We start from the raw sequence: 230,686 nt of genomic DNA on the forward strand, positions 1-230,686 counted from the left end.
ACCCGGTTGGTATGAGCGGTGTGCGGATGGAAGCAAAAGTTCATATTGTTACAGGACTGACAACAGCTATTACAAACATACATCGATGCGTTGAACGTGCCGGACTTCGTGTAAAGAAAATAGTTTTGGAACCGCTCGCAAGCAGTCAAGCAATACTGACACCAGAAGAAAAAGAGGTTGGCGTTGCATTAATTGATATTGGCGGAGGAACAACAGATATTGCAATATTCGAAGAAGATATAATTAGATATACAGCTGTATTTGGCGTTGCAGGCAAGCAAGTAACAGACGATATTCGTAAGGTTTTGGGAATTGTAGCATCGCAAGCTGAGAGAATAAAACGGGAGTATGGGCATTGCTTTGAAGATTCGATAATGAAAGATGAAATCATAATGATTCCCGGAATAGCTGGACGCAAGCCAATGGAAGTTTCAAAACGACAGCTTTGCAGAATAATACAGCCAAGAATGGAAGAAATTTTTGAATTTGCACTTGCTGAAATCAGAAAATCAGGATATGAACATAGATTAGGTGCTGGTGTAGTTATTACCGGCGGAAACAGTTTAATCAGAGGTGCAGACGAGCTTGCTTCTGCTGTATTCGGTATGCCTGTAAAAATCGGTTATCCGTCGGGAATGACATATACAGGACTTGCAACAGAAGTTGAAAGCCCGGTATATTCGACAGCAGTTGGATTGGCTCTGTTGGGGCTTGATGGTTCGGGCAGTTATGTTGAAACTATTGACCATTCAATTCTTGAAAGCAGAATAAATCAAGTTGATGCTGCTTCGGAAGAAAAGATAAATGAAAAGGAACAAAAAGCTGAAAAAGAAAATAATGAGAACGTTAAAACAGATACAAAAAAGGAAAAATCTGATAAAAGTTCAGTATTCAAGAAAATAAAGAACTTTTTTGAAGAACTTTGATTATTAGTTTTAAAAATATATAAGGAAAAATTATGACAATTGAACTGGATACTTCTTCAAACCTGACCGGTGACGCAAAGATTAAAGTTGTTGGTATAGGTGGCGGAGGAGGCAATGCAATCAACAATATGATAAACAAAGGTTTATCAGGCGTTGATTTCATTGCAGCAAATACCGATAGCCAAGCTTTGCAACACAACAAATCTAAAATTAAGATACAGCTCGGAACTGGTCTGGGAGCCGGGGCAAATCCTGATGTTGCAAGGAAAGCCGTCGAAAGCGCCGTTGAAACGATAAAAGACACTTTAAAAGGTAGTGATATGGTATTTATCACTGCCGGGATGGGTGGCGGAACCGGTACTGGTGCTGCTCCAACAGTAGCAAAAGTTGCGCAGGAAATGGGCTCGTTGGTTGTTGGTATAGTTACGAAGCCTTTTGATTGGGAGGGAAAGCGTCGTATTGAAGTAGCATTGCAAGGAATTGAAGAGCTACGTCAATATGTGGATGCACTTATTGTTATACCTAACCAACGAGTTTTGGAAATTATCGATAAGAAAACTTCGTTCCAGGAAGCATTTATGAAAGTGGACGAAGTTCTGTATAATGCTACGCGTGGTATTGCTGATATTATTACTAATTACGGTGTAGTAAATGTGGATTTTGCTGATGTCCGGACAATTATGAAAGGAATGGGAGATGCCTTGATGGGTATTGGGACAGCATCGGGAGAAAACCGTGCAGTAGAGGCAACCAAGCAAGCATTGAATTCGCCGTTACTTGATGGTATATCAATTGCCGGCGCAAAGGGTGTGCTCATCAATATTACCGGTGGTTTGGATATGGGAATGCATGAAATAAGCGAAGCAGTTTCGATTGTCCAACAGGCTGCGGGAGACGATGTAAATCTAATACACGGAGTGGTTCTTAATCCAGATATGTCCGACCAGATTAGCGTTACTGTTGTAGCAACAGGTTTCCCAAAAAACGAAAAAAAGTCTGACGCTTCGACAAAGAACATTGAGCAAACAGATATTTTCGGGAAAGTAGTAAAGACTGAAATTAAAGCACAGCCTTCGCGTTCAGTCCCTGTAATGGGAGGAGTTACTGTAACGAAACCATCACCAGTTCGACCACACGGAACACCTATAGTTCCGAAGTTTCGTGAAATTCCGGAATCAAGTCCTAAGGGCGAGAAGAAGCTGAAAGAATATGATGAACCAGCATATTTGAGACGCACAGGACCGACATATAGTTCAACCGGGAATACGATAATTAACGAAACTGATAATACAGTTCCGCAGGCAGCAAATAATTTTTCGACTTTTTCGACCAATGATGTGCTTCAAGCCAAGATAACATCATCGGCATTTATAAGAAAACTAACTGATATTTAATCATAATTACCCAGAATTGCAACAGGGATTAGAAAAATAATCCCTGTTTTTTTATTTATTTTTCAATCAGATAGTTGAAAAAATTCATTTGCTTAATAAGTAAAAATAAACTATTTTTGTAATCTTTATTATGGAAAATTGTGTTTATTGTATTGATTTAATAATAAATTAAGGAGCGTAGGGAATTGGAACCCTCAGCTAAAATAACGATATCCGCAAAAAATGAAGAAATCGCTCGCGATTGGTGGTGTGTAGATGCCACAGGAATGACTGTAGGGCGTCTCGCAAGTCAGGTAGCAGCTATTCTTCGCGGAAAGAATAAGCCCTTGTTTACTCCTCATATCGACACTGGGGATTTTGTAATTGTAATCAACGCTGATAAGGTTGTTTTCGAAGGAAAGCGTGCCGAAATGAAAGAGTATAAGCATCATACGGGCTATCCCGGTGGTCAAATAACTCGTTCATTTAAGCAGTTGATACAAACTAATCCTACATTTGTTGTAGAACACGCTGTGCGTGGAATGCTTCCGAAAAATAGACTTGGAAGAAAAATCATTAAAAAATTAAAAGTCTATGCTGGCAGCGAACATCCACATTTAGCTCAAATGCCAAAAGAGCTTAAATTAAAATATTAATTTTTATAAGTTTGGAGTTTGAATGAAAGTTTATAGCGCCACAGGTAGAAGAAAAACGTCAGTTGCACAGGTGCGTTTGGTAAGCGGAACAGGAAAAGTGTTGATCAATAAAAGAACGATTGACGACTATTTTCCTGTAGAAGTGTGGCGAATTCACGCTTTAAGTCCACTTCAAGTTACAGACAACATCGGGAAGTTTGATGTGTTTGTAAATGTACGTGGTGGTGGGCTAACAGGTCAAAGCGGTGCTATTCGTCTTGGTATTGCCAGAGCGCTTGTCGAATATGACGAACAGTTGCGCGGAAAGCTACGCGAGTATGAACTTTTGACACGCGACCCACGTATGGTGGAACGCAAGAAATATGGTCAGAAGAAAGCTCGCAAACGCTTCCAATTCTCAAAACGTTAGTATTTTTTATTTTACCATGTGCCTCGATTGGCTCCGTGTGGCTTATTAAGTTTCGGACGCCAAGATGAAAGGTGCAGATGTTTAACATTTATAATTTTGGAGTTCTAATGTCAAAACATTATGTTTCTATCGAAAACCTGCTTGAAGCAGGTGCTCATTTTGGACATCTGACCCGCCGCTGGAATCCCAAAATGAGTAAGTTTATCTTCAATGAAAAAAATGATATTCATATCATTGACCTAAGAAAGACCCAAATTCTCATTGATTATGCACGTCAGGCAATATTTGATATTGCAAGCAAAGGGCGTGTAGTGCTATTTGTCGGGACTAAGCCACAAGCAAAACAAGTTATCCAAGATGAAGCAACACGAGCCGGAATGAACTATGTTTCTGAACGCTGGCTTGGTGGAATGCTTACAAACTTTGCTACAATTCGCAAGAGTATCAAGAGACTTGCACAACTTGACAAAATGGAAGTCGATGGCACATTCGAAAAAATCACCAAGAAAGAACGCTTGCTTATTTTGCGTGAACGCGATCGTTTGCGTAAGGTGTTTGGTGGTATCGAAACAATGACTCGCCTTCCTGGTGCTTTGTTTGTTGTTGATATAAAGAAAGAACATATAGCAATCAAAGAAGCAAAGATACTTGGTATCCCTGTAATTGCTATAGTAGATACAAACTGTGATCCGGATATGGTAGATTTCCCAATTCCTGCAAACGACGATTCAGTAAAAACAATTGAGCTTATCACAAAAGTGATGGCTGATGCTGTTTTGGAAGGCACAAAAATAGCGCGTATTCACGCAGCAGAACTAAATGCCGAAGCTGATCGTTTTGCAAAAGAAAATGAATTAGAAGAAGAAGCCGCAGTGGTTCGTCCACGTATGCGTGAAAGAAAAGTTCCCGGTCAGGGACCAAAACGCCCAAGAATTAAGGAAAACGAAAAGCCGGAAAATTCTACTGAAAATGTAGAAACGTCCCAATCATCGACAGAAACAAATGAGTAAAAATAAATATTTCGGGGGACGCTGAATGTCCCCCTTTTTTTGTAATTGAAATATGTTTAACTTTTTATAGATAATTAATATGGCTGAAATTACTGCTCAAATGGTTAAAACCCTTCGCGATAAGACAGGCGCAGGTATGGCAGATTGCAAAAAGGCTCTTGTAGATGCAAATGGATCGATGGATGAAGCAATCGAGATTTTACGTAAAAAAGGTGCTGCATCTGCTGCAAAAAGAGCTGATAGAGTTGCAAGCGAAGGTATTATTGCTACCCGTCTATCGGACGACCGCAAGCTTGCAGCAATTGTTGAAGTAAATTGCGAAACAGACTTTGTTGCTCGTAATGCTGAGTTTGAAAGCTACGTAAATAAAATTGCTGATGCATTGATTGAAAACGAGATTAATAACTTAGACGAGCTTATGAAAATCAATGTTGGTGAAGATACAATTGAAGGCATTCACAACGAGATATTAGCAAAATTCGGAGAAAAAATCGGTGTTAGCCGTTTCGAACGTATTAAGTCAAATGGCACTATAGCAACTTATAATCACGCTGGGAATAAACTTGCTGTTGTGATAGAAGCATCTGCTCCTAATTTTAATGAAGAAGCCTACGCTTTGCTACGTGATATAGCGATGCAAATTGCAGCAATGAATCCTCAATTCATTTCCCGTAATGATGTAGACCAAGCAACTCTTGATAAAGAAAAAGAAATTTATGTGCAGCAAGCAGTAGACAGTGGAAAACCTGCAGACATAGCTGAAAGAATAGCTGTCGGCAAGCTCGAAAAATTCTATCAAGAACAGTGCCTTATTGAACAATCGTTTGTGAAGGATGCAAATAAAACTGTTGCCGATGTTTTGAAAGAAATTTCAAACCTGATTGGCAATGATGTAACAATATTAAGTTTCCGTCGCTATTTATTAGGTGAAAAGAACTAATAATCTGAATATGGAAACAAAGTATAAAAGAGTATTATTAAAATTAAGTGGGGAAGCTTTGATGGGAGAACGTCAGTTTGGTATCGACCCTGACGTTCTGAAAAGCTTTGCCGAAGAAATATATGAGGTTCACCGTTTAGGTGTGCAGATAGGTATTGTTATAGGTGGTGGCAATATTTTCCGCGGTATTCAGGCTGCTGCTCACGGTATCCATAAAGTCTCGGGCGACCAGATGGGTATGCTTGCGACTGTAATTAATTCAATTGCATTTCAAAATGCATTGGAGGCTCTTGGAGTGCCAACGAGGCTTCAGACTGCGATAAAAATGGAACAAATTGCCGAACCTGTAATACGTCGCCGTGCTATCAGGCATCTTGAAAAAGGGCGTGTAGTGATATTTGGTGCCGGAACAGGCAACCCATATTTCACGACAGACACTGCGGCAGTTTTACGCGCTATTGAAATCGAGGCTGAACTAATATTGAAGGGAACGCGGGTTGATGGTGTATTTGACTGCGACCCTGAAAAAAATTCAAATGCAGTGATGTTCGACTCGCTTTCGTTTCGTGATGTGATTTCGCAGGATTTGAAAGTAATGGACCACACAGCTATTACTTTATGCCACGAGAACAATTTACCTATCAAAGTCTTCAATATTAATGTGAAAGGTAATTTCCTGAAAATTATTCAGGGTGCCGAACTTGGTACAATTATCTCCAATGAATAAGGAGCTTGTGTATGACAACGAAAGAACTTATTGATAAATCAAAAGCAGAAATGAAGCGTGCAGTTGAATTCTGTAAGAGCCAAATCTCAAAGGTTCGCTCGGGACGTGCAACTGCATCGTTGCTTGATGGGATTACATTCGAGTATTATGGTGCTCCGACACCTTTGGCTCAGGGTGCTTCTATTTCTGTTCCAGATGCAAGAACAATAATTGTTCAGCCATTTGATAGAACTGCTCTAACAAACATAGAAAAAGCAATTCGAATGGCTGATTTAGGTTTTAATCCGCAAAATGACGGAACTATTATCAGAATACCTGTTCCGCCACTTACAGAAGAACGTCGCAAAGAATTTGTGAAAATGTGCAAAAAGTTTGCTGAAGATGGGCGTATTGCTGTTCGTAATGTGCGTCGTGATAGCAACGAAGCACTAAAAAAGATGGAAAAGAATAAAGAGTGTTCAGAAGATGAACGCAAGAGAGCAGAAGACGAAATTCAGAAAATCACCGATAATTCTATAAAGGAAATAGATGATTTTCTTGCTAACAAAGAAAAAGAACTAATGGATAATTAGTATTTGTAAGTTTTAAACGAAAAGCCGTCTCTTTGCGAGGCGGCTTTTTTTTGTTTTAGCACCTCAATAATTCATCGCATTAAGATTACCGATAATCTGTAACAAAAAAAGAAGGCTGCCTAAGAGGCAACCTTCTTGTCTATTGTATGAGATAGCATATGCGTTATGGCATAATCACTATGCGTTGGTCAATGTACTCTGAACCGTTGTGAACTCGTAAGTTGTATACTCCTGCTGGCAGAACTCCTGCTGCATTCTGTACCGAAAGCACTACTTCGTTTCTACCTGCCGGAAGTTCCATTACTCGTGTGAATACTCGTTCGCCTACTGAATTGTATAGTTCGAATGTGTATGCAGTTGCGTTTCCGCCAATTACATCCAAATACATCTCGTTCGATACCGGGTTCGGTGCTACGCGGCTTACATCAAATGTTGTTCCGCTGATTACCTCATCTTCGAATGCTTCCTTTAGCTTGGTCTTAACTGTCTTGTTGTTATCTGCACCTAACGTTGTATTGTATACTCTCGATGATACGTTTGAACCAATCTGGTTGTAGCCGTATGCAATGATGCGGAATAAAGTATTGCTTGGCACATTAATTATCGAGAATGATGTTACACTGCCATCGCTTACTACTCTACCATTGCCAAGAACAGGAGCAAATGTCCAATCTGAGTTTGCACCATAGCTGTTTCCATTGACTGGGTTCTGTGTAGGTGAGCCACCGCCTTGGATTGCGAGGAACAATCTAAACATACCTGTTGCAGTCGGAGTAGTTGGTGGTGTTATACTAGCGACGCTGATAGATGTCTTGGATGAAGAAAGTGTGAACGATGGTTGTTGAGTTGGAGTTGCAGCAAGTAATGTAAGAGTTGCAGCATTTGAGTTTTGACTACCGCAGTTGTTTGTTATAACAGCTCTGTACTGGTAGCCATCCATTGATGCTGTTACACTGTTTAGTGTGAGTGTAGATGTTGTTGCACCAGCAATATCATTCCAACCGTTTCCATCGTTTTCCTGCCACTGATATGAGAGTGTGCCGCCAGTTGCTGTAACGGTGAATGTAGCGTTAGAACCTTCAGCTGCTGATGTATTTTGCGGATGAGCAGTAACAGTTGGCAATGTATTAACTGTTATAGCTAATGTCTGAGCAGTTCCGTTGCCACAAGAGTTCGATGGTGTAACAGATAATGTACCGCTTGTAGCATTAGCTGCAAAGTCAATTGTAATTGATGCGTTGCCATTGTTGTTGATTGTTGCTCCTGTTCCGCTGTATGACCAAGTGTAGGTTACACCAGTTACCGGAGTTACTGAATAAGCAACGCCTGTTTCGGTCTGGCATACTGTTGTATTGCCACTGATTGCACTTGGCTGAGCAGGAACAGAGAGAACTGTATTAGTTATTGTGTTTGAAGTAGCAGTGTTAGTAGTTACGCAACCGCCGGTGATTGTAATTACAACCCATACTTGGTCGTTATTTGCAAGTGTGTTGGTAGTATATGTATTTTGGTTAGATCCAACATCATTACCATTGAGCTTCCATTGATAAGCAACTGTTCCACCACCAGTATTGTTCACTGTTGCAGTGAATGTAACGCTTGTGCCAGCACAGAATTCATTATCAACGTCAGATGAAGCTATTGTAACAGTTGGAGTTACAGGAGTTGTAATTGTAAGAGTAGCAGCATTAGAATATGCATCAGGAGAAATACCGTTGTAAGCATACAGTCTATATTGATAACCGTGCTTACCAGTAACATTATTTACTGTCAATGTAGTTGTATTAGCACCGTTGTAATCAGGACCGCTTACAGCACTCCAATTATTTCCATTATCAGTGGATACTTGCCATTCAAGAGTAGGCGTAGGAAGACCACTTACGGAAGTTACAGAGAATTGAGCAGTACCTGGATCGCAGGATGTTGCGTTGTTTGGATTACCAGTAATAACCGGAGCCTGAGTAGCATTAACAGTAACATTGTGAGTAGTTGAATTCTGGCAGCCGTTTGCATCTGTTACAGTTAATGTAACGACATAAGAACCAGCACTTGACCAATTGAATGTAGCGGACTGTGAAGTTCCATTAGTGATTGTCGGGCTACCAGTTGCAGTCCATAGATATGCATTATATGCATTAGTTGATGTTAATACTAAATCAGTATTAATATTAACTGTATTTGAACCGCTAATAGAAGGTGTAGGCAGAGCGTTGATTGTAACGTTTGTGCTATTATTTGCAGAGCAACCATTAGCATCAGTAATTGCAACAGCAACATTGCCTGTGCCAGGAGTGTTGCTCCAGGTAACTGTTATTGTGTTTGTACCCTGACCAGCAGTAATAGTACCATTTGTTACAGTCCAGTTGTATGAACTATATGTACCAGTGGAATAAGTAACGCCTGTTGCACCAGCACAAACTGATGTATTGCCAGTAATTGTCGGAGCTGCTGGTGAAGCATTAACAGTAACAGTGAATGAACCTGCAGCAGAAGTACCGCAAGAATTTGTAGCAGTTACATAATAAGTAGTAGTTGTATTCAGGTTAGTTACAGTGTAAGTAGCGCCAGTACCAATTTGGTTGGTGAGTCCAGCGTCGCTATACCAAGTGTAGCCGGTTGCACCAGAGGAAGAAGCTGTAAGGGTTGTATTAGCAACATCACAGAAGCTTGAACCATTGGATGAAGTAACATTTGGTACATTTGGTGTTGGCGGATAAACTGTAACGAGTTTAGTGGACTGAGCATTTGAGCAACCAGTTTGACCTGTAACTGTTAATGTCAGAGTAACTACATTTCCATAATCACCTACAGCTGGTGTGTATGTTGGAGTTAAAGTAGTAGCGTTTGTGAGAGAACCAGCACCATTGTGTGTCCAGAGCAAGCTTGTGTAGTTAGTTGCATTCGCATCGCTAACATTAACAGGAGTTGTGCCGCAAGTTGTAGTTGAAGCACCAGCATTTGCTGTTGGAGCTGGATTTACTAGAACATTACCAGTCATTGCCTGAGTGCAAGTGCCATTTACTGCTTCGACTGTATATGTGCCAGCAGCAGCTGATGTTACTGGAATGCTGAGAGGATTACCATCACCAACTTGACTTGCAACGGTAGATGTTCCTAATTTAACGAGGTAAGTAACTCCATTTTGTGAGCCGGACAAATTGACAGCTATATTCGATCCGGAACAATATGGACCACCGGAAACAGTGTAAACGTTAGGCAATGCATCTATTTGAACTGCATAAGGAGCAGATTCGTAAGAACAGCCAGTTACACCATCAGTAACAACAACTGTATAGTTTCCGGATGCTGTTGCTGTGTATGTTGAATTTGTAGCGCCAATAATGTTATTGGTGTTGAGTTTCCATTGATAAGACGGGCTTGAAGCGTTTGTAGTGGCAGTGAGTAATGTGTTCTGGCAAGCCGGAGTTGTGCCACTGATAGTTGCAGTTGGTAGTGGGTTAACTGTCCAGCTGTAAGTGTTGGAAGCAGGAGTGCAGACATTTGCATTGCGTGTTGCACGAATTTCTACTTCTTCTACACCAGTAGTGCCAATGTTATTGCCGAGAGTGTAAGCTTGCCAGCTACCCCAGTTGCCACTTACTTTAGTTCTGTATTCATATGTATCAGTTCCATTTCCACCGGCTCCAGCAGTATTGAGTGTTGCACTAACGTTTGTGCCAGCACAAACTGCTGCTGTGTTAGGTGATTTATTGAGAGTTGAAGCAACAGGTGTAAGTTCTACGTTCCATGTTGCAAGAGTTGTCCAGGTACCAGGAGTGCAAGCAACTGCATTTCTGCGACCTTGGATGAGCACTGTTTGCGTGTCAACTGTCAGGTTGTTGCCTGGAGTGTATGTTGACCAGCTTGAACCATTATCCAATGAATAACGGAATTCATCTACACTGCCACCGCTACCGGCGTTGAATGTAGCTGAAACAGTAGAACCTTGGCAAACTGTAGAACCGGATGTTGGTGTTGCAGTTGCCAATGTTGGGTTAACGGGTGTATCTTCTACCGTAACTGTTGCAGTTTGAGTGAGTTGTACCGGACAGTTTGCATTTGTAGCAAGAACGTTGAATGTAGTAGTTGAAGTTAAGTTTCCTGTTGGCAGATTGATTGTGGAACCATTGCCAGTTACAGGTGTACCAACCGGAGTTGTACCTACACGCAATTGGTAACTTACGCCATTTTCGCTATTGACTACCTGAATATTTGTTCCTGAACCGGTACATACTGTTGTATCTTGAGCCTGGACAGTAAGACCAGCATTTGGAACTGAATTAACTGTTAATGTAACAGTATTTGAAGTTACAGGAGCGCCGCAGCCACCACCTACAACAACACGGTATTGGTAAGTTCCAACAGCAATGTTGCCCGATACATTCAAGTTAGCAGTTGTAGCACCTGTATATGTAGCGTTTGCTGGTGTGCCATTAGCAGCATTAACCCAATTGGATCCATCGTAAACTTCCCATTGATATGTGTAAGGACCAGTGCCACCTGCAACCACTGAGAATGTAGCATTAACTGAGCCGTAGCAAGCTTGTTGGTTGCTTGGTTGAGTTTGAATTGCAACATTTGGATTAACTGTTAGAGTAACAGTGTTTGTCGGCTGGTTGCCGCAATCATTTGTAACGTTGCAACGGAATTGCTTGCCATTCCAATTGCTGTAAGGTGGATTAGTAATTGTAAGTTGTGAAGTAGTTGCACCACTGAAAGTAGCGCCGTCTATTGTTGTGTTTGTCAAATCAACCCAGTTTGTTCCATCGTGGTATTGCCACTGATAAGCAACAGACAAACCACCTTGAGCAGAAGTAGTGAATTGAGCAGAACCTGTTTCGCAAGTTGTTGCATCAACTGGTTGAGTTAGAATAACAATTTGTGCTTTTGTGTAATCCCAGTTCTTTGGTGGGTTAGGACCGCCCTGGTTAGCGCCGGCAACAGCCATTGCATTACCAGCCTGGTCGTAGATTGATGCAGCAGTTGCAGCATCAGCGCGTAATTGTTCACTACCAAGGATTGTACCGTTCCAGTTTGTAGTAATGTTAAGTGTTGTACCACCAGCAGTATGAGAACCACTGATTACATTCCAGCTTTGCAATGTAGCATTGCCACCGCTTGAAGTAATATTCAAGTCAGCATTAACTAAAGCACCTGATGCATTGCTATTGGTGTAAACACCTTCGCTGAATGTAATTTGTGCTGCCTGGTTGTATAGATAACCACTAACCGGACTGTTGTTGCAGTTATTAACAACATTTGCAACAGTAGGTGGAGTGTTGTCGATTGTGAAGGTTGCACTTGTCGAGCTGCTTGCAAGAGCATTTGCTGCAAGGTCAGTAATGTTGGATACATTAACTGTGATGCCGAGAGTGCCATCGCCAGTGATGTTTGTGTTTTGACCAACTGTTACTGTGTAAGTCGTACCAGCACCGCTTACAGTAATGTCAGGTGTATTGATTGTGCCAGTTTTATTTAGTGTAACGTCAGTTGCATCGAAGTTTTGGACGTCTTCGCTGAATGTAACGGTGAATGTAACTACATCATCGTTAGTTATTTTGTTTGTATTATCACCATTGGTTACGTTGCCACGAGTGATGGAAACAATAGTTGGAGCAGTAACGTCTTTGGTAACGTTGATTGATGCTGTGCCAACGTTTCCAGCTTTATCTGTATGGCGAACGTCTATTGAGTTGACAACTTCAGCTGCGGCAGTCCAACCATTGAGTGTATTAATCAAATCGCCGCTTGTAACAGCAGTGTAGGTGCCACTACCAAATTTAGCTTCAGATTGATGAGCATTTATTTCAGTTACTGTAAATGTGAGAGCTTGTGTACCATTTACATAAGCATTGTTTGCAGGTGCAGTGATTGCAACTACAGGAGCAGTCTTATCGAATGTAATTGAAGATGAGTTAGTAACTGCTGTAACAGGTGTGCCAGCATTGCCTGCAAGGTCTGAGTAGTTGATTTGGAATGTAACTGCACCATCAACATCACCGGAAGTCATTGTGCGAACTGCTGTCCAGCTTGTGCCAGAACCTGATACAGTTGCTGCACTGCTATGAATAGTTGCAGTTGGTGTTTGCAATACTTCGCTTGCATTGAAGGCAACTGTTACGTCGTCGCCAACCTTAGCAAAACCAGCATTTGTGCCATCGCCAGGAGTTACAGCATTGTTGGATGCAATTGTTACTGGATTTAGAGTAGGAGCAACTTGATCACCTTTTACGTTGGCAAGTTGCGCGGGTGTCATTGTGTTTTGAGCAAGATCTTTTGCACCGGTAACGTCGATTGTATTGTTGAGTTTAACTAAACCACCACCAATAACTGTCAATACCCAACGATATTTTGTTGCTGACTGCCAAGCGGCTGTTGGATTTTCGTCATCGAGAATATTGTCAAGTTCGGTGTTAAGTGTCAATGTAGGAGCAAGCGTTTGATCCATATTTTCGTTGAAATCAGCATCAATTGTAACTAATGCTGTAGAATAATTAATGCTGTAGCCGTTTGGAAGCGGGCTGTTGTTCGGAGTAATTGTAATTGTTGCAGTTGGTGGAGTATTGTCGATTGTGAATGTTTGGCTTACCTGAGAAGCAACATTGTTAGCATTATCAACTGCATCGATACGAACTTTTACATCAGTTGAGTTGATAGTGTTCGGAACATCCCAGGTGTATGAACCGTTATTAGCAAGACCGCTTGCAATAAGAGTCCAGGTTGGGCTAGGAGCTGATGCATTTGTGGTATAATAGAGCGAAATTGGAGTTGCAGTTAAGCCACTTGTTGCATCAGTGATGTTTCCGGAAGTCCAAGTAATGTTGTGGTTGCCACCATTCCATTTTGTAGCGTTTGTTGGTGCAGTGATAGTACCTGCTGCAATTGCTGGAGCAGTTTTATCCAATTTAGCCTGGTTAGCTGCAGTTACAACGTTTTCTAAGTTGCCAACGTTGTCTTCTGCACGGTATTTAATTGTGTATTGACCATCGGTTGTAATAGTAATTTGATAATTTTGAGCAGAAGTTACAAAGTTACTTGCAGTTGTTGGATTGGATCCATCAGTTGTGTAGTAAACTTTGGCAACGCCCGAGCCAACTCCATCGTTTGGCGAGAATGTGATTGTAATATCAGCATTTTGCCAAGCGGCAGGAACGTTGTCGGTTGTTGTTGGAGCAGTGCCGTCGTATTTAATGGACTTAGTAGCTCCGTATGCGAAGTTGCCACCAGCATCTTTAATTTGATTGCCGGCATTACCTTCCGGAACGCTAACTGTAACTGTTGTTCCTTGAGCAGTTGGGTTTGGAGTTACGTCAACTGTAAATACAGTATTAGAAGTATTTACAAAGTTGGATTTAGTTCCGTTAGTTACAGAAATAACTGAATTTGTAACGTTCTGAACTGTTTCGCCATAGTTGATATTAACGGCAATCGGATTATTGTTTGTCCAATCATTTGTACCATCGGTGTAATCAACAGGAGCAGCAAGCGAGATAACAGGTTGCGGGCGTTTGCCATCAACTTTTGCTTGCTTGCCGGTGTTTGCAGGAGTTGCAGTTGGGAATGCATTTGTAGGAACTGCATTTGTAGCTGTGTTGCCTGCCAGGTCGGTACCTGTGATTGTGATAAGTTCGTCTGTGCCGTTATCTTGTGTTTCAACAACTATGCGGTTGTATGAGAATACAGTATTAGCAACGTGAACAAATGTATTTGCATCCGATACATTATTGTTTGGATTAGTTACATTATCAAGACCAGAAATAGAGATAGTCGGAGCAGCTTCCAACTCTTCGCTTGAAGTAATCTTGATATAGTAATTATTACCAATTCCAATAGTTGGATTTGTTCCCAGAGGAATTCCGGTAACTGAGTTCAGATAATAATCAACTGTGAATGTTGGAGGAACACCGTCGATTTGAATTGCTTTAGCACCTTGGAATACGTTTGGATTTGGTAATGTTAAAGATACTGGGTTACCAGCAGCATCTGTCCAGGTAGCACCACCATTGAGCACAGCGGAACCAGCACCGTGAGTTAAATCAGCAGCTTCGTGACCGTTTGCAACGGAATATGTTAAGCTTAATGATGTGGATGATGCTGCATCAGTGTTACGAATTGCAGAACCGGTGCCTTGGTCTAAAGCCATTGGGAGCGAGATATTGCCACTGTTTGCTGTAAATATAGCTGCTTCGCTCAGGTTCAACGTAAAGTTGATATTTGCACCAATGCCGTAGAGACCGTCTGCTGTTGTGGATGTGATGCTTGTGATTGTTGGAGCAACAAGATCAGTAGTGAATGAACCTGTGGATGGTGCTGATAAGTTGCCAGCTGCATCCATTGTATATACTTTGTATGTAGAGCCAGTGATTATATTTGCATTATTAGCACTAACTGAAACGTTTGTATTTGTGTTAGCACCGGCTACTGCAGCAGTTGCAAAGCCAACTGTTCCAATATTGGAATATGTTACAGTTGGATTAGTTGTAATATCAACAACATATAATGTGCCAGTAGCTTCGTTGGATTGAGCAACTACATTGAAGCCAGCTGCTTTTTCGGCAATGTTGATTACGTTGTCGGCAGTTGCGGAAACAAGTGTTGCAGTTGGAGCAACCTGGTCAACTGTCTTGGTGTTTGCAGAGGCTGCGCCATTAGTTGAGTTACCTGCAACGTCTGTGATAACAGAGCGGAAGCTCCATACATCGCCTTCAGCAAAGCCTGCGAGACCTTCGAATTGTGCTTCTGTGAAGGAAAGAGTTTTAGCTGCGTTAAGATCGCCAACTACAATTGTGTAAGCAGAGCCGAGATTTAGCCAGTTTGTGCCACCATCTTTGGATGCCTGAACCTGAATTGTTCCGCCAGTGAGTGTTGCATCGTTTGCAACGGGAACAGTAACATCCAAGCCGGTGTTGGTTGCGTTCCAGTAATCTGCAACAACGTTGCCGCCAGTGGAAACGACTGCGCCGGTTGTGAATGCAGAAGGAGCAACGACGTCTTTCAATTCAGTATCGGTTCCGGCTGTGGAGGTATTACCAGCAGCATCAGTCAAAGTAACAGTAGCAGTTACTGTGCTATCTAAAATATTTGTTAAATCGATATTTGTTAATGTTTTTGGAGAAACATCCAATGTTCCAGTGCCAGTAACCGGAGTTCCATTGTTTGGAGTGAATGCATAAGAATAAGTTGTGCCGATTTCACCAGAAATCTGGAGAGAAACAGCAGTGTAATTACTTGCATTAATTGGGTTACCGCCGTTTATTACAACTGTCGGTGCTGTTGGAGCAACAACATCTTTCATTTCAGTATCAGTTGTAGCAGTTGATTCGTTGCCAGCGGCATCTTTAACTGTAACGCTAACAGTAATTGTTCCATCTTCTAAACTTGATAGATCAATATTGTTGATAGTTACAGGACTTCCAGTAGCATTAACATCAGTTACAGAAACTGTGCCTGCACCACCAGAAGTAGTATATGTGTAGCTATATTTTGCAGCTTCTGCATATTCGAAGCTTAATGTTGTAGTTGTTTTGTTTGCGTTGTTGATTGGATTACCACCGTTAATTACAACGTTAGTTGGAGCTGCAGGTGCAGTAAGATCAGCTGTGAATGATGTACCACTTTGAGCACTAAGGTTTCCAGCTTGGTCCATAGCAAAGACGCGATAGGTTTTGCTGTCCACTATGTTACTATTGCCGGCAGAAACTGCAATATTTACTGCATTGCCAGCTGTTGGAGCGCTTGCAGATGCAAATCCTACTGTTGTTATATTAGAATAAGTTGGTGTATTGTCTGTAACATTTACAACATAGAGAGTAACGTTATTTTCGTTTGCCTGAGCGTTGACGTTGAAGCCAGATGCTTTTTCGGCAATATTGATAATATTATCAGCAGTTGCACTATTTAGAGTAGCAGTTGGAGCAGTTTCGTCACGATAAATTGTATTGCTACTAGACGAACCATTTGTGCTTTGGCCTGCAAAGTCGGTGATTACAGCACGGAATGAAATGCTTGTGCCTTGATCGAAATCACTGGAAGAAACTAAATCAGCTTTTGCAAGTTGAATAGTTTTGTTGCCGTTGGTGATGTCAGCTGATGTGATTGTTACGAGCCCGCTTGATGGCACATTCACCCAGCTTGCATCGCCATCGTTATCCACTTGAATTTGGATTGTACCGTATTCAAGGCTTGCATCGTTTGCAATTGGAACAACAACGTTGATGTGTGTATTTGTTGAATTGAAAAATCCAGCAACTACGTTTCCGCCAACAGTTGTTACCGCACCAGTTGCAAATGCTGCAGGCGCAGTGCAATCTGTTACTAAGCTTTCTGTTGATGTGCTTAATGTTGTAGCAGCGGGGTTGTAGTAGAAGCCAAATGTTGCAGTTGTAGTATATGTATTGTTGATTGTATTTTTAACATCGATAGATGGTAAATATGTACAGAGATTATTTTCATTAACTCTATAGAAATTATATCCAGGTGTGTTAAATGTATTTCCATCGTAAACATTTACACCTGTAAAGTTAGCAAAGCCAGTGGTTTGGTTGCGGAAGCGAATAGCAGCTGAAGTTGCATCGCCACCAGTAAATGAGTTGCCGGTAACGTTCAAAGCTGCAGTGCCTGCGGCGTTGGCGTTGCCTGTTTCAACAACGAGACCATAGCCACCGTTGGCAAGAGTAAATGTGTTGCCAGTGATTGCAATTGGGTTTGTTATACCTGTTGTAGGTGCAACTGTAATTGCAGGGTTGCCTGTTAGATCAAGGTTGCTAACAGTTACGCCACCAGTTGCAATTGTAAGTTGTCCGGAGTAGGTTCCTGATGCAGCTGTTTCTGTAATAGTAACAGATTTATTAATTGTTGCGTTGTCGGAAGTTGTTACACCGCTATTAATTTTAATTGTGCCGTTTGCTTTTACAGCAACAATAGCGTCGGACATTTGTCCATTTGTTGCAAGGCGAACTTCGTTTGCAGAGAAGCCGGAGATAGTTAAATCTTTACCAAGTTCAAGATAATTTGTGCTTGCCAATTCGCAAGGAGTGCCATAGCCGGTGATTGTTGTTATAGTAGTACCATCGATTGTTACATTTTCTGCGTATGTGCCGGCGCCAATGTATAATGTAGCAGCTGTGTTTGCATTTTCTGCATTTTGGATAGATGGATAGAGTAGAGCACTTGTTCCAGTTAAATCATACCAAGCACCACCATAGATATCGGCAGAAGTGAAGTTTGTGTTGCCGTTTGTTCCATCATGTAAATCAATTGTATTTGGCAATGTAGCACCGATGAAGCCTGTGTAAGTATTAACATCATTTATTTTAATACCATAACCCGATTGGCTGAAGTCGTTGTTGTATATGTTGATTGAGCCTGTACCTAAATGATAAGTTGGGTTTGAGGTGATATTCACAGCATCTTCGAAAACGATAGCATCGCCAACGGTGGCATTGAACGTGTTGCCAGTAATATTAATTGTTCCGTTGGATGCACCAGTTCCGTTTGTTGTAGAAATGTAAATACCTTTGCCAGCGGCAGTGCCAGAGAATGTATTGGAACCAATTGCCAAAGTTGAAGTGATTTGGTTATTTGGTAGATTAATTCCGAGAGCAGTTGCATCGTTCAGAGCAAAGGTGTTGCTATTTATGGATAAATTAGTAGTTACAGTCTGGTCAGTAACATTAATACCATATTCGTTAGCACCGATTTGGAAATTATTGTTATTGATAGTCAAGCCACCAGTTGGCACAGCAGAAACTACAAGACCGTAATCGAAATATAGATTGTTAATAGAATAAGCAGCAGCTGTTGCGCTTGCAGTATCTGTTCCTTGCAATACTGTACCAGTTGTAGCATTGGCGCCCTTACCTACAAGGTTTACTGCTGTGTTGAGTGCAATAGCTTCGGTGTAGGTGCCTTGGCCAAGGAAGACGGTTTCGGTGCCATCGTTTTGAGCATCGCCGATAGCTTGATTAACACCCGCATAAGCAGTGGCAGTACCACCTGTCAGTGTGGTAGCATTGCCAAGCACAGCTATACCACAATAGAGGTAGTCGGAAACGTCAAGAGTGGCGTGGCTATAAACATATTTGGAGGTGATAAGCATACCGTCGGAGTTTGTGTTGCCCGAACCTAAGAAAATAACATTAACATAGGCACTAATGTCTTCAGCCGGGAAATTGATTGCCATTACTCCAGAGGTTGGGAAAATATTCCCCGAAATTACAGTACTAGTAATGCCACCATTAGCATTTTGGTTGCCCTCAATAAAGTTAATAGCATTACCGTTTGTACCGGTGAATATATTACTACTAATATCGAGAGAATCCAAATTATTACTATAAGCCTCATCTCTGCGGGCGTGAACAGTAACGCCAGTTTTATTAGCAGCACCTAAATTAAAGGTGTTGCCATCAATATTTATTGAACCAGAAGTTGAAATAATATCACCGACAATAATACTGGAAGAGCCAGCAGGAGCGAAGGTCAAGCCGATAATGTTAATATTATTATTAACAATGTCCACAGTGGAGGCATCGCCGAGAGTCCAGGTGCCGGTGATGACGGCGTTGTTGGTGTTTTGATCAGTTATTGTAACTGCTTTGTTTACAGTTACATTTTCGCTATATGTTGTGCTTTCTTTAAGTTGGATTGTTTCACCAGCTCCAGTAGTGCCTGCATCTATTGCACCCTGAATTGTAGTGAAAGCAATATTATCATCAATATTCAGCACGGTTGCAGTGGGGCAGGTGATATCAGCAGAGTATTGCCCGCCTTTGGTTAAGTGCAATGAAACATCCATTGGGATGCCCGTAGCAGCAGGAGCGATGATGCTGCTATAGATGGAAGTAGCATTTGCAGGACCGATGCGGAATTTTTCATTACCTGCAACACGGGCGTTGAAGCGGATGTTGAGAGTAACGACGTTGCTGCCAGCAGTATGAGTAGCGCTAGTAATTTCGACTTTGCTATGGGCACTTGGGCCGGACGATGGAGCATAAGCAGCGAAATCGGCAGCGACGAGATTACCTGTTTCGTCATCATTAGCATAAAGCGGTTGGTCGAAAGTAAGAGTGAGAGTGAAGTTGCCAGAGTTAGTGCCGGTAAGTTCCAGCAGCGAAGGAGCATCGCCGGCAAGGAATTTAGGAGGCATAGAAGTGGAAACAGTAAATGTTTGAGTAGCATTAGAAGAAATAACAGAACCAGCATATGCACGAAGCTGAACGCGGTAGTAATTGTTGGCAAGCCCGATAGGTAAATAAACTTCCCAGGAATTGAGATTGCCAACATCTATATTGTTGTATTCTGGAAGTGTATGCCAATCAGATCCATCATAGTATTGAATATCGAGAGCATAGCCTGAGGCACCGGATACAGAGCCCCATTTAATAAGAGCAGTATTGTTGTTTTGATCAACGACAATACTATCGCTCGTAATAGTAGGAGCGGCAAGAGTGCCCGTAGTAGTGAAGGAGCGAGGGTTGTTAGTGCCGTCATTAGTTTTGTATGCTCTAAGAGCCCCGCTTGCATTGAATTCGTAAACTTTTACATAGTAAGTAGTGCCAGGGGTAAGGTTAGTGAAATTGGAAACGCGGGTGGCACCGGTAACAACGTCGATGACGTAGGAGCCGGTGGTACCAATTTCCTCGATATTAGCATCTGTGCGATTACCATTGACATCGTTAAATGCCGAAGTAATGGAAGCCAGAGCCGTATTGGTAGCGTCCCAGGTGTTGTCTGTTCTAATGACAACGATGCGGCCGGCGCCGTTGCCATTAATCCAGGAAGCATTAGCCTGGGAGGTTGTGATATTAGAGAATGCAACATAGCGCGCTTGCACGGAAGGGACAGTTTGGGCAAACGAGCCTTCCACTGCCAGAAGCAGAAGTGCAAAAGTCGCTATGAAGCACGTCAGAAAACGTTTCATAACGTTTCTCCTGAAATTGTGGATAAAACAAATTTATTCTTGGACAAAAAGAATCCGTTGAAGGAAGAGAAATTTCCTTTGCAGGGCAAGAGGAATTTATCAGAAATAAAATCGGGGACAACTTTAAATAAATATGAGTAAAGAAAAACCAAAAAAACCTCTTTTAGTTTTACAAAGTTAATTATACGATAATTCTAAAACAATATTTTAACATACATACAAGTAATAATTAAAAACCCCATTAATAAACAAAACAATTAAAAATTATGCCCAAAAAATTGAAATGAACAAAAATTAATTTTATTTTAATTAATTAAACACAATTTAACTTAAACTATACAAAGAACAAAATGTGTTCACTAAATACTGTAAATTAAAAAAATAATGATAAAAAACAAATAGCAACGGAAATAATATTACAAAAAAATTACTGAATAATGCCCTTTTCAACCAAAAAGTTTCGCATTTCGACGAAAAGATTGCGAATAGGTTCTTTCAGCGAGCGGGCTTTATCCCAGTTGCTTTCTTTGGCGTATCCCATAAGTTCGATGCCAAGGTTGGCAATATCGTCGAGCCCGAACTGAAAGCAAGAGCCTTTGAGAGTGTGGGCAAGACGGTAAAGGTCCTGGGAATTATGTTCATCGACAAGTTTGGAATATTGCTCGTCGATATCGGAGATCCAGGTATCGACAAATTCAGGAAGCAGTTCGAGAACAAAAGGATCATCAGGTAGTTTCATAAATCAACCTCACAAATAAAATAAAATTGGCAGAGCCGGCTATAAGCCGAATTCTGTCTGCGAGCCCGCGAAAGAGCCCGGAGGCAACCATTTATCTGGGAGGAATGTCGCCATTCCCCTCGAGCGACCCACCCGAATATGCGGCTTAATGGCACCCGGGCGAGCAACCCGGTCGCCGGCGAGGGCGAGCATATTCATATTTGGTCTTGCTCCGTGCGGGGTTTGCCGAGCCAACGGAGTTGCCTCCGCTGCTGGTGGGCTCTTACCCCACCGTTTCACCCTTACCCGGAACGCAAGCGAGCCGGGCGGTTTGCTTTCTGTTGCACTTTCCGTCAGCTTGCCCGTTGTGGGCTTGCTGCCTTCGTGTTACGAAGCGCACTGCTCTATGGAGTTCGGACTTTCCTCATTTGCCCGGGGGCAAATGCGGTTGCCCGCCGACCCTGCAAATATTTTGACGAACAAACAAATTTTCAATTTTACTAAAATATAAAATTGAGAAATAGAAAAAAAATTAAAATAAGAAATGAGAAGAAAATCCGGGTAAGATTATTTATAATGGATAAGTTACAAAAAAAGAGGTTGCCCGATCGGGGGGCAACCTCGCAAATCAGAAAGCAAATATATTACACAACGCCGTTACGTTTGATAACGTCGCGGGCGATAACCAATTTCTGGACTTCGGTAGTGCCTTCGAAGATGCGGTTGATACGCGAATCGCGGTAGAAGCGTTCGATAGGGAGTTCGCGGGAATAACCCATACCGCCGTGGATTTGCATAGCGTAATCGGCGCATTTATCGAGGGCTTCGCTGGCAACCAATTTAACCATAGCCGATTGGCGTGAAAGCATAGTGCCTTTGTCGTAGAGAGTAGCAGTGCGATAGACAAGAGATTCGACCTGATAGATAAGAGTAGCCATTTCAGCAATCATAAACTGGATAGCCTGGAAGTTGGCGATAGGCTCGTTGAATTGCTTTCTTTCTTTGGCATAGCGGACAGACATTTCGAGCAATTCTTTGCAAGCGCCAAGGCAAGCGGCACCCAGCCCGAGGCGACCGGCGTCGAGAGTTTTCATAGCGATAAGGAAGCCGCGACCTTCGTCGCCAATCATATTTTCGTGGGGAACGCGGACATTATCGAAAGTGAGAGTGGAAGTTTTGCTACCGCGAATACCCATTTTCTTTTCGGGAGCGCCAGCAGAGAAGCCGGGCATACCTTTTTCGACAACGAAAGCTGTAATACCGCGATTGGTGCGAGCAAACACCGAGAAGACATCGGCGAAAGGACCGTTGGTAATCCACATTTTTTCGCCGTTTAGTATCCAGTGGTCACCGTCGCGTTCGGCGCGGGTGCTAACATCGAAAGCGTCGGAGCCGGCTTTGGATTCGGTGAGAGCGAAAGCCGCAATTTTTTCGCCCTGGGCACAAGGAACGACGTATTTTTGTCTGACTTCTTCACTGCCGCCGATATAGATTGCGTTTGTGCCGATAGAGACGTGAGCACCAATCATAGTAGCAGTGGAGAGGCAAGCGCGTCCGATTTCTTCCTGGATGATACAATATCCCATTTCGCCGAAGCCGCTGCCACCATATTCGACCGGGAATGGAGCGCCGAGTAGCCCGAGTTCGGCAATTTTTCTAATAATTTCCTCAGGGATTGCTTCTTCTTCGTCAATTTTAGCGGCGATAGGTTTCAACTCGTTATTAGCAAAGTCGCGAACCATATCGCGAAGCATTTTTTGTTCTTCAGTAAAGACTAATTCAAACATAGAATTCCTTCAATTATGAATAAATAAAGAACGTTATCACAGAATCAGGTAGTTTCGATAAAGTTAAGAATATTTTCACCGCCATCGACACCGATAGTTTGCCCGGTAATCCAGTAGAATTTTTCATCGATCAGCAAGGAAATAGCTTGAGCAACATCTTCGGGGACGGTGTTACGGTTAAACGGGTTATGTTGCTTAGCGTGCTGGAGCATTTTGGCAAAGCCGGGAATTTTTTGAGCAGCAGGGGTATCGGTAAGCCCGGCAAGAATAGCATTGGCAGTGATTTTGTAAGGAGCGAGTTCGACAGCAATCTGGCGAACATAAGCTTCGAGAGCAGCTTTGGCAGCAGAAACGGCGCCATAGTTAGCCATAGCACGTTGGGAGCCGATACTGGTGAGCCCGAAAACACGTGAATTTTCGGCAAGAAGTTTTGCTTTGAATAAATCCTGTGTCCAGTAAATAAGGCTATTAGCCATAACGTCCATAGTCATTTCGATTTGGCGTTTGTTGAGCATTTCGCCGGGATTTTCCGAAAAGAAAGGACCGATAGCACCGAAAGCAAGCGAATGGATGAGAACGCGAAGGACGTGGTTGGGGTTATTTTCTTTGTCTTGCTTGATAGCTTCGATAACTTCTTTTCGTTTAGCATCATCGGCAGCATTAACGTTAAAAAATTTAGCTTTGATATTGAGATGTTCGAGGCTGCGACGAAACTCTTCAGCTTTTTCTTTGTTGGAACCGGTATCGAGGTGAACACCATAGATGTTGTAGCCGATTCGAGCGAGTTCGATAGCACAAGCACGACCGAAACCACTCGAAACACCTAATATAATTGCATATAATTCTCTGTCGACCATTTTCTTCTCCAAAAAAATATTGGCAATTTAAATTATTTAGAAATATAAAATTACGAAATTTTTAGATAAAAAAAACAAAATGAAAGAACAAGGTAGTTCGAAGAAAGAATGAAAATTTATATTTTTGCAAGCTTAATAACAATAATTGTTAAATAATTGTGTCAATTTAATTAAGAACAACGCTAAACAAGGATGAAAATGGAAAAGGTTCAATTAGTAGTATTGGGATTATCAGCATCGCCGGCGGCAAGCAATGCATACGCATTAATATTGAAGGAGGTAGATGGAGAGCGTCGATTGCCGATAATCATAGGAGCATTCGAGGCGCAAGCAATAGCACTCGAAATGGAAGGAGTAACCCCACCGCGACCGATGACGCACGATTTGATTAAGAATATTCTGGACCAGATGGGCGCGACTTTGACGGAAGTAGTAATATCGGATATAATCGAGGGAACTTTTTATGCAAAGCTGGTATTTGAAGATTTGGGTATAGAGATAGATGCACGACCGAGCGATGCGATAGCGATAGCGGTAAGAGTAGGATGCCCGATATATGTAAATGCAGAAGTATTGCAAGAAACAGGAGTGGCTCCGCAAGGAGAAGAAAAAGAAGAAGTTGCAGACGAAGATTATGATGAGTTCGAGATGCTGAAGAAGTCCGAGAAGATGCAACAACCCCAAACTCCACAGCAACCAAAAAGCCGGATTGATATATTGCAGGAGCAATTAGAAAAAGCGATAAGGGATGAAGATTACGAGACGGCGGCAAGAATACGGGATGAGTTGAAAAAAATGTTAGAAAGTTCGTAAAATTATTTGTTTATTACGAGAAGAATAATTAATTTTGTAGTCCAAGTTTGAGCCGGGGTAGCTCAGGTGGTTAGAGCAACGGAATCATAATCCGTGTGTCGGGGGTTCAAATCCCTCTCCCGGTACAAGCAAAATCCTGGAAAAAAGTTTCCGGGATTTTTTTGTATGAATAAAGATGAAATATTTTTGTTTTTTTTATTTTTTTTTTTAATTTGTATTTAGATGTAGAATTTTCGATCCTACATTATGTTATCATTTACAATAATTTTTAACATTCATTTAATATCTCGGGGGATTTATGAAGTATCCAAAACACCTTTTTGTATCGTTTATTGTATTTACTTTACTTGTTGCTGTTTATCAAACGAATGCACAGTCAACGAAAGAAGTGTTCTTTAATGCAGGAGCAGCCATTCCATCTAAACCTGAAGTATTTTCAGATTATTGGAAAATGGGTTTTAATGTAGGTGGAGGAGTTGGTTTTTCTATTAGCAAAAATACTACATTATCTGGATCTATTGATTATTCATCGTTTGGAATTGATGAAGATGGAGTATTAAAATCAAATGGATTGAGTAACACTGGAGTATCAATTTCAGGGGGGGCTGCCTCTATACTTACTATTATGGGGAATGCCAAAATATTATTAACTTCTGATGCAAGTAATATAGCTCCATATATAGTTGGAGGATTAGGTTTTTTCAATATTTCTACAAATGATATAAAAATTGCATATATGGGAGATGTTGATGTCCTTGAAGGTTCATCAGAACTTGCGTTTTCATTACTTTTAGGGGCAGGATTTCAATTCCCAATAGGGAATTCAAGTATTTTCCTTGAAGGTAATTATCATATTGGATTTACTGAAGGAAGTAGCACGGCTTTCTTCCCAATAAAAGTTGGTTTAAGAATGAAAATTTAATTGATTTCTACTATTATAATTATGCAAAATTCTTTTTTTAAAATAACCGCAACTCAATTTCTGGGTTGCGGTTTTTTGTTTTTTGAACTTTATATCACTACTAATAATTGATGTATTAAAAATTTGATAACCTAACATTTAAAATCAAGACAAGTTTTAATCTCGATTATTTATCTTCGAATTTTTCACATTAAACTATAATTTTCATCTAATAAATCAAACTCAATTTCAACAATTCTGAAGATCATTTTACTGATTTTATGATAGTAATTGTCGTTAATTATTTGGCAATAGTAACAATATTACATTTTTAATACACCGAATACTATTTTATAGGTTCTCCAATATAATTGCCAGCCGGGAAATATCGAGCAACGACAAAAGTACCGTTTTTACCTTTGACGATTGCAGCACCAATTTTTTGAGTTTTTCTCCAAATCATTTGTGTGTAATGACCAGCCTTGGGTTCATAGTAATTACTTTTTAAATACCGTTTTTCTGAAAGCCAGGAATTTGCAGCGTCAGCCATAGTAAAACTATGACAAGATCCCCAGAACAGATTTTCACCTTGATCTAAGTTGCTTGCGTGTTGCAATACATTTTTGTCGTGAATGATTTTAGCCCATTTTTCAGCATCTTTTGCTAATTCTTGGCTCCATTCGAGTGGTGGAATGTTGAATAGAGCTCGTTCTTTATTATGAATATTCAAAAATTCAATAATGTCATCATTTAAAGAATATGTTTGGCTTTCCATATCGTTCTGTTGTGGGCTTTCAATAGTAGTATTAGGTTTCTTATCTTTCTTTTTGTTTGATTTCGTAAGCTCTTTTTTGATGTCGTTAATAATGTCTTTTAATTTGATCTTTTGGTTGGCTTCAAGAGCCGAACTAAAAAAGAATAAACAAATAAGTAAAACAACTACTTGTTTCATAAGACCCCCTGAAAAAATAAAAGATTGGAAAAAGAACTATATTATTAGTAATATTTAAACTTGGTTACGTATCTTGACAAATTTAACGAATTAATTTTTATTTTGTTACATAAATTCTTTTCCAGAAAGACAGTTAATTATAAATAAAATTAATTATTTGTACAAAAAAAAATGAAAATTAACACAATAAAAAAAACTAAGTTGATGGTAACTTTTTTCTGTATTTTTGCGTTAATGTAGGGATTTATTTATAAAGAAAGAGTTTCTATGATATTTTTTTGTATAATATTTATATGTTTGATAGTATCGGGTCAAAATACATTTTCGGCAGAAAAAGTGGCTGTTGCAAAGAAAAGAGAAAGTAACATTCACATAGATGGCAAGTTGCTGGAAAAAGACTGGCGACAAGCAATTCCAATTTCTGATTTTACAACAAAAGATCCAGTTGAAGGTGGCTCGCCAAGTGAGAAAATAGAAGTAAGATTTCTTTACGACGAGGATTATTTGTATATCGGGGCGCGAATGGAAAGAAAAAATCCTGAAAAAATACAGGCGTACGTTTCAAGAAGAGATAATATGAGCAATTCAGAAAGGATAATAATAATATTAGATACATATAATAATAAGCAAACGGCTGTTAGCTTTGCAGTTACAGCAACAGGAGTTAGAGCAGATTACTTTCACGCAACAGACAGCGAAGGAGACCGGGATTACAACTACAATCCTGTATGGGAAGCACGGACAAATATTGACAGTCTTGGCTGGACAGCAGAATATGCGATACCTTTTAGTCAGTTGAGATTTCCGAATGCCGATACACTTGTTTTTGGTTTGAACGTCAACCAATATACGCCGACGACACAAGAAGACGCCTATTGGGTGATGATACCAAAGAATCAATCCGGGTGGGCATCGCGTTTTGGAAAACTTGTCGGAATTGAAGGCATACGCAAAACACGCAGAATTGAGTTATTGCCATATGTAAGCACAACATTAGAGAAGAACCCCAATATATCAAGCAATCATCCATATTTTAATGAATGGGACTGGAGAAAATCAGTCGGGGTAGATTTTAAAATGGGGTTTGGACCGAATGTTACGCTTGATGCAACGATTAACCCGGATTTCGGACAGGTGGAGGCAGACCCTTCGGTAGTAAATTTATCAGAATTTGAAGTTTATTACGATGAGAAAAGACCATTTTTTATTGAAGGAAACCAATTATTCAGAAAAACAAATGTTGATTATTATTATTCGAGGAGAATAGGCGAGCCACCTGCATACAGATTGTATTCACAATATGCGAGAAATCCCCTGTTTTCAACAATACTTGGTGCTGCAAAAATCACCGGACGTTCATCTGATGGATGGTCTTATGCGGCATTGACGGCATTTGTCGATAAAGAATACGGGAAAGACTATGATACAGTATTGCACAAAAAAACGCAACAGATTGTATCGCCATATTCTTTATATAGTGTAGTGAGGGCTCAGAAAGAATTGGATGAATCGGGGTCTTTTTTCGGTGCTATTTTGACAGCTGTGAACCGTCAAAACAGCGAGGACTATTTGCACAAATATTATAATGATGCTGCATATTCGGGTGGAATAGACTGGAATATATTTTTGTTCGACAAAACTTATTCATTTTATGGGAATCTTGGATTTTCGGCAATAAATGGCACAAAAGAAAGAATTACTATTATTCAGACGAGCATTACGCAAAATTTTCAAAGACCCGATGCAAAGCATTTATCTGTGGATACTAATGCTAACTGGCTAACCGGATTATTAGGAAGAGTTGGATTTAAGAAAATTGCAGGAGAACATTGGATTTGGACTGCTGAATACTATACGGAAACTCCTGGGCTGAACTTTAACGATTTTGGCAAACTGCAACACGCAGACGAACACAAATTTTACTTTGGAATTACATACCGGGAAAATAAGCCAAGCGATTATCTATATTCATATTACTTAAATGCTTATTCAAGTTACGTAATGAATTGGGATTATGAACAAATACAAAATACGATTGGAATGTCGTATGGAGTAACATTTTTGAATAAATATTCTATTGAAGGTGGTTTTTATTACCTGCCGCATTATTTTAGTGATACCAAAACACGAGGTGGTATGATGGTGGCATTAGCTCCATCATATAATCTCTATGGCAGTATAAGCAGTGATTGGTCCAAGCCAATGCAATACAGTGTGGATTATAATTATTCCTGGGCACTCGACAACACAAAATATTCGAGCATAAGCACTTATTTATTCCATAATTTTGATAGAAGCAAAATAAGTATTGATTTTTCATATTCACAGGAAATTGACCCAAAAATATATTTAGGTTCCCGTGATAATAATAATCCTGAGACTTATAACAAACGATATATATTTGGAGAAATCAGGCAAAAAACTTTTTCGACATCATTGAGAATAAATTATGCTATTTCTCCTGATTTCACATTTGAATCGTATTTTGCTCCGTATTTCACAAACGGGAAATATTTATCTTTTGGAGAAGCATTGAACAGAAAAAATTACGCATTAAAAGTGTATGGAAAATATTCAGGGACATCAATAGAAGAAAACGAAAATTATTATAAAATTGCAGATGGAAATGATGAATTTAATATTGGAAAGCAGGATTTTTATTTCAAGTCGTTTCGTTCGAGTGTGGTAATAAGGTGGGAATTTTTGCCGGGTTCTCAGTTATATTTAGTTTGGCAGGTAAACGACTCAAGATATGACAAATATCAAAAAATAATGTTAGACGATTTTTCAGATTTATTAGGAAGAAAAGCCCGCCATTCGTTTATGATGAAAATTTCGTACTGGTTTGCAAATGTTTAATAAAAAAATAATTAAGTAAGAAAAATTATATAATTTTGTATTAATTGTTTAACAAAAATTAGAAAACTATGTTAGATTTAAAATTCGTTCGCGATAATATTGAGCTTGTCAGGCAAAATATTATTAATAAAAATGAAAGTGCAGACGTTACAGAAATACCAAGACTTGATGAGAAGAGACGTTCAATTATTCAGGAAGTCGAGAGGCTAAAAAATTTACGGAACGTTGTATCGAAAGAAATAGCTGAGTTGAAAAAACAAAAACAACCTGCCGACGATAAAATTGAAGAAATGAGAGTTGTTTCCGACAAGATAAAAGAGCTCGATGATGAACTTCGCAACATAGAAGAGGCAATACAGCAAGTTCTTATAAGAATACCGAATATGCTTCACGAGAGCGTTCCGGTTGGGAAAAGTGCAGATGAAAACAAAGTTGTTCGCACTTGGGGCGAGCTCAAACAGCAAAAAATCAAGAAGGATCATTTGCAAATAGCAAAGGATCTGGGTATAATAGATTTTGAGCGTGGAGCAAAAGTTACAGGCGGAGGATTTGCTTTTTACGTTGGCAAAGGAGCTAAATTAGAAAGGGCATTGATTAATTTTATGATTAATTATCATATTGAGAATCACGGTTACACAGAACTTATGCCACCATTTGTTGTAAATCGCAATTCAATGTTTGGGACCGGACAACTTCCCAAAATGGCAGAAGATATGTATCACGATGCGGCTGACGACATTTTTCTGATACCGACAGCGGAAGTGCCAATAACAAATTACCATAATAACGAAATTTTGCGTGGCGAAGATTTACCAATAAAATATGCCGGATATTCACCTTGTTTTCGTCGGGAAGCCGGGAGTTACGGCAAGGAAACACGCGGATTTTTACGAGTTCATCAGTTCAATAAAGTTGAAATGGTAAATTTCACAAAGCCAGAGGACTCATACGACAGATTAGAAGGATTGGTAGGCGAAGCAGAGGCAATACTTAAAGCATTAGGTCTCCCCTATCGTGTTATTTTGCTTTGTTCGGGCGACACAAGTTTCTCAAGTGCAAAAACATACGATCTGGAAGCGTGGGCATCCGGTGAAGAAAAATGGTTAGAAGTTTCGAGTTGTTCGAATTTCGAAGATTTTCAGGCACGAAGAGCACAAATTCGATTCAAGAGGACACCGGATTCGAAACCTGAATTTGTTCATACATTGAACGGAAGCGGTTTGGCAACATCGCGAATAATGGTAGCAATACTTGAAAACTATTTGCAAGAAGACGGGCACGTGCTTGTTCCGGAAGTATTGCGTCCGTTCTGTGGATTTGATGTTATTTAATTAATAAACAGATATGAGTTTTTTTGAATTAATAAAAACCGACGCCGAGACAAAAGCTCGCGTCGGTATTTTGCATACAGACAATGGAGATATACCCACGCCAATATTTATGCCGGTTGGCACACAAGGCACTGTGAAAGCATTGGAGCAGAGAAATCTACTCGAATTAGACGCTAAAATAATTCTTGGGAATACATACCACCTGTATTTGCGTCCGGGAATGGATGTAATGAAGCATTTTGGCGGATTGCATAAGTTCATACGTTGGAACAGAGCCATATTAACCGATAGCGGAGGCTATCAGGTATTTTCTTTGCAGGATTTGCGCAGGATTTCGGACGAAGGAGTTGAGTTTCGTTCTCATATTGATGGTTCACGGCATTTTTTTTCGGCAAGGAAAGTAGTTGAAATTCAAAAGATATTAGGTTCTGATGTGATGATGGTGCTTGATGAATGCGTTCCTTACGGAGCAGACGAACAATACACAAGGCGTTCGATGGAACTTTCGTATCGTTGGGCTGTGGAAAGTCGCGAAAATTTCAAATCAATACCACAAATGTGGGAGCACAGACAATTCCAGTTTGCAATTTGTCAAGGCGGAATGTTTTCAAATCTGAGAAAGGAATATGCTGAAAGAGTAACTCAGCACGATTTTGATGGGTTTTCGATTGGTGGACTGTCTGTAGGAGAACCGACTGAACTGATGTATGAGCTTACAGATTTAACAACAGATATACTACCGAAGGAAAAACCGCGATATTTAATGGGAGTTGGGACACCAGAGAACATACTTGAAGCAATAGAACGCGGAGTAGATATGTTTGATTGTGTTCTTCCAACCCGGAACGCAAGAAATGGACAACTTTTCACGACACAAGGTAAAATCAATATCAGGAATCAGCAGTATAAATATTCGGACGAACCGATAGATCCGTATTTCAGCGACAATGAAAATTATACTCTCGGTTACCTGCGTCATCTATTTATTTCAAAAGAAATATTAGGATTAATTTTGGCGACACGGCAGAATATACGGTTTTATTTATGGTTAGTGCGAACCGCCCGGGAAAAAATACTTACGGGGGAATTTCGTCAATGGAAAAAAGAATTTTTAAGTAGTTATTTAGAAAAAAAATAATTATATTACATTTTTAAAAAGTAATTATTCACTATTCAAAATAAGGCTGAAGTATGTTAGAATTGGCAAATTTGCTAATGTTTGCACCTCCACCGGGTGGACAGCAAGGTGGAGCAGGAAGTTTTCTTCCGACAATTATATTTTTTGTATTTATGATTTTAATTATGTATTTCTTTATGATACGCCCACAGACAAAGCGTCAGAAAGAACATCAGAATATGCTTGCAAATCTGAAAAAAGGCGATAAAGTTGTTACATCTGCCGGAATACACGGGACAATCACTGAAATAGATGATAAAACAATAGTATTACAAATTGCTGAAAATACAAAAATTAAAATTGAAAAACACGCAATTACAGCAAAACTGTAAATTATAATTATTAATATTTAAATCTTTCATCATAGTAGATGAAAGATTTATTTTTTTATCTATATAAAAAATATGGAATACAAAATTAATACAATCGAAGAAGCATTGGAGGACCTCGCAAACGGCAAAATGGTAATTGTTGCCGACGACGAGGACCGAGAAAACGAGGGCGACCTTGTTGCAGCATCGGAGCTTTGCACTCCTGAAACTGTTACTTTTATGTCCAATTACGGACGTGGGCTGATTTGTGTATCTATTACAGAAGAGCGAGCCGCTGAGTTGGAGCTTGATGTAATGGTAAGAGATAATTCAGCGATACATTCGACTAAATTCACTGTATCGGTGGATTATGCTCACGGCACAACAACAGGAATTTCGTCTTTCGATAGGGCAGCAACAATCAGAGCTTTGGCAGACGCCCGGACAAAGCCGCAAGATTTGCTACGCCCGGGACATATTTTCCCGTTAATTGCAGTGAAGGAAGGAGTTTTGCGACGTGCAGGACATACGGAGGCATCTGTTGATCTGATGAGATTGGCAGGGTTGAAACCTTGCGGGGTAATATGCGAGATTATCAACGACGATGGAACAATGGCACGAATGCCTCAGCTAATGGGATTTGCAAAGAAACATAACTTAAAAATTATAACTGTAAAAGATCTGATTGCATACAGATTAAAAAGCGAAAGTTTAGTTCATTGCGTCGCGAAAGCGTATCTGCCAACTGAATATGGCGAATTTGAAATGTTTGCCTTCGAAAATGTTTATGACAGGAAAGAACACGTTGCGTTGGTGAAAGGAAGCTGGGAGCAAGATGAACCGGTACTGGTACGGGTGCATTCTGAATGTCTGACGGGTGATGTATTTGGTTCTTTGCGTTGTGATTGTGGTCCGCAATTGCATTATTCGATGAAACTGATAGAGAATGCGGGCAAAGGAGTTGTGCTATATATGAGGCAGGAAGGAAGAAATATTGGGTTGGTAAATAAGATACGTGCTTACGCATTGCAGGAAATGGGATTTGATACTGAGGAAGCCAATTTACAGCTTGGATTTCCGCCAGACGCAAGAGATTATGGGATTGGTGCTCAAATATTACGCAATTTAGGCGTTACCAAAATGAAGCTGATTACAAATAACCCCAAAAAACGTGTTGGCTTGGAAAGTTATGGAATAGAGGTTGTCGAGCTTGTTCCTATTGAAATTGAACCGAATGAAATAAATTATAACTACTTGAAAACTAAAAAAGAAAAGATGGGACATATTCTTCACAAGATAAGATAGAAAGGAAATAATTCATTAATAATAAAGGTGAAAAAATGTCGGAAACTATTTATCTAACAAAGGAAAGGATGCAAGAGATCGAAGAAGAACTTCGCTACTTGCAAATCCATAAACGAAAGGAAATTGCTGAGAAAATTGCAGAGGCACGTTCTCACGGAGATTTGTCTGAGAACTCGGACTATGATGCCGCAAAAGACGAACAAGCACTGTTAGAACTGCGAATTGCAAAATTAAGTCAGATACTTGCCAAGGCGCAAGTAATCAAAGCAGAGGAATTTCCAGACGACAAAGTGTATATTCTTTCTAATGTTACTATGAAAAATCTTGCCACTGGCGCAACTGTTACTTACAAACTTGTAAGTGCCGAGGAAGCTGATTTTGAGCAAAACAAGATTGCAGTAAACTCACCGCTTGGCAAAGCAATGATGGGCAAAAAGGTTGGTGAAATTGTTGAAGTAAAAGTTCCAGCCGGCGTCAATAGATTCGAAATATTATCAATATCTAAATAATCTTTTGGAAATATTTTTTAAAAAAAGAGGCTGCCTTTATTGAGACAGCCTCTTTTACTTTTAACAAGCATATTATTTGTTTGGTTTGAAGAGTTCATCATCGAATGGAACATTAAGTTCAAAATTATAATCATTAATCATTGTAATGATTGAAGATAAATTTTCGACACGGGCTGGGAACTTAACACCATCTACAGTAGTCCAATTAGAGAATTTAACAGTTAGTGGTGTTGGTCCTTGAGGTCCTTGTTCAATAGTTTCGTATTTATTAATTAAATAAGTGTTTTCGTCGAAGTAATAAGTAGATTGTACGTTGTTTGGAGAAGTAGCAACAGCAATAATTTCACCGTTTTTCTTGCCTTTGATTTCGACTTTGTATCCCATATCAAGCAGTTTGCAGGTGGCAAACGGAGTAGCCTCGAAGGTCAATTGTTCAAGCATCATTCCTTCGAGTTTTGAAGTTTCACTAAATGCGTTTACATAGCCCTGATTGCCATCAATCCAAATTTCTTGTTGCATCATTTGCATATCAAGTTTCATATACATTTTGTTAGGTGATTTAATAAATTGTGTAATTTCTCCTTCGATGGACTGACCGCCCAGATTAATTTTAGACTTTGCAATTTTTTTGATTGATTGAACATTACTGATTGCATCACCACCAAGAGCGCGGCGATGACGTTCCATAAGGTCTTTTGGGGACAAGGATACTTCATCGAGTTTTGCATTTGGACCGGAAAGCGGCTCTAAATCAATATTATAGTCGAAAACAGTGCCAAATTTTTCCAGCATTGGGCGAATAGATGGGTCGCCAACGGCAATAATTCGGGATTTTTGCGGATTTAAATACTGGTTGGCAACATATCTGATATTGTTTGAGGTAATTTCTTCCAAAATTTTTGTATAATTTTTGTACTGTTCGAGCGAGATACCCATAAAGTCAGCTTCCTGAATCAGAGAAGCAACGAAATCGGAATTTTCGAAAGATAGTTTATATTGTCCGATAACAAAGCGTTTCATTCTATTGAGTTCATCATCTGTTGGACCTTGTTCTGCAAGAGAGCTAAGTTGCTCGAAAATTACATTTATGGAAGAATCGGTTTTTTCACTATTGACATCAGCACCGCAAGCAAAACGGTTGATGAATTTGGAAGTAGTTAGGTATCCCCAGGGAGTATAAGTAAAGGAATATTTTTCGCGTAAAGTGCGGAACAACCGACCACCAAAGCCCGAACCGATAATTTTAGAAGCCAAATCGAGCGTAATATAATCACTGTGTTTATAAGGCAGAGCAAGATTTGTAACAATCAAGGTAGTTTGTTCGGAAGCTGGACGTTGAACAAAATAAATACCTAAAGGCTGAGGTTTTGGTTCCGGGATATTGATTTTAGGTGCATTGCCTTGCTTCCAGTCAGCGAAAGCTTTTTCGAGTGCGGGAATAATTTCTTTTTCAGAGACATCGCCAATAACAGCAAGAGTAGCGTTGTTAGGAATGAAATAAGTATTATAGAAATTTTGCACTTCTTTTACACTGATTTTTTGTAGAGAGTTTTCGTTTGCTTTGAGAGCGTATGGATGGGAATCGCCATAGATAACTTTGCGAGCAAGGGTTTGCCCAATTTGCTCTGGCTGAGATTTTTCGTATTGCAAGCCGGCAATCATTTGTTCGGTAAGCTTTTCCAGTTCATCTTTCGGGAAAGTAGGCTTGACAACAACGTTTTTGAAGACATCAAGAATAGTTTTGGTGTGCTTTTTCAATCCAGAGGCAGAAACAATGATAGCATCACCATTGGCACGAGCAGAGATAGAAGCACCGATACCGTCAATTGTTTTAGCAATATCGAGGGCATTCATTTTGCCGGCACCTTTGGTAAGCAGACCAGCAGTGAGTTCAGCAGTGCCGGGCAAATTGTTGTCCATAGAAGTGCCACCGGGGATAAGTAAACGGAAAGCAACTGTGGGTTGCTCTTTATCTTCGATGATAAAGACACGAAGACCATTTTTAAGTTTGTGAGTGGTATGATTCGGGAACTGAAACTCTTTTTCCGGAAGAGGTTCCGGACGAACGCTTCTATCTATCTGCGCATTTAGATTAATCATAATAACACTTAATAATATTAATAATCCAAATATTTTTTTCATTTCTCATCTCCTTATTAGCTCGATTTTTTAGGTATATATTGAAGAACAACCCGATTTTGAGTGCCTAAATATAGTTTTGCAACACGCTGAACATCTTCTTTTGCAACTGAGAGGAACTTTTTCAATTCATCATTAATAAGAGATGGGTCGTTGTAATAGCTATTGTAGCGGGCAAGAGTTTGAGCTTTTTCCATAACATCTTTTTTGCTAAAGATGAACTCAGATTCTTTAATATTTTTTGCTTTTGTGAGTTCATCGTCGGTAATTCCTTTCTCAATAATCTTGTTGATTTCTTTAAAAATAAGTTTTTCAATATCCTCGATTTTCTTATTAGGAGCAGCAATAGCGTAGAAGGCAGCCATTCCGGATTTTTCGAGAGAAAATGGAAAAGCTCCGGCTTGAGCGGCAAGCCTTTCTTTATCGACAATTGTTTGATAGAGGCGTGAGCTTTCGCCAGCAGAGAGAATATCGAGCAAAATTGTCATCGGATAGTAGTCTGCATCACCAATAGCTGGTGCGCGAAATCCAATAAAAATAGCGGGAAGTTGTGCTTTTTCATCATCAATTTTTTTGCGAACCTCACCCTTCATTGGTTCAATACGAAAATCAAACCTCTTCGGTTGAGGTGCTTTCGGAAGCGAGCCAAAATATTCACGAACATACTTGCGAGCTTCATCAATATCAATATCGCCGGCAATTACTAAAGTTGCATTGTTGGGCTGATAGAAGTTATTATAAAAATTACGAAAATCTTCGATTGAAGCACGGCGAAGGTGTTCCTCTGAACCCAGAGTAGTCCATTGGTAAGAACTTCCGGGGAAAAGAGCATTGCAAATTTCATCAAGAAGAGTGCCATAGGGCTGATTGTTGCGACGCATTTTAAGTTCTTCGATTACAACACCGCGTTGAGTTTCTACTCCGACGGGTTCAAGAAGCAACCCACGCATACGTTCGGATTCAATCCAAAGGGCAAGTTTAATTTCGTTTGAGGGCAGACGAAGATAATAAACAGTTTCGTCGAAAGAAGTATGGGCGTTGAGGTCGCCACCGGCTTCCTGAACGTATTTGTCTATTGAGGCACGAGGAATATTGGTAGTAGCTTCGAACATAAGATGTTCGAAAAGGTGAGCGTAGCCGGTTTTATTAGGGTCCTCGTCGCGGGAGCCAACCCGGTAATGAACTATTGTTGCTACAACCGGAGCGGAACGGTCGATATGATAAATAACCTGCAAACCATTTTCGAGAGTGTCCTTTGTGAACTGGATTGGTCTCATATCACACATAGCGTTCTGCCCTCCAACAACTAATAAAAGAGTAAAAAGCGGAAGAATTTTCCTTAAAATTTCATTTCTCATAAAACTTCCGAAAAAAATTAACATAAAGATATACAAAATACGTAAATTCAGTCTAAAAGTTGCGAAAAAACAAAAAAAAGAAATCGCCTGTGAAACGATTTCTTTTGTTATTGGGGCGATCTACGGGATTTGAACCCGTGACACCCAGAGCCACAATCTGGTGCTCTACCGACTGAGCTAAGACCGCCATCTTAGAATTACAAAATTAATGTGATTTTTTGAATTTTACAACTAAAATTTCTTAATCCGGAAATGACAGTATGGTTTGCTACCGGTTTTATTGTAATAGTCTTGGTGTTTTTCTTCGGCTTCGTAGAATGGCGCAGCCGGAACAACCTGAGTAACAACATTTAGCCCTTTTTCTTTGAGAATATTTATTAATTTCTCAGTAGTCTGCTTTTGTTCCTGGTTCAAATAGAAGACGGCAGAACGATATTGCTCGCCGACATCTGGACCCTGCCGGTTAAGCTGAGTAGGGTCGTGTATTTCAAAGAATAGTTTGCATAATTCTTCGAAATTTGTTTTTTCGGGGTCGAAAATTACTTCGATTGCTTCGGCGTGTCCGGTTGTATTGGTGCAAACTTCCTGATAAGTCGGATTAACAGTGGTGCCGCCGGTATATCCAACGCGGGTTCTGAGAACTCCGGGGGCAGTTTTAAAATAATATTCAACTCCCCAGAAGCAGCCAGCTGCAAAAATAGCTTTTTGTGTTTTCGACACATTTTCGAAAGGGACAAAGTCGAGCGATAGAGAATTGACACAATGACGAACATTTTTTGGTGTAAGTTGCTCTCCTAAGAAAACGTGTCCAAGGTGAGCCCCGCAATTGGAACAAAGGATTTCAGTGCGTACACCATCGGCATCAGTTTGACGTTGTATTGCATTTGGAATTTCATCATCGAAGGAGGGCCAACCACAATGCGAAGCGAATTTATCATCAGAACGAAACAATGCAACTCCACATTGTTTGCAAAGGTATGTGCCTTTCTCAAAGAAATCGTTATATTTTCCGGTGAATGGATATTCCGTCCCTTTATTAAAAATAATTCTTTGCTCTTCAGGTGTTAAAGAAGTGTTGTTTATCATTTGATTCTCCGAAATAGAATTTAAAAGTAAAATTTCGAAAAATATAAGAAATAATTCAAACATAATTTAATTAATACTTAGTTTTTTAACGTAAATTCAAATAACCTAATCTATGATAAGTTATAAAGCTCGCATCCGCAATTCATCGAAAAATCGCTGATGTTCGATTGATAATTTATTGATTAGTAACATTAATTGTAAGCTAAGTCAATATCAATAGAAACAATCCAAAGACTTCATCACTTATCATTAACAATTGTCTAATTTCTGCAAATCAATTGTATGTTTTGATCAGTCAAGATCAATTTTATTTTTATACAGGACATTATTATTTCTATCAACAATCTGCACTGGAAGAGGCATATTGTCGATCAAGCCAACAAGTCTATCCAACGAAGTGTTGATTCCTTCTATCAGGCGACGGAAGTCCCCCAGATGACGGGTGCCATTTGCCCGATAGGTTATTTTGCCTTCGGAAGTATTATCAACCAATTCATAGGTATCTCTTATCAATAAATTGATCGCATCAATACACTGGTTAATGTTGTTTTTGATCTCGTTGAAGTCGCCACGATATTCTTCCACTATCTTTGGTGGGATATCACCCTTAGAGATACGATCGATATATTCAGCGGTTACGTTCAATGGTTTAATAATAGCATCCAGAGTTTCGTTTAATCCTTTAATAATATTTTTGTATTCTCCGTTATATTCGTCTTCTCTGCCTCGTGAATCGAGATGACCATTGATTGCTGCTATCTCTATTTTATGAATTTCTTCAACTAAACTTTTAATATTATTACGCATAATTTTCATTGAATTCAGCAAATCGCTTGTTTCATCTTTAGTTTTCACCTCTAAATCCACATCCATAAAACCATTTGCAATTTTGTTTGCAGCGTCTACAGCTTTCCGAATAGGCGTAGTAATTGATTTAGTTAAATAAATACTAATAAATATAGTAACTAAAATAGCGAGAACACCTAAGATAATCATTGTCCGAAGCTGTGCTTCATACAATTCTTCAGATTGTTTTGCAGTTTTATTAAATTCTTCAGTTTCGTATCGAATAATCTCACTGATTTTTTCAATATAAAGGTTTGTATTATAGCCGAAATCACCAAAAAGAACATTCTCGATAGGCTCTAAGTTATTTTCTTCGAGATATTTTAAAATTTGATTGCGACCATCAGAATACTTTTTTCTAATCGCCACTAAATCATTTAACAAAGATTTTCCTTTGCTATCTGTAACATATAAAGTTAATGAATCAAGTCTCGAAGAAACAGTTGCCCGAGTGCCTTTAAGCTTTTCTAATTCTAGTTTTCTTAAATCTAAATTTTTCGTAATGATAGCATTTCGAAGATATATTGCGGCAGATTTTAAATTATCTATTACTTCATTTGACCAGGTAGTTTTTCTAAAATGCTCATAGGTTAGTGCCTGAATTTTTAAATTTAATTGGTTGGATACATAAATACCAAGTATTATCATTACTAATAAGAATAATCCTAAAGTTGCATAACTAATAGTGAGCTTGGTCCCAATTTTCATAGATCACCTATAGATTTTTAATTAATGATTCATTGGTATTATTCCTGTACAGCACATTATTATTTCTATCAACTATCTGCACAGGCACGGGCATATTGTCGATTAAGCCGACAAGTCTATCCAGCGTTGCGTTTATTCCTTCTATCAGGCGACGGAAATCTCCCAAATGGCGGATACCATTTGCCCGATAGGTTATTCGTCCTTCTGTTGCATTATCGACCAATTCATAGGTATCCTTGAGCAATAAATTTATGGCATCGATACACTGGTTAATGTTGTTTTTGATCTCGTTGAAGTCGCCACGATATTCTTCTTCTATCTTCGGTGGAATGTCGCCCTTCGAGATACGATCAATATACTCAGCAGTAACATTGAGCGGTCTGATAAGATTATCTATTGCCTGGTTTATACCTTCAACAATTTCCTTATAGCTGCCTTCGAATTCCTGAGCTTTTGCACGATAATCCAAACGTCCATCGCTTGCGGCTTTTGCCAGAGCACGCGTTTCTTCTATAACTTTTGAAATTTTTGACTTCATCAAATTGAAAGCATTAGCTAAGTCAAGAACTTCATCTTTGGTTTTAACTTGTAAATTATCAACCATTCTGCCTTTAGAAAGTTCTTTAGCGGCATTAGTAATTTCAACAATTGGATTGGATATTTTTTTGCTCAACAAAATTGATAATACGATGACAATAGCAATAGTAATCAGAAGAATCGCAACGATATAAAATGAAATCTCAGCTTTTTCTTCGTTAGCTTTTTCAACGTTCTGTTTATTTATTTTTTCAATATCATCGATATAATTACCTGTTCCGACAACCCAACGATATGGTTCAAAAGCTTTTGAATAGCCTCTTTTTGGAGCGGCGGCGGTGTCGCCGGGGCGTGGGAACCAATAATCAGTGAAACCACCGCCTGCACGAGCTTTTTCAATTAATTCTTTTATTAAGTACTTTCCTTTAACATCTTGAAGATTTAATCTGTTTGTTCCCTCGACAGCTTTACCAAGCAAAACAACATTATTCCCATCATAATCATCAATCCAGAAATACCCTTCTTTTTCATATCTTAAATCGCGGATTATTTTTTTTGCAAAATCCTGAGCTTGTTCTTTAGTTAGTTCACCTTTGTCTTCCATTGATTTTATTTTTTCCAACAGACTGATAACTGTATTAACCTCATAGACAATTACTCTATCGAAATTTTCATATAATAAATCAGTATTTTTCTTGATTTGAGTTGTAAAAATATTATCAATGAAATAGTAAAGCGAAATTCCAACTAAAAGCCCCGTGAATAATGTTGCAGAAACAGATAGAAGAACAATTTTATACATGATTTTTTTCATAGATAAACCCTCTGGTTAAAGGAATTACTTAAAAATCGAAATTATCGGTTAATTATTTTTAAAAATCATAGAATTAAAAATAAATAATCATTTTTTCACTCTAATGATGTTCTATTCCTATATAGGACATTGTTGTTTCTATCTACTATCTGCACAGGAACGGGCATATTGTCGATTAGTCCGACAAGTCTATCCAGCGAAGCGTTTATCCCTTCTATCAGACGACGGAAATCTCCTTGGTGACGGCTACCGTCTGCCCGATACGTTATTTTACCTTCCGAAGTATTATCGACCAATTCATACGTATCCTTGAGCAATAAATTTATCGCATCGATACATTGATTAATGTTGTTCTTTATCTCGTTGAAGTCGCCACGATATTCTTCCACTATCTTTGGTGGAATGTCGCCCTTAGAGATACGATCGATATATTCAGCCGCTACATTCAAAGGTCTAATTATATTGTTTATCGCTTCATTTATATTTCTCACCAACTCCCCAAATGCTCCACCATAACCTTCCAGGCTGGCTCTATAATCCAACTTACCATTATATAAATTCACTCCTAAATCGTTTATCTCGTCTATTATTCCACGTATTTTATTTGACATCTCTTTGAAGGCACGGCTAAGCTCACCTATCTCGTCTTCGCCTGATATTATTATTTCATCATCTATCCGACCTTCTTTGATATTTCGGGCTATTCCTACTAACTCTATTATCGGTTTCGTGGTTCTGTTTACAAACCAATAAGTGAGGATAATACCTATTATCGCTAATATTGCTGATATTAATATCTGCAGCAGCAACATATTGTTTGCAGCTTGCATAGGCACTTCTAATGGCACCTGCACCAACGCTGCCCAAGGAGTATCAGTCTTGCCAAAATGCACCGGGAATAGAATCTCGACGCGATCATCTATCACGGTATCTATTTCTGCTCCTTTCTGCACTAATTCAAGCAATGAAGGCAGATCGCTAAATTCGGGTATGGAATCAACACTCTTACCTAAATATTGTCTTAATCCGGTTCCACCAATCAGAGAACCATTGTTGGAAATTATTGAAATAACTCCTGTTTTATCAAAAATATCTACTTTGTCAGCGAAATTTTGGATAAAATCTAATTCGAAATCTGCACTAATTATCCCGTAAAATTTATTGTTATCAATAATTGGTGAAGCGACTGTAACCATAAAAATATTTTTACCTTCTACGATGAACCAGTATGGGTTTGTAATGCATTCATTCATTTTACGACGTGGTTCACCAAAATATTCTGATTTTTGTTCAGATTCCCATTCATCGGCTGGAAGATTTTGCTCGGCAAGCACAACTTTCCCATTCTTTCTTATGTGATATGCAAGATATCTACCGGTAAAGGTTTCGTTCTTTTTGCCAGCATAGAAATTGTCCATTCCATCAAAAGAATTATCTGGCAACCAAGAAACATATATACCATATAAATCCTTGTTCCTTTCAATTTGCTCCCGAAGAATATTGTTGCTCACCTGCCGGGAAATTTTAAGCGGATTTTCCTGAGCATTAACCTGTGAGTAAACACCGCTCAAAGTGCGAACAGTGAGCAAAGCATCTTCGATTTTTGATTTGAAAGTTTTAATAAATTTATCTGCTTCAATTTTTGCAAGCTTGCGAGCGTTTTCTTTAGCAATTTTTTTGGTATTTACTGTTGAATATACAATTATCGCTGCCGAAATAACGATTAAAATTAAAGCAGTTAAAATCAATAATTTTGATTTTATTGATTTTTTTATTTTGGCAAACATTGTAGCCTCCGATTAAAAACCAACTGTTGTGGAAAGTTTGTAATAATCTCTAACTTTTTTATTATCTGCTTTGTTCAAATGATCAACTAAATTCGGACCTAATGAAAATGTAACTGAAGCATTGTCTTTAAACTTCAGACTTACCTCGGGACCAAAAACAAAATAAAATGTGTTGAATTTAATTTTATCTTTGTTTGGATAAATATTGGAATAATCTTCGCCCCACAAATAGTGATCGAAGAATATACCAGCAGTAACATATTTGCTGAAAGAATAATTGAATTTCAAGAAATACTCAAATAAATGATATAATGGGGTATTTTTACCTTCATTTCTTAAATTTTTGTAATACATAATTCCGGGTGTGATATTGAAATTATCTAAGCTATAGCCGGCATAAATACTTGCAACAATATTATCACCAACAACAGCCCGACCTCCACCAGATTGATAATTGCCGTGTCCGAAACCTATGTTCGGATTTAAATAAGCAGCACCATCAAGCATAAGAAAATTCAGACCGAAACCAAATTCTGTAAGCAGATTAAAACCTCCTTGCTTGCCTGCCAACACATCTTGTGTCCAATAAATTCCGTAAAAAGTGAAATCAGTTTTTTCACCAATTGGAATGCTCCCGGCAACAGACGGATAAAAGCCCAAAGTGGGATCCTGAGACAATGTTACGCTGAAAGTACTTTCTCTTTGACTGTTCTCTTCTGCAAATATATTAGCAAAAGATAAAATAGTTAATGAGAAAGCAAAAATGGAGAAGATAATTTTTTTCATAGGGCACCTCAAAAAATTGAACTTGAACTTAAAATATAAAACAATTGATTTAAAGTTTTATTTTACTACTAAACAGAACATTTTTTTCTATCTATTATCAGCACAGACACGATCGTATGTCCGATAATCCCGCCAGCCTTTTAAATATTTCATTCTTCCAACAACCAAATGATGAACATCTCACTTGTGTTGGCTTCAATTTGTTTAATACTTCATTCGCAACTTTGTTGCATCTGCTATTATATTTTGTTAAACAGTAATGGGAAAATAGAAAAACGACAACAGAAAATAAAATTAATATTTAGTAATTATTTAAGTGGAACTACACATATGAGTGTGGATAATTATTTAAGACGGATATTTAATTTCTCGATAAAAAAATGTAATTTTGAAGTTTGATTTATTAGAATGTGAATTAATATCAAATATGTATTTAAGTAAATTAGAAATAGTTGGATTTAAATCGTTTGCTCAGAAGACACAACTCAAATTTAATGGTGGAATTTCTGCAATTGTGGGACCGAACGGCTGCGGAAAATCAAATATTGTTGATGCTATACGTTGGGTGTTAGGCGAACAAAAAACCTCAGTGCTTCGCTCTGATGTTATGGAAAACGTGATTTTCAATGGAACAAAAAACCGCAAGCCGCTTAGTATGGCAGAAGTTTCATTAACACTTGAAAATACAAAAGGAATATTGCCAAGTGAATATAGCGAAGTTACAGTTACAAGGCGATTATTTAGAAATGGAGAAAGTGAGTATTTAATTAATAAAAGCAAGTGCAGACTAAAAGACATAGTTGAACTGTTTATGGATACCGGGCTTGGAGCGGACTCGTATTCGGTGATTGAACTGAAAATGGTGGAAGCTATATTGAGCGGGCGACCCGATGAAAGACGAGCTTTGTTCGAAGAGGCTGCCGGAATAAAGAAATACAAACAAAGAAGAAAAGAAGCCGCAAAAAAATTAGAAACGGTTGTAGAGGACATTACACGTATTCAGGATATTCTGGAAGAGGTAAGGAAAAATGTAGCTTCTCTGGCACGTCAGGCTCAAAAGACCAAACGATACAACAATTTAATGTCTGAATACAAAGGTCTTGATAGCTCGATATTGGTTTTCAATTATTCACTTTTCAACAATAAAGCTGAAGCATATAAAAATGAACTGATTGAGCTAAACAAGCAGAAAATTAAGATGGAGTTCGAACTTGGAGAAACAGAAGAATTTCTCCGAAAATTAAAAGAACGGTATGCAATAACTGAAGAACAATATAATTTAATTATAGCAAACGAGGCAAGCCTCCAGGATAGGATTGCATCATCTGAAAAAGAGCTTGCAGTTTCTGACGAAAAGCTGAAAAATTTAAGCACTTCTAAAGAAAAGATAATAGCCGAAATAGAGAATGCAAAGCAAAGCATTCAATCATTGAAACTGGAAATTCAGGGAAACGAAGCTCTAATCAACGAAAAAAATAAAATAATTGAAGAACTTGAGGAAAAATTACTGACAAGCAAGGAAAACAGAGAGAACATTCTGCAAGAGTTGCGGCAATTAAAGGAAGAAAGCGATTATTCAAACGAAAAAGTGTTATCTCTGCAGAACACAATTAACAGTTTAAAAAATCATCAAAACCGGATTTCAGATAGAAAGAAAATGCTTGAACGCAAGGTTCAGGGAAATTTTGAAGAATCATCGAGACTTAAGAAACAAATAGAAGCAATAGAAACAGAACTTTTGAACGCTGATGAAATGCACAATAAACTTTCCGGTGAATTGTCCGAAGCTGAGAATCTGCTGGCACAAGAAAAAGAAAGACAAACAGTTTTGCAAAACAGCATCGATAGCGTAAAACATAAGTTGAATGATCGTAAGAATGCTCTTTCTGCCAGAAGAAATACACTTGAATATTTAAAATCAATTGTTGATACAAATCAAACATCGCAGTTCCTTATCAATTCATCGGGTTGGAGCAAGTCGAACGACAAAAATCAACTTGCCGAGCTTGTTGCAACAGACGAAGAGAATATTACGGCATTAGTTTCAATTTTGAACTACATCGGAGATTACTTTGTAGTTGAAAATGTTGATGAGGCAACGAAGGCAATTAATTTGCTGAAAGAATCGAAAAAAGGTCAAGCGTCATTTATTGCAAAAGATATAATTACAGACAGTCAGCATAAAATTAGTGATGCAGATGAGGGCAAATCTCTTTATCAAATAATTCGTGCTGAGCCGAAGATTGTAGAATTCCTGCAAAATATTCTTGGGAATTGCCTGATTGCTGAAACAGATGAAACTGCTCTAAAACTTGTAAGAGAAAAGAGGTGCGACTGTTGTGCTTCGAAAACCGGCTTGTTTGTTCATAAGTCGGGTTATATTTTCGGAGGTTCGGAGCAAAAGAATAAACAAAGTAAGATTGGTAGAAAAGAAAAAATTGAGAAAACACAGGAAGAAATTGATAAAATATCTCAGGAAATTGAGGTATTAAATGAAGAGCTGAGAAATCTGAGTGAAGAACTTTCGCTTATTGACTTACCATCTCTCACCTCAAATGTAAGACAAGCAGAAACACGATTGAAGAATTTCGAGCAAAAAATTTCACAGACGAAACTGCAAAAACAGGCGTTTGAGCAAAGTTTAGAAATTGTCAGTCAGAGCAATTTGCAAATAGAGCAGGAGCTTGATGAAATTCAATCTGAAGTAGATACGATTCAAAGTCAAATTGAAGAGGCAACGGAAGCTCTTGCCAAAGAGAAAGAAGAATATAACGCAATACAATCAAATTTGGCAAAAGTGGAAATAAAGGTAAAGAATTGTGATAATGAAATTCGTTCTACCGAAATTGAACTGACGAAATTAAACTCTGAAAGAAATTCCTGCGAAAATGATATTAAAAGATTAGCTAATAGTATTAAATCCTACGAAAACAAAATAAAAGATAAAGAAGATGAATTATTGAATGGTGATAGAATTGCAGTTGAACTAAAGGAAAAAACTGAAAAAATAGCTAATGAACTTATTAAATTGCGGGAAGAATATGAACAATTAGTTGATAGAAATCATAAATTGGTAACAGAAAAGAATTCAATCAATGAGCAAATTAATCAATACTCCGAAGCAATAAATTCGTTAAGAAATCAATATGATAAATTGAAAGAGCAAATACATCAGACAGACATAAAGATAAGCGAAATTAATGTGCAACTCAATTCAATAAAAGAGAGACTATCGGAAGATTTTGGAATTAACTGCGATGATGATTTGCCTTCGATACCTGAAGATTTCGATATAAATATTGCAAAAGAAAAGGTAATTGAGCTAAAAAACAAACTCGCATCGCTGGGAAATGTAAATTTCTTAGCTTTGGAAGAATACGAAAAGGAATCAGAAAGATTGAATTTCTATGAAAATCAAATAAATGACCTGCTTAATTCTGAAAAAACACTGAAAGAAACAATTGCTGAGATAAATCAAGCCGCGGAAAAGAATTTTTCGGAAACATTTCACCAAATACACGAGAACTTCAAAAGATTATTCAAAACTCTATTTGGTGAGGAAGGAGAAGCTGAACTGAAAATTGACGAGGGAAAATTATTAGAAACAGACATTGAAATTATTGCAAAACCACCGAATAAACGCCCGATAACAATAGAGCAACTATCACAAGGTGAAAAAACATTAACAGCGATAGCATTGCTGTTTGCCATTTATTTAGTGAAGCCATCTCCGTTTTGTATATTAGACGAGGTGGATGCACCACTTGATGATTCGAATGTAGATAAGTTCTTAACTTTAATCAAAGAGTTTAGCAATAATACGCAGTTTATTATCGTAACGCACAATAAAAAAACGATGTCGGCAGCAAATACTTTATATGGAATTACAATGCAGGAAGTCGGAGTATCGAAGACAGTATCTGTATCTTTGGAAAAAGTGGAAAACTTGCAATAAATAAAATTTGGAAAAAAAATAAAAAGTCTGTAAATTGCAAATTCATATTTTGTAAAAATTATAAGTTTATTGAGGATAAAATGTTGGTAGCGTTAGTAGAAATAGCCGGTCAACAATACGAAGTTAGCGAAAAAGCTCAGCTTGTGGTGCCTCATTTGCAAGGCGAAGTTGGAGAAACAGTTGAGTTCGATAAGATATTGCTTAAAAACAAAGATGGTAATATCGAAGTTGGTTCTCCATATTTAGAAGGCAAGGTGAAAGCTACAATCATGGAACACGCCAAAGGAAAAAAAGTATTGGTATTCCACAAAAAACGTCGCAAGGGACATCGTAAGCTGAATGGATTTCGTCCAATGTTTACTAAAATTGAAGTAAATAGCATCAATTAAGAAAAGAATTAATAATAATAGAGGTTACTATGGCTCATAAGAAAGGTGGCGGTTCATCGAAAAACGGACGCGATTCAAATCCACAGTATCGCGGAGTGAAGGTTTTCGGTGGTCAAAAAGTAATAGCTGGCAATATTATTGTTCGCCAATGTGGGACTAAATACCATCCAGGGAAAAACGTCGGACTTGGAAAAGATTACACAATTTTCTCGTTGATTGATGGTGTAGTAAAATTTGAAAGCAAAGACAAAACAAAAAAGAAAGTGTCTGTTTATCCAATTAACTAATTGCCTCTCTACTTGCAAAAAAGCCCGACTAAATTAGCCGGGCTTTATTTTTTTGTGGTTACATATTAGAAATTCTTTTCGAAGATTGATTGAACGTAATCCCAATTGATTACATTGAAGAAATTCTCTACATATTCATTGCGGCGGTTCTGATATTTTAAGTAATATGCGTGTTCCCAAACATCGAGACCAAGGACAGGCAACCCTTTTACGTCTGCCACATCCATAAGAGGATTATCTTGATTTGGAGTTGAAGAAACAACAAGCTTACCATCTTTAATAATTAGCCAAGCCCAGCCAGAGCCGAATCTTCCCATTGCTGCTTTTGAGAATTCAGCTTTGAAATTGTCGAATGAACCAAAATCTTTGTTGATTTGTTCCAAAAGTTTTCCTGAAGGAATTTTTGAAGACTTGCCAGACAAGAGCTTCCAGAAGAAAGCGTGGTTCCAATGTCCACCACCGTTATTACGAACAGCAACAGGATGTTTCGAAATATTAGCAAGAAGTTCGTCAAGGCTTAATTTTTCCATATCAGTTCCAGCAATTGCATTGTTTAAATTAGTAACATAAGCCTGATGGTGCTTAGTGTGGTGAATTTCCATTGTGCGAGCGTCGATATAAGGTTCTAATGCATCATAGGAATAGTCAAGTTCGGGAAGAAGATATTTCCCGGAGTCATCTTTTGAAAAATTGAGATTAAGTTTTTCTGAAAAAGAAGCGAAAGCAGAATTTGATAACATAATTACACCTAATAATATTAATTTTACATATTTCATAATTAGTTGCTCCTAATTTTAGTTTTAGAGACGCTTAATTTTAAATAAAATTTTATTAAATTAAAAAATTTTTTAGCAACGCTTAAATTTATTAATAAAGTTTTCAAATAATCGAAATTCACAATAATTTTTTCTTATAAACTTTATAATATTGTTTTTAAAATCAGATGTTTAACAAACAAATATAGAGGAAACAATGAGTGTTCTTGTTGACAAAAAGGCAAAGTTAATAGTTCAGGGAATAACCGGTTCGGAAGGCACATACCATACATCACAGATGATAGAATATGGAACTCAGGTAGTAGCAGGAGTAACACCCGGAAAAGGTGGCACAATGTATGGTGGAAAAGGTGAAATAAAATTTGCATACGAGGTGCCTGTTTATAACACAGTCAGAGAAGCAGTGGAAGCAACAGGAGCAAATGCGAGCGTGATATTTGTTCCGCCATTTGCAGCAGCAGACGCAATACTTGAAGCAATAGATGCAAAAGTGCCGTTGATTGTCTGCATTACAGAAGGCATACCAGTTCGTGATATGATAAAAGTCAAGGCAGCACTCGAAAATTCATCATCAAGGTTGATTGGACCGAATTGTCCGGGGATTATTACACCTGGGGAAGTCAAAATTGGAATTATGCCGGGCTACATTCACAAGAAAGGCAAGGTGGGTGTGGTATCGCGTAGTGGGACTTTAACTTACGAGGCAGTAAATCAATTATCTGAGCTGAAAATAGGACAATCGACCTGTATCGGAATAGGTGGCGACCCAATTATTGGAACTCAATTTATTGATGCCCTGGAACTGTTCAACGAAGATAAGAAAACTGAGGCTATCGTTATGATTGGCGAAATCGGCGGAAATGCTGAGGAAATTGCTGCTGCCTACATAAAGAAAAATGTTAAAAAGCCTGTTATCGGATTTATTGCAGGGCGAACTGCTCCTCCGGGACGTCGTATGGGACACGCTGGGGCAATCATTTCTGGCGGAAAAGGCACAGCCGAAGATAAAATTTCTGCAATGAAAGATGCGGGTATTATTGTAGTTGATTCACCAGCAGATATTGGAATTACAGTTAAAAAAGTGCTCGATGGAATTGCAATAAAAAAGAAAATTGTTGAAAAAAGAAAAAGCAAAACTGCAGAGAAATAGATTTTCACTTATTAAATATTATTTTTTGAGACAGAAATCTTCTCACCATTTTTTGTGTGAGAAGATTTTTTTGAAATTAAAAAATTTATTTTGAAAAGAATCTGGTTAGTTAAACCAAGAGCGAACAAAAAAAATTATTTTTTGATAAAAAATCGAGACAAAATCAACAGATAATAGTGTGAATTCTTGTTGATAAATAAAAGGTTAATGAAACTATTTCGTCTAAATATTTTTGGAGTTGTTGAAATGTTCGAACGGAGGAAAAATGGAAGGGAAAAGTTCGAAAAAGCCTTTGCGTCAGGCATTGGATACAGAAAAAGATTTGTTGAATACTTATAAAAAACAGGAGGAACAAAAAGTGAAAAAAATGGAAGAAGAAAACAGAACTATGGAAGAAAGTCAAAACGAACTGAATATTGATAATCAAAATGAAAAAAGCCAATCGGAAGATAGTAACAATAATATTATCGAGGAACTATCAAATATTGCATTAGATAAAATTTCAGAAATTGAAGAATTAAAAGCTGAGAGGGATTATCTAAAAGATCAGTTAGTAAGAAAAGTGGCTGAAATTGAAAATCAGAGAAAGCGGCATTTGAAAGAAAAACAAGAGTTGGCAGATTATGCAAACGGGCAACTTCTTGGTAAAATGATAGAACTACTTGACTATTTTGAGCAGGCAGTTGATGCATCAAGCAAGACAACTGACATAGAGGCATTGAGAACAGGTTTGGAGATGCTTTATCAAAAAGCAGTAAAGCTATTCGAAGAGCAAGGCGTAAAAAAAATGGAAGATCCGACAGGCAAGCCATTCGATGTAAATTTACAAGATGCAATTATGGCTATGAATTCGGACAAAGAAGAAGGCACAGTGCTGCAAGTAGCCCAGCCCGGATATATGTATAAGGACAAAGTGCTACGCCACGCAAAAGTAATCACTTCAAACGGACAATCTAACGGATAGGTGAAATCAGATGAGCTTACAAAGCATTAAGGATAGTTTTACAAAAAGAGATAGAGTAATAAGAATTCTATCGAAAGATGGATATTTCAGGGGAGTTGCGGTTAAGAATACAGCAATGGCACTCGATGCGCAAGCAAGACACAATCTTGAGGCAACACCGGCATTTTTTCTTGCTAAAACATTAGCTGCTTCGACCTTGCTTTCAGCATTTCTCAAAGGCGAGGAACGGGTAAGCATAGAAATCGATGGTTCAAATTATATAAAAAAAATATATTCTGAATCTATTCAAGTTGGCGAAACCCGCGGATTTATCCGGGTTGATAATAAATACGGCGAAAGCAAATTGCATTCTATTGATGATGCAATAGGGAAAGGGAAAATTAAGGTATCGAGAATTTTATATAACAAAACAGAACCGATAATAGGAATTACAGAGTTAGCACAAGGCGATATTTCAACTGATTTAGCTTATTATTTCAGTCAATCGGAGCAAATTCCATCGGCAGTTTTATTAGATGCTTCAATTGACGATAACGGAAAGATACTTCAATCGGGCGGACTAATAATTCAAGCTATGCCGCAAGCACCATTAAAGGAAATAGTCAGAATTACAGAACGACTTTACGAACTACCACCAATTTCACAATTATTATCCGATGGACACACTATCGAAGAAATTATCCGTCAAGCAACTGATTTTGAGTTCGAAATAGTGAAGCATTCACCAGTGGATTTTTATTGCCGTTGTTCGAAGGAAGGATTTCTCGGTCATCTTGTGGCACTTGGTGCCGACGAAATACGCAATATGCAAAAAGAGGGACATACGGAGCTTGTTTGTCAGTATTGCAGCGAAAAATATATTTTAGATGAGAGTGATTTTGCAAGAATATTAACAGAGATTCAAGCAAAAAATAATTAGGAGAAATCGCTATGGCAAAAAGGAACAAGAAGAAAGAAACATCGGAAGAAGTAAGTTTACCGAAAAAACTACCAATATTACCACTACGAGACATAATCATCTACCCCAATATGATTTATCCTGTGCTCATCGGCAGGGAAACTTCAATGAAGGCGGTCAATTATGCATTGGATAATGACAAACTGATTTTTGTTGTTATACAGAAAGTGCCCGAACAGGACGACCCGACAATAAATGATTTGTTTGAGCACGGAATTGTTGCTAAGATATTACAGGTGTTGCGTCTTCCAAACAATTTATACAAGGTGCTATTAGAAGGCTTATATCAGGCAAAAATAGTAAAAAAAGCACGAAAAAAAGATTTCTTAGAAGCGGAAATCGAAAGTGTGAGCATCCATTATCAGGAAGACGACTCGGAATTGGCAGCACTTGTAAGATATTTATCGGAATCATTCAAACAATACGTAAACAAATCAAAAAATTTGCCATCAGACTTGATTTTAGCGTTCGATACAATTGAAGACCCGCTCTATAAATTATATTATGCAGCAGCGAACATAAAGTCCAAACTTCAGGAAAAGCAAAAAATTTTAGAAGAAACAGACATCAAGCAGAAATTTTTCCTTTTAAATTCGCTTCTGAGCAATGAGCTTGAACTATTAAAACTTGAAGAAGAAATTACAAATAAAGTTCATTCAGTAATACAAAAAAATCAGAAAAAATATTATATTCAGGAGCAAATCCGCACATTGCAACAGGAACTTGAAGAAGACGAAGGACTACCGCAGGAACTACTCGAAATAAAAGAGAAAATCGAAAAAGCAAATCTACCAAAACACGCTTACGAAAAAGCTTTAGAGGAACTCGACAAACTGAAGAAAACCCCGATGATGTCGCCGGAATATTCAGTTAATCGAACTTATCTCGATTTGCTTTTAGCACTTCCCTGGAATGAAAAAACGCAGGACAATATCAGAATAGAGCACGTCAAAAAAGTATTGGACGAAGATCATTATGATTTGGAGCGACCGAAGGAACGAATACTTGAATATATTGCAGTATTGAATTTTACGGGAGCATTGCGTCGCCAGATATTGTGCTTTGTGGGACCACCGGGAGTTGGGAAAACATCGTTAGCAAAATCGATTGCACGAGCTTTGGGAAGAAAATTTGTTCGTTTTTCGTTGGGTGGAGTTCGCGACGAAGCTGAGATACGCGGTCATAGGCGAACTTACGTAGGAGCTTTGCCCGGTAAAATAATTCAGTCGATGAAAAAGGCAGGAACGATAAATCCTGTGATATTGCTGGATGAAATTGACAAAATGTCGATGGATTTTCGTGGAGACCCGTCGGCAGCATTGCTGGAAGTGCTTGATCCAGAACAAAATGCAAATTTCAATGACCATTATTTAGAAATTGATTTTGATTTGTCGAATGTCTTATTTATTACAACTGCGAATGTAAAATATGATATTCCGGCTCCTTTGCTCGATAGGATGGAAATAATTGAAATCAATAGCTACCTTGAAATCGATAAGCTCGAAATAGCAAAAAGGCACATAATACCCAAATTGCTCAATGAATTTGGATTGGACAAGCTCAGGATTAGCTTTACTGATGAAGCGATATTAAAAATAATTCGCCAGTATACACGCGAAGCAGGTGTTCGCAATTTAGAACGCGAAATTGCATCTGTATTGCGAAAACTTGCAAAAGAAATTGTTTCTGAATCTTCTGATTATACAGCGGAAAGCAATGAATGGGTTCCGATACAAGAGAATAAAGAGATTTTGAAAAAGATATCCAAGAAAAAATACAAAGTTACTCCTGAGACAGTAGAAAAATATCTCAAAGCACCGATTTATAAAGAAAAATCAGATGAATTAGATGACAAAGTCGGAGTAGTAACAGGGCTTGCCTGGACAAGTGTTGGCGGTGATGTGATGCCGGTGGAAGTATCGATAATGCCCTCGACAACCGAAAAACTAACACTGACGGGGAAATTAGGGGACGTAATGAAAGAATCAGCAGTTGCAGCGCTTTCATTTATTCGTTCCAACTATAAGGCATTGGGATTGAATGAGAATTTCTATAAGAAAAAGGAAATTCATATTCACGTTCCGGAAGGAGCGATACCCAAAGACGGACCATCGGCAGGCATAACAATTGCAATGGCGATAATTTCGGCGATTAGTGGCAAACCTGCAAACGGAAAAGTTGCAATGACCGGAGAAATCACTTTGCGAGGGAATATTTTGCCAATCGGCGGATTGAAAGAAAAGCTGTTAGCCGCGAAGCGTTTTGGGATTACCAAAGTTATTATTCCGGATGAAAACTGGCGAGAAATACAGGATTTTCCGGTAGAAATCACCAATTCTTTGGAGATAATTCCTGTTAAGACATTGTGGGAAGCACTTCCGGTTGTTTTCAAATAATTGACTAAAATTAATAATAAAATCAAAAGGCTGGAGAACAAACCAGCCTTTTTTTTATCATTGAAAATTTATAAGTATTTTTCAGCAAACGTATTTATGAATCAATCCGGAAGTTTTATAAATTAAGCTAAAACATAATAAAGAAAGCGAAATGCCTATAATATCGGCAAGCAAATCATAAACAGAAGCATCTCGTCCCGGAACGAAGCTTTGGTGGAACTCATCAGAAATAGCGAATAAAGTAGCAAAAGCGAAAGTAATCAGAAGAATTTTACGTTTATTGAAATTAAAATTACTAACCAGAAAAAGCATTAAAAGAAGAGAATAAACAAAGAAAGCACTTAAATGAAGTATTTTGTCGAAGTTCAATATACCTAAATCGGGTAAATCTATTTGCGGCTGATGAGAAGCAATAAAAATAGCTACTGAAGCAAGCAAAACCGGCAAAGAAGTAATTATTTTAAATTTCATCCCGAACATTCCTGATTGCTTTGCCTAAATAATTTATTACATCGGAAGCAGTTACGCTCTCAGTTGAATACTGAGCAGAGTATAAATCAGCAGATAGCCCGTGAATAAAAGCAGCTATTGCACCTGCAATTGCAATATTATCGCACCGAGCCGCAAAAGCGGAAACAATGCCGGTGAGTGCATCGCCTGTTCCACCACTTGCGAGCCCACAATTGCCACTTGTAGAGTAGTAGAATTTGTCCCCATCGCTCACAACAGTAGTGCTACCTTTCAGCAGAAGGTTGGTTTCGTATTTCTGGCAAAATTCTCTGATAAGCGGAAGTTTATTTTGTGAAATGTCAGATTTATTTATACCAAGAATCCGGGAAAACTCGCCTAAATGAGGAGTCAGAATTACATTTTTGCTTAATTTATTTAATTTGGAGACAATGCGAATCGCATCAGCATCAAGAATGATTTTTGTATTTAGATTTTGCAAAATTTTTTCAACAATTTTCAAAGTATCTTCTGAAGAACCAAGACCGGGACCTATAGCAACAACATCAAAATGAGATAATTCATCGATTAATTCAGCAATATTATTTTCGGAGTATGCAATAAATCCATCGTTGTCGGCAGTGAGTTGATGATGAATAACTTCTGCTCTTAGCTGAGGATGAAATGATGTTGAGAATAGATGAACCAAGCCGGCACCTGCAACAACAGCCGCATTTGAGGCAATCGCTGCTGCTCCCGGATAACGGTGCGAACCGGCAACAAGTGCAATTTTGCCGCAATCGTATTTATTTGCATCAACCGGAATATTTTTTAACAGAGAGTAGTCGTGTGGTTCAATCTCCCATTCTTCGATAATGTGATTGACTAAGCTGCTATCGAAACCTAAATATGCGACGAATATTTCTCCGAAAACGGAGCTTAATTTTTTATCGAGCATTGTGCGTTTTTTGCAAAACATCGTAATAGTAGCAGAAGCCCGAAAAACATCAGGGTGGAATTTTCCGGTAGTTGAATTCAAGCCAGTAGGAACATCAATAGCAATTTTGACAGAATTAGTTTGATTTGCCTTTTTGAGCAGAGGCACAACCAAACCGCGTAGGTCTTCTCCCCCACCGACACCGATTAAGGCATCAATAATTAGTTCAAAATCGAAGCTTGTGCTTTTGATTTGTTCTTCATCAGAAAAATGTTTTATGATAATATTGCGATTATTTTTAGCAAACTCAAAATTTGCTTTTGTTTCATCGGACATTTTGGACAAATCGCCAATCACAAAAATTGTAACAGGGCAAAATTCAGATAGCAACCGAGCAAGAGCAAAACCATCGCCACCGTTATTACCAACACCACAAAGCACAAGGCAATTACGGAAGCGAAGACCAAATCTTTCTTTTATGATTTCGAAACAGGAACGAGCAGCATTTTCCATCATCAAGGCACCTGAGCTAAGACGCAAATCTTCCATAACTGCTTTATCTATCAGCTTTGACTTTTCAGCAGATGCAACAGGCTTCATAATACTAACCTATACACAATGTTAGAATGATGCTAAATTAATGAATAAACATCAAATTTTGATGAAAAATATATTATGAATACTCAAAAACAAAGCGTAACACTAATTAATTGAAAATAAAACATATTGGCATAATATTTGTATTCAACAGAAATAAATAATAAACATATTATTGGTGAAACAATGAGAAAAGTTATTTTTGGATTAATATTTATCCTTTCTTTTGAGATTTATGCGGCAGAACCAATAGTTGAGCTTTCGGCTTTGCCAAGCAACAACGAACTCGAACTATACGAAGAAAGCGAGGGGCTATTCGCTCTCAAAATATTAGAATATTACAGAATAGCGGTGTTGTATGAGGCTCAACTTCGGTTAATTGGATTGCAGCCAGCCAATCCAACGTCAATACCAACGCTCGAAGAACTAACTGATGCTGACGCCAGAACACTGCGTCGTTACTACAATCAAGCAGATGGGCTACGTCGGCAAGTGATGGATGCCCCCGATGCTCCATACCATAAGAAAATAGTTGAGCTGAGAGAAAAAATTGAGAAAATGAACAATGATAATTTTATACTACAAGAACAAATACACCGTCAGAATTTAGAATTGCTCTCGGCAAATTATTACAGGAACCGCTACCGTGAAATGATAGCGCAGATTGATAGTTTACGAAGCGAACTTGATAAAATGTTCTTCGATTGTCGTCAGCAGTCGTGGGTGCAGATGGAACATATTCGTCAGGCATACGATAACTGGAAGAATAGCGCGTCAATTTTATCAATCGGGTTATCCGGCAATTATTTGAATTATAATGATTCCCGGATTGATGCAAATATTTCTCCTGGGATTGCATTAATATTTAATCCAAGCCCGATTTTTGGGATGGGAAAGATACTTGATATCTGGACTGAGTACACATATCAGATTATTGAAGCAGAAAAATTCTATCAGAACAGACGCGTAAATATGGAATATAAAACAGATTACATTTCGACCGGAATGAATTTAAATATACCACTTTCAGAAGTAATGAAAATAGAGAATTTTTATTTAGGGCTGAAGGGAGGCTACGGATTTTTCTGGGGTTCTTGCCGACTGCCCAATACGGAATTGCCTTCGAAGAAGTGGCAGGGACAAACGATAAGGATGGAGCTAATGGCAACAAATTTCAGTCGTTTTCATTTTCCGATAGGATTTTTCGCTGCGTATAATTTCAATCATTATTCAAAGGATTTAGTATTTCCGGCGTTTGGAGGAGAAATAAATCTGGGGCGTCCGTGGACAACAAATTTTCAGCTTGGGGTACGTTTTGCATTATGGCAAACAGTATCGACCACCATATATTAAGGTGTGAAAATGAAAAAGTATATTTTATTAATTATGGCTATATGTTTGGTTTCTTTTTCTAATGATAATCAAAAGATTAAGAACTTAGAAACAAAATCGAAAAAATATATCGAACAAGGCAATTACCCAAAAGCAATTTCTACTCTGGAAGAAGCAAACCGAATGAAATCTGAACAGAAGCAGTCCCCGCGCCCGGCAACGAGCAGAAATATATCGCAGGCATCGCGATTTGTGAAGCTTGCCCAAAGTTACATAAACAACGGGGATTATGGCAAAGCATTTGAAAATTTGGAAAGAGCAGAAAGATTAATTGGAAAAAATCAAAGCTGGGAGGCACAATATTGGTCTGCTGCAATAGATGAAGCATACGGAGCAATATACAAAAAGATGAATATCCCAGACAAAGCGAGTGAATACCTGAAGCTGGCACTTAGGAAATATCAGAAGCTCATTTCAATGCCCGGTGGTAGTCAGGATGCTGTTAAAATATTAATTGCAAATTTGGAGAATGAAATAAATGAGTTGCCTTTGATTAGCAATAATTCAGTTGTTCTGAACTTCGACAACCAGAAATTACGGGATTTACCGGCAAATTTGCCACAACAAGTAGAAAACATTAGTATATCATCGAACAGATTGAGAAATTTTCCACAAGGAATTTCAAATTTCAAACAGCTCAAAGTATTGAATTTGTCGAACAACTCAATTAGTGAGGTGAAATTTGATTTTGGGAGTATTAGACAGATTCGGTGGTTAGACTTGTCGAATAACAAAATAAAATCTCTTGATGAAAGTATCGGCAAGGCAAGCAATCTTGAATATTTGGATTTATCCAACAATAAGCTGAAAACAATACCGATGAGCATTACTAATCTGAAAAACTTAAAAGTATTGAATTTAAAAAACAACGAATTAGCATTTTCGAGCATAAAAACAATTTTGCAATCGCTCCCAAATACTAATGTGTTGCACGACGAGTATCTTCAAAAAGGCGAAGAAACCGAGTAGAAAGAAAAAGTAAAAAAATATTTATTTCAATTTATTTATTACGAAGTTGCTTTATTCAGAAGCAACAAAAGAAAATGAGAAAAAATGAAAGAGGCGTATTAAGAATACGCCTCTACTTTGATATAAACTGATATTTTCCAGATATTTAAGCTTCTTTATAAATAAAATTTGATTATAAAAAGTATTGCAACAATAATTGTAACTAAAGACACTTCTTTAAACCGACCACTTAATATTTTAAATAACACATAAGAGAGAACGCCAAAGATAATGCCATCAGAGATGGAGAAAGTAAGCGGCATCATTACAATTGTGAAGAATACGGGGATAAGTTCGGTGTAATCGCTAAGGTCTATGTTTTTAATTGGTGTCATCATCATTGCACCGACCAGGATAAGTGCAGATGCAGTAGCGGCAGACGGTATCATCAAGAAAATTGGGGAGAATAGCAAAGCAAGAAGGAATAAGATTGCAGTAGTCAGAGCAGTAAGTCCTGTTCTGCCACCTTCTGCAACACCAGCAGCACTTTCGACATAAGTTGCAACAGTGGAAGTTCCCAACATAGCACCAGCAGTTGTTCCAATTGCATCAGCCATAAGTGCTTCTTTCACACGAGGCACTCTACCTTCGCTATCGAGCAGATTTGCTTTTGATGATACTCCGATAAGGGTGCCAACTGTGTCGAACATATCGACGAACAGAAAAGTGAAACACACAACCACCATATCCATTGAAAAAATATCAGACCATTCAAACTTCATAAAAATTGGTGAAAGCGACGGTGGAGCTACTTCGAAGCTCGAAGGGATAATTGTAATATTAAGCGGAATTCCTACCAAGGTTCCGACCAAAATACCAATCAACAACGCTCCTTTTACTCTGAGGGCAAGAAGAGTGCCGGCAACCAGGAACGAGATAATTGTAACCATAGGAGCAGCGCTATGAGATACATCAGTTATTTTACCCAGAGATACAAAAGTAGCTTCGTTGCTAACAATAATTCCAGCGTTTTTCAGACCGATGAAGGCAATGAACAAACCAATACCAACAGAAATTGCGTGCTTAATATTTGTAGGAATGGAATTGACAATTAATTCCCGCACATTGAAAAAAGTGAGAAGTATAAAAATAATACCTTCGATAAAAACTGCTGTTAAAGCAAATTGCCAGGTGTGCCCCATTCCCAGAACAACGGTATAAGTAAAAAATGCATTTAATCCCATACCGGGAGCAAGAGCAAAAGGTAATTTTGCATAAAAAGCCATTACCAGAGTTGCTACTACTGATGCAAGAGCAGTTGCAGTAAAGACAGCACCTTTGTCCATTCCGGCTGCACTAAGGATTTGCGGATTTACAGCAAGGATATATGCCATTGTCATAAATGTAGTAAATCCAGCAATAAGTTCTGTTTTGAAGTCTGTTTTATTCTCAGAGAGCTTAAAATAATTTTCAAGAAATTTCATAAATCACCTAAAAATTATACTTAATTGCTACTGTTGGATTAACTTTGAAACCGTACATTCCGGCAAAATCATTACTTAATTCAACTTCGCTTCCAACTGAAAATGTTTTATTAATGTTATACCAAATTTGTGGTTCGCTTAGAAACACAAAGTTTGATTTTTTGTAATGGTTTTGGAAATTATCTTTTGAAACGTGGTGCTTTTCTCTCCAAAAGTCAGCAAATCCACTAAAAGTAAACTTGCCATCAAATAAATGCAAATACCACACACCTGTAAGTTGGAAATTGTGTTGCTCCTGATTTCGCTCAATGTTTTTATATATAGCCTGTAGAGTGAAACCTTTCGAGAAATCCGGTGCATTCCATGAATATGAAACACCAACAAGATAGCAATTATTAAACCTGATAGCGGAATTTAAGCCACCGTTATATTCGAAGTGTGCAGCAATCGGGAAATCCCAGAATTTAAGGTCGCGAGCTATTTCCCAGTATGCTTCCGATGCACCTTTTTTGCTATGGTTAAAATCGACAAAGAAAAAAGTGCTGCCGTAACTATCCGGTTTGAATTGTTCTACGGTAGTTGTAATGTAGTTACGACCATCGCCAAAATCATAATGAACCTGCAGATTTTGAGAAATCAAGGAAGAAAGTGGTATTAGAAAAATTGATAAATAAAGTAGCTTTTTAAACATAATACCCCCAATTTATTGAAAAAAGAAGCAAAATTAATAAAAAAAATGAAATTATATTTTATTAGTTCTGTTAATTTTCAATAAAATTACAAATTACTTGAATAAAAAAGCCACCCCGAAGGGCGGCTATTATTATTATTTGAACAAATTACTCTTTAATAGGTTCAATTCTATCGACACCATCTTCCGGGCATCTTTGATGAATCTTATAAGAAGCAGAAAGAGTTGTAATTGGCACAGCAAGAAGACGCTCCTTTGCAATCAAAATACCGCAGACACGGCAAATGCCGTAAGTTTTGTCCTTAATTCTCAACAAAGCTTCATCCAATTTCTTAATGTAGTCTTTAATTCTTTGGATCTGAGCATAAGTTTTTTCTTTTTCCATTGCTTCGGAGCCTTGTTCTGCCATATGCATAGAATAAATCATACTTTCTTCGGCAAAATCATAGTTTGTAAGGTCTTCGAGACGTTCATAAAGCATCTGTAATTCGTCGAGAGCCTCGCTACGAGCCTCTAAAATAACATTTTTGAACATTTCCAAGTCTTCATCAGAATAACGAACGTCGGACTTAGGAGTATGCGGCTCAACAGGAGCTGGTTTGGGCTCTTGTTTTGGAGCAACAGGCTTCTGAGGAACAGGTTGCGGAGCGGGCTTTGGTTCAACTTTTGGTTTTTCAACGACTTTCTCAACAGGCTTAGCAACAGGTTTAGGAGCTTCCGCTTTTGGCTTTTCCTCTTTTTCAGCTTTTTTACGAGCAGAACGTTTTGTAGTGGGTTCCTCTTCGTATTTAATAGGCTCGAGCAGAGCATCATCTTTAATAATTTTTGGCTTTGTTTCTTGTTTTATTTCGGGTTTTGTTTCCTCAATTGTCTTGGCTGATTTCTTTTGCTTGTCTTCGGTTTGCACCGATTTGTCTTCGGCTTTGGCTGTTTTTTTAGCAGTTTTTGCCTTTGGTGCTGGTTCGGCTACTGCTTCAACAACCGCTTCAGCTTTTTTCTTTCCTGATTTGGAAGAAGCAGGCTTTGGTTCTGGAATAACATCGACTTTTGCTTTAGGTTCTTCTTTAGCAGTTTTTTTTGGTTTCTTTTCATCTTTGGTTTGGATTGGCTTTTCTTCGGATTTGGCTGTTTTTTTAGCAGTTTTTGCCTTTGGGGTTGGTTCGGCTACGACTTCAACAACTGCTTCAGCTTTTTTCTTTCCTGATTTGGAAGAAGCAGGCTTTGTTTCCTTCGCAGAAATAGTTTCCTGAACAGGTTCTTCTACTTTTTTAGTAGATTTAGTAACCTTTTTTGGAGTAGTATCGACTACTTCCTCTTTTTTCTTCTTGGTAGGCATAATTTATTCCTTGATATTGAAATTTCTTTCATTAATAATCATTGCAGTTCTCAAAAGAAAACTGCAATGACATCTACTAATGTATAAGTTATAAAGAAAATTTAAATTTTCAAATTATTTTTTTAGAATTTTGACAAAAACGATAGCCTCCTCGATGTCAATCTTTTCAAAATCGCTCTGATTAGAGACGAACTCAATATTTTCGGCAAGAGTTTCATTTTTTATGTAATCAGATTTTGCTGATAGAGCGTTTTGGATATTTTCATCGACAGAAACGAAGATATCGATTCTATCGGTAACTTCAAATCCGGAAGATTTACGAAGGTTTTGAATACGGTTAATAAATTCGCGGGCAATACCTTCGCGTAGCAAATCTTCATCAAGAGCAGTATCCAGAGCAACAGTAATACCATTTTCAGAAGCAACGAGCCAACCTTCAATATCTTCGCTAAAGATTTCGACATCTTCGAGAGTAATGAGGAATTCTTCGCCGTCGATTTGCAATTTATATTGGCTGTCCCCTATTAACTTAGAAACTTCTTTGGTTGGCAAATCCTTGATTGCATTGGCAACTTTCTGAGTAGATTTGCCAAATTTTTTGCCGATAGATTTGAAGTTTGCTTTTGCTCGTTTACTTACGATAGCAGAAGTTTCGTCGGTAACAAATTCAATTTCCTTAATATTAATTTCTTCTTTGATAATATCGGCAACGGCTTGAATATCACGGCGTTCCTGAGGACTATCGACAGGCAAAAGAATGCGGCGCAGCGGCTGACGAACGCGGATTTTTGATTTTTCGCGAAGGAAACGTGCGAGTGAAACGATTTGCTGTGCTTTTGCCATACGGTTTTCGAGAGCAGTATCAATTTTGTCGTGTTGAACTTCTGGGATACGGCATAGGTGCACAGATTCGGGTTCGTTTGCAAAGCGCAGGAACTGATAAATTTGTTCCGACAAGAAAGGTGCAGCAGGAGCCATAAGCTGAACAACAGTTTTCAAAACATAGCGAAGAGTTTGGTATGCAGCAATTTTTTCTTCATCTTTTTCACCTTTCCAGAAGCGGCGACGGTTGCGGCGAATATACCAGTTAGAAAGTTCATAAATTGTAAATTCCTGGATAGCACGCATTGCTTTTGTAACTTCGTATTCGTTCATAAACCGAACGAAATCGTTAATCAAAGAATTAGTGCGGGAGATAATCCATCTATCAATTTCTGGTTTTTGAGTGTGCGGAATTTCGAGTTCGCTACCATCGAAACCATCGATATTAGCATAAAGAGCAAAGAACGCATAAGTATTTGTGAGCGAACGGAAAAAGTCGGAAATAACAGTTTTGACAATATCTTCTTCGTTGAAAAGAGTTGCCTTCCAAGGTGGGTTATTAACAAATAAGTACCAACGGACAGCGTCAGCACCGAGCCTATCCATAATATCGAATGGGTCGATAACATTTCCTTTGGACTTGGACATTTTAATTCCGTGTTTGTCAAGGATAAGCTCATTGACAATGATGTTTTTGAAAGCAGGACTATCGAACAAAGCAGTGGCAATATTATGAAGAGTGTAGAACCATCCACGGGTTTGGTCGATACCTTCGGCGATAAAGTCTGCGGGAAACTGGCTACGGAAAAGCTCCTGATTTTCGAAAGGATAATGGAACTGAGCAAAAGGCATAGCACCACTATCGAACCACACGTCAATAACTTCGTGAACACGGCGATATTTATTACCGTTGCGGACAAAAACAACTTTATCGACAAAAGGTCTGTGCAAGTCAATTTCAAGGTTAGTTTCCTTTAGAGGAGTAAGACTTCCGTCCTCGTTCTCGTAGTAACCTTCTAAAAGTTCAGCAATTGAACCGACAGCAAATACATCATCTTTATTGTTTTCGTTCACCCACAATGGGAGCGGAGTGCCCCAGTAGCGGTCGCGAGACAAGTTCCAGTCTTTAACTTCTTCGAGCCAATTACCGAAACGCCCTTCCCCGATTTCTTTTGGCTGCCAGTTAATTTGTTTGTTAAGTTCAATCATTCTGTCTTTGTATTGAGGAGACCTAATGAACCAGCTTTCGCGAGCATAATATATAATTGGATTACCTGTACGCCAGCAATGTGGATAGCTATGCAGATAATCGTTAGTAGCGCGATAAATTTTTCCAGCATATTTAAGGGCGACAATAATATCTTTATCTGCACCTTCTTCGGTGTGGCCGTCGTAAACAAGAGTTTTTACAGCACGACCGGCAAACTCGCCCATATCTTCAGTAAAGTGTCCATCGAGAGTAACAGGCTGAACAAACGGGATACGGAATTTACGGCTCATCTCGTAGTCGTCTTCGCCGAAAGCAGGGGCAATATGGACGATGCCGGAGCCATCTTCGGTGGAGACGAAATCGCCGGGCAGAACACTCAAAGCATCAGGATATTCTTCGCTATTCCATTTGCAATAAGGGAAAATTTGCTCGTATTTTGTTCCAAGAAAATCGCGACCTTTGAATTCTTTAAGTATTTCATATTCGCCATCGAGAGCCGACAGACGGGCTTTGGCAAGAACAAGTTCGTCAATGAGCTCGCCGTCCTTGGTATTTCGTTTGTTGCGAACGAGGACGTAATCAATATCTTCACCAACGGCAGTAGCAACATTGGCAAGAAGCGTCCAAGGAGTTGTTGTCCATACAAGTAATTGTTTTTCAACAAGCTCACTTATTGGAGAAGATAATATTCTTAATTTAATGTAGCAATTTGGGTCCCGCACTTCTTTGTAACCAAGAGAAAGCTCGTGCGAACTAAGCGGGGTTCCGATAGTGGGAGATTGTGGGACGACTTTGAAACCGCGATAGATGAGCCCTTTATCGAAGAAAGTTTTCAAAGCCCACCAGACTGACTCGACATAGTCATTGGTGCAAGTGATGTAAGCTTTGGATAGATCGACCCAGTAGCCCATTCTTTCGGTGAGATAACCCCAACCTTCGTCCATTTCGATGTTTTTATAAACTAATTCTTTGCATTTAGCATTGAATTTGTCAATACCGAAAACTTCAATCTGAGATTTATCTTTAATTCCAAGTTCTTTTTCGACAGCAATTTCCACAGGCAAACCGTGAGTATCCCATCCGGCTTGGCGGCGAACATAATAGCCTTGCATAGTTTTGAAACGGCAGATAGTATCTTTGATAGTGCGAGCCATCATATGATGAATGCCGGGCTTGCCATTTACAGTTGGGGGACCTTCGTAGAAGCTATACACTTTGCTTTTGTCAGCATTTTCCAGTGTCTTTTCGAATATTTTGTGTTCTTTCCAAAAGTTCAATATAGATTTTTCGATTTCGGGATACGAGATTTTTTCAGGTAATGAATTAAACATTTTTCTTCACGTATAAGTATTAAAACATACAAATATTTATATAAAACAAATTTCAATTTTACGACTTTTTTTTCAGATAACAAAATGAATAATAAAAAGAAAGAATAAATAAGAGAAACAATTGAAAAACAGAAAGTTATCAACATTCGAAAAAAATATTTGATAATTAGAAACGATTTGTTATATTGCGTGTGAAAAAGTGGGATAAAGTGGTAAATAATCCCAAAAAAGAAATCAAATTGGTAGAAAATGGCATTCTTTAAAGGGCAAGAGACATACTCGATAGACAACAAAGGTCGGGTAAATATTCCAGCGAAGATGAGGAAATCGCTTTCGCCGGAAGCAAATGATACTTTTGCCATAACGCGCGGATTGGATAAATGCATCACAGCATATCCGATAGATGAATGGAAAAAATACGAAGAAAAGTTTGCCAATTTGAACCAATACGATGAAAAAAACCGGTATTTTTTGAGAATGTTGTTGATGTGGAGCGAAGAAGTAGCACTTGATGCCCAGCAAAGAATAACTTTGCCACGCAAACTGCTTGAATTTGCGGGCATCGAGAGCAAAGTGATGATAGTCGGGATGGGCGACCACATCGAATTCTGGAATCCTGATGAATTTGAAAACTACTTGAATAAATTCAACGAACCTTACGAGAAGGTTGCTGAACAAGTGTTCTCTGACAGTATGAAGTGAGACTGGCTGTGAAAAAAAAAAAGCATAAGAAGCGGCAGAAGCCAATACGCACAGAAGCGGCAAGTTATGATTACCACTTGCCGGTGTTAGGCGAAAAGTCTGTCGAATTGCTAATAAACAGGCAGGACGGAATATATATAGACGGCACTCTTGGAGGCGGTGGGCACGCGGCGTTAATCCTTCGAAAGCTCGATTCTGGGGGGAATTTATGGGCTTTCGATAAAGATGAAAACTCTATCCGGCACTGCCGGATAAAATTTGAGGAAGAGTTAAACAAAAAGCCTCCAAGACTTGTGCTGTTCAATTGTGGCTTCGAAGAAGCCTTTGAGCAGCCCGCACTGGCGGGCAATTTCTCTGGTCTTCTGCTTGATTTAGGCGTTTCCTCGATGCAGCTGGACACCGACTCACGGGGGCTAAGCTACCGGGTTAATTCGAGCTTAGATATGAGGTTTGGTGGAAGCGGCATTTCGGCAGAAGACCTTCTCAATTCTTTATCGGAAGAACAAATCTATCAAATTCTGCGAAACTATGGAGAAGAACCACGTTCGCGTGCTATTGCACGCACAATAGTTACTCGCAGAAAGCTTAGCCGAATACGCACTACATTCGAGCTTCGGGAAATTGTAGAAAGTTGTGTGCCGAAACCTCAACAAATCAGAACACTTTCGCGTGTGTTTCAAGCATTTCGGATTGCGGTTAACCGGGAGCTGGAAGTGCTTGAATATTCGCTTCGGAAAGCAATAGAAATGCTTGCACCGGGCGGACGGATTGTCGTGATTTCTTATCATTCGCTCGAAGATAGAATTGTAAAACACATTTTCAAAGAACATGCAATAAAAAAAGGCACAGTTGATATATCAAACACTGTGCCAAAATTAAAACTTCTTACAACAAAACCAATTGTTCCTGATGATGAGGAAATTGGTATCAATCCACGTTCGAGAAGTGCCAAGCTGAGAGCAGCTGAAAAGATTTAATACCTGTTTTGCATCCTTTGAGTTTTGATTATTATTTGTTCTTCGGAATTTTTATTTAATTTAAAATCAATTCTTAAAGTTCGCTTGCCTTCTAATTTATATTTGTGTGATGAAGACAAAATTTTGATATTTGTGAAATCTCCGGAAATCAGTAAAACGATGTCTTCGGCGGTATTAGCCTGATTTGAAAAGGAATATTTGTAAGTTTCAATTTGATTGGTGCCATCGAAATCTACATTCTGAATTTCTTCACGACCGTTAATATTAAAGGCTTTGGATAGTTTAAGAACTTCGGTGTTGTTTATATTAATTCCATTAGTCGGGATTTCTCCTACAAATTCAATATCTTCTTTGTTGATTGAATAAACTGAGAAAACACCTTTCGGAACAGTAAATCCCAAGCCATTATCTTTTGAGTTTACCAATTCAACTACATTAAAAATATCGACTTTGCCGCCGGTGTTCTGCCAAGGCTCGAAGCTTGAAAAAGCATATTTTTTTTTGAAAATTTTCACATTATCAGCACTTTTGTAAGATATTTTTCTGAATTGTTGGTTCAAAATTGAGAAATCATCTTTCAGGTCGTAAATGAAAAGACCAGATAATTCTTCTTCGGATGTGTTTGCGAGATTCATTTTTGCTGCTTGAGGAGAAAATCTCATTGCCCCGTAATCTTGTTCTTGAGAAATATCATTTAATCCGATTGGTTTGGGAACGTCTCCATAAATAAGCTTCATCCTGACATTTTTGAAATCTTTGCCGGAATTATTAAAAATCTGAAAATCGGACGAAAAGGTGGCAGAATTTGTTTGGTCGTTGATAATCAAAAAATGCTGGGCATTCCAGTAAATATCATTTATTTGATAATTAAGATTAATGTTTTGCGGACCTGATTTGATAGGTTCTATATCAAAAGAATATTTATTGTTCAAACTTACGTTATCGGGTAGTTCTTTAATTTCAATATCATATTCGAGCAGGTTCGACAGAAGAACAATGGAATTGTCGGGCTTTTTGAGAATTAATCTTGGATTATCATTCGGGAAAAAGGAGAGAATCTTGCCGTATAATTTTTCATTGCTGAATTTGTGGTAAACGGTAGCATCCTTGTTGATTGAATTTGATAGAATTTCGTTGAACAGTGATTTTCGAAAGAAGGAATAAGAATAGATATTTCCGTTTAGTTTAAGCATAAGAGAATTAGGAATAACACTTGATGGGAGGTTGTCAATCAGAAATTCCTGACGACCGTTTTTCAGATTGACATTAATAGTTTCCTCGACTACAGCAAAGCCACTGTTATAAATTGTCAGCTTTGGAGCTTGTGCAAAAAGCACATTACAAGCGAAAAGAAATATAAGAAAAGAGCGTTTCATTAATCAGTCCTCTTTTTTAGAGTAATAGTTTTTGAGAGATTTATTTTTTAAATCGTATTGTCCTTCCAAATGGTTTGCTTTTGTTTTTTCCCAAAGAGCTGCCCCATCGAGATATCCAGCACGTCCAATCATATGAGAAGAAACAGGAGAAGTCATAAATACAAAGATTACAATCAGGATAGAACGAGCATAAACAGCAAGGTCGTGGAAGAAAACAGCAGTTCCGACGATAACCAAGCCTACCCCGAGAGTGCTGGCTTTGGTGGTAACGGAAACACGAGTGTAAAGGTCAGGCATTTTGACTAACCCGACAGCTGTAAGAAAGATAAAGATGCTACCAGAAACAATCAAAATACCGGCAATAATTTCGAGTACAATGTTCATTGTAAGTTCCTCCTTTCGAGATAGTAAGCAAAAGAAACAGTTCCAAGGAAGGAAATAAGAGCCAGAATTAGAGCAACATCGAGAGCCATTGTTTTTCGCATAAAAACACCGAAGGCAGCCATAAAGGCTATGCCAATGGAAGTCATTGTGTCGAGTGCCACAATACGGTCGGCAATATCAGGACCGACGATAAGACGGAACAAAGAAATAAGCACAGAAATAATAATCAATGGCAGTGAAATATATAGGCAAATTTCGAGGAAACTCATCTCATAACCTCCAAAAGTTTTCTTTCAAGACCATTTTTTAAATCCTTGATAAATGTGTCGATATCATCGACATACATTGCGTGAATGTAAAGAGTTTTTCTGTCGTCAGAAACGTCTATGCTCCAAGTGCCGGGCGTCATAGTAATCATATTAGCGAACAAAGTAATTTCCAGGTCAGTTTTGCAATCAAGAGGAATTGCCAGAATAGCTGGTTTCATAAAGTAGCCCGGAGTAGCAACATCGTAAGCAACTTTCAGGTTGGAAACGATAATTTCCTTGATAAAATAGAGAATGAACCAAATAACTTTGAAAAAGCGAGTAAAATATGGTGTCGGTTCAGTAGACTTTCGAGTAATAAAAAGAAACAGGAAGCCAAGGAAAAATCCCTCGAAGAATGCAAAAAGATGCAAATTGCCCTGAAGGAACATCCAGATAAAAGCGAACATAATATTAACCATCAATCTATTCATTGGGCACCTCCAAGAACAGCGTTAATATAAACAGAAGGGTTGAGAAGCTGATGAGCGGCTTCGTTTGCATAATCGAAGAAAGGCTCGGGATAAAGCCCGATAAATAAAGTAATAGCCGCAAGAAGAATAATAGGTGCAAACATCATAGCAATTTTAAATTTCGGCAGTTGGCGAAGCGTTTGCTGTTCGGCAGCATATTCGGCTTTTTGTTCTTTCCAGAAGACTTCATTCCAAATTTTAATCATAGAAAACAAAGTGAGCAAGCCAACAAACAAAGATACTGCAAGAGCAAGGTATTCTGATTTCTCGACTGCAGCAACAGCTACTGTGTATTTTGCCCAGAAGCCGGAAAGCGGTGGCACTCCACCGAGAGAAAGGGCTGGAATTAAGAACAGCAAGCCAAGCAGAGGATATAATTTAAGCACACCACCGAGTTTTTTCAGGAGATAAGTGCCTTTTAGTTCACTGACAACGCCAGAAACAAAGAACAGGTTAGTTTTTACAATAATGTGGTGGAAAATATAGAACACACCGCCAGCGATACCGAGCGGAGTCATAAGCCCCAGCCCTAAAATCATATAACCAATCTGGCTAATGATGTGGAAAGACAGGATTCTGCGGAATTCCATCTGAGAGGCAGCTCCAAGCACACCTGAAAGCATAGTAAGCATTGCGATAATGATTATTATTGTATGAGTGAAAGCAACATCTGTAACGAATATTAAAGTAAATACACGGAAAAGAGCATAAACACCGACTTTGGTAAGCATACCAGCAAAAATTGCAGAAACTGCTGCCGGCGGAGTGTGATAGGAAGCGGGCAACCAGAAAAACAGAGGGAATATGGCAGCTTTTATCCCGAATGAAACTAAAAAGAACATAGCCATCACATTGACAATTCCTTTATTGGGAAGCATTGGGATTTTGCGGGCTAAATCTGCCATATTTAATCCGCCGGTAATACCGTACAGAATACCTACTCCGACAACGAAAAGAGATGATGAAAGCAAGTTAAGGATAACGTATTTTATTGCACCTTCTAATTGAGAACGTTCGCCACCCAAAGCCACAAGCGAAAAAGACGAAATGAGCAACACTTCAAACCAGACGAACATATTGAACAAGTCGCCAGTCATAAAGGAACCGTTAATACCCATAATCATTATTTGAAGCAGAGGGTAGTAACCGAAATGCTCGCGGGTTTCGTCCATTGTGCCAAGCGAATAGAGAGCAGTAGCAAAGCCAATGATACCCGAAACAAGAATCATTGTCATTGTAAGCAGGTCAGCTGTAAAGATAATACCAAACGGAGCTTTCCAGGCACCGATGTAAAGGCATTGAATTCCACTTGTTTTAATATACCAGGTAAGATATATAGCAAGGGCTAAAGTAACAGTCGAACCAATAACATTGATAATTCTCTGGATTGAACGATGCTTCCAGAAAAATAACATAATAATTCCGGTAAACAGCGGAAAAACAACAGGCATAGCTAAAATCGAGTTCATCTATTTGCCTCCCGGGACGTCTTCGTTGCACATAATGTCGGTAGAATTCATTTTATCTAAGTCGTCGTCGCCAACTTTTTGAAAAGCTTTGCGGAATAGAGCAATGGCAAAAGCCTGTGTGCCGAACCCGATGACGATAGCAGTTAAGATCAAAGCTTGCGGGAGTGGGTCTGCATAAGTGCCTTCGAGAGTGTTTGCATTCTCCGGGATAAAGGCAGCAAAACCTTTTGTAACACGTGCAACAGAGAAGATAGTTAGGTTCACTGCATTGCCCAGAAATACCATACCCAGAATAACTTTCACAAGGCTTCTTCGCAACATTAAGTAAAAGGCGGATGTAGCTAATATCCCAACAATTATTGCTAAAACAAATTCCATATATTTTACTCCTTATCTTCGAACAAAGTGAAAATAATGTTGAGAGTAACTCCTAACACGGTGAAATAAACACCGGTATCGAACACTGTTGGCGTTCCTAAGCTCCCGACAATCGGCAATTTATGTTCGTACCAAACACCTGTCATCAATGGTTTGCCAAAAAAGATCGGGAAAACAACACTACTTGCGGCAAGGAACAATCCAAAAGCCAAAACTTTAATTGGCTGAACACGAAAAATAGTTCTTACTTTGTCGATACCAAAGCCAAGCAGGTAAAGCGAGTAAGCCGCAGAAGCAACAAGTCCTCCAACGAAGCCACCGCCCGGATGATTATGCCCGCGAAAGAGCAGAAATACAGAAAAAATCAGAAGCAATGGCAGCAAATACATTGTCATAGTTTTAAGGATAATCGACCTCATTGCTCTTCTCCTTGTTTTCTTAGACGGAGTAATGAATAGACGCCAACAGCCGCAATTGAAAGCACAGTGATTTCGCCCATAGTATCAAATCCACGGAAATCAACAAGTATCACATTTACTATGTTTTTGCCGTGTCCGATTAAGTAGCTTGTTTGAGCAAAATATTCGCTAAGACTGTTATCGTATTTGCCATAAGCACTTACAAAAATAATTATCATAGAAAACAATGAACCGAATGCCAAAGCAATTACTAAATCGCGAATTCTTGTTTTAAGTTTTGAATGAGTGAAAAATCGAGGCAATTTATATAATACAAGAACAAACAGAATAACAGAAAGTGTTTCGATAGAGAGCTGGGTCATTGCTAAGTCCGGGGCACCGTAGATAATGTAAATCAAAGAAATCAGTGCTCCAACAATGCCCATAGACGCAATCGCTGAAAGCCGTCCTTGTGAAAGGAGAGCAAAAACACTTGCAATAAGAACAGTTATGAGCATAGAGATGTCGTAAATATCAATACCATTTAAGCTTCTTTCGATAGAAATAGCAATGGCATTCAGAATACTTTCGGAAGTATTGAAACCGAAAAATGAGCCACCAACTAATAAAATAAACAATGCTAAAATAGTAAATATATAATAGCGAAGATGCCCATTTTGCAAGAATTTTGTTTGTATTTCAGCAAAGCTTAATGTTCCATTAAAGATATAATCATACCATTTGGATGGGAAGAAGTATTCCGGAATTCTGATTTTCACAATAAAGGAAACAATCGAATTACGTTTAGCTACGAACACAAGCCCGATAACAATCGTGAGCAAGCTTAGCTGCAAAGGCAAATTAAACCCGTGGAAAAGTGCGAGATGATGCGAAGCCAACGGAAAAATTGATTGTAAAGCTTTGTTAGTAATTCCATCAACGGTGGAGCTTGCAAAAATACCGAACACCAAACCCAACAGAGCAAGAGCAACGGGTCCACTTGTCATTTGGAACGGAGCTTCGGCAACGTGTTCGGAAGGAGATTTAAATTCTCCGAAAAATGGCAAAATACCGCTATATGCCATAACTGCAAAAATATTTATAGCAGAAATCACTGTAATTGTAATAAACAAAGAACTGTAAACGCCGGACTGCAAAGTTGCTTCGTAAAGCATTTCTTTGCCGATAAAACCAATAAAAGGAATAATTCCCATACCAGAGAGAGCAGCTAAAACTCCGATTAAAGTGGTAATAGGCAAATATTTGCGAAGTCCGCCGATATTACGAATATCGCGGGTGCCGGTTTCGTGGTCGATAATTCCAGCAGTGAGGAACAGGGCACCTTTGTAGAGAGAATGAGCGAACAGATAAACTATCATTGCAGAAACGGCTTTCTCGCCACCAAGTCCGATAAGCATAGTTAAAGTGCCAAGCACAGAGACAGTAGAATATGCAAGCAGACGTTTTAAATCTGTTTGCTTCAGTGCCATCGTCGATGCCATAAGCATTGTCCAGCCTCCGAACCCACCAAGAAGCCACATCCATAAATCAGTTCCACCAAGAATTGGCAAAAACTTAATCATAAGGAAAACGCCGGCTTTGACCATTGTAGCAGAGTGCAAATAAGCACTCACAGGAGTTGGAGCCTCCATTGCATTAGGCAACCAGAAATGGAATGGAAACTGAGCCGATTTTGTAAATGTGCCAATCAAAAAAAGTATTAAAATCGAAGGATAAAGTAAGTTGCTGATTATGTTGCTATGGGAAGCGTACATCTGCGAAATTTCGTAAGTGCCGGTAATTTGCCCGAGCATAATAACACTGGCAAGAAGTGCCAATCCACCACCAGCAGTAACAAGCAAGGACTGCAAGGCAGCATAGCGCGAACGTTCCTGTTCGTGATTAAATCCAATCAGTAAAAATGAGCTGATAGAGGTAAGTTCCCAAAAAACAAAAAGAGCAAGTGTGTTATCACAAGTAACAACACCAAGCATTGAAGCCATAAAAATGCTAATGTAAACATAGAATGGGACAATTTTTTCGCTTTTTGCTAAATAAGCAGAAGCGTAAAGATAGACCACAAAACCAATCCCACTGATAATAAGGGCAAAGATAAGATTTAGCCCGTCAATCAGGAAATTCAGATTGATTTTCAGAAATGGAATCCAGTAGAAAGAAGCATAGATTTTTTCGCCTGCCAACACATTGGGAATAAATTGCAAATAGTAGATAAATAGCGAAAGTGGCAAAACCGAGAGCAGTGCTCCTGCAACTTTCCTATTTAACCTGAAAATCAGCGGCACTATGCAGGCAACAATAAATCCTGATAATACAGCAAGGAACATCAAATTACTCCAAAATATTTATGTTATTTGTTATTTAGCATAAATAAAAATTAAAATTGCAATTCCAATTATTATTCTATAGAAAATAAAAATATAAGTAGAATGCTTTTTTAAATATTTAATAAGAAAATCGATGGCAAAATATCCGCTAATAGCCGAAACAAGAGTTGCTACAAGGATGTTGAACCATTCGCCAGCAGAAACAAAAGATAATGCCTGATAAAACTGAAGCACACCGCTTGCAAAAATTGCAGGAATGCTAAGCAAAAAAGAAAATCTTGCAGCCGTTGCGCGATTCATCCCCAGAAACAGACCAGCAGTAATTGTTGTGCCCGAACGAGACGAACCAGGAATAAGTGCCACACATTGAGCAAGTCCCACCACGAGAGCATCCCAAAAGGTCAGGTCTTTTTCTGATTTGCGAAGTTTCGCAATTTTCTCGGCAAGAAGCAAAATCAAAGCAAGAACGATAAGACTTATAGCAATAACTGTGAGACTTTTAGTAAAATCACCTTCGATAATCTTCTTCAAGGCAAGCCCAATTGTCATTATTGGCAAGCTGCCGATGATAACAAACCAACCGAGTCGGCTATTAAGACTTTGACGAGAGAAAGCAAGCCGGTTTTTCCCTAGGTTTTCCCGAAGGAATGCAGTTGGAATTTCATAAATTTCGCAGCGAAAATACCAGAGAACAGAAAAAAGAGTGCCGAGCTGGATAATTGCAATAAAAGCAGTCCATTGCTCGGGGTGGGAGTGGTCGATAGTTCCGAAAAGTTCGCCGAAAATTGTTAGATGAGCTGTAGAACTAATGGGGATGAATTCAGTAAGACCCTGTATTAATCCTAAGACAATAGCAACGAGTAAATTCATTATGAAAACTTATAGTTAAACAATAATATTATTGAAACATAATGCACTTAAAAAAACAAATTAAAAAGAATTATTGAAATTTGGAAAAGTGATTAGTATTTTTTTCTTATTTTTGTAAATTATTTTGTTTTTTTGGGAGTTAAATAGATGATTCGGCTAAATGTAAATATCGACCATATTGCAACAATACGAAACGCACGTGGTGGGAATGAACCTGATCCTGTTTTTGCAGCATCGTTGGCAGAGTTGGCAGGAGCAAGCGGAATAGTATGTCATCTGCGGGAAGACCGTCGCCATATAAACGATAGAGACCTGAGACTTCTGCGGGAAGTTGTTCAGACGAAATTAGACCTTGAAATGGCAGCAAACGAAGAGATAATACAAATTGCATTGCAAACACGTCCGGAATTAGTTACGATTGTTCCCGAAAAACGCCAAGAGCTCACAACCGAAGGCGGTTTGGATGTTGTTTCGCAGAGAGAAAAGCTTATATCGCTTTGCGAGAGAATGCACGAGCGTGGAATAGAAGTAAGTTTGTTTGTGGAACCTGAAGAAAAGCAAATCACTGCTGCCAAGGAAGTTGGTGCGGATATGGTCGAGCTACACACAGGAACCTATGCCAATGCAAAAACTCCCGAACGTTTCAAATTCGAATTAAACAGAATTATTAATGCTGCTGCTTTTGCCGGCAATCTTGAATTGAAAGTGGCTGCTGGTCACGGGCTTAACTATTACAATACAAAGCACATTTGTTACATTTACGAAATTGAGGAGTTAAGCATAGGGCATTCGATTATTTCTCGTGCTGCACTTGTTGGAATTGAACGGGCAGTAAAAGAAATGATTGAGCTTATAAACAATTCTACATTACACAGAAACATAGATATTTAGTATATGTGTGGAATAGCAGGAATATTCAATTACTCCGGACAGCAAAACGCTATAAGTCAAGAAATTTTAAAACAAATGTCTGATTGTATAGTTGAGCGGGGTCCTGATTCGGACGGCACTTATATTTCTGAGGACAGATTGTGCGGGATGACCTTTCGCCGACTGGCAATAGTGGATCTTTCTGCAAACGGCAATCAGCCAATGCAAACTGCTGATGGGAATTTCTCGATTGTGTTTAATGGCGAAATATATAATCATCTTGAAATACGCAAAGAATTAATTCAATTAGGTTTCAATTACCGTTCCAAAACTGACACGGAAACGATTCTGTATGGGTATGTGAGCCGGGGAAAAGATATTTTGCAAAAAATGCTTGGGATGTGGGCAATTGCAATTTATGACAAAGAAAGGCAGGAACTGTTTTTAGCTCGCGACAGAATCGGAATAAAGCCGTTATATTTTTACATAAAGAACGGAATATTTCTTTTTGCTTCGGAAATCAAATCAATTCTTGCTCATCCACTTGCAGAGAAAGAATTTAATTATGATGAACTGCCTAATTATTTAAATTATGGACTATCTTCCAACCGTGGCACTTTATTTAAAAATATATACAAAATACCTGCCGGACACTTTTTAGTAATCAATAAAGATGGTGAAATTAAATTACAGAGGTATTGGAGCCCATTCAACAAGGAAAAGGAAATTGAATTAGAGCAACTAAGCGACGAAGAAATCCAAAAGCAATTACTTGAATTATTGCGGCGGTCAATTGAAGCACGGATGATGAGCGATGTGCCGTTCGGAGTATTTCTTAGTGGTGGGATTGATTCGAGCGTAAATGTTGCTTTGATGGCAGAGCTGATGAACCGTACGGTAGATACGTTCACTGTTGGCTTTCGACAACTCGAAAAGTATAATGAACTGCAATATGCAAGAAAAATTGCCGAAATTTTCAAGACGAACCATCGCGAAATATTAATTGATGAAAATGATGCGATAGGAATACTGGAAAAGCTTGCTTATCGTGAAGACGAACCAAATGCAGACCCTGTGTGCATTCCGTTGTATTTTCTGTCGCAACTAACCCGTCGGAGTGGCACAATTGTGGTGCAAGTCGGCGAAGGAAGCGACGAACAATTTGCAGGATATCCGTGGATTGTTCAGCACTACAATGTGTATGAAAAATACTGGAAGCATTACATTAAACTACCTGAAACAATCAGAAAATCTGCGTATTATGCTGCCAAGCCTATATTGAGTGCAACAGGAAAAATTTTGGCACTTGATTATATCCGACGCGCTGCTTATGGTGAGCAATTTTACTGGAGCGGTATGCCAATTTTTTCTACGTGCCATTTGCAAAGACTATTTGCACCAAACTTTGAACAATTAGTGTCGAAGCCTGCCGAATATGCTGAATATTTGCATAAACAAGCTCTTGAACTTTCGCCAGATGCAGATTATTATCAGCGGATGGCATATCTGGAACTTACACAACGGCTTGCTGAGCTTCTGCTTATGCGGGTCGATAAAGTTACAATGTCGCATAGTATCGAGGCACGGGTCCCGTTTTTAGACCATAGAATTGTGGAATTTTCTACTGCACTCAAAGCAAATCGAAAGATGCCAGACGGAAAAACAACTAAATACATATTGAAAAAAGCAGTTGAAAGCATTTTGCCAAAAGATATTATTTACAGACGGAAGCAAGGATTTGCCGCCCCCGTAGAAGAATGGCTCCGGAAGGAATGGCACAAGTATGCCAAAAATGAAATTATTAACTCCCATTTTGTTCAAAATAGAATTTTCGATGAGAAATACATCGAAAAGCTTATTGCAGAACATCATTCATATAAAGCTAACAACTCGAAACAAATTTTCGCACTTCTGATGTTATCACTTTGGTGGAAAAAGTTTTTTTAATTGTGGCATATTTCTTGCACAAATAAAAATACTTTTGAATTTCGACCAAAGTTGGTAATTTTGGAATGGGTAGTTATGATTAAGAAAACGAAAAATATAATATTGCCATTGATATTGGCAGCGATTTTGTTTATTGGCTTTACTCAGGATAAAGCTAATAAAATTCCGGAGATTGCATTACCAGACGAAGAAGAATTAGGCAAGCGTCATCCTATTCCACTACTTTTTTCTCCCGTTAAAGATACAATCTACGTTCTGGGCGATGAATATATAGAAATTTGTTTGAAAACACAGACAGCAAAATTAGTGCAAAGAAACGGGAATAGTTTTGAGTATAAAATCAGCTCTGGCAATCCGTTTATTTCGCAGGGAATTGAAACAACGACAGGAGTTTTTACAGTTCAATCGAAATCTCCAAAAGCAATTTCGAAGCAATTTAATAACGCTGAGCTATTCTGGTGGGTTGGCTTTAATGGCAATATTGGTTTTCACGGGCTTGCAGGAAATGGTTATTATCATCATTTAGGTGTGAGGTCGTCTTCGCACGGGTGTGTGAGAATAAGCCGCGAAGACGGCAAAGATTTATACGAAAAGGTGCGAGTAGGCACACCTGTAATGGTTTATAAATCTGAACCAGCAAGAATATTTGCTTTCGCTGATTTTGATGATTATGCCAAATCACATTCTGCAATATTGTTGAATGATGATGCAAGTATCAGAAGGTTTTTAAGCAATCGGCTCGACAATTTATATCAAGGGAAAGCCCATACAAAAAATAAAACACGTGTATTTATCGATGGTGCAACAAAATTGAGACAATTGAAAATATCGGAAGGTGATTTTGCAAAAGTGTCTATTATTCAGGAAGTACCAATCGGAGATGTTCCGCTTTATATTGCTGAAAAAGACAAATTAAGAAGAAACGAAACATTATTTGTGCAAAAAAATAAGCAAAAAGAAGAGAGTTCAGAGAATAGTGATAAAAAGTAAAAATCACAAAATATTTTAATATTGCAAAAATCCCCAGCGTAGAGCCGGGGATTTTTATTTTAGGATTTGATTATCATTTCGAGAGCCATTTGGTATTTTTCTAAAGTGCCGCTAATAATTTCGGGAGGCAGTGGCGGCGGAGGTGGCTGTTTGTTCCAGTTGGTGCTTTCAAGCCAATCACGAAGAATTTGCTTATCAAAGTTTGTTTGAGGAACACCGGGAGCGTAGCTTTCCTTCAGCCAGAAGCGAGACGAATCCGGAGTGAGAGCTTCGTCGATAAGAATAATTTTGCCATCGATCATCCCAAATTCGAATTTTGTATCGGCAAGGATGATTCCACGCCCGGAAAGGTAGTTTGCGGCAAATTTATATAAATTGATTGAAGCTTGCTCAATGATACTGAAGACGCTATCTCCAAGAATATGCTTAGCCATTTCGGGAGAAATATTTTCGTCGTGTCCGGCTTCTGCTTTGGTGGAAGGAGTAAAAACAGGTTCGGGGAGTTGCTCGAATTCTTTAAGACCTGCCGGAAGAGGAATACCGCAGATAGTTTGGGATTTCAGATATTCTTTCCAGCCACTTCCTGCGATATAGCCACGGACAATACATTCGACAGGAAGAGGGGAGCATTTTTTTACAATCATCGAACGACCATCCAAAACCTGTCTGTATTTTTTGCAAACATCGGGATAATCATCAACATTGGATGAAATGAAATGATTATCGATGATATGCTTAGTATTTCTGAACCAGAATTCAGAAATTTTGTTAAGTATAATACCTTTGCCTGGGATAGGTTCCTGCATAATAACATCAAAAGCAGAGATGCGGTCAGTTGCAACGAACAAAAGGCATTCGCCGAGGTCATAGACATCACGGACTTTACCCCGGCGAATGAGTGGAATATCCTGAAAGTTTGTTTGGAAAACGTTCATTTAGAGCATTCCTGCAATAACAAGAGAAACTACAGCCATCAACTTAATAAGGATATTGAGCGATGGACCAGAAGTATCTTTGAAAGGATCGCCAACTGTGTCTCCGGTAACGGCAGCTTTGTGTGGGTCTGAACCTTTGTAGTATCGCTTGCCATCGATTTCGACACCTTCTTCGAACATTTTTTTAGCATTGTCCCAAGCACCACCAGCGTTAGCCTGAAAAACAGCAAGCAGAACACCGACAACAGTAACGCCAGCAAGCAAACCGCCTAATGTTTCCGCACCAAAGGCAAATCCAACAAATAGAGGAACAATAACAGCAAGAAGACCCGGAGCAATCATTTCACGGATAGCAGCTTTAGTGGAAATAGCAACGCATTTTGTGTATTCGGCAGCATCCTGTGCTTGGTGCAAAGCATCCAAATCTTCTTTGCTCCAATCTTTTTTATCTTTGTCTCCATATTTTTTCATTAAATCAAGAGCTTTAACCATAGAAGGGATTTCAGTGAACTGGCGACGAACTTCTTTTACCATACTCATAGCAGCGCGTCCAACTGCTCCCATAGATAAAGCACTGAAAACGAACGGAAGCACTCCACCGATAAATAATCCAGCCATTACATTAGCTTTGGAAATATCTATTGATTTAATATGAGCAGCAGTCATAAATGCACCGAAAAGTCCCAATGCAGTAAGAGCAGCGGAACCAATTGCGAAGCCTTTACCGATAGCAGCAGTTGAATTGCCGACAGCATCAAGTTTATCAGTGCGTGAACGTACTTCTTTCTCGAGTTCGCTCATTTCAGCAATACCGCCAGAATTGTCGGCAATAGGACCATAGGCATCAACTGCGAGCTGAATACCAGTTGTTGCAAGCATACCAACAGCAGCAATAGCAATGCCATAAAGACCAGCATAATAGAACGAACCAATAATTGCGATAGCAATAAGAATTACAGGAATTGCAGTTGAAAGCATACCTGTTCCAATTCCAGCGATAATGTTGGTGGCGTGTCCGGTTAAAGACTGCATAGCAATTTTGCGAACAGGTGGTTTGCCTAAACCAGTGTAATATTCAGTGATGAAGCCAATACCAACGCCCGCGAGCAGCCCAACAATAGTAGCGAGGAAAACACCGAGAGAAGTAATGGTAAACACTTGATTATAAAGTGGGTCTTCGTAGAGCCATTGTTCGGGGAGAATCCAGTGAATAATCAAGTAGGAAACAACAATCATCAGCACAGCAGCAATACTTGTTCCGACATTAAGTGCAGCCTGAGGATTGCCACCTTCGCGAACTTTTACGAAAAATGTTCCGAAAATAGAAACAAGGATACCAGCACCTGCAAGGAAAAGAGGCAGAACAACAGCTGAAAGCCCTTTGAACATAGTAGTTTGAAATTCAGGAACTGCAAAGAATGAAGCCCCAAGAACCATTGCAGCGACAATTGAGCCTACATAAGATTCGAATAAGTCTGCTCCCATACCGGCAACGTCGCCTACGTTGTCGCCAACGTTGTCGGCAATAGTAGCCGGATTAAGCGGATGGTCTTCCGGAATACCGGCTTCGACTTTTCCAACAAGGTCGGCACCGACATCTGCTGCTTTTGTATAAATACCGCCACCTACTCTTGCAAAAAGAGCAATTGACGATGCACCAAAAGAAAAGCCAGTTACAACATTTACAACTTTCAATATAGCTTCGCTTGAACTTGCCCCATCAAAAGTGTTGTTGTATAGAAGGAAAAGAATACTCAAACCAGTAACACCAAGACCTACAACGCCCATACCCATAACTGAGCCGCCGTTGAAAGCAACGCGCAAAGCACTGTTTAGCCCTGTGCGAGCAGCATTGGTAGTGCGAACATTTGCTTTTGTTGCAACTCGCATACCGATAAAACCAGCCAACCCAGAGCAAAATGCGCCAACGATGAAGGAAAGCCCAACAAGTGGGTGAGTGTTTTCTGTGCTTGCTCCCTGAATTGTAAGCAGAATTGCAACAAGGACAACAAAAATTGCAATCATCTGATATTCTGCTTTGATGAATGCCATAGCACCTTCTGCAATGGAGCGAGCAATTCGCTGCATCCTTTCGTTGCCGGGATCCTGACTGCTAATCCATTTTGCCCTGATGTAAGTGTAAAGCAAAGCAATTATACCAGTCGCAGGAATTAAAAATAGTAGTGAATCCATCAAAAACCTCTTAAATTAGTTAATTTTAATTGTTTAGTGATGCATAGAAATATTTGCAATTTTGTTCAAAAATAATCACAAATAAGGTAAATAAAAAATAAAAAAACATTAATAATTAATGTCTGCAAGCAAATAGAACGAGCCGACGACAATAAAAGGTTCGTTTACTGATTTAGCAAATTCGAAGGCTTGTTGTGGATTTTGCACTACTGTATTTGGAATTTCCAATGCTTCGGCTATTTGCCTGATGGAGTTTGCAGTCATTGCCCGCTTTGTAGATGGTTGAGTAATAATCAGCAAATTTGTAATATTCTTTATTATTTCCAGCATTTTATGCACATCTTTATCAGACATAGCACCGAAGACTATGTTGAATTTTTCATTTGGGAAGACCAATTGTGAAGTTTCCGCAAGCTTTTCTATGGCAGCAGGATTATGTGCAGTATCCAGAATAATAACCGGAGATTGGGATAAAATCTGAAAGCGACCTGAAAGACCGGTATTTTCCACAACATTTTTGACTCCATTGTAAATAGCTTGCTGTGAGACATTGAAATATTGATTTATCTTTTCTATTGCCAATATTGCCAGTGAGTGATTTATTGCCTGATGGTTGCCAAAAAGCGGAGAATTGATTATGTAAGTGTTGGTATTAGTAGTTATTTGGTACTGCATTGTGTAATCAGAATTCAATCCGATAATATTGGCAATTGCAGAATCTGACAGGATGAGCGGGCTATTTCGTTCAAAACAAATTTGCTCAAGCACTTTATAAGCGTTCGAAGGTAATTTGCCTAAGAGCGTGGGCGTATTTTGCTTGATTATGCCTCCTTTTTCGAAGGCAATTTGTTCGATGGTGCTACCTAAATAATCGGTGTGTTCGATAGCAATACTTGTAATAATGCTTAGAAGCGGCATTATTACATTAGTTGCATCCAGACGCCCTCCTAATCCAGTTTCAATAACCGCAATATCAACGTTGTTGCGAGCAAAGTAGTCGAAGGCAATAGCAGTAGTAATTTCAAAAAAAGTTGCATCTACGCTCTTCCCTATTTCCATATACTTTATTGCGAGTTGAATTAAATCGTCATCGGGAATTGTTTTGCCGTTTATCCGAACCCGCTCATTGAATTGTTTGATATGTGGTGAAGTGTAAAGCGCGGTGCGGTATCCTGCTTCTGCTAAAACAGAGGCAATAAGCGAAGCCGTTGAACCTTTGCCGTTTGTTCCTGCAATATGAATTGATGGAAATTTTTTGTGTGGGTTGCCAGATTTTTCGAGTAGATAAGCAATTCTGTCAAGTCCGGGATTTATTCCTTTGCGTTCGAGCGAGAATAATTTTTCAAGTATTTTTTCTTTTGTATCAAACATTTCAGTCCTTTTCATACAAATAAAAACATAAAAAAATCGTAAATAATTAATTACAATATTAATAACTATTTTGGAGATTTTATGTCTAATAATTCTTTGCAAGGGAAAACAATATTAGTTACAGGTGCGAGCAAAGGGATTGGGAAAAGCCTTGTTGGCGAGCTTTCGAAATATGATTGCCGAATAATAGCTACAGCAACAAAAATGGATAGTTTTTCAAATTATGAAATTGCAAGCGATAAAATTGTGTTCGAAGCATTTGATTTAAATAATGAAAGCGAGATAATTGAAGGAATTGATAGATTAAAATCAAAAAAATTAATACCTGATATAATAATAAATAACGCAGGCGTAGGAATTTTCAAGAACTTTGCAGATTTTTCGAGCGAAGAAATTGACAAACTGATAAATATTAATTTCAAAGCACCGGTACTGATTTCAAAATCTTTTCTGCCGGAGATGCTTGAAAAACAATTCGGAATGTTTGTAAATATCATTTCAGTTGCAGCAGTAGAAAGTTTTCACCGCTCATCACTTTATGGAGCTACAAAGGCAGCATTGCTGGAAACAATGAAAACAGTCAGAAAAGAATACAGACATCAAGGCATTAAAGTGCTTAATATTTTGCCGGGAGCAACAAGAACGCCGATATGGTCGCCAAAAGTTGTCCAGCAATTCGGTGATAGAATGATGGCACCCGAAGCACTTGCACAAGTGATAGTAACAAACATTGCTCTTGCAATAGAGCAGGACATTATGCCTGAAGAGTTCATTATTCGACCTCATTATGGAGATTTAGGATAAGAAGACAAAAACAATTAATCATTAGCAAATAGGAGAATTTTCAAAGATGAAGGTATTAATTACTGGTGGAGCAGGATTTATTTTTTCGCGAGTTGCGGAATTTTGTCTGAATGCCGGATATGAAGTTGTAATTGTGGATAAGCTTACTTATGCGGGAGACCTGGCTCGAATAAATCACATTTACGACAGAATAAAATTCTATAAAGCAGATGTTTGCAATCAGAAAGATGTGTTTGACGTATTTGAGCGGGAAAAACCGCAAATAGTAATACATTCAGCCGCAGAAACTCACGTTGATAGAAGTATATTAGACGGGAAGCCTTTTCTGGAAAGCAATGTTATTGGAACTTATGTTTTGTTGGAGGCTGCCCGGCGTTATAATACAGAAAAATTCATTAATATTACTACTGACGAAGTGTATGGAGAACTTGGCGGCGAAGGGCATTTCCAAGAGACAAGCCCGCTACGACCGAACTCTCCATATGCAGTGAGCAAAACTTCTGCCGATATGCTGGGACGTTCATATTTGCGGACATATCAATTGCCGGTAATTACTGTTCGCCCGTCGAACAATTACGGTATGTTTCAGTATCCGGAAAAGCTCATTCCGGTGGTATTTCTGAAAGCATATAATAATGAGAAAATACCTGTCTATGGAAAAGGAGAAAATGTGCGCGAGTGGTTATTTGTAGATGACACTGCCCGAGCAATGCTGAAAATTATCGAGAATGGAAAAATCGGAGAAATTTATAATGTGGGCAGTTCCGAAGAGCGGCGCAATATTGATGTGGTAAGGAAAATATTGGACATAATGGGCAAATCTGACGAACTGATCGAATTTGTGAAAGACCGCCCCGGACACGATTTCCGTTATTCGCTTTCCTGCGATAAAATCAAACAAGAATTGGGATGGCAAGCAGAAGTTGGTTTTGAGGAAGGTTTGAGAAGAACAATTGAATGGTATTTTAACAATATTGATTGGCTACTAAATAAAATTGAGCAATTAAGAAAATATTGGGAATTAGCTTACAAACAATGAAAAATATATCAAAGGCAAAATTTATAATCACGGGCAGCGCAGGGCAACTGGCTCGGGCATTTTGCAAAATGCTTGATAAAGCAAATGCTGATTACATTGCGTTAGATATTGACAAGCTCGACATTACAAATATTGATGCATTAAGCAAGGTTTGCAAAGAATACAAGCCCGATTTTCTTATCAATTGTGCCGCTTATAATAACGTTGATGAGGCTCAGAGCGATTTCGAAACAGCGATGAAGGTAAATTTCACTGGTCCGAAGAATATTGCGACACTGAGTGTCGAATTAAAATTCAAAGCTATCCACTTTAGCACAGATTATGTATTTGGAGGGCGTGAGCAATTCATTACATTTAGAGAACAAGATGAAACTTCACCGTTGAATAAATACGGGATTTCGAAGCTCAAAGGCGAACAGATATTTTTAGAAATTTCACCGAAAAATCTTGTGTTTCGGGTGAGTTGGCTATACGGAGAAGGACATCAGAACTTTATATATAAATTGCTGCAATGGATTGAAACACGAAATGAAATATTGATTGCAAATGACGAGATTTCTGTGCCAACAAGCACATATTTTGTGGCGAAAAACGTATTAGAAGTACTAAATGCAAATGGGTTGTTTCACCTTGTGCCGGATGGATATGTATCGAGGTATGATTATGCCAAATTTGTGTTGAATAAATTGAAAAAAGATGCTCAATTAAAGCCAGTTTCAGCAGAATATTTCAAGTTGCCTGCCCGAAGACCCAATTTTTCGGCAATGGACAGTTCGTTATTTTTCAATTTGTTTAGTTTGGAAAAGAGGCACTGGAGCGAATATTTAGAGGAATTTCTGGTTGAGAAAAAATTTGAATAGCCATCTATAATAATTCTACTTTAAAGCTTTTTCTTGCGAAAAAATAATCTAATTGCAACGTAAATAATTTTCATTTTTTTTAATATCATTGTGTGAATTTCTGATTTCTAATAAATTCACCGAACCCATATTATTAAAAAAAATTAATCCATTTTTATTACCATAAAAATTTAAATTAGCCGTTGTAACGATTATAAATTATCATAAACTAATGATAATCAAAGATTTTTTTCGGAGAGAAATAATTTTTCTTGATTAAAAAGTAAGATAATTGTAACTTATTTTATGAAAGCAGATACCGAAAAAACAAACAAGTTCGCAATAAATATATAGGTTCAAATGAAAAAAGTTTTTCTTGACTACGTTTTAAAAGTTCGTCTACCGGTAACACTCTTTGTAATATTGGGTGCATTTGCAGTAACTTATTATGTGGCAAGACCCGAGCGGGACGGAATAGGATATGAACCTGAACAGCCTATTGCGTTTTCGCATCGTTTGCATGCAGGAAATATGCAAATTGATTGTCGGTATTGCCACACAAGCGTGGAGAAATCGCGACACGCAAGCATCCCGGCAGCGAACATTTGTATGAATTGCCACTCTGTGGCTCGCAAGGATAAGCCCGAGATTGTGAAGCTCACAAGGTATTATGAGCAGAACAAGCCAATTCCCTGGAAGCGAATCCACAAGGTGCCGCATTATGCTTATTTCAGCCATCAGGCACACGTAACAAAGGGTATTCCTTGCCAATCCTGCCACGGAGCAGTAGAGAATATGGATGTTGTTATGCAGGTAAACTCATTTACGATGGGAAGCTGCATAGAATGCCACAGAAACCCCAACAGCCGACTTCCAAAAGATTCACCGAAAATGAAAAGTGGTCCTGTTCATTGTAACGCTTGCCACAGATAAGGAGGAATTATGAAAGGGAATAAGCGAAATTTTATTAAGAAAGCCACTCTTGGTGTGTTTTCGTTACCTCTAATCAGCAGCATTAATTTTGAGAGTATTGTTAAAAAAGTATCTAACCCGAAAAAGCCAAGAACGAAAGTGAAAATCAACTCCTATGCTATAAAAAGAAATACAGGAGAATAAGCGAATGAAGAATTTTTTCAACTTATTAAAGAATAAATCTGAATTTAGTAGAAAATCAAAAACCGCACCTGAACTGAAGAAAATGTCTGCAGAAAGCCGGAGGCGTTTTCTTGCCCTGATGGGTGCGACCACGGCAGTTACAGCAACTGCCTGCAAAGACTACCGCGACAAAGGCAAAATTATCACTTACAATAAAAAACCACAGGATGTAACATACGGAAAGGCAAACTATTACGCATCAACTTATCGCGATGGCTCGCCAATTCTGATAAAAACACGTGAAGGACGTCCAATTGGAATTACTGGTAATGATATTCATCCTGTAAGTAAAGGCAAAGTCTCGATTCAAGCAGAAGCGAGCATTTTAGATTTATACGACCCGGAACGATTGAAATTTCCTCTCAAAAATGGTAACAAAACCGAATGGAAAACTGTAAACAATGAAATTATGCTGAGGCTGCAGGATATTTCAGCAAAAGGAAAAGAAATTGCCGTAATTACGGGCAAAATCAATTCCCCCACTTATGCAAAATTATTAGAAGATTTTGCGAGTAAATATCCGAATGCAAATGTTTATCCGATAGAACTATTTAGCGATAGGAATAGAAGGTTAGCCTGGACTGCGTGTTATGAAAGCAATGAATATCCGGCTATTGACTGGAGCAAAGCAAATATTATTGTTGCAGTCGAAGCCGATTTATTTGCAACAGATGGAGTTCCTGCTGAACAAATAAACGAAATCACTAAACGAAGAAGTGGTGAAAAAGCTGAAAATTTCAACAGAATTTATGCAGTTGAAGCGAGTATGTCTTTGGTAGGAGCAAATGCAGATTATCATTTAAGGGTTCGCCCGAGTGTGTATTACCCGCTTTTGCTTGCTATTTACAATGATTTAGTGGATAAATTAGCACCATTTGGGCATACTACAATAGGAGATTATTCACTTGAAAAAATAATTAATGAGAATAAATTAAATCACAAGCAAATTAATGCATTACTTAATGATTTACTTAATAATCAGGGTAAATCAATAATTTATGTCGGCGATAATTTACCGGTGCAAATTCATATAATAGCAAATTTTATTAACGATATACTTTCGGCATATGAATTATTTGACTATAATTCAAGTTACGTCGAGTTCTTCAAGATATTAGAACCTGCCGGCATTGATAATTTAATTGCAAGAATGAAGCAAGGCGAGATTGGTGCTGTAATTTTTGCTGATACAAACCCAGCATATTATTTGCCGCCAGATTTTGATTTTCAAGGTGCTCTAAAAAATACTGAGCTTAAAATTTCATTAACAGAAAAAGAAAATGAGACTTCGAAACTGTGCAATTACACACTTCCGATAAATCATCCGTTCGAAAGTTGGGGCGATTATCAGTCGCAAAAAAATATAATAAATTTACAACAACCAGTAATAGAGCCAATATTTGACACCCGTCAGAAAGAAGCGATATTGCTTAGCTGGATAAATGGTAAAGATGTAGAATATTCTTTCGATATGTATCATCAATATCTGAAAAACAGGTATTCAGAAATTGCAAAACAATTGAATGTTCCGGATTTTGAAAGTTTTTGGTATAGTGCTTTGCACGATGGATTTATTCAGTTGAGTAGCAGCGAAAAAACAATAGCAAAGCCAAAGTTAATTATTTTGAGACAAACTGAAAATCCAATTAATGACAGCGGAATTTCGATTGTTTTGAAAAAGAGTCCGCTAATTGGCGACGGCAGATATGCGTCGAATGGATGGTTGCAGGAAATTCCCCATCCGGTTTCGAAAATTGTATGGGATAATTATGCTGCAATTTCACCGAACACTGCAAAACGCTATAGCTTGGACTACAAAGATTTCAAAAGTTCAGTAATTAAAATTTCTTTAGGCAAAAAGGAAATAACAATACCAATACTTTTGCAACCGGGCGTTGCAGAAGATACGCTTATCATTGAACTTGGATATGGACGGAAAGAGGCTGGAACAATTGGTTCAGGAGTAGGGATTGATGCAATTCCACTTATGGATAAAACGCTTTCGGTTGTTTTGTCTGGTGCAAAAATCGAGAAAACCGGGAAAAAATATAAGTTGTTTGGGACGCAGGAATTTCACAAGCTCGAAGATGAGTATTTGAAGGATCTTCATCGGAAGCGTCAATTAATTCAGGATGGGACGGTTGCAATGTATTTGAGCAATCCGGATTTCATTCAGAATCAAAGAATAATGAACAAAGAAGAAATAGAAAAACACAGTGTAAATCCACCGCATAATTATCCTGAAGCCAAATGGGCAATGGCAATTGATCTGAGCCGTTGTGTCGGATGCTCGAATTGTGTTGCTGCGTGCAATGTCGAAAACAATATTCCTATAGTTGGGAAGGAAGAATGCGGTAACGGTCGAGAAATGCACTGGATGAGAATAGACAGGTATTATAGCGGAACAAACGAAGAGCCAATTGTTAGTTACTTGCCAGTAATGTGTCAGCATTGCGATATGGCACCGTGCGAAAATGTTTGCCCAGTGGTAGCAACAACCCATAGCACAGATGGACTGAACCAAATGACATATAACAGATGTGTGGGGACTCGCTATTGTGCTAACAACTGTCCGTATAAAGTCAGACGTTTCAATTTCTATGATTTTCGACATCGCTATGCAGATGGCTACTATGAGCAAGACAGTTTAGAATTGCTACATAACCCCGAGGTTACAGTTCGCTCACGCGGAGTGATGGAAAAATGCACATTTTGCGTTCAGCGAATTGCAGAAGCAAGGCAAGATGCAAAATCGAAAGGCAAAAAATTCACCGGTTCGGAGGTTCGCACAGCTTGCCAAGAGGCTTGTCCGGCAAATGCAATAGTATTTGGTAATGTAAATGACCCAAATTCAGAAATATCGAAATTAATGAAAAACAAGCTTGGATATAAGCTAATTGAAGTATTGGGGATAAAGCCCAATGTTACTTACCTTGCTAAATTAAGGAACACAAATTCGGAGGACTTAACGTGAGCACAGAAGTAATAAAAGAGCCTTCGGTTATTGAAGGTAAGCCAACATTTGTAGATATAGATGAACAGATTTCTGCTCCAATTGATAAATCGCCGAATATTAAATACTTTATAGCGTTGGGCATTACTTCCACTATGTTGCTTATCGGTATTATTTGCATTGGAGCAACTTTTTTCTATGGAATAGGGCTTTGGGGAAATAATAATCCAGTCGGATGGGCTTTTGATATAATTAACTTTGTGTTTTGGGTAGGAATAGGGCACGCCGGGACGCTGATTTCGGCAATATTATTTCTTTTCAGACAGAAATGGAGAACCGGCATAGCTCGGTTTGCAGAAGGAATGACAATTTTTGCTGTGATGACAGCGGCTCTGTTCCCTCTTATTCACGTTGGGAGACCTTGGCTTGCGGGATATTTATTTCCATATCCAAATCAACATCATCTATGGGTGAATTTCACATCACCATTGTTGTGGGATGTGTTTGCAGTATCAACATATTTTACAGTTTCATTTGTATTCTGGTATATTGGTTTAATTCCCGATTTTGCAACACTCCGGGATAGAGCTAAAAGCAGAATAAAGAAGATTGTTTACTCAATATTAAGTTTGGGTTGGCGTTTTTCGAACCGCCATTGGCATAATTACGAGATGATTTATTTAATTCTCGCAGGATTTGCCACACCGCTTGTGCTTTCGGTGCATACGATTGTAAGTTTCGACTTTGCTGTATCGATTATGCCCGGTTGGCATACGACTATTTTCCCGCCGTATTTCGTTGCAGGTGCGGTATTTTCGGGATTTGCAATGGTTCAGAATGTATTGATAATAATTCGCAAAATCTTCAACTTTGAACATATTATAACGCTTGATACACTTGAAAAGATGAACAAAATTATGCTTGCGACAGGTACAATGGTCGGATATGCTTATGGAATGGAATTTTTCATAGCGTGGTATAGCGGAAGTCAGTTTGAAAGTTTTGTATTTGTTAATCGTGCATTTGGTCCCTATGCCTGGGCGTACTGGATAATGGTATCTTGTAATGTAATATTTCCACAGCTTTTCTGGTTTAAGAAAATACGCAGAAATATAGCAATAATGTTTGTAATTGCTGTATTGGTAAATGTAGGAATGTGGTTTGAACGATTTGTGATAATTGTAACATCGCTTGCACACGACTTTATGCCGTCGAGTTGGGCTTACTATAAGCCAACACTTGTAGATTTTGGGATATTGATTGGTAGTTTTGGTTTGTTCTTTACATTACTTCTACTATTTATTAAAGCAATGCCTGTAATATCGATTGCGGAAGTCAAGGCAGTGCTTGATGGAGCACAACCACACCACACTCATAATGGAGGGCATAATGGAAAATAAGATAATATATGGAGTTACGGGAATTTTCGACACACCCGATGAAATCATTTCTGCTGCAAAACAAGTGAAATCAAGCGGTTTCGAGAGATTTGACGTGCACACACCTTATCCAATTCACGGTATGCCCAAAGCTATGAGGTTAGGTGCCTCGCCACTTGGTTATTTTGCACTTGTTTTTGGATTAACTGGTGCTTTTGCAGCTTTTGCTCTGATGACTTATCTGATGGGCAACAATTATCCTTTGATAATTAGTGGCAAGCCTTTTATTCCTATACCCGCCTTTATTCCGGTTACTTTCGAAGTTACAGTGCTTCTGGCATCGGTGGGGACAGTGCTTGCAATGTTATTTTTGCTCTTTAAGTTTCCGAATAACAGCCATCCGCTGCACGATACAGACTACATAAAAAAAGTATCTTCTGATAAATTTGGTATTTGCATAGAAGCAAAAGACGATAAATTCAACGAAAATGAAGTAATTGAATTCCTGAAAAAAATTGGTGCAAAAGACGTTGAGGTAATTTATTACGATAATGAAACATTGAATTTCAAAGTAAATATTTTTGAATGGAAGTTCGTAACTTTTCTGGTTGTATCTGCATTGGTGGTTTCTGGAGCTACATACATTGTATTGAATAAACTGATGTTCGCACGTCCATTCAATTGGATGATGGAACAGCATCGCATAGATGCACAGGTGGAGAGTGAATTTTTTGGCAAGGATAATTTTTCTATGCGAGTTGCACCAGTGGGAACAGTGTCGCGAAACTCAAATCAATTTAAGTTTTCCGGGCAATCTGAGCTTGCCGATGCAAAGCTTGTTAATCCATTAATCCCGACAGAGGAAAACTTACGAAAAGGAATGAAAAAATACGATATTTATTGCAGTCCCTGCCACGGTTACCACGGGCTTGGAGACGCCCGACTAAACGGGCAGTTCCCAAATCCTCCGAGCTTGCATTCCGAGAAAGTGCGTAATTGGGGCGATGGACATATTTTTTACGTTATTACCGAAGGACAAAACTCGATGCCATCATATTCATCACAATTAACTAACGAAGAGAAATGGTCAATAGTTTTGTATGTGCGTGCTTTACAAAGAGCTATGAATGCAAAAGAGGAGGACTTGAAATGACAGCAATAAATTATCAGAAAAAAGAACTACCATCAATAATGTTGAAAGCCGGTGTATTGCTGTTCCTGTTGGGATTAATCATTGCCTTGCTTGGATATGTAATAGACCACGAGAGAGCTGCTTTCAACGGAATAATTCTTCTAATGTTTGTGATGAGCGTTGGGCTCGGGAGTCTTTTCTTAATTGGATTAGAATATTTGGTTGGTGCCGATTGGAGTGTGCCGTTTCGCAGAGTAATGGAGATATTGGCGATAGTGGTTTTTGCAGTTCCGGTGTTTTCTTTGCCGCTATTTGCTAATTTACATACCCTATTTCACTGGACTCATATTGAAGATGTGTTGAAAGACCCAATATTAAAGAACAAGATGCCATACTTGAACGAAATGTTCTTTTCTATTCGTTCCACTGTAGCGTTTGTGCTGATGTTTATTTTCTGGTGGTTGCTTGCCGGGCGATCTTTCGGACAGGATAGCTCTCCGACCGGGAATTATAGAAAGGTAACGATTAGGATTTCGGCACTGTTTATGCCAATTTTTACGATAGTTTTGACTTTTATGGCAGTTGATTGGATGATGAGTTTGGAACCTCACTGGTTTTCGACAATTTTCGGAGTATATTATTTTGCGGGAACTTTTTCGGTAGCACTTGCAGTAGTTACTTTGTTTGCGATATATTTAAACGAGAATAGTTATTTGGGCGAGGGTATCGGAGGCGACCATTATAATAATTTTGGGGCATTGCTATTTGCATTTACTAATTTCTGGGCATATATTGCGTTTAGTCAATTCTTGCTGATTTGGTATGCTAATCTGCCAGAAGAGACATTCTGGTATCTTCACCGATGGGAAGGCAGTTGGGCTGTCGTATCGATAGGAATAATAATAATACATTTTATAGTTCCTTATGCTGTGTTGCTTCCGCAACCAGCCAAAAGCGACCCAAAGAGGTTGAAATTCATTGCCTGGTGGCTTGTGTTTGCTCATTTTTATGATCTATATTGGCTTGTGATGCCAACTTATTCAAGTGGCGGAGCTGTTTTTGGTTGGATGGAAATATATCCAGTGCTGATTTCGTTGGGAACTATCCTGATTCTATTCTACTATTTTGCTAAGAACAAAAATTTATTGCCGATTGGCGACCCAAAGTTGCCCAAAAGTATAAATTTCCATTTGTAATTATTCAATGGTGAAGATATGGAGCTTAACAATAAAAAAATTGAGGAAGAAATAAATTTCAAGAATGTAGTGAAAACTCCAATCCGCTGGTTTGGAATTATTTATCCGTATTTTTTGTTCCTGATTGTTGTTGGTGGATTATTTTACGTATCGAATTTAAACAGCATAAATGAAAATAAGATAAAACCAACTATTATTGATAGCACACGGTTGAAATCAGAACTACCTGTTCGAATGGCTGTAAGAATAGAAGGCGTAAATGTAAAAGAAATTGCTAAACCGACGGCAGAGCTGATTGCCAAAGGGCGGGAGTTGTATCTTGCAAGCTGTGCGTCTTGCCACGGCAACGAGGGACGCGGCGACGGAATTGCAGGAGCAGGGCTTGCTCCTGCACCAAGGAACTTCCTGCAAAAAGATGGCTGGACTAACGGCTTGACACTGGCTGATATGTTCAAAACTCTTGAAGAAGGAATTGCGGGAACCGGGATGGCGGCATATGAGTATATGCCGGTTGCGGACAGGTTTGCTATCATTCATTTTATTCATTCGCTTATGGGAGATTATCCGGAAAATACACCTGATGAGCTTGAACAACTTAACATTAAGTATAAGTTAGCAGATGGACGCATTCTTCCGAATCAAATTCCCGTTGAAAAAGCCTTAAAGATAATTGCCGAAGAGAATTTGCCACTTTTGAATAAATCGATTGCTTATGGAAAGGTTATTAGCATTAATCAAAATAAAATTGAAAGTATAGCAAAAGCAATTACCAAAGAGGAGGTTGCAGCGTACTACCTTTCAAAATCTGATTTATGGAGGCGAAGCAATAACGATTTCAAAGAATATGTTTCGATTGGACTTCCGGATAATGGATTCAAAGCTGGAATTTATCTTCTTTCGGAAGAAGAGACGACACAATTGCGAACATTTCTTGCTGATGTGATAAAATAAATTGGAGAAATAAATGAAAAAAATTGCACTGCTTTTAGTACTATTTATGACGACTGTTCAGACTTCTTATTCAGAGAAGCCACCAGAAATTGGGATAGTGGAGAAATTAGGCAATCAAATTCCCCTTGATTTGGAATTTACAAGTTCCGATGGAACAAAGAAAAAGCTGCGAGATATTATTGATAAGCCTACAATTCTCTCACTTGTTTATTACAATTGTCCGGGAATATGCAGTCCATTGCTAACAAATATGAGCGAAGTAATGGATAAGGTAAAGTTAGAACCGGGGAAGCACTTCAAGGCACTTACTATTAGTTTTGACCACCGCGAAGGTGCAGACAAAGCAAAACGTTGGAAGGAAAACTACCTTGCTTCGATGAAACGCCCATTCGGTGCAGAAAATTGGGAATTTATGGTTGGCGACAGCGTCTCGATACGGAAGCTTACCGATGCAGTTGGATTTTACTTCAAGCCAGAAGGAAACGATTATGTTCATCCGGGTTCATTATTTATACTAACACCAGAAGGAAAAGTGTCGCGATATTTATTAGGCATAGAATATAATCCATTTGATTTACAAATGAGCATAAGCGAGGCAGCAAAAGGCAAATCAATGCCAACGGTTACAAAAATTCTTCAATATTGCTTTAGTTACGACCCTGAAGGGAAAAAGTATGTTTTTAATGTTACTAAGGTTGCTGGCACAGTTATCTTTCTTGCGGCTGGTATTTTCTTCATAACATTAGTATTGATGGGCAAATCAAAAAGGAAAAAGAAAAATATGGAGGATATAAGCAATGAGCAATAGTGTTTCGACAACGATAAAAAGTTTTTATGAATACGAGGGAAAGCACAAAGGAATATTAGGTTGGATACTATCAACAGATCATAAGCGAATAGGTTTGTTGTACTTGTGGTCAATGGTTGGATTTTTTCTTGTCGGCGTGTTTCTTGGTTTCTTAATGCGTTTGGAAATGCTGAGTATGGGACCAACGATAATGGGACCGCAAATGTATAATGCAACTTTTACTCTACACGGAATAATAATGATATTTTTGTTTATTGTTCCGGGGATACCCGCTGCATTCGGGAACTTTTTGCTGCCAATAATGATAGGTGCAGAAGATGTGCAATTTCCTCGGCTGAATTTACTTTCGTGGTGGCTTTATGTAACGGGAGGATTATTTGCTATAGTATCATTATTCTTAAGTGGCGGACCGATAGATACAGGCTGGACATTTTACGTTCCGTATAGCATCAGAACGAGTACGCAAGTAATATTGCCTTTGATTGCTGCGTTAATTTTAGGTTTTTCTTCGATATTGACAGGAATTAATTTTATTACAACAGTTCACAGGATGCGAGCAAAAGGAATGACTTTTTTCAAGCTTCCGTTGTTTGTTTGGGCTTTGTATGCAACGGGGTGGATACAAATCATCGGAACACCAGTAATCGGAATAACTATACTGCTTGTGATTGTTGAGCGTGTGTTCAGCGTTGGGCTTTTCGATCCGGCATTAGGTGGCGACCCGATTTTGTTTCAGCATTTATTCTGGATATATTCTCATCCAGCGGTTTATATAATGATATTGCCGGCAATGGGAGTTGTTTCGGAAATAATTCCAACTTTTGCACGCAAGCATATATTCGGATATAAGGCAATTGCGTTTTCGTCGTTGGCAATCGCATTTATCGGGACACTTGTCTGGGGACACCATATGTTTACAAGTGGAATGAGCGATACTGCCCGTTGGGTTTATTCATTCCTGACTTATATTGTTGCGTTGCCGAGTGCAATCAAGGTGTTCAATTGGGTTGCAACGATGTATAAAGGTTCAATACGGATGAGTGCACCATTTGCATTTGTGATGGCATTCATTGTATTGTTTTCGATTGGCGGACTAACCGGCTTAATACTTGGTTCGGTCGCAACAAATGTCCACGTTCACGACACATATTTTGTAGTAGCACATTTTCATTTTGTAATGTTTGGAGGGACTGGATTTATCTTTTTTGCGGCACTGCATTATTGGTTCCCCAAAATGTTCGGGAAAATGTATAATGAAAAAATAGCAATGACGGCTGTTGGAATATTGACAGTTGGCTTTTTAATGTTATATTTCACAATGTTTATTCTTGGTTACGAAGGGATGCCGCGACGATATTATGATTATCTGCCACAATTCCAGTTTCTGCATATTTTTGCAACAGTTGGTTCGTGGGTGTTGATTTCCGGGCTATTGCTGATGTTTTGGAATTTGCTGTATGCATTGAAGAAAGGCTCGCCAGCAAAGGCAAACCCCTGGAATGGTATGACGTTAGAATGGATGACCTCTTCACCACCACCATTTGAGAATTTCAATTATCATCCTGAAATAAAATTCGGTCCTTATGAATATGAACATTATGATGAGGCGGTAAAAGATGAATACAAATAGTCATAATATAGCACACCACCGTGATGACTTCGGTTCGAAAATGGGAATGTGGTTGTTTCTATTTACAGAACTGATATTATTCGGTGGACTATTCATAATGTATATGGTCTATCGGGTAGAATACTCGGAGCAGTTCCATCTTGCTGCGAAGGAATTGAATTTAGCACTCGGCACGATAAACACGCTGATATTGCTGACAAGCTCGCTAACGATGGTTCTATCGATAGTAGCAATTGGGCGCGGCTCGAAGAAAATTTCTATTCTATATTTGATTGCTACTATTCTATTGGCTTTGGGGTTTATGGTAATCAAAGGTTTCGAGTGGGGAGCTAAATTTTCGCACGGGATTTATCCGGGTGGTGCAGAACTTGCAAATTTATCTAACGGCGAGGTGATTTTCTTCGGAATGTATTTTGTGATGACCGGACTACACGCCTTGCACGTTCTGATTGGAGTAGTAATTTTATCGTTTATGCTTGTTTTTCTTTTGAGAGACAAAATCAACAAGGACAATTATATCAAGCTCGAGGCTGGGGGACTTTACTGGCATTTGGTAGATTTAATCTGGATTTATCTGTTCCCGTTATTTTACTTATTACATTAATGGAGGAAGAATATGGAAGAGAATGTAGTACATCAGGAACACAAGAATACACCGGGCTATGGCTATAATATTTTAATATGGCTTACATTGATTTCGCTAACCTGCGTATCTGTGGCAGTTGCGGGACTTGATCTGGGAGCATATATTTTGCTGACTGCACTGGTAATTGCAACGATAAAATCAACATTAGTAATTAATATTTTTATGCATATAAAGTTCGACGACCCAATATTCAAATTGTTCTTTTCGCTAATAATATTTACACTATTTGTGCTTTTTGTATTAACTGCTTTTGATATATTATATCGATGAGGAAAATATGTTCGAAGGTGCGTCATATTATGCTGATAAAGTAGATACCACGATGCTAATTATCGTTGGTATATCAGTGTTTTTTCTAATCGGGATAGTAGCGGCAATGATTTATTTCGTGGTAAGATATAACCATAAAAGAAATCCGGTTGCTACACAAATCAAAGGGAATAATTTACTTGAAGCAATTTGGATTATTATCCCTCTATTTATAGTAATAGGTATGTTTTGGCTTGGATGGAAGGACTTCAGCAGATTACGTAAAATCACTGACTATGCGATGAAAATCGAAGTTACAGGAAGAATGTGGAAATGGGACTTCAAATATCCAAATGGGAAAACTTCCGATACACTTTATGTGCCAGTTGGAAAGACGATAAAGCTCGAAATGAGGTCAGTTGATGTTAATCATGCTTTTTTTATTCCGGCATTGAGAATGAAAGAAGATGTGATAGCCAGCAGAAATACCTATATGATTATTGAGCCGCAAAAATTGGGAGAGTATGATATTGCTTGCGCTGAATATTGCGGGCTAAATCACGCCTATATGTATACAAAACTGATAGTTGTTCCGGAAGAAGTTTTCGATGCCTGGCTTTCCGGCGATTCAACTGCCCCGTCGGCTACCACACCAACTCCAACAATTGCAAGATTAGAACCCAAAAACGAGAATGAATATATTAAACTCATCAGTAATCATAAAAATTTTGATTTATTGGTGAAATATGCTTGCATAAGCTGCCATACAGTTGATGGTTCGAAACACATTGGACCATCATTTGCAAAACTTGCTTCCGGGAAAACTGACGTTATGCGAGATGGAAAGAAAATGACTATTGATATTGACGCTAAGTATTTACGCACTGCATTGCTCGAACCTGATTACGAAATTGTTGAAGGATACAGCCCATATACTATGCCTACTTTACGTGGCAGAGTGTCTGAAAATGATTTGCAAGCAATCATCGACCTACTTCTTGGGAAAAATTAGGGATGGAAAAAGTTTCGTTTGAAATAAAAGCAAAAGTAGAAGCAGTTGAACGTGGACATTTGCTTGCGGGATTAATTCAGCTTGCAAAGCTAAGGGTTACATTTTTTGTTGCGTTATCCTCGTTTTTTGGATATATTTTCTATGGAGGGTTTTCGTGGCAGTCGTTGCTTGTAGTATCAGGAGTATTTCTGACTGCGGTTTCTTCTTCTGCCATAAATCAATATCAGGAACGTAAATACGACAAGTTGATGACAAGAACCCGGCAACGTCCGCTACCAGCAAAAAAATTGCGAAAAGAAGAAGCTATAATATTTATCATTTTTACAGGTATATTGGGAATATTTCTTCTTGGGCTAACTTTTAACATTACTGCAGTCGGGCTTGCTGCTTTTTCGATGATATGGTATAATCTTGTTTATACACCGCTGAAAAGAAAAACAGCATTTGCTGTATTGCCCGGTGCATTGCTTGGAGCAATACCACCTGTAATCGGCTGGACAGTAGCTGGTGGCGATTTGTTTTCGCCGAAGATAATGTTTATAGCAATACTATTTTTTTTGTTTCAAATTCCTCATTTCTGGTTTCTGTTTTTGATCTACAATGACGACTATAAGCAGGGTGGGTATCCAACTCTGAAAGATGTACTGAGGGTTAATCAAATCGGAAGGATCTCGTTTGTTTGGATAGTATGCCTTGCAATAGTAGCGGTAGCAGAACCTTTTTTCTTTGTAAATAATCCTTTGTTTTTAGCTGTAATTTTTGGAATGTCTGTAATATTAATCTGGAAAAACAAGTTTTTGCTGAATCTCGAAGAAACAAATGAGAATATTAGTTATAGAATTGCTTTTCAAACACTTAATATATACGTTCTATTGGTAGTAGTTATCCTTACACTTGAAAAAATTATTAGTAATAAATAAATGGTTCGATTATGGAATTGCTTTACAAACTTGTTATACCGCAGTCGGAAACAAATCTACTGTTGCTAAATCTGCTACAAATGATTTCTCTTTCGTCGCTGATGATTTATTCGGGTATATTGTTGGGAAGCATATCGCTATCGATATGGTTTTACAAAAAATCGATAAAGGAAAATTCGCTGAAATATGCAGAAATTGCAAAAGCATTAGCAGATTTGATAGCAAGTGGGAAAATGTTTGCTTTCGGGCTGGGAATAGTGCCATTTTTGGCAATTATTATGGTTTATATACAATTGCTGAATTTATCGGGGGCGTATGTGCCCAAATTTTTGATATTGGCATTTGTTCTCTGGCTGATTGCTATTGCACTTATATTTATCTATCACCATTCAACTGAACTAAATTATTATTTAGAGTACTTCAAAACAAAAATTAGTTCGGAAAGAAAAGATGATGATTTTTTGTTGTTTCAAGAAAAGGCAGAACGCTATAGGACAAGAACCGGATTTTGGGGTATATTGCTACTTGCAGTTTCTCTTTATATTTTCATTGCTGCTCTTAATTTGGCGGTAGAGAACTGGAGGTGGGGGTCGGTTCATAATACATTTGAGCTGATATTAAGTTTTTCTGCTTTTTTCAAATATATGAGTTTTATTACTTCTGCATTTGCAATTACAGGAATTGCATTTCTATATAAGAAATATAAATGGATGGAAGAACCACCTTTTGCAGATGCAGAATTGAATGATTACGCAAAGCGTTTTAATTTATCGGTTGCACTTATTGCCACAATGTGTATGCCTTTGTTTTATATTTTGAATTTGATAATTACACCGAAAACAGCAATAAATGACTTTCTGTTTGGATTTGCTTTGTTAGGGCTTGTGTTGCTGTTTATTTTGCTTCATTTTCTCTACGAGATGGTGCGAAAGAACAAGTTTATATACATTTCCGTAGCATTTTATTTGCTGATTGCAGTAATAGGTATTTCGCAGGTAAAAGAGCAACTTGTCTTTAAGTATGCTAATGCTGAACAAACTGCACGTCTTTCGAAAAATTATGATGTATTTTATCAGGATTTGCTTGCTAAAGCTGGACGTGGCGGAGCTGAAATAAACGGAGAAGAAATCTACAAGGGAAAATGCGTTGCTTGCCACGACTTCGAACGTAAAGTAGTCGGTCCACCTCACAAATTAGTTCTTCCGAAATATATTAATAATCCCGAGGCTCTTGCTAAATTTATTCTAAACCCTGTAAAGGTTGATCCTGCTTATCCGCCGATGCCTGCGCAGGGATTGCGTCCGAAGGAAGCAGAAGCAGTCGCCAAATATATGATTGAACATTATGGACCAAAAATTAAGTAGCAAAAAAGATAGAAAATACTAAGGGCGTATTTTTGAAATACGCCCTTTTTTAGTTTTTATGAATAAAATTAAATTATTTTGCAAAAAGATAAAGGAGAAAAATCAACGCTTTTTCCATTTCATCCAGACAGTTTTATTGAGGTCTGTAACTTCGGCGCCCATATCCCATTTGCCTACATCTAAACGGTCGAGCCAATCAAGAAACTTTGTAACGTTTTCCCCACGGAAGATAGCCCCGTGCTGCGGACAAATCATTTTAGGGTTAATCAGACGGGCGCGTCTTACCCAATTTTTAAGAGCGTTGGTGGAAGGCATCCAACGGAGGTGGAATTTTTCCATAAGCTTAGTATGACGGTCGAAATCATCGACATACATTGGATAATCTGGCGGGATTAGTGCAGCACCAATATCACCAGAAAAAAGGATTTCAGATTTAGGATCATATACTGAGAAATTACCAGACGAATGGCAATAGTGAGCCGGAACTAAATATACATTGGAACGAGAATTTCCAATCGGAACTTCCATACCTTCATCAGGAACGCCAATCAGAGAAAGCTTAGTTCCCATACCGAAATGAGCAATAAAACCAGTCCAAATCCACGAGCAATAGACTTTCACATTTGGACACAGATCAGTCCACATAGCAAGCGAAGAGGAAATATCCGGATCCTGGTGAGATGAAATAATACAAGCAATATTGTCAGTTGAAATATGACGTGTAATTTCGGTAAGCACCTGAGGAAAGATTTCAATCCCACCTGGGTCGAGCAGGCACGCCTGCCCATCGGAAACAATGATATATTCGTTAGTATCAATAACTTCTTCGGATTTTTCAGGGTCTCGTCCTAAAACAATCCATTTGTGGTTTTCACCATCAAAAATAACTTCACTTTTCATAGAACACCTTTATTTTGATTTCAACTTAATTAACGTAGTAATAACACTATCGCCATACGACAAATCTTCCGAAATTTTCATCAATTGTTCATCGAGAATTTTAACAATATTTTTGATATTTTCCACAAGCCCGGAGAAGCTTTTCTGGTCGGAAGAAAGATAGGACGATTCAATTAAGATATTCGAGCCCATATAATTGGCAATAAAGCCATTACGTTTGATTGAATCTAATTTTTTTGAAGCTTTATTCATAAGAATATGAGCATCATAAAGCAAATCGTTTATCAATTCGATAACCTTTTGGTTTCTTGAAGCAAAACGTATAATGTTTTCTCTATCGTTTTGAGTAACATTTTTGAAAGCGGGATGGCTTGGAAGTTTGGCAAGCACTTTTGGGTCAAGCAGATTAAAATCTTCGGCATTATAGGCAGTTTTTGAATATTTCAGCACACGGGCAATTAAGTTTCGCAACGCTTCTGAATAATTCAAATAGCGACGAACAGCGATAGAGCAGACAGTAAGCTGGCGAGCGAATTGAGCAGATACCTGCTCCAATTCTTCGAGTTCAGGTGCAATCTGAACGGGCAAATCGGAGAGAAACCCCGAGAGAGTGATAAGAGATTGTCCTTGATTCGTCCCGATTTTAGCAGCCTGAACAATTCCGTTAATAGCCAGCAGCTTCAAGTCCAAACTAATATTTTTTAACGAACGAGTTCCGTTAAGCACATCCACACCAATGGCGAAAACTTTTGAAATCTCGTTCATATAGTTATTCGTAATCATACTCATATAAAAGCTTCCGATAGTGGATCTTAAGCAATACTTATATTCGGTAAAATACGAATAAACTTAAATATAATTATTAAAAAATTTTACTTGATTAGTTTAGTACTCTCTGCCTGAAGAACTTCATAATCAAGAGATTTAGAATAAACATAAGCTACAATATGAATATTCGATGGTTTCCAGTCCTTCGATTGTGGAATAACGAAGGAATGATTGAAATTAAATTTATTGCCAGAAGTAATTTCGTTTGATGAAATACGCTCGCCCCAAGCAGAATTTATACTACCACGCAAGATGTGATTATGAACATAATCTAAAATATTTTGATTTTCGCCAAGACGGTAATCTTTCTGGTATTGGATTATGCTATCTTCGACAATCAGCAAAACCAAATAATCCTGCGACGATGAATTTTTTAGATAATGCAAGTTGGTAGAAACATCTATTTTTCTGGTAGTTTGATTATAAGAAACGTTCAATTTGATAGAAAGCGACGGTTGATTTTGAAGTTCAGCAGAAACAAGCGAAGCCCACTTTGTATGGCGAGTAATATAAGAATTACTGAATTTTTTTCGGTTAATCATACCATTGGGAAGTCCGGCTTTGCTATTGCCGAAAAATTCGTCGTAGGCATTGCCTTCGGGAGTGCGAAAATCATAAGGATGCTCAGGATATGGTTCAGCAAAAGAGCCGGCGTGAACAGCAACCGGAATGAAAAGCTCGCCATAAGTTTTTTCAAGTTGTTTAATAACATCGTGAGCAGCCGGACAGTTGCCGCAAGTGTAGCCTGTAAAATCTTCGAGAAGCACTTTCCGAACCACATTGTTCGATGAAGTATCGATATTCGGGATTTCTTGAACATCGCCAGTAATCTGGTCGCAAGAAACAGCAAAAATCATCAAAAAAGCAAACACCAGAATATTTATTGTTTTCATAGCAATCTCCTTAAAAAGATGAACTAATCGAAAGATAAAAGCCATTAGAAGCCGGAATTCTGCGGCAAACGCCACCAACACAGACAATGCCCTGATTTTGTTTTCCGTAAGAGAGCTGAATTCTGTTTGAGCCGACGACATAAGTGAAAGAAGCCGAGTAGTAGTGTATTTTCAAATCGTCGAATTCATTTCCATAGTTGTAATCGTCGCTGATTGAGAAATAGAACGAAGGGGAAACAGAGTATTCGAGCAGAGCAGAAATCCAGTTGCCATAACGAGTATCACCAACGTGAGCAGAAGAATCCTGCTTTGCCCAAAGATGTTGCAATTCGAAACGAATTGCGTTTTTGTCGTCAATTTTATAAGTGCCGTCCATAATCAAGAAGTTTCCTTTGATTTGTCCATATTTTGGAGCACCTTCGTTTTCTAAGATGTCTTTGTCGTAAATCATATTAATGTAGGACAGGCTACCTTTGAATTTGGATGAGAATTTTTTAGAAATGTTAATAGTAAAATCCTGATAGAATAATCTATCGCCTATTGAAAATAAATCTGAATTGTATTTATATTGACTTGTGTGAGTTGTATCGATTGATTGGATGCGGGAGAAATTCACGTTGATATTTGTTCCATATTTGCCGCCCAAAGCCGATAAAGCAGGCAAAACATAATTAATTTCAGCCTGGATGCCAGCTTCGCCATTTAATTTAGTTGCAAAAGGAAACATATTGGGAAGCTTATAAGGACTTTGTTTGTTGATTGGAGGAATATAGCTCAGAGTAAGATTATTGCCGGCAGCCGACCTATCGGAACGGAAATCCATATTATCAAGTTTATGAGCAGAGATAGCAAAGCTAAATCCTTTGGTAAAATAGGAACCATTAAGCGATAAGCCATAGCCATTATTATAAGAGTTGTTATTTGTAGTATTCGGGTCATTGTATTTGTAACCAAATTCAGCATCAAACAGAAAACTACTGCCTGAAAGCCCCAATCTTGAGGAATAAGCAAGCACATTTTCCGGCAGACGCAGAAACGGGTCGTCATCTTTCTGGTAGCGACTAACAATACTTCCACCAAGTTTAATATCGAAAGGAAGTTCTAATTTCGCGAACTCATTAAGGGCAAGATTGAAATCGCCACCGCGAACAATACCATCGCTTTTGCCCCAGAAAATTCGCTGTTTACCAATTAGCCCGGTAATTTCCAAGCCATCGGACGGACGCAGCTTTACCCGAAAACCTTCGACAGCATTGTCTATGCCCAATGCACGTTCTTCGTAAGCACGGAAAATCATTCCGCTACCGAATTGCTCGTAGAAATCCCCAACAGTAGCAGAAAGGAAGTCGTTGCTCCACGAAGCATAACGATAAGAGAGGCCATAACCCTTATATTGTGGGTCGTATCCCAGTATTGGATTGAGATAAGCTTCGTAACGCAAACCAGCGTTAAAATTATCAAGAGTGTAGTTTAGATTGAGAAAACCATTAGAAAGGATTCTCTCTTTGACATCGGGCGCACCGATAACACTATCTTTTTTATAAGTTTGGGCTTCGAGTTGGAAATTCCCACTGATTTTGCCAATATTCTGAGAAAAAACAACATAAGGCACAAAAATAAGCAGGTAGATAAGCCTTTTCATAACATTTCAACGATTAATTAAACAAACCACGATTAATAGAACAAATTATCTGACAGCTTCCCATTCTTTGGTAATAGACTTATTGAAAAGCATAACAGTTACAGCATTAAGTCCCCAATAGAGCAAAGTTTTGAAATAGCCATATTTTCTGAAACGGCGGGTAGATTCGAGCACAACAATATTGCGGCAGAATTTCACCTTAGCTATTTTATTAATGCGGCGATACAAATCGAAATCTTCGCCGGCAACAATTTCACTATTGTATCCACCCACCTGCTCGAAAACGTTTCGCCGAACAATCTGGCACTCCCCACGCCCCATACCAAGCCCAATAAAATTGAGAAAGGCAACATATTGATTATGAAGAAAGTAGAAAACTTTATCCTTGAAACGGATTTCGGAAGGGAATCCACTCACATAGCAAGCAATAGCACCGCAATTGCCGGATTTATCATTTGCCCATTTCAAAATTTCAGAGAAGAATTTATCTAAATCGGCAGGATAAGAATCGGCATTAAGAAAAATCAGGACATCGCCGGAAGCAATCGAAGCCCCATTATTTCTACCGGCGGCAATAGTCTGGCGTTTGGAACTATCGTGAAGAATTATTTTATCGGAGTATTTTTTTGCAATCTCGACTGTTTTATCGGTGGAACCACCATCGGAAACAATAAGTTCGAAATTATATTTATTGCGTATTTCAGGCTTAAATCTCTTTAATTGTTCTTCGATTAGCTTTTCTTCCTGAAAAGTAGGGATAATCAAGCTAAGCTTCACATCAACCTGTTTATTTGCTGAACTTTTATGATTTGGTTCAGCTTTTAGAGCTATTTTATCGTGTTGCTCGTATGATAACCTGTAATGCAACTTTTACCTGTTAAATTATATATAAATTATAAAATTAACTATTTTTTCGTTCTTATTCAACTTAATAATAAATTCGGGGGATACAATTGAGAAAAATCAGATATTTTTGTAATGCTTGATATACATATTATGAAACGATACTATACATTGTTTATCAACTGTATGAATACAAAAGGGACAGCCTTTTCTTTTGGACATAAAAAATCAAGAAAAAATAATTTGGGAAAATTTTGAAAAAATTGTATTTTTGTTTTCTATTGAAAATGAAATAACTTATTTGGAGATAAAAAATGGCAAGAAGATGTGAGCTTACAGGCGTTGGTCCGATGACTGGCAACAATGTATCGCACGCTAACAACAAAACACGCAGACGTTTCCTACCGAACTTGCAAAAGAAGAGAATCTGGTTGCCTGAGGAAAAACGTTGGATAACAATCAAAGCTACTGCTCGAGCATTAAAAACTTTGGATAAGAAAGGCTACGCAGCAATGATTAAAGAATTAGCAAAGTAATTTAGCTTAAGACAGTGTATTTAATATGAGCGAAAACGCGGGGGTTTTCGCTTTTTTTTTAGGAGAATTTTATGTATTGGGGCGAAATAGCGGCATTAACAGCAGCTTTTTTATGGGCAGCAGGTTCGTTTTTATTTACATCGGCAGTCAAGCGAATTGGCAGTATTCAACTCAATATAGACAGGATGACACTTGCAGCAGTATTTATTGCAATTACTATGCTGGTAGCAGGGATTTCTTTCAATTGCACGAAAAACCAATTGTTATACTTAGTCGGAAGTGGAATAGTAGGCTTGATTATCGGCGACACTGCATTATTCAGAGCATTTCGTGAGATGGGACCGCGAATAAGCTTGCTCATTTATTCTTTTAATCCGGCATTTGCAGCAATATTAGCGTTTATTTTGTTTGGGGAAAAACTCCCATTTATTAGCATTATTGGAATTTTTCTGACGCTTTTGGGAATAATACTTGTTGTTACAGAAAAGCCACGAAACGACAACCCAATGAATTTTAAAGTAACATTGCCGGGGGTGCTTTTTGCATTTATTTCGGCGTTAGGTCAAGCTGGAGGGCTAATCTTTGCTAAATACGCTTTCAATGATAGCTACATACATAGTTTTACAGCAACTTTTTTCAGAATATCCACCTCAGTCCTGTTGTTTCTCCCTCTGGGGGTTTTGCTGAAAAGATATGTAAACCCGTTCAAATTATACAGCAGAGACAAAAAATCTTTCAAGCAAATATCAATTGCTTCGATAATCGGACCATATCTTGGAATAACGCTTAGCTTTTTCGCAATTTCACACACAAAGCTTGGAATTGCCTCGACATTGCTTGCTACGGTTCCGGTAATGATACTTCCAATGACAAGAATTGTATATAAAGAAAAATTGACTTTAATTTCAGTTACAGGGGCAATTGTTGCATTTATTGGAATAGCGTTACTATTCGCATAAAAGCAACAACGGTATTAATTTTCAAATCGTAAAAAGCACATTTGTAGTTAAAGATTACAACTTCATTATTTTAACAACATTTTCCGGAAGTGATGTTTTTTCGGAAGTTCCGGTAACAAAAATAATTTTCTCACCCTTTTCGAAAATGTTATTATCAACAAGAAAATTGCAGATTGTATTAACTATATCGTCGGAATTATTGAGTTCCTCGAGCCAAAAAGAACGCACACCCCAGATGAGAGCGAGTTTTCGTTGAGTTTCTTTAAGTTCGGTGAAGGCAATAATTTCCTGACGAGGTCTGTATTTAGCGATATTAATTGCGGTGAACCCGCTGGTAGTCATAGCAATAATAGCGGAAGCATTCACTTGAGAAGAAACTTCGCAGGAGGCTTTTGAAAGTGCATCGGAAAAATTATGGCGTTCGTCGCTCGGAACAATGCGTGGTTCGAGCATACGATGGAAATTTTTCTCGGTGGTTAGAATAATTCTATCCATATAATTAACGGCTTCGCACGGATAGCTTCCGGTGCTGGTTTCGCCACTAAGCATAACGCAATCAGTTCCGTCGATAACGGCGTTAGCTACATCGCTTGCTTCGGCACGGGTTGGGCGGGGATTTGTAATCATCGATTCAAGCATCTGGGTAGCAACGATTACAGGTTTGCCGTAGTAATTACATTTTTTAATAATGTTTTTTTGGAGAACGGGAACTTCTTCGGCAGGAGTTTCGAGCCCGAGATCGCCGCGGGCAACCATTATTCCGTCTGATTCTTCGATAATTTCATCAATACGTTCGCAGGCTTCGTATCGTTCAATTTTCGAGATTATTCCCACCTTTTTTTTGAAGATTTTCATTGCAGTTTTGAGTTCGATTACATCTTTTGCTGAACGGACAAAGGACAAAGCAACGTAATCAACACCTAACTCTAATCCAAATTTCAAGTCTTCTATATCTTTTTCGGAAAGCGAAGGAGCAAAAGATTTTACACCTGGTGCAATAATTCCTTTGTTGTTCTTTAAATTTCCGCCTTTAATAACTTCGGTAATTATATCGTTGCCAACCACCTGCTTAACTTTCAGAATCAGATAACCATCATCGAGCAGAAGAGTATTGCCAGCCGAAACTTCTTTAACAAGGTCTTTGTAGGTAGTGGAAACGCGGTTTTCGTCGCCTTCTTCGAGGTCGTCGGCAGTAATAATAAATTCGCTGCCGGGAGAAAGAAAAACAATTCCATTTCGCACATTTCGGGTGCGAATTTTGGGACCTTGCAAATCCTGAATGATAGCAATTGGTTTGCCGGTAATTTCTTCGGCACGTCTGATATTGGCAAAAATTTCCTGATGTTGCTGGTGGGTGCCGTGAGAAAAATTAAGCCGGGCAATATCCATTCCGTTGTGGACAAGTTCGACAAGTTTTTCAACATTTGCGGTTGCCGGACCGATAGTGCAAATGATTTTGGTTCTTCTTCTCATTTGGTTCTCTATTTAATTCTACCAATAAATACTGGATTTTCGGCTTTGAGAGTTTCCATAATGCTATAAGCATTTTGTTCGGATGTAATCAAAATTATGCCGATACCTAAATTGAATACTTGTCGCATCTCTTCTTCGGGAACGTTTCCAACTTTTTGAATCAATTGAAAAATAGGAGGACGTTGCCAGCTATCCCAGAAAATTTCTAATTCGAGAGGCTTACGAACAACACGGGAAGTATTTCCAACAATACCACCGCCGGTAATATGAGAGATACCGCTTACAAGCCCTTTTTCAGCCAAAGGATGAACAACGTGCAAATACGAGCGATGGATTTTCAGAAGCTCTTCGCCTAATGAACAGCCTAATTCTTCGATATAATCATCAACTTTATATTTAGCAAAAAGGACTTTGCGGGCAAGAGAATAACCATTCGTATGAAGTCCGTTTGATGGTAAGCCAATCAGGACATCACCCGATTGCACAGAACTACCATTTACAATTTTAGATTTATCGACAACGCCAACAATTGTTCCGCTGACGTCATACTCGCCGTCAGCGTAAATTGAAGGCATTTCGGCAGTTTCGCCACCAATTAGTGCAGTAGAATTTTCACGGCACGCTTTGACAAACCCTGAGATTACCTGTTCGGCAACAGAGGGTTCGAGCCGACCGGTAGCAAAATAATCAAGGAAGAACAAAGGTTTAGCACCGCAGGCAAGAATATCATTAACGCAGTGATTCACAAGGCATTGCCCGACAGTGTCGTGCTTGTTGGCAGCGAAAGCAACTTTTAGCTTTGTTCCGACCCCGTCAGTGCTTGCAACAAGCACCGGCTCGGAATAGCCATCAAATTTTGCTTCGTAAAGCCCGCCGAAAAGTCCAATTTCAGAAAGAACTTTTTCGTTGAAGGTAGTTTTTACAAGAGGTTTTATTCTACTGACTAATTCTTCGCCTGCTTCTATGTTTACTCCTGAGGCTTTGTAAGTTTCGTTCATTTTTTCTCCCAAATCAAAAAAACAAAATTACGATTAAATACAATAAGTTAAAAACAAGAGTTGAACGTTTTTTGATAATTAACAATAATTCATTATTAATTAATATAGTTTGTATGAAAATAAACGGAACTGAATATTGTTCGCTTTGGGAAGAAAACAGTAAAGCTCTATCGATAAGTGCAATAGACCAACGATTATTGCCGTTCAGGTTGGAAATTGCCAAAATTGCAAGTTACAAAGAAATGGTAATGGCAATAAAAGAAATGACAATACGAGGTGCCCCACTGATTGGAATAGGCGGCGCGTACGCAATTATGCTCGCATTGCAAGAGATTGTTCAAAATAAGCAACCTTTTGAAAAGATTAATGAAATTATTTCAGAGATTCGCTCGGCACGTCCAACAGCAGTAAATTTGATGTGGGCAGTTGATAGAGTTGCTTCAAAAATTGATTTTTCGCTTTCGGTTGAGGAAAACTATGAACGCTCACTACAAATAGCCCGGCAAATTTATTCTGAAGAAGTGAGAGCCTGCAAGCAGATTGCAAAATCTGGCTTCGACTTGATAGAAAATTTATATTCGAAATATCAACGACCGCTAAATATTCTAACGCATTGTAATGCAGGCTGGCTTGCAACAGTTGATTGGGGAACAGCACTTGCTCCGATTTATTACGCACACCGGAAAGAAATACCGCTTCACGTGTGGGTAGATGAGACGCGCCCACGCAATCAAGGAGCGAAACTTACTTCGTTTGAGTTGCTAGGCGAAAATATTGCTCACACAATTATTGCGGACAACACAGGTGGCTTGCTTATGCAAACGGGCAAGGTGGACGCTGTAATTGTTGGTGCAGATAGAGTTACAAGCAAAGGCGACGTTTGCAACAAGGTGGGAACTTATTTAAAAGCTTTAGCTGCAAAAGAGCATAATATCCCGTTCTGGGTAGCTTTCCCGACAAGCACAATAGATTGGGAAATAAGTGATTATAGAGAAATACCAATAGAAGAACGCCCGAGCGAAGAGATTGACTATATAGAAGGAGAATATCTGGACAAAATCTGTAAAGTGAGAATTACACCGACTGGCTCGAAATCTCTGAACTATGCATTTGATATAACTCCGAACCAATTTGTTTCGAAGTATATTACTGAACTTGGCGTGTTTGATAGCATTCAAAGTTTAAAAGACGAGAGCTTCACATAAAAAATGGCGGGATGTTTCCCGCCATTTATAAAATCAAGAAAAGCAGATTTACTTTATTAATTTTTGTTTTGCTTTGGGTCGACAGCACTTCCCCATCCATTTATATCAATAGTTTTGGATTCTTCGTTGTCTGTTGTAATGGACACACGAATTGAATTAACACCGATTTGCGTTGGGGTGAATTTTACTTCCAGAGGAGTTTCAGATTTTGGTTTAAGCACATCATTAGCTTTAAGGTTGATTTTAAGAGATTCAGGGTTAGTCTTTATATCCAAAATTTTGATTGGAGCATCAGTATTATTTTTTAGCATAACTTTGGAGCTTGCTTCCTGCAAATAGTAGAGTTCGTTGAAAGGAATATATTGAGGCACAACAACAATCGGACGGAACACATTTGCTTTGATATAGTAGTAGAAAGATTTTTTCTCGGGGTCGGTGGATTCAATCATAATGCTTTTGACAACGTTATCGGAATAACCGGTAATATTCAAAGTAATGTCTAAATTAGCAGAATCGCCGGGAGGAAGAATCTTTTTGTCGAGCGGAGCAGTAGTGCAACCGCATCCCGGTTTCACATTAATAATGTGGAGTTCCTCGTTGCCTCTGTTGTAAATTTTGACAGTTGCTTTCAGAGGGTTATCGGTTGATTTGACCTTGCCCCAATTATATTCATTTGGTGGGAAAATTTCAAGTTTTGGCTGGGAGTAAGCAACAACACTCAAACCGATAAAAACTAAGAACAAACCTAATAATCTTTTCATAACAAACCTTTAAACATTATTGATGAAACTAACAAACAAACTTAATAAAAAAAATAATATTATCAAATTATGGTTGATTTTTCAGCAACATAAAAGTATCCCTGATTGCGTAAGCAGAGCCGACAACGCCGATACCACCTTCGACACTACCAAGCAACGGATTGACCGAATTGACACCAACGTTTTGCAAATACCAGCGAACTAAGTTCCAGTCTGCTGCCATAATAGTTACTTCGTGTTTGCCAAACCATTTGAAAGCTGACCACACAACACGGGTTTTTGTATTCGGAATTAAACCAGAAACAGATTGTTCTTTGTATCTATTTTCATTAATAAATGGATTATACACTCTTCTATTTTTTTCATTAGTAGGGGGCTCGAGATATTTACCATATTCAAGAGTATCCAGGCAAGTTTCAACTATAATATAATAATCGAACCCAGGTGCTCGTGTCCATGAAATCGAGTCGCTTTGAGGCAAATTAATAGTATCTTTTGGATATTGTATAGTTTTGTTGACGCGGGTTTGCCAAAAAATTTCAGAAGGAGTAGTAGTTTTGCCGCTTAGAATTTTTCCGTCGGGCAGTTTTACTTCAATTGAGTATTCAGTATTTGGTTTCACTTTATAATTAGCGTCCGGGTAGTAATAGCCGGGTTTTAAAGTATCATAGTTGAACAGAAGAGGGAACACATGTCCATCGCCTTTGACCAAGACTTCTGCATTTTTGATAAAAGCCTGATAATGATTATATTTAGCAGAGATTGGCTGAGTTTTTAGTACTGCAATATTTTGGATTGGCTCGCCTACAAGCAAAACTGCTTCCAGAACAACATCGGGTTTGTAATCGGTTGGGACATCATCACCGCAAGCAGCAAGAAACACCAACGAAATCAATATATATCTGAGTTGTTTCATTTATCCTCCTAAAATTTAATTTCATAAGAAATAGTTGGTAAAATCGGGATTAATCGCACATCTTCAACTTTTGTTTCTTCATCCTGAAGATTATAATATCTGAACCATATATCGCGGCGGTTATAAACATTGTAAATATCAAAAATAAGCTTGGAATCGAGACCATAGGTTTTGAATGAATACGTAGCATTGAGATTGAGCTGATGAGAAGGAGGAAGACGCAACCCATATCTTTGAGAAGGAACAATTTTGCCACGACCATAGGTTTGATTAGGGAAGAAAGATTGAAATCGCGATGTCGCCCCAGTGTAGGATTGCCCGGATTGGAAAGTGAAGGTGGCTCCGATATCCCATCTTTCAGATAAATTATATTGCATAACAACTTTAAAATCGTGCAAACGGTCGTATTTTGGTCTGAATTCCCGTCCATAATTAATACTATCGAATTTTGCCCGGATATAGCCGAGAGCATACCCAGCCCAACCGGTAAGACGTCCAACCCGTTTTTGCAAGAAAACTTCGAAACCATAAGAATATGCGTTCCCAATGTAGAAGACATCGCGGACGTTCGAACCCTGAAGAGCATTTTGGTTTAGTTCGCTCACATTTCTGTATTTTTTATAGTATATGTCGAAATTTAAATCAAAGTTCTGGAAAGGTTTTGTTTCGACGCTAAAAATATAATGGATAGCTCGGCTTGCAGGAACAGTAGAATCTGTTGGCAACCACGTATCGAAGAATGAGAAATCAGGTTGAGTGGCAAGACGAAGATTCTGGCTAAACACTCCCCAAGCAGCCTTCAAAGAAATATTATCAGTTAAAGTGTATCTAATAGCCAAGCGTGGGTCAATCAAAATTATATCTCTCATTTCCCAATAGTTTGCCCGCAATCCAGCCTGAATAGCAAATAATTCTATCGGTGAATAACTCATTTGAGCGTAAGCTGAATAGTTGTAGTCCTTTACTTTCAAGTTTGTAGTTCCGGCTGACGAACCAACCTGAGTGCTATCAGTTTCACCGGTGAAATTTTGGAGGAACTGAAAATTGTAGTTGTTAACTTCCAAGCCGAAATTGTGAGTAATCTTTTCATTAGTAAACCATTCGAAATTTAATTTTGCAGAATAATCAGTGATTGAATTTTCAATCAGAAATTGATAACCGGTTTGGTCGCCGGTGAAATTATTAAAATAATGGCTTGCACTAAGATTTAAGTTAGCAAAAAGAGAGTTGGAGAAAATATGTGTCCAGTTCATAGAAGCAAGTCTGTTTCCAATGGATAAATCCATACTAATTCCGAAAGTGCTCACATCAAGATTATCTTTGCTCATAAATCCACTTAAAGAAAATTTATCGTTGTCTCCAATATCTTGAGTGATTTTAGCATTCACATCATAGAAATTGAAGTCCGGGATAGGTTGCTCGGGATTATTGTCGATGAGGCTTTTGACGAGTTCGAAGTAAGTGCGGCGTCCACCAATAAACCACGAGCCGTGCCCGATAGGTCCTTCCAGTGTGGCACGCGAAGAGATAGCACCAATAGATGCCAATCCTTGAGTTTGACTTCTGTCGCCATCTTTTTGGGTAATGTTCAGCACAGCCGAAAGTCGCCCACCATACTGAGGTTCGAAGCCACCTTTTATGAGTTCGACATCTTTGATAGCATCTGTGTTGAAAGTAGAGATAAATCCGAACAAATGAGTTGGATTATAAACTGTGGAACCATCTAAAAGAACTAAATTCTGGTCGGGCGAACCACCACGGACATATAATCCGCTGGAAATCTGGGAAGAGGTGAGCACACCGGGTAAATATTGCAAAGAACGGAAAACGTCTGATTCGCCTCCGATACGAATTTCTTTGATTGTTTCCACAGGGACATTAACTTTGCTAATCATAACTTGCCTTTGCTCAACTTCTCGCTCTGCTTCGACAAGGACGTCTTCTTTCCTTACAGCGGTTTGCTTCAATGAAATATCGAGGCGAAGCTCTTCGTTGGCTTTCAGATTTATTTTTCGCTCGAAACGCTCGTAACCCAAAAATGAGACTACAAGAGTGTAGCTACCCGGAGGAATACTCGAAATGCTGTAGAAACCGTTTTTGTTTGTTCTTGTTCCGAATTTTGTGTCCTTGAGCATAACGGTAGATGAAATGAGCGTTTCCTTGCTTTTATCATCACGGACAAATCCAGCTATTGATGCAGTATTGGGTGCATTTAAATTTGCACTGAGATTAAAGAAAACGAGCACGCTTAACAGACAGATTGAAATAATTAGTTTCATAGTTCCTTTAAATTATTGAATAATTACAGAACTAAAAACGTAAAAAGTTATTAATAGTTTCAAAAAAAATTAAAGTTTACAATAATTAACGTGATTATCAGTGTATTATTAATTTATTATTAACAAATTCAGATATAGATATTAAGTAGATAAATACCGGAGAGTGTATGAAAAAAAATCTGTTGATGTTGTTTTTGTTACTTTCTGCTACAAAATTATTTGCTATTGAGCCATTACTGTTTAAGCCACTTGTAGGGAACACATTTGAGCCACGTGTCGGGACGATATACAATATAGACGATGAAAAATTGAGGCTCGATATAGGCACTTCGATTGATTTAAGCACACTGCATAAATCAGATTCGGCAGAAGTGCGGTTAGGCGGTGATTTTTTTACCTATACCCGATTGCGTTCAGTTGGACATTTTAAATTTCCTGTAGAAGCGAGCGATTATTTTTTTGGTGCAAATGTATCAGGCAAGAGCTATTTACTGGAGCAACCATTTGAATGGCGCGTAAGAATAGCTCATATATCAGCACATTTAGTAGATGGATTTGCAAGCGATAGTGTATTTTTGCAGCGTCCTTTCAGCTACAGCAGAGAATTTGTCGAGGCAATCGGAGCGATACGGTATAAAAACGTAAGATTTTATGGCGGAACAACTTTTATATTTTCCACGTTACCGAAAAATCTGGGCAAATGGGTGCCTCAATTTGGGTTTGACGGAGAGTATAAATTCTGGCGGAATTTATACCTATCGTATGGCTACGACTATAAAATCAGCAGGATAAAGCAAATAACAAGGCTAAATGCAACCGGTCAGTTGGGAGTAATATTTAAATCTACGATGAAAACAGGAATTGGATTTTATATATACAATCACAATGGCTGGAACGAACACGGAATGTTTTATGATAAAAAATTAAATTATTCAGGCATAGGATTTCAATTAATATTTTGAAATTACAAAAAAATTTCGTTGATTTGAAAATTGTGTTTTTATTATCTTTTTAGAATAAGGTTAGATATATGGCAAGAAGTGTTAACCGTGCCACATTAGTTGGCAATATTGGGCAAGACCCAGAATTACGCTCCACCCCAGGTGGAAGGAACGTATGCAGTTTCCGTATGGCAACATCCGAAGCTTATAAAGACAGCAACGGAGAATGGAAAGAAATCACCGATTGGCATACTGTTGTGTGCTGGGATAATTTAGCAGTGCAAGTTGCTGAAAACTTCCGCAAAGGCACAAAAGTATATGTCGAAGGAAAGATTAAGCACCGCAGCTACGAAGGTAAAGACGGTGTTACTCGCCACGTAACAGAAGTCATTGCTAACACCGTTATTTCGCTTGGTAGTCGTAAATCAAATGATAATCAGGAAAAAGACGCTTACGACGAACCAGAGTTCGAAGAAGGCACTCCAGACGACGACGTGCCATTTTAAAGTTCAATGAAAAAAATTGTACTTTTTGATATAGATGGTACTATTTTAAATGTCGAAAGTTCTCTCGCCAGAAGTATCTTTATTGATGCTTTTGGCGAGATGTTTAGTATAGATATTTCTAAAAGCATACCATCATTTCACGGAAAAACAGATTTACAAATCATTGCAGATATTGCCAATTTATATGGTATTGATTACAGCAACGAAATTGAGCAAATCTGGAATAATATTTTTGAAAAATTCGAACAAAGAATTTCGAAAGAAAGCATAACGATTTTGCCGGGTGCGGCGGAACTAATCGAAGAGATAGAAAAAGCAGATAATTTTGAATTGGGATTGGTTACAGGCAATTTTCGAAAGAATGCTTATTTAAAGTTATCGCTGGTTGGTTTGGACGAGTATTTTCCATTCGGTGGATTTGGGGATGATTGCCCGGACCGTAACAAATTACCTTTAATAGCGATTGAACGAGCAAAGAAAAGCAAAATCATTGATGAGACCTACCCTATTTCTAATTCAGTGATTATAGGCGACACCTTTCGCGATATTCAGGCTGCAAAAAGCAACTCGCTCAAAGCGGTTGCAGTAGCCACCGGCAAAGCACCATCCAGCGAATTGCGTCGCTATACACCAGATGTATTGTTTGAAGATTTATCTGATTACAAGAAAGTATTCGATTGTTTGAACAAATTATAAAAATTATGAAAAGAATTGTAATTGCAATAGATGGACCTGCGGGCTCAGGAAAAAGTTCTTCGGCAAAGATAGTTGCAGAGCGACTTGGATATATTTATATAGACACAGGTGCAATGTATCGCGCTGTAACACTTGAAGCTTTGCGTCGAGGAATAGCCGAAAACGAAGAAAAAATATGTAATATTCTTGATGAAATAAAAATTGAACTTCGCACTTCACCGCAGGGACAAAGAACAATTCTTAATGGCGAAGATGTTTCGGATGATATCCGGTTGCCGGAAGTAACGCGGTTGGTGTCGCCGGTGAGTGCAATTGGATGTGTGCGTGAGAAGCTTGTGGCAGAGCAAAGGCGTATCGGGGAACGTGGTGGAATAGTAATGGATGGACGCGATATTGGAACAGTTGTTTTTCCGAATGCAGAGCTGAAAATATATCTTGTTGCTTCCATTGAAGCACGAGCCGAGCGGCGGGCAAAGGAACTGCGAGAAAAAGGTATTCCTGTAGAAATCGAAGAAATAAAAAAACAAATTATTGAACGGGACAATTATGACAGTAGCCGGGCGATTAGTCCGCTGCGAAAAGCAGATGATGCTATTTTGATAGATACATCAGAGATGACATTGGAGCGACAATCGGAAATAATCATTGAACTTGCTAATAAAATTATAAATTCATAAGTTAAGAAAAAAAAATTTTGTCAATAAATAATATTATGTTATTTTTGTAATCCGTTTATTTTATAAATTTTTATGTTGTTTGATATTATTTAAAATAACTATAAAAGCGAGGAAAAATGAATTATACGGGTCCAAAGGTCAAATTATCCAGAAAATTAGGGATAAATTTAACCGTTAAAGCAAAAAAATACAGCAGCAAGAAGCCAAATCCTCCAGGACAGCACGGTGCTGCAAAAAAACGTGCAAAGCTATCGGACTATGGACGTCAGTTACTCGAAAAACAGCGTCTTCGTTTGCAATATAACGTATCAGAAAAGCAAATGGGCAACTACTACAAGAAAGCAACAAGAATGCAAGGCAACACAGCCGAAAACCTTGTGCTTTTGCTTGAAACCCGCCTTGATGCTGTAGTATATCGTGCAGGATTTGCTCGCTCGATTTATGCTGCCCGTCAGTTTGTTAAGCACGGTCATTTCTTGGTGAACGGACGCCGTTTGGATGTGCCATCATATCAGGTAAAGACTTCTGATGTTATTCAATTGCGCGAAAAGAGCCGCAATATCGAAGCATTTCAGGAATCAATCCGCAATTCTGCTCCACCTGCTTATATCGAAGTATCGAAAGCAGATTTTTCAGCAAAATTGCTCTATCCACCAAAGAGAGAAGAAATTCCTGTTCAATGCGAAGTTTCACTTGTTGTAGAGTATTATTCGAGATAATTCAATCAATATATTACTCAAAGCCCGCTATTTTTTGAAATGGCGGGTTTTTTATTCAAAAATATTAAAATACTTTGTTTATTTATTCGATATTAGCATAAAAGTGTAACAATTTGGAGGTGTGTTATGTTCTGGACTCCTGAACTTGCAGCATATTTGGAAGATGCACCCTGGCCGGCAACAAAAGAAGAACTTTTCGATTACGCGATGCGTTCGGGCTGCCCGCAACAGGTGCTTGATAATATTGCCGAACTTGAAGATAGCGACGAACTGATTGAGGGAATGGAAGATTTGTGGCCTGAATACGAAGATATTGCTAACGAAGAATATTTTTATAACGACGACGAAGAAGAACAATACATTTAAGCAAACAGTCGGGGCTTATCGGAAAGCCCCGATTTTGTTTGCGTTGCTATGTCACATTACTTGACTAGTGTTATTGGTATGGCAACAGTTTCTTTTTGATTTGCAAGACGTACGAAATATTTTCCTGCACTAATTTGGTTGAGTTCTATTAAATTAGTGGACAGTTTTCCTTCCTTTACGATTTTACCATCGAGTGAAATAATAGAAAAATCATCAAAACTTTGATTATTTGTTTCGATTTTTATAAAGGATGAAGCTGGATTGGGGTAAATTTTTATCATTTGTGCTAAATCGTTTACGCTTGCGATTGAATTTACCCAAACAGAAACGAAATCGTTTGCTGAAAAGTCGAAGTTATTTATTAATGCAGCAATAAATACATCATTATCAAAATAATTTATCCAGAGCATTCCTTCAACTTTTTTGCCTGTATTGATTGTATTGACTGGATGATTGTCTGTAGTTTTGAATTCGTAAATATTTCCATCATAAGCTGATACTCTGAATTTTGTGCCATCCGGGCTGAACACTAATTCGCGCGGACCGTCCCAACCAGTTGTACCGACTTCATATTCGAATACCACATCAATATCGAGAGAATATCTATATACTTTATGGTTTCCATTTGAAACAATATAGAGTTGATTGTCTCTGATTTCAAAATAATTACCGAATGAACCAGCAGCATAGGACTTAATTTCTTCTTTTGTAGATAAATCGTAAACTGTTACGTAGCTATCTTCGGCGCCAGTGCCTTCGTTAAGCACATACAATTTATCGTTGAAAATCTGGCACATTTGCGTATTCATTTTTGTTTCGATAGTGTCTTTTGCTTCTTTTGTGGCAAGGTCGATAGTAATCACATAATTGTGCTCAGGTGTCCAGGAGCCGGGAGGAGTGATGCGAGCAGAAACATAGAGCAATCCATTATAGATGGATAATCCATAAACGGTGTGTTGAAATTCTATTGAATCGAGAAGGCTACCATCTGTAATATCATATTTCCAAATATATCCATTAGTTTGAATGTAAAGGAAATTGTTGTCAAAAAGAGCTCTTACAGGAAAGCTATTCAAGCCGAAAGGAAATTCGATTATTTTCGAAGCCGAAAGCGGTCCCATACCAAGTGGGTTGTTGCGCCAAAGCGAGGGACGTTCGTCTGTGTTGGGGTCGAAGTTGCCGTCGAAATTAGCATCAACACCTTTGCATAAAACATAAAAATCAGTATTATAGTTGTAAATCATAAATGGCTGAGAGCCAACTGATACATTATTTTGAGCATTTAAACAGAAAATGCTGACAAACATTAATGCGAAGAACGCATAGAAATGCTTCATACAAAAAACCTCCAATTATTATTATATATTATATCTATAAAATCTGAAGGAAATGAAAGAGAAAGTGTGTTCTTTCGCTTCCCTCATTCATCAGTTTGCGCTGATGTACCACACCGAGTGGTCAATGAGCATCGCAAATCGGTCTTCTGACTTGAGCATCGAACCCTTGTGCTTTGCCTTCCCATTCTATTTGAACAGTGGCTGCTTGCTCGAGGGCAAGCAAAAAGCCAAAGTAGCTCTTACAGCGGCGCAACCGTACAGGATTTTCACCTGTTTCCCGTGCATTTGCAATGGCATTATTTTCAAAAATAGAAAAATAATATTTATCTGCAAAGTAAAATAACTATTACAATCAATAAAAGACTATCGAATAAATAACTTATTGAAAAATAATCACTTAAATCTCAAAGAGGATACTGGTTTTATTTTTGCCGCAATCACTGCTGGCAGAATTGATGCCAACACCACTAATACAAATGTAATTGAAGCAACAACGGCATAATGCACTGGTGAAATAAGAATCGGCAAAGAATCTAAAAAGTATATCTCGCCTTTGAGATGAATGAATTTATACTGTTGCTGCAAAAAACAGAATAGAAACGACAAAACACATCCCGCGGCAACACCATAGAGCCCAACCTGAAATCCTTGATAAGCAAATATCTTGATAATTCCCATTTTGCTTATGCCCAAGGTTCTCAAAATACCAATTGTGCGGGTTTTTTCGATGATAGTTATTATTAAAGTAGTGATAATATTAAGCATCGCGACAAGTGAAATAATACCCAGCACCAAAGGAATAGGCTCTCGTTGAAGTTCAATCCACGCAAATAATGACGAGTGTATTTCATAATAGGTTAAAGTCCAATACGGGAAGCCTAAGAAACCCATAACTGATTGCGAAACTTCGCTTGCTTTGTTTATATCCTTGATAAAAATTTCAATTTTATTTGCAGAATTTGGAGGCATTCCATAGAAATTTCGAGCGGTAGTCTCAGGCAAAAGCACAAGAGTTTCATCATAACTTGTCATTCCGGTTTTGTAAGTACCAACAATTTTAAATTTCTTAATCTTGTAATTTGTAATGTTATCTTTAATGTTGATAGCATACAAATTCACAAAATCACCTTTTTGAAGTGCAAGTTTTCTAAGCAATGGTTCGCCGACAATAATTTCATTAGCACTATCGCTTGAAAAATGATTATTTCCGGAAATAAGTTTAGAAAATTCATTAGGGTCGAACTTTGGATTGTAGGTTCTGAACATTACGCCATCAACAAAGTTAGCGGAACGGACAAGTCCTTCGCCTTCGATAATCGGATGAACAGCAGAAATAATATCGAAATTAGTTTTTATTTTTTCAGAAATTTCGCGGACATTATTGAATGGGTCTTTGTTATAGCTGAATACAACTATATGAGAGGTGAATTTTGTAGAATTATTCCGAAGTTCATTTTCGAAACCGTGAAGAATGGCTAAGCTTAGCAATAATGCGATGACACCCAGCATAACACTAAGAAGCGACACCAATCGAGCAAAGCGAAGAAATCTACTTTTTCGTGATTTTGCAATTGCAGAAGAAATGTATCTGTATAAGTTCATTTACCACTCAAAAAAACAGAAAATTGGATAAATATTAATGTATAAATTAACAAATATAAATTAATTTTTATTTCAATAAATATTTTTATTCTGCGTTTCTAATTTAATTATTATTAACAAAATAGCAGTTCTTTGATGGAGAAAAAATACAAGATTTTAGTTACAAATGATGATGGAATAGATTCACCCGGCATTTACGCATTGGCAAGTGCTTTTTCGCAATTGGGAGAAGTTGTGGTAGCAGCACCGGATCGCCAGCAAAGTGCAGTTGGACACGCTCTAACAGTTGCACGACCATTGAGAGTAACAAAGGTAAAGCGGAACGGTTCGCTTTTCGGGTATGCAATTGATGGGACGCCATCGGATTGTGTGAAAATTGCGTTATCGAATCTGTTGGAAGAAAAGCCTGACTTAGTAATTTCCGGAATAAATCACGGACAAAATACTGCAATAAATATACTATATTCGGGAACAGTTGCGGCAGCAACTGAGGGAATGCTTGCAGGTATTCCGTCGATAGCAATTTCGGTGGCATCGCACGATACAAGTGTTCCAATGGATGCAGCAGCAGAATATGCTCTGATCATTGCGCGAAAGTTGCTTGAAAGCGATTTGAAACCAAATTTTTTGCTTAATGTAAATGTCCCCGCAATTCCAAAAGAAAATATTCTTGGTATAAAAGTTGCTAAACATAGTTCATCGTATTGGAAAGATACTTATGAAATGAGATTAGATCCTTTTGGACGAAAGTATTATTGGTTTGCTGGTGAATATTGCTTAGAAAGCGATGATAATCTGGAAACTGACGATGCTGCATTAGCAAAGGGCTATGTTACGATTACACCTGTTCATTTCGATTTTACCAAATACGATACATTATCAAAATTAAAACATTTTGAGGACAAGTGATGGCAAAGGTAATTGCAGTTGAGGATATACAAGACGGAATGATAATAGCCGAACCTATTGTAAATCGTTACGGACAGGTTCTTCTTGCATCGGGTGTTGTGCTTTCGCAGCAGCACGCAACTTTTCTGAAAACCTGGAACATTCGGACGATAAAGGTAACTGCCGGAGCAGAAGACGAAGAAACATCAGAAATTTCGGAAGAGATGCAAAAACAAATTTTAGAAAGCATAGCCCAAAGAACATCCTGGACACCACGTATTCCAATAGAAGAGGATTTATTCAAAGTTGCTGTCTTTCATCTTGCCAAAAAATTGTCTAACCCGGTGAAGAAATGATATGGATATTTTAAATAAATTAATAGCTCGTGCCGATGAATTCCCAACCTTGCCGACAATCTATTCGACTTTGTCGGATGTAATGTCGAACCCTCGTTCAACAGCACAAGATGTTGCAAATATTATTGCAGAGGACCAGGCTGCAGCGGCAAAAGTATTGAAAGCAGCAAATTCGCCGATTTATGGGTTTCGTGGGAGAATTTCAACAATTTCGCAGGCGATTATTTTTATAGGATTTGAGGAAGTGCGTAATCTCGTCATTGCGATGGGAATAATTGATGTGTTTCGCAATATGAAAGGCAATTTTCCGATAAATCCGGTAGATTTGTGGAAGCATTCAATAGCGGTGGGAATTATTACTCGTTTGCTTGGAAAAACACTACGAATAACCAATCTCGAAAATTATTTTCTGGCAGGAATTCTGCACGATATAGGGAAATTACTTTTCCTGAAATTTGTACCTGATGAATATGCAAAATCAATTGAATACGCTATGGAAAAGAACCTACCAGCTCGTGAAGCCGAGAATGCAGTATTAGGGGTTAATCACATTATTGCTGGTGAGATATTAGCAGAGAAATGGAAATTGCCGCAATCTTTGAAAGATGCTATAAGATACCATGCAGTAGGAAAAGTAGATAGTCCAAACAATGTGCTTGTTGGCTGTGTTCATATTGCGAACACAGTTGCTTCTTTGCTCGAGCTTGGACAAGCGGGAGATGATATTGTTCCTACACCAAATCTTGATGCGTGGAAAGCGTTGAACTTACCTGATAATTTTTGGTCGAAAAACTACGATACTTTGTTGCTTGAATACGATGCAGCAATCGGTATTTTTCTTTTAAATTGATGTTTAGTTTTATTGAATAAATAAATGAGCAACGAAGAACATCCTGAATACCTGCAAAGCATATACTTTGATGCTATACAGGAGTTTTTAGAGGTAAACAGGAATTTCAAGAGATTACCTGATATTCTTAGAAATGGTCTGAATGTATTAATAAAATTCCCTAATTCAGTTTCTTCGGCGATTTATCTTGTGAAAAACAACTCTTTTGAATGGGAGTTGAACAGCTACCTACCTGAAACAGAAAAAAACAATATAGAACAAATTTTCAATTCTTGCGTTCAAAATGGAATAATCAGCGAAGCACTTGCGAGTGGCTCTATAGCTTATGGTTCATCAAATTTCGATGGACTGGCTTCAGTAGCAGTGCCTTTAGTCGCTTCATTTGGAGTGATAGGGATTAGTTTAATAAATACTAATGATAACACGCCGGTAACAAATGATCTAAAAATTGCTACTACACTTTTTTCAAGGGTTCTCTCTGCAAGTGTGGAAAATGTATTGTTGCAACAAAAATTACATGCGACCAAATCAAGTTTGGAGCAGATGGTTGCAACAAAAACTATGGATTTAGCTCAAAGCCGACGTGAATTGAATGCGATTTTCGATGCAGTACAAACCGGCATAATTCTTCACGACTGGGATACATTCGAAATCACGAAAATTAATCCAGTTGCAGAAGAGCTAATTCAATTAGAAGAAAAAGAAATACTTGGAAGAAAAATATACGATTTTCTTGAAAAAATTGATTACAACGACCCTGATTTCTCTTCCGAAGAGTATAAAAATTTCGAATCCCATTTAATTAATTCAAAGGGTGAAAAAATTCCGATAATCCGCACAACTTCTTTTGTCAGCATTGGCTCGACAAAGAAAAGAATTGACTGTTTTATTGATATTACCCAAATCAAAAAATATCAGGAAGAACTGAAACAAATAAACCAAACATTAGAACTTAAAGTAGAAGAACGAACGCAAGATCTGCAAATATTAGTTAAAAAACTAAAGGATGAAATAGAGCAACATAACAAAGTGCAAAAGGAATTAAAAATAATGCTCGATAAGGAAAAAGAACTTGGGCAAATGAAAACGCGCTTTGTCAGTATGGTGTCTCACGAATTTCGTACGCCGCTAACAATTGTTCGTTCGGCGGCGCAAATGCTTGGGAAATACAAGGATTCCCTTTCAGAAGAAGAAAAGCACGAATACTTATCCAGAATAATGAAAACAGTAGATAATTTAACCGATTTAATCGAAAATATGTTATTTATCAGCAAAGAAAAAGATAAAATAGTTGAAGCGGACAATATAGAACAAATAGATCTAATTCAATTCACAGAAAATCTAATCAATGAATTTCAGACTACTCTGCTGCAAAAAAGAGAAATATTTTTTATTAATATTGGTTACAAAAATACAGTTGAAACAAATGAGCGATTGCTAAGGTTAATACTACTCAATTTACTTTCGAATGCAGCCAAGTATTCTCCGCCGAGCACACCGATAGATATTAAATTATATTTCAACGAAGATAATTTTTCTTATGCCATTCGAGATTATGGAATTGGAATTCCGGATGACGAACAGGAAAAGATTTTCGATTTATTCTATCGTGCTGATAATGTTGGGAAAATATCAGGTAGTGGTATTGGATTGCAGGTAGTACTAAATGCAGTAATAATGCTCAATGGCAAATTAGACTTTACAAGTAAAATTAACAGGGGAACTACATTTACAGTATCAATTCCATATAGTGCAGGGAATTAATATGAAAAAGAAAGTATTAGTAATTGAAGATGAAGAGGAAATCAGAAAAGACATCGCTAAGATACTTAGTATTAATGGATTTGAAGTATTTCAGGCTAATAACGGGAAAGAAGGAATTAATGTTGCCTTAACTGTTATCCCAAACCTGATTATTTGCGATATTATGATGCCGGAAATGGATGGGCTATCCGTTCTGCAAGAACTGAAAAAGTATCCTTCTACTGAATTAATACCATTTATTTTTCTTACAGCAAAATCATCCCGCCAGGATATTCGCGAAGGGATGAATCTCGGAGCAGATGATTATATCACCAAACCTTTTGATTTTGATGAACTGATTGCAGCAGTGCATAAACGTATAGAAAAAGCTGAAGCAACAGAAAAAAAGTTCAACTCAAAATATGAGATGCTTGCTAATAGTTTGCGAAGTTATATGCCTCACGAAGTTCGAACACCTCTGAATATTATTTTGGGATTATCTGATTTTTTGCGAAAGCATTACGACCAAACGTCGTATAATGAGGCACGTAGTATTCTGCAAAACATTAATGAATCTGCAAAACGAATACAAAGATTATTTGAGAATTACCTTTTTTTCTCGAAATTACAATTAATTATTTCGAACCCTGACGAAGTTGCAAAATTGCGTCAGAAAAAAACTCCGCTTGCAGATTTTCTAATTCGGGATATAGTGGTTTATTCAGCAGGAAATGCAGGACGGTCGAACGATATAGAACTTGATTTGGAAGAAGCAAATTTGGCTGTCCCCGAAGATTTATTTATGAAAACTATCGAGGAAATACTCGATAATGCCTATAAATTTTCTGAACGTGGGAAGCCAATAAAAATAAACTCGAATATTTCAAACGACTATTACTTTATTCATATAACAGACTTTGGTCGCGGAATGACACTTGAACAAATTTCAAGTATCGCACCGTATATTCAGTTCGAACGAGATATTTACGAACAGCAGGGCTCGGGGCTTGGGCTTGCAATTGTCAAAGCAATAGCAAAAATCGTTGGTGGCGAAATCCTGATAAAAAGCCAGCCAAACGTTTATACAACTGTTACAATTAAATTCCCAATATTGAAATCTGAAAAATGAACTTCACAGGTTGCATAATTGCAAAAAACGAAGAAAAGAACATTGCAAAAGCAATTAGTTCGTTACAACCTGTTTGTTCTCAAATAGTAGTTGTCGATACCGGCTCGATTGACAATACAGCAAAAATTGCAGCTAATTCAAATTGCGAAATTTACTTCAAGAAATGGAACAATGATTTTTCGGAAATGAGGAACTTTGCACTGAGATTTGCCCGATTGGACTGGATTATTTTTCTTGATGCCGATGAAGTATTGCTTCCTCTTTCGATGGAGAAATACGGTAAGATATTTCAAGATGACAGAGTTGGTGGAGTGTCCTGCATAATTAAAAATTATCTCACAGATGATAAATCAAGTTTTATTGAGCACCGTTACACACGCATTTTCAGAAATCATCCAAAAATTCGTTATAGAGGAGCCATTCACGAACAAATTTCTGAAAGTATTATTGAACTTGGCTTGGATATTTATGAAAGTGATATAACAATTGAGCATTTTGGCTATATAGATAATTCAACAGAAAAAAAACAACGCAATTTAGAGCTCATAAAGAAAGAACTTTCGCGGCAACCATCCGATTATTTGCTTTTTCATCTCGCAAATACTGAATTTTCTATGAACAATTTGATAAATGCCAAAGAAATTTTTCTAAAAATTCTTTCTTCACGTGAGCTTTCAACTGAAAATTTAGAACTTGCTCAACTCCGGTTATTTCAGATAGCAACAAGCTTGAATGACTGGAAATATATTCTGGAACATCAGAATTATATTTTTACGAACAGAAATTACGAAGGATTGAAACAGTTTATTCTTTCGGCGTGCTTTATGCACCGCAAGCAGTGGGAAAAGTCGTATCATTGCTTGCTTGCGGCAAAGGAATGCAATTCGAGCCTTGTCGAACAGGAACTGCTAAGAAAATCAATTGAAGCGGTCGAAAAATACATTGATTTCTATTAGTCTGCTTTTCCAACGTTTTTATTTTTTTGTTTGATTGCGTCAATTTTTGCAATTGTTTGCTGTCGAAGTTCTTCTAAGGAGCGTGCCGAAAGCATATGCAAGGCTTCTTCGCGTAATTTTCCCCATTCGTCGTGCACCGGGCAGGGTTCATCAACGGAGCAATTTGGGAAACCGAGCACGCACCGATGAAAAACACCAGCCCCATCGATTGCTTCAACAATATCAATAAGCTTTATTTCCTTCGGGGAACGTGCTAAATAAAACCCACCGGATTTGCCTTTGCGAGAACCAACTATTCCACTTTTAGTAAGTGTTTGAAGGATTTTTGAGGTGAATTCTTTGGGAATACCAATTTCTTCCGAGATTTCGAGGGCAGAGGTAAGCGACTGTTCGTCTTTATGGGCTAAATAAAGTACTGCCTGAAGAGCTAATTCGCACTTTTTAGAAAAAATAACTGTCATCGCTTTCTTTAAATATATTAATGATATTTTAGTAAAATTAAGTATTTTTAAAATAATTGAAAAGTCTAAAATCTGTATGAAAAGTTTAATTATAATATTACTTCTAGTATTTTCGCTGAATTGCTATAGTCAGGGAACTGCTGGCAATACGGCTGCGTTCGAAACACGCGATATAGTCGATATGCCGACAGCCGGTGTAATTCCGAAGGGAGACTATGCGGTTGATTTAGTGTATTTCGACGGTGGCGGGCTGGCGTTTACATTCAATTATGCGCTTTGGAGAAATTTTAATATTGGCGCGGCACTTTCTGCACAAAATTTTGTTGGCTCCGGTGAAATTACTTTGCAAAATATTCCGGCAATATTGCTAAAGTATAGATTTGTCAATGAGACAATTGAAGTGCCTGCATTTGCGATAGGTCTATCCACACGTGGTGCGGGAACATATTCAAACAGTTCGAACAAATATGCGGTTTCGTCGCCGGGTGTTTTCCTTGCTTTAAGCAAAAATTTTCGCTGGGATTTGGGCTCGCTTGCCACTCACGCCGGGTTTAATTATTCATTCGAGAACGTTACAGATGATTTTTTTATTAACTATTATGCTGGAATTGAGCAATCTATTGGAAACCGGGTTGCTTTGAACGTTGAATACAATGCAGGCGCGTTCGAATGGAAAGCCGGGAGAACAAAAGGAAAGGGCTTTTTGAATGCATCTTTGCGTTATTCGCTTGGTTATGGGTTTACTCTTCAGTTTCAATTCCGGGATCTGTTGAATAATTTCAAAAATTCGGATGAGATTACAAGATATTTTGGGATTGAGTGGGTAGGAAAACACTGATGGATGCCGAAGACTTACATAATTATTGCCTTGGGTTGCCAAATGTAACTTTCGATTTTCCATTCGATGAGGACACAATTTGTTATAGAATTTGCAACAAAATTTTTGCACTTGCATCGCTCGAGAGAGTGCCGCTAAGGGTAAATCTAAAATGTTCGCCAGATATTATTGATGAATTACGAGAGAAATTCAGTTGCATACAACCGGGCTACCATATGAACAAACGCAATTGGAACACGGTTGTTTTTGATGGGGCATTATCTTATTCGGCATTAGGAACTTTAATTCAGCACTCTTTTGCAATGACTTTCCGTTCCATTCCAAAAAAGCAACAGGCAATTGCAGCAGAGCAATCACCTGAAATTCTTGAAATTATAGATAATTATTCGAGAATAGATTTGGGCAAATTACGCTAAAATTGGATTGGCAAGCCAGTTTTAAGAGATTCGACAGCGTAGAAAGTTGCTTCGGTAGTTTTTATTATTTCTTCAGTTGAGATAGGGCTTGGTTTTCCGGAACGAACAGCATCAATAAAGGCACGAACTTCTTCGGCAATACCTTTTTTCCCATCAAATTTTAATGATTGATGTTTTTGGCTGTATAAATCAAGCGTCGTGAAATTGTTCATTATGGCTGACTTGCGTTCACAATGAACTTCGCAATATTCTTTTTCGAGCAAGCTACTTCCATTTGCAAAATATACTATATTAGCAATAGAACCATCGCTAAATTTTAGGTTAATAGAAACATTATCAGGATTTGGCATCTGCGAATTATCGGAAGAAACGCTTGTAGCAAACACGCTTATTGGCAAAGCATCTGTAAGAAACACAGCACAATCAACAAAATGGCAAACTTCACCGATAATTCTACCGCCTTGCTCAGGAGAATGAATCCAATGAGTGGATGGAATAAATCCTGCATTAATTCTGTAATTAATAACCATTTTACCTTGACGGTTGGCAAAAAATTCTTTCATTTTTGCAAATGGAGCAGAGAAACGCCTGTTGAATCCAACCATAAGTCTGGACTGACTGCTCGCAATAGCTTCTTTTATGCTATCGAGTTGCTCGAAACTTACAGCAAGAGGTTTTTCGACAAAGACGTTTTTCCCGGAACGAAGCCCTTCGACAACATAGTGCGAGTGGCTATCGTGGCGAGAAGCAATAAATAAAGTATTTATTCTTGTATCATTTGCAATTTCATCAGAATTTGTGGAAGCTTGAGCAAATCCGAAACGTTCAGCGACACTTTTGGCATTAACAGCAGTGGAGGTGGAAACACTCAAAAAGCCAACATTGCAATTTTTCAGAGCAGGCAGTAAATTATTTTGGGCAAAATTGCCAGCTCCAATAAACCCAATATTTATATTATTTTCTTGTTTGAATTCAGATTGTTTAACAATAACTGTGCTTTCAGGCTTTGAATTTTCGTTGTAGCGAAGAAGTATGCCAAGATAGCGTTCGTTGGTTTTTCCGGTGATTAAATCGTAAGCCCGGACTGCATCAGTAATTGAGAAAGTATGGGTAGTAAGAGCGCGGCAGTCTAATTTTCCTTCTGCAATTAACTGTAAGAAAGCCATCATATTACGGTTTTCTGTCCAGCGAACATAAGCAAAAGGATAATCCTGCCCGTATTCCTCGTAATAAGGATCGTAGCGACCGGGTCCATAACTGCAAGAAATACGGTAATCAATTTCTTTTGTGTAGAAAAGGCTTCGAGAAATATTCATTCCAACTGCACCAACGACAACGATTTTGCCACGCTTACGGCAAATATTCAAAGCTAATTCAGTAGGTTCATTTGAACTTGTGCTCGCGGTGATAATAACGCTATCAACACCGAAGCCATTAGTAAATGAATTCACAGTATTAATAACATCCGGGGAATTCTTAGAATTCAGGAGCAAGTCGCAACCGAATTTCTTAGCATAATCAAAAGTGTCGGGATTAATATCCATACCCACAACACGGCAGCCAGCAGCTTTCAAAAGCTGAACAGTAATCTGACCGAGCAAACCGAGCCCAACAACTGCAACTGTTTCACCAAGAACAGGTTCGGCTTGACGAAAACCCTGCATAGCAATAGCACCAAGCGTAGTGTAGGCAGCATCTTCGAAAGAAACGCCTTCGGGAATACGAACGACTAAATTTTTTGGCACTGCCACAAATTCAGCGTGAACAGCATAGCCAGCCCCAGCAGCAGCAACTTTATCGCCGGGAGAGAAGCCATCGACATCGCTTTCGACGACAACACCAGAAACTGAATAACCAAGAGATTTATATGAATCGAGTTTGTTTAAAACTTTGCCAATTGTTGTGCGAAGCCCGTCACGCTTAACCATATTAAGCACCTGCCGAACCTGCTCTGGTTGCTTTCGGGCACGTGAAAGCAAACTTGATCGAGTATTTTCGACTGAGGTTCTTTCAGTGCCTGCACTTATCAAGCTAAAACGTGTTTGGATAAGAACTCCACCAACTGGACATTGCGGCGAAGGAAGTTCGGCAATTTCTAATCGCCCATCTTTTTGATATTGAACAACTTGTAACATATTTCGAAATTAATATTAAGAATAAACACAAAAATAAGAAAGTTCGCAAACATTCTTATGCGAAAAATAATGTTTTTGCTAATCAATTGATTAATACGCATTTCGAGAATTTGTTGAATTTATTAGAAGCAAGTAATTGAATTAAATCGAAGCAAAAGTATGTGGAAATGAATATTTTTTGTAAATGAAACAATATGAAATATTTATCAAAAAGCAATAAATATAATTAGTAAGTTTGCGTCAAATAATATAGTATGAAAAGATATAATTACATAGGGATACTGATTTTTCTGCTTTTCTGTTTTGTTCAGGAGGGTAAATCAGACATAATCAAAATAAGCGTTGAGGGTGGTATTTCTCCTGCAACAACGCTATACATAAAAAATTCTATTGAATATGCAGAAGAAAAAAAAGCAGAAGCATTGATTATCAAGCTAAATACTCCCGGCGGATTGCTTGATGCAACGCGCGATATAGTGCAGGAAATTATGGGGGCAAATGTTCCGGTAGTTGTATGGATTGCTCCATCTGGAGCGAGAGCTGGTTCGGCAGGTGTGTTTATTACGCTTGCGGCACATATTGCCGCGATGGCGTCGGGCACAAACATTGGGGCGGCACATCCGGTAGGAATGGGTGGCGAAAAAATTGATTCGACGATGAACGAAAAGATAACAAACGACGCGGCTGCATTCATTCGTTCAATTGCAAATGAACGCAATAAGAACATAGACTGGGCTGAACGAACTGTGCGCGAAAGCATATCAGCAACAGAGAAAGAAGCGTTGCTCGCTGGTGCAATTGATTTTATTGCTCCAAATATTGATAGTTTGCTTGCGTTAATAGATGGATTTGAAGTCAAGATTGCAACCGGAAAGAAAATTATTTCAACAAAAGGAGAAAAAGTAGTAGAACGGCAGATGACGTGGCGGGAAAACCTTCTATTCTGGCTGGCAAATCCCAATATTGCTTACATTTTGCTGATGATTGGTATATATGGGCTGCTTTTTGAATTCTGGAGTCCCGGGGCAATGTTTCCCGGCATATTAGGTGCGATATCGCTTATGATAGCACTGTACGCAATGCAAATGTTGCCAATAAATTATGCCGGGATAGGATTAATCTTAATTGCAATTATCCTGTTTATTCTCGAAATTAAAGTGGTGAGTTATGGTTTGCTCACTATTGCGGGAATTTTGTCGCTGGCAATTGGTTCAATTATGTTAATAGATGCACCAAATGAAATTATGGATATTTCTATGAACCTGATAATTACGGTTGTGATAATTACAACATTGCTGTTCCTTGTTCTAATTGTTTTCGGTATTAAAGCACAAACCCGCCGGGCAGTAACAGGCGATTTGGCTTTAATCGGACTACGAGGCACAGCTATAACAGACATTTCTCCGACGCAAAAAGGACAAGTGAAGGTCTCTGGTGAGATTTGGAAAGCGGTATCTGATGAGGAAATAAAAGAAGGAGAGGAAATTGTCGTGCAAAATGTTCAGAACTTTGAGCTAAAAGTGCGCAAATACATTGCGTGATATTTTTTTGCCAACTATTTGCCCAATATTATTTTCTTTATATATTTCAGTAATATAGGCAAAAGCGTCTACCTGATCATCGTGTTTGCCTTCGGGAAATTGAGTGAGTTCTTGTTCGAAATCATTTAACCAATCAGCATAATCAGGGAAGAAGATACGACCGGCTTCGAGCATTGCTGCTATGGGAATAGCACGGGTGAACTTATCGGTGTAGGGCTTTATTTCCTTTACAGGGATGCCAATAGCAGATGCCTGATGAACCAATGCAGATTGATATTGGATTGCTTCGATGCCCCAAAGCCGAACGTTGTATTTTATTGATAAATTTTTTATTATTTCAACGTGTTTTGTTGGAAGGCAACGAACACGGAAAACTTCTCTAATCAGTATTGAATTATCACAAGTAACCGAAAAGACCAAGAAAACGCTCCAATCAGCATTATGGCTGGTGGAAACGGCTAAATCGGCGGTTGCAAAATTTATACATTCTGTTAAATTGACGGAGTGTCCATCAACAAGAGCGTAGCTATCAGTTTGCTTGTAGTATTTGAAATGCTCGCGTTTGAAAAGAGAATTAGCTTTGTCGGATGGCTCCTGTTGGTAAAGAGCACTGAACCAGTATGAACCGATTTGTTTTTTAATTTTCTCTAAAGTGTCAATAGGAAAGCGTTCTTCCCAGAGCACTTCGCCCGGACTTCTTCCGAGTGGGTCTGCAATAGTTGCAATAGCTGGGATTTTCACTAATTGCCATTCATTAGAATAATTTTCGAGCAGACGTCCTACTAAATCTTGTTTATGCCAGCGCGTCATTATGATAATGCAAGAACCACCGGGCTCGATACGGGTGTATGCAGTGGATGCAAACCAATCCCAGATATTTTGCCGGATAGTTTCGCTATTGGCTTCTTCGGCGTTTTTGACAGGGTCGTCGATTATTAGTAAATCTGCACCTTTTCCGGTGAGTGCACCACCGGCACCAGCCGTCATCATTGAACTTGTGTTCGAAAGCTCGAAGTAGTTTGAGGCAGACGCTCCTTTTTCAACAGAAACGTTGAAATATTTGCCGAAGTTTTCAATCAAATCCCGCACTTTGCGTCCCCAGTATGCGGCAAAATTGGCTTCATAAGAGGCAAGAAGCAATCTTTTCCCGCTAAATGTGGTCAAATACCAGAGCGGAAAATACTTCGAGATAAGTTCGCTTTTGCCGTGCCGAGGTGGCAAGCAGACAATTATCCGATGACTTCTGCTGAAGCTCATACGATAAAGAATATTGTCTATAAATTTAATATGAGGTGGGATTTGATAAACCCCATTGGTAATGATTTTTGCTAAAACAGCCGGCGAAAGAGCATATTTTTTGATTTTTCTCATACTCAAATCGTTTTTCGTCTAAAATCGGATAAATACGGGAACAGGCTAAATAATTTATTTTAGAATTAGTTAAAAATGGGATTGTGAAAAAGTAAAAAATGAAAGAGGAGTGTTGGAGGAAGTGGTGGAAGAACATTCACAGTATAAAAGAATTTTTGCGAAGCAAAAATTTGGGTGTACGTTAGCGAACCTATTATGCTGTGTTAGTCGTGGTTGGTATTTTTATTATTTGAAGTTTGAAAAATAATCATCTATTTCCTGTCTCAATTCTATGCCCACTCTTTCAAAACAATTCAACAGGTCTAAATAAGCTCCTTCTCCTCCGAGAAAATCCCAAAATTCTTCTGCAACCTTTAATTCATTATCTAAATCCAGCATTCCTTTTAGCGTCCATCTTTCATAAGGTTCTGGTTCATAAGGATTGTAAGGAATAGCAATATATGAGTTGATATTTGCATCTGGATTTTCTGATAAATAAATTGCTACCCACTCTAATAGTGTTCTCTTAAAATCTTTGAAATTGCTAATATTTGGTTTAGCAGTTTTTAAATCGAATAAATGAATAGCTCCATCATTGCTTTTGACAAACAAATCTACTTTTACTGTCTTTAATTTATTCATTTTGCCTTGCTTACAGACATTTCTTATCCTTTCAATTTCATCTTTTTTATTTGGATTGCCTCCAATTGTCAGTTCGTTAATAATGTGTTGAATTTCATTTTGTGCTTGTTCGCTTATTGTATCACCTACTACAAATTGCTTTTTGGCAACAGGAAATTTCAAACTTGCCAATGTTTCAGCAACAGGTTCAAAAATGGATGTTCCGAAAGTCGTATTCAAAGAATGAATAAAAGAGAACAATGCCATTCTATCCCTACCAAGTTAACGGTAGTGAAAGGGCATATTATTGCTTTCTGGTTTGCGGCTTGGCGTAGTGGCGGATTATTAGCACTAAAGTCCAATCAAAGAACTGCACTCAAACCTACCACAAAGCTGTCATACGAAGCACTGTACCCGTCATTATGCCAAACCGCTGTTGTGCGTTCGGTGTTATTCTTTCGTTCTGATTGTCTGTTTGTTGTGCGTTGGAACAGACACACTCTTTGCCAAGTTTTGGCTTGTGGGTTGGCTGATGCAGCTTGGCAATGTGTGTGTCTGTTTAATATTGGCAATATTTGTTTTTAAAAATGTCGTTTATTTCAACCAATAAACTCTTGTCTGGCGATTTGTTTATAGCTGTTTCCCTATATTTCTTATAAAGCTCTATGATTTTATTTTCGGTTTTCTTGTCGAGCAAAGTCAGGTCAAGCATCATAGCTTTGTTAAGGTCGTTAGGCTCAAATTTTTGAAGTCCGTCTCCATATTCCCTACGGTTGTCTTCAAACATCTCTCTTGCTACATCTGTCAAAAGATATGCAAACAAAATGTTTACATTAACATTGTCGGACAAGCTGTTTTGAACTGGATAAACACAATGGAATGTTGTTAAATTTGAAATGTTTGCTTCATTTTTTATGAATTTAAGTCCACTTCTGTTAAAAACAGAAACCCAAATTGGAGATGGCGGACGATTTTCTAAAGAATACCAAGGAGTTCTACAAGCTGTAAGATACTTTTTGTTAACCCCTAATCTTTCTCCAAGTTCAATATATTTTAAAACATTTTCATCATTAGAACCTATTGCGTTCAATAGGAATGCTTGTCTATCACTATTAACTAATGAATTGAAATCATCTTTCGTAAAAAAATTACCTTTCACATCAACGGCTTTGCATATGCAGGGAAGTAAATGCTTTTCATTAATCCCATATTGGTCTGCTTTAGATTTAGAAAATATGAAATATTCATTTGCACCTGTGGCTATTCCACGAACCACTTTGGCAACACTTGAAAATGAAATCAAGTTTTTATATCTAATTCCGTTTTGTTGTTGGTAATATTTACGCCACTTTAATTCTGGCTCAAGGTCGTTAATGTTAAAAGTTGATGCGTCACTATTGATAAACGGATACAGTGAAATGTAACTTCTAATTTGCTCTAAATCATCAACCTTTTTAATAGACGAAAACTTTACTTTCTGATTGTGGTTGTCATTTGAACATAACAGAATACACGCAGTTGTCAAAGCATCATCAAAAACATTTTCTTCAAAATCGAAAACAACAATATGCCTTAAAACCTTATTTTTAATTAGTGCCGATTTTACAAGTTTACCATAGTCTGAGTTTAAAAATTCCGATGGTACGATATAGGCAAGTCTGCCATTTGAATTAAGTTGGTAAATAGATTTTAATAAAAAAAGTGTATAAAGATTTGTAAATCCAGTGAGTTTTATCTTTAAACGATTCTCAAATTCTTTTAAAATTGCTTTATTATCATAATCATGAAACTTAAAATATGGTGGATTGCAAATAATGCCATCATAATTGTTGTTCCAATCATTGAACATATAATCTTCTAAATGTAAATTAACATTAGGAGTATTGTTGAAAATTTCTTTTGCTTTTGTAAAAATTCTTTCATCAATTTCAAAACCCTTTATTGATAAGTCAGTTTTTTTTCTTAGTAACGCTCTCGAGAAAATCCCAAGACCGAATGCTGGTTCTAAAACTGTTTTCAGATTATAATTACCCAACAACCACTCTGCCATTAAGGCTGCTAATTGGTATGGAGTAAAGAATTGAGCAAATTTTTTCCTATGTTCTAAAGGAACCAATTTAGAGTAGTCTTTCTCAAGTTGATTATCTGTCAGTATGTCTTTAACTTCAATCATTAGAATTTTTTGCTATCTATTCCGAGTAGATTAATCAGATTGTTAACATCAAGATATGCTGTTCCTCCTTTGAAAGTCACATAAAACAAAAGTCTGCCCCTATCCATTTCTTTTCTAACGCTTTCGTGAGTAGGTTCTTCAACTTTTGATGCAATAAGTACTCCCGATTTTGAGTTTATTTTGATAGTAGTTTTGTTTTGATTTTTAGTGTCTGATTCAACTGAGAAAATCGTACCTTCGTTGTTGGAATCTGAAATAATTGTGAGAATTTGCTCGAATGAAATTCCGTAAACTTTGTCAAAGAAAACTTGAAAGTAAAAATGAGGAACATTGAAAGTTTCAATCCATTTGTAAACAACTTTGATGTCTTCAACTTTTGGGGTAATAGAAAGATAGTCCCGTTTCTGTATTTCCTTTATGGCATCTTTGAGTTTTTTAAAGTGTTCTTTTAATTCCGTAAGTCGTTCAGTTGAACTCCAGCTTGGAACTCTGAAATCTGTCACCGCCAAAGTCTTTGGTGTAATACTTTGAAGTAAATCAATATATGCTTGCCTTGTAGGGTGATTTAATTCGTTCATAAATTCTTTAAGAATTAATTCTTTTGTCTGCAATGCAATTTGACTAAATTTTTCAGTCCTTTTTTGCATTGCTTCTTCGTATTTGTCAATTAAGAAAGAACTTGATCTTACTTCAATTCCTGCTATTGCTTTTTTAACATATTCAGTAATGGTATGATGTGGAATCTGGCTTATATCATTCCCAAAATCTTTTTTGAAATCCTCTTTTCTGAAAATTAGTAAGTCAGGTCTTTTCCCTATTGTATCAAGTTCGTCCTGAAAATCTTGGTAAAACGCATCAAAACCATCTTCTCCCGCTACTAAGTCATCTGACTTGCCATATTTGATTGCGACAAAGTTCTTTAAAGTTTCGTTTATAGCTCTGAATAACAAATTTTCAGCCCAATCCCCTTGCTCCTTGTTGGTAATGAAGTTTGAAGATGCTTGAGTAGGTGTTCTTGCAGGGTCTCGTGGAATCGAAAAGTCTACCAAAGTTGTTGGAACTTTTTTGGTTAATTCTCTTATTTTATCGTAATAAGTCATATTTAATTCTTGATCTACAAAGTTATTTTTTTAATTCTAGTTGTCGTATGTATGTTGGCAAAAATGGTTCTTTTGGTTTTTCATCGTTGAGCTGTATATCGGCAAAAACCAAATTTACCATTTACAGGTCGAATGTCTTTTTACATTGACGAACAACTGATTTATATGTTGAAAATTTATTTCTTAAACTTTCTTTGATTGTATTTTCAATCTTTTGTATTTGTTCATCTTTAAGTGCCATATCTCATTTTTCCTTTAAGTGAAATATTGTTTCGGTATAAGGTGTATCTCTGTCTTTCTCTACTCTATTAAGCACAGGTCTCTTGAATTGATTGACAATTTTCATTCCAGCCAATTCAGCGATTTTGGGATAAAGATTAAACTTATCGTTGGCAACTAAAAATATGTCATAATCTTTTTGAAGATATTTTTTGCAATTCACAAGAACTTCTGCAATGCCTATAGCATAGGAATTTCGTTGTTCTTCTTTTTTACCCTTGAATAGAGGACCTATTTCTAAATCGTCTCTTCGTTCAAATCCAAATATCTCGTACGCGTAGGCATGTTGTTCGTGATAATCAATAAGTCCAACATAGGGTGGACTTGAGAAAATTCCTTTTATTTTCTGTTTTAATAACATTTCTGCAAATTCAGTGTTTGTCTTTTTAATTTCTTCATAAATATCTATTCTCCTGCTATCCCCTGTTAAACAAACCTGAAAAGTGTTAGTTCTTAGCTTATCAAATTGTTTGAGCCGATTAAGCGTATCTATTGTATAGAATTCCCACCATTTAGAAATAGAAAATATTGGTTTACAAATTTTTCCATGTTTTTTGCAATAGTATGTTGCAGTAACAGGTTCTTTTAATGTTGCCAAATCTGCATGTGTTGTCGCTCTGCAAGAGCGAACGGTTCTACTCAAAATGAGGCTTAAAACATTCTTTACATCTATGTTATCTATTGTTTTTATTTCCTGTGCTATAAAATCTATTTCTCTTCTCACAGGGTCTATAAACCACTTATCTAAAAAGGTTTCGTCCCTATCTTGCCTTATTTTAATATTGTATTTTTCTATTAACGCCTGATAAACAGGGTAAAATTCTTTTTCCTTCTCTTTTGCATAATCTTTTTCATTTATTGTTTTATTTGCAATATTTCTTCTATACTCCGGGGAAGGGAAATTTTTTTCATTGAATTTTGAAAGTTCTATCTGCAAATTTTCTTCAAAAGCAATATTGTTTTTAGTATTCTGAAATTCTTTTAGTCTGAAATTCAATTTATGGATTGCGTCCTCAATTAAAGTCAGATTATGCTTTTCTACTTTAACATTAGAAATCAGTACATTAAAAGAAGAGACATCTATTCCAATGGAATGTATTCCCAATTCATTTGCTTGAACCAATGTTGTTTCGCTTCCACAAAAAGGATCTAATACTATATCGCCTTTACGAAAGTAAATATCCTTTTTAAACTCATCAGTGTGAGAATCAAGAAAATATTCTACTAACTGTGGAATAAATTTACCTTTGTAAGGGTGTAGCCTGTGGACATGTTTTGTTCGTTCTGATTCCTTATATTGAACAAAGGAAAGATGCCAATCAATATCCTCTTCTAATTTTTCTTTCCACTGCTTTTCTTTAGAACAAGAATCATAATAATCTTTTAATTCATCTATATTTACAAAAGGATTTCCGTTATTTCCATACTTCTTTATTCTTCCATATTGTAGCAGGTATGATATATTTGAAATTGTAACTTTGCGATTTAAATATTGAGAAGCCCAGTCGCAAGCCTCTTTTAAATTAACCAATTTATCATCTTCGTCTGAATATAAAGTAAGTTGCCCCATTGATTAACTTCCCCTTTTTACTTTTTCAAATTTATTTCTGCCAATGATATAATAATATTCCTTTTCAAATGAGTGATTGCGACTAACTTTTTGTTTGTCGCAATCGGTATAAATTCCTCAAATATAATAATTTTTTTTTCAATTTTTTAATAATTATCTTTGTAAACATTTTAAGTTGTATGAAAAAAATATTAATGGTACAACTTAAAAATTTATATTAAGAATAATTTGGAGTAAAGCAATGAAAATCTTGGTGTCTGATGGTATCGAAAAAATTGGAGCTGATATGTTGAAATCAGCTGGCTTCGAAGTAGTCGAGCAAAAATTAACACCAGAGGAATTACTCAAAGAAATTGAGAAATACGATGCAATAATTGTTCGCTCCGCAACAAAAGTAACCAAGGAAGTAATAGAAGCAGGAAAAAATCTGAAAGCAATTGCCCGCGGAGGAGTTGGACTGGATAATATTGATGTAGCATATGCAAAATCTAAAGGAATACCGGTGCTGAACACACCCGGCGCTTCTTCAATTTCGGTGGCAGAACTTGCAATTGCTCATATGTTTGCAGTGTGCCGCTTCCTTAATCAAAGCAATATTGAAATGCGTCAAGGCAAATGGCCCAAGAAAGAATATTCAAAAGGAATTGAACTTACAGGCAAAACTCTTGGTTTGCTTGGCTTCGGTAATATCGGCAAAGAAGTTGCCAAAAGAGCAATTGGACTTGGAATGACAGTAATAGCTCACGACCCATTTGTTACTCAAACTGATTTGAATGTCCGACTTGTAAGCAAAGAAGAAGTAATAAAGCAATCTGATATAATTTCATTGCATATGCCACTAATCAAAGGGGAAGGTCCCGCAGTAGGTGAAAAAGAAATTGAAATGATGAAGGAAGGTGTAATAATAATCAATTGTGCACGTGGCGGAGTTGTTTCCGAAAAAGCATTGCTCGAAGGCTTGAACTCCGGCAAAGTAGCAGCTGCCGGAATAGATGTGTTCGAAAACGAACCACCAACAGAAGCACAGGCAGCGCTTATCAATCATCCAAGAGTGTCTGTTACACCACATATTGGCGCTTCCACAGTAGAAGCACAAAACAGAGTTGGCGAAGAAATCGCTCAAAAAGTTATTGATGTTTTGAAAAAATAATTGTTAATATAATTTAGGTAGAAAAAATGGCTGTATTCCGTCCTTTTAAAGCATTCAGACCCAAACCGGAACTTGCTGCCGAAGTAGCAGCAAAGCCCTATGATGTGCTAAATTCTGACGAAGCAAGAGAAGAAGCAAAAGGGCACCCGCTTTCTTTTCTTCACGTAGGGAAACCCGAGATTGATTTAGATCCATCAATTGATTTATACGACCCACGCGTTTATGAAAAAGGTAAAGAAAACTTACAAAAATTGATACGCGATGGTGTGTTGGTAGAAGATAGCGAACCTTTTTATTATATTTATGCTCAAACTATGTTCGATAGAACGCAGTACGGGCTGGTTGGGTGTGCTTCGGTTGATGACTACTGGAATGATGTAATTTTGAAACACGAGAAAACACGTAAAGATAAAGAAGAAGACCGTTGCCAGCACGTCCGCGTTACTAACGCACACACCGGACCAATTTTCCTTACTTACAAAGACAAAGCAGAAATCGATGAAATAGTTAATAGATATATCGAACAGAAGCCTAACACAGATATTATCACTGTTGATGGTATTCGCCATCAGGTGTGGGTAATATCGGATAAGAACGATATTGCGAAAATTCGCGAACTGCTCGCTGGTGTTGATAAATTCTATGTTGCAGATGGACACCACCGTTCGGCTGCGGCAGCAATTGTTGGACGTGAGCGTCAGCAAGCCAATCCAAATCATACAGGTGAAGAAGAATATAATTTCTTCCTTGCTGTGCTATTCCCGGCAAGCCATTTATACATTATGGACTACAACCGCCTTGTAAAAGATTTGAACGGACATTCGAAAGAGGAATTTCTTGCGAAACTCGAAGATTTGTTTGTAATTAACAAGGTGGAAGGACAATTTGCTCCGAAGAAAAAAGGACAAATCGGAATGTATCTCGATGGGCAATGGTATAGCCTTGATGCAAAAGACAAGCTGTTCCATCCGGAAGATCCCGTTGAAAATCTTGACGTTTCGATTTTGCAACATCAGGTATTAGATCCGATTTTAGGAATTGACGACCCACGCACAAGCAAACGCATTGATTTTGTCGGTGGAATTCGTGGGCTTGGCGAGTTGGAACGTCGGGTAAATTCAGGCGAAATGGCGGTAGCTTTCTCAATGTATCCAACTTCGATAGAGGAACTGATGGCTATTGCTGATGCCGGCAAAATTATGCCTCCGAAATCGACCTGGTTCGAGCCTAAATTGCGAGATGGCTTATTCGTGCATTTCTTAGATTAAAGCAAAAGCCGAAATATATTTAAAGAGGTTGCCCCGCAAAGGCAACCTTTTTTTATTCAGATATTGATAATTAGTAAGATTATACTTTGACTGTATTTTCTTTGCGTAACTGCTGCAACTTTTCGAAAAGAGATTTTTCTTCGTCAGTAAGATTTTTTGGAACTTTAATCTGAACGTTGAGAAATAGATCTCCGCGGTTGCCTTCAGAATTGTATTTTGGCATACCCAGTCCTTTAAGTTTAAGGATTTTGCCGGAACTTGTTCCGGGCGGGATAGTAACTTTAACCATACCGCTGAAAGTTTTAATTTTTGCTGAACCACCCAAAACAGCAGTGAATAAATCAACAGGCAAATCCAAATACAGGTCGTCGCCGCGACGCTCAACTTTGTTGTGTGGCAAAACTTTCACTTTAACAATCAAATCGCCTTTCTGCCCACCATAATTACCGTCGGAGCCCTGCCCGGAAATTTTCATCACCTGTCCGTCGGCAATGCCGGGCTTAAATTTCACCTCAATTTTTTTTCCGTTTGCTTGTATTTGCCGGGTTGTTCCGCTGAATGCTTCTGCTAATGTTAATTCGACTTCAACTTCAATATCTTCGCCCCGTTGAGGAGGATACTTGAAGCCCTGACGCGAAGAAAAGCCCGAACCAAATATTCGTTCGAAGAAGTCGGACAGCCCGCCACCAGAGGAGAAAAAGTCTCCAACAGTCTGGTAGGTAGAGCGTGAGCGGCGTCCGGCAGATTGCTGAGCTTCGGCAAACCAGCTTGCCCAATCAAAATCGTCGTTCGAACCGCCAGTTTGACGGTGGCGATTGAAGGAGTTATTTAAGTTATCATACTTCCGGCGTTTTTCAGGGTCCGAAAGCACCTGATAAGCTTCGGAAATTTCTTTAAATTTGTTTTCGGCATTAGGGTCAGATTTATTAGAATCAGGATGATACTGACGAGCAAGTTTGCGATATGCTTGCTTGATTTCGTCGGCAGTTGCCTGCTTATCAACACCTAATATTTTATAATAATCTTTAAATTCCACTAAAATCACCTCCTTGTGTTTTTATTCAATAAGTATTTTGCCAGTCATTTCTTGTGGAATAGGAAGTCCCATAATATTGAGAACAGTTGGAGCGACATCGGCTAAAATACCATCCTTTGCTATTTTATATTCATCAGAAACGACGATAAACGGAACAGGATTGAGAGAATGAGCTGTATTTGGCGAACCATCCGGATTTTTTGCATAATCTGCGTTTCCGTGGTCAGCAAGAATAAGCACAGTATAGTCATTTTTTCGAGCAGTTTCAACAACTTCACTCAAACATACATCTACCGCTTCGACAGCTTTGCGAATTGCTTCGTAAACACCCGTATGCCCTACCATATCGCCATTTGCAAAATTCAAGCAAATAAAATCGTATTTCTGTGTGTTAAGTTGTTCGACAAGTGCATCTTTCACCTCGAACGCACTCATTTCGGGCTTCAAATCGTAAGTAGGAACCTTTGGCGAATGAATTAGTATTCTGTCTTCGTTTTCGAATACTTCCTCCCGCCCACCTGAAAAGAAAAATGTAACGTGAGCGTATTTTTCAGTTTCGGCAATTCTCAGCTGTCGCAATCCTGCTTTGGAGACGACTTCGCCAAGTGTATTCGATACATTTTCTTTGTCATAGATAACGTGAACATTTTGGAAAGTGTCGTCGTAGCGCGTCATAGTAAGGTAATATAAATCAATTGTATGCATATCAAATTCGTGCATATCTTTTTGAGTGAGAACAATTGTAATTTCGCGAAGTCTGTCTGTCCGGAAATTGAAACAGATAAATACATCACCTTCCTGAACCACCGCAAGAGGTTTGCCGTTGTCATCGACGCAAACTATTGGCTTGATAAACTCATCAGTAATACCTTCGTCGTATGATTCCTGAATAGCTTTGAGAATATCGGTTGTGGGTTTGCCAATTCCTTTAGTAATCAAATCGTAGCCTTGTTTGACACGTTCCCAGCGTTTATCCCTGTCCATTGTATAATAACGCCCGCAGAGCGAAGCAATTTTTCCGTTGGAATGTTCGAGATGCTCGAGCAAATTTTTTACAAAGCCGTAGCCACTTCGAGGGTCGGTATCTCTGCCATCGGTTAATGCGTGAATGAAAACACGTTCTAAACCGAAGTCTTTGGTCATATCGCACAATTTGTAAAGATGCTTGTCGAGAGAATGAACCCCACCATCGGAGACAAGCCCGAGAAAATGAACAGCCTTGTTGTTTTCCTTTGCATACTTAAATGCTTCGACAAGAACAGGGTTTTTGTCGATTTTACCTTCGCGGATTTCTTTGTTAATTTTCACTAAGTCCTGATAAACAATACGCCCGGCTCCAATATTCAGGTGTCCAACTTCGGAATTGCCCATTTGCCCATCGGGAAGTCCCACATTTTCACCACAAGTGAGCAATTTCGAGTTTGGATATGTTGCAATCAATTTATCCCAATACGGTGTGTTGGCAATACTGATAACATCGGATTGGCTTCCATCGCCAACGCCCCAACCGTCTAAAATAGTCAATAATACTTTTTTTCTCATCTTATACTCAAATTAATAATTAGTATTCAATAAGAAAAAGACGATTTTCTAAACTATTAATTTTCAATAATTATTGTTAATTTGGAAAGATTATTTAGGCAGATTTCGATGAGAATTGGGTATTTATCATATTTTAATTCCAAAGACGTTCGGGCGTGGTCTGGTTCTATCTATTTCATACGTCGTGAGCTTGAAAAAAAAGGAGTGGAGATTGTTCCAATTGATAATCTTGGAAGTGGGCTTGATGAAATATATAAAGTTAAGTCGTTATTTTATAAAGCAATAGGAAAAAATCATCATCGGATTCGTGAGCGGCGGATAATGCAAAGAGCCGCAGAAAAAGCTGCAAGGCTTATCGAAAAACAACGACCGGACGTGCTTCTAAGTCTTGGCTCGTTGGAGCTTTCGATGTTAAAATGCGATTTGCCAGCTACTTTTTGGACTGATGCTACTTTTCGTCAGCTTGTGAATTACTATCCTGAATATTCGGATTTATCGCCGACTACGTTGCGAGAAGGTGAGATTTTAGAAGAACAGAGTATTAATGGTGCTTCCCGAATGTTTTTTGCGTCTGAATGGGCTGCCGGTGGTGCAATAAACTACTATTCTGCAGATGAAAGCAAGGTGAAAGTATTACCATTTGGAGCAAATTTGTATAATCCACCAACAGAGGAAGAAGTAGCAGATTTTATTGCAAGAAAAGATTTTGATGCAATTGAGTTGCTTTTTGTTGGTGTGGCATTCGAGCGAAAGGGTGGCAATACGGCTTTGGAAATAGCTCGCAAAATTAAGCAAAAAGGTCGCAATGTGAAGCTTCATATAATCGGTTGCAATCCAGAAATTAATGAAAGCAATGATTTCGTAAAAATATACGGGTTTCTGAACAAAGCTCGTCCCGATGATATGAAAACAATTGAGGAGTTGTATCGGAAAGCACATTTTTTTGTGATGCCATCGCTTGCGGAGTGCTACGGGATAGTTTTTTGCGAGGCTAACGCTTACGGGCTACCGGTTGTAGGAGCAAATAATGGCGGTATGCCAACGATAATAAAACATAATACAAATGGTTTTTTGTTTGATTATTCGAATTATGAGCAAAGCCTTCAAGAAATTGCAGACAAATTAATTGAGATTGGAGAAAATCGAAAAGTTTACGAAGAAGCGGCAAATAAATCACGGAATGAATATAAAATGCGTTTGAATTGGGAGGTATCGGTCGGGGAATTGATAAGCGAACTAAATAAAATCAGTAAATAAAAAAGGCTGCTCGGGAAGAGCAGCCTTTTGAAAATTTAAGGACAGAATTAATCATTCATTTCGTGTGATAATTTCTTTTGACGACGAGCGGCTTTAATACGCGACATACGTTTTTCGACCGAAGGCTTCACATAAGCTGTTCTTTTTTTGAACTCGCGAAGGATACCAGAGCGCTCATATTTTTTCTTAAAGCGTTTTAAAGCGCGGTCGATATTTTCATTAGTTTGAAGAGTTACGCCTATCACTGCTATTTTTCACCTACCTTTCGCGCAGAATTAATTAAGTTCAACATATTTATGATAATTTTTCAATAAGACGTTTTTCGTTGTTCTTTTCAAATTGAACAATAATTGAATGGCCACCGTTGCTTGTAACTTCCTTTTTACGAACAATACCGACATCCTGCCACACTTCGTGATAAATCACATCGCCGATTTTATACTCGCTTTTTGGGGTGTAAGTTTTAGCGTCTTCGCGAGTAATGTGAATAACGGCTTTGGACTTATCCTGGTCCTGTTCTATTGCATCCAAATTAACAAGTTGAGAGTGGCGGCTCCGGGTGCATCTTGCCCATTGCTGGCGTCCATTTTCGGTTTCGATTGGCTCGCCGATGAGCTCGTGTTTGGTTTCTTTCATTAAAAAGGGTGAGTATAGAGTAATGTACTTAGCTCTACGAGACCTTCTTTTTATGGCCATATTAAATCTCATTATGAAAAAGAACAAAAATAATATACAAAAATACGAAAAAATTTGTTAAAAATCAAAAAACATATTATAATGCAAAATTGTATTGCATATAACAGAAAAAAATATTTTGTTTTTCGTGTTTAACTTATGAGCCCTAATTCACGTCCAACTTCAGCAAATACTTCTAAAATTTTGTCTAAATGTTCTTTTTCGTGAGAAGCCATATAAGAAGTTCTCATCATACTCATATTAGGTGGAACTCCGGGCGGAATAAACGCATTGACAAAGACGCCTTTGTCGAATAGTTTGCGCCAGAAAACGAATGCTATTTCTACTTGTCCAACGATTACAGGGACGATAGCAGTTTTGCTTTCAACAATATGGAAGCCTAATTGCTTGAAGCCCTCACGCATATAATTTGCGTTCCAGATTAATTTATCGACAAGCTCTGGTTGCTCTTCCAAAATATCAAGAGCAGCAAGGGTTGCCGCACAGGACGCAGGAGTTGGGCTGGCGCTGAAAATAATAGCAGGAGAATTATGCTTTAAGTAGTTGATTACACGTTCGGGTCCGCCGACAAATCCGCCAAGAGAAGCGAAAGTTTTCGAGAATGTTCCCATTACAAGATTTTGCTTAACATCCATTCCGAAGTAGCTGTGAGTGCCACGTCCGCCTGTGCCAATCACACCGGTTGAATGAGCGTCGTCGACAAGGACACGGGCTCCGTATTTTTCAGCAATAGCTGCTAATTCAGGGAGATTAACAATTTCACCGGTAACCGAAAACACACCATCGGTAACGATAAATTTGCCGGCATTTTCGGGAATTGATTGGAGCACTTTCTCCAAATCTTCCATATCGTTGTGTTTGTAACGTTTGAATTCGGCAAAAGCACCTTTTGCCATCATTGCACCGCTTACAATACAAGCGTGATTTTCTTTGTCTGAGATAATCACATCGCCTTTCTGGGCAATTGTAGAAATAATACCAAGGGCAGTCTGAAATCCCGTGCTGAAAAGAAGAACAGCTTCGGTTCCAAGGAATTTAGCCAGTCTTGCTTCAAGTTCGTTATGCAAATCGAGTGTCCCGGTCAGATATCGCGAGCCGGAGCAACCGGTTCCGTATTTATTAATTGCGTTGTGGGCAGCTTCCTTTACTTTTGGGTGTGCAGTAAGACCTAAATAATTGTTTGAACCAGCCATAATCATTTTTTTGCCATAGACAGAAACAACTGGTCCTTCGTTTTCTTCGATAGCGTGGAAATATGGGTATAGTCCCTGAGCTTTTACTTCATCAGCACGAGTAAAGGCAAAACATTTTTCAAAAACGTCCACAGTATGTCCTTTATGTTAGTTAATTATTTTCACAAAACATACAAAGATATGAAAAAATAAAAACTTAAAAAAGAATTAACTTACTTAACATAATATTAATTTATCAACCAAAAAGCAATTGCAATTTTTTATAATCTGTTATAAAACAACAAGATAGAATGGATACAATTCTTAAATTTAACGGAATGAGATACAAAAACTGCCCCGCACATTGGGGCAGCTAATCTTTATTATTTTTTGTGATTTCTTATGAAAACAGACAGAAAATATTGCTCATTACTTCAGGTTAGCCCATTTGCACAGATACATTTCAGCTGGATGAACAAGATATTTATGTTTAGGGAGAATGCGGACGGTAAATCCCTGCATTCCTGTATCGGGGCAAATGTAGCTACCGCTGAAATAATGAACGTCTTTTTCTGTTTTCACATAAAGTAGTTCTTCGGAAACGGCATTTTGGAACTCACCGTGGTGGTCAATAGAACCGAAATATACTTGAACGGAAACATCGTCGGGTTGGATTTCGCCAAGCTTAACCTTAACGGAAATGGGCACTTTTCGTCCAACGTAATAATCGCGTTTATGTTCGAAATCGACCTGAAGAATATCAACATTTTGCCAGTGCATACGAATGCGGTCTTTCCACACCTGAAAACTTTTCGCTTCTGCTGCGCCATTTTCTGCAAGAGTGCGGTATTTTTCAGAAGCAGGAAGATAGAATTTGTCGGTGTAGTCGCGTACCATTCTATGAGTGGAGAAGCGTCCTGCAATAGTAGCAATTGAGTTTTTCATATATTGAACCCATTCTTCGGGCACTTTATTAGCAGAACGTTTGTAGAACATCGGAACGATTACAGTTTCGAGAGTATCATAAAGCATATCTGCTTCTATATTTTCCATTTCGGGGCTATTATCGTGTTCTTCGCCGGTACCAATAGCAAAGCCATTTTGGGCATTAAAGCCTTCGTCCCACCAGCCGTCTAATATTGAGAAGTTGAGAGTGCCGTTGATTGCGGCTTTCATACCGCTTGTTCCACTTGCTTCGAGCGGGCGGATTGGATTATTGAGCCACACATCACAACCTTTGACAAGCATACGGGCAATAACCATATCGTAGTCTTCGAGAAAGACGACGTGTTTTTCGAGCCCCCATTGGCGAACACGCTGAATAATTGACTGGATTACTTCTTTGCCCTGGATGTCGTGCGGATGGGCTTTGCCGGAGATAATAACCTGCGCAGGATTATCCGGATTGGTCAGAATTTTCTTTAATCTATCCATATTTTTGAACAGTAGTAAAGCGCGCTTATAAGTAGCAAATCTACGGGCAAAACCAATAGTTAGGGTGTCCGGATTGAGCAATTCGTTGATTTTGCTAACCTGATCGGGTGGCAGAGAATGTTTTTGCTTGGTGTTAAGATAATTACGGGCAAACAGAATAAGCCTGACGCGGCGGCGTTGCTTTTCTCTCCAGATTTCTTCGGAAGGAATAGAATGTATCATCTGCCAGATGTCTTCTCTATCGGTTTCAGAACGCCAAATTGGAGAAAGATACCTATCGAAAAGTTCAGCAAATTCGCGAGCAATCCACGTTTGGGTGTGAACGCCATTAGTAATTCCGCAGATTGGCACTTCATTTTCGGGGAAACATTTATACAGAGAATGCCACATTTTTTGGGCAACACGTCCGTGCAATTTGCTCACACCGTTGTGATATGAAGTCATTTTAAGTCCCAGAACAGTCATCGAGAAATCGCTTTCAGGATTGAAAGAACCTATTTGTCCCATTTCGAGGAGTTCTTCGCGTGAGATACCGAGTTCATCTTTGAAATAGAGCAAATTATTTTCAATTCTGAAGAGTTCAAATGTTTCATTGCCGGCTGGCACTGGGGTGTGAGTAGTGAAAACAGAGCTTTCTTTGCATAAAGTTTTTGCGGAACGGAAATCGAGATTGAATTTTTTCATTAGCTGTCTTGTTCGCTCCCAGAGAGCAAAAGCGGCGTGTCCTTCGTTAATATGGAGCACTTCCACATTAATTCCCATTACTTCGAGAGCTCGCATACCGCCGATACCAAGAATCATTTCCTGCTGGATACGGGTTTCGCGGTCGCCGCCATAGAGCTGATCTGTAATATCTTTATATTCGGCATCGTGGTTGTCGTCAATATTGGTATCGAGCATATAAAGGCAAATTCTGCCGATATGAATTTTCCAGATTTGAGCAAAAACATTTCCTTTTGGCAATTTAATAGAAACTTTGAGCGGTTCGCCATCATCGCCACGGACAATTGTAAGCGGAAGCGAGAAGAAATCATTATAAATATACTGCTCGTTTTGCCAGCCATTTTGGGTGATGCGCTGCCGGAAATATCCTTGCTGATAAAGAAGCCCAACTCCAACGAGTGGCAAACCAAGATCGCTTGCAGATTTCAAATGGTCGCCAGCCAGCACTCCAAGACCACCGGAGTAATTAGGAAGGCTTTCGTTTATTCCGTATTCCATCGAAAAATATGCAATTACGCCGTCTGTAGAAATGTGTTTGGATTTATAATATGTATTTCCATTTATATACGACAGAAATTTACCGTGAATATAATCGAGGTAGCTAACAAAATCTTGCGATTCGGCTAACTTTTTCAACTGTTCCTGTGATGTTTTATTAATCAAAAGCACGGGATTATGATTGACTTCTTCCCAAAGACTTCTGTTAATTCTGATGAACAATTCGCGTGCGTCTGAATTCCAGCACCACCAATAGTTATAGGCAAGTTCTTTGAGTTTAGCAATGCGCGCTGGCAAATTAGCAGTAACAACAAATGAATGAAGTGGCTTCATTTTCTTCTCCAATATATCTAAATAATTCTGTTCGAATAAATTTTAATGAAGTTTAATATAAATAATTTATTTTAGAAAAATTAAAAAAAATATTTCTATAATTTCTTATAAATTGTTCAGATGAAGCGACAAAATTACATTTCAGCGTGGTGGATATTTTTTGCGGCTTTCGGGTGGTTTCTGCTTGGAGCAAATTTTGGAATAAACATTTACGATGAAGGCATCGGGATTCTCGGGGCAAAACGAATTTTGGCGGGCGAAGTGCCTTATCGGGATTTTTGGACTATATATTCGCCGCTGTGGTATTATGTTTTGGGTGTGTGGATAAAACTTTTTGGAAGTGAGATATTTGTAATACGACTGCTTACGATTTTGCTAAATAGCATTAGCATTTGCATCCTCTATAACACAATAAAATCGCAGAAAATAAACCCATATTTAGGTACACTTTCGGCTACGATGTTTCTAAGTATTTCGCCGTTTTATGGCAGAGCCATTCCGCTGGCGTTATTATTTATTTTTCTTATCATTTACTATCTTCTGAATAAAGAGAACAGTCGTGATTATATAATTATAGGCGTTTTGAATGCATTGTTGTTTGCTACCCGGCACGATTTCGGGATTTATGCAATAGCATCTACAATTTGCGTTGCTACTTTTGAGAACAAATTGTTAAAAGAAAAGAGTATTAACAAGTATTTGATTTACTTGACGACTTTGATTGCAATATTATCCATATATTTTCTCCTGTTGCATAAGATTGGTGCGTTGGGCGGCTATTTTGAATATGCATTCAGGTTCGTATTTGAGAAATTTGGGGCAGGGCGTTCGCTTCCTTTCCCAAATCCATTAAGTGCAATTGTAGAAGAGAGTGTTCCTGTTGGCAGCAAGATATATAATTTTTGGCTCTCGCTTGTATTTTATCTGCCATTTGTGATAATCGGCACTTTGTTTTATTTAATAATGAAATCGAAAGTAGAAATCAGCAGCGAAGGTAAATTTTTTGTAACTGTAACGTTTTTTTCACTGATTTTTAGTGCACAGGGAATGGTTCGCTCGGGATATGAACATATTCTGCCATCATTATTAATTATCACGATGTTGCTAACACCAATTTTAGTGAAACTCAATTTGACAAATAAATTTTACTTGTTTTTTCTGTTGATTTTCTTTTCGTTTCCACCGATAGCAAAGAAAGCACAATCCCTGATTTACCTATATTCCGACAAATCATTGGAAATAAAATCACATTCATCCAGATATATCAAAATACCAAAAGCCGAGGCTGAGAACTACAACAACCTAATCGAATATGTGAAAATCTTCGACCGAAGTAAATATTTGTTCTCGGGAGTATTATATCACGAAAAAATATTCATCAATGATATTATGCTGTATCACCTTGCGAATCGCTATCCGGCAACAAAATATCACGAACTTCACCCGGGACAGGCAACAGAGGCAGGCGTGCAGAACGAAATCATCACAGAGTTGAAGAGCAAAGAGATACCAATCATTGTTCTTTATTACGACAAAGAAAGCGAAAAACAAAAAATAATTGGCGAAAATTATTTAGATGAGTATATAAGAGAAAATTACTTACTAAGCAAAATTTTTGGCAATTATTATGTATTCAGACTAAACAAGTAATAAAAACTATTGCCACACAATTATTTTTCGATACATTTTTTAATATGGACAATATCTTCGAAAAGTTTGTCGTCGTTTTGATAGGAAGAAAACCGAAGTCGCAAATAGCGTTTTCTTTCAGGAAGTTTAATCAGAGCAATTTTGTATTTTGAACGAATACGAATTGATTTTTCGTATTTAATAATAATTCTTTCGATATCCGAAAACTTATACTTTTTTTCTTTTTTACCGACACGGAAGATAATATAATCATCGCCAATAACAATAAATCTACGTTTAATTAAATGAATAATCAAAGAAACAGTAGTAGCAACAATAAACAAAGCAAGTAAAATAGAAATTGGATCAAGCAGGCGAATTGTGATAAATCCACCCTCGATTGTGCCTCTCAGGATGCTATAAAGCACCAAAACAATAGCATCGATAGCGATTGTCTGGTAGTAGAAATCGAGCCTTTGAGGATAGATTTTTTCTAAATTGCTTAAATCGTTCATATTACAACTCATAGCCAATTGTTTTTAATACTTCAAGAGCAACATCACGTGCTGCATTGGGTCGGGCAAGTTTTCGGGCAGCAGAGGACATTCGGTCTAATGTATCATCAGTTAAAACAGAATTTATTGTTTCAAGAAGTTTGGTCTCTATTTGGTCGTTCAAAATAATTTCAGCAGCACCATTTTTTTTGAGGATTTCGGCGTTGAAAAGCTGTTCATTATTGGAAGCAGATGGAAGAGGAACTAAAATTGCGGGTTTTGCTGCTACAGTGAGTTCCCACACAGTGGTAGCACCAGAACGGCACACAACCAAATCGGCGGCTGAATAGTAATCGGCGATATTGTCAATAAATTCTTTTACAATCAGATTATTATGGATGGCACCGTTGAATTTATAATTCCTGCCGGTTTGCCAAAGGACAAAATAACCTCTTTCGAGAAGGCTATCGAGGTGTTTTTCGACGGCTTTGTTAATAGAGGCAGCGCCCAAGCTACCACCAAAAATGAAGATAGTTTTCTTATCGAGCGGAATACCAAGAGAGTTTCGAGCGTCTTTTTGGTCAGGAAATTCCAAAAACTGCTTTCGGATGGGGTTGCCGAGAGCAACTATTTTATTATGAAAAGATTTATCGAAGTAATGAGTGCTTTCATCAAAAGATGTAATGATTTTCGTAGCGTATTTGCATAGCGACTTAATTGCTTTTCCGGGGCGAACATTCGATTCGAGCAGGAATAGAGGAAGTTTATGCAACGAAGCAGCGTAACCCGGAGGAAAGCTTAAATATGCACCAGTTGCAATCACAGCAGAAATATTGTTATTAAGTATAATTTTTCTGCATTTATTAATTGCACTCGCAATTTGAAATGGAAGCAAAAGTATAGCAGGTGATTTCTTAATTCCACCAATTTTGATTGGGTGGAAATTATAGCCAAGCGACGGCACTACTCTACTTTCAATTTTGTCGGCAGTGCCTACAAAATGGAACTCACATTTACCGTTTGTAATTTCAGTAAGTTGCTCGCAGACAGCAATTGCAGGGAAAAGATGCCCACCGGTGCCACCTGCGGCAATTAATATGCTTATTTTGTCATTCATATTACAAATATAATAAAAAGTTATGAAATATGAGATTTCGAGTAGAAAATAGTTTTAAATACTTAGAAAAAATACAAATAAAAAGAGGCAATCAAAAAGAGATTGCCCCGTGTAAAAAAATATATAAAACTGTCGTTAATTATTCTTTTCCTGTGAAGTTATGATTACAATTTCGGTACGGCGGTTAAGTTGCCTTCCGAATTCATCTTTGTTGCTTGCAATTGGGCGACGTTTGCCATATCCAACGATGGACATTCTATTCTTTGCGACACCTTTGGAAGCAAGATAATTCATCACGCTTTCTGCCCGCTTTTGAGAAAGAGCATCATTATAAGCTTCGGTGCCAACATTATCGGTGTGTCCTTCGATGATAATTGAAACGTTTGGCTTGTTAATCATAAATTCTGCAAGAATATCGAGTTCTTTAATAACTTCCGGCAAATTATACTGACCGGTTTTAAACAAAAGATTTTCGATAATAAGTTTGCGTCCAAGTTCAACAATAGGAATAACTTTCTTCACGAGTTTATTGTCAGTCGGGTTAAAGAGAGCAATTTCGATTGAATCAGGAATAACTGGTTCGTCTGAACGATAGCTAAGGATATACAAATTAGTAAGCTGTTTAGAGAAATTATCCAAAATATTGGAAAAAGGCAAATCAAGGTCGAACGCTGCACCACGAGTGGAACGAGAGATGAGCTCGTAATTTTTCAATCTTGGCGGAACAATGCTAAACACGCGGATGTCGTTTTTGATAAGTTTTTCTATGATAGACTGGGTGGTGTGTTTGGTGGAGCCCATTCCTTTTTCGCCAGCCTGATGATAAGGAGCGTCAGTAATAAGCACTACACAACGAACAGCATCGGGACGGAAACGGAAGCGGGTAACTTCGTCGAGAGCCTCGAGAGCATTTTCTTTTTCGTCGCCACCGCCAAAAGCACGCACAGGAGCAAGCCACCCGATAAAGTCGGCAACTTTGTTTGTCGGTTTGAATACTTTACTAATATCGTCGTCGAACAGAATTAGTCCTAATCTATAATCAATACCGCGTTTTGTAAGGTTAGTAGTAAAATCGGCAATATTATCTTTCACCTGATTGATATAAGTTTGCATCGAACCAGTAATATCAATAGCGAAAACAAAATCGACCAAAACATTATCCACAACAGGAATTTTTTCGACTTTGGTAACTTTTTTAGGAACACCTTTTTCAAACACGAACAGGTTGTCCGTTGTTAATGTATCAATTGGTTCGCCGAGTTTGTTGTAAGCTTCAATAATCACACGCATTTCAGGAAACTTTGAAATATCAACATTTCTGATTGATATTTCGATTTCCTTGCGAGCAGACTCGACTTTTGTTTCCTGCAATAGTTCGATGCGGTTGTGCTTATCTTGTGAAAAGATTGGATTTACAAGTAAAAAAACAAATAAACAAAAAATTGATTTTCTAATAATCATTTTAATTCTTTTATTTTTTTATACATAAAAAATTGCCCCAACTGAACAGAAACAGTGGGGCAATTATAAAATCACACCAAATTATATTGTAATTCTCAATAATGGTGAAATCATAAAGAAGTTTTTGATTTCATAAGGACGCTCAGTACGCAAAGGAGTAGAATACTTAGCTTCGATATAGAACCAGTTGCTAAATAACGGCAACCAGATGCGTCCTAACATTATCTGATTAGAGAACTGAACGCTTGCACCGAATGGGAAGATTGCCTGATTGCGATATTCAACTTTTGCAAACATCCAATCAGCAAATTCTTTCGGCTTGTATGTTTTAAGTCCGAGAATATTTTCAACAGTAATTTCGTAATTCAAACCATTTGTAGTATTTGGATAGTAATAGAGAGCTGTTTCACGAACTTCCGAGTAATTAAGACCAAGGTCGAAACGGAAATAATTTTCTGGGTTTGATTTATCAATCCACCAATTGTAGAAAATAGTAGCATAGCCAGTGGAGCGAATAACAGGAGCAACAGCAGCGATAGTAGAAATATCTGCACGAACGTCGCCTTCTTTGAACTGGATCTGGTCGAAATGAGCCGGCACGTATGAGCCGTAAGTTGTTTTATCAATACCGTAAGTAGTTAATTTTTCGAGAGGAATTTCAGCTGTAAAAGCAACGCCTAATGCAGGATGGAAAGGCATATGGAAATCAAAGCCAGCAATTAATTTTCCGCCGGGAGCAGCATTGAGAACCCGGTTGGAAACCCACGAGAACAAATCGTTATCGCCCAAGCCGGAAGTCATACGGTATCCACCACCTAAATAAGCATTAATAAGGTAAGGAATACCCTGACGTGTGGAATAATCACTATTAACATATAATGGTCTCTGAAGAATAATTTTAGATTCGCCGGCAGACCAGAATGGATAGCCAACGTGGTCCGAACCCACTATTGAGCGAAGCCAAAATCCGGTAGCACCAACTTTGAGTGATTGCTCAAAAAGCGAAACAGTGAAAGCTTGCTTTACGTTTGTAGGTTGCTTAATATAATCGAGGATAACTTCAGCCTGGGATGCCTGCAAAGGATATTCGATAGGAACTTCGGTATAGCAGTAGTCTCTGCGGGCAACTTCTGCAGGAAAGCCTCTGTCTTTTCCCTGGTAAACGTATTCACCGGTAAGGAAGCGAACAAGTTTATCGCCCATATAGTATTCGATTTGAACAGCATTCATAGAAGCTTTGCCGCAATTAATCATAAGCAATTCGTAGGGGTCGCGTTCATCTTCGCGAGGAGCGGCAAGAATTTCAATATTTTGTTCGTTTAAATCATTTTTGCTGAACCCCATAAAGAGGAAAGTTTGATAAATTTGAATTTGTAGGTCAGGTTCGCAAACTTTCCAACGGGGGAAATATTTGATAATTTCGGGGTCGATAGTTGTAAGCGAATCAACTATTTCCCTTTCATTAGTAATTCTGCCTGTTTGTGCATTAACAGCGCTCAGTGCTGCAATTGCTAAGATAACTGTCAAGAAAAATCTTTTCATAGTATTCTTTCTATTTAATTTAACTAATCTTCTTAATTAAAATGTAAAAATTAATCTTGCGGTTGGCATAAACACACTGTTTAGTTCCCAATCGCGTAGTTTGCCTTTCATAGATGCAGTATAGCCTTTTGCATCGAAGCGAACGGCAACACGATTGCGAACAATCGGAACAGATAGCCAAATATTCGCAAAAACTGATTCATCAAAATACTGAATAGAAGCACCATACGGGGTACGTGCATTTTTTGCCATAAAATCGAGTTTAGCACTTATGCCAGTTACATTATCGGAAGACTTTTTAACATATTTAGTTTTGATAATATCATTATCTTTGTCTTCGATAACTTTGTTGTACCATCTGTCGGCAGTATAGGTGGTTCCGCCGAGACCGAAACGCAGCCAGTAATCGTCATCGATAGCAATACCAAATGTATAGTGCAAAGAAGCGTTAAATCTAATCATATAATCTTCATCTTTGAACAGAGCATTTCGCATTGCAGCAACATCAGGATAATCATTTATGCTCTTTTTGCGATTTTTGTAATCAGGTTCATTAGCATCTCCGAAGATGTAGCCAAAAGTGAAATTAAAGATTCCACTTTGAGGAATAACTTTTATTGGGAAATCGCCAGAAGCAGAGATACCAACACTACCAGAAGTTAATTTTCTATCGACATTATAGAAATCTTTCGAAAGAGAAGCCCAACCAGAAGTAGGCAGAATGAAACCGAGTTTCACATTTTCCCAAATAGCAGACAAAGTTAATCTTTCGCTCCACAAGCTGGGATAGTTGATTTCGTCGATACCGTATTTAAGTTCGACGCCATATTGAGGCAAGCTTTGGTTAGTAACAGTAGAGAGAGTATCAACATAGCCGTCGGAATAAACAATCATAGGTTGTTCGTAATGACGCCAGCTAATTAAATCGGAGCTGAGAATTAATTCATTTTTGCGAAGTTCATAGTCAAGAGGTTGCCCGTCGGAAATTCTCATAAATGTTTGCACATCGAAAGGAGTGATTTCGTATTCATTTTTGACGAGCGATTGAGAAGTGCCATATACTTTAGGAGCAAATTTTTTGAATGTGCCAAAACCTTGAGCTTCGAGAGTTTTGTTTTCGACGTTGCCCTGACGGAAAGCCGTAACAATAAGTTCATACATATTGAAAGCACGGTATTCGTTTTCGTCGAGGGTGAAAGCAAAAAGTTCAGGATTAGTATATATATTGCGAGGTGGCACCTGACGCAAGGATTTTTCGATATCTTCTTCGCTATCGTAGGAAACGAGCATAGCAATAATAGAAGAAGGAACAATCTGGTCGCGTTCCATTCGGGTAGTAACTACATAAACATTTTGAACTGTAGCAATCGATTGACCTTGGGATTGCAAGCTTTGGATAATACAATCGATATCGGCGGGCACTTCGTAACCACGAGAGAGCATACCTTGCTTAATTGCGATGTCGCTTGCACCGGCTTCAACCTGAGAGCGGACGAAGTCTACGATAGTTCTATCGGCATTTTTGACGCAAGCTTCGTCGGCTACGGCAACGGTGCGGGTAAGTGCTTCATCCTGGACACGAATAGCTTTGCGAATATCGCCAATATCTTTGATACGATAAATAGAAATAGTAGAAAATCTGTAATTTTTGAATTTGTTTAAAATACTTTCGAGTTTGATACGGAAAGATTCATCAATTTGAGCATTAGCATTAAAGCTCAAAGCGACCCCGAAAAGTATGCTTAGAATTAATACCGATGATAATTTCTTCATCATTTTATATCCCTTGTAAAATCTTAATTTCAATAATAATTTATTTCAATTGTCTGAGCGGAGAGCCCTCTCTCCGCTCAGGAATATAAGAATTATCTACGTCTTGGACCACCACGTTCAGGTGAGTAATCGATGCTAACAGTAACTCTTTGAGCACTTGAACGCGATTGTTTATTATTTATCGGATTAATTGCCACAACATTAACAGGAATTGTTAAAGTACCTTTGATTTTTGTTTCGCCACGTGGCAAGTTACCGGACATTTCAAGATTGATATTATAAGTGCCATCGCCGGCATCTTCAACTTCCGGACCGGCAGCGAGTTCGTAAGCGTTGAGAGTTCCGGTCTTTTCGGAGATGGTTTTAGCTTCGGCGCGGACAGTAGCCAAAGTACCTTCGACGCCAGTAGTAGGCTTGGAAATTCTAATACCCTTGATGGAAATTTTAATTCTTTGTGGCTGACCGGAAACTTCGACCCTCATATCACGTGTATTGACGGAAGCAGGTTCTTGCTTGATTTCAAATGAACGGGTTGGGAATAGTTCAACTTCGACACCCGAGGCTGGCTGAACCCAAGTAACACGGATTGAGATTTTATCTTTATCAGGAGTATAGACGAAATTCATATTGCGGGTAATCGCGAGACCTTCGACTGGTGGCTTTTGCATATCTTTGTCGAAGTATGCATAAATACGGAACTGGTTAGCAGCAATTTTGTTGCCGGATTCCGGGATCACATCGAGCAGGAGCGAACCACCATAGTAAGCATAAGCATCGATTGTATTAACAATCTTACGTTCGCTTTCATCAGTCAGACCAGTTCTGAAAATACCGAGTGTAGCCGATTGAGTAGCGCGACGGGATTGCAAATTATGCACAACTTCGATTTTATATTCACCCGGTGAAAGTTTAGCATCGACAGTGCCGCGATAGTCGCGTTTTTCGCCCTGACGTGGAGTGGAGACACCCGAACCGGGGATTTCATCCAACGCTTTAAAAGTAATTCTCGAAACAACATTTCCACTCTTATCAAGCACGTTACCAGTAACAGCATTCTGACCTGGCTGATAAGGTGAAATTGAAATATCGAAGACGTGATTAACTGCATCGAAGCAATACATAGCAGAAGCCATATTGATAGTAGGTTCCGCAATATTTGGTTTTGGAGTAATTACACGAACGTTAAATTCAATGCTGCCACGGTTTTGGTCGAAATTGGAGGACATACCCGGAGCGAGCAACTGGGCAATATAGCTAAACAATCTAATTTTGCCGATAAGATCCGATGCTTCGCGGTCGGACATAGCCACTTCGATAGCAGCCTGAATTTTTTGGTTAAATTTATCAATATCGCGAGTTTTGATAAACTCATTAGCATCAGGAAGATTGAATTTTTCGAGATTATTCTGGAGCTCTTTGAGCACTTTTCTCAGGTCGCGAACAGTTAATTGAACAGTACCGATATTTACAGTAGCATCGTCGCTAACTTCGGCAGCACTTTGTTCTGAGCGAACACCCAAAATACGGTTAGTGCGGGATGAGAAACGCAATTTATACCAACCTGCTCTGCTTGGTGGCTGGAAATTAACGATAAATGAACGTTTATTCAGCCCACTTGCAGTAGCAAGTTTTCTTGTTTCAGTTTCAGAATAGAAGAAAACACTATCCTGGGATAGGTTTGGTGGTGAGTACGATGGACCTATAATAATTTCGCTGCTTTTAGGATAAACTGGGGAAATATCAGCAGTGGATTTCAGATTTGCAATATCGAGCTTATCAAAAGTAGCTTTAGAGTCCAAATTAAGTTGTCGGACAGCAAGAAGTTCCCAATCTTCGCCATTAGGACCGGGGAATTTTTGTCCGGGCTGCATTTTAAGAAAATCTATATTATTCTTTTTAATGTATTCGTCGGTTTGAAACATAGGAGCACTTGTCGGGTCCTGATTGCTACTGTAAAAGATTTGATATTGAAGTTCAGCAACATTAGCAAGTTCAACAAGTTTTTGCAAGCGTTCGACGTGCTCTTTGTCAGTTTCGCCTTCGCGTCTTTTAAGAGCTGTGGTAACATCAGTAACCCCAACTTCCACACTATAACGACGATAAGATTTGATGTCCGAACCAATCATTTCACGCATATTGATGCCGGGAGGAGTGATGGTGATTTCGTCCTGTGGACGAGTGTTAATTCCTTCGGTACCGGCACCGGATTGAAGTTGAGTAAGAATACTTTCCACAATTTTCATTGTTTCTTGTTGTTTTTTGTGGAGATGCTCTTCTGCTTCGTCACGTTCAACGATGATAATCAGAAGTTCCAATACAACGGCAAGATAAAGTACGAAATATACTTTCCCTGCTCCGCCGCCTTTTGACATACTAAATACCCTCCAAATTTATAGATTTTTCAAAATGTCTAAAATATTGTAGTGTAAAATACGACATATTTCAAATATTACTAAACAACTTATTAACGTATTTTTAAAAATCTAACAAAAAATATGTTAATTGCAAAATATATTTTCTCGATGTTGATATTTATTTTTAATTAATTTTAATAAAGATGCAGACTTTGACTAATGATTTTCTAAGAATAATGCTTAATTCTGAAAAGCCATCGGAATTTTTCGAATACTTAAAAAAAAATAATAAATTAGGTTCTTTCTCTGAATTATATTTTTTGATTGTAACCTGTCAGGATGCAACCTGGCATCCCGAAGGAAGTGTGTGGACACATACTTTAATGGTAATTGATGTAGCTGCGGAATTCAGAAACACTTATCACTCGGAAAAAGACGCTTTAGCGTTTATGCTTGGGGCACTATGCCACGATTTCGGCAAACCATACACAACGATAATGAAGCAAGGTAGGATAAAAAGTCCATTACACGATTTGATGGGATTGCCTCCGACAAAATCGTTTCTAAACAAATTGGGATTAGATGAGTTTTTTCCGGATGTTTCGGCATATATAATGGAACATCTCAAGCCAATACAACTGTATAAGAATAGAGAAAACGTTTCTGATGCAGCAATCCAAAGGCTTAGCAAGCGAATAAATATATATGATTTGTATAAGCTTAGTGCCTCAGACCACTGGGGACGCACCGACGAAGAAGCAACAAAGCGGATTCATCCAGCAGGCGAATGGCTACTGCAGAGATACAAAAGCATATTAGAAAAAGAAAAAGCGTTTAGTGTGATGCCTGCTTGATGAAGCTTAAATAATCAACAGGCAAATCAGCATATAGATACATAGCCACAGCAATAGCAGCAATACATTTTTTAAAGTCCTGCGCTACGATTTTGTCGAAAGTATCCCATTCGGAATGATGATAGCGAAAATAATTGCCTTCGCTTTCAGTCCACAGGCTCATTGCAGGCACACCTGTGCGCACCATTGGGTCTATATCCACTCCCCCACCACCTCTGACAACTGTGATAGAATCGATTTTCTGCAAGAGAGGCTCGAAAAACTTAACAATCGAGAAAATAGTATCAGGACCGGAAAATCCAATTTTGGAAGGGCGGAAGCAACCGGCATCGAGTTCGAACATAAGAGAATGAGGAAGATGAGAATGCTGGTCGCGGTATGCTTTGCCACCGCGCACACCGTTTTCTTCATTTGCCCACATAACGGCACGAAGAGTGCGGCGGGGGCGAAGCCCTGCATCTTTGATATATTTCACAGCAGCCCACGTAGCAACACATCCGCAAGCATCATCGTGAGCACCAGTGCCAACATCCCAGGAATCTATATGTCCACCTAATGCAATGAATTCATTAGGATGTTCCCAGCCGACAAGTTCACCACGTAAGTTCCAGGAAAGAAAATCGGGCAAAGTTTCATTGAGTAAAGTAAGCCGCAAGCGTGGAGTTATGCCGCGATTTTGCAATCTATGGAGCAATTCTGCATCTTCGGAGTTCAGTGTGCCGTGAGGAATTTTATTGACATTGTCGTTGTAAATCATCATTCCGGTGTGAAGCGAGTTGTTTTGTGGAGTAACCGACCGGGCAAGGCTTGCAACTGCCCCAACTTCTGCTGCATTAATAGCACCACGAAACCGGAATGGCACAGCCTGAGAGTAATTAATGAACGGAACATTATATACAACTATTTTTCCTTTAGCTAATGCAGCTTTTTCTTTGAGTTCTTCGAAGCTCGAAACAACTAAAACATCGGCTTCAATTCCTTCTTTCGGGGTAGAGATGCTCCCACCATAAGCCATAACAGGTATTTTCTTTTGCATCGGGAAGATGAGTTCACATTTTTCTTCCTGACGAACCCAGTGAGGCACCCAAACGCTGTCTTTAGCCACATTTTGGAGACCGTCCTTTTTCATTTCTGAATAAAGCCAATCAAGTGCCCGTTCCAGATTTTCAGAACCGCTGAGACGATGCCCGAACACATCGCACAAATACCCGAGCCGCTCGTAAAATTTATCGTCTTCCATTATTATTTTGATAAGGCTATCTACTTTGCTTTCATATTTTGAAAGGATATATTTTTGTGTAATTTGTGCGTTGAGATTAAAAACGCAGAAAAATAAGGATAAATAAATAATCTTTTTCATAAATATCTCATTATAAAATTTTATACAAAATTATGTAATCATAAGTTTTATTAAAAATAAATAATTCATTTAGTTAAGAAATAATTCAGTAATCATTTGAGATTATAAAAACACAAGACATTGCATATCTACTTTAAAATATTAACAAATAATTAACAAAAAAATTCAAAATTTTAATTAAATTAGACGTCTTAAAACACGTCTTAAAAGTTATTTCAAAATTTCTGTTCTTTCCATAAAAGGAGAATTAAATTATGTTCAAAAAAACACTAACTTTTCTTTTTGTGTTTATGTTCATTTCGGGTAGTTTACTGATTGCCCAGCCTACATACCCAACACCGTTCGATTTATCGAGTGGTGATTATAGTTTAACTGAATGGGCTGCTACTAATGCTGCGGGGACTTATCCACCGAATATGATTTTCCATAATGCAACTATGGCAAGCACTGGAACAGACCCGGATCTGGCATACGAAATGACCGGAAACTACACTGCCGCTTACAATCTAACAAGCGGAACACGCGTCAATGGCAAAGGCACAGCAGGATTTAGCTTTGTCAATACATCTGTTACTGTGAAATTAGGAGCGGCTGTTCTGGCTTTGAACACAACAAACCGTAATACAATCCGAGTTTCTTGGAAAGGTGCCGTCCTTGCAACCAACACACGAATTTACGGAATAAGATTGCAATACAGAGTTGGCAATGGAGCATTCAAAGACGTTGTAGATGCAAACGGAAATCCGGTTGAGTATTTATCAACAAATCCAGTAAATCAAATAACAACGTTCGATAATATCTTGCTTCCGGAAGAAGTAGAAAATCAGCCGGTTGTCTATTTACGCTGGAAATATTACTATGTTAGCGGTTCCGGTGGTCGTCCGGAAATGAGCGTTGATGATATTGCAGTTACAAGCTACTCGTCTATCGGAACTCCGACAAAGTTGTTGGTTCAAAAGGTAACTCCGAATGTTCCAAGCTCAAATTTCCCGTTCAGCGTTCGTGTAATTACAACTGACGACAACAATATTCCAAAATTTGTATCCGGCAATACTGATGTAACTTTGCAAGCAGTAACCAATTTAGTTATTCCTCAACAGACTATGACAATTGCAGCGGGAACTTATGCAGTAGAATTTACTAATTTGCGTTATTTAGATACAAATACAATAACATTATCGTTTACATCGACCGGACTGACTTCTGCAAGTGTGAATGTAAGTTTTGTGGAAGGTCCATCCGGACTTGCATTAGATAACTTTGTAGGCAAAACTCACAAGAATTTTCCGCTTGCTACTTTCACAGTCCGGGCAATAAATGCTAATGGTGAAACATTTGTAAATTACAATGGTCCTACTGTTACAATTACAGCAGCAGGAACAGGAAATATTACAGGAACAACGACAAAAGCATTTTTTAACGGAGTAGCAACATTTGATGATATTTCATTTGATGCGGCCGGGGACTACACTATAACAATTACTTCACCCGGCTTTATATATCCAATTATAGAAAATGTTACAGTTGCCGATGAAATCACATTCACAGAAATTATTATACCGGACTATATTAAGGGTGTAGGGACACTCGGAACCGATCCATACGGTCCGCGTATGCCTGCTTTTGCTTTGGTGCAAGTAAACAATCTGCTTCCAAATACAACATACAGATATTTGACAGGAGCAACTAACGACCCGAATTATGATATTACACCAGCAAATAATAACGGAGCAGGAAACAATATTCATTTCAATGCTGATGCCGGAAAATACATTTATAATAGTTTTCGTTCGTTTGTAGATAATGAATCCTATTCTTATTTCACAACGGGACCAAACGAAACATCAAGAAAAATCTGGATAAATATTGTTCCTACCGGCAACGCAGCATTCAACAATCAGGTAAATGTTTACTGGTTATTCGGGATGGCTTTTGAAGATGGAAGATTTCTGAAACGCTTCAAATCAACAAAAACATCTCAATCAAGAGACTTTGGTTCAGATCAATCACTTGTAACAGGTATCTACGACCCGACAAGCTGGCTTCAACCAAATTCATTTGTCGTTCTCTACGACGAAAACGATGCACCAGTATCCGTTGGAATAGTTCAGAACATCGGAGCAAGAATTCAAACTCCGGGATTTCCACCACAAACACCTTGGTGGTTTGCTGATTATGAAGAAACAAACAGTGCCTGGGCTACTTATATTCCAAATAATTTAACAAGTGGAGTGCGTAAGCTTAAAAATTTCGACTGGCAAGGCAATGAACTCCGCACCTGGACAGACGGGGACGGTATCTGGGCAACAGTCGATACAAGATTGGCAAATGGCGGAAGACTTAATCCAATATTATTTGGTACACCACAACTCGACCTGATTATGCCATACGATAACGAAGAACTTTGCAACCACGAAGCATATCATATTACCTGGAACTCGAACGGTGTCGATAAGTTAAATATTCAAGTATCTGAAAATGGAGGAGTTACATACACTACAATATTGCCTAACGTTGATGCCCGCAAAGGACACTACGAATGGAAAATTCCAAGAGGAACATATTCCGAAAAACAATTAGCTTTTAGATTAATCAGTGTTGAGCATCCATATATTTTCGATGTATCGAATAATAACTATATTTGGGATACACCGCTTCAATCAGGTGGTTCGCCATCCACTTCATTATGCGAAGGAGAAAATTACACGCTTTCAGTGGATGTAAGCGGTTCCGATTTGAAATATCAATGGATGAAAGATGGAAAAATCATTCCTAATGCAACGAAGAGCACACTTACATTAAACTCAGTAAAATATGAAACTTCCGGGACTTACACTTGCCTTGTAGTTGGCAAACCTGTATGCCCGGAATTAGTAACCGAACCAATTGATGTATATGTTGTTACACCAGCAACTGTTACAACTCAACCGGTATCGCAATACACTCTGCAAGGTGGAGAAGTAACGTTATATGCCGAAGCACACATTGTTGGTCCAAATGGAACTCGTCCGGCAAAAGATGTTGCAATTCAATGGTATCGCGGTAATACTCCGCTTGTCGATGATGGAGTTCACATTGCCGGAGCCCGTTCGAATATGTTGAGACTATCGAAAATTCAGCCTTCAATGGCAAGCGACGAATATTACGTTACATTCAGCGGGAAGTGTCCTAACACAGCTGTTTCCTCGAAAAAAGTTTACGTTAGAATAGCTGATGTATTATTCACAAAGCAACCTGCCGATGTTCAGGTTTGTGCCGGAAACGAAGTAAAATTCACTGCTACAGCTACTACAACTCTTCCTGCAACAATTTCATATCAATGGTATTATGAAAACATTCCGCTTGTAGATAATTACCGTATCTCTGGTGCAACAACTGAAGAACTTACAATCTCCGACGTTAATATAAACGACGCTGGTAAATATCGCTTAATGGCAACTGTCAATGGCTATGGAGTTAAACTTTGGAGCAACAATGCAGTACTAAGTGTTGTTACTGTCCCAGAAATCACAGTTCAACCAGCAGATAATATAATTGTCAAAGAAAACGAAGAATTGCAAATTGAAGTTACTGCTAAGAGCCTGCTCCCGATGACATATCAATGGTATAAGGATGGCAGTGCAATCGCTGGCGCTACTACAAACATTTACCAAAAAGATAATGCAAATTCATCGGATATCGGCGAATACTATTGCGTTGTCAAAAATGACTGTGGCGAAGTGAAATCAAATATTGCTTATGTAACTGTTACCCGCAAAGTGTATGCATCGGTTGATGAAGTTGCTCTGCGTGGATTTGGAGTGATGCCAATTTCACCAAACCCTGTAAATGGAACAACCGAAATAAGATTTGTTGGTAGCAGTGCAGAAAATGTAAGATTATACATAACAGACGCATTAGGCAACGAAGTAGCAAAAATATTCGAAGGAAATGCTACAGGTAGTTTGCAAAATATTCAATTCAATACTGCAAGCTTACCTGCCGGCTTCTATTTTGTTACTCTGAAATCTGCCCGTGGCTTAGCTACTGAGAGAATGGTTGTAATAAAATAATGAATTGTAAGAATTTATTCGAGCCGCTCACTTTTGTGGGCGGCTTTTTTTTTAGATAAATATTTATTAGATTGTTGATAATCATTAAATAATTGTAAGTGGAAAATGGAAACTCTTGAACAAATTAATCAATTAATTGAAAGAGCATATTCAACCGAACAGGAAAGACAATTTGCTAATGAAATTATTCAAGAAGCACAAAAATTCAAACTTGGCAACGACATTCTGCCACTTGCTGCCTTTATGAACATTGATTTGAACAACAAGGAACTGTTAGCAATACTGCAGTCGGAATTTGGCGATGGACTTATAAAAAACATCGAACTTTTTCATAGAATAAGCAAGGTAACAATTCCAGAAACACAAAAACGCATCTCGGATTTAAGAAAAGTATTCATCGAAATTACAGATGATTTGAGGCTAATTATCCTAAAAGTGATAGAACGTCTCGTTACATTGAAGTATGTATCGAACAGCAATAGCCGAAACCTTGTTCCTCTTGCCGAAGAATGTTTGTATTTGTATTCACCAATTGCTCACCGTCTTGGAATAAGTAAGCTCTATCAACCGCTTGAAGATATATCTTTCAAAATACTTGAACCTACAGAATACCGCAAAATTCATCGTGCAATAGAAGTAAGACGCGAAACGCTTGAAAGAAAATTAAAAACTATGAGCTATGATGTTGCAGAGCAACTTAAAAAGCATTCAATTCCAGCTGAAATAAAATACAGAGTGAAAAGACCTTACAGCATTTACAGGAAACTGAAAAATCAAAACACAACGCTTGACGGAATATACGACCTGATGGCTTTGCGTGTGATAACAGACACAGAAGAACATTGCTATGTTACACTGGGCATCGTCCATAGCAAATGGATACCAATTGAGAAACGTTTCCGCGACTGGATAACTTATCCGAAACCAAATGGATATCGCTCAATACAAACAACAGTTCATACAACGAGTGGCGATAAGTTTGAAATACAAATCCGAACACATCAAATGGATATAGAAGCGGAATATGGTGGGGCGGCTCACTGGGCATATAAAGAACGAACCGCAGGAAAGAACGATTTGTGGGTGAAAAAGCTAAAAGATTTTCTTGAAAATGATGAGTATTTCGAAAATCCGGTTGAATTATTTGAAATGCTTAAATCTGAAATGAAAAGCGACTATATACACGTTCTCACACCCAAGGGAAATATTATTTCTCTTGTAGAAGGAGCAACTGCATTAGATTTTGCTTTTGCTGTGCATACAGACGTTGGATATAAAGCAACAGGTGCAAGAATAAACGGTAAATTTGCGAAGCTGAAAACAGAGCTGCACAGTGGAGATGTTGTCGATATAATTACTTCCAAAAACAGCAAGCCGTCGCGAGATTGGCTCGATATTGTTAAATCAACACGAAGCCGCTCGAAAATATTGAAGTGGTTCAAGCAGAACGAACGTGAGTTATTAATTGCTGATGGAAAAAAAGCCTGGGAGCAACTGAAAAAGCAACACAAAGCGAAAATACGCGGTTTCGACGACGATGCAACATTCCGTAAAAACATTGAGCTATTAGACTTTTCGTCGCCGGAAGATTTTTTCCTTTCTTTGGGCAATGGAAATACAAAATGTTCGCTTAATTTGCTAAAAAAGATATATCCCAAAGCTTTCGAAAAACAGAAAGAACAGAAAAAACTAACTGAACACGACATCAAACTGAAAAAACTACGTCCACAAGTTAAGGTTGAAGGATTAAGCGGCATAGAAACCAAGTTAGCCAAATGCTGCCATCCGATAAAAGGCGAACCAATTGTTGCTTATGTTACGAAAAAGAGCGAAATCAAGGTGCATCGTGCAGAATGCCCATACGTAAAAAATATTGCAGATACTGTAAATCTAAAAAATGCAGAATGGTGCGATGATGTTTCTTTGCAAACCGTTCAGCTGAAAATTTTCTGTTCAGATTATCCATACCAGTTTGATGATGAGGCTGCAAACGCCTCGATAATAGTTCTCAATACCGAAATGGTGCAACTTGGAAAGAATGTAAAAGCACTTTTGGCAACAATTCAAGTGCAAGATATTGAGCAATTGAAAAAGTTTACTAATAAATTGCGTCTTCTCCCCGGAATTGAAGGAGTTAAGACGAAATAAGAATGATAATTATCCGCAAACCGATTTACAACTTTTTCAATATTTACAAATCTACAATAATGCATAAAGGAAAGGTTGCCCCCCGAGGGGCAACCTTTAGAACAAACCGGGCAATATTATTTTTTCAAGAGTTCAGCAATATGCTTTTCGATACTTTCGGGAGTGGTCTGCGGAGCAAATCTATCAACGACATCCCCGTTTTGATTAACTAAAAATTTTGTGAAATTCCATTTTATTTCATCGTTGATAAAGCCTTTTGCGTTGGCTTTCAAGAATTTATAGAGAGGGTGTGCGTTTTCGCCATTTACTTCAATTTTGTCGAATATCTGAAACGAAACACCATAATTTGCAGAACAAAACGAAGCTATTTCCTCGTTTGTGCCCGGTTCCTGACCACCAAACTGGTTGCACGGAAAAGCAAGTATTTCTAAACCAGAATCTTTGTATTTGCGGTAGAGTTCTTCCAATCCTTTGTATTGAGGAGTAAAGCCGCATTTGCTTGCAACATTAACAATAAGCAGAACTTTGCCTTTGTAATCGGCAATAGATTTTTCTTTGCCATCGATAGTTTTTGCAGAAAAATCATATATGGAACCCATATTTCCTCCGTTAGACTGAGAACTACAATTAATATTAGCAAAAGCAAAAATGAGTAGTAAAATTAAGTATTTTAGCATTTTTTCCGCCTTTAATTAAACTAAAATTATTTTTAGTTTAAACGAAACCGCTGGTAAAATATTGTTTGCCTTGAAGTTTGAAAATAAATAAAAGCAAAATAATAAATAAGCGAGAAACAAAGGTGAAATCAAAAACAATAAATATAAATTCATTGTTTAGCCGATACAACGCAAAATAAAGACAAAATTTTAATAAATCGTGAAAAATGAAAACAAATAATCAAAATTTCTTTTATTTTTGTAATACTTACTTAATTTTTTGGTAAAATAATATTAATAGGAAAAGTTATGAATATTTTAGTTCTCAACTGCGGTAGTTCCTCATTAAAATTTCAAATAATTGATACCGATTTAGAAAAAATCGAGAAAAATGAAGACCGTGAGCTTGCACGCGGGCTATTAGAAAGAATTGGTTCGGAAGCATTGATTTCCCTGAAAGTAGAAGGCAAATCAACTATTAAAACGACGGCAGCAATTCGCGACCATAAGGCTGCAATTCAATATATTATCAAATGGGTTACAAATCCCGATACAGGAATACCCGGAATTAATTCACTCGAAGATATTCACGCAATAGGGCATCGCACTGTTCACGGAGGCGAAGAGTTCAAGAGTTCGGTGCGTATCGACAATGATGTAATTGCAAAGATGGAAGATAATATTGAGCTTGCACCACTGCATAATCCGGCAAACCTGAAAGGTATTTATGCAGCAAGAGAAGTATTCGGACCGAGTGTGCCTCAGGTTGCAATTTTCGACACAGCATTTCATTCGACTATGCCGGAAACAGCATATTTGTATGCTATTCCATATCAATATTATCGTCGGTATAAAATTCGTAAATACGGATTTCACGGCACTTCGCACAGATACATTGCATATCGCTATCGTGTATTGACAGGCAAAACAAAAGACGACACAAACATCATCACTTTACATTTGGGCAATGGCTCGTCTGCTTGTGCAATCAAGCACGGCAAATCAATCGACACATCGATGGGATTTACTCCACTCGAAGGGCTAATGATGGGAACGCGCTGCGGCGATATAGACCCAACAATAATTGATTTCCTGCATCACAAAGAAGGTTCCTCAATTGATGAAATATTCAATATGCTGAATAAGCGTTCGGGGCTTTTGGGAATTTCCGGGCTAACAAATGATATGCGCGACCTCGAAGTAGAAATCACTGAACATCAGGACAGACGCGCTCAGCTTGCAATCGATATGTTCTGTTCCCGAATTGTTAAGTATGTAGGTGCATATCTTACAGCAATGAACGGAGCAGATGCAATTTGCTTCTCTGCCGGAATTGGCGAAAACGCTCCGGATGTTCGTGCAAAAGTATGCGAACACTTAGAATTTTTAGGCGTTAAAATTGACAAAAAGCTCAACAACAAGATGATACGTGGCAAAGAAGGCGTCATATCAACTCCGGATAGCAAATTGCAGGTGTATGTTATTCCAACAAACGAAGAATTAGTAATTGCAAGAGACACTTGCCGCGTTGTGTTGAATGCTCCATTGCCATAATTATTTAATAATAAAAAGGATTGTTTGTTATGTCTCAAATTCCATTTATCGAAACAACAAGAAATAAAGCAAAAGCAGTAAACGCATTGGTTGCTTTTCCGGATGCGGAAGACGATCGCACATTGCTTGCCAGCCGCTATTTGCTGGACGAAAAAATTGCCCGTCCGGTGCTTGTAGGAAATGAAAGCAAAATCAAAGCGGTAGCAAACGAAAAAAGCATATCGCTCGAAGGAGTGCAAATTATTGATCCAGCCCAAAGTGAGCTAATCGATGAATTTGCAAACATTTTATATGAAAAGCGTAAAGCAAAAGGAATGACGCTGGAACAAGCCCGCCAAACTGTAACCGATCCATTATATTTTGCCGGCTTATTGCTCGAAACAAACAGAGTGCAAGTAACTGTCGGTGGAAATGTTTCATCCACAGGTGCAGTGCTCAAAGCGGCAATCTATACAGTTGGAGTTGCGGCAGGCATTTCGATTGTGAGCAGTTTCTTTATAATGGCATTCCCCGACAAAATGTATTGCTTCGCTGATTGTGCAGTAAATCCAGACCCAACAGCCGAGCAGCTTGCCGATATTGCAATTAGTTCGGCAAAGAACTATAAAGCAATCACCGGAGAAGAACCAAAAGTTGCATTTCTATCGTTCTCCACAAAAGGAAGTGCCGAGCATCCTTTGGTAGATAAAGTGCGCGCAGCTGTCAAGATTATGCAGGAGAAAGAACCGAATATACCTTCTGATGGGGAATTGCAACTCGACGCAGCAATAGTTCCGGAGATTGGTAAACGTAAAAGCCCGGATTCAGCAGTAGCAGGAAAAGCAAATGTGCTTGTTTTCCCAGACTTAAATGCAGGGAATATCGGTTACAAATTGGTGCAAAGACTTGCCGGAGCCGAAGCCGTTGGTCCGGTTGTGCAAGGTTTGGCAAAACCATATTGCGATCTGTCGCGCGGTTGTTCCGTCGATGATATGGTAACTGTTGCAGCAATATGCTCATTGATGGCATAGAACAATAACAAATAGCATAAAAAAAGGCTGCCACAAATTTTGGGCAGCCTTTTTTATTTATGAAAGAAAAAATCAGTGTATTGTTTCGTTTCCGTTAAGCAGTATTTTCGAGGGCAAAATATTTTCCCAGGGAGATTTAAAAACAAGAGCCATTACGATATATCCGAGCACATTTCTATCGATTTTAGATTCGAACTCACTTGTCAGAATGCGGTCTATGATAAAATCAATCTGGTCGTTGGAAATCAGTCCGAGAGCCTGGTATTGAAGCAGATCGCCAAGAGCCTCAGTAGTAAATAAGTCCTTTTCCATTTCGTTAAGCATACGGAAGGACTGAGTTTCTTCTTCGGTAGAAGTAATTTCGCGATCGACCAACCAGCTGAGAGCAGTAGAAATCTCCACATCAGTATATCCAAGCTTATGCAAGCTTTTGATGTGAGATTCGGTAAGTTTATCATTAGAGTGAAGTTCTTTCACCACAAAAACGATAATTTGCAAAATTCTTTCACTCACTTGTATCTCCCTCCAGATATTTGTTTTCGAGCTTTGTCATATTGTTTCTTTCTATATCAGTAGCATCGTCGTATCCGATAATATGCAAAACGCCGTGAATAGCAAGCCGCGAAAGTTCATTAGTAAGGCTCACATTATATTCTTTTGCCTGCTCACGGGCAACTTCCAGCCCAATGTAGATTTCGCCTGAAAGCGGATTTTCTTCCAAAGGGAAGGAAATTACGTCTGTTTCCCAGTTATGTTTCAAATAACGATTATTTATATCTCTAATATCGTCATTATTCATAAAAACTATAGAAATTTCCGCTTCATTAATTTTTTCGCCTTTTAGAGCGTTCTCCACCGCCCTTCTGATTTTTTTATATTGAAGGCGACTTTGTTCTGTTGTATTTGTAAACTCAATTTTATACATATATTTATAAGACGAAAAAAATGCCGAATTAGTTAAACCATTTTTTCAATAAGCGAAAGTTGCATTGCGGCAAGCAGAACAGCAGGATCGAGTTCGGTTGGGTCACGATGCAACATTTTCTTGTGAATGTTTGAGTAGAACGAGCAAGTATTTCCTTTGCCAACAATCAAGCAAGAAAGAGTTTTCTTTTTAGAGCAAATAAAAATAATTTCGTCGGGCTCGAAAACTACATAACCGGTTAAATTGTGCAGTTCATAATAACCATGGCGAGTTTGAACCGAGACAATAGAGCCTTCTTTATCTTTATCAAAAACTATCGAGTTGTAAAGATTGATAATCATTGGCTTATCTGAAGCATCATTCCGAAGGTTCCAGGTCCAGGAATTTTCGAAGGCTTCGGGCTGCTGTCCCAAAATGTTGGAAATTGTATCTATATCCTGCTCAATAAAACTAAACGCCATAGTATTATTCCAAATTGTATTAGAATATATTTCAAAATAAACTTACAAAGTTAAAATTCAAAGTATTTTTTTACGTCTTAAATCTTAAATTTTGTTTATTGGATACAAAAAAATTAATATTAATGAAAAGAGAAATAATTGACGAAAAGAAACTATTTAGCATTTTAGAACACACCAGCAAACCTGACAAGGTTCAGATAGATGAAATATTGTCGAAAGCATTGGAACTTCAAGGGATTGATCTGGAAGAAACAGCTGCATTGCTAAATATTGACGAACCTGAGCAACTCGAAAAAATTTTTCACACTGCCTACAAAGTAAAAGAAGAAATTTACGGAAGGCGTTTAGTATTGTTCGCTCCGCTTTATACTTCTAACTTTTGTGCAAATAATTGCCTCTACTGTGGTTTTCGCGCAGATAATAAAGAAATCACTCGGCACTCTCTATCTATTGAGCAAATAAAAGAAGAGACACTTGGAATTCTCGAGCAGGGACACAAGCGAATATTAATGCTAATGGGCGAGAACCACAAGGAAAGCTCGCTTGATAAGTTCATAGAAGCGATCGAAGCCGTCTATAGCGTTCGCGATTCGAAAGGTTCGTCTATCAGAAGAATAAACGTTGAAATAGCACCGCTATCCGAAGAAGAGTTTAAGCGTTTCAGCTTAGTTCCAATCGGAACATACACTGTATTTCAGGAAACATACCATCGCGAAACATACAAGAAGATGCATCCGGCTGGCAAGAAAGCAGATTACGAATGGCGTCTGTATGTAATGGATAGGGCACTTGCCAACGGAATGCACGACGTTGGTATTGGAGTATTGTTCGGGCTGTTCGATTATCGATTCGAAGTGCTTTCATTAATAGAACATTCGCGTTATTTAGATAAATACTACGGTGTGGGACCTCACACTATTTCAATTCCTCGAATAAAGCCTGCAAAGAATGCACCTGTTTCGAATAATATACCTTATCCGGTTTCGGATCTTGAACTCAAAAAAGTGGTTGCGTCTCTGCGTCTGTCAGTTCCATATACCGGAATGATATTATCCACGCGCGAACCAGCACAGCTTCGAAGCGAACTGTTTGACCTGGGTATTTCGCAAATTAGTGCCGGCTCGCGGACTGTTCCGGGTGGATACAAGCAGGCATTTTCGTCGTCGAGCGAATACGAAGAAGGGCAGTTTGTGCTGAACGATTGTCGTAGCTCAGGGGAAGTAATAGCTGATGTAATTCGGCACGGATATATTCCATCGTTTTGCACTGCCTGCTATCGTTCGGGGCGGGTTGGAGAAGACTTTATGGATCAGGCAAAGCCCGGGCTGATAAAACTTTATTGCCAACCAAACGGGCTTACAACGCTAAAAGAATATTTAGTCGATTATGCAGATGAGGATACGCGCCGAATTGGCGAGGAACTAATTGAACGCGAAATTCTGCAAATTCCTGATGAACACGTTCGTCAGCTAACACGAGATTATCTGCAGAGAATTGAGCAGGGCGAACGCGATTTATTTTTCTAATTTGGGTGATTATGTCTATTCAAGATATTTTATCGAAAGATACACTTTCAAGGGAAGAAATTGTCCGGTTATTATCTGCTACCCCTGAAGAAATCGAACTGATTCGGAGCAAAGCATACAATACAATGCTCGAATATGTAGGCGACAAGGTATATCTTCGCGGTTTGATTGAATTTTCTAATTACTGTGTAAATGATTGCTACTATTGTGGGATTAGAAAAAGCAACGCCAATACCGAACGTTATTTGTTATCTGTGGAACAAGTAATCGAAGCAGCAAAATTAGCAGCAGAATTTGATTATGGCTCTGTCGTATTGCAATCGGGCGACCGACGCGACGAACAATTTATCGAATACGTGGTTAGTTGCATCAAAGGAATAAAGGACGCAACAAAAAGCGAAAAATATCCCGAAGGACTTGGCATTACACTTTGCGTTGGTGAACAAACAGAAGAAACATATCGAAGATTTTTTGAGGCAGGTGCTCATAGATACCTATTGAGAATAGAAACAACAAACCCCGAATTGTTTTCAAAGATACATCCTCCGCAACAGAAATTAGAGGCTCGGATAGAAGCACTTAACACACTAAAAAAAGTAGGCTTTCAGGTCGGCACAGGAGTAATGATCGGGCTACCGGGACAAACTCTGGATGATCTGGCAAACGATGTGCTTTTCTTCCGCAATATGGATATTGATATGATTGGGATGGGACCATATCTTCCGCACAACGATACCCCAATGGGCAAGCAATACCAGACCACCGAGGAAATCAAGAAATGGCGTTTTGAATTATCGCTCAGAATGATTGCAGTATGCCGGATTGTGTTAAAAGATGTTAATATTGCTTCGACAACAGCACTTCAAACTATTCACCCAACCGGACGCGAGGAAGGGCTTCGCTATGGAGCAAATGTAATTATGCCGCAGATTACACCAACCGAATACCGCAAAAACTATATGCTCTATGAGGACAAACCTTGCGTTTCGGAATTTGCAGCAGAATGCCATAGCTGTATGCAGATGCGAATTGCATCAGTAGGTCGCTCAATAGCATACGGAGTATGGGGCGACCCACTTCATTTTCGCAACAAGCAAAAAAATTAGAATTTCTGCTTTGGTTTAATTTCCTCGAATTCCCCTTTGTCGCGATTTTTCTGGCAGTTGTCCCAGTTGAAATAGCGACCGTTCATAGCAATATAGACGCCGGGAGGAAGTGTTTGGACAAGGGCAATCGCACTGCCTAAATTGAAAAGTCCGTCGGAACTACCGAACTTATATGGTATCATTGCACCAGTGAGCACAATTGTTTTATCTTTCACTTTTTCAGCAATGACGCGGGCAGTTTCGACCATTGTGTCGGTGCCGTGAGTAATTATTATTTTACTTTCTTCAGTTTTCAAGCAGTTCGAAGCAATTAGTTCGCGGTCGGCATCTGTCATATCGATGCTGTCCATCATCATCAAAGTCCTCACTTCGATTGGGACGCGGGCACGACCTAATTTCAGCATCTCATTAATATGAGTATCTTTGAAAAACAGAGTTCCATTGAGCTCGTTATATTCTTTGTCGAAAGTTCCACCAGTTACAAATATTCTGATTGCCATAATTATCTTAGATTTATTACAACAAATAAACTCAAAATTAACAAAAATATAAGTGTAGAAAAAAGTATAAAAAAAATTTATGAAGAATGTTCTCAAAATACCATAAATATTAGTCGCTTAAAGTGCCAATAAAATGAATTTTATATGTGATAGAATTATAATAATTTTGTATTGATAAATATAAAAATTGAGATATGAAAGAGAAACAAACCCCGCTAATGCGGCAATATAATCAAATTAAAGAGCGTTACCCTGATACAATATTACTATTTCGGTTGGGAGACTTCTACGAGACTTTCAACGAGGATGCCCAAATCACATCGAAAGTATGTGGAATTGCACTAACAAAGAGGAACAACGGAGCGGGCGCCGATATGCCACTTGCGGGCTTCCCTTATCATCAACTTGATAATTACTTGCCTAAGCTTGTTCGGGCAGGCTATCGAGTGGCTGTATGCGAGCAACTCGAAGACCCAAAGCTTGCGCGTGGGATTGTAAAACGTGATGTAGTTGAAGTTGTTACTCCGGGAGTTGCGTTATACGAAAAAGTATTAGATTCGGGGAAGAACAATTATGTAGCTTCAATTTATCTTTCGCAGGACAGAAAACGAAATAATACAATTGGGTTTGCAGCGATAGATATTTCGACGGGCGATTTTTTCACGACAGAAATTGCACTTTCGCAGCTGATAGATTTGCTCGAGGGGATTGTGCCTTCGGAGATAATTATAGCGAAAGTTCAAATGGGCTTCTTTCTTGAAACATTAGGCAAATTGAGTTATAAGCCATCGATAACAAAGCTCGAAGATTGGTTTTTCGATTATGAATTTGCAAGCAAATTAATTTTAGATACATTTGCAACGAGAAGCTTAAAAGGCTTTGGAATAGACGAATTGCCGGACGGAATTGTGGCGTGCGGGGCTGTGCTTCACTATGTAAAAACGATGCAAAACGGGAACATTGGGCACTTGCAGGGAATTCGCCACTACAACCCAACCAATTATATGATGCTTGATGCAGCAACGCGCCGGAATTTAGAAATCACGTATTCTTTTGCTGGAACGCAAGATGGTGCTTTGCTCAGAGTATTGGATAAAACTTCGACCGCAGCAGGCAGCAGATTGCTTAAACGCTGGGTTACTCACCCACTGAAAGCAATTAACCAGATTAATTATCGGTTGTCTGCTGTCGAAGAGTTTTTCAATAATCAGGAAACAAGCATATTGCTTCGAAGAAAGCTTGGCGAAACAGCAGATTTGGAACGTCTTTCGGCAAAAGTTGCCACCGGCAGAGCAAATCCAAGAGACGCTGTCGCTATCCGCAACACTTTAAAAATTATTCCTGAATTAAAGGAAATATTGAGCGAATTTGCTTCACCGCTTATCAACGAAATAAATAATTCACTTGAAACTTTAGACGGTCTGCTTGATTTTCTGGAAAGTGCATTATTGGACGAACCATCGGTAAATTTTGGGAATGGCAATATTTTTCGGGAAGGATTTTTCACGGAACTCGATGATTATGTAAACGCAAAATTTTCAGCAAAAAAATGGATTTCGGACTTTCAGGAAGCAGAACGCGAGCGCACAGGAATACCATCATTAAAGGTTAGTTTCAACAATGTGTTCGGCTACTACATTGAAATCACTCATACTCACAAAGATAAAGTGCCTAAGGATTACGAACGCAAGCAAACTCTGACTAATGCCGAACGCTACACCACACCTATTTTAAAGGACTTCGAAAATAAAATTCTCTCGGCAGAGGAAAAAATTATCGAGCTCGAACAGCGGCTATTTGCCGAATTGCGATTAAAGATTTATGCAGAATTGTCCAAATTGCAGAAAAATGCCGAAAATCTTGCAACACTCGATTGTTTGCTTTCGTTTTCGACTGTCGCAAGGGAAAACAACTACACCCGTCCAGAGATAGACACCAGCGAAATACTCGAAATCGAAGACGGGAGACATCCGGTTGTTGAGAAAATGCTTCCGACAGGCGAAAGTTTCGTTCCAAATTCAACAAAAATGAACACTTCGGACAATATGATACATATTATCACAGGTCCGAATATGAGTGGTAAATCGTGTTATTTGCGACAGGTTGGATTAATTGTTTTGCTTGGGCAAATGGGTTCTTTTGTCCCGGCAAAGAAGGCAAAATTCGGAACTGTGGATAGAATTTTCACGCGAGTTGGTGCTCAGGACAACATTACAAGTGGTGAAAGCACATTTTTAGTTGAAATGCAGGAAGCGGCAAATATAATAAATAATGCAACCCGTCGCAGTCTGATATTATTAGACGAAGTGGGACGCGGGACAGCAACTTTCGACGGAATTTCGATTGCCTGGGCAATTGCCGAATACATTCATAATGATATTAAAGCTAAAACACTTTTTGCAACGCACTACCACGAACTTAACGATATGACACAACGCTATCAAGGAATAAAAAATTACCGGGTAGAAGTAATCGAAACCGAAGGAAATGTTGTATTCACCCACAAAGTATCAAGCGGAGGAAGCGACCATTCATTTGGAATACACGTGGCAAAAATGGCAGGACTTCCCTCAAAAATTATTGACCGGGCAAATGAAATTATGAAACTTTTCGAGGGAGATACAAACGAACCACAAAGCGAACATAAACCAGATATAAGCCGAATAAAAACACGCCAGAAAGGACAACCTTATCATCAACTTTCGATTTTCGAGTTTAAGGACGACGCTTTGCGTGAGAAAATTAACACAATCGACGTTGATAACATCACACCAATTGAAGCACTTAAAATTCTTAGTGATTTGAAAAAAGAAATAAAGTAAAACTAATTTTCGTTTAATTCGTAATTCAAGTGTAATTTTTTCTATGTTATACGTGTTTTTTTATCGATGAGAGTAACGATATTTACCATATTAATAGTTTTTTGCTTTCAGTCTGCACAAAGTTACTGGGAAGAAGTTACCAATATGCCAAATTTTTACAGGCAAAGCTACTGGTTAGATGTATATTTTTTGGAAAGCAATCCACAATATGGCTGGGCGTGCGGATACGAAGGGAAAGTGATTCGCACTACTGATGGTGGGCAAACCTGGCAAGGAACGCAAATTCCGGAAATAAATCAAATTGAAAGCATACATTTTGCTTCTCCGTTGATAGGATATTGCTCGGGGGAAGGAAAAATATTCAAGTCGATAAATGGTGGGGCAAGCTGGATGGATATTTCGCCGCGTGCCGATGATGTATTGCTATGGGGAACGTATTTTGTAGATGAAAATTTAGGTTTTGTGCTTGGCGGAAATTGTGTGGGCTATCAGAGATTTTTCAAAACAACAAATGGCGGACAAGATTGGGAATCATATGATTTCTTTTATTCAAATACAAAGCTCGCAGATTGCATTGTATATCCAAATGGAACAGGATATGCAGTAAGCAGTGGATTAATCTGGCGAACAACAAACACAGGCAATAGCTGGGCAGTATTCAGCAGAACAGGTGGATTGGACTGGCACGAAGAAATCACACACAAAGGAAGAACTTTTCTTATCCCCTATTCCCTATCCTGCGATGGGACAACAACAAACCGAGGCGGTATCCGCTTTTCTACGAATATGGGAAGCACCTGGAGAGATTATGTTACAAAAGGCTCAATGTATGGCTCTTTCCTGCTGGATAGTCTGCGAGGCTGGGCTTGTGGGTTGAACCGTGAAGTATATTATACATCTGATGGCGGAAAAACCTGGGAGTTGCGAAATTGCGGAATTCCGGCCGGGAAAAATCTCGATGATATTTGGTTTGTAGATGATACAACAGGCTGGCTTGCCGGCGAAGGACTATACCGATTGCGTAGAAGTTCAATAGCTCAGCCGACTATAGTTTTGCTTGGGCAAAATGAAATTTGTCAGGGCGATACAGTTGAACTTTTAGTAGAGGGCAACTATAAAGTCATCCGATGGTCTACCGGCGAGACATCGAAATCAATAAAAGTTTATAAGAGCGGACGATATAGTGTGTATGTAGAAAATTCTGAATGTGAATATGCATATTCCGGTGAAATTGAAATAAAAGTTCGGCAAGCCGATAAAATTGTTCTGCAACCGAGCAAATCGATGCCTTGCGATGGAGACACTGTTTTGCTAAAAGTTGTTTCCAATCATTCAAACATTAGTTGGAGCAACGGAGCAAGTGGGAACGAGATAAAATTAACCAAAAGCGAAAAAATCAGGGTTACAGCTGAGGATGCATTTGGATGTATCGATTCATTAGATTACACAATAGTTTTCAATCCATTGCCAGAACCGAAAATAAATCCGATTGGAAGAACTAATATATGTATTGGCGATAGCGTTTTGCTCCAAGTTGTGCCAAATTTTCCGGTTGTCGAATGGTTCGACGAGCACGGCAAGCAAGTTGCCTTTGGGCAGTATTTAAAAGTTGGCGAAAGCGGAAAATTCCGTGCGGCGGTGGTGGACAAAAACGGCTGTAGTGGAGTTTCGGATGCAGTAGAGGTTATAGTTCGTAACGAAACGAACAGATTGTCTGTACTGATGCCGGGTAAAGAATTTTTTGTCGATAGTGTGCATTATCCAAATTTGTCCTGCTCAAAAATCAAAGTGAAAAATATAAGTCAGTTAAATTACACAATTGACAACCCGTATTTATTCTATAAGCTTTCTTTTTCTATTCCCCAAAGCCAATTGCCAATAAACATAGCAGCGGGAGAAGAAAAAGAAATATCGGTTTGCTATTCGCCACGTTCGCTGAATTTTGAACGAGATACTTTAATTATTGAAGATGTATGCAACGATCACATAATACCGCTTGTGGCGTATTCGTTGCCAAATAAATATTTTGGGAATACTCGTTGCGATGCAAGATTGCTTCTTGAAACAGTAAAAATTAATTCCGGAAATAATTTTGTTGTTGCTTCGGCATATCCAAATCCTGCTTCGAAAGTTGTATATATTCCCTATTCGAAAGTGAAGTCCGCACCGATTCTGAACACTGATGTATTTGACTTGCTTGGCAACCAACTTACTTCAGGCAAAGCAATTATTACAGAACAGTTGGAAATAGATGGAACTGAGATTGAACAAGGAATTATAGAAATCGACACAAGCGGATTAAACTCTGGTATATATTTTGCTATTATTAAATCGAATACAAAAGCTGAGAAAATAAAATTTATTATAAAACATTAACTTGTTTTTTTAAATAATATTTAATAAATTATGTTTTTATAGTTACTTAGGTATTTCAAACAGAGAAATAAATGAAACCACTGCGTGTAGCGTTTTTATGGCATCAACATCAGCCATATTATAAATGGGAGAATGAATTTATTCTCCCGTGGGTGCGTATGCACGCAGTAAAAGATTATTACGATTTGCCTTACCTGCTAAAATCATTCCCAAAACTTAAACAAACTTTCAATTTCGCTCCTTCTTTGATGTTACAGATTGATGAATATTTAAGCGGAAAAGTCAAAGACAGAGTTCAAATATTATCCGAAAAATCACCATCGGAACTTACAGAAAACGAGAAGAAAGAAATACTGAAGCAATTTTTTGTAATAAACCTTGAAAATTTAATCACTCCACATAAACGGTATTTGGAGCTTTACCAAAAAAAGCAATCAGGCGAAGAGTTTAGCAACGAAGATATTCTTGATTTGCAGGTTTGGTATAATTTAGCGTGGGTAGGCGAGGTATCCAAGCAGGACGAAAAAATACAGAACCTGATTGCAAAAAATCGCAATTTCACCGAAGAAGACAAGCGTTACGTTTTGGACTACCATCTAAAAGTAATGGCAAGAATTGCCCCACTAATGAAGGAATTAATGGAACAAGGGCAAGTAGAGATTTCCTGCTCACCTGAATATCATCCGATATTGCCATTGCTAATTGATTCCCGAAGTGCATTGGAAGCGATGCCGTGGTTAGATATATCAGAATTAGATTTTCGCTATCCGGAAGATGCACGGGCACAAATTGAGCGCGGAATTAATATTTATAAAGAGAAATTTGGGGTCTCCCCTGCTGGTGTGTGGCCCTCGGAGGGCTCACTTTCTGATGCAACTTGCGATATGCTTGCCGGACGCAATATTCTTTGGGCCGCAACTGACGAACAAATGCTCAAAGAAACCGCAGGCAATGGATTTTACGATACATTGAAATTTTTCCCACAGATATACAGAAACGCCGAAAAGAATTTAGAAATACGTCTGCTATTTCGCGACCGCTTCCTGTCGGATAGGATTGGCTTTGTGTATTCAAAATGGGACGCAAAAGAAGCAGCTGATGAATTTTGCTCGCATTTGGACAGTATTCGCAACGAGATTGTGAGGCTCTATGGCGAAGAAGCACTTGATTATGCTGCTGTTACTGTTATTCTGGATGGAGAAAATTGTTGGGAATTTTACAAAAACAACGGAATAGACTTTCTCAACAACTTATTTAATAATCTGAGCAACGAAGAAAAGTATAAAACAATTACTTGTTCGGAAGCAGTTGGAACTTTACACCCCGAACACTCGAAAGCGTTCAGCCACATTCACGCCGGGTCGTGGATAAATGCTAATTTTGGTATCTGGATCGGACACAGAGATGATATAACCGCGTGGAAAATGCTTTCGCGAGCCCGCACAGAAGTGGAATTCCACAAGCAGAGTTTAAAAGCTGAGATTTTGCAGGAAGTAATGAGAGAAATCTATATTGCCGAGGGTTCAGATTGGTTCTGGTGGTATGGTCCCGAGCACAATGCACCGAACAAAGCAGATTTCGATATACTTTTCCGAAGACATCTTCAGAGAATTTACGAACTGATTGGTGAAGAAATTCCAATTAGTTTGCTTTCGCCAATATCGCTTATTGATACATACCAACAGTATATAGCTTCTACAAAGCAGGTTTTCCCGCGCTGCAACGGTAAATCTTCCGAAATGCACGAATGGGAATATTCGGCAAGTTTTAATACTGCTGGTGTTATGACAACAATGCACCAAAGCGGTGAGTTTTTGAAAAGGCTTTATATTGGCAATAATTCAGATGCACTTTTCTTTCGGTTCGAGTTGGAACGGGCTCTCGAAGAAGATGATTTTATTGAATTGCGTCTTGATAACGACTATTATATCTTTATTTTCAGAGATAAAATTGATATAGTGAATAAATCCGATTATTTGTGTTTTCGTAAACTTGCCTTAGGTGAATATATTGATATTGCACTTGATTTTCTGAAAAAGAGCAGGTATAAAATTAATATTACACTCAAAACAAACGCCAAACGCAATATAATTGAATACACGCGGGAATGCCCGATTGTTTATTACTTAGTCTAACGAAATGAAATCAATTCTACGCAAAGAAATTTTAGAGAAATATTCTAAATCAGCCGAGTTTGTTCATAATCATTTTCTCAATAAAATCAATACAGCAATAATTGCAGGAAGTGGCTTTGGGGAGCTTTTTGACAGCAATTCATTGCTCGGAGAAATTTCTTACAGTCAAATTCCAAATTTCCCACAACCCACAGCAAAAGGACACAAAGGCAAACTCTTATTTGTGGAAATCGGGGGGGTGCCGTGTATGGTATTCAGCGGACGGTTTCATTTTTATGAAGGATTTAGCGTTGAAGAAGTTGCCTCGGTATCTGTTTTATCAAGTTTGCTCGGAATAGAGAAGATGATTTATACAAATTCGGCAGGCGGACTAAATCAATTCTACAATGTTGGCGATTGCGTAATTATTCGGGATACAATTAATCTGCTGTACAGAAGCGAGGCTTGCTTATTTCAAAAATACGAGATGAAGCAAGATATTTTTTCAAGGAGTTGGAATGATAAGTTAGCCAAGAACCTTGCAAACAGCAAAATACCATTTCAGGAAGGAATATATTTAAGCACATTAGGACCGACCTATGAAACACCTGCCGAAATTCGTTTTTTCCGGCGCATAGGTGCTGACTGTGCAGGAATGAGCACAATAATTGAAGCAAAAGTTGCCTCACAACTGGGAATTGAAAATCTTGGCATCTCGATAATTACCAACAAGTTAGTTGAAGTAGCAACAAGTTCTCTTTCCCACGAAGAAGTGTTAATCGAAAGTAGCAAGGCTCTTCCGGTTGCAAAACAAATAATTGAAGAAGCCATAAAAATTGATTAATCCAAAATGAAATATTTCTTATTTAATTTAAATTTATCTTTTTTATAAGATATTGTAAAATAAAACACTTAATTTATTGTCAGTTAATTTAATGTAATCTTTAACAGGAATAGCAAATGAAAAAATTTTTACTGTTTATTTTTTTAAGTATAATAATATCCAGCAACTTACGTGCTGCAAAAGAAATAGAAATAAGCAGGGAATTCACCTTGCTTACTTCTCAGCACGCACAAGGCTATCTGAAACCGCTTTTTACAACTCTCGGAGAAAGCTTCAATACAGGCTTGTTTACCAAAGCAGATTACAAAAAGACTTTCACACTTGGGATTGACATTAACATAATGGGTATGTACATACCAAACAGTCAGAAAACATACGACGCCGAACTGCCAGACCTCTACGGAAACACCAACAGCGTTCTCACAGCTGTCAAGAAGGACGGCAAAATAATACACAACGTAAAAGGCAGCTGGCAACAACCAACAATTTATGGAGGACGTTCAACAGCAATATTTGCGGCACCACAGAATCACTTTGCACCTGATTCTTTCTACCGTTCGGTTGCATTTATCGAAGGCAACAACATAAACTTTATGTCCGGTCTGCCGGTTCTGCAAGTGTTTATGGGATTGCCTTCGAGAACGCAGATTCGCGGGCGATTTTTTTCTGTTCCGATAGACGGAACGAATTTCACATATTACACCATAGCGGTAAATCAAAACATTGACAAATTATTCAGTTTATTTGAGGATAATAGCGGCAATTCGCTGGCACTGCATTTTGCGTACCATTCAATGAAGAGGTCGCCCGGATTTGAAATCACTTCGTTTGCAGTAGGAACACATTATAGCTACGAAATTACCGAGAATTTTTATGCAACAGCAGCAATGCAATACGAGGATTTCAGAGGAAAGTTTCGTGCTATAAAAGAGCAGAGCGAAGACTTAGAATTGGTAAATAGTCCTTATCCTGAAATAAGAGAAGCACGCCCATTCAATTTTAATATAGAAAGTTTCACAAAATTCAGGATTGGCGGCGGTCTGTCGTATAAATTATCTGCAATGGAATTCAGCGCTTCGGCATATTATGCTTCGCAACCGGTGCTTTCGGCAGGTTTTTCGCTATATTTGATTGAAACGAAGGAAAAACAGCCACCACCACCGCCACCACCGGCACCAGAACCCGAGCCAATTCCAGAACCAACATTTGCTGAAGATATTAAGTTCGACCAACCGACAATAGACCAGCCCGAAGTCAAAATAGAAGAAAAAAAGACGAAGCTTACTGCCGATATTTCTGCTTATGCAGTTGAAAATGGCACTGAAAAACCTCTGCTAACAATAAAAATGGAAGAAAATATTTCAAAACATATCTCGCCACTGCTGCCAATGGTATTTTTTGACGACAATTCTGCTGAAATTTCCGCACGCTACGAACGAATCACCGCTGATTCAGCTAAACGTATGATTGAGAAAGATATATCCGAAGGCAATGCACTCGATGTGTATCACAGAATTCTCAATATTATTGGAATGAGACTCAGAAAGAACCCTGATGCAATAATTACACTTACTGGGACTAATTCGGGAATTGGAGCAGAACGCAACAACCGTCAGCTTTCGCAAGCACGGGCTGAAAATGTGAAAAAATATTTTGTTGAAGTATGGGGAATTGAACCTAATCGAATTAAAACTGTTGCCCGCAATTTGCCAGAAAAAGCTTCGAACAGCAAGGACCCGGACGGAATTGCCGAAAACCGGCGCGTTGAAATTTCGTCGAACGACTGGGATATAATTGCTCCATCTGTAATTCAAGACACAACCCGATTGATACTGCCTCCGATAATCAGGTTCCGTCCCGAAGTAGCTTCAGATGCAGGAATTGCCGACTGGCGGTTGATTGTAACAGCAAGCACCAGAAAAGTAAAGGAAATATATGGCAGAAGCGAGCAAATTCACTTCGATGACTGGTATGTTCAGGATGACGAAACAGCAAAAGCTTTAATCAAGCATAATATGCAGTTTAATCTATCGGTCAATGATAAAGAAGGCAATCACTATATTACCGATGTAAAAACATTACCCGTCGAATTGAAAACTATAAGCAAGGAAACAGCAAAATCGGGCGATACAATTACAAATGTATATGATTTAATTCTGTTCGATTTCGACAAAGCTACGCTTTCGGACAACAATATGAAAATTATTGATATGATTAAAAAAGAGATGCCGGAAAATTCGATTGTAAAGATTACCGGATATACAGATAGAATGGGCAACGATGATTATAACGAAAAGCTGTCGCTTTCGCGTGCAGTATCTGCAAGCAAAGCACTCGGACGCCCGGACGCCAAAACGATTGGTTCGGGAGAAAAGGTATTGCTTTATAGCAATGATTTGCCCGAAGGACGCTTTTACAGCCGAACTGTAATTATAGAAGTAAAGATACCAGTTAAATAGGAGAGAAAAAAATGAAAAAGTTCGCAATATTATTAGTATTGTTTATGTTAGGCGGCTGCTATCAAAACACAGTGGATAGCTTCAGTTCGTTTAATTTTCAGATGATTGTAAAAATTAATACGGAATATTTAAACAGAGCAGTTCCGAGCCAGTCGCTTGATTTTTCCAATTTAAATAAATATGAAGATTACCATAAAAATAAAGAAAGAATTAAGAAATCGCAATTGCTTCAATTTAACTATTGGATTGATTCGCTTGTATTGGAAAACAATCAGCCATACGACCCAAACAAAGATTTGCTTCAATTAGATTACATTATCTACACACTTGTTTTTGCCCGACCAATAACAGGAAACGTTAATTCCGAAAATCCTAATGATTTCGAGCCCGACCCAACTATTCCGGAATATGAGCTCGGAAGGTTTACAAATGTAAATATTCGGGATTACTACAGGAAGGCACATCAGATAAAAGATATACCCAAAGAGATTTCTGACCAGATATCTGAACATATTCTTAGAAGTCCGTATTTTTACATTAAAACAACTTATGGAAATGTTGCGGGCTCGTTGGACAAATATCATTTTCCATTGATCAAAGCGAATTTTGATTTAAATATTCGCTTCACAGTAGATTTAAAAGAATAGGAATTTGCGGCGTTTTCTTGATTTGCTGATTTCTATTATTTTATAGAAAACATCGGCAGAAACGACCTCGTTACCAAAATTAATTTCGTCAGTCGGGCGGTTGCCGTGAAAATCGGAGCCGCCTGTTTGCAAAATATTGTATTTACGCGCGATAGCTTTATATTTATTTCGTTGTGTAATATTATGCATAGGATGAACAACTTCAATGCCATCGAGACCCGATTTAATAAAATTGTGAAGAGTATTCTCATCAACATAGTTGGCAGGGTGAGCAAGGACGGCAACTCCACCAGCTGAGTGAATAATATTTATCCCTTCGGTTACGGGAAAATTAATTTTAGGTTCGTAGGCAGGAGCATCATCGCCGATGAATTTGCTGAATGCATCGTAAAAGTTTTCGGCATAGCCGGCAGAGGTAATGGCTTTTGCAATGTGGGGCCGGGCAATTGGGGCATCTCCGGCAATTTCCAGAATATCGTCGAAATTAATATTAACTCCGAGCCCAATCAATTTGTTGTGCATATTTTTTGCACGGATAATTCTGATGTCTCTAAATTTGTTAATATGCTTGGAGAGTTCCTTGTTCTCTATATCAAAATTATATCCGAGCAAGTGATATTCACGTTGATTTTCGGAGCAACTCAGTTCAATTCCGGAGATAATTTCGATTTGCTTAGTTAATTCGCTTTGGAGGGCAATTTTATAACCGTCGATATTATCGTGGTCAGTAATGCTGATGTGAGTAATTTTTTGCTCAATGGCTTTTGCAAGCAATTCACGTGGAGATAGAATTCCGTCAGAACAATTTGTATGAACGTGTAAATCAGCAATTTTTTTCATTATCGGAACAAATTCTAAACAAAAATGTAGAGACGATTATCGGACAATAAAGTTTTTTCGAAAAAAAATGATTTTTTATTATTTTTATCTTTTATAATTCATTTTTTTTTTTAAATTGTTATGAACAAAGAATAAATTATATGTGAAAAATCAAATTTGTAATAATTATTACTACAATAGTAGAACGATTTTTTTTAAATAAAGTTGTTTATTAAAGGAGTTGAACTCTAATGTCAAAAGCACAATTTTCAACAAGAGCCAAGAAGTTCAAAATTGGGATGCCACATATTGTAGTATGGGGCGCTATGGTACTTGCTTTTTTCTTGCTATTCCAATTTAAATTAATTCCAGTTGGTATATCGCAATTTGTTGTGAAACTATTCGAGCCGAGCGGCGACCAACGTGAAAAAATCGGTTTCGTAAAATTTGATGGCTTGGTATGGGCTTCTACATCGCTCGATAACGAAGCAAAATTACAAGGCAAGCAAGTAGAAATTTCACGCGAAGTAATTAACAGAGAATACATATTCGACTTTACTTTCAAAGCAAGAACAGAAAAAGAACACGGATATGTAAAAAGTTCAACTGAATTTTATGCAAAATCGCCATTGCTTGGAGAAAATGCAATTATCTTGGAGCCGTGGGTAGCATTTTGGTTCTTGTCCTTGATATTTTCACTTGTATTAGCATCGCTGATTTCGATGTTTATGCCATCAAGCATCGGGCTTATGGCAGTATTGTTCGATAGACAAATAGATGCGACAAAGGTAAAATTGCGTTTGCAAACAGGATTTAGCGATGATATTATCGAGCTTCTTATTATGCCGGATGATAAATTAAGAGAAAAAGAACTGAATGAAGTGCGTGCTGCTTTCAGAACTATTTGGGAAAGAACAGTTACCGACGAAGGTTCATCACCATATCAAAGCACACGTTTTGAAGATGTTTTTGACGAAGATACTGATATTGTGTTCTTCCGCAATGAAGCTATATACACAAGAATTAAAGAATACTTCTCTGATTTCGTATTGAAAGAAATTATCGATACAAAGAATGGCTTGATTTGGAGAAGAAATCGTTCTCATTTCTTGCACGGCTTGCGTTTATATATGTCGCACCACTTTACAGAAAAATATGCAAACTTTGTTACAGGTCTTGCTTATGGTGGTGCTGCATTGCTTATCGTTGCAGTAGGTATTCGTGGTTTGAAGTTTATCCCTGCATCACGTCCTTCGATAATCTTGTTGGCAATTATCCTTGAATTTACGATGCTTTCATTATTGGCGTTCACTCTTATTTATACAGAAGAAGAAGAACGTATGGACAAGATGCTCAAGAAAATGGAAGATGCAAACCGCAGTCAGCTCGATGCATTGCGTAGCCAACAAGCCGATATTCATCAGCTTACAAACGCTTTGGTTGGTCAGACTTCTGAAATTATTCGCAACCGTGTAGAAAAATCAATTCAAGAGTTTGTTACAAGTGGCGACCATATCCAAAAAATGATTGCCGAACAAATTGCCCGGAATATTCTCATCGGCTTGCGCGAAAACGAACCAAAGAAATAGTGTTTTCAAAACGACTTTTGCAAAGAGGTTGTCTTTCTCGGGAAGGCAACCTCTTTTTTGTTTAATTACAGATTTTCAGAAAGAAAAAGTATAAAAAATAATACTTAAATAAGAATAAAATCAGTATTAATATTTCTATTTTTTAAGTTTATTATATTTAATATTTTTTGTATATTTTGAACTCATAAATTTATATTTATTAATTAATTTTAATTGATTTAACCGGTAAGTCTTATGGATAAACACACAGAAATGTCGAAAATACGTCAAAAAGCAGAAAAATTATTAAGTAAAAGTGGTCCCATACTCGACGAAAACGAATTGCAAAGCATAAAAGATGCATTCTATGAAATTCAAGTTTATCAATATGAGCTTGAATTACAAAATCAGGAACTTATGCGAACACGTTCTGAACTTGAAGTATTAATAGATAAATATAGCCGGCTATATAATAATTCGCCAACAGGATATTTTACTCTGAACAGCGATGGGTTTATTCTTGAAGCAAACAACCCTGCAATAAAGATGCTTAATGAAAATAAAATCACTATTGCTTACAAGCCTTTCACTAAATATGTTCACAAAGACTATGTGAAAATTTTTGAAAAGCATCTTGAGCAACTTACCGAAAAAATCACAAAAGATAGTTGCGAACTACTGCTTACTCGTCCGAACGGGGAAACTTTTTTCGGTCGGCTGGAAAGTATATCATTCAGAAATCCTGTGAATAATTCCATTCAAATACATACAAACCTGATTGATATTACACGTGAAAAACGTATTCAGGATGAACTGGTAAAGAATAAAGAATTTTTACAAACAATAATTGATGCTATTCCAGACCCACTATTTGTAAAGAACAACAAATCTGAGTATATACTTTTGAACAAAGCACTTACAAAATTCATCGGCAAAGAATACGACGAGATTATTGGAAAAACTGATACAGACATTTTTCCCAAAGACCTTGCAGAAGATTATTTACTTTCGGACAAGGCTGTATTGGGAAAGGAAACAGAGTATATTTACGAAACAGGATTTGTTGATAATTCCGGCAATCCACACGTTCTATTTGTAAAGAAAGCATCGTTTGATACAAAAGATGGAAATTATGTCGTTGGAGTTGTTCGGGATATAACTGAACTAAAGAAGATGCAGGAAGAAATTGCTTCTCATCGCGACCAACTTTCGATAGAGGTTGAGCAAGCAACTAAAAACTTACTGTTAATAAACAAAGATCTCGAAGACGAAATTGAAGAAAGAAAGATGATAGAAGCAAATTTGGAAAAAGAGCGCCTTTTGTTGAATTCATTAATTGATGCCATACCAGATTTGATTTTCATAAAAGATTACGAATATCGCTACACAATGGTTAATAAAGCATTCGAACGTTTCACAAATCTAAATCAAAATCAGATACTAAATAAAACAGATTCTGAATTGTTCGACGAATACACTGCAAACGGACTTTTCGATAAAGATAAATTTGTGATGCAATCGAACCAGCCAGCAAGATACGAATATTGGTTCCAGAAAAAAAACGGAGAACAATTAATTTACGATATTTACAAAATTCCATTTATCGACAAAAACGCCAATATATTAGGACTTGTCGGCATTATGCGGGATATTACGCAGTCAAAACGCGCTCAATTGGAAACTGCAAAAGAAGACAGGATTTTCAAAGCAATTGCTGAAATATCCACAGCACTGCTCGAAAATTATTCATTCAGAAACATATTACAGCAAATTGTTGTTACCCTTGGCGAAGTTGTTGAAGTTGATCGGGCATATATTTACGAAAAATATTACCAGGCAGAAACAAATCGGGAACTCTTTAGGTTAACATACGAATATTTCGCCAAAAACCTCCAATCACAGATGCATTTGACTGAGTTGCAAGCTTTATCTATTGAGGAGAAGATACCTTCAATTGTTAAACCGCTTTGTTTGAAACAACCTATAAATGTAATTGTATCCCAATTGCCTGAAAATGAACAGAATATGCTAATCGAACACGACGTCCAATCTTTTTTGATTATCCCGATTGTAGTAAAAGAGAAGCTTTGGGGATTTATTGGCTTTGATAGCGTTGAATATGAACGTGATTGGACTGTAAAAGAAATATCGATATTATCAATAGCAGCAAATGCAATTGGTTCAGCAATAGAACGGGACGAAGATATAGAATTAATCCGCCAAACAAGCGAGGCAGCCGTTGCCGCAAACAAGGCAAAAAGCGAATTTTTAGCTAACATGAGCCACGAAATACGCACTCCGATGAATGCTATTCTTGGTTTCTCTGAATTGTTAAAAGAAGAATTAGGCGATAATCCAAAATATTCCGATTTTATTACAGGTATCACCAACAGCGGGAAAAATCTTCTTGAACTGATCAACGATATTTTAGACCTTTCCAAGATAGAAGCCGGGAAGATGGAAATTAAATACGAAGCAGTTAATTTAAGAGACATTATCGATGAAATCCGGGATATTTTCTCAATCAAAACAACCGAAAAAGGTTTAGCTTTCGACATTATCTACGATGAGAAACTGCCAAAATCCTTAATATTAGATTCGACAAGAGTTCGTCAGATATTATTCAACCTTGTTGGAAATGCAGTAAAATTTACAGAAAAAGGGCAAATTCGTGTTGTGGTAAACACCAAGGATCCAGACAAAGAAGGCAGTAAAATTGATATTGTCCTCAAAGTGCAGGATACAGGAATTGGAATAGAAAAATCTCAGCAAGAAATAATTTTTGAAGCATTCCAGCAGAAGGAAGGTCAGAGCACCCGAAAATACGGAGGCACAGGGCTGGGACTATCGATTACCAAACGGCTAACAGAAATGATGGGCGGAAAAATATTTCTTGATAGTTCACCGGGAATTGGCTCTACTTTCACTGTTGAGCTTTATGGAGTGCGTATTGCCGCCGGAATGAATATTAAAAAGGAAAGCAAAATCGTCCAGAATATCAAGTATAACTTTGAGGGTGGCAAAATTCTATTGGTGGAAGATGTGGATACAAATCGACAGGTAATCGAATACTACTTAAAACCATATAATTTTAAGATTGTCGAAGCAATAAACGGACAAGAAGCGATTGAAATATTAGAGAAGTTCACACCTGATATTATTTTTATGGACTTGCATATGCCCGTTATGGATGGATATACTGCAAGGAAAATAATTAAAAGCAATCCATCGACAAGCCATATTCCAATTATCGCGCTAACCGCCTCTGCTATTAAAGAAGAAGTTGATGAAATTTTAGAAATATTTGATGGATATTTAAGGAAACCGGTTACCAAACAGCAACTGCTGAACGAACTTGCTCGATTTTTGAAACATTCTGAGGAAGAAAAACCCCAGGAAAACGACAATATTGTTTCTTATCCATCTATGGACGACATAATAAACGAAATCACTGATGAAATGATTAAGGATTTCACAGAGAATATTTTGCCGGATTTTCAGATTGTGAAAAAATCTTTATATATTAGTAAAATTAAGAGCTTTGCCGAAAAACTATTGAGCTTTGGGAAGAAACATAATTATCCAAAGGCAATTGAATTTGCTAATGAGTTGATAAAACAAGCGAATGCATTCAAAATTGAGCGAATTATACAAATTTTAAACGACTTTAATGTAATAATAAATAATATAAATAAGCAATAGAAAATAATGAACGGAGAAACAACCAAAGGATCTGTTCTGATTGTGGATGATGTTCCCGAGAACTTGCAAGTGCTGGGGAACGTTTTGCTACAGAAAGGATTAGATGTCGGATTTGCAACCAACGGCGAAGAAGCATTGGAAGCAGTTCAATACAGCAAACCAGACCTGATTTTGCTTGATATAATGATGCCCGGAATAAGCGGTATTACCGTTTGCCAAAAGTTAAAATCAAATCCTGAAACTCAGGATATACCTGTAATTTTTCTTACAGCAAAAACTCAACCAGAGGATATAATCAAAGGTTTCGAAGTAGGTGCGGTAGATTACGTTACCAAACCATTCAACTCTGGCGAACTGCTTGCGCGTGTGATGACTCAATTAGAACTGAAAAAATCGCGGGATTTAATCGCAAAACAGATTGAAGAACTAATGGAACTCAACGCAACCAAAGACAAGTTCTTCTCAATAATCGCACACGACCTTCGCGGACCATTCAGCGGCTTGCTGGGACTTACTGATTTGCTATCGCAAGAAGGCGAATCAATGAATCAGGAGGAAATAATTGATCTGATAAAAAAAATGCACCAAACTTTAAAAAATCAATATTCCCTGCTTGAAAATCTTTTGCAATGGGCAAGCATACAAACTCAGAGACTCCGACCTCAACCTATAAAGGTAAATTTATTGAGAACAGCAAAAGATGTGATTTCGCTTCTCCAAGCAAATGCAGACAAAAAAGACATAGAAATAATTAACGAGATATTACCGGAACATAATGTATTTGTTGATAAGCAGATGATAACATCGGTAATTCACAATTTGCTTACAAATGCTATAAAATTTTCATTCGAAGGCGGAAAGATTATTTTCGAATCAGTATATGCAGAAAATGGCATATTGCTTAAAGTAATCGACAACGGAGTTGGCATACCCGACGAAGTAAAATCAAAACTCTTTAAGATAGACAAGCATCATTCCACTCTGGGAACAAAGAACGAAAAGGGTTCGGGTCTGGGCTTAATCCTATGCAAAGAGATGGTTGAGAAAAACGGAGGCAAAATCTGGGCTGAAAGAAACACTAATGCAAGCGGGACAACGTTTTTCGTTTTATTACCGGAAGCAAATTAGTTTGAAAATTCGAGTGAAATATACTGTAATATTTGCTTTTTGGCTGTGTTTTTTATCCCAAATTGCAATTGGCAGTCAGTTTACTAATCAAAAGTTAGTGCCATCGGTTCGCTTCCCAGAACAATATGAAATAGGAGTGATAAGGTTTTCCGGCAATTCTTTTTTTTCTGAAAATCAGTTACGTAATATAATTCAGACAAAAGAGACAAACCGAAGCTTTCCTCACAAAGTATTGCAAGCATACCTGAACGAAAGCAAGAAAAACAAAGCCGCTCCCCGCGTATTAATGCGAGAGATTAATACTGCAATAAAATCGCTTGAACACGAAATAAGCCTTTTCGACAGCAAACTTATTGAAACTGATTCATTTACCATCTGGCAATACTACAATATTCAGGGTTTCCACGATGTTCGTATTCGAATATTAGTTGTTCCAGACTACCAGAAACGACAAAATACACTGAATTTTCTTATTTCGGAAGGCAAACGCTACAAGCTCGATACACTTGTGCTGCTCGGACTTGAACAATTATCTCAAGATGTATTAAATAAAATTAAAGTTCAACTCAGTAGGCTACCTAATATAGAATTTTACGACGAACAGGCAATTTTAGAAAGAATAAATACACTTTACGAAATACTTTTAAATAACGGATATTATTCAGCATCATACAAGCGACCAACAGTTAGTATGGACACGCTTGCAAAGAAAGACAGCGTTACGGTGATATTTAACTTAGGGCAAAGAATAATATTCGGGAATTTGTATTATATCGACTCTACTCGTGGACAACACATAGTTACCCACGAAATGAAACGACGGCAGTTTGAAATAAAAACCGGCGACTGGTATAGCCGCAGCAAAGTTAATACTACAATCGAAAATCTGCTCTCTCTTGGGACTTTTGAATCAGTTGAAATTGATACTTGTAATAATCACGATAGGGATTCTGTTGTTGATTTTTGTTTAAAAACAGTATATAGAAAACAAAAGGAATGGAGTTTGGCTCTATTTTCGAATCGCACACCTATGACAAACTTTAATGCAGGTATCGAGGGAAACATAAGCCATAGAAATTTGTTTGGCAATGCTCAGAATGGTTCGTTTTATACAAGTTTTTCGTTCAAAGATGTCGGGAAGACACTACAAAACATAGATAATTTAGATTATGAAATGCTTGTAGGCGTTCGTTTTTATCAACCGTTGCTGTGGGTAGTGGACTATACGCGAGTTGCAGCTACAACAAGTTTGAATTATTCAATACGCAAAGTTTATAATTTATTTCAGCTGAATACTTTGCAGTTTCCAATACGTTTTTCGCTTATATTGCCCAAAAGAACATTTTTTAATTCAGTAAGTATAGATTTCACTTTTGAACGCGAAAATCCGGTAAATTACAATACAGCAATAGCGGAGGCATCCCGTCGGACAAGCAATCCGGAAGATTCCCTGCGTGTAATTGAATCATTTTATTTATACAACAACCTGTACCAGTATTTAAATGAACCGGATTTTCATCTCTGGACTTCGAATACAATGGGCATCAATTTAATTAGTGATAAGAAAAACGATGTATTCAATCCGAGCAAAGGTTCATATACTTTGATAAATATTGACGGATGGAATATTTTTCTATCGCATCCATCAATATCGGGCATAGCAAGATATTTTCGTGTGCATTTTCTGCATAGCCAGTATTTTTCGATTAGCGATAATTTAGTTTTTGCAGCAAAAGGGCGATTTGGAGCAATTAAATTGATGCAAGAAGCAAATGTGTATGTTCCAATCGAGCGACAATTCTTTGCAGGAGGGAGCAATAGCGTTCGCGGATGGAGTTCAAGAACATTACGTTACACAAAAATCACATCGCAAACTTTTGGCTCGAGCAGGACTTATCAATATATGCAAAATTTCATCGGAAATGCAGGACTGCTCGAAGGAAGTTTAGAATTCAGATACAGATTTCCATATTATCGATGGTTGAATGAATTCCTTGCCGAACATTTGAGTAATATTACATTTACAACATTTGCAGATTTTGGAAATGCTTTTGATTGGTTTGTAGGAGTGGACGATTACAAATTGAAATTTACAGATTATTTCTTAAAGCTTGCAGTTTCGGCAGGGTTTGGAATTGGTTATATTACGCCAATAGGTCCGTTCCGGCTTGATGTTGCAACTCCGTTGCACGACCCCACAGGAAGGCGAAAAGCATTTTCCCGCACAGTGTATCACTTTGGCATAGGCTATGCTTTTTGATAATCACCTGCGGCTTCGGCAGCTTGCCGTTTTCGCAAACCAATCGCAGCTACCCAAATGCTAATTTCGTAAAGCAAAAACAAAGGAGCAGCAAAAATCAGCTGGCTGATTGGGTCGGGAGTTGGAGTAATCACAGCAGCAATGATTAGAATAACAATAACAGAATGTCGCCAATATTTTCTTAGCATCTTTGGAGTAACAATACCAAATCGGGCGAGCACAAAACTAATCATTGGCATTTCAAATAGTATCCCCGAAGCAAGCAGTATCATTGTTAGAAAGCTAAAATACTCATTGATGTCGATGATATTTTTTATTTTGTCGCTCCCGAAGCTTGCAGCAAAAGCAAGCATCGAAGGTATCATCACGAAATAAGAAAATGCTACACCAACGAAAAAGCAAAGCGATGTGAAAAAAGTAATCGTCGATACCCAACGTTTCTCGTGTTCGTATAGAGCAGGTTTGATAAAAGCCCAAAGCTGATATAGCATAAACGGAAACGAAAATATAATCCCGACAACAAGAATAACTTTAAAGTAAAGAAATGGTTGCCCAAAAGGTTTTAGATTTTGCAAATCAAGATTTGCGTTTGCCGCTGGATTGAGCAGCACCCAATCCATAATATTGCCAATAAACACACCAGCAATCAGGCAACCGATTAATATTCCAACGACAGAATAGATTATTCGCCGTCTGAGTTCTTCGACGTGGTCCCAAAAGCCTAATCCACTTTCTTCTTCTTCTATTTCATTTATTTGTTCGTTGCTCATATACAAAATTTATTAAAATAAAATACAAAAATAAGTAAAAAATTTATTGATTTTTTGAAAATTTCTTGTTAAGTTTATTAGATTAGTATCAAAGGTTTTTATGAAGAAAGTTATACCAATATTTTTTATTATTGTGTTATTACTATCAAGTTGCGGAGTAGTTGAAAACCCTGTCGATGATATTACTACGGTTAAAATAAAATCTGAAACAAAATACAAAATTGATTTATCCAATCAATCAGACAAACAAATTTTATATAAGAAAAATTACTCAATTGACCAGAATCTTATCAATTACACGGAATATTACGCAAATGGCAGTGTGAAATCTTATTCTGAATATCAATATGATAACGCTAAAACAACAGAAGAACAGAAAAAATTTGATGAGAAAGGAAACTTAATTGGCATAGTGAGAGTGCTTTCGGTAGTTGATGAAACCGGGAAAATAAAAGAAAAAACTCTGATTTCCGGCGACGGCAAAATCATCTCAAAAGAGACTTATTCTTACGACACACGCGGGAACTTGCTGCAAAAGGAAGTTCGAAACTTTCAGGTTGGAACTATTTTGCACTATGAATATTCTTATTTATATAACAACGGAAGCTTAATCGAACGAACTGTTAGCGAAAAAACTTCCAACGAAACCGTAATCACAAAAGAATCCCTGAATTACAAACAAGAAGAAAAAGCACTGCAAATAATCAATTACGGCAAGGACGGCTCAATACAAAAAATAAGAACGTTCTATTATAACAAATACGGACTTATTTCTATCGAAACGGTTGCAGATTTGAACGGGAATTTGCTCGAAAAATATCAATATAGCTATATTTACTATTAATCCATATATTAGATATAATTAATACATAAAAAGAGGTGCAGATGCACCTCTTTTAGTATTTATCCGGACAAATATTAAGATTTATTTTCTTCTTTTGCAGTTTTTGGTTTTTTAGTTTTCGAAGGCGAGAGAATTACAGAAAGATTTTTCCCTTCGAATTTCAAAGGCGAATCAACTTTTGCTATATCGGACATTTCTTCGATAAATTTTTCGAGAAGTTCTTTGCCGATATCAGTGTGAGCAATTTCACGACCACGGAAAATTACGGAGGCTTTCACTTTGCTACCTTCTTCAATAAAAGCGCGGGCGTGTTTGAGTTTGAAATTAAAGTCGTGCGAAGCTGTCCGCGACTTAAATCTAATTTCTTTCATCTGAGAAGCAGCGGAATTCTTTTTGATTTGCTTTTCTTTCTTTTGGAGTTCGTAAGAAAATTTTCCGTAATCGATTAATTTACAAACGGGAGGATTGGCTTGTGGAGCAATTTCTACTAAATCAATTTCGCGTTCTTCGGCTAATTTCAAGGCATCTTTGACGGTCATTATTCCGAGCATACCACCGTCAGTATCTACGACTCGTACCTCTTTGGCTGTAATTTCGTTGTTAATCCTGTGTTTTCTTTGTGCTTCTTTTGTTTCTCTTTGTTTCCCAATATTTGGGTTTCCAACAACAAATGCAGATTTCAAGCAGTTCCTTTAAATTTGTTAATAATACTTAAATTAATATTGCAAATATATTATTTGATAAGACGAAAATCAAACTAAAAATTTGAAAAAAAAATTTTTTTTCTTATATTTATGTGAAATACATAATTGATTAGAGTTGATTTGCTTACTGCTTTACTTATAGGAATTTTTGTAGGTTTTCTGCTTGCAATGCCACCGGGTCCCATAGGGGTGCTTTCCATCAAGATGGGGCTAAACAAAAAAATACGCCCTGCAATGTATGTTGCTATTGGTTCAGGAGTTGCAGATTTTATCATTTGTTTCGTTGCAATCACAGCTGCAACGGCAGTAATGCAGGCATTGCACAGCTTTTTCGATTGTCATCCTATTTATTCAATTTTGTTTCAGTCGCTATTAATAATTGCTTTTCTTGTGTATGGATTATACAGTTTGTTGAAAAGCAAGCCTCAATCAGAGAGGCAAATCGAAGATACCGATTTGGAAGAGAGAAACAACTTTGTTCGCCATTTCAAGGAAAAAGGACCGTTTCTGTTAGGTTTTGGTTTGGCTATTGCGAACATTGCAAATCCGACTTTTTTGCCGTCCATTGGATATGTGGGCGTTCAGGTACAAAAATTCACATTGTTTGAAATCACAACGTTCAACAACCTATTGTATTCAATTGGTTTCGGGATAGGCAATTTTGTTTGGCTCTACACTTTATCGAACATTGTTTTCAGATTGAAGAATAAATTTTCAGATAATCTAATTGTAAGAGTGAAGCAATTTGCCGGGCTAACTTTTATAAGTTTTGGCGGGATATTAGGCTGGCGGTTGCTGTTTTTTACCAAATGGTCTGAAGTATTAAGGCTGGTGATTACCTCCATCTGATAGAATTTTCTCATAATCAACAAATAAGTGCTTTTCTTTGATATAATTAATCAGTTTGAAATACACAGGCGAGTGCATAAGCACTTGGGCATTTCCAATAATAATCAGTTTTTCTTTTGCACGAGTAATTGCAACATTTAGTTTGCGGTCCACAATACTACCATTAAACGAAGTTACATTAGAAATCAACTCAATATCGATTGGTCTATTGACAGCAAACGAGATTATGATTGTCCGGCGTTCGGAACCCTGGAAGCGTTCGACTGTATCTACATCAATTATTTGAGATAATTCACCCAGATTTTTAAATATTTCGTTGCCCTGCAAACGAAAGGCAACAATTATTCCGATATCGGAATTATCAAGTCTGTTGCCGAGTTTGCGAGCCATAGATTTTGCAATATTGGAAGCAATTTCAGCTTCAATTTTGTTTGTTTTGCTTGTGCGTGTTTTCGGTGTGTTAATAAAAATAATATCGGACGCATTCAAAAATTCAAAATCATCGCAAAACTGTGGCTCGGCGGAATTGCTTTGAACAAACCGGGATAACTTCAACTTGTTTTCGTAGAACAGAAAATTGGCTAATTCCATTATAGGTTGCTTCATACGGGACTGGTAGGAAAGCATACCGTAGAAGTCTTGCCAATTGTTCTTTTGTGCAATTTTGAGTAAGCGTTCAAAATATGAAACGCTTAAATCGCACATTTCAATTTGCGAGAGGTCATCGTCTTTGATTTTTGCACGTCCATTTTGCAAAGGAACAACCGCCGGGAGTTGCTTTTCGTCGCCAATAAGCACAAATTTTTTCACCTGCGAGACTAATGAGTAAATATACACTTCCAAAATTTGGCTTGCTTCATCGACAATTGCAATATCAAAATTCTTGATTTGGAACAGTTCGTTTGAGGTTAAAACAGACGAAATTGTGCTAACAAAAACACGACAACTTTTGATTTTCAGAAACAAATCCGAAAAACGCATTTTTTCAGCCAAAGCTGCAATAGAATTTTCCTGAATTTCTGTCGATTCTTTGTTCCCAAGCCGCAAAAAAGGAAAATCGGGCGATATTTTTTTCAGAGTAAGACAAATTTCATCAACTGCACGATTGGTGTATGCTACAAGCAATATATTCGAATTTGTGTTCTCGAAGTAATATTTAACTAAGTATCGAAGCAAATAAGAAGTCTTCCCTACACCGGGAGGTCCCTGGACAAGAAAATAATCGCTTGCCGCAATGATTTTATTGAGCAACTCATTTTGTTCGTCAATAAGTTCGGGATATTGAATTGCGGGCTGAGTGCTTGATTGCGGTTTGGTAAGTCCCAGCAATAGCTGGCGTTTTTGTGCTGAACATCTTAGGAGCGAAAATACAGATGAATAAAGATAGCCCGAGATTGTATCGCTTTGTTCCTGTTCAATTATCCACTTATGATTGGCATCGAAATTATAATTTATTAGTTTATTAATTAAGCTGATAGTAATTTCAGAATTGGAGATGGACGAAATAATACCTTTTAGCAGCTGATTATTATTGCCGGGCGATAGTTCCGGGTTTTGCTTTTTTAATAAACAAAGGTCGCCCTTTCGGATTACGTTAATTTTAGAATTAATGTTGTTTTGCAGAAATGTAAGATGCATTTTGGTGAAATCAGATTTTTCAGGCAGAAGCGAAAGATTTGCAATGATTGTGCCCTTCTCTATTTTTTCTTCAACAGATTCGAGCCACTGAGACGAAACGCTTGTGGAGCTTAGGTCGTCGCCAATTTTGTTGTGGAAACTCAGTTGAGCGATAAATCCAATTGTTTTGGCAATCAGCTTCTGTTCCAATTTTGAACTTGAATTGTAAAGCCGTCTGTATAGCTCGAAATCTGCACTTATGTAGGATGGTAAATTCGAAGAATATTCTGTATCCTGAAAAATTTTCTGAATTTGATTATCGGGGTCGTCTGCTATTCTTTTTAGAAACACAGCAATTGCATTACGGCAACGAATAATTTGTTGCTTAAGCAACAAGCTGTTTGGGACATTGCGAAGATGGTTCTGGGCAGCTGCAATGTAGAGTATGCTCGCGAAAACTGATTTATTGCTCAGATTTGCTTCGAGCAGCATAATATAGCAGATTGCCTGAACAACGTGATTTTTCCAGATTGCAAGCGAATATGATTTGTCGTAGTCGATGTAGGATAAATTAGAATTTGGGGACTTTCCGCTTTTAAGTTCCACAGCAAATAGTTCTTTTGCATTTTCGGCAAGCAAATCCAAACGCCCGCTAATACCATACTCCGGAGCGATAAATGAAGGTTCTATATAAGCACGTTCAAGGGAAATTTTTTGAACGTTCTGCCTGATAACCTCGAAAGAATTCAGCAATTCATAATATAGTTCTTTCAGATCATCTATTGAATGGACTGCTGCAACTGACTGAATTGGCTTGTTTTTGAGAGCTTTCTGGAAGCAATCCTGATAGTTTGCATTCTCGTCGAGAATTAGTTCGTCAAACAATGAATTGACTATATTTCCTTTTAATATTGCCCGATTGGTGATGCGTTCACTGATTTTTTTAATAAAATAGAGAAAAGGATTAAAGTCCTGTTGCGAAAAGCATTCAGAAATATCGGTAACATCGATTAGATAGTCGGGCTCGAAAACAACGAGAGAATAACTGCTTGTTTCGAAAATATCTCCATTTTGAGAAAGATTATGAAGATGTAATGTAGTGTTTTCCGAAAGTTCGCTTGCAAGTAATTGCCAATGATGATTTAGTTTAACTTTAAACATTATGCCGTCATCGTTTTCGAGAGTGAGCAAGCAGTGGTCGCTTTCTTTGTGGCTTTCTACGCTTTTGACATATGCTCTCGTGCTCGACTTTGTGTAAGGAAGTGTTTTGTTGTGTTCATCTGAAATTAATTCAATATTAGTGAAATTAGCAAGTTCGATATCGGGAAAGACTAATTTTTGTTTAGCAACAAAATGGAAAATCAGGGATAAATTAGCAAAGTAGGTAAAGAAATGACTTTGAATAATTTTATCATTATGATGTCGGGCTTGATTTGCGATATATCGAACGAAATGAATTCTTTTAGCAAGTTTATTGTCGAAACTATATTTTTTGATGATATAAATGATACGTTGGTAGAAACTCGAAAAAATCTGCAAATTTTCTTCATCGAATTTAATAAAAAAATCCTTGAATACTTTGAAAGCAGCAAGGATTTTTTGACGGTCATTTAAATCAGTGCTTAGATAAATCTCATTAATTCGTTCTAAACAGTATTTTGCAAAATCGTCGTTTATCATTCATCGGGTCTAATGTCTCTAATAGAAATTTGGGGTGCTTTTTGCCCATTCAAGTTATGGGTTTCGAGATTGTAAATAATTGAGAATGATTTGCCGCCGGTGCAAAGATGAATTTTATGGGCAAGATTGGGACCAATTGCATCAATAACAAAATTATTTTGAATAGCCCGGAATTTGATGCTATTGTTGCCAACAATTTTCACACCATTGAGAGAGCGAACACCACGGGTAAAGAAATAAGGCTTGTTGTTAATAAACCCGAACGGGGCAAATTTATTAAGAATTTTCAAGAACTGCGGCGAAAGCTCATTAAATTGAAGTTCGACATCTATTTCAATTTTTGGAACAAGCATATCGTCGGTAATGTATTGATGGGCAATTTCGTCGAGAGCTTCACGAAAAGCAGGAATATTTTCAATTTTGAGCGACAGCCCCGCAGCGTGCTTATGCCCGCCGAATTCAATCAGAAGATGTTCGCATTTTTTCAGAGCGGAGTGGATATCAAAATTGTTAATGCTACGTGCAGAACCTTTAGCAATACCATCGATTGTTGTAAGAAGCACAGTCGGGAGGTGGAATTTATCCACAAGTCGGGAAGCAACAATGCCGATTACGCCAGCGTGCCAGTTAGGACCGTGGATAACCAAGCTACGTCTGTCTTTTTCGGCAATGAGTTGCTCAGCAATAGGCACAGCTTCGTCGAAGGTTTGCTGGTCGAAGAGTCGGCGTTTGCGATTTTCGTCTTCGAGCATTTGTGCAATACGGAAGGATGCGTATTCATCTTGTTGTATCATCATTTCTACAGAGCGGCGCGGGTCGCCGAGACGTCCGGCAGCATTAATCAGCGGTGCAATTGCATACACAATGTTTGATGCAGTAATACGCCCCAGTTTTAATCCCGTGCAATAAATAAGCCCTTTAATTCCAGGGCGCGGCTCAGTATTAAGCTGCTGCAAACCGTAGTAAACCATTATGCGGTTTTCGCCGATAAGCGGCACCATATCAGCAGCAGAAGCAATAGCAACAAAATCAAGATATTTATATGCGATTTCCGGTTTTCCAATTGCTTGCGAAATAGCCTGAATAAATTTAAAAGACACCCCACAGGCAGCCAACGATTTGAAAGGATACTGGCAGCCGGGAATTAATGGGTCCAAAATGGCAAAAACATCAGGGAGTTCGTCGCCGGGCTCGTGGTGGTCGCAAATAATTGTGTCCAAGCCACTTTCACTTGCATAGCGAAGAGCATCGTAAGAAGTAATACCGACATCAACAGTAATTAGTATTTTCGATTTTTTTTGAAGGGCTAAATCTATGCTTTTCTTAGAAAGTCCGTAGCCATCTTCGAAGCGATTAGGAATATAATAATCAACTTTTGCCCCTATCTCTCGCAAGAAGAGGCACACCATAGACGCACTTGCAGTACCATCAACATCGTAATCGCCGTGAACCCATATCTGTTCGCCTTCATCTCTTGCTTTCAGAATTCTCTCGACTGCTTTTTTCATATCCCTCATAATAAAGGGGTCGTGGAGCTTGTCGAGAGATGGCTCGAAGAAGTTTTCTGCTTCTTCGACCGTTTTCAGGTTTCTTGCAACAAGAACGCGTGCCAGACTAACCGGTATCTTTAATTGTTTTGCTAAATCATGTACTGCTGTATCGTCTTCATTCTTAAAGGTCCAACGATATTTCAAATTATAACCATATTATTTACTCAATTAATACAAAATTAATAAAATATACTATAATATCAAAATATAGTGTGTAATTTTTTACACAGTATTATTTAAAACACCGGAATATGATGAAAAATTAATTCAATTTACACCAAAAATTAACATAAAATTAACCTGCGATTAATCATTCAATTTTTATAAAATAATTTGTGTTATCAGATGAAGAAAAGAATAACAGAAAAGTATTAGCCCCGCTAAATTGCGGGGCTAAGTGTTATTTATCGAAAATCATTGTAAGGAGTGCCATTCGCACATACAAGCCGTTTTCAGCCTGGCGGAAATATGCAGCACGTGGGTCTGCATCAACCGAATGGTCTATTTCCACTGAACGTGGGAGCGGGTGCATAATGATTGAATTATATTTCATTCTTTGCAATACATCTAAATTAATGTTGTATTGGGATAAATCAACGTGTTTGTTTTCGAGCCGCTCGCGTTCGATACGGGTTTGATAGACGACATCTACTTTGCCGATAATCTCGCCAATATTATCCAAAAGTTGGTAATTGACGCCTTTTTCGTCCAAATGTTCGAGGATATCCGGTTTAATTTGAATTTCTTTTGGAGCAACGAAATAGAGTTTCACTCTTTCGAATTTACTCAAAAGATAAGCCAGCGAGCGAACAGTTCGCCCATAATCGAGAGCCCCTACGAATGCAACAGAAAGTCCGTCGAGAGTTTTGCATTCGTTGTAGATTGTATAGAGGTCGAGCAAAGCTTGAGTGGGGTGCTGCCCGCCCGAGCCATCGCCTGCGTTAATGATAGGCACCGGCGAGATAGCAGCAGCACGTTTTGCACCGCCTTCCTCGTGATGACGCAATACAATCACATCGCAATAGTTTGCAATAATGCGAATAGTGTCTTCTAAACGTTCGCCCTCGATTTCTGAAGAGAATTCCATAGCCTGCTCGGTAGATAGCACTTTACCACCCAAGCGAAACATAGCTGCTTCGAACGAAAAGCGAGTGCGTGTGGAAGGCTTGTAGAAAAGTGAAGCCATAATTTTGTTCTCGTAGTCGCGAGTGCCGCCACGCAAAGAAATTTTTTTCATCAGCTCGGTTCGTTCGAACAATTCGAGGATTTTTGGGACAGTGAACTGCTGGGATTCTACAATATGACGCATATATTTTTCCTTGAAGTAGTTTTTGCAAATATAAGAAAAAAATTAATTAGAAATGTGAGTTCCTGCTTTTTCTTCGAGGGCATCCATCAAACATTCGAAAGAAGTAATGATAGCCTTTTTCCCACCATTTTTAATAAATCTAATCACAGATTCAACTTTAGGTCCCATACTTCCGGCGGGGAAATGTCCCTCGTCGTAGTATTTTTGCAGTTCTTGAGTAGTAGCATAACGCAGACCTTTCATATCAGGTTTTTTGTAGTTTACATATACCTGGTCTGCATCAGTTGAAATAATGAACAAATCAACATTAAGCCCGTTAGCCAGCAATGCCGACGAACGGTCTTTGTCTATTACTGCTTCGCAACCAACGATAGAGCCATCTTTGCGTTTGACTACCGGAATACCTCCACCACCGAGAGCAATTGTAATAATATCTAAATCAATAATTTTCTTAATTACTTCTAACTGAAGCACTTCCATAGGTTCAGGTGATGGAACAACGCGTCTGTAGCCACGAGCAGCATCCTCGACAATGTCCCAGCCAAGTTTTTCCTTTTTCTCTTGGGCAACTTCTTTTGAGTAGAATGGTCCAATAGGTTTGGTAGGTTTTTGAAATGCCGGGTCGTTAGGGTCCACAGCAACCATAGTAGGCACAACGGTAACGAATTTATCTAAGCCAAGCAAGCTTAATTCGTGTTCCATAGCGATTTGGAGCATATAGCCGATTTCGCTTTGAGTAGTAGCGACGCACATATCGAGAGTGTGAGTATAAACTTCGCCGGCGGCGCGCTCTGAGCGAATCAGAGCGGCGCCAGCTTGCGGACCGTTTCCGTGAGTGATAACCACACGCCACCCCATTTTAATCATCTGAGCAATTGATTTTGCAGTTGCGTGTGCATTAGCAAGTTGTTCTTCGATTGTGCCGCGCTCCCCAGCTCTAATCAGAGAATTGCCACCGATGGCAATTAAAGCTGTATAAGCCACGATAAACTCCTTTTACTTTTTCATTAATTGATACATAATAGCTTTTTGAGCGTGGAGACGGTTTTCTGCTTCGTCGAAAACAACAGAATAAGGAGCGTCGATAACTTCGTCTGTAACTTCGTCGCCGCGATGAGCAGGCAAGCAGTGCATAAAGATTGCATCATCTTTTGCGTGTTTCATAAGTTCAGCATTAACCTGGAAAGGCATAAATATTTGACGGCGTTTTGCTGCCTCGGATTCCTGTCCCATAGATGCCCAAACGTCAGTATAGACAACGTCTGCACCTTTTACTCCTTCTTCTGGTGAATGAACAACTTCAATTTTTGCACCAGTTGCTTTTGCAGCTTCTGTGGCTTCCTGGAAAGCAATCAAATTAGGTTCAAAGCCTTTAGGGCAAGCAACTGTAACATTAACACCAAGACGGGCACCAGCATCCATAAGTGAATGAGCAACATTATTGCCATCACCGACATAGCAAAGCTTTAATCCTTCGAATTTTCCTTTGTGTTCTAAAATTGTCAGAAAATCAGCCATAGCCTGGCAAGGATGCGAGTAATCAGTAAGACCGTTGATGATAGGAATTCTTGCATAGCGAGCAAAATTTTCTACGATATCGTGTCCGAAAGTGCGAATCATTACGCCTTGGACCATACGTTCCAGATTTTTAGCAACGTCGTAAACAGATTCTCGTTTGCCTAAATTTATTTCGTTTGGCGAAAGATACAATGAGTAGCCACCTAATTGCTGAATACCTACATCGAAGCTTGTGCGAGTGCGAAGTGATGGTTTTTCGAAGATAAGGGCAAGAGTTTCGCCTTCTAATGCTTTCGAATACTTTTTACGGTCTTTTCTCATATCTTTTGCTAATTCAAAAGAAGCCAGAATTTCATCTGTTGTAAAATCCAAAACTGAAAGGAAGTCTTTTTTCATAATTATCTCCTAAAAAATAATAATTAAACAAAAAATGTATAAGAAGAAAGGTTTTATCAAACGGGTGCATCAGTTTGGTAGTGCCGAAATTGCAATATTTTGCCGGCACGGGATGCTGGAAGAGAAAAGGGCGGTCTTGAAATTCTACGCCGCTCTTTTGTGCTGAAATGACAATATGAATTATTCAGTATATACATTCATCCAAATTGCATTAAAACACAAAGATAATAAAAAAAAAAGATATAAAAAAGATTAAGTTTCAGTTAATTAGTAAAACTAAATTAACTTGTGTTTCGACTAAATAAAAAATAACTGTTGGGCAGCACATTTTATTTCACTTTGCCAATAAAATAATCCCCGCAAAAACGGGCGGGGATTATTAATAGGTATTATATTTTGTTTCAAACATCATCCTGGCGGCCACAGAAGCTGACGCCCGCCAAGCAAATGACAATGCAGGTGGAAAACGGTTTGTCCCGCATCTTTGTTGCAGTTCATAACCAGCCGATAACCAGATTGGTCTATTCCCATTTCTTTTGCAATTTTTTTTGCTGCAATGACAATTTTTCCAATTAGTTCCGCATCCTCGATTTCTATATCGTTTACAGTCGGAATTGGCTTTTTGGGAATAATTAGAATATGAATGGGGGCTTTTGGGTCGATGTCTCGAAAAGCGAGAACATCATTATCTTCGTAAACTATATCAGCAGGTATTTCTCGTTTGATTATTTTTCCAAAGATTGTATCCATAACTAAACTCCTTTTCTCATATAAAAAAAGAAGATGCCTGCAAGAGCAAGCATCTTCTTTCGCAACAAAAAACATTACTTAACGAATGACATCTTGCCTGTTACTACTTCATTTCCGGAAGAAATTCTGTAGATATATGTTCCAGCTGGAACGATGATGCCATTGCTGTTAGTACCATCCCAAGAAACAGTGTTCAATCCACGTTGGAGCTGACCTTCGTAGAGAACTTTAACTAAATTACCGAACATATCAACAACTTCAATGCGAGCATTTTGAGTTGCAGGCATATTGAATTCGATATTAGTAACCGTCTTGAATGGATTTGGTGAGTTTTGAGCAACTTTGAGTTCATCAACCATATCGAAAGTAACAGTCAGAACTTCGCTTGTTGGGCAGTACTGAGTACCGTCCATATCAGTTTGGCGTAAGCGATACTGATAAGTTTCGTTCAGCTTAACACTTCTATCAGTGAAGTTGTAGTGGCGAATAGTAGATGAATTGTTAGCACCGTGAACAAATCCGATAGTTTTCCACTCTGATTCGTTTTCGCCGGCTTTGCGTCTTTCGATATAGAAGCCATAGTTGTTTATTTCAGAAGCAGTTTCCCAGAACAGGTCAATACCAACGTTAGAACGGACGTCATAACGGAAATCAAGCAATTCGACAGGAATATCGTCAATACAGATTTGCACAACAGTTTCAGGTTCGTATACTTTAAATCCGAAGAATGGACGAATCATAGGAATGAAAGTGCCACGAGAGAAGGTTTGAGTAGTACCGTCTTGCGGTGGAATACCCCAGTGGTGCAGATGAGCAAATGCCGGGTTGCCATAAGTTTTCATAAATTCAGTCCATTGACCTGAACCAGCAAGATCTTCGTAGCAGAAGTAGTTATCGTTAATATATTCATTGTTTACCCATTTACGGAATTGCTTGTCGATCATCAGATTGCAAGCGAGAGCTGTACCAGCAAGGTTAGTTTGAGGATCAACATATTGAGAAGTTGTTCTCATACCCATACGATAGCCAGTAGCACCTAAATGCAAACCTTCAAGACCAAGCTGAGCGATAGAGATCCAGTATGTTCCTTTATTAAGAATTACTGGCTGGCGACCGTGGTCAGTCATTCGATAAAGAACGTATCTATCGAATTGTGGGAATACCATACCGCTACCAAGCCCGCGCTTAGCAACAATATTTGAGTTTGGATAGAGTGAAATAGGAGTATTTACATTTGGATCACCAACATAAACAGAGAAAGCGATATCGTTCATAGCCTGGTTCAAGCTACCGAACAATGCTTTAAATCCATAGAGAGTATCAGCATTGAACAGAGTGAATTTCATTGCGAACTGACCTGAACCACTTCCGGAGCCGGCACCGTTACCACCCGTTACATATATTGGATTGGTATAGGAACTGAGACCTGCTCCAGTACCACCATAAGCCTGACCGAAGGATGAAAGACCACTACCACCGGTACCTGAAAATTCAGGGAGTTGGTTTTCTTCTTTATTAGGATTGTCGTAAGCAAATACATCACTAAATTTAATCTGGAAATCAGTATATGTTGTATCGTTCTTTATATAAGAATCGCCACCCTCGAATATCGAGATAGCTTGAATACGATAAGTACCTTCGCCAGTAACTTTTGCGTTCCAGTTAGGCATAGATACTTCAATCGAGCGACGAGCGTTGAGGTTAGCAAGCTCGATTACACGGCAGTAAACCGGATCACCGAATGAACCTGCTCCACGGAATACTTTAACCTTCACTTTGAAAGAAGAAGCGTTAAGATCCGAGTTGTTGCTCAGATTAACTAAGATTGGAATATCAGTTGCCTGCGAAGCAGGAGCAAGAGTGTAAGGCCATAGTGGTCTCACTTGCGTAACTTCGAGATCTGGCTTGTTCGAAGGCATTACTATACGAACGTTATCTACAAGGAAGTCGTCGTCGTCGTCTTGGATGTTAGGTGGTTGTCCTTTCCAGTGATTGCGGGCATTTACGCGAATGCGGAAACGGAAGTTTTTTGCACCATCATTTGGAGCTAAGATAAATGAGTCAGGAATTTGAATTTGGAAGCGGCGGAATCCCCAGTCTATACCGTCGTCAAATTGGTCAAAACGCAAACCATTTTCATTCGGGTTAGTTGTTGGATCACGTTTTAACGGAACGTTAGGATTCTTTTCGTCCCAACCCATAAAGTATCCACCCATACCAAATAGAGCAAAGGCAGGAATACCATAGTAAGGAGTAGAGTTTGGAACTGGATGCCAACGCCAACGTAGATAATCTTTGACGTTTGTAACAAATTTAATTCCATCTGGGCTTGGACGCATAAATTCAACTACAATAGAGTCACCATCAGGACGAGTAACAGAATTTGCATTTGTATATAAAGTTGCTTTATCGAGTCCGCTCACAAGACGTCCTTCAACACCAACGATTTGCTGGTCGGAAAATCCACGATCCCAAGTATTGTCGGGTCCGTTAAGTGTTCTTTGAATTGCAAAAGATAAAACTGCACCGCGTTTATTGCGCAGGTCAATTGGGAATGAAGTAACAATATCGCCACCAGGAGTATTTTGATTTGGACTCCAGTCCGATCCGTCAAGATTTTTTCTGTTCATATGGAGAACTGGTGAACGAAGTTGATCGTTAGTGCTATTGACAGCAGAGAAAATACCACGTGGTGGAAGTGGATAGCGTGAGTTCTGCTCACCATCAGCAACAATTGCACCGATATTTACCCATTTATGAACAGAAGGCATAGCAACTTTGTAAATGCTATGGTATTCACTGAAATCGTCGTTAAATTCCTGAAGACGTTTCATAACGATAAAGTCAACGTTTGTTGTATCGTCAAATGGCCAGCTATCGCCAAGTGGTGGCAAGGATGGATCTGGTGAAGTATTAGCATCAGCAATAATAAATGCACGCATTCTTCCGATGTGGTCAGGAATGTATTCGTTTGGTTCAAATGGCGGGAAGAATACCTGAACAAATCTATAAGGTGGAATACCATTAACACCAGCTGGAAGCGGATAAACATGAGTTGCTGTGTAGTTATTACCAGATTTTGTAACGTTTGATAAACGAACCATAGTATATGGATCGTCGCCGCAATCCGGGTCAGCAGTTTGTGCAGCTAAATTCAAGCATTTTTGAGTAACTCTGATTAAACGGTTATATACAACTCTTGGAATTGGCTGACGGAATTTTGTAACAGGATTTTCAGTATAAGTAGCAAGGTTATAAATCATAAATCTTGCTCTGAAAATAGCATCCTGAGGAGTGAAATTCACACCATAAGGACCTTGAATATCGTTGGAAACGTTATGAATCAAAGCAACAGGCTGAATAGCACCTAATTTTGGCTCACCGGCGAGCAATTCGTAGCTTGCAGCTTCTTCGGTAGTGATTTGCTTGCTAAACGACAAATCAGAAGAAGCAGTATTTTCGTCACGAACACGCCATTGAATATCAACTACTCTTAATGTATTCTTCCATTGTTTGAAACGAACACCCAGATCATTATGGGGCCAGAGATAGCTCAATGCGGATGAATTAACTCTATCGAAATAATGAGTAGTTTGTTGATATTCAGAAGCTGCAGTTGGTCCCCAAGGGAACGAACCAGTACCAGTCTTTGTATCGTAAGCAGCATCGCGTGCCCAACCAGTAACACCAGCAGTAGCTAATACACCGAAAGCAGTTGCTGAAGGAACTTTTTGTCTTGCACTAATTGGGTACATTCCGGTGAAGCTTTCATAATAAATAGTAATAGAGGAGTCTAATCTATTTAATATAACCTGTGCATTCGCTGAAACATAACCAACATCGCCAGGTCGGCGGTTGCTTTGAGCAGTATATGTTCCTTGTGGGAATTGATATGTACCGGCTTGCGGAGCAATATTAACAAAATAAATTGTTAACTTACTTCCATCAATTTCGCGTTTATAGTAAACGCGCCCGTGGTCGTCCGGACGATTGTCTCTGACGCTCCATTGCGAAAGATGCATTGGTCCCCAGAACGGAGCAATATATGCACCACGGTTTGTAGTAGTAGATAAATTCTGCAACTGGTTGCCACCGTTGGCACGAATACCAGCTGTAGCAGTTGTAATTTGGTTGTTTAGAACAGACACTCTATATCCGAAATCATCTGGTTCAGGGTCGGTCAATCCATTTCCTACTCTGGTTGTGCGGACAAACCAGTCCATACTCATTGGGTCGTAGGCAGTAGTAGCACCAGGAGGAATTGTTCTTTGCCCAGCAGAGTTATAATAATAACGGCGGTTAGTAAGAGCGATTACACCATTAGTAGAAACATAGAATGAGTCGTAACGAATACCGTTAAAATAGAAACCGAAACCAATTGGGATCGGACCAGCAATTGCATTATCAGTTGAATCCACAACAATAGGATTATTGTTTGCATCACGATGACGGAAGAAATTCACCTGAGCAGGATTACGGAAGAATCTCAAACCTTCTTCCTTGTTTGTCTGCCAGTATGTAGAGTCTACCAGTCTTGGTCCGGGAAGAATTCTTCTCCACGTAGTTGGTTGAAAAGTAGTATCAACAAAACCGTCCTGAGGTCCCCACTGGATAGAACGGTCGTCGCTATCGACGAAGTAATAACCGGTCGATACTGCGCGGTTTACTCCCTGCCTGTCAATATTAGTTTCGTTGAACTGAATAGGGTACGTAGTCCCCGCACTATTTGGCGCAGGACCGGCAGGAATATTCAGCCCGCTTTTGCGAAGGATTTCATCGCTCTTATCATTGTTTGCAAGCACATCATTGGCAAGCAGTCCAATAAAAAGTGCGATAATAAGAATAAATTTCTTCATTGTAAACTCCAAATGTGTATTTAAAAACAATCAATTTATTGAATTAACACTCATAACAATCTATAATTAACGTTTAAATCTCCAACCTTTATCTTCGAATTCGAATAGCCAGCCAGCAATTTTGCCTTCTTCGAAAGTTTCGAAATGATTCCAGTAATCCAAAGTATAGGAATATCTCGAACCAGTTTCGTCCTCTGGCACCTGACGAGCGTGAGCCATAATTTTTTCGCAACGTTCCTGCCAATCGCGGAAGCTCTTCGGACGAAGATCTACCCATCCTTCGTAGCACCACTGTTCAATATTCTCCGGTGTCATATCGAGCTGAGTTTCACCGCGGCGAACCGGGATTTTCACATCTTTTCCACGCAGGTATTTCTTACCATCTGGCAAGAGAACAACCAGTCCGATAGAAAGCATTTCGGCGAGTAGTTTCTCATCGTTTTTCACAAGTTCGAGTGCTTTTTGAGAAAGCTCTTCGGGTGAGAATTTGGAAATATCTTTCATTGCCCCTACAATTTTTCTCAAAATAAATCCTTCATAGAGAAGTTTGGAAAGTCTTGGTGGTCCAAGTAATTCGAAAGCAACAGAATCAACACCGTATTCTTTTTCTAATTTCTTAATTTTTTCGAGTGCAATATTTCTTAACATACCACCACGATATGTTGGACCTAATGTGCAGGCATCAAGCCCTTGGATAACATCACGACCAGTATTGCCACCACGAATTTCGAAAACTAAATATTCTGCGATTTCTTCGGGTGTAACAATTTCCATTTGCCCGAGTGCACTAATTGCTTCAAATTCGCCTTTGGAGAAAATGCCGTTTTCGCCGGTGTCGATAAATACTGATTTATACACATCGCCAGTATCAACAACACCAGTAGCATCATCAAACACAAATTTACCTTCGGCAGGACGAGCATCATCAAAATTCATCTTTACAAGCGGAATTGCACGACCGCGGCGTTTTACTTCTCCGTAAGCAATTTTTTTCCAGGCGATCGCAGCGGTTGGCTTTATTTCTTTGACAATTGGTCCATTTGGAGTGCGGGCAAGCAAGAAAAGCAACAAAGTCTGAGCACCGGCAACAGCTGTTTTCGAAAGCAATACGCGCGACGGACGTTCTTCGCTGTGTGTGTAAGGAATATTCACACCCATACCGCCTGTTCCGCTTGTGCCAACTTTAAAATACATCTTTGCTTTGCCATCGAGCAAGCCGCGATAAAGAATCTGGATATGTCTGATTAGTTGAGGAACATAGGCGCTTGCAATCACTCTTTCGATAAGAGCTCTGTCTAATTCGCCTTTGTCAATTTTCTTAATAGCATTTATTGCAGTATTATAAATATCAAGATAAGCAATTGCTGTTGCAGTATTTATACAATCTATTACTAAATCTGGTTTTGTTTCGACTATTAGATTATACAAGGAAGAATGGGTAAGAATTTTCTCGTCCAAATCAAAAAATATATCCTTCAAAAATTCGCTTCGCATATCGTCATTAGCAATAACATCGCCCCAATTCATATCTTTCCACTCTGTGCGAGCAAAAATATTGCCCCATTTAGGAACAAACATATTTGGATCGGCAGATGGGAATTCGCGTCTAAGTTGAGCAACTGCATCTTCTGCTTCCCACTGATTTAAAGACAAAATAACTAATTGAGCAGGTTCGTGTTCCATTAATTTGCGGCATATTGCGGAACCTACAAGCCCCCAGCCACCTAACACCAATACTTTTGAGCCTTTTATTTCCATAACTAGTCCAATTTTGTTAATAAATTATTTGGTTAATTAGTTCTATTCATTATATTAATTTAATAAAAATAGAAACCTATCCCAAATAAAATTAACAAATTTTTATATTTTGCTTAATATTTTTTCTAATGCATAGAATATTTAAAAATCATTTAATGTTGATACCTAAAAAATTAAACAATATTTACCCATTATATTATTAACACTCCAATAATTTAATAATTACAATTATTTTTTTATTTTTCTTTCAATCTTAACAAAAAATTATCCTTTAATTGTTAATTTTGTTAAAAAACAGAAAGAAATATGATATATATATTTATTGCAGCCGTTGTAGTCTATCTTGCCCGAACATTGTTTATGTTCGTAGGAGCAGGCAAAATCAGAAGGAAGAGCATAGGACAAGGTGAATTTGAGCCAAGCGTATGCGTGCTTGTTCCAGCCCGAAATGAAGAAGAAACAATTGAGCAATGTCTAATTTCGCTTGCCTCGAGCAATTACCCGAAGGAAAAATTTGAAATTATTGCCATCGACGACCGTTCAAGCGACAATACACTATCGATTATGCAGAAAGTTGCTGCAAAATTTGATAATATCAAAGTATTGAGCATAAAAGACGAACAACAAAAGCAAAATTTACGTGGCAAAGCCGGAGCCTTGCATTTCGGTGCAGAAGTTGCAAAAGGTGAAATTTTGCTTATGACAGACGCCGATTGCATAGTCAATCCCGAATGGATTAGAACTATAGCTAAGAACTATGAAGACGAGCATATTGGCTTGGTTGCTTCATTTACTTTGGTCGATGGAAAACGCTTGTTTGATATTATCCAGTCAGTTGAATGGATTTATATGAACACGATGGCTTCGGCAGGAGTTGCGTTAAATATACCACTTGGATGTTACGGCAACAACCTTTCCGTCAGAAGAAAAGTATATGAAGAAATTGGTGGCTACAAGAAAATACCTTTTTCGGTAACAGAAGACCTATCATTGCTGAAAACTGTTCATAATTACGGACATTCACTTCACTATGTAACCGACATCAACGGGACAGTAACGACAAGACCTTGCAAAACTTTCACAGAATACATCAGTCAGCATCGCCGCTGGGCAATGGGTGGACTAACTCTGGGGTGGAAGGCTGTTGTTTTCGTCCTATCGAGTTTGCTTATGTGGATTGGCATTGTAGCGTCGTTATTCACAGCAAATTACATATTTGCAATATTACTATTATTGTTTAGATTTATGGGTGATTTCTCGATAATTTTTCCGAGTGCGATTAAGCTCAAACAAAACAAATTGCTTAAATATATAATTCCGTCAATTCTGTTTTTCTTAATAATAGAGCTAATAATTCCTTTCACATTATTTTCCAAAAAAGTTCACTGGAAAGGACAAATTTTCAAAGGATAGAGTTCAATTATTAGAATTCACCTAAATAATTAATGATTTGTAAGAAAGAAAAAAGCTTTATCTAAAATATATAAAAGTTTTTTCGTCATATTTTTTATTGTTTTTCAAATAATTAATATTTGGAGTATTTAATGCCGCATATATATATAGATGGGAAACGCATAGAAACGCAAAGCGGTAAAACAATAATTGAAGCAGCCTACGATAACGGATTATATGTGCCACATTTCTGCTGGCACCCGGAACTATCAGTTGCAGGGAACTGCCGTATGTGTCTGGTGGAGGTAGGCTTGCCCAAAAGGCTGCCAAACGGAGAATTTGAAACAGATAGCAACGGCAATATCATCGTTTCTTATATGCCGAAGCTTCAAATTGCTTGTGCTACACAGGTTGCAGATGGGATGCACGTTCGCATCAATCACGATAAAGTAATCAAAGCACAAGAAGCAGTAATGGAATTTTTACTCATAAATCATCCGCTCGATTGCCCCATTTGCGATGAAGCCGGGCAATGCAAATTGCAGGAATATGCTTTTAATCACTCACGAGGTGAAAGTCGGTTCGAAGAAACAAAGAACCATAAAGACAAACGCGTCTCGTGGGGACCTAATGTTCTTTTCGATGCTGAACGGTGCATTTCGTGCTCGAGATGTATTCGTTTTGCAAAAGAAATTGCCAAACAAGATGTGCTTTCGTTTGTTCAACGAGGAGACCACGTAACAATAAAAGTGCAGGACGGGGCAAAATTCGACAACAATTATTCAATGAATGTTATTGATATTTGTCCGGTTGGAGCACTCACCAGCCCCGACTTCCGCTTTAAATCCCGTGTGTGGGATATGAGCTTTAACGACTCAATTTGTATGGGTTGCTCGCGTGGATGCAATATTCAGATTGGTGTGCGGAACAACGAGATTCTGCGAATTGAGCCAAAGACAAATATGTATGTGAATAAATACTGGATGTGTGACTACGGTCGTTTGTCGTACTACAAAAAAATCAATGAAAATAGAGTAGTGAGCCCAACAGTAAAGAAAAATGGCACTCAAACAGAAGTATCCTGGGACGAAGCAATTTCCACTGCTGCGTCAATATTGCGTAAATATAAGCCTTCCGAAATGATGTTTATCGGTTCGGGACGCTCTTCGACTGAGAACAATTATGCGCTTGCCCGATTTGCTAAAAATGTAGCAAAATCTGTTAATTTAGATTTTTATGAAAGAATAGAGCAATCTTTTGCGGATGATTTTTTAAGAACAAATGATTTAAATCCGAATTCTGCCGGATGTCGCAGTGTTGGTGTATCGCCGGCATCAGATAAGTTTTCTCTGAAAAAATTATCGGAAAATATTACAAACGGCTCGATTAAGCTTGTTTATATTATGGACGATGACTTTGATTTAGAGGACAAATATATCCAGGCATTGCAAAAAGCAGAAGCAATAATTATTCATTCCACCAACCATTCGAAGCTGACTGAAATCGCAGATGTTGTGTTTGCATCTTCTTATTTTGCTGAAAGCGAAGGAACATTTATCAATATAGACAACCGGGTTCAGTATTTCGAACCAGCACTTGTAACAACGGAAAATCTTCATCGTATGGGGATGAAAATGAGCAGATTGGACAAATTCGGTGCTGCCAACGACCGCTGGACTCAAAAAGAACTGCGAAACTGCCGGCCTGCATGGAAAGTGTTGAGTTTATTAGCGTCGCATTTTTCAGTCAATTTCAACTACAACAAATCAGAAGATGTTTTTAACGATATAGCACACAATGTCGGTTCATTCAATGGTATGAGCTACCGGTTACTCAAAAGGCATCAAGGAATAATACTTGGAAAATCAAGCAATCCTGACCCTGTGCTTCATAATTATGAATCACATTATATGAAACCAAATTGATTTATGAATTAATTTATGAATTAATTTCTGGATAATTATGGAAAATATAGGTTGGATTTTGTTAGAAGCTTCGATAAAGGCATTTGTAATATTAAATATTGTTTTGCTTGGAGCTGCTGCATCAGTATATTTAGAACGCAAAGTCTCTGCAGCAATACAAGATAGAATTGGTCCGAATCGGGTGGGACCCTTCGGGTTATTGCAACCATTTGCGGATGTATTTAAGCTCTTTTTCAAAGAAGACATTGTTCCACGAGCCGCAGATAAATTTTTTCACGCGCTTGCCCCTGTTATTTCGCTTGGGGTAGCGATTGCCGTTTATGCAGTTATTCCATTTGCCCATTACGTAGAAATCGATGGTGTCAAGTATTATTTAGGAATAGCACCTGATGTAAATATTGGCTTTTTGTTCATACTTGCAATGACTTCTGTTGGAGTGTATGGAATTACGCTTGCAGGCTGGTCGAGCAACAACAAATATTCATTAATGGGCGGATTGCGTTCATCGGCTCAGATGATTTCATACGAGCTTTCGATGGGGCTGTCGCTAATTGGAGTAGTTCTCATCAGCAGTTCATTTTCGCTTAACGATATTGTTTTGCAGCAGGCAGGATGGAAATGGAATGTATTTCTGCAACCATTAGGTTTTATCATTTTCCTTGTTTCAGCTTTTGCCGAAACAAACCGTGCTCCGTTTGATTTGCCCGAAGCCGAGCCTGAACTTGTAGGTGGATACAACACTGAATATTCAGGAATGAAGTTCGGAATGTTTTTCCTTGCTGAATATGCAAATATGGCAACTTCTTCTGCATTCATCACATTGCTGTATTTTGGCGGCTGGCAACTTCCTTTCCCTGCCGAATGGTTAGGATTGCAGGAAGGTTCGGTTGGGCTTGCATTAGCACAATTTTTAACATTTATGATAAAAGTGGGTATTTTTGTATTGTTCTTTATCTGGGTGCGTTGGTCAATTCCACGTTTTCGTTACGACCAGTTGATGAATTTAGGCTGGAAAGTTCTGCTTCCATTATCTATACTAAACGTAATTTTGACTTCAATCGGCGTACTTATTTTCAAATAAGGAGTTATCAAAATGAATATAAACTCAGAAAACATAGAAAAAAACAGGATGAATTTCTGGGAGAAGATTTATCTGCCGGAAATTGCCCGCGGGCTGGGGCTTACTCTGAAACGTATGTTCCGACCGAAGATGACACGCCAATACCCCGAAGAGAGATGGGAGCCGTTGGGTTCGTATCGTGGGCGACCTGTTCTGGTCGAAGAAGACGGCAAAGAAAGATGCGTTGCTTGCGGGCTTTGCTCGCGGGTGTGCCCTGCTTTGGCTATCGAAGTGCAAGCCGCAGAAACACCAGACGACAAAGAGCGTTTCCCGGCAAAATTTGAAATTAATATGCTTCGTTGTATTTACTGTGGCTTTTGCGAAGAAGTGTGCCCGGAAGAAGCAATTGTTATGAGCAAAGATTATGAACTTGTGTTCGCAAGCCAGGAATCAGCAATAATGAACAAGGAACAACTGCTTGTTCCAGTTGCTCAATTACAGGATAGATTAGAATTTTTACGTAGATACAAATAATTTCGAATTATCGTTTTTTTAGAAAAGCCCGGAAATGCAATTGTTTCGCGGGCTTTTTTTTATTGCCCGCTCCGGACAATATCGTGCAAGCGGATAAGTCCCCGGGCAGTTTTCCGTTTTCGACAACTGGAAGCACATTGATTTGACTTTGGCAAGATATAATTGAAAATTATATTTTAATAAGGGCTGATACTTTCTTTATAGTCTCTATAAGAACAGCCGCAGGTGCCTTTGCAATGAATTCAGCATTTCTAACTTTCCAATCAAGACTTTTAATCTGGTCGGAGATAATAACGCCAGTAACAGGAAGATTTTCTGGCAAAATCACTTCGAAAGGATAAACTTTGATTTGATTTGTAATTGGACAGAACAAAGCAAGACCAGTCTTAGAATTATAAATTTGAGGTGAGATAACAATTGCAGGTCGTCTGCCTTTTTGTTCGTGTCCGCTTTGAGGATTGAAATCAAGCCACACAATATCGCCGTTCCGGACAATATTGATTATCGTTTGCGGCTATGCGACGTTTTAATGGCGTATAGCCGCTGTTAGCGGTAGTGGTTTGTTATTTCTTTTCAAGTCGTTTTATTTCTGCTTTTATCTCCTCAATTACTTCCTTATTTTTTATTTCTTTTCGTTCTCCTACTTTTTCTGAGAATAAATAAAACACCTTACCACCAAAAACTTCTGTAAATTTCTGATGAGATTCAAACTGTAAATTATATTCCTTAAATATTTCAGGTAATTGAATACCGGCATTGACGGGTTTTATCTGTAAGCCTATGTATTTTTCATTGATTTTTATATAGAAATCAACATTAAACAATCTATCCCACTCGTCAGGAGCTGGTTCTATTTTAACTCCTAATATTTTTTGTAATTGACCATATATAGTTTAAATTTCTGTAATATATCCTTCATAGGTACGGTCAATTACTAATTGCATCATATAATCAATACAATCTTGCTCGGTAATTTCAGCTACTTCTGCTTGAATTACTTCAGTTATTTTGATATAAAGTTTTTTACCAAGTTCAATAATATGTTCTTTGGGTTTTACATTTTTGAAATAATATTCTCTCCATTCATCAATATTTTTAGGAGCACATTTTCTTATGGATTCTGAAGTCGGGCCAACATTTCTTTTGAAATTGAGTTGGAAACGATTCATCGCTGAATTTAATATCCATTCTTTAGCCATTGTTTTGTCCTAAATATTTTAAAAATTTTTGTTTGTATTTGTATTCCAATGAAGTATCTACTTTTACTAAACCGCTTTTAATCAAGTGTGCGTTAATAAAAGTTTTATTTTCAAGATACAAATAGCAAAGAATATTGCTTTCATTATCATATTTTATATTATCATATTTTATGAATACGCGTTTCCCTTTTGTTTTTTCAATTAAAAAAGAAACTGCCTTACCGTTACTTAATAGGTCTTGTTTTATTCCCAAAAGTTTTATTATTAAATCATTACTCAATCGGAGTTTTTCTGGGCTAATAATTTCCTTTACTGTGAATAATTCTTCTCTTTTAACAGAACTGTTTTTATCAATTTTCGAACCAAATTGTAGTTTTTTTATATCTATTTTTTTGTCAAGTGCGTGAGGGTCTCTAAAGATATAGGGCAATTTTTGGATTTCGTTGTCAAAATTGCAATTAAGTTGTCTTTGTTCTATAAATTCATATTTTGTCTCGAGTATATCTGGTTGATCAGCCTCTAATTTTTCTTTAATAATTGGAATAAATTCAGGATTAATTTCATAACCTATAGAATTTCTATTAAGCTTTTTGGAAGCAAGTAAGGTTGTACCACTACCAGCAAAGGGATCAAGAACTGTTTCTCCAACAAAAGAAAACATCTTAATTAACCTGCGTGGTAATTCTTCAGGAAACATTGCTATGTGATTAGTTTGTCTTTCGCCAGGGAAATTCCAATGGCCTGCAAAAAATGTATTCCATTCTTCTGCGGACATTTTAGAAAGTTCCTTTTGTTCTTTCGTTGGTTTAGGACTATCGCCTAATTTTTTAAAAATGAGAATGAATTCGTAATCTAATTTTAAAATGCCATTTCTAGGGTAAGGATAGGAACCCATTTGAACTCCACCACCTGTTGTATTTGAAGTCGTAACTTTTTGCCAGATAATAGCACCCATATAATCAAATCCTATTGTTTCACAGAATTTGATTATTTCTTCACGAATAGGAATAACTTTATAGCGGCCATAATAAACTGAACGGGCAAATTGGTCACCAATATTTACGCACAGTCTACATCCATTACAAAGAACTCGATAGCATTCTTTCCACACCAAATTTAAGTTATTGATGTAGTTTTCATAATTTTCATGAAATCCAATTTGCTTTTCTGAACCATAATCTTTTAATTGCCAGTAAGGTGGCGAAGTAATTATTAAATGTACTGAATTGTCTGGCACTTCAACCATTTGTCTACTATCACCAAGAATTACTTTATGATGTGTGCTCATTTTTTGAATTCCTCTTAGCAAAAACACAAAAATCTTTTCAAATTCTGTTAATTCGGTATTTTTATGCCATTACCGCTAACTACCATTTTTCTTTACCTTGTTTGTAGCCTGTCTCTGCTTCATCGTGAAGATTTTCTTCTGAAATCAAACTGATTAAATTATCCAATTCGATAACATCTGTATCTACCGGAATAAGTTCGATTTTATTTTTTTTGATAACAAGGTTAATTCTGGAGCCATCCTGAATATTTATTTGATTAGCAATAGACTGAGGGATCCTAATTCCCAGACTATCACCCCATTTTATTACATGTAATTCCATTTTCTTATATGTATAAACAATGTATATACAAATATACATTATCAACAAAATAAACAAAAAAATATTGAAAATAATTATTATTTAGATTTTATTGCCCGCTCCGAACAATATCGTGCAAGCGGATAAGTCCGAGCAGCTTTCCGTTTTCGACAACGGGAAGCACATTGATTTGACTTTGGCGGTTTTCCATCAAAGCAAGAGCGTTCAGCAGAAGTGAGTTTTCATCAATAACAATCGGGTTGGGTGTCATTACTTCGCTAACAACAATATCTTTCAGGTTGTCAAATCTATTGAGCAATCGACGGACATCGCCGTCTGTAATAATTCCGAGCAGATTTTGCTGGCTATCGCAAATACAAACGCAACCGAGAGGTTTGCGGGACATTTCAATCAAAGCTTCTTTGAAAGTTGAGTTTATTTGAATTATTGGGAGAGAGTCGCCTGTATGCATTACATCTTTTACACGCAAAGTAACGGAACGACCAATTTGCCCGAGAGGGTGCAAGCGTGAAAAGTCTTCAATAGTAACACCTTTCACCTTCATAGTAGCAACAGCCAGAGCATCGCCGAGCAGCAGAGCGGCTGTTGTGCTTGAAGTTGGAGCTAAATTGAACGGACAGGCTTCGCGTGAAACCTGTCCGTTAAGCACAGCGTCTGAATGTCTTGCCAGATATGAATTTAAATTGCCTGTAATGGAAATTATATAAGCCGAAGATATTTTCAGGTATGGGACGAGGCGGATAAGTTCTTCTGTATTGCCACTTTTGGAAAGAAGAATAGCTACATCGCCTTTTTGCACAGCACCAATATCACCGTGCAAAGCTTCGACCGGATGAAGAAACATTGCCGAAACACCGAAGCTGGAAAAAGTTGCAGCAATTTTCTTTGCTATTATACCACTTTTGCCAACACCTGAGCAAACAATTTTGTTAGCTTTTGAGATATATTCGACGGCACGAATAAAATCATCGTCAAGATTACGGCAAACATTTTGCAATTCAGCAATTTCGTTATCAAACACTTCACGGGCAATAGCAAGAACATCCAATTTATTCATTTAGATTAATCCTTTCTTGTGTTTTTCGGTAAGTTTTTCAATCATATCTTTTGTCATTGAATAAATATCGAAGCTTGGTTGCCACCCCCATTCGCGACGAGCGCAGCTATCATCGATTGAGTAGGGCCAGGAATCTGCTATAGCTTGACGGAAGTCTGGTTTATAAGTAATTTCGAAATCAGGGATAAATTTACGAATTTCGTCTGCCAGTTGTCCGGGAGTAAAGCTAAAAGCGGCAACATTGAAATCGCTGTGATGAACTAAATTGTTGAAATCAGCTTCGGCAAGATTTATAGTAGCTTTGATGCAATCGGGCATATACATCATCGGAAGCATAGTGTCTTCTTTCAAAAAGCAAGTGTATTTTTTATTTTTAACAGCTTCGTAGAAAATTTCCACAGCATAGTCGGTAGTTCCGCCACCGGGCAAAGTTTCGTGAGAAATAATTCCGGGATAACGAAGCCCACGGCAATCGAGCCCATAGCGATAGACGTAGTAGTCGCAAAGACGTTCGCCAGCAACTTTTGTAACGCCGTACATCGAAGTTGGGCGAAGAACGCTATCTTGCGGAACATTTTCTTTCGGAATGCCAGTTCCCCATACTGCCATTGAGCTAGGAACGATAATTCGAGCTAATTCGAATTTAACACCAAGGTCGAGTACATTCATAGTGCCGTTCATATTAACGTTCCAGCAAAGCTGAGGGTCTTTTTCGCCAACACCCGAGAGAATTGCAGCCATATGGAAAATAGTGTCAATATCATATTTGATAATAACTTGACGGATATTGTCGGCTTTTGTAACATCGACTACTTCGTATGGACCGCTTTCGGCAATGTGTTTTGGAGGATTTGGACGAATGTCTGAAGCAATAACGTTATTATTGCCGTAGCGACGGCGAAGTTCCATCACAAGTTCGCTACCGATTTGCCCTAAAGCCCCAGTAACTAAAATTTTCTTAATTTCTTTTTTCATAACTAAATAACAATAAAGTAAATAAAAACAACTTGCAAATTTCGTAAAAAAAGCAAAAAAAGCGAAGAGATATTTTTCTTTTAGAATTCAATTAATTTTTCAGCTATCCGCTTCATCTGCATTGCCATTTCTACATTATGAACGCGGATTATTTCTATTTGATGCTGCCACAGCAAAGCGTGCATTAAGATGGTTGCAAAATCTCTTTCCTTTGGTTCAGTTATTTGGAGAAATTCACCTATAAAGCGTTTTCTTGATATGCCCAACAATAGTGGCACACCAAGACGACGAAAATAATCAATATTTCTCAGCAATTCCCAATTTTGCTCGAATGTTTTGCCAAAGCCAATTCCAACATCTGCATAAATTTCCTGAACACCTTTGCTCCGGGCAAAATTTATTTGTCGTTCGAGAAATCTATATACGTCGTCAAGCAAATTATCGTAATGTATGTTTTGTTGCATAGTTTTCGGTGGAGCCGGCAGATGCATAATGCAAAGCGACTTGTTGTGCCTGGCGGCAAGTTCTGCAAGCCGAGTTTCGAAGGTAAGTCCGCTAATATCGTTTATCATATCAGCACCGTTTGCAATTGCCTGTTCGGCAACTTCGAACTTGGTTGTGTCGATAGAGATACAGGCTTGCGGGTAACGCTCTTTAATCGCCTGAATTAAAGGAATAGTCCGCTGAATTTCAATCCCGGCCGGAACCGGGTCGGAGCCGGGTCGCGTACTTTCGCCACCAATATCGAGAATATCAACTCCAAGGTCGAGCCAACGTCCAACTTTTTCCAATACAACCGATAGATTTTCGTTATCTCCACCATCGGAAAAACTATCGGGAGTTGCGTTTATTATTCCCATTATTTTCATTTTGCAAGCAATAATATGAAACATTACATTTTAGATACATTCAATGTAATCAATAAAATTAATTTGAGCAAATCACGCAAAAAAGATGCTCAAACTTCTGTTTCTGTGTTAATTGAGTTAATCAAGAATTATCAGAGCAAATATCCTTCTTATCGTTTCACATTAGTATGCGACGGTCGAATTGATGAACCAATTAATCTTGTAGGAAAAATTCAACTTGTTAATTCAGGCAATCAGAGTGCAGACACAATAATCAAGCAAATAATTGATAAAGAACCCGTTAGAACTAATCTTGTTGTTGTAAGCTCAGACCTTGAAGTGTATGCTTACGCAAAGGCTCAGATGTATTCGGTGCTGACTGCGGAAAATTTTCTGAAATTCATAGAACATACACCACAGCAGAAAAATAAATCACGCGAAACTATCAAAGAAAAACCTTATGCTCCGAGCAAACGTGAAATTGAAGAATATAAAAAACTATTCGGAGTTGAAAATGAGTAAGCTCACTTATGGCGTTGTGGGATTAGGAAAAGTTGGTTATGCAATTTGCCGGAAACTAATTCAGAGTGGACAACTCAAATGGATTGTTACAAGCAAACAGGCAAAAGAAATTGATTTCCCGGGCAACTTCCAAATATATTCAGCAATTGAACAGACAAAAGAACCTGTGTCGGTTATTGCAATTGCTATAAGCGACGGAGTATTCGAAAAAATAGTAAATGACATTTGCGAAATTTCCACAGAAAGAAAGATATGCGAAATAGCGTTTCATTTTAGCGGTGCAACGTCGCGAGAAGTGCTTCGCCCTTTAGGCGAATTTGGAATAAAGACATTATCGCTTCATCCAATGCAGACATTTGGAGAGTATCGCGAGAATATTTTCGATGGGATTTTCTGGGGTTGTGATTGCACAGCGGACGATTTTAAAATTGCGCGCCGGATTATTTCTGACATTGGAGGAGTGGCACACCTGCTCGATGAAAAAATATTGCGGAACAAGCCTCTTTATCACGCTATCGGTGTTTCGGTGTCGAACTTTTTGCAAGGAGTTGTCGAATTTGCACGCTTGCAGTGCGAAAATCTTTCGCTTTCGCCATCGGACGTGCTTCTGCCAATACTTCGAACTTCTTTCGAAAATGCTTTTTCGGCAATTGAACAAGGCAAACAAGTGCCAATCACAGGACCGGTTGCTCGTGCAGACACCGAACGAATAAAAATACATCTCGAAAATTTGAAAAATCACAGTCAGTATGCCGATGAATACAGACAACTGACACTATTTTTAGCGTCAATTCTGCACAAGCAAGGCAAAATCAGCCAAGATGCATACAACAAAATGTTGGAAATATTGAAAGAAATACAATAACTG

At 38.3% G+C, this 230,686-nt stretch carries 179 protein-coding genes, 2 tRNA genes, 1 other RNA gene, 2 pseudogenes and 1 riboswitch (1 of these 185 cut by a window edge); of the genes and pseudogenes, 96 read left to right on the plus strand and 88 right to left on the minus strand.

Annotation, left to right across the window (positions count from 1 at the left end):
• The 8 genes from ftsA to frr all read left to right on the plus strand — a co-directional run.
• Nucleotides 1–926, plus strand: partial view of a cell division protein FtsA gene (gene ftsA, locus ACY2LT_RS05510; protein WP_491814386.1) — the 3' portion only. Its footprint begins 454 nt before the window's first position; 926 of the gene's 1,380 nt are visible here — the last part of the coding sequence; the start codon falls outside the window, past its left edge; its stop codon occupies nucleotides 924–926.
• 32 nt (nucleotides 927–958) lie between these two features.
• On the plus strand, nucleotides 959–2,320 hold the full coding sequence (gene ftsZ / locus ACY2LT_RS05515) for a cell division protein FtsZ (RefSeq protein WP_491814387.1): 1,362 nt from the start codon (nucleotides 959–961) through the stop codon (nucleotides 2,318–2,320).
• 203 nt (nucleotides 2,321–2,523) lie between these two features.
• Nucleotides 2,524–2,955, plus strand: coding sequence for a 50S ribosomal protein L13 (gene rplM / locus ACY2LT_RS05520; protein WP_491816782.1), 432 nt, complete (start codon nucleotides 2,524–2,526; stop codon nucleotides 2,953–2,955).
• 22 nt (nucleotides 2,956–2,977) lie between these two features.
• Nucleotides 2,978–3,364, plus strand: a complete 387-nt coding sequence (gene rpsI / locus ACY2LT_RS05525; protein ID WP_491814388.1) for a 30S ribosomal protein S9 — start codon at nucleotides 2,978–2,980, stop codon at nucleotides 3,362–3,364.
• 107 nt (nucleotides 3,365–3,471) lie between these two features.
• Nucleotides 3,472–4,374, plus strand: coding sequence for a 30S ribosomal protein S2 (gene rpsB, locus ACY2LT_RS05530; protein ID WP_491814389.1), 903 nt, complete (start codon nucleotides 3,472–3,474; stop codon nucleotides 4,372–4,374).
• A gap of 79 nt (nucleotides 4,375–4,453) precedes the next feature.
• Entirely contained in the window at nucleotides 4,454–5,314 is an 861-nt protein-coding gene (tsf, locus tag ACY2LT_RS05535; protein ID WP_491814390.1) for a translation elongation factor Ts, read from the plus strand.
• 10 nt (nucleotides 5,315–5,324) lie between these two features.
• Nucleotides 5,325–6,041, plus strand: a complete 717-nt coding sequence (gene pyrH, locus ACY2LT_RS05540; RefSeq protein ID WP_491814391.1) for a UMP kinase — start codon at nucleotides 5,325–5,327, stop codon at nucleotides 6,039–6,041.
• An 11-nt stretch (nucleotides 6,042–6,052) separates the two neighbouring features.
• Nucleotides 6,053–6,613: a ribosome recycling factor gene (frr, locus tag ACY2LT_RS05545; protein WP_491814392.1), complete on the plus strand. Its 561-nt coding sequence runs from the start codon at nucleotides 6,053–6,055 to the stop codon at nucleotides 6,611–6,613.
• A gap of 163 nt (nucleotides 6,614–6,776) precedes the next feature.
• On the opposite strand, the gene ACY2LT_RS05550 is transcribed toward frr, so the two are convergent.
• The 5 genes from ACY2LT_RS05550 to ACY2LT_RS05570 all read right to left on the minus strand — a co-directional run bounded on the left by ACY2LT_RS05550 (nucleotide 6,777) and on the right by ACY2LT_RS05570 (nucleotide 23,893).
• Nucleotides 6,777–20,531, minus strand: coding sequence for a DUF8696 domain-containing protein (locus ACY2LT_RS05550; RefSeq protein ID WP_491814393.1), 13,755 nt, complete (start codon nucleotides 20,529–20,531; stop codon nucleotides 6,777–6,779).
• Nucleotides 20,532–20,958: 427 nt separating this feature from the next.
• Entirely contained in the window at nucleotides 20,959–21,270 is a 312-nt protein-coding gene (locus tag ACY2LT_RS05555) for an Hpt domain-containing protein (RefSeq protein WP_491814394.1), read from the minus strand.
• 26 nt (nucleotides 21,271–21,296) lie between these two features.
• An RNA gene (rnpB, locus tag ACY2LT_RS05560) (RNase P RNA component class A) lies at nucleotides 21,297–21,713 on the minus strand.
• A gap of 180 nt (nucleotides 21,714–21,893) precedes the next feature.
• The gene (locus tag ACY2LT_RS05565) at nucleotides 21,894–23,036 is read right to left on the minus strand and encodes an acyl-CoA dehydrogenase family protein (protein ID WP_491814395.1); all 1,143 of its coding nucleotides are present in this window, start codon (nucleotides 23,034–23,036) and stop codon (nucleotides 21,894–21,896) included.
• A 44-nt stretch (nucleotides 23,037–23,080) separates the two neighbouring features.
• Nucleotides 23,081–23,893 (minus strand): enoyl-ACP reductase FabI, encoded by an 813-nt coding sequence (locus ACY2LT_RS05570; RefSeq protein ID WP_491814396.1) that lies wholly within the window; start codon nucleotides 23,891–23,893, stop codon nucleotides 23,081–23,083.
• A 198-nt stretch (nucleotides 23,894–24,091) separates the two neighbouring features.
• Here ACY2LT_RS05570 and ACY2LT_RS05575 point away from each other — a divergent pair, with 198 nt between their 5' ends.
• The 3 genes from ACY2LT_RS05575 (at nucleotide 24,092) to ACY2LT_RS05585 (ending at nucleotide 25,628) form a co-directional block, all read left to right on the plus strand.
• On the plus strand, nucleotides 24,092–24,706 hold the full coding sequence (locus ACY2LT_RS05575) for a bifunctional nuclease family protein (RefSeq protein WP_491814397.1): 615 nt from the start codon (nucleotides 24,092–24,094) through the stop codon (nucleotides 24,704–24,706).
• A gap of 51 nt (nucleotides 24,707–24,757) precedes the next feature.
• Nucleotides 24,758–24,831: transfer RNA gene (locus tag ACY2LT_RS05580), tRNA-Met, on the plus strand.
• A gap of 173 nt (nucleotides 24,832–25,004) precedes the next feature.
• Entirely contained in the window at nucleotides 25,005–25,628 is a 624-nt protein-coding gene (locus ACY2LT_RS05585) for a hypothetical protein (RefSeq protein WP_491814399.1), read from the plus strand.
• Nucleotides 25,629–25,953: 325 nt separating this feature from the next.
• Here the strand turns inward: ACY2LT_RS05585 and ACY2LT_RS05590 are convergent, their stop codons facing one another.
• Complete coding sequence (locus ACY2LT_RS05590; RefSeq protein WP_491814400.1) at nucleotides 25,954–26,559, minus strand: CAP family protein; 606 nt, start codon at nucleotides 26,557–26,559, stop codon at nucleotides 25,954–25,956.
• Nucleotides 26,560–26,826: 267 nt separating this feature from the next.
• Here ACY2LT_RS05590 and ACY2LT_RS05595 point away from each other — a divergent pair, with 267 nt between their 5' ends.
• From ACY2LT_RS05595 to greA, 6 genes are all read left to right on the plus strand, one after another.
• Nucleotides 26,827–29,418: a DUF5916 domain-containing protein gene (locus ACY2LT_RS05595; RefSeq protein WP_491814401.1), complete on the plus strand. Its 2,592-nt coding sequence runs from the start codon at nucleotides 26,827–26,829 to the stop codon at nucleotides 29,416–29,418.
• Between the two features lie 68 nt (nucleotides 29,419–29,486).
• Nucleotides 29,487–30,749, plus strand: coding sequence for a serine--tRNA ligase (gene serS, locus ACY2LT_RS05600; protein ID WP_491814402.1), 1,263 nt, complete (start codon nucleotides 29,487–29,489; stop codon nucleotides 30,747–30,749).
• A 13-nt stretch (nucleotides 30,750–30,762) separates the two neighbouring features.
• The gene (tgt, locus tag ACY2LT_RS05605; RefSeq protein ID WP_491814404.1) at nucleotides 30,763–31,887 is read left to right on the plus strand and encodes a tRNA guanosine(34) transglycosylase Tgt; all 1,125 of its coding nucleotides are present in this window, start codon (nucleotides 30,763–30,765) and stop codon (nucleotides 31,885–31,887) included.
• 53 nt (nucleotides 31,888–31,940) lie between these two features.
• The gene (gene yajC, locus ACY2LT_RS05610; protein WP_491814405.1) at nucleotides 31,941–32,258 is read left to right on the plus strand and encodes a preprotein translocase subunit YajC; all 318 of its coding nucleotides are present in this window, start codon (nucleotides 31,941–31,943) and stop codon (nucleotides 32,256–32,258) included.
• Between the two features lie 72 nt (nucleotides 32,259–32,330).
• Nucleotides 32,331–33,542 (plus strand): bifunctional 3,4-dihydroxy-2-butanone-4-phosphate synthase/GTP cyclohydrolase II, encoded by a 1,212-nt coding sequence (locus tag ACY2LT_RS05615; protein WP_491814406.1) that lies wholly within the window; start codon nucleotides 32,331–32,333, stop codon nucleotides 33,540–33,542.
• A gap of 35 nt (nucleotides 33,543–33,577) precedes the next feature.
• Nucleotides 33,578–34,051, plus strand: coding sequence for a transcription elongation factor GreA (greA, locus tag ACY2LT_RS05620; RefSeq protein ID WP_491814407.1), 474 nt, complete (start codon nucleotides 33,578–33,580; stop codon nucleotides 34,049–34,051).
• A gap of 72 nt (nucleotides 34,052–34,123) precedes the next feature.
• On the opposite strand, the gene ACY2LT_RS05625 is transcribed toward greA, so the two are convergent.
• The 8 genes from ACY2LT_RS05625 to ACY2LT_RS05660 all read right to left on the minus strand — a co-directional run bounded on the left by ACY2LT_RS05625 (nucleotide 34,124) and on the right by ACY2LT_RS05660 (nucleotide 44,112).
• Complete coding sequence (locus tag ACY2LT_RS05625; RefSeq protein WP_491814408.1) at nucleotides 34,124–36,193, minus strand: insulinase family protein; 2,070 nt, start codon at nucleotides 36,191–36,193, stop codon at nucleotides 34,124–34,126.
• Between the two features lie 14 nt (nucleotides 36,194–36,207).
• Entirely contained in the window at nucleotides 36,208–37,548 is a 1,341-nt protein-coding gene (locus ACY2LT_RS05630) for a M16 family metallopeptidase (protein ID WP_491814409.1), read from the minus strand.
• A gap of 111 nt (nucleotides 37,549–37,659) precedes the next feature.
• Nucleotides 37,660–37,735 (minus strand) — tRNA-His (locus ACY2LT_RS05635).
• A gap of 44 nt (nucleotides 37,736–37,779) precedes the next feature.
• Nucleotides 37,780–38,634 (minus strand): bifunctional methionine sulfoxide reductase B/A protein, encoded by an 855-nt coding sequence (locus tag ACY2LT_RS05640; RefSeq protein ID WP_491814410.1) that lies wholly within the window; start codon nucleotides 38,632–38,634, stop codon nucleotides 37,780–37,782.
• Between the two features lie 291 nt (nucleotides 38,635–38,925).
• A complete protein-coding gene (locus tag ACY2LT_RS05645; RefSeq protein ID WP_491814411.1) occupies nucleotides 38,926–40,188 on the minus strand; it encodes an MCP four helix bundle domain-containing protein in 1,263 nt (420 codons plus the stop codon).
• 7 nt (nucleotides 40,189–40,195) lie between these two features.
• On the minus strand, nucleotides 40,196–41,539 hold the full coding sequence (locus ACY2LT_RS05650) for a cache domain-containing protein (protein ID WP_491814412.1): 1,344 nt from the start codon (nucleotides 41,537–41,539) through the stop codon (nucleotides 40,196–40,198).
• A 95-nt stretch (nucleotides 41,540–41,634) separates the two neighbouring features.
• The gene (locus ACY2LT_RS05655; RefSeq protein ID WP_491814414.1) at nucleotides 41,635–43,326 is read right to left on the minus strand and encodes a HAMP domain-containing protein; all 1,692 of its coding nucleotides are present in this window, start codon (nucleotides 43,324–43,326) and stop codon (nucleotides 41,635–41,637) included.
• A 12-nt stretch (nucleotides 43,327–43,338) separates the two neighbouring features.
• Nucleotides 43,339–44,112, minus strand: coding sequence for a DUF6733 family protein (locus ACY2LT_RS05660; RefSeq protein ID WP_491814416.1), 774 nt, complete (start codon nucleotides 44,110–44,112; stop codon nucleotides 43,339–43,341).
• Between the two features lie 427 nt (nucleotides 44,113–44,539).
• Here ACY2LT_RS05660 and smc point away from each other — a divergent pair, with 427 nt between their 5' ends.
• The 3 genes from smc to rpmA all read left to right on the plus strand — a co-directional run bounded on the left by smc (nucleotide 44,540) and on the right by rpmA (nucleotide 48,743).
• Nucleotides 44,540–48,067 carry a chromosome segregation protein SMC gene (gene smc, locus ACY2LT_RS05665; protein WP_491814417.1) on the plus strand — a complete coding sequence of 1,176 codons (3,528 nt, stop codon included), beginning with the start codon at nucleotides 44,540–44,542 and terminating at the stop codon, nucleotides 48,065–48,067.
• Between the two features lie 80 nt (nucleotides 48,068–48,147).
• Entirely contained in the window at nucleotides 48,148–48,456 is a 309-nt protein-coding gene (rplU, locus tag ACY2LT_RS05670) for a 50S ribosomal protein L21 (protein WP_491814419.1), read from the plus strand.
• A gap of 29 nt (nucleotides 48,457–48,485) precedes the next feature.
• Nucleotides 48,486–48,743 (plus strand): 50S ribosomal protein L27, encoded by a 258-nt coding sequence (gene rpmA / locus ACY2LT_RS05675; RefSeq protein ID WP_491814420.1) that lies wholly within the window; start codon nucleotides 48,486–48,488, stop codon nucleotides 48,741–48,743.
• 65 nt (nucleotides 48,744–48,808) lie between these two features.
• On the opposite strand, the gene ACY2LT_RS05680 is transcribed toward rpmA, so the two are convergent.
• Nucleotides 48,809–49,519: a superoxide dismutase gene (locus tag ACY2LT_RS05680; RefSeq protein WP_491814421.1), complete on the minus strand. Its 711-nt coding sequence runs from the start codon at nucleotides 49,517–49,519 to the stop codon at nucleotides 48,809–48,811.
• A gap of 196 nt (nucleotides 49,520–49,715) precedes the next feature.
• Here ACY2LT_RS05680 and sucD point away from each other — a divergent pair, with 196 nt between their 5' ends.
• The 4 genes from sucD (at nucleotide 49,716) to lon (ending at nucleotide 54,987) form a co-directional block, all read left to right on the plus strand.
• Nucleotides 49,716–50,669, plus strand: a complete 954-nt coding sequence (gene sucD, locus ACY2LT_RS05685) for a succinate--CoA ligase subunit alpha (RefSeq protein WP_491814422.1) — start codon at nucleotides 49,716–49,718, stop codon at nucleotides 50,667–50,669.
• Between the two features lie 265 nt (nucleotides 50,670–50,934).
• Entirely contained in the window at nucleotides 50,935–51,633 is a 699-nt protein-coding gene (locus tag ACY2LT_RS05690) for a nucleotide exchange factor GrpE (protein WP_491814423.1), read from the plus strand.
• Nucleotides 51,634–51,643: 10 nt separating this feature from the next.
• Nucleotides 51,644–52,552 carry an Hsp33 family molecular chaperone HslO gene (locus ACY2LT_RS05695; RefSeq protein WP_491814424.1) on the plus strand — a complete coding sequence of 303 codons (909 nt, stop codon included), beginning with the start codon at nucleotides 51,644–51,646 and terminating at the stop codon, nucleotides 52,550–52,552.
• 11 nt (nucleotides 52,553–52,563) lie between these two features.
• The gene (gene lon, locus ACY2LT_RS05700) at nucleotides 52,564–54,987 is read left to right on the plus strand and encodes an endopeptidase La (RefSeq protein WP_491814425.1); all 2,424 of its coding nucleotides are present in this window, start codon (nucleotides 52,564–52,566) and stop codon (nucleotides 54,985–54,987) included.
• Nucleotides 54,988–55,068: 81 nt separating this feature from the next.
• Here the strand turns inward: lon and ACY2LT_RS05705 are convergent, their stop codons facing one another.
• Both ACY2LT_RS05705 and ACY2LT_RS05710 read right to left on the minus strand, forming a co-directional pair.
• Nucleotides 55,069–55,458, minus strand: a complete 390-nt coding sequence (locus ACY2LT_RS05705) for a VanZ family protein (protein ID WP_491814426.1) — start codon at nucleotides 55,456–55,458, stop codon at nucleotides 55,069–55,071.
• The gene (locus ACY2LT_RS05710; RefSeq protein WP_491814427.1) at nucleotides 55,448–56,971 is read right to left on the minus strand and encodes an NAD(P)H-hydrate dehydratase; all 1,524 of its coding nucleotides are present in this window, start codon (nucleotides 56,969–56,971) and stop codon (nucleotides 55,448–55,450) included. The genes ACY2LT_RS05705 and ACY2LT_RS05710 overlap by 11 nt, the downstream gene beginning before the upstream one ends.
• 183 nt (nucleotides 56,972–57,154) lie before the next feature.
• Here ACY2LT_RS05710 and ACY2LT_RS05715 point away from each other — a divergent pair, with 183 nt between their 5' ends.
• Together ACY2LT_RS05715 and ACY2LT_RS05720 are read left to right on the plus strand one after the other, a co-directional pair.
• Nucleotides 57,155–58,321: a hypothetical protein gene (locus tag ACY2LT_RS05715; protein ID WP_491814428.1), complete on the plus strand. Its 1,167-nt coding sequence runs from the start codon at nucleotides 57,155–57,157 to the stop codon at nucleotides 58,319–58,321.
• Between the two features lie 9 nt (nucleotides 58,322–58,330).
• Nucleotides 58,331–59,329 carry a leucine-rich repeat domain-containing protein gene (locus ACY2LT_RS05720; protein WP_491814429.1) on the plus strand — a complete coding sequence of 333 codons (999 nt, stop codon included), beginning with the start codon at nucleotides 58,331–58,333 and terminating at the stop codon, nucleotides 59,327–59,329.
• A 155-nt stretch (nucleotides 59,330–59,484) separates the two neighbouring features.
• On the opposite strand, the gene ACY2LT_RS05725 is transcribed toward ACY2LT_RS05720, so the two are convergent.
• From ACY2LT_RS05725 to ileS, 4 genes are all read right to left on the minus strand, one after another.
• The gene (locus tag ACY2LT_RS05725; RefSeq protein ID WP_491814430.1) at nucleotides 59,485–60,792 is read right to left on the minus strand and encodes an NCS2 family permease; all 1,308 of its coding nucleotides are present in this window, start codon (nucleotides 60,790–60,792) and stop codon (nucleotides 59,485–59,487) included.
• 7 nt (nucleotides 60,793–60,799) lie between these two features.
• A complete protein-coding gene (locus tag ACY2LT_RS05730; protein WP_491814431.1) occupies nucleotides 60,800–61,483 on the minus strand; it encodes a DUF5020 family protein in 684 nt (227 codons plus the stop codon).
• A 148-nt stretch (nucleotides 61,484–61,631) separates the two neighbouring features.
• Complete coding sequence (locus ACY2LT_RS05735) at nucleotides 61,632–62,819, minus strand: TraR/DksA family transcriptional regulator (protein ID WP_491814433.1); 1,188 nt, start codon at nucleotides 62,817–62,819, stop codon at nucleotides 61,632–61,634.
• A 114-nt stretch (nucleotides 62,820–62,933) separates the two neighbouring features.
• Nucleotides 62,934–66,182 (minus strand): isoleucine--tRNA ligase, encoded by a 3,249-nt coding sequence (gene ileS, locus ACY2LT_RS05740; protein WP_491814434.1) that lies wholly within the window; start codon nucleotides 66,180–66,182, stop codon nucleotides 62,934–62,936.
• 249 nt (nucleotides 66,183–66,431) lie between these two features.
• On the opposite strand from ileS, the gene mraZ reads away from it, so the two are divergent.
• Together mraZ and rsmH are read left to right on the plus strand one after the other, a co-directional pair.
• Nucleotides 66,432–66,884: a division/cell wall cluster transcriptional repressor MraZ gene (gene mraZ, locus ACY2LT_RS05745; RefSeq protein WP_491814435.1), complete on the plus strand. Its 453-nt coding sequence runs from the start codon at nucleotides 66,432–66,434 to the stop codon at nucleotides 66,882–66,884.
• A gap of 8 nt (nucleotides 66,885–66,892) precedes the next feature.
• Entirely contained in the window at nucleotides 66,893–67,861 is a 969-nt protein-coding gene (gene rsmH / locus ACY2LT_RS05750; RefSeq protein ID WP_491814436.1) for a 16S rRNA (cytosine(1402)-N(4))-methyltransferase RsmH, read from the plus strand.
• Here the strand turns inward: rsmH and ACY2LT_RS05755 are convergent.
• The 9 genes from ACY2LT_RS05755 to uppP are packed head-to-tail and all read right to left on the minus strand — an operon-like array spanning nucleotide 67,858 to nucleotide 75,859.
• Entirely contained in the window at nucleotides 67,858–69,237 is a 1,380-nt protein-coding gene (locus ACY2LT_RS05755) for a DUF4139 domain-containing protein (RefSeq protein ID WP_491814437.1), read from the minus strand. The two genes, rsmH and ACY2LT_RS05755, sit on opposite strands and share 4 nt — an antisense overlap.
• 3 nt (nucleotides 69,238–69,240) lie before the next feature.
• A complete protein-coding gene (gene mnhG / locus ACY2LT_RS05760) occupies nucleotides 69,241–69,621 on the minus strand; it encodes a monovalent cation/H(+) antiporter subunit G (protein ID WP_491814438.1) in 381 nt (126 codons plus the stop codon).
• Nucleotides 69,618–69,890 carry an MrpF/PhaF family protein gene (locus tag ACY2LT_RS05765; RefSeq protein WP_491814439.1) on the minus strand — a complete coding sequence of 91 codons (273 nt, stop codon included), beginning with the start codon at nucleotides 69,888–69,890 and terminating at the stop codon, nucleotides 69,618–69,620. Before ACY2LT_RS05765 ends, mnhG begins: the two co-directional genes overlap by 4 nt.
• Complete coding sequence (locus ACY2LT_RS05770; protein ID WP_491814441.1) at nucleotides 69,887–70,360, minus strand: Na+/H+ antiporter subunit E; 474 nt, start codon at nucleotides 70,358–70,360, stop codon at nucleotides 69,887–69,889. Before ACY2LT_RS05770 ends, ACY2LT_RS05765 begins: the two co-directional genes overlap by 4 nt.
• Nucleotides 70,357–71,868, minus strand: a complete 1,512-nt coding sequence (locus ACY2LT_RS05775; RefSeq protein WP_491814442.1) for a Na+/H+ antiporter subunit D — start codon at nucleotides 71,866–71,868, stop codon at nucleotides 70,357–70,359. The genes ACY2LT_RS05770 and ACY2LT_RS05775 overlap by 4 nt, the downstream gene beginning before the upstream one ends.
• Complete coding sequence (locus ACY2LT_RS05780; protein ID WP_491814443.1) at nucleotides 71,869–72,246, minus strand: Na+/H+ antiporter subunit C; 378 nt, start codon at nucleotides 72,244–72,246, stop codon at nucleotides 71,869–71,871.
• 5 nt (nucleotides 72,247–72,251) lie between these two features.
• A complete protein-coding gene (locus tag ACY2LT_RS05785) occupies nucleotides 72,252–72,665 on the minus strand; it encodes a Na+/H+ antiporter subunit B (protein WP_491814444.1) in 414 nt (137 codons plus the stop codon).
• Complete coding sequence (locus ACY2LT_RS05790) at nucleotides 72,662–74,989, minus strand: putative monovalent cation/H+ antiporter subunit A (RefSeq protein ID WP_491814445.1); 2,328 nt, start codon at nucleotides 74,987–74,989, stop codon at nucleotides 72,662–72,664. Before ACY2LT_RS05790 ends, ACY2LT_RS05785 begins: the two co-directional genes overlap by 4 nt.
• A 30-nt stretch (nucleotides 74,990–75,019) precedes the next feature.
• On the minus strand, nucleotides 75,020–75,859 hold the full coding sequence (gene uppP / locus ACY2LT_RS05795) for an undecaprenyl-diphosphatase UppP (RefSeq protein ID WP_491814446.1): 840 nt from the start codon (nucleotides 75,857–75,859) through the stop codon (nucleotides 75,020–75,022).
• 147 nt (nucleotides 75,860–76,006) lie between these two features.
• Between uppP and ACY2LT_RS05800 the strand changes: the two genes are divergently transcribed.
• From ACY2LT_RS05800 to ACY2LT_RS05810, 3 genes are all read left to right on the plus strand, one after another.
• Entirely contained in the window at nucleotides 76,007–76,750 is a 744-nt protein-coding gene (locus tag ACY2LT_RS05800) for a pyridoxine 5'-phosphate synthase (protein ID WP_491814448.1), read from the plus strand.
• Between the two features lie 3 nt (nucleotides 76,751–76,753).
• Nucleotides 76,754–78,676: an asparagine synthase (glutamine-hydrolyzing) gene (asnB, locus tag ACY2LT_RS05805; RefSeq protein WP_491814449.1), complete on the plus strand. Its 1,923-nt coding sequence runs from the start codon at nucleotides 76,754–76,756 to the stop codon at nucleotides 78,674–78,676.
• 75 nt (nucleotides 78,677–78,751) lie between these two features.
• Nucleotides 78,752–79,666: a L,D-transpeptidase gene (locus ACY2LT_RS05810; protein WP_491814451.1), complete on the plus strand. Its 915-nt coding sequence runs from the start codon at nucleotides 78,752–78,754 to the stop codon at nucleotides 79,664–79,666.
• A gap of 59 nt (nucleotides 79,667–79,725) precedes the next feature.
• Here ACY2LT_RS05810 and ACY2LT_RS05815 read toward each other — a convergent pair whose 3' ends face one another.
• The 3 genes from ACY2LT_RS05815 to ACY2LT_RS05825 all read right to left on the minus strand — a co-directional run bounded on the left by ACY2LT_RS05815 (nucleotide 79,726) and on the right by ACY2LT_RS05825 (nucleotide 84,180).
• Nucleotides 79,726–80,601 carry a phosphoribosylaminoimidazolesuccinocarboxamide synthase gene (locus ACY2LT_RS05815; RefSeq protein ID WP_491814452.1) on the minus strand — a complete coding sequence of 292 codons (876 nt, stop codon included), beginning with the start codon at nucleotides 80,599–80,601 and terminating at the stop codon, nucleotides 79,726–79,728.
• The gene (locus ACY2LT_RS05820) at nucleotides 80,602–82,794 is read right to left on the minus strand and encodes a sodium-translocating pyrophosphatase (RefSeq protein ID WP_491814453.1); all 2,193 of its coding nucleotides are present in this window, start codon (nucleotides 82,792–82,794) and stop codon (nucleotides 80,602–80,604) included.
• Between the two features lie 108 nt (nucleotides 82,795–82,902).
• Nucleotides 82,903–84,180 carry a bifunctional folylpolyglutamate synthase/dihydrofolate synthase gene (locus ACY2LT_RS05825; protein ID WP_491814454.1) on the minus strand — a complete coding sequence of 426 codons (1,278 nt, stop codon included), beginning with the start codon at nucleotides 84,178–84,180 and terminating at the stop codon, nucleotides 82,903–82,905.
• 66 nt (nucleotides 84,181–84,246) lie between these two features.
• On the opposite strand from ACY2LT_RS05825, the gene ACY2LT_RS05830 reads away from it, so the two are divergent.
• From ACY2LT_RS05830 to ACY2LT_RS05910, 17 genes are all read left to right on the plus strand, one after another.
• Nucleotides 84,247–84,969, plus strand: coding sequence for an SDR family NAD(P)-dependent oxidoreductase (locus tag ACY2LT_RS05830; RefSeq protein ID WP_491814455.1), 723 nt, complete (start codon nucleotides 84,247–84,249; stop codon nucleotides 84,967–84,969).
• 46 nt (nucleotides 84,970–85,015) lie between these two features.
• Nucleotides 85,016–86,008: a dTDP-glucose 4,6-dehydratase gene (gene rfbB / locus ACY2LT_RS05835; RefSeq protein WP_491814456.1), complete on the plus strand. Its 993-nt coding sequence runs from the start codon at nucleotides 85,016–85,018 to the stop codon at nucleotides 86,006–86,008.
• Nucleotides 86,005–86,868, plus strand: coding sequence for a dTDP-4-dehydrorhamnose reductase (gene rfbD / locus ACY2LT_RS05840; RefSeq protein ID WP_491814457.1), 864 nt, complete (start codon nucleotides 86,005–86,007; stop codon nucleotides 86,866–86,868). The genes rfbB and rfbD overlap by 4 nt, the downstream gene beginning before the upstream one ends.
• Nucleotides 86,869–87,207: 339 nt before the next feature.
• The gene (locus tag ACY2LT_RS05845; protein ID WP_491814458.1) at nucleotides 87,208–87,780 is read left to right on the plus strand and encodes a cytochrome c3 family protein; all 573 of its coding nucleotides are present in this window, start codon (nucleotides 87,208–87,210) and stop codon (nucleotides 87,778–87,780) included.
• 9 nt (nucleotides 87,781–87,789) lie between these two features.
• Nucleotides 87,790–87,963: a hypothetical protein gene (locus ACY2LT_RS05850; protein ID WP_491814459.1), complete on the plus strand. Its 174-nt coding sequence runs from the start codon at nucleotides 87,790–87,792 to the stop codon at nucleotides 87,961–87,963.
• A 4-nt stretch (nucleotides 87,964–87,967) separates the two neighbouring features.
• Nucleotides 87,968–90,976: a 4Fe-4S dicluster domain-containing protein gene (locus ACY2LT_RS05855; protein ID WP_491814460.1), complete on the plus strand. Its 3,009-nt coding sequence runs from the start codon at nucleotides 87,968–87,970 to the stop codon at nucleotides 90,974–90,976.
• The gene (gene nrfD / locus ACY2LT_RS05860) at nucleotides 90,973–92,355 is read left to right on the plus strand and encodes an NrfD/PsrC family molybdoenzyme membrane anchor subunit (protein WP_491814461.1); all 1,383 of its coding nucleotides are present in this window, start codon (nucleotides 90,973–90,975) and stop codon (nucleotides 92,353–92,355) included. The genes ACY2LT_RS05855 and nrfD overlap by 4 nt, the downstream gene beginning before the upstream one ends.
• On the plus strand, nucleotides 92,345–93,487 hold the full coding sequence (locus tag ACY2LT_RS05865) for a quinol:electron acceptor oxidoreductase subunit ActD (RefSeq protein ID WP_491814462.1): 1,143 nt from the start codon (nucleotides 92,345–92,347) through the stop codon (nucleotides 93,485–93,487). The genes nrfD and ACY2LT_RS05865 overlap by 11 nt, the downstream gene beginning before the upstream one ends.
• Nucleotides 93,418–94,662, plus strand: a complete 1,245-nt coding sequence (locus tag ACY2LT_RS05870) for a quinol:cytochrome C oxidoreductase (RefSeq protein WP_491814463.1) — start codon at nucleotides 93,418–93,420, stop codon at nucleotides 94,660–94,662. Before ACY2LT_RS05865 ends, ACY2LT_RS05870 begins: the two co-directional genes overlap by 70 nt.
• A gap of 18 nt (nucleotides 94,663–94,680) precedes the next feature.
• Entirely contained in the window at nucleotides 94,681–95,613 is a 933-nt protein-coding gene (locus ACY2LT_RS05875; RefSeq protein WP_491814464.1) for a c-type cytochrome, read from the plus strand.
• A 13-nt stretch (nucleotides 95,614–95,626) separates the two neighbouring features.
• Nucleotides 95,627–96,421, plus strand: coding sequence for an SCO family protein (locus ACY2LT_RS05880; protein WP_491814466.1), 795 nt, complete (start codon nucleotides 95,627–95,629; stop codon nucleotides 96,419–96,421).
• Nucleotides 96,411–98,051 (plus strand): cytochrome c oxidase subunit I, encoded by a 1,641-nt coding sequence (locus ACY2LT_RS05885; protein WP_491814467.1) that lies wholly within the window; start codon nucleotides 96,411–96,413, stop codon nucleotides 98,049–98,051. Before ACY2LT_RS05880 ends, ACY2LT_RS05885 begins: the two co-directional genes overlap by 11 nt.
• Complete coding sequence (locus ACY2LT_RS05890; protein ID WP_491814468.1) at nucleotides 98,038–98,655, plus strand: cytochrome c oxidase subunit 3 family protein; 618 nt, start codon at nucleotides 98,038–98,040, stop codon at nucleotides 98,653–98,655. Before ACY2LT_RS05885 ends, ACY2LT_RS05890 begins: the two co-directional genes overlap by 14 nt.
• A gap of 12 nt (nucleotides 98,656–98,667) precedes the next feature.
• Nucleotides 98,668–98,967, plus strand: a complete 300-nt coding sequence (locus ACY2LT_RS05895) for a cytochrome C oxidase subunit IV family protein (RefSeq protein ID WP_491814469.1) — start codon at nucleotides 98,668–98,670, stop codon at nucleotides 98,965–98,967.
• Nucleotides 98,968–98,974: 7 nt separating this feature from the next.
• Nucleotides 98,975–99,958, plus strand: a complete 984-nt coding sequence (gene coxB / locus ACY2LT_RS05900) for a cytochrome c oxidase subunit II (RefSeq protein ID WP_491814471.1) — start codon at nucleotides 98,975–98,977, stop codon at nucleotides 99,956–99,958.
• A gap of 2 nt (nucleotides 99,959–99,960) precedes the next feature.
• Entirely contained in the window at nucleotides 99,961–100,878 is a 918-nt protein-coding gene (locus tag ACY2LT_RS05905; protein ID WP_491814472.1) for a protoheme IX farnesyltransferase, read from the plus strand.
• Between the two features lie 11 nt (nucleotides 100,879–100,889).
• A complete protein-coding gene (locus ACY2LT_RS05910; RefSeq protein WP_491814473.1) occupies nucleotides 100,890–102,242 on the plus strand; it encodes a c-type cytochrome in 1,353 nt (450 codons plus the stop codon).
• A 102-nt stretch (nucleotides 102,243–102,344) separates the two neighbouring features.
• On the opposite strand, the gene ACY2LT_RS05915 is transcribed toward ACY2LT_RS05910, so the two are convergent.
• The 5 genes from ACY2LT_RS05915 to ACY2LT_RS05935 all read right to left on the minus strand — a co-directional run bounded on the left by ACY2LT_RS05915 (nucleotide 102,345) and on the right by ACY2LT_RS05935 (nucleotide 107,372).
• A complete protein-coding gene (locus ACY2LT_RS05915) occupies nucleotides 102,345–103,142 on the minus strand; it encodes an oxygen-binding di-iron domain-containing protein (RefSeq protein ID WP_491814474.1) in 798 nt (265 codons plus the stop codon).
• A gap of 9 nt (nucleotides 103,143–103,151) precedes the next feature.
• The gene (locus tag ACY2LT_RS05920; protein ID WP_491814475.1) at nucleotides 103,152–103,907 is read right to left on the minus strand and encodes a hypothetical protein; all 756 of its coding nucleotides are present in this window, start codon (nucleotides 103,905–103,907) and stop codon (nucleotides 103,152–103,154) included.
• Between the two features lie 107 nt (nucleotides 103,908–104,014).
• Nucleotides 104,015–104,863, minus strand: a complete 849-nt coding sequence (locus tag ACY2LT_RS05925) for an Omp28 family outer membrane lipoprotein (RefSeq protein ID WP_491814476.1) — start codon at nucleotides 104,861–104,863, stop codon at nucleotides 104,015–104,017.
• Between the two features lie 10 nt (nucleotides 104,864–104,873).
• Nucleotides 104,874–106,505, minus strand: a complete 1,632-nt coding sequence (locus ACY2LT_RS05930; RefSeq protein ID WP_491814478.1) for a DUF6029 family protein — start codon at nucleotides 106,503–106,505, stop codon at nucleotides 104,874–104,876.
• Nucleotides 106,506–106,550: 45 nt separating this feature from the next.
• Nucleotides 106,551–107,372 carry a glycosyltransferase gene (locus ACY2LT_RS05935; RefSeq protein ID WP_491814479.1) on the minus strand — a complete coding sequence of 274 codons (822 nt, stop codon included), beginning with the start codon at nucleotides 107,370–107,372 and terminating at the stop codon, nucleotides 106,551–106,553.
• A 290-nt stretch (nucleotides 107,373–107,662) separates the two neighbouring features.
• On the opposite strand from ACY2LT_RS05935, the gene rpmB reads away from it, so the two are divergent.
• Complete coding sequence (rpmB, locus tag ACY2LT_RS05940; RefSeq protein WP_491814480.1) at nucleotides 107,663–107,884, plus strand: 50S ribosomal protein L28; 222 nt, start codon at nucleotides 107,663–107,665, stop codon at nucleotides 107,882–107,884.
• Nucleotides 107,885–107,955: 71 nt separating this feature from the next.
• Nucleotides 107,956–108,843: a DMT family transporter gene (locus tag ACY2LT_RS05945; RefSeq protein WP_491814481.1), complete on the plus strand. Its 888-nt coding sequence runs from the start codon at nucleotides 107,956–107,958 to the stop codon at nucleotides 108,841–108,843.
• 54 nt (nucleotides 108,844–108,897) lie between these two features.
• On the opposite strand, the gene pyk is transcribed toward ACY2LT_RS05945, so the two are convergent.
• Both pyk and purM read right to left on the minus strand, forming a co-directional pair.
• Nucleotides 108,898–110,316: a pyruvate kinase gene (gene pyk, locus ACY2LT_RS05950; RefSeq protein ID WP_491814482.1), complete on the minus strand. Its 1,419-nt coding sequence runs from the start codon at nucleotides 110,314–110,316 to the stop codon at nucleotides 108,898–108,900.
• 8 nt (nucleotides 110,317–110,324) lie between these two features.
• Nucleotides 110,325–111,314, minus strand: coding sequence for a phosphoribosylformylglycinamidine cyclo-ligase (gene purM / locus ACY2LT_RS05955; RefSeq protein WP_491814483.1), 990 nt, complete (start codon nucleotides 111,312–111,314; stop codon nucleotides 110,325–110,327).
• A gap of 113 nt (nucleotides 111,315–111,427) precedes the next feature.
• Here purM and mtnA point away from each other — a divergent pair, with 113 nt between their 5' ends.
• On the plus strand, nucleotides 111,428–112,519 hold the full coding sequence (mtnA, locus tag ACY2LT_RS05960) for an S-methyl-5-thioribose-1-phosphate isomerase (RefSeq protein WP_491814484.1): 1,092 nt from the start codon (nucleotides 111,428–111,430) through the stop codon (nucleotides 112,517–112,519).
• A gap of 56 nt (nucleotides 112,520–112,575) precedes the next feature.
• Here mtnA and ACY2LT_RS05965 read toward each other — a convergent pair whose 3' ends face one another.
• The 3 genes from ACY2LT_RS05965 to ACY2LT_RS05975 all read right to left on the minus strand — a co-directional run bounded on the left by ACY2LT_RS05965 (nucleotide 112,576) and on the right by ACY2LT_RS05975 (nucleotide 116,475).
• The gene (locus ACY2LT_RS05965; RefSeq protein WP_491814485.1) at nucleotides 112,576–113,280 is read right to left on the minus strand and encodes a DUF1573 domain-containing protein; all 705 of its coding nucleotides are present in this window, start codon (nucleotides 113,278–113,280) and stop codon (nucleotides 112,576–112,578) included.
• 67 nt (nucleotides 113,281–113,347) lie between these two features.
• Nucleotides 113,348–114,196: a DUF4249 family protein gene (locus ACY2LT_RS05970; RefSeq protein WP_491814487.1), complete on the minus strand. Its 849-nt coding sequence runs from the start codon at nucleotides 114,194–114,196 to the stop codon at nucleotides 113,348–113,350.
• An 8-nt stretch (nucleotides 114,197–114,204) separates the two neighbouring features.
• Nucleotides 114,205–116,475, minus strand: coding sequence for a TonB-dependent receptor (locus tag ACY2LT_RS05975; RefSeq protein ID WP_491814488.1), 2,271 nt, complete (start codon nucleotides 116,473–116,475; stop codon nucleotides 114,205–114,207).
• A 167-nt stretch (nucleotides 116,476–116,642) separates the two neighbouring features.
• On the opposite strand from ACY2LT_RS05975, the gene ACY2LT_RS05980 reads away from it, so the two are divergent.
• The 6 genes from ACY2LT_RS05980 (at nucleotide 116,643) to ACY2LT_RS06005 (ending at nucleotide 120,380) form a co-directional block, all read left to right on the plus strand.
• Nucleotides 116,643–117,437 (plus strand): DUF1207 domain-containing protein, encoded by a 795-nt coding sequence (locus ACY2LT_RS05980; RefSeq protein WP_491814489.1) that lies wholly within the window; start codon nucleotides 116,643–116,645, stop codon nucleotides 117,435–117,437.
• Between the two features lie 68 nt (nucleotides 117,438–117,505).
• Nucleotides 117,506–117,922, plus strand: coding sequence for a single-stranded DNA-binding protein (locus ACY2LT_RS05985; RefSeq protein WP_491814491.1), 417 nt, complete (start codon nucleotides 117,506–117,508; stop codon nucleotides 117,920–117,922).
• 6 nt (nucleotides 117,923–117,928) lie between these two features.
• On the plus strand, nucleotides 117,929–118,618 hold the full coding sequence (locus ACY2LT_RS05990) for an HAD hydrolase-like protein (protein ID WP_491814492.1): 690 nt from the start codon (nucleotides 117,929–117,931) through the stop codon (nucleotides 118,616–118,618).
• Between the two features lie 5 nt (nucleotides 118,619–118,623).
• Nucleotides 118,624–119,295: a (d)CMP kinase gene (cmk, locus tag ACY2LT_RS05995; RefSeq protein ID WP_491814493.1), complete on the plus strand. Its 672-nt coding sequence runs from the start codon at nucleotides 118,624–118,626 to the stop codon at nucleotides 119,293–119,295.
• Nucleotides 119,296–119,411: 116 nt separating this feature from the next.
• The gene (gene rpsD, locus ACY2LT_RS06000) at nucleotides 119,412–120,014 is read left to right on the plus strand and encodes a 30S ribosomal protein S4 (RefSeq protein ID WP_491814494.1); all 603 of its coding nucleotides are present in this window, start codon (nucleotides 119,412–119,414) and stop codon (nucleotides 120,012–120,014) included.
• 126 nt (nucleotides 120,015–120,140) lie between these two features.
• Nucleotides 120,141–120,380 carry a DUF2795 domain-containing protein gene (locus ACY2LT_RS06005; RefSeq protein WP_491814495.1) on the plus strand — a complete coding sequence of 80 codons (240 nt, stop codon included), beginning with the start codon at nucleotides 120,141–120,143 and terminating at the stop codon, nucleotides 120,378–120,380.
• A gap of 56 nt (nucleotides 120,381–120,436) precedes the next feature.
• On the opposite strand, the gene ACY2LT_RS06010 is transcribed toward ACY2LT_RS06005, so the two are convergent.
• Together ACY2LT_RS06010 and ACY2LT_RS06015 are read right to left on the minus strand one after the other, a co-directional pair.
• The gene (locus ACY2LT_RS06010) at nucleotides 120,437–121,717 is read right to left on the minus strand and encodes a T9SS type A sorting domain-containing protein (protein WP_491814496.1); all 1,281 of its coding nucleotides are present in this window, start codon (nucleotides 121,715–121,717) and stop codon (nucleotides 120,437–120,439) included.
• 119 nt (nucleotides 121,718–121,836) lie between these two features.
• A riboswitch (cobalamin riboswitch) is annotated at nucleotides 121,837–122,021 on the minus strand.
• An 89-nt stretch (nucleotides 122,022–122,110) separates the two neighbouring features.
• Nucleotides 122,111–123,319, minus strand: a complete 1,209-nt coding sequence (locus tag ACY2LT_RS06015; RefSeq protein ID WP_491814498.1) for an FtsX-like permease family protein — start codon at nucleotides 123,317–123,319, stop codon at nucleotides 122,111–122,113.
• Between the two features lie 135 nt (nucleotides 123,320–123,454).
• Here ACY2LT_RS06015 and surE point away from each other — a divergent pair, with 135 nt between their 5' ends.
• Genes surE through ACY2LT_RS06045 form a run of 6 tightly spaced genes read left to right on the plus strand, consistent with a single transcriptional unit; the run spans nucleotide 123,455 to nucleotide 129,241 of the window.
• The gene (gene surE / locus ACY2LT_RS06020; protein ID WP_491814499.1) at nucleotides 123,455–124,228 is read left to right on the plus strand and encodes a 5'/3'-nucleotidase SurE; all 774 of its coding nucleotides are present in this window, start codon (nucleotides 123,455–123,457) and stop codon (nucleotides 124,226–124,228) included.
• Nucleotides 124,228–124,563, plus strand: coding sequence for a hypothetical protein (locus ACY2LT_RS06025; RefSeq protein WP_491814500.1), 336 nt, complete (start codon nucleotides 124,228–124,230; stop codon nucleotides 124,561–124,563). Before surE ends, ACY2LT_RS06025 begins: the two co-directional genes overlap by 1 nt.
• A 1-nt stretch (nucleotide 124,564) precedes the next feature.
• Nucleotides 124,565–125,413: an HDOD domain-containing protein gene (locus ACY2LT_RS06030; RefSeq protein ID WP_491814501.1), complete on the plus strand. Its 849-nt coding sequence runs from the start codon at nucleotides 124,565–124,567 to the stop codon at nucleotides 125,411–125,413.
• 24 nt (nucleotides 125,414–125,437) lie between these two features.
• Entirely contained in the window at nucleotides 125,438–127,177 is a 1,740-nt protein-coding gene (locus ACY2LT_RS06035; protein WP_491814502.1) for a sensor histidine kinase, read from the plus strand.
• A gap of 1 nt (nucleotide 127,178) precedes the next feature.
• The gene (locus ACY2LT_RS06040; protein ID WP_491814503.1) at nucleotides 127,179–128,285 is read left to right on the plus strand and encodes a hybrid sensor histidine kinase/response regulator; all 1,107 of its coding nucleotides are present in this window, start codon (nucleotides 127,179–127,181) and stop codon (nucleotides 128,283–128,285) included.
• Nucleotides 128,282–129,241, plus strand: coding sequence for a glycosyltransferase (locus tag ACY2LT_RS06045; RefSeq protein WP_491814505.1), 960 nt, complete (start codon nucleotides 128,282–128,284; stop codon nucleotides 129,239–129,241). The genes ACY2LT_RS06040 and ACY2LT_RS06045 overlap by 4 nt, the downstream gene beginning before the upstream one ends.
• Here ACY2LT_RS06045 and ACY2LT_RS06050 read toward each other — a convergent pair.
• Nucleotides 129,238–129,702: an RrF2 family transcriptional regulator gene (locus ACY2LT_RS06050; protein ID WP_491814506.1), complete on the minus strand. Its 465-nt coding sequence runs from the start codon at nucleotides 129,700–129,702 to the stop codon at nucleotides 129,238–129,240. The genes ACY2LT_RS06045 and ACY2LT_RS06050 overlap by 4 nt on opposite strands.
• Before the next feature lie 76 nt (nucleotides 129,703–129,778).
• Here ACY2LT_RS06050 and ACY2LT_RS06055 point away from each other — a divergent pair, with 76 nt between their 5' ends.
• Both ACY2LT_RS06055 and ACY2LT_RS06060 read left to right on the plus strand, forming a co-directional pair.
• Entirely contained in the window at nucleotides 129,779–130,540 is a 762-nt protein-coding gene (locus tag ACY2LT_RS06055; RefSeq protein ID WP_491814507.1) for a hypothetical protein, read from the plus strand.
• Entirely contained in the window at nucleotides 130,522–130,956 is a 435-nt protein-coding gene (locus ACY2LT_RS06060; RefSeq protein WP_491814508.1) for an MmcQ/YjbR family DNA-binding protein, read from the plus strand. Before ACY2LT_RS06055 ends, ACY2LT_RS06060 begins: the two co-directional genes overlap by 19 nt.
• Here the strand turns inward: ACY2LT_RS06060 and ACY2LT_RS06065 are convergent.
• Complete coding sequence (locus ACY2LT_RS06065) at nucleotides 130,953–133,091, minus strand: bi-domain-containing oxidoreductase (RefSeq protein ID WP_491814509.1); 2,139 nt, start codon at nucleotides 133,089–133,091, stop codon at nucleotides 130,953–130,955. The two genes, ACY2LT_RS06060 and ACY2LT_RS06065, sit on opposite strands and share 4 nt — an antisense overlap.
• Before the next feature lie 254 nt (nucleotides 133,092–133,345).
• On the opposite strand from ACY2LT_RS06065, the gene ACY2LT_RS06070 reads away from it, so the two are divergent.
• Nucleotides 133,346–134,632, plus strand: coding sequence for an NfeD family protein (locus tag ACY2LT_RS06070; RefSeq protein WP_491814510.1), 1,287 nt, complete (start codon nucleotides 133,346–133,348; stop codon nucleotides 134,630–134,632).
• On the opposite strand, the gene terL is transcribed toward ACY2LT_RS06070, so the two are convergent.
• Both terL and ACY2LT_RS06080 read right to left on the minus strand, forming a co-directional pair.
• Nucleotides 134,606–136,003 (minus strand): phage terminase large subunit, encoded by a 1,398-nt coding sequence (gene terL, locus ACY2LT_RS06075; protein ID WP_491814511.1) that lies wholly within the window; start codon nucleotides 136,001–136,003, stop codon nucleotides 134,606–134,608. The genes ACY2LT_RS06070 and terL overlap by 27 nt on opposite strands.
• A gap of 225 nt (nucleotides 136,004–136,228) precedes the next feature.
• Nucleotides 136,229–136,921 (minus strand): annotated as a pseudogene (locus tag ACY2LT_RS06080) (TdeIII family type II restriction endonuclease); the annotation flags it as partial.
• Between ACY2LT_RS06080 and ACY2LT_RS06085 the strand changes: the two are divergent.
• Nucleotides 136,895–137,188, plus strand: coding sequence for a hypothetical protein (locus ACY2LT_RS06085; protein WP_491816793.1), 294 nt, complete (start codon nucleotides 136,895–136,897; stop codon nucleotides 137,186–137,188). The pseudogene ACY2LT_RS06080 and the gene ACY2LT_RS06085 sit on opposite strands and share 27 nt — an antisense overlap.
• Here ACY2LT_RS06085 and ACY2LT_RS06090 read toward each other — a convergent pair.
• The 3 genes from ACY2LT_RS06090 to ACY2LT_RS06100 all read right to left on the minus strand — a co-directional run bounded on the left by ACY2LT_RS06090 (nucleotide 137,163) and on the right by ACY2LT_RS06100 (nucleotide 141,725).
• Complete coding sequence (locus ACY2LT_RS06090; RefSeq protein ID WP_491814513.1) at nucleotides 137,163–138,776, minus strand: HsdM family class I SAM-dependent methyltransferase; 1,614 nt, start codon at nucleotides 138,774–138,776, stop codon at nucleotides 137,163–137,165. The genes ACY2LT_RS06085 and ACY2LT_RS06090 overlap by 26 nt on opposite strands.
• The gene (locus tag ACY2LT_RS06095; protein ID WP_491814514.1) at nucleotides 138,776–139,876 is read right to left on the minus strand and encodes an AccI family restriction endonuclease; all 1,101 of its coding nucleotides are present in this window, start codon (nucleotides 139,874–139,876) and stop codon (nucleotides 138,776–138,778) included. The genes ACY2LT_RS06090 and ACY2LT_RS06095 overlap by 1 nt, the downstream gene beginning before the upstream one ends.
• Nucleotides 139,877–140,120: 244 nt before the next feature.
• On the minus strand, nucleotides 140,121–141,725 hold the full coding sequence (locus ACY2LT_RS06100; protein ID WP_491814516.1) for a DNA methyltransferase: 1,605 nt from the start codon (nucleotides 141,723–141,725) through the stop codon (nucleotides 140,121–140,123).
• 241 nt (nucleotides 141,726–141,966) lie between these two features.
• Here ACY2LT_RS06100 and ACY2LT_RS06105 point away from each other — a divergent pair, with 241 nt between their 5' ends.
• Complete coding sequence (locus tag ACY2LT_RS06105; RefSeq protein ID WP_491814517.1) at nucleotides 141,967–142,875, plus strand: D-2-hydroxyacid dehydrogenase; 909 nt, start codon at nucleotides 141,967–141,969, stop codon at nucleotides 142,873–142,875.
• 26 nt (nucleotides 142,876–142,901) lie between these two features.
• Nucleotides 142,902–144,143: a DUF1015 domain-containing protein gene (locus ACY2LT_RS06110; RefSeq protein WP_491814518.1), complete on the plus strand. Its 1,242-nt coding sequence runs from the start codon at nucleotides 142,902–142,904 to the stop codon at nucleotides 144,141–144,143.
• 79 nt (nucleotides 144,144–144,222) lie between these two features.
• On the opposite strand, the gene ACY2LT_RS06115 is transcribed toward ACY2LT_RS06110, so the two are convergent.
• Nucleotides 144,223–145,179, minus strand: a complete 957-nt coding sequence (locus ACY2LT_RS06115; RefSeq protein WP_491814519.1) for a DnaJ C-terminal domain-containing protein — start codon at nucleotides 145,177–145,179, stop codon at nucleotides 144,223–144,225.
• 21 nt (nucleotides 145,180–145,200) lie between these two features.
• On the minus strand, nucleotides 145,201–146,721 hold the full coding sequence (gene gpmI / locus ACY2LT_RS06120) for a 2,3-bisphosphoglycerate-independent phosphoglycerate mutase (protein WP_491814521.1): 1,521 nt from the start codon (nucleotides 146,719–146,721) through the stop codon (nucleotides 145,201–145,203).
• A gap of 108 nt (nucleotides 146,722–146,829) precedes the next feature.
• Between gpmI and ACY2LT_RS06125 the strand changes: the two genes are divergently transcribed.
• Nucleotides 146,830–147,978, plus strand: coding sequence for a glycosyltransferase family 4 protein (locus ACY2LT_RS06125; RefSeq protein WP_491814522.1), 1,149 nt, complete (start codon nucleotides 146,830–146,832; stop codon nucleotides 147,976–147,978).
• Between the two features lie 47 nt (nucleotides 147,979–148,025).
• On the opposite strand, the gene rpsU is transcribed toward ACY2LT_RS06125, so the two are convergent.
• From rpsU to glgP, 4 genes are all read right to left on the minus strand, one after another.
• A complete protein-coding gene (gene rpsU, locus ACY2LT_RS06130) occupies nucleotides 148,026–148,223 on the minus strand; it encodes a 30S ribosomal protein S21 (protein WP_491814523.1) in 198 nt (65 codons plus the stop codon).
• 49 nt (nucleotides 148,224–148,272) lie between these two features.
• A complete protein-coding gene (locus ACY2LT_RS06135) occupies nucleotides 148,273–148,614 on the minus strand; it encodes a hypothetical protein (RefSeq protein WP_491814524.1) in 342 nt (113 codons plus the stop codon).
• Nucleotides 148,615–148,805: 191 nt separating this feature from the next.
• Nucleotides 148,806–149,999: an aminotransferase class I/II-fold pyridoxal phosphate-dependent enzyme gene (locus tag ACY2LT_RS06140; protein WP_491814526.1), complete on the minus strand. Its 1,194-nt coding sequence runs from the start codon at nucleotides 149,997–149,999 to the stop codon at nucleotides 148,806–148,808.
• A gap of 276 nt (nucleotides 150,000–150,275) precedes the next feature.
• Nucleotides 150,276–152,834, minus strand: coding sequence for an alpha-glucan family phosphorylase (gene glgP, locus ACY2LT_RS06145; RefSeq protein ID WP_491814528.1), 2,559 nt, complete (start codon nucleotides 152,832–152,834; stop codon nucleotides 150,276–150,278).
• Between the two features lie 120 nt (nucleotides 152,835–152,954).
• Here glgP and ACY2LT_RS06150 point away from each other — a divergent pair, with 120 nt between their 5' ends.
• Nucleotides 152,955–154,484: an ArnT family glycosyltransferase gene (locus tag ACY2LT_RS06150; RefSeq protein ID WP_491814530.1), complete on the plus strand. Its 1,530-nt coding sequence runs from the start codon at nucleotides 152,955–152,957 to the stop codon at nucleotides 154,482–154,484.
• A 20-nt stretch (nucleotides 154,485–154,504) separates the two neighbouring features.
• On the opposite strand, the gene ACY2LT_RS06155 is transcribed toward ACY2LT_RS06150, so the two are convergent.
• The 6 genes from ACY2LT_RS06155 to ACY2LT_RS06180 form a co-directional block, all read right to left on the minus strand.
• The gene (locus ACY2LT_RS06155) at nucleotides 154,505–154,978 is read right to left on the minus strand and encodes a hypothetical protein (RefSeq protein ID WP_491814532.1); all 474 of its coding nucleotides are present in this window, start codon (nucleotides 154,976–154,978) and stop codon (nucleotides 154,505–154,507) included.
• 1 nt (nucleotide 154,979) lies between these two features.
• Entirely contained in the window at nucleotides 154,980–156,074 is a 1,095-nt protein-coding gene (gene murG / locus ACY2LT_RS06160; protein WP_491814534.1) for an undecaprenyldiphospho-muramoylpentapeptide beta-N-acetylglucosaminyltransferase, read from the minus strand.
• 135 nt (nucleotides 156,075–156,209) lie between these two features.
• Nucleotides 156,210–157,535 (minus strand): OmpA family protein, encoded by a 1,326-nt coding sequence (locus ACY2LT_RS06165; RefSeq protein ID WP_491814536.1) that lies wholly within the window; start codon nucleotides 157,533–157,535, stop codon nucleotides 156,210–156,212.
• An 81-nt stretch (nucleotides 157,536–157,616) separates the two neighbouring features.
• Entirely contained in the window at nucleotides 157,617–159,077 is a 1,461-nt protein-coding gene (locus ACY2LT_RS06170) for a hypothetical protein (protein WP_491814538.1), read from the minus strand.
• Between the two features lie 36 nt (nucleotides 159,078–159,113).
• Complete coding sequence (locus ACY2LT_RS06175; RefSeq protein ID WP_491814540.1) at nucleotides 159,114–160,853, minus strand: hypothetical protein; 1,740 nt, start codon at nucleotides 160,851–160,853, stop codon at nucleotides 159,114–159,116.
• Nucleotides 160,854–160,942: 89 nt separating this feature from the next.
• Nucleotides 160,943–163,222 (minus strand): hypothetical protein, encoded by a 2,280-nt coding sequence (locus tag ACY2LT_RS06180; protein WP_491814542.1) that lies wholly within the window; start codon nucleotides 163,220–163,222, stop codon nucleotides 160,943–160,945.
• 185 nt (nucleotides 163,223–163,407) lie between these two features.
• Between ACY2LT_RS06180 and ACY2LT_RS06185 the strand changes: the two genes are divergently transcribed.
• A complete protein-coding gene (locus tag ACY2LT_RS06185) occupies nucleotides 163,408–164,058 on the plus strand; it encodes an HD domain-containing protein (protein WP_491814544.1) in 651 nt (216 codons plus the stop codon).
• On the opposite strand, the gene ACY2LT_RS06190 is transcribed toward ACY2LT_RS06185, so the two are convergent.
• The gene (locus tag ACY2LT_RS06190) at nucleotides 164,039–165,418 is read right to left on the minus strand and encodes a M20/M25/M40 family metallo-hydrolase (protein ID WP_491814545.1); all 1,380 of its coding nucleotides are present in this window, start codon (nucleotides 165,416–165,418) and stop codon (nucleotides 164,039–164,041) included. The genes ACY2LT_RS06185 and ACY2LT_RS06190 overlap by 20 nt on opposite strands.
• A 254-nt stretch (nucleotides 165,419–165,672) precedes the next feature.
• Here ACY2LT_RS06190 and ACY2LT_RS06195 point away from each other — a divergent pair, with 254 nt between their 5' ends.
• Together ACY2LT_RS06195 and ACY2LT_RS06200 are read left to right on the plus strand one after the other, a co-directional pair.
• A complete protein-coding gene (locus ACY2LT_RS06195; protein ID WP_491814547.1) occupies nucleotides 165,673–169,470 on the plus strand; it encodes an immunoglobulin domain-containing protein in 3,798 nt (1,265 codons plus the stop codon).
• A gap of 105 nt (nucleotides 169,471–169,575) precedes the next feature.
• Nucleotides 169,576–171,618: a RelA/SpoT family protein gene (locus tag ACY2LT_RS06200; RefSeq protein WP_491814549.1), complete on the plus strand. Its 2,043-nt coding sequence runs from the start codon at nucleotides 169,576–169,578 to the stop codon at nucleotides 171,616–171,618.
• 116 nt (nucleotides 171,619–171,734) lie between these two features.
• On the opposite strand, the gene ACY2LT_RS06205 is transcribed toward ACY2LT_RS06200, so the two are convergent.
• Complete coding sequence (locus ACY2LT_RS06205; RefSeq protein WP_491816783.1) at nucleotides 171,735–172,217, minus strand: glutathione peroxidase; 483 nt, start codon at nucleotides 172,215–172,217, stop codon at nucleotides 171,735–171,737.
• Between the two features lie 366 nt (nucleotides 172,218–172,583).
• On the opposite strand from ACY2LT_RS06205, the gene ACY2LT_RS06210 reads away from it, so the two are divergent.
• Together ACY2LT_RS06210 and pta are read left to right on the plus strand one after the other, a co-directional pair.
• Entirely contained in the window at nucleotides 172,584–173,828 is a 1,245-nt protein-coding gene (locus ACY2LT_RS06210; protein WP_491814551.1) for an acetate kinase, read from the plus strand.
• Between the two features lie 29 nt (nucleotides 173,829–173,857).
• The gene (pta, locus tag ACY2LT_RS06215; protein WP_491814553.1) at nucleotides 173,858–174,838 is read left to right on the plus strand and encodes a phosphate acetyltransferase; all 981 of its coding nucleotides are present in this window, start codon (nucleotides 173,858–173,860) and stop codon (nucleotides 174,836–174,838) included.
• Between the two features lie 72 nt (nucleotides 174,839–174,910).
• Here pta and ACY2LT_RS06220 read toward each other — a convergent pair whose 3' ends face one another.
• The 3 genes from ACY2LT_RS06220 to ACY2LT_RS06230 are packed head-to-tail and all read right to left on the minus strand — an operon-like array spanning nucleotide 174,911 to nucleotide 176,224.
• The gene (locus ACY2LT_RS06220; protein WP_491814555.1) at nucleotides 174,911–175,351 is read right to left on the minus strand and encodes a DUF494 family protein; all 441 of its coding nucleotides are present in this window, start codon (nucleotides 175,349–175,351) and stop codon (nucleotides 174,911–174,913) included.
• Nucleotides 175,344–175,763 carry an rRNA maturation RNase YbeY gene (gene ybeY, locus ACY2LT_RS06225; RefSeq protein WP_491814557.1) on the minus strand — a complete coding sequence of 140 codons (420 nt, stop codon included), beginning with the start codon at nucleotides 175,761–175,763 and terminating at the stop codon, nucleotides 175,344–175,346. Before ybeY ends, ACY2LT_RS06220 begins: the two co-directional genes overlap by 8 nt.
• Nucleotides 175,764–175,795: 32 nt before the next feature.
• Entirely contained in the window at nucleotides 175,796–176,224 is a 429-nt protein-coding gene (locus ACY2LT_RS06230; protein WP_491814559.1) for a hypothetical protein, read from the minus strand.
• A 122-nt stretch (nucleotides 176,225–176,346) separates the two neighbouring features.
• Here ACY2LT_RS06230 and hydG point away from each other — a divergent pair, with 122 nt between their 5' ends.
• Nucleotides 176,347–177,750, plus strand: a complete 1,404-nt coding sequence (gene hydG, locus ACY2LT_RS06235; protein ID WP_491814561.1) for a [FeFe] hydrogenase H-cluster radical SAM maturase HydG — start codon at nucleotides 176,347–176,349, stop codon at nucleotides 177,748–177,750.
• Nucleotides 177,751–177,761: 11 nt separating this feature from the next.
• Nucleotides 177,762–178,856 carry a [FeFe] hydrogenase H-cluster radical SAM maturase HydE gene (gene hydE, locus ACY2LT_RS06240; RefSeq protein WP_491814563.1) on the plus strand — a complete coding sequence of 365 codons (1,095 nt, stop codon included), beginning with the start codon at nucleotides 177,762–177,764 and terminating at the stop codon, nucleotides 178,854–178,856.
• Here hydE and ACY2LT_RS06245 read toward each other — a convergent pair.
• Nucleotides 178,853–179,356: an asparaginase domain-containing protein gene (locus tag ACY2LT_RS06245; RefSeq protein ID WP_491814565.1), complete on the minus strand. Its 504-nt coding sequence runs from the start codon at nucleotides 179,354–179,356 to the stop codon at nucleotides 178,853–178,855. The two genes, hydE and ACY2LT_RS06245, sit on opposite strands and share 4 nt — an antisense overlap.
• 194 nt (nucleotides 179,357–179,550) lie before the next feature.
• Here ACY2LT_RS06245 and mutS point away from each other — a divergent pair, with 194 nt between their 5' ends.
• The 6 genes from mutS (at nucleotide 179,551) to ACY2LT_RS06275 (ending at nucleotide 190,618) form a co-directional block, all read left to right on the plus strand.
• Nucleotides 179,551–182,178 carry a DNA mismatch repair protein MutS gene (mutS, locus tag ACY2LT_RS06250; protein ID WP_491814567.1) on the plus strand — a complete coding sequence of 876 codons (2,628 nt, stop codon included), beginning with the start codon at nucleotides 179,551–179,553 and terminating at the stop codon, nucleotides 182,176–182,178.
• Nucleotides 182,179–182,244: 66 nt separating this feature from the next.
• On the plus strand, nucleotides 182,245–184,554 hold the full coding sequence (locus ACY2LT_RS06255) for a T9SS type A sorting domain-containing protein (RefSeq protein ID WP_491814569.1): 2,310 nt from the start codon (nucleotides 182,245–182,247) through the stop codon (nucleotides 184,552–184,554).
• 71 nt (nucleotides 184,555–184,625) lie between these two features.
• Nucleotides 184,626–186,689, plus strand: a complete 2,064-nt coding sequence (locus ACY2LT_RS06260) for a glycoside hydrolase family 57 protein (protein ID WP_491814571.1) — start codon at nucleotides 184,626–184,628, stop codon at nucleotides 186,687–186,689.
• 4 nt (nucleotides 186,690–186,693) lie between these two features.
• On the plus strand, nucleotides 186,694–187,512 hold the full coding sequence (locus ACY2LT_RS06265) for a purine-nucleoside phosphorylase (protein WP_491814573.1): 819 nt from the start codon (nucleotides 186,694–186,696) through the stop codon (nucleotides 187,510–187,512).
• Nucleotides 187,513–187,628: 116 nt separating this feature from the next.
• The gene (locus ACY2LT_RS06270) at nucleotides 187,629–189,971 is read left to right on the plus strand and encodes a DUF6588 family protein (RefSeq protein ID WP_491814575.1); all 2,343 of its coding nucleotides are present in this window, start codon (nucleotides 187,629–187,631) and stop codon (nucleotides 189,969–189,971) included.
• 11 nt (nucleotides 189,972–189,982) lie between these two features.
• Entirely contained in the window at nucleotides 189,983–190,618 is a 636-nt protein-coding gene (locus ACY2LT_RS06275; RefSeq protein ID WP_491814577.1) for a hypothetical protein, read from the plus strand.
• Here the strand turns inward: ACY2LT_RS06275 and ACY2LT_RS06280 are convergent.
• The gene (locus tag ACY2LT_RS06280; RefSeq protein WP_491814579.1) at nucleotides 190,607–191,458 is read right to left on the minus strand and encodes a PHP domain-containing protein; all 852 of its coding nucleotides are present in this window, start codon (nucleotides 191,456–191,458) and stop codon (nucleotides 190,607–190,609) included. The two genes, ACY2LT_RS06275 and ACY2LT_RS06280, sit on opposite strands and share 12 nt — an antisense overlap.
• A gap of 230 nt (nucleotides 191,459–191,688) precedes the next feature.
• On the opposite strand from ACY2LT_RS06280, the gene ACY2LT_RS06285 reads away from it, so the two are divergent.
• From ACY2LT_RS06285 to ACY2LT_RS06300, 4 genes are all read left to right on the plus strand, one after another.
• Complete coding sequence (locus ACY2LT_RS06285; protein ID WP_491814581.1) at nucleotides 191,689–193,026, plus strand: hypothetical protein; 1,338 nt, start codon at nucleotides 191,689–191,691, stop codon at nucleotides 193,024–193,026.
• A gap of 234 nt (nucleotides 193,027–193,260) precedes the next feature.
• Entirely contained in the window at nucleotides 193,261–196,707 is a 3,447-nt protein-coding gene (locus ACY2LT_RS06290) for a PAS domain-containing hybrid sensor histidine kinase/response regulator (RefSeq protein ID WP_491814583.1), read from the plus strand.
• 6 nt (nucleotides 196,708–196,713) lie between these two features.
• The gene (locus ACY2LT_RS06295; RefSeq protein WP_491814585.1) at nucleotides 196,714–197,835 is read left to right on the plus strand and encodes a hybrid sensor histidine kinase/response regulator; all 1,122 of its coding nucleotides are present in this window, start codon (nucleotides 196,714–196,716) and stop codon (nucleotides 197,833–197,835) included.
• Entirely contained in the window at nucleotides 197,747–200,095 is a 2,349-nt protein-coding gene (locus tag ACY2LT_RS06300) for a BamA/OMP85 family outer membrane protein (RefSeq protein ID WP_491814587.1), read from the plus strand. Before ACY2LT_RS06295 ends, ACY2LT_RS06300 begins: the two co-directional genes overlap by 89 nt.
• Here the strand turns inward: ACY2LT_RS06300 and tatC are convergent.
• Complete coding sequence (gene tatC / locus ACY2LT_RS06305) at nucleotides 200,083–200,865, minus strand: twin-arginine translocase subunit TatC (RefSeq protein ID WP_491814589.1); 783 nt, start codon at nucleotides 200,863–200,865, stop codon at nucleotides 200,083–200,085. The genes ACY2LT_RS06300 and tatC overlap by 13 nt on opposite strands.
• Nucleotides 200,866–200,965: 100 nt before the next feature.
• On the opposite strand from tatC, the gene ACY2LT_RS06310 reads away from it, so the two are divergent.
• Nucleotides 200,966–201,709 (plus strand): hypothetical protein, encoded by a 744-nt coding sequence (locus tag ACY2LT_RS06310; RefSeq protein ID WP_491814591.1) that lies wholly within the window; start codon nucleotides 200,966–200,968, stop codon nucleotides 201,707–201,709.
• Nucleotides 201,710–201,783: 74 nt separating this feature from the next.
• On the opposite strand, the gene infC is transcribed toward ACY2LT_RS06310, so the two are convergent.
• Nucleotides 201,784–202,392, minus strand: a complete 609-nt coding sequence (gene infC / locus ACY2LT_RS06315; protein WP_491814593.1) for a translation initiation factor IF-3 — start codon at nucleotides 202,390–202,392, stop codon at nucleotides 201,784–201,786.
• A gap of 126 nt (nucleotides 202,393–202,518) precedes the next feature.
• On the opposite strand from infC, the gene ACY2LT_RS06320 reads away from it, so the two are divergent.
• Nucleotides 202,519–203,262, plus strand: a complete 744-nt coding sequence (locus ACY2LT_RS06320) for a LysE family translocator (protein ID WP_491814595.1) — start codon at nucleotides 202,519–202,521, stop codon at nucleotides 203,260–203,262.
• On the opposite strand, the gene ACY2LT_RS06325 is transcribed toward ACY2LT_RS06320, so the two are convergent.
• From ACY2LT_RS06325 to ACY2LT_RS06360, 8 genes are all read right to left on the minus strand, one after another.
• On the minus strand, nucleotides 203,236–206,559 hold the full coding sequence (locus ACY2LT_RS06325) for an ATP-dependent helicase (RefSeq protein WP_491814597.1): 3,324 nt from the start codon (nucleotides 206,557–206,559) through the stop codon (nucleotides 203,236–203,238). The two genes, ACY2LT_RS06320 and ACY2LT_RS06325, sit on opposite strands and share 27 nt — an antisense overlap.
• Nucleotides 206,556–208,253 (minus strand): single-stranded-DNA-specific exonuclease RecJ, encoded by a 1,698-nt coding sequence (gene recJ / locus ACY2LT_RS06330; protein ID WP_491814599.1) that lies wholly within the window; start codon nucleotides 208,251–208,253, stop codon nucleotides 206,556–206,558. The genes ACY2LT_RS06325 and recJ overlap by 4 nt, the downstream gene beginning before the upstream one ends.
• A gap of 256 nt (nucleotides 208,254–208,509) precedes the next feature.
• The gene (gene pyrB, locus ACY2LT_RS06335; RefSeq protein WP_491814601.1) at nucleotides 208,510–209,418 is read right to left on the minus strand and encodes an aspartate carbamoyltransferase; all 909 of its coding nucleotides are present in this window, start codon (nucleotides 209,416–209,418) and stop codon (nucleotides 208,510–208,512) included.
• 42 nt (nucleotides 209,419–209,460) lie between these two features.
• Nucleotides 209,461–210,402, minus strand: coding sequence for a carbamate kinase (arcC, locus tag ACY2LT_RS06340; protein WP_491814603.1), 942 nt, complete (start codon nucleotides 210,400–210,402; stop codon nucleotides 209,461–209,463).
• A 12-nt stretch (nucleotides 210,403–210,414) separates the two neighbouring features.
• A complete protein-coding gene (argF, locus tag ACY2LT_RS06345; protein ID WP_491814605.1) occupies nucleotides 210,415–211,332 on the minus strand; it encodes an ornithine carbamoyltransferase in 918 nt (305 codons plus the stop codon).
• A 408-nt stretch (nucleotides 211,333–211,740) separates the two neighbouring features.
• Nucleotides 211,741–212,082: a histidine triad nucleotide-binding protein gene (locus ACY2LT_RS06350; RefSeq protein WP_491814607.1), complete on the minus strand. Its 342-nt coding sequence runs from the start codon at nucleotides 212,080–212,082 to the stop codon at nucleotides 211,741–211,743.
• A 74-nt stretch (nucleotides 212,083–212,156) separates the two neighbouring features.
• Complete coding sequence (locus ACY2LT_RS06355; protein WP_491814609.1) at nucleotides 212,157–216,938, minus strand: FlgD immunoglobulin-like domain containing protein; 4,782 nt, start codon at nucleotides 216,936–216,938, stop codon at nucleotides 212,157–212,159.
• 66 nt (nucleotides 216,939–217,004) lie between these two features.
• The gene (locus ACY2LT_RS06360) at nucleotides 217,005–218,696 is read right to left on the minus strand and encodes a short-chain dehydrogenase (RefSeq protein ID WP_491814611.1); all 1,692 of its coding nucleotides are present in this window, start codon (nucleotides 218,694–218,696) and stop codon (nucleotides 217,005–217,007) included.
• Between the two features lie 306 nt (nucleotides 218,697–219,002).
• Here ACY2LT_RS06360 and ACY2LT_RS06365 point away from each other — a divergent pair, with 306 nt between their 5' ends.
• The 4 genes from ACY2LT_RS06365 to ACY2LT_RS06380 all read left to right on the plus strand — a co-directional run bounded on the left by ACY2LT_RS06365 (nucleotide 219,003) and on the right by ACY2LT_RS06380 (nucleotide 223,607).
• On the plus strand, nucleotides 219,003–220,109 hold the full coding sequence (locus ACY2LT_RS06365) for a glycosyltransferase family 2 protein (protein WP_491814613.1): 1,107 nt from the start codon (nucleotides 219,003–219,005) through the stop codon (nucleotides 220,107–220,109).
• 131 nt (nucleotides 220,110–220,240) lie between these two features.
• Complete coding sequence (locus tag ACY2LT_RS06370; RefSeq protein ID WP_491814615.1) at nucleotides 220,241–222,013, plus strand: NADH-quinone oxidoreductase subunit G; 1,773 nt, start codon at nucleotides 220,241–220,243, stop codon at nucleotides 222,011–222,013.
• 37 nt (nucleotides 222,014–222,050) lie between these two features.
• Nucleotides 222,051–223,094: an NADH-quinone oxidoreductase subunit NuoH gene (nuoH, locus tag ACY2LT_RS06375; protein WP_491814617.1), complete on the plus strand. Its 1,044-nt coding sequence runs from the start codon at nucleotides 222,051–222,053 to the stop codon at nucleotides 223,092–223,094.
• A 12-nt stretch (nucleotides 223,095–223,106) separates the two neighbouring features.
• Entirely contained in the window at nucleotides 223,107–223,607 is a 501-nt protein-coding gene (locus ACY2LT_RS06380) for a NuoI/complex I 23 kDa subunit family protein (protein ID WP_491814618.1), read from the plus strand.
• Nucleotides 223,608–223,776: 169 nt separating this feature from the next.
• On the opposite strand, the gene ACY2LT_RS06385 is transcribed toward ACY2LT_RS06380, so the two are convergent.
• From ACY2LT_RS06385 to folP, 7 genes and pseudogenes are all read right to left on the minus strand, one after another.
• Nucleotides 223,777–224,082, minus strand: a complete 306-nt coding sequence (locus ACY2LT_RS06385; RefSeq protein WP_491814619.1) for a type II toxin-antitoxin system PemK/MazF family toxin — start codon at nucleotides 224,080–224,082, stop codon at nucleotides 223,777–223,779.
• Between the two features lie 88 nt (nucleotides 224,083–224,170).
• A pseudogene (locus tag ACY2LT_RS06390) lies at nucleotides 224,171–224,806 on the minus strand (MjaI family restriction endonuclease).
• The gene (locus ACY2LT_RS06395; protein WP_491814621.1) at nucleotides 224,799–226,094 is read right to left on the minus strand and encodes a DNA methyltransferase; all 1,296 of its coding nucleotides are present in this window, start codon (nucleotides 226,092–226,094) and stop codon (nucleotides 224,799–224,801) included. Before ACY2LT_RS06395 ends, ACY2LT_RS06390 begins: the two are co-directional and overlap by 8 nt.
• Before the next feature lie 79 nt (nucleotides 226,095–226,173).
• Nucleotides 226,174–226,416 carry an AbrB/MazE/SpoVT family DNA-binding domain-containing protein gene (locus ACY2LT_RS06400; protein WP_491814622.1) on the minus strand — a complete coding sequence of 81 codons (243 nt, stop codon included), beginning with the start codon at nucleotides 226,414–226,416 and terminating at the stop codon, nucleotides 226,174–226,176.
• 88 nt (nucleotides 226,417–226,504) lie between these two features.
• On the minus strand, nucleotides 226,505–227,473 hold the full coding sequence (locus ACY2LT_RS06405) for a KpsF/GutQ family sugar-phosphate isomerase (RefSeq protein WP_491814623.1): 969 nt from the start codon (nucleotides 227,471–227,473) through the stop codon (nucleotides 226,505–226,507).
• Complete coding sequence (locus ACY2LT_RS06410; protein WP_491816784.1) at nucleotides 227,474–228,436, minus strand: NAD-dependent epimerase/dehydratase family protein; 963 nt, start codon at nucleotides 228,434–228,436, stop codon at nucleotides 227,474–227,476.
• Between the two features lie 92 nt (nucleotides 228,437–228,528).
• A complete protein-coding gene (gene folP / locus ACY2LT_RS06415) occupies nucleotides 228,529–229,308 on the minus strand; it encodes a dihydropteroate synthase (RefSeq protein WP_491814625.1) in 780 nt (259 codons plus the stop codon).
• A gap of 24 nt (nucleotides 229,309–229,332) precedes the next feature.
• Here folP and ACY2LT_RS06420 point away from each other — a divergent pair, with 24 nt between their 5' ends.
• Both ACY2LT_RS06420 and ACY2LT_RS06425 read left to right on the plus strand, forming a co-directional pair.
• Nucleotides 229,333–229,818, plus strand: a complete 486-nt coding sequence (locus ACY2LT_RS06420; protein ID WP_491814626.1) for an NYN domain-containing protein — start codon at nucleotides 229,333–229,335, stop codon at nucleotides 229,816–229,818.
• Entirely contained in the window at nucleotides 229,811–230,683 is an 873-nt protein-coding gene (locus ACY2LT_RS06425) for a DUF2520 domain-containing protein (RefSeq protein WP_491814628.1), read from the plus strand. Before ACY2LT_RS06420 ends, ACY2LT_RS06425 begins: the two co-directional genes overlap by 8 nt.
• Nucleotides 230,684–230,686: the final 3 nt, after the last annotated feature.

The organism is Eximiradius proteiniborus (assembly GCF_058546985.1).

Bases quoted from the DNA above. Each gene is read 5' to 3' on its own strand.
- rfbD (WP_491814457.1), top strand. From the start codon at position 86,005: ATGAAAAATATATCAAAGGCAAAATTTATAATCACGGGCAGCGCAGGG.
- pta (WP_491814553.1), top strand. From the start codon at position 173,858: ATGTCTCAAATTCCATTTATCGAAACAACAAGAAATAAAGCAAAAGCA.
- ACY2LT_RS06065 (WP_491814509.1), bottom strand. From the start codon at position 133,091: ATGTTACAAGTTGTTCAATATCAAAAAGATGGGCGATTAGAAATTGCC.
- ACY2LT_RS05895 (WP_491814469.1), top strand. From the start codon at position 98,668: ATGGAAGAGAATGTAGTACATCAGGAACACAAGAATACACCGGGCTAT.
- ACY2LT_RS06405 (WP_491814623.1), bottom strand. From the start codon at position 227,473: ATGAATAAATTGGATGTTCTTGCTATTGCCCGTGAAGTGTTTGATAAC.
- ACY2LT_RS05870 (WP_491814463.1), top strand. From the start codon at position 93,418: ATGGTCAATAGTTTTGTATGTGCGTGCTTTACAAAGAGCTATGAATGC.
- ACY2LT_RS06285 (WP_491814581.1), top strand. From the start codon at position 191,689: ATGTCAAAAGCACAATTTTCAACAAGAGCCAAGAAGTTCAAAATTGGG.
- purM (WP_491814483.1), bottom strand. From the start codon at position 111,314: ATGAACGAAACTTACAAAGCCTCAGGAGTAAACATAGAAGCAGGCGAA.
- ACY2LT_RS05775 (WP_491814442.1), bottom strand. From the start codon at position 71,868: ATGAACTCGATTTTAGCTATGCCTGTTGTTTTTCCGCTGTTTACCGGA.
- frr (WP_491814392.1), top strand. From the start codon at position 6,053: ATGACAACGAAAGAACTTATTGATAAATCAAAAGCAGAAATGAAGCGT.
- ACY2LT_RS05945 (WP_491814481.1), top strand. From the start codon at position 107,956: ATGTATTGGGGCGAAATAGCGGCATTAACAGCAGCTTTTTTATGGGCA.
- nuoH (WP_491814617.1), top strand. From the start codon at position 222,051: ATGGAAAATATAGGTTGGATTTTGTTAGAAGCTTCGATAAAGGCATTT.
- ACY2LT_RS05710 (WP_491814427.1), bottom strand. From the start codon at position 56,971: ATGAAGCCTGTTGCATCTGCTGAAAAGTCAAAGCTGATAGATAAAGCA.
- ACY2LT_RS05725 (WP_491814430.1), bottom strand. From the start codon at position 60,792: ATGAAATTTCTTGAAAATTATTTTAAGCTCTCTGAGAATAAAACAGAC.
- ACY2LT_RS06360 (WP_491814611.1), bottom strand. From the start codon at position 218,696: ATGGAAATAAAAGGCTCAAAAGTATTGGTGTTAGGTGGCTGGGGGCTT.
- ACY2LT_RS05880 (WP_491814466.1), top strand. From the start codon at position 95,627: ATGAAAAAAATTGCACTGCTTTTAGTACTATTTATGACGACTGTTCAG.
- ACY2LT_RS06105 (WP_491814517.1), top strand. From the start codon at position 141,967: ATGAAAATCTTGGTGTCTGATGGTATCGAAAAAATTGGAGCTGATATG.
- ACY2LT_RS06175 (WP_491814540.1), bottom strand. From the start codon at position 160,853: ATGATGAAGAAATTATCATCGGTATTAATTCTAAGCATACTTTTCGGG.
- ACY2LT_RS06230 (WP_491814559.1), bottom strand. From the start codon at position 176,224: ATGGCGTTTAGTTTTATTGAGCAGGATATAGATACAATTTCCAACATT.
- argF (WP_491814605.1), bottom strand. From the start codon at position 211,332: ATGAAAAAAGACTTCCTTTCAGTTTTGGATTTTACAACAGATGAAATT.
- rpsI (WP_491814388.1), top strand. From the start codon at position 2,978: ATGAAAGTTTATAGCGCCACAGGTAGAAGAAAAACGTCAGTTGCACAG.
- murG (WP_491814534.1), bottom strand. From the start codon at position 156,074: ATGAATGACAAAATAAGCATATTAATTGCCGCAGGTGGCACCGGTGGG.
- ACY2LT_RS05595 (WP_491814401.1), top strand. From the start codon at position 26,827: ATGATATTTTTTTGTATAATATTTATATGTTTGATAGTATCGGGTCAA.
- ACY2LT_RS05865 (WP_491814462.1), top strand. From the start codon at position 92,345: ATGGAAAATAAGATAATATATGGAGTTACGGGAATTTTCGACACACCC.
- lon (WP_491814425.1), top strand. From the start codon at position 52,564: ATGGCAAAAAGGAACAAGAAGAAAGAAACATCGGAAGAAGTAAGTTTA.
- ACY2LT_RS05575 (WP_491814397.1), top strand. From the start codon at position 24,092: ATGGAAAAGGTTCAATTAGTAGTATTGGGATTATCAGCATCGCCGGCG.
- pyrB (WP_491814601.1), bottom strand. From the start codon at position 209,418: ATGCGTCATATTGTAGAATCCCAGCAGTTCACTGTCCCAAAAATCCTC.
- ACY2LT_RS05570 (WP_491814396.1), bottom strand. From the start codon at position 23,893: ATGGTCGACAGAGAATTATATGCAATTATATTAGGTGTTTCGAGTGGT.
- ACY2LT_RS05645 (WP_491814411.1), bottom strand. From the start codon at position 40,188: ATGAAAATTGGGACCAAGCTCACTATTAGTTATGCAACTTTAGGATTA.
- ACY2LT_RS05615 (WP_491814406.1), top strand. From the start codon at position 32,331: ATGGAATACAAAATTAATACAATCGAAGAAGCATTGGAGGACCTCGCA.
- ACY2LT_RS06425 (WP_491814628.1), top strand. From the start codon at position 229,811: ATGAGTAAGCTCACTTATGGCGTTGTGGGATTAGGAAAAGTTGGTTAT.
- ACY2LT_RS06050 (WP_491814506.1), bottom strand. From the start codon at position 129,702: ATGACAGTTATTTTTTCTAAAAAGTGCGAATTAGCTCTTCAGGCAGTA.
- mnhG (WP_491814438.1), bottom strand. From the start codon at position 69,621: ATGAACATTGTACTCGAAATTATTGCCGGTATTTTGATTGTTTCTGGT.
- ACY2LT_RS06100 (WP_491814516.1), bottom strand. From the start codon at position 141,725: ATGGGGCAACTTACTTTATATTCAGACGAAGATGATAAATTGGTTAAT.
- folP (WP_491814625.1), bottom strand. From the start codon at position 229,308: ATGGGAATAATAAACGCAACTCCCGATAGTTTTTCCGATGGTGGAGAT.
- ACY2LT_RS05965 (WP_491814485.1), bottom strand. From the start codon at position 113,280: ATGAAAAGATTATTAGGTTTGTTCTTAGTTTTTATCGGTTTGAGTGTT.
- tsf (WP_491814390.1), top strand. From the start codon at position 4,454: ATGGCTGAAATTACTGCTCAAATGGTTAAAACCCTTCGCGATAAGACA.
- mutS (WP_491814567.1), top strand. From the start codon at position 179,551: ATGAAAGAGAAACAAACCCCGCTAATGCGGCAATATAATCAAATTAAA.
- asnB (WP_491814449.1), top strand. From the start codon at position 76,754: ATGTGTGGAATAGCAGGAATATTCAATTACTCCGGACAGCAAAACGCT.
- ACY2LT_RS05970 (WP_491814487.1), bottom strand. From the start codon at position 114,196: ATGAAACAACTCAGATATATATTGATTTCGTTGGTGTTTCTTGCTGCT.
- ACY2LT_RS06205 (WP_491816783.1), bottom strand. From the start codon at position 172,217: ATGGGTTCCATATATGATTTTTCTGCAAAAACTATCGATGGCAAAGAA.
- hydG (WP_491814561.1), top strand. From the start codon at position 176,347: ATGAAAAGAGAAATAATTGACGAAAAGAAACTATTTAGCATTTTAGAA.
- ACY2LT_RS05815 (WP_491814452.1), bottom strand. From the start codon at position 80,601: ATGAACGTTTTCCAAACAAACTTTCAGGATATTCCACTCATTCGCCGG.
- ACY2LT_RS06400 (WP_491814622.1), bottom strand. From the start codon at position 226,416: ATGGAATTACATGTAATAAAATGGGGTGATAGTCTGGGAATTAGGATC.
- ACY2LT_RS06355 (WP_491814609.1), bottom strand. From the start codon at position 216,938: ATGAAGAAATTTATTCTTATTATCGCACTTTTTATTGGACTGCTTGCC.
- ACY2LT_RS05810 (WP_491814451.1), top strand. From the start codon at position 78,752: ATGATTAAGAAAACGAAAAATATAATATTGCCATTGATATTGGCAGCG.
- ACY2LT_RS06255 (WP_491814569.1), top strand. From the start codon at position 182,245: ATGAGAGTAACGATATTTACCATATTAATAGTTTTTTGCTTTCAGTCT.
- ACY2LT_RS05730 (WP_491814431.1), bottom strand. From the start codon at position 61,483: ATGTTTAAAAAGCTACTTTATTTATCAATTTTTCTAATACCACTTTCT.
- sucD (WP_491814422.1), top strand. From the start codon at position 49,716: ATGAGTGTTCTTGTTGACAAAAAGGCAAAGTTAATAGTTCAGGGAATA.
- ACY2LT_RS05565 (WP_491814395.1), bottom strand. From the start codon at position 23,036: ATGTTTGAATTAGTCTTTACTGAAGAACAAAAAATGCTTCGCGATATG.
- mtnA (WP_491814484.1), top strand. From the start codon at position 111,428: ATGAAAATAAACGGAACTGAATATTGTTCGCTTTGGGAAGAAAACAGT.
- ACY2LT_RS05715 (WP_491814428.1), top strand. From the start codon at position 57,155: ATGAGAAAAGTTATTTTTGGATTAATATTTATCCTTTCTTTTGAGATT.
- ACY2LT_RS06190 (WP_491814545.1), bottom strand. From the start codon at position 165,418: ATGAAAAAGATTATTTATTTATCCTTATTTTTCTGCGTTTTTAATCTC.
- smc (WP_491814417.1), top strand. From the start codon at position 44,540: ATGTATTTAAGTAAATTAGAAATAGTTGGATTTAAATCGTTTGCTCAG.
- ACY2LT_RS05925 (WP_491814476.1), bottom strand. From the start codon at position 104,863: ATGAAAACAATAAATATTCTGGTGTTTGCTTTTTTGATGATTTTTGCT.
- ACY2LT_RS06370 (WP_491814615.1), top strand. From the start codon at position 220,241: ATGCCGCATATATATATAGATGGGAAACGCATAGAAACGCAAAGCGGT.
- ACY2LT_RS05800 (WP_491814448.1), top strand. From the start codon at position 76,007: ATGATTCGGCTAAATGTAAATATCGACCATATTGCAACAATACGAAAC.
- ACY2LT_RS05555 (WP_491814394.1), bottom strand. From the start codon at position 21,270: ATGAAACTACCTGATGATCCTTTTGTTCTCGAACTGCTTCCTGAATTT.
- ACY2LT_RS05850 (WP_491814459.1), top strand. From the start codon at position 87,790: ATGAAAGGGAATAAGCGAAATTTTATTAAGAAAGCCACTCTTGGTGTG.
- ACY2LT_RS05590 (WP_491814400.1), bottom strand. From the start codon at position 26,559: ATGAAACAAGTAGTTGTTTTACTTATTTGTTTATTCTTTTTTAGTTCG.
- gpmI (WP_491814521.1), bottom strand. From the start codon at position 146,721: ATGAGAAAAAAAGTATTATTGACTATTTTAGACGGTTGGGGCGTTGGC.
- ACY2LT_RS06045 (WP_491814505.1), top strand. From the start codon at position 128,282: ATGAACTTCACAGGTTGCATAATTGCAAAAAACGAAGAAAAGAACATT.
- ACY2LT_RS05785 (WP_491814444.1), bottom strand. From the start codon at position 72,665: ATGAGGTCGATTATCCTTAAAACTATGACAATGTATTTGCTGCCATTG.
- ACY2LT_RS05625 (WP_491814408.1), bottom strand. From the start codon at position 36,193: ATGAAAAAAATATTTGGATTATTAATATTATTAAGTGTTATTATGATT.
- ACY2LT_RS06210 (WP_491814551.1), top strand. From the start codon at position 172,584: ATGAATATTTTAGTTCTCAACTGCGGTAGTTCCTCATTAAAATTTCAA.
- ACY2LT_RS06245 (WP_491814565.1), bottom strand. From the start codon at position 179,356: ATGGCAATCAGAATATTTGTAACTGGTGGAACTTTCGACAAAGAATAT.
- ACY2LT_RS06025 (WP_491814500.1), top strand. From the start codon at position 124,228: ATGGCAAAGGTAATTGCAGTTGAGGATATACAAGACGGAATGATAATA.
- ileS (WP_491814434.1), bottom strand. From the start codon at position 66,182: ATGTTTAATTCATTACCTGAAAAAATCTCGTATCCCGAAATCGAAAAA.
- yajC (WP_491814405.1), top strand. From the start codon at position 31,941: ATGTTAGAATTGGCAAATTTGCTAATGTTTGCACCTCCACCGGGTGGA.
- ftsZ (WP_491814387.1), top strand. From the start codon at position 959: ATGACAATTGAACTGGATACTTCTTCAAACCTGACCGGTGACGCAAAG.
- pyk (WP_491814482.1), bottom strand. From the start codon at position 110,316: ATGAGAAGAAGAACCAAAATCATTTGCACTATCGGTCCGGCAACCGCA.
- ACY2LT_RS06200 (WP_491814549.1), top strand. From the start codon at position 169,576: ATGGAAACTCTTGAACAAATTAATCAATTAATTGAAAGAGCATATTCA.
- ACY2LT_RS05990 (WP_491814492.1), top strand. From the start codon at position 117,929: ATGAAAAAAATTGTACTTTTTGATATAGATGGTACTATTTTAAATGTC.
- ACY2LT_RS06090 (WP_491814513.1), bottom strand. From the start codon at position 138,776: ATGATTGAAGTTAAAGACATACTGACAGATAATCAACTTGAGAAAGAC.
- ACY2LT_RS05905 (WP_491814472.1), top strand. From the start codon at position 99,961: ATGGAAAAAGTTTCGTTTGAAATAAAAGCAAAAGTAGAAGCAGTTGAA.
- ACY2LT_RS05640 (WP_491814410.1), bottom strand. From the start codon at position 38,634: ATGATAAACAACACTTCTTTAACACCTGAAGAGCAAAGAATTATTTTT.
- glgP (WP_491814528.1), bottom strand. From the start codon at position 152,834: ATGAAGCCACTTCATTCATTTGTTGTTACTGCTAATTTGCCAGCGCGC.
- ACY2LT_RS05660 (WP_491814416.1), bottom strand. From the start codon at position 44,112: ATGAAAAAAATTATCTTCTCCATTTTTGCTTTCTCATTAACTATTTTA.
- ACY2LT_RS05650 (WP_491814412.1), bottom strand. From the start codon at position 41,539: ATGAAAAAAATCATGTATAAAATTGTTCTTCTATCTGTTTCTGCAACA.
- ACY2LT_RS05845 (WP_491814458.1), top strand. From the start codon at position 87,208: ATGAAAAAAGTTTTTCTTGACTACGTTTTAAAAGTTCGTCTACCGGTA.
- ACY2LT_RS06170 (WP_491814538.1), bottom strand. From the start codon at position 159,077: ATGAAAAGATTTTTCTTGACAGTTATCTTAGCAATTGCAGCACTGAGC.
- ACY2LT_RS06350 (WP_491814607.1), bottom strand. From the start codon at position 212,082: ATGGATACAATCTTTGGAAAAATAATCAAACGAGAAATACCTGCTGAT.
- ACY2LT_RS05875 (WP_491814464.1), top strand. From the start codon at position 94,681: ATGGAGCTTAACAATAAAAAAATTGAGGAAGAAATAAATTTCAAGAAT.
- ACY2LT_RS06195 (WP_491814547.1), top strand. From the start codon at position 165,673: ATGTTCAAAAAAACACTAACTTTTCTTTTTGTGTTTATGTTCATTTCG.
- pyrH (WP_491814391.1), top strand. From the start codon at position 5,325: ATGGAAACAAAGTATAAAAGAGTATTATTAAAATTAAGTGGGGAAGCT.
- ACY2LT_RS05735 (WP_491814433.1), bottom strand. From the start codon at position 62,819: ATGCCTACCAAGAAGAAAAAAGAGGAAGTAGTCGATACTACTCCAAAA.
- ACY2LT_RS05910 (WP_491814473.1), top strand. From the start codon at position 100,890: ATGGAATTGCTTTACAAACTTGTTATACCGCAGTCGGAAACAAATCTA.
- ACY2LT_RS05830 (WP_491814455.1), top strand. From the start codon at position 84,247: ATGTCTAATAATTCTTTGCAAGGGAAAACAATATTAGTTACAGGTGCG.
- ACY2LT_RS06005 (WP_491814495.1), top strand. From the start codon at position 120,141: ATGTTCTGGACTCCTGAACTTGCAGCATATTTGGAAGATGCACCCTGG.
- ACY2LT_RS05765 (WP_491814439.1), bottom strand. From the start codon at position 69,890: ATGAGTTTCCTCGAAATTTGCCTATATATTTCACTGCCATTGATTATT.
- ACY2LT_RS05755 (WP_491814437.1), bottom strand. From the start codon at position 69,237: ATGAAACGCTCTTTTCTTATATTTCTTTTCGCTTGTAATGTGCTTTTT.
- ACY2LT_RS05680 (WP_491814421.1), bottom strand. From the start codon at position 49,519: ATGAAATATGTAAAATTAATATTATTAGGTGTAATTATGTTATCAAAT.
- cmk (WP_491814493.1), top strand. From the start codon at position 118,624: ATGAAAAGAATTGTAATTGCAATAGATGGACCTGCGGGCTCAGGAAAA.
- ACY2LT_RS06265 (WP_491814573.1), top strand. From the start codon at position 186,694: ATGAAATCAATTCTACGCAAAGAAATTTTAGAGAAATATTCTAAATCA.
- ACY2LT_RS06035 (WP_491814502.1), top strand. From the start codon at position 125,438: ATGAGCAACGAAGAACATCCTGAATACCTGCAAAGCATATACTTTGAT.
- ACY2LT_RS05855 (WP_491814460.1), top strand. From the start codon at position 87,968: ATGAAGAATTTTTTCAACTTATTAAAGAATAAATCTGAATTTAGTAGA.
- ACY2LT_RS05550 (WP_491814393.1), bottom strand. From the start codon at position 20,531: ATGAAACGTTTTCTGACGTGCTTCATAGCGACTTTTGCACTTCTGCTT.
- tatC (WP_491814589.1), bottom strand. From the start codon at position 200,865: ATGAGCAACGAACAAATAAATGAAATAGAAGAAGAAGAAAGTGGATTA.
- hydE (WP_491814563.1), top strand. From the start codon at position 177,762: ATGTCTATTCAAGATATTTTATCGAAAGATACACTTTCAAGGGAAGAA.
- ACY2LT_RS06395 (WP_491814621.1), bottom strand. From the start codon at position 226,094: ATGAGCACACATCATAAAGTAATTCTTGGTGATAGTAGACAAATGGTT.
- ACY2LT_RS06185 (WP_491814544.1), top strand. From the start codon at position 163,408: ATGCAGACTTTGACTAATGATTTTCTAAGAATAATGCTTAATTCTGAA.
- ACY2LT_RS05920 (WP_491814475.1), bottom strand. From the start codon at position 103,907: ATGAACGAGATTTCAAAAGTTTTCGCCATTGGTGTGGATGTGCTTAAC.
- ACY2LT_RS06365 (WP_491814613.1), top strand. From the start codon at position 219,003: ATGATATATATATTTATTGCAGCCGTTGTAGTCTATCTTGCCCGAACA.
- ACY2LT_RS06280 (WP_491814579.1), bottom strand. From the start codon at position 191,458: ATGAAAAAAATTGCTGATTTACACGTTCATACAAATTGTTCTGACGGA.
- ACY2LT_RS05980 (WP_491814489.1), top strand. From the start codon at position 116,643: ATGAAAAAAAATCTGTTGATGTTGTTTTTGTTACTTTCTGCTACAAAA.
- ACY2LT_RS06260 (WP_491814571.1), top strand. From the start codon at position 184,626: ATGAAACCACTGCGTGTAGCGTTTTTATGGCATCAACATCAGCCATAT.
- ACY2LT_RS06310 (WP_491814591.1), top strand. From the start codon at position 200,966: ATGAAGAAAGTTATACCAATATTTTTTATTATTGTGTTATTACTATCA.
- ACY2LT_RS06180 (WP_491814542.1), bottom strand. From the start codon at position 163,222: ATGTCAAAAGGCGGCGGAGCAGGGAAAGTATATTTCGTACTTTATCTT.
- ACY2LT_RS05770 (WP_491814441.1), bottom strand. From the start codon at position 70,360: ATGAATAGATTGATGGTTAATATTATGTTCGCTTTTATCTGGATGTTC.
- ACY2LT_RS06070 (WP_491814510.1), top strand. From the start codon at position 133,346: ATGAAAAGATATAATTACATAGGGATACTGATTTTTCTGCTTTTCTGT.
- ACY2LT_RS06040 (WP_491814503.1), top strand. From the start codon at position 127,179: ATGAAAAAGAAAGTATTAGTAATTGAAGATGAAGAGGAAATCAGAAAA.
- ACY2LT_RS06165 (WP_491814536.1), bottom strand. From the start codon at position 157,535: ATGATTATTAGAAAATCAATTTTTTGTTTATTTGTTTTTTTACTTGTA.
- ACY2LT_RS06295 (WP_491814585.1), top strand. From the start codon at position 196,714: ATGAACGGAGAAACAACCAAAGGATCTGTTCTGATTGTGGATGATGTT.
- rplU (WP_491814419.1), top strand. From the start codon at position 48,148: ATGTTGGTAGCGTTAGTAGAAATAGCCGGTCAACAATACGAAGTTAGC.
- ACY2LT_RS05655 (WP_491814414.1), bottom strand. From the start codon at position 43,326: ATGTTTGCCAAAATAAAAAAATCAATAAAATCAAAATTATTGATTTTA.
- ACY2LT_RS06150 (WP_491814530.1), top strand. From the start codon at position 152,955: ATGAAGCGACAAAATTACATTTCAGCGTGGTGGATATTTTTTGCGGCT.
- ACY2LT_RS06135 (WP_491814524.1), bottom strand. From the start codon at position 148,614: ATGAAAGAAACCAAACACGAGCTCATCGGCGAGCCAATCGAAACCGAA.
- coxB (WP_491814471.1), top strand. From the start codon at position 98,975: ATGTTCGAAGGTGCGTCATATTATGCTGATAAAGTAGATACCACGATG.
- ACY2LT_RS06095 (WP_491814514.1), bottom strand. From the start codon at position 139,876: ATGACTTATTACGATAAAATAAGAGAATTAACCAAAAAAGTTCCAACA.
- ACY2LT_RS06055 (WP_491814507.1), top strand. From the start codon at position 129,779: ATGAAAAGTTTAATTATAATATTACTTCTAGTATTTTCGCTGAATTGC.
- surE (WP_491814499.1), top strand. From the start codon at position 123,455: ATGGAGAAAAAATACAAGATTTTAGTTACAAATGATGATGGAATAGAT.
- ACY2LT_RS06030 (WP_491814501.1), top strand. From the start codon at position 124,565: ATGGATATTTTAAATAAATTAATAGCTCGTGCCGATGAATTCCCAACC.
- ACY2LT_RS06270 (WP_491814575.1), top strand. From the start codon at position 187,629: ATGAAAAAATTTTTACTGTTTATTTTTTTAAGTATAATAATATCCAGC.
- ACY2LT_RS05585 (WP_491814399.1), top strand. From the start codon at position 25,005: ATGAAGTATCCAAAACACCTTTTTGTATCGTTTATTGTATTTACTTTA.
- rfbB (WP_491814456.1), top strand. From the start codon at position 85,016: ATGAAGGTATTAATTACTGGTGGAGCAGGATTTATTTTTTCGCGAGTT.
- ACY2LT_RS06010 (WP_491814496.1), bottom strand. From the start codon at position 121,717: ATGAAGCATTTCTATGCGTTCTTCGCATTAATGTTTGTCAGCATTTTC.
- ACY2LT_RS05985 (WP_491814491.1), top strand. From the start codon at position 117,506: ATGGCAAGAAGTGTTAACCGTGCCACATTAGTTGGCAATATTGGGCAA.
- rpmA (WP_491814420.1), top strand. From the start codon at position 48,486: ATGGCTCATAAGAAAGGTGGCGGTTCATCGAAAAACGGACGCGATTCA.
- ACY2LT_RS06125 (WP_491814522.1), top strand. From the start codon at position 146,830: ATGAGAATTGGGTATTTATCATATTTTAATTCCAAAGACGTTCGGGCG.
- ACY2LT_RS06015 (WP_491814498.1), bottom strand. From the start codon at position 123,319: ATGAACTTATACAGATACATTTCTTCTGCAATTGCAAAATCACGAAAA.
- rpmB (WP_491814480.1), top strand. From the start codon at position 107,663: ATGGCAAGAAGATGTGAGCTTACAGGCGTTGGTCCGATGACTGGCAAC.
- ACY2LT_RS06290 (WP_491814583.1), top strand. From the start codon at position 193,261: ATGGATAAACACACAGAAATGTCGAAAATACGTCAAAAAGCAGAAAAA.
- ACY2LT_RS05885 (WP_491814467.1), top strand. From the start codon at position 96,411: ATGAGCAATAGTGTTTCGACAACGATAAAAAGTTTTTATGAATACGAG.
- uppP (WP_491814446.1), bottom strand. From the start codon at position 75,859: ATGAATTTACTCGTTGCTATTGTCTTAGGATTAATACAGGGTCTTACT.
- ACY2LT_RS06420 (WP_491814626.1), top strand. From the start codon at position 229,333: ATGAAACATTACATTTTAGATACATTCAATGTAATCAATAAAATTAAT.
- rpsD (WP_491814494.1), top strand. From the start codon at position 119,412: ATGAATTATACGGGTCCAAAGGTCAAATTATCCAGAAAATTAGGGATA.
- ACY2LT_RS05825 (WP_491814454.1), bottom strand. From the start codon at position 84,180: ATGAAAAGGACTGAAATGTTTGATACAAAAGAAAAAATACTTGAAAAA.
- ACY2LT_RS06155 (WP_491814532.1), bottom strand. From the start codon at position 154,978: ATGAACGATTTAAGCAATTTAGAAAAAATCTATCCTCAAAGGCTCGAT.
- ACY2LT_RS05705 (WP_491814426.1), bottom strand. From the start codon at position 55,458: ATGAAATTTAAAATAATTACTTCTTTGCCGGTTTTGCTTGCTTCAGTA.
- ACY2LT_RS05890 (WP_491814468.1), top strand. From the start codon at position 98,038: ATGAATACAAATAGTCATAATATAGCACACCACCGTGATGACTTCGGT.
- ACY2LT_RS05820 (WP_491814453.1), bottom strand. From the start codon at position 82,794: ATGGATTCACTACTATTTTTAATTCCTGCGACTGGTATAATTGCTTTG.
- terL (WP_491814511.1), bottom strand. From the start codon at position 136,003: ATGAGAAAAATCAAAAAATATGCTCTTTCGCCGGCTGTTTTAGCAAAA.
- ACY2LT_RS05780 (WP_491814443.1), bottom strand. From the start codon at position 72,246: ATGGAATTTGTTTTAGCAATAATTGTTGGGATATTAGCTACATCCGCC.
- ACY2LT_RS05630 (WP_491814409.1), bottom strand. From the start codon at position 37,548: ATGAGAAATGAAATTTTAAGGAAAATTCTTCCGCTTTTTACTCTTTTA.
- ACY2LT_RS05720 (WP_491814429.1), top strand. From the start codon at position 58,331: ATGAAAAAGTATATTTTATTAATTATGGCTATATGTTTGGTTTCTTTT.
- ACY2LT_RS05930 (WP_491814478.1), bottom strand. From the start codon at position 106,505: ATGAAAAGGCTTATCTACCTGCTTATTTTTGTGCCTTATGTTGTTTTT.
- ACY2LT_RS05690 (WP_491814423.1), top strand. From the start codon at position 50,935: ATGGAAGGGAAAAGTTCGAAAAAGCCTTTGCGTCAGGCATTGGATACA.
- serS (WP_491814402.1), top strand. From the start codon at position 29,487: ATGTTAGATTTAAAATTCGTTCGCGATAATATTGAGCTTGTCAGGCAA.
- greA (WP_491814407.1), top strand. From the start codon at position 33,578: ATGTCGGAAACTATTTATCTAACAAAGGAAAGGATGCAAGAGATCGAA.
- ACY2LT_RS06325 (WP_491814597.1), bottom strand. From the start codon at position 206,559: ATGATAAACGACGATTTTGCAAAATACTGTTTAGAACGAATTAATGAG.
- ACY2LT_RS05695 (WP_491814424.1), top strand. From the start codon at position 51,644: ATGAGCTTACAAAGCATTAAGGATAGTTTTACAAAAAGAGATAGAGTA.
- ACY2LT_RS06380 (WP_491814618.1), top strand. From the start codon at position 223,107: ATGAATATAAACTCAGAAAACATAGAAAAAAACAGGATGAATTTCTGG.
- mraZ (WP_491814435.1), top strand. From the start codon at position 66,432: ATGGCATTCTTTAAAGGGCAAGAGACATACTCGATAGACAACAAAGGT.
- ACY2LT_RS05915 (WP_491814474.1), bottom strand. From the start codon at position 103,142: ATGAAAAGTGAAGTTATTTTTGATGGTGAAAACCACAAATGGATTGTT.
- ACY2LT_RS05975 (WP_491814488.1), bottom strand. From the start codon at position 116,475: ATGAAACTAATTATTTCAATCTGTCTGTTAAGCGTGCTCGTTTTCTTT.
- tgt (WP_491814404.1), top strand. From the start codon at position 30,763: ATGAGTTTTTTTGAATTAATAAAAACCGACGCCGAGACAAAAGCTCGC.
- rpsB (WP_491814389.1), top strand. From the start codon at position 3,472: ATGTCAAAACATTATGTTTCTATCGAAAACCTGCTTGAAGCAGGTGCT.
- ybeY (WP_491814557.1), bottom strand. From the start codon at position 175,763: ATGTATAAAATTGAGTTTACAAATACAACAGAACAAAGTCGCCTTCAA.
- ACY2LT_RS05790 (WP_491814445.1), bottom strand. From the start codon at position 74,989: ATGTTCCTTGCTGTATTATCAGGATTTATTGTTGCCTGCATAGTGCCG.
- ACY2LT_RS06275 (WP_491814577.1), top strand. From the start codon at position 189,983: ATGAAAAAGTTCGCAATATTATTAGTATTGTTTATGTTAGGCGGCTGC.
- ACY2LT_RS06110 (WP_491814518.1), top strand. From the start codon at position 142,902: ATGGCTGTATTCCGTCCTTTTAAAGCATTCAGACCCAAACCGGAACTT.